The following is a 225,792-nucleotide window of genomic DNA, read 5'->3' as shown; positions in this document are numbered from 1 at the left end:
AGGGCGCGGCGGTCGAGACCCCGGCGTGGCGGGCGACGGCGCGCAGTGAGAGTCCGGCCGCGCCGTCGGCTTCCAGCAGCTCGATGGCGGCGCGCAGCAGTGTGGCGGGCAGATCGCCGTGGTGGTACGACGCGCTCGGGGTCGGCATGTCTTCAACCTAACAAGTGTTGACAGCGCTTACATCAGCCCTCTATGTTAGCGCTGTCCACATTATGTAAGCACTGCACACATATGAAGGTGATCGCGCATGACGACCGACTTGTTCTCGCCGTTGACCCTGCGCTCGGGCGCGGTCCTGGCCAACCGGATCGCGAAGGCCGCGATGGAGGAAGGCATGGCCGCGCCCGGCCAGCTCCCCGACGAGCGCCTGGTCACCCTCTACCGCCGCTGGGGTGCGGGCGGCGCCGGCCTGCTCATCACCGGCAATGTGATGGTCCACGCCGAGGCCCTCACCGGACCGGGCGGCATCGTCCTGGACGCCGACGCCCCCTTGGAACCCTTCACCGCCTGGGCGCGCGCAGGCAAGGCCGCCGGTGCCGCGATGTGGATGCAGATCAGCCATCCCGGCCGCCAGGTCCAGGCCAACATGCCCGGCGTCACCTGGGGTCCCTCCGACAAGGCCGTCGAATTGGGCAGGCACAGCAAACGATTCGGCCGCCCGACCGCCATGACCGCCGACCAGATCGCCGACACCGTCACCCGCTTCGCCACCACGGCGGCCCGCGCCGAACAGGCCGGTTTCGACGGCGTCGAAGTCCACGCCGCCCACGGATACCTGCTCTCCCAATTCCTTTCACCCCTGGTCAACACCCGCACCGACGAGTGGGGCGGCCCCCTCGAAAACCGCGCGAGGTTCCTGCTGGACGTGGTGCGCGCCATCCGCGCAGTCGTCTCCCCGTCCTTCGCGGTAGCCGTGAAACTCAACTCCGCCGACTTCCAACGCGGCGGCTTCGACGCCACCGACGCCCACCATGTCATCACCCTCCTCGAACCCCTCGGAGTCGACCTCGTCGAATTGTCCGGCGGCAGCTACGAAAGCCCCGCCATGTCGGGCCGCCCCGCCGACCCGAGCGCGACCGCCGACCCGAGCGCCACCGCCGGGGCGAGCGGCACCGCCGACTCGAGCGCCACCGCCGGGGCAAGCGGCACTGTCGGGGCGAACGGCGCTGTCGATTCGGTCGGCATCGCCGCGTCGAGCACCGCCGCCCGCGAGGCCTACTTTCTGGACCTGGCGGCCGACCTGGCCGAAACCAGCTCTCTCCCACTCATGTTGACCGGCGGCATCACCCGCCGCGCCACCGCCGAGCGCGTCCTGTCCAGCAAGGTCGCGCTAGTCGGTATGGGCACCGCCCTAGCCGTCACCCCCGACCTCCCCGCCCGCTGGCGCGACAACCTCGAGGCCACCGCCACCCTGCGCCCCATCACCTGGTCGGACAAGTCCCTGGCCTCCATCGCCGGCATGGCCCAGGTCCGCCACCAGATGCGCCGCCTGGCCCGCTCCCAAAACCCTTCCCCCGCAATCCACCCCGCCTACGCCCTGACCACCGACCAACTCCTCCAGTCCCGCGCCCTCCGCCGCTACCGCCGTTGGCTCGCCCGCCGCCCGAAATCCGCGCTCGCCATCACCCCGCCGACCCGCGTCGTGCACTGATCGCAGCCCGTGGGGCAGGCCGTTCCGGGCCGCGGCGGGTTCGACTGCCGTTGCTTGTTTCGTCGAACGGGCTCGTATCGTGTGCCGGCCGCAGCGCCGACATGGGCCGCGCCGTGTGGCGCTGACTGCACCGGACTTGGTGCGCCGCTGATGAAATCCCGAGGCACTGCTTGGGACGGGCGCGCCGCGCTCGTCGGGTCAGTGGGTGACGAGGTCTGTGGGGTCGGTGTTGGCTCCACAGATGATCACTGCGACGCGTTCGCCCGCGGCGGGGACGTACGCGCCGGAGAGGAGGGCTGCCAGCGCAGTGGCGGCGGCGTGTTCGACGGCGAGTCGGCGGCAGTCCCACAGGGTTTGGCGGGCGGCGATGATTTGTTTGTCGGTGACGAGGACCGGGACGACCTCGCCCTCGGCGGCGGCCGACAACGCCATGGGGGTGACGCGGCGGGCACCCAGGGAATCGGCTGCCACGGAGTCGATCTCGACATCCACGGGTTCTCCGGCCTCGACGGCGGCGTGGAAGGCGCGGCAGTTCTCCGGTTCTACGGCTATTACGCGGACGCCGTGTTCGTTGGCGGACACCGTGATTCCGGTGAGCAGCCCGCCGCCGCCGACCGCCACCACGACGGTGTCGAGGTCGGGCAGTTGGGCGATGATCTCTTCCAGCAGGGTGCCCGCGCCGGCCGCGATGTACGGGTCGTCGTAGGCGTGTGAGCGCAGCGCGCCGCTGACCTGGGCGAAGCGTTCGCATTCGGCGGCCGCGTCGGCATAGGCTGCGCCACCGGAAAGAACCTGTGCCCCCAGCGATCTCAGCCGCGCCACTTTGATCGCGGGTGCGGCGTCGGGCAGGAAGACGGTGGCGGCGGAGTCGACCAGCCGCGCCGCCCACGCCCCGGCCACGCCCGCGTTCCCGCCGGACGCGAGGGTGATTCCCACGCGCGGCAGCCGCCCCTGCTCCTGTTGCGCCAGTACGAAGTTCGCGGCCCCCCGCGCCTTGAAGCTGCCGGTGTGCTGCATGTGCTCGAGCGCGAACCAGACCTCACCGGCGACCGGCACGGTATCGGCGTCGGCGCGGGCCAGCACCACCGGCCGGGTGTGGCCGGAGATTCGTTCGGCGGCCGCTGTCACCTCGGCATATGTCGGATGCACGTGCGCTTCTTTCGTTCTCGTGACGGGATGTTCCGGGCCGATCGACCCCCGGTGTTCCACTGTAACTTACGCTGGTCGTATGCCCAGGAACTCGAAGTTGCTCGAAGAGGCGACACCCGAGGCGATCGCCCGGGCCGGGTTGGCGATCATCGAATCCCGTGGGGCCACCGAGCTGAGCTTCCGGGCCATCGCCACCGATCTGCGGGTCTCGCACACCACCGTGCTGCGCAGGGGCGGCGGTGATTTCAACGGCCTGGTCGAGCTGGTGGCCGACGTGCTGGCCCTGGACCTGCCGGAGCTCCCCGCGGGCTGCGGCGACTGGGCGACGGCCACCGAGGCCCGCTTCACCGCCTGGTACACCCTGCTCACCGCCTACCCGGGCCTGGTGATGCTGCGTGGCCCGCGCCCCTGGCTGGGCCGCCGGCTGCTCTCGCGCCTGACCGAACCGCAACTGGCCGACAGTGTTTCGTTCGGCCTGACCGCCGCCGCCGCCTTCCGTTGTTACCGCGAGCTCTACCTCTACACCCTCGGCTGCGCGGCCCTGGTCGAGCATCGCGACCGCAAACCCACCCAGTTGCGCACCCGCTCCACGCTGGCCGCCCTGGACCCGGACGAATACCCGGTCATGGCAACCCATCTGGATGTCATCACCGATCTGCTCACCGGCGACGCCGTCTTCGCCGACGGCCTGCGCCGCCTGATCGCCTCCTGGGCGGCGAGCGCGACCTGAATCACCATGTCCGCCCTGCCCGATTCCGGGCGGGTTCGGGCGCAGTGGCACGATGGGTGCCATGGCGCGACTCGACTACAAGGCCCTCAACGACACCATCCGCTACCTCATGTTCTCGGTGTTCCAGGTGGAGCCCGGCGTGCTCGGCGATGACCGCAAGGCCGCGATCAAGGAGGCGCAGGCCTTCTTCGACAGCCTCGAGGAGCGCGGCGTCGTGGTCCGCGGTCTCTACGATGTCGCGGGCCTGCGCGCCGACGCCGACTTCATGATCTGGTGGCATGCCGAGCAGATCGAGGATCTGCAGGCCGCCTACGCGGACTTCCGCCGCACCACCGAGCTGGGCTCGATCTCCAACCCGGTCTGGAGCCAGGCCGCCCTGCACCGCCCGGCCGAGTTCAACAAGTCCCACGTCCCCGCCTTCCTGGCCGGCGAGCCCGCGGGCAACTACATCTGCGTCTACCCGTTCGTGCGCTCTTACGACTGGTACCTGCTGCCCGACGAGGACCGTCGCAAGATGCTCGCCGATCACGGCAAGGCCGCCCGCGACTACCCGGATGTGCGCGCCAACACCGTTGCTTCCTTCGCCCTGGGCGACTACGAGTGGATCCTCGCCTTCGAGGCTCCCGAGCTGCACCGCATCGTGGATCTCATGCGCGATCTGCGTGCCACCGAGGCGCGTCGCCATGTGCGCGAGGAGATTCCGTTCTTCACCGGTCCGCGTGTCGAGGTCGACAAGCTGATCGCCGCCCTGCCGTAACCGGATCCGGCGCCGTGCCCGCAGAATTCGGGGCGTGCGCCGAATTCGCGCCCGCCCCATAGTGTTCCTGCGGCTCGATCAGCTGCGCTGCCCGAGGGGTGTAGTCGCGGTGAGAGGAAGTCGACTATCGAGTAGCCTTCGGCGTGTCACAGGGCGGCGCGCCGAAGGCCTCGTGAGTCCGGAGCAGGTCGTCGCAGAACGCCGCGACATCGTCGCCCAGCAGTTCCCGGACTCCCTTGCCGTCCGCGATCCCCTCTTCGAAGAAGTCGACGAGTTCCGAGAGCAGATTCCCGTCCCCCAGCTCGACCAGCTCGACAGCTCCGACCTTGAAAAAGTACTTCTGTATCTCCTTGTACACGATCCGGTAATCGGGTGGGAGCGCGTCTACCCGGGCCATATGAGCCCGCCACTCTCGCTTGCCTTCGATGATGTCGCGGATTCCCACGTTATCCTCCTAACCGATCCAGCTTTCTGGCTACATTTCTGTTCAACTGCGCCCGCCACCTGTCGCGATAATCCGCGGCTCCTTCGCTGCCGGCGATCGCCGCGCAGAATCCCGCTATGTCATCGCCCAACGCCTCATGGACGCCCTGCCCCTCCGACGCCGTTTCCTCGAGCAGTCCGAGAATGCCGTCGAGAATCGGCATCAGATTGCGACCCGTGAAATCCGAGCGGGGTGAGAGGTTGCGTTTGATCTCTTCCCAGGCCGTTCGATACTCGGCCGGGAGAGCCTCGGCCCGGGCCTCGAAGGCTTTGTATTCCCTGGTGAGATCGCTACCCGTGACTGTCTCCCAGAAATTCATCGCTCACTTCCCTTGAGCTCATTGATACGCGATGAGACGTATTCCCATTTCTTCCAGAATGTCGAGAGTTCTTTCCGCCCCGCATTATTGAGCGCGTAGAACTTGCGCGGCGGCCCGACTTCGGAAGGCCGTTTCGAGACATCGACGAGCCCGCTCTTCTCCAGGCGCAGCAGAATCGCGTAAACCGTCCCCTCGATGACATCCGCGAACCCGAGATCATTCAGCCGACGCGTAATGGCATACCCATAGGTCTCCTCGTTGTCGATGATCTCGAGAACGCACCCTTCGAGCGTGCCTTTCAGCATCTCCGTCAAGTTTTCCGTGGCAGGCTCCTTCGCTCGGGCACTACTCAGTGGTAATGACTACCACTAGACTGTAGCACAGGGTAGTGAAGGACGGCCGCGACGATTCCACCCGGAACACCGAAACTGTTGGCGGACCGCGATATTCGCTGGATGATGAGCGAGTGAGCGCAGGGGAGGACGCGGCGGATCGCCGTGCGGGGGCATCGCCTCGATCGGTATTCGCGCAACGACTGAACGCTTTGTTCGAGGCCGCGGGCAAGCCGACGTTGCGCTGAGTGGCCAGCTGACGGGGCTCACCTGCGGACTCGTGCTCGGTGACGCAGACCCCTACTTCGCCGGCAGCATCGTGCTGTGGCAGACGGATTCGGGCGCGCCCGTCGTGGTGGGATCGGTGCTGGATTCGCACCGATCGCCCCGTGAGGTGGTCTCAGCTGTCGGAGCCTGCCGCGGGTTCCAGCCGCAGCGACAGGGAGTTGATGCAGTAGCGCTTGTCGGTGGGGGTGGGGTAGCCCTCGCCCTCGAAGACGTGTCCGAGGTGGCTGTGGCAGTTGGCGCACAGGACTTCTACGCGTCGCATGCCCAGGGTGTCGTCGGTGCGCAGCACGACCGCGTCGGATTTCGCCGGGTCGAAGAAGGACGGCCAGCCGCAGTGCGAATGGAATTTCTCACCGCTGCGGAACAATTCGGAGCCGCAGGCTCGGCAGGAGTAGACGCCTTCGGTCTCGGTGTCGGTGTATTCGCCGGTGAACGCCCGTTCGGTGCCCGCCTCGCGCAGCACGTGGTACTCCTCCGGGCTCAGCTTGGCCCGCCATTCCTGCGGGGTCAGCTGGATGCGCGGGACGGGCTGTTCGGCCCCCGTCGAGGTGTCAGCATCGGAACTCATGGTTCCACGCTAGTACGCGGCACCGGCCTTGGTGCGCGGCGTGACGGCGACCTCGGTGTCGTCGATGTCCCATTCCGGGTGCATCCAGGCCGGATCCAGCGACTTGCCGGTCTGCAGCCGGCCTTCGCGCTTGGCGGCCAGGTAGCGGTCGCCGAGCACGCAGAACACGACGATCAGCAGCAGCCCCCAGCCGAAGGTGGTGCGCAGGTATTCCAGGTCGCGGCCGATGCTCTGCCAGCGGTCGGAGAGCCACTTGTCGTAGGACATGAATCCGAAGATCGCGAGCCAGGCGGGCCAGTTGCGCAGCAACGAGTTTCGCAGCACCACGGTCATCAGCAGCGGGAACAGGAACATCGAGTAGTACATCTGGCCCAGCGGGCCCAGCAGCATGGTGGCGGTGATCAGGATGCCGGAGGTGGTGCAGATGAAGAACACCTCGTCGTCACGGTAGTACCGGTACAGCAGCCACAGCGAGATCAGCACCAGGACACCCATGACGATGCGAATGCTCCAGGTCAGCCAGTCGGCGACACCGTAGTACCCGGCATTGCCGACGATCGCGCTGTTGAAGTAGTCGCGCGCCTCCGACAGGTACGGCAGGGTGTGCGTCCAGAACGCCTTGTAGTCCACGATCAACGGCCAGGCCAGCAGGTTCAGCAGGACCGGGATGCCCAGGGCGGTGATGAACACCTTCCACTGCCCGCGCACCAGCGGAATCAGCAACAGCGGCACCAGCAATGGCCCCTTGACCGCGATGGTCAACCCCAGTGCCACACCGGCCCAAAGGTCTTTGCGCTTGAGCAGCAGATGGATGTACGCCATCATCGCCAGGAACAGGCACCCGTTGATATTGGTGAAGCCCAGCGTGTTGGTGACCGTCTCGGAGACGAACATGGCCAGCAGCAGCGCGGGCGCGGCCACCGAGTTCAGCGTGTAGTTGAACAGTTTCAGCAGCAGATACCAGGCCAGCAGCAGCGCGATGGCGTTGATCAGGATGAAGCCCCAACGCGACTTCTCCGGGTCGATGATCGCCAGCGGCGAGATCAGCAGCGTGCCGCTGGGCGGGTACAGGTACGCCGGGTCGGTCGAGTTGAAGTTGGCGTTGTACACCGCGCGGTGATTGAGGAACGCGAGCGACGCGTTGTACACCGGCGTGAAGTCATTGGTGACGTGGTAGTTGACAGCATTGATGAACACGCGATGGATCACGGTGAGGATCGCGAGCGGCCACAGGGCGAAGTTCAGTACCTCGGCGGTGGTGCGAGCGGTGCGCGGCTCGAGCTGTCGAAGGAACACTCGGGCACGGTACACCGAAACCCCCCGTCACACATGCGCCGACCCGCTGTTCCACCTCCCCGGGACTTCAGCGGGCGGCTTGGGTGCCGCCTGCTGTCTCGCACCCGGAGCGGCGGTTGGGAGCCGAACCGATTTCGGGGGTACCCGGGGAGTTACCCCGACCGTTGCGAGATCAGTTGTCGCGTTGGCATACGAGTTGTCGCGCGGGCATGCGTGACGGGTGCGGGGGTCTGGCGTACGCGATGAGCACGAGAGTATGGCTGCCTTCGCGGGCGCGCATCGGTCGCGGGATCGGTGTTAGGCCGGGCAGGCGGTGCCGTCGGCGGGGAGCTTGGCGTCCTTGAGGTAGTCGGCGAGGGACTGTTGGGCGCAGCCGGAGTGGGCGAAGGTGGGGTGGCCCCAGCCTTGCCAGACGACGGTGGCGGTGCGGGCGCCTGCTGCGCCGAGGGCGCCGGTGACGGTGGGGCGGCCGTCCTGGCCGACGACCGGGTCGGCGCTGCCGCCGAGGACCAGGACCGGCAGGTCGAGCTTGTCGGGTGCGGTCATCGGGCCGGCGGCGGGCCAGGCCGAGCAGGCCATCAGGTCGATGGCCGCGACCTTGCCGAATACCGGATATTGGGTGGCCCAGCTGGTTTCGAGGGCGCGGGCCTTGTCGGGGGTGGACGGCTCGTGGTTGTCGCTGCACCGGTTGACGAACTGACCGTCGGTGGCGACGCCCGCGGCGGCCCGCAGGATGAACGGGGTGATCGGCCCGTGGTCGCCGCGGCCCAGCGCGCTGAGCGCGTCGGCGAATTCGGTGAGCTGCGGATTGCCCAGGGAGCGTGAGTCACCCAGGAAACTGGCAAGCGTGGTGACCAGCACCGACGCCGACAGGTCGCCCAATTGCCCGGCCCCGGCGCGGTTCACGAGATCGAGGACGGCCGCGCGCGGATCGGCCCCGAGCGAGCAGTTCAGCGCCGAGCAGCGTTGCGCGAACGCGGTGAGCGCGGCCTCCTGCCCCTTGACCCGTTGTTCGGCGCGCCCGTTGGCGTCCAGCCCGACCGCCTGCGGCGAATCCAGCACCAGCCGTCCGAGGTGGTCGCCGTACTTGCGTGCGTAGTTCAGCGCCACGTTCGCGCCGGTGCCGGTACCCATCAACGCGATGTGGTCGACCTGCAGCTGCTTGCGCAACTGCTCGAGGTCGTCGGCGGCGTGCGGGGCGTCGTACATGCCCTGGCCGGGTGCGAGGAAGTCCAGGCAGGCGACGGTGGCCTCGCGTCCGGCGGTGCTCACGGCGTCGACGGGATCGGTTGTGCCGCGCGTGAACTGGGCCTGATCGGCGAGCACCTTGCGCTGTGGGTCGGTCATGCAGGTCACCGGCACCGAGCTGCCGATGCCGCGCCGATCCACCGCGATGATGGGCCGCGCGGCCAGTAGCGCGCTGGCGTTCCCGGCGGCCAGCCCCGCCAGCGTGGCGGTGGAGGACCGGTCGTTGCCGGAGGTGAGGATCAGCGGTGCCGCGTCTTTGGGGGTGCGGTCGTAGCGGGCGCGCATGGCCGCGTTGCGGAAGTTGCCCGCCACATTCCCGGCCACATCGATCTGGCTGGTGTATTCGGCGCATTCCAGCACCAGTCCGGGCGGCGGCGCGCCGAGCGACAGCAGGCTGAACGTCGGTGCGGTGCAGTCCTTCCAGGACAGGTCGGTCTTGGGCACCTCGGGCGCGGGGACGACGGCGTCGGCGGGCGCGGTACTGGGCGCGACCCCGGCCTGATGCGGCTGTTCCACGGCGACGGCCGGCCGGTCCGACGGCCCGGCCCCGCAGGCGGTGGTCACCAATACCGACAGTGTCGACGCCAGCAGAGCGGCCCGAGTCCAGCGCATGCGCTACAGCCTGCCAGGTCCGGGGCGCGGTTTCAGCCTCGGGTGGCCGCGCGTTCCCATCGGGTCAAGATCGTGCCGTCGTCGGCGAGCAGCAGGTGCCGGGGTTCCATGGGGGTGGGCGCGGCCTTGGGGGACACCGCGATTCGGCCCGCGGTCCCGCCCACCAGCTGCGGCGATAGGGTCAGGCAGAGGTCGTCGACGGCTCCGGCGGTGAGGAATTCCCCGAACAGTGACGGCCCGCCCTCGCACAGCACCCGCCGCAATCCCAGGGCGTCGAGGGAGGTGCGGATGTTCTCGGCCTCGCACTGGTTCTCGCCCGCAACGATCACTTCCGCGCCCGCGTCGATGAGCCGTTTCTTACTGTCGTCGGGCGCGGCGGCGGTGGTGAAGACGATCGGCCGCGCACCGGTATCGGTGAACAACCGGCTCGCCGGATCGAGGGCGGCGCGCGCGGTGACCACCGCGATCGGTGGCGGCGTGCCCTGCGCGTCCCCGCCGAGCCCTTCGCGGTGCAGTCGCCGGCGCAGCTCCGAATCGGTGTGTGCCGCACCGTAGTTCTCCGCTCGCGCGGTGCCCGCCCCGACCACGATCACATCGGCCAGATCGCGCAGCAGCGCGAACACCTTGTGATCGGCGGGCGTACCCAGCCCGCCGGAGCGCCCGTCCACGCTGACCGCGCCATCGATGCTGGTCACGAAGTTGACACGCACATACGGGACACTTGCCTCTACCGGATACGCGTACATCTCGACCAGGTCGTCGCGGGTGAGATCTGTGAGCTGAATCGCATTCGGCATACGCTGCATAAGGACCTATCCCATCACGCCTCTAGGCTTCCGCTGTGCAACAACGCCTCGTCGATCGCCACCCGGAGGTTCCGGCAGACCAGCTGGTGGCCCAGATGGTTCCGCCGCCCACCTTCGACGAGGTGAGCTTCGGTTCCTACATTCCGGACCCGAAGGAACCTTCTCAGGCCGCGGCCGTGCAGAAAGCCGCGCAGTTCGCCGAGCGGGTGACCGCCCTGCGTAAGGCCGCGGACAAGAAGTCGCTGTTCGGGAAGAAGAAGCCGGTGCACGGCATCGGTCTCTACCTCGACGGCGGTTTCGGTGTGGGCAAGACCCACCTGCTGGCGTCGATCTTCCACAGCGTGCCCAATCCCAAGTCGTTCGGCACCTTCGGTGAGGTCACCAATCTGGTTGGCGCGCTGGGCTTCAACAATGCGGTCGAGCGGCTGTCGGCCAACAGCGTGCTGTGCATCGACGAGTTCGAGCTCGACGATCCGGGCGACACCATGCTGGTCTCGCGGCTGCTCTCGGAGCTGACCGACCGCGGCGTCTCCATCGTGGCGACCTCCAACACCCTGCCCGGCCAGCTGGGCGAGGGCCGCTTCGCCGCCCAGGACTTCCTGCGCGAGATCAAGAAGCTGGGCGCGCTGTTCGAGGCCGTGCGTGTGGACGGCCCCGACTACCGTCACCGCGACCTGCCGCCCGCCCCCGAGCCCGCGTCCTACGAGACCCTGGTCGAGAAGGCCGCGCACACACCGGGTTCCACGCTCGACGACTTCGACGAGCTGCTCAAGCACCTGAGCACCCTGCACCCGTCCCGCTACGGCGCGCTGATCAACGGCGTGACGTCGGTGAACGTTTCGAACGTGCACACGGTGACCGATCAGGCCGTGGCGCTGCGCATCGTGGTGCTGGCCGACCGGCTCTACGACGCGGGCATCCCGGTGACCGTCTCGGGCGCGAAGCTGGATCAGATCTTCACCCAGGAGATGCTGGACGGCGGCTACCGCAAGAAGTACCTGCGCGCGATCTCGCGTCTGCTGGCGCTTTCACGTTTCGAGGCTCCCGCGCACGCCTGACTCGGGGTTGGGGTCTCAGGGGCTTGCCCCTGAGAGCCCCCGAGAGTTGGGGCTACCCCGGTGCTTCTTAGGGTCCCCACAGGTAATAAATTTCGAGGGTCAACGAAAACCGGTCCCGGTTCGGTTTTCGTCCTCGGAAGGAGATTTACCGTGCGTAAACGTGCTGTCCAAGCCGCCGCGGTGGTGACCATCGCCCTATCCGCGAGCCTGGGTTCGGTGGCGACCGCCTTCGCCACCGACCCGCCCGCCGCCACCTCGGATGCGGTCGTCAACACCGACAACCGCGCCCTCGGCCTCACCGGTGTCCTCAACGCCCGTGATGCCGGCGGCTACAAAACCGCCGACGGCCACACCGTGCGCACCGGCCTGGTCTTCCGCACCGGCGACCTGTCCAAGGCCACCGACGCCGACCTGGCCAAGCTCACCTCGCTGAATGTGGTGTCCATCCACGATCTGCGCACCAGCTACGAGCAGCAGCTCATGGGTGTCGACAAGGTCCCCGCCGGCGCGACCGAGCACCACGACGACATCATCGGTCAGGCCCCGCCGCAGGTGATGGCCTCCACCCTGTCCGCCGGCACCGACCTCTACCGCGCCTTCATCACCGCCCCCGGCGCGAACGAGGGTTTCGCGAACGTGTTGCGCGACATCGCCGACAACCCCGGCGGCGTCCTGTTCCACTGCTCCGCGGGCAAGGACCGCACCGGCTGGACCTCCGCGGTCCTGCTCACGATCCTGGGCGTCGACAAGGACACCGTCTACTACGACTACCTGCTGTCCAACTACTACCGCGGCGCCAAGGACGGCGACATGATGAACGGCGTCACCGCCTCCGCCCTCGACGCCGCCTTCGACCAGGTGAACAAGAGCTACGGCACCTTCGACAACTACGTCCGCGACGGCCTGAAGCTCACCGACGCCGACGTGGCCGCCCTGAAGGCCAAACTCCTAGCCTGACAGCAGTTCTCACTAGAGGTACTTGCGGGCCAGGGCCGTCAGTGCGAATCCGATGAGCATGGTGGCGATCGAGGTGTAGACCGCCACCTTGCCCAGCGGGTGGCCCTTCTGGTTGGCGGCGAGGCCGAGAAGGATTCCGGCCCAACCGAACAGGCAGGGGACCAGGAGGGCCAGACCGGCGGCGGCGAAGGCTGTCACGGCTAGTCCCTTGCCTTGGGCCGTCAGTCCGCCGGGTGGATCGGGTGCCGGTTCGTTCGCCATGTCGTACTCCCAGGCTGTGCGGTACGTAAACGCTACGCCGGGTGCGTGTTTCGCGCGGGGCGAAATAATGTGTTGACACCCCGGCGACTTCCTCGCTAATGTTCCGGGCCTCATGGCTTTCGGTTTCCTGTTTTTGTGATCAGTTCGCCGCGTTGAGCTCCGCTCCGCGTCGAGTCCTCATTCACCCAAAAATCGGGAGACCTCTATGCCTACCCTCCAATCCGCTGTATCCCAGCTCACCCTGTCCGCGGTCACCAAGCGCTTCCCCGGCCGCATTGTGTTCGACGCGGTCGACCTGTCCATCCGCCCGGGTGAGAAGGTCGGCGTGATCGGTGAGAACGGGGCGGGTAAGTCGACGTTGTTGCGGCTCATCGCCGGTCGTGAAGCGGCCGATAACGGCGAACTGATCGTGCAGGCCCCCGGCGGCATCGGCTACCTGGCGCAAACCCTCGAACTGCCGCCGACGGCAACCGTCGGCGCGGCAATCGACTTGGCGCTCAGTGATATCCGCGACCTGGAGCGTCGAATGCGCACGGCCGAAGCCGAATTGGCGGCACCCGGACCGTTGGGTCGCCGTCTCGACGCCTACACCGTGCTGGCCGCTCGCTTCGAGGCGCGCGGCGGCTACGAGGCCACCGCGCGGGTCGACGCCGCCCTGCACGGGCTCGGCCTGCCCGGCCTGGACCGTAATCGCTTGCTGGGCACGCTGTCCGGTGGGCAGCGGCAACGGCTGGCGTTGGCGGCGACCTTGGCGTCCGCACCGGAATTGCTGCTCCTCGACGAGCCGACCAACGACCTCGACGACGAGGCCGTGGAATGGCTGGAACGGCAACTGTGCGACCACACCGGCACCGTGGTCGCGGTGACCCACGACCGAGTCTTCCTCGAGCGCATCACCTCCACCGTGCTCGAGGTCGACGACGGCACGGTCACCCGGCACGGCAACGGCTATGCCGGCTACCTGCGGGCCAAGGCCGCCCAGCGTCACCGCCGGGAACTGGAGTACCGCACCTGGCGTGACGAGCTGGCCCGCAACGAACGGCTGGCCGAATCCAATGTGGTTCGACTGGAAGCGATTCCGCGCAAACTACCCCTGGCGGTATTCGCCGCGGGTCCGTTCCGCACCCGCAGCCGCGGTCACGGTGCGCAATCGCGGATCCGCAACGCCAAGGAACGGGTGTCCCGACTGACCTCGGATCCCGTTGCCCCACCGCCAGATCCGCTGCGCTTCACCGCCACCCTGCCGACTCCCACCGCCCCGCTCACCCCCGTGACCGGCCACGCTGTCGCGGATGTGTTGCCGGTCGCGGAGGTGGATTCCGTTGTGGTGCAGGGGCGTCTGCGTCTGGCGAGCCTGCGGATCGAGGCGGGGGACCGGTTGCTGGTGACCGGCCCCAACGGTGTGGGCAAGACCACGCTGTTGCGCCTGCTGGCCGGGGAACTGGCCGCCGACTCGGGCGAGGTGACGGTGCATGGCCGCGTCGGACATCTACGGCAAGAGGAATCGTCGTGGCACCCAGAGTTGACGACGTTGGGCGCCTTCGCCTCCGGCCGTCCCGGCTACGCGGACGAGCACGCCGACGCCTTGCTGGCGCTGGGCCTGTTCCGCCCGGCGGAGCTGCACCTGCGGGTGCGGGAGCTGTCCTACGGTCAGCGCCGCCGGATCGAATTGGCCAGGCTGGTCACCGATCCGGTGGATCTGCTGCTGCTCGACGAGCCGACCAACCACCTGTCCCCGGCCCTGGTCGAGGATCTGGAACAGGCGCTGTACGGCTACTCCGGCGCGGTGGTGCTGGTCACCCACGACCGGCGTATGCGCGAGCGCTTCCGCGGTCGCCGCCTGGAACTGCTCGCATCCGGCGACGCTGTTCAGGATCGGTGATGTTGCTCAGAATCGGTGACGCATGACGTAGTCGTGGTGGAGTTGGGCACCGACGGTGAAGGTCTTGGTGCCCGCCACGGTGAATCCGTGCTTGCCGTAGAACCGCTGGGCGCGCGCGTTGAGTTGGTTGACGCCCAGCCAGACCGCGACGCTGCCGTTGCCGCGGGCGGCGTCGAGCCCGGCGCGCATGAGCGCCGCCGCCGCGCCGCTGCCGTGGCTGCCGGGCAGCACGTACATCTTGCTGAGTTCGGTCACCGGCCGTTCGGTGATCACGGCGGCGACGTCCGGATCGGCCGGTGCCATGGCATTGAGCAGCGCGTACCCGATGATCTCCCCGTCGTGAACCGCCTTGAGTACCAGCCGGTCCGGATCTCCGAGGTACTCGCGGAACTTGCCGGGGGAGAGGTTGGCGGCGATGAAGGCGGCCTCGTCGGCGGGCAGGGAGCCGGGCGGGCAGGCCAGCGGGAAGGTCACCGCGGCCACCGCGGCGAGGGCGTCGGCGTCGGCGGGTTGCGCTCGGTCGACGATCGTGTCGATGGCTGCGGAATCGCTCACCGCCTCAGTCAAGCAGGTTCGGCGGCGGGCTCGGCGGTCGAGGGGGTCGTCGCGGTACGGGTGTGGAAGATGCGCGCGAACCCGATCAGCACCACCGCGAAGGCGAGCGGAATCGAGAATCCGGCACGCAGATTCGCGGCATCGGCGACCACGCCGACGACCGCGCCACCCACCAGGGTGCCCGCGTAGTTGAACAGATTGAGCCGCGCGATGAGCGCGTCGAGGTCGCGGCCGCTGGTGAGTTGCCCGGCCTCGCTGAAGCACAGCGGCGCGATCACCGGCAATCCGATTCCGGCGACCAGGAATCCGAGGATCGCGACCACCGGTCCCGGCGCGGTGACCACGATCAGCAGTCCGACCGAGCCGACCGCCGCCGCTACCCGCACCACCGTGCGCGGCCCGAAGCGCCGCACCCACAGATCACCGGTGAGCCGCCCGACCAGCGACGCGCCCTGATACGCCGCGAGCGCCAGCGCGGCGGTCGCCGAGGAGGACAGCAGTTCGTCCTTGAGGTACAGCGCCGACCAGTTGCCGACCGCGAGGTCGATGGCGAAGGCCAGTGCGATCACCACGCCGAAGATCAGGAACAGCCGGGTCGGCACCGAGGTGGCCGGTTGTCCTTCGGCCGGACCGGCTTCCGCGTCATCGCTGCCCAGCAAGCGCGGTCCCGCGACCGCGCAACCGACCGCCACCACCGCGGCCGCGATCGTGATCGACGCCCACAGCGGCACGTGCAGCGCCTCGAACGCCGACACGCACAACGCGCCGAGGATCGATCCGGCACTCCACGCCGCGTAGAACGACACCAGAATGAATCGGCCATAGCCGTGCTGAATGAACACCGCCTGCATATTGGTTCCGGCATCCACCATGCCGACCGCCACGCCGTACACCCCCAGCGCCACGAATGCGCAGATCAGGTTGGGTGACACCGCGATCGCCACACCGGCCACCGCGATCACCGCCAGCCCGGCGCGCAATGCCGTGCGACTCGACCAGCGCAGCGCGATCCGTTCCGCGGTGATGCTGCCGACGCCCGCGAGCAGTGAGATCAGCGCGACGATGGCGACGATGAGCCCGTCACTCAGCCCGAATTTGTCCTTCATCTGCGGTAATTCGGTGAGGATCACGGCCAGGAAGAACCCCTGCAGCGCGAAGGCGACGGAGTTCGCGGTGCGTGCCGCCCGCAGCGTCGGATCGAGAGCGCTGAGCTGCGACTTCTGAGGGTGAGGCGGGAGCATTTCGAAAGAGTAGCGGCGGTGGCCGAGTCCGGCATCCCGGACCTCGGTTACGATCAGCGCCCCGCTTGATCACACGCCGCTCGCAGTTGGATAACGAATCTGGTCGCTTTCGGGTCTGAAGGCGGTTGCCCTGCGGCACTCTGGAAGTGACGGCTCGGGCTGGTGGTTTCCGATACGACGGAAGCGGTCCTTGCGGTGAGTGTGGTGGCTGGGGTGATCTTGTGAGCACGAGGCGAGTGGAAGTACCGGTGGCACTGGCCGAACCGGATCCACACTCGAATCCAACTACGGTAGTGGGTGATTCGTCCCTTCGCGACCGTTCTCGGACCCGCGCGCAGGGGAAGGATTCGCGCGGGCACGCGGCGGGTGAGCGCTGCCGTGAATCCGACTGTGCGGCCTGCCGCTGGGATGTGCGGCGGCTGGAATTCTGGCTACGCGGCCGGCTGCTGGCCGCGGGTGCGGAGGATGTCGAGGTGGCCGCGAGCCTCGGCGGGATCGGCGTGGACGTGCTGTGGCGCAAGGGCGATCGGACCTGCGCCATCGAGGTCTCCAGCGCCGCACCCGAGTTGACGCGCGCCCGCGCCCGCACCGTCGAGCTGCGGACCAGCGGTTGTAGCGAAGTGCTATGGATTTGCCCGCCCGGATTCTGGACCGCGCAGCTGCCCGCGCTCGGTCTCGACGACTTCGCCGCCGACGGCTGCGAGTACCGGGTGGTCGGTGGCCTGCTCATCGCCGGACCGGGTGGTGTGGTCTCGGCCCGCCAATCCGCCTGTGAACTGCGAGAATTCATCACGGGCTGGGTGGCCGAGGAGATCGCCTTCGGCTGCCGCGACGAGCACCAGGGAGGATGGGCGACGGTGACCGACTGGGAACGTCACACTCGGACACAGGCGGCCGTCATCGCGCGGCAGCGGCAGGAACTGCAGAATCAGCGCACGGCTCTGGCCTTGGCGCGCAAGGCCACTCGCGACAAGACAAAGCAGTTGATGCGCATGACCCACCGCCTCGAACGCGCCGAGATCGCCTCCCAACAGCAGGCCGACGACCTGGCCCAAACCCGCCGCAAGATCGCCGACCACAACCGAGTGGACGCGACCCTGCGCCTGACGGTCGCCGGCCAGCGCTCAACCCTCTTGCAATGGCAACTGATCACCTGGTTCGCGGTACTCGTGATCATCATGCTCATCGCGGCAGGCTTCATGCTGAAATGAGCTTCGCGCGCTGAGCGTCGAAAGAATTTGATTCCCTCCCCACTTCAACTTATATCGGAGTGGGGGGCTTGCGGCAAGACCCCTGTCGTGCTGCAGAATCGTCGGCCGAAGGTCGGTACCTGCGGAAATAGCCTTTCCGCATGCCGACCCGAGGCAACTTCGACGATGGGCGGGTTCATGTTCGATGTGATCATTTCCGGGGCCGGGCCGACCGGTTTGATGCTTGCCAGTGAGTTGCGTCTGCACGGCGTCAACACTTTGCTGATCGAGCGCGATGCCGAACCGACCGAGGTCGTGAAGGCGATGGGCATGCATGCCCGCACTGTGGAGATCCTCGATCAGCGCGGAATCGCGGATCGTTTCATTGCGCTGGGTACCCAGCATCCGACCAACGGCTTCTTCGCGGGCATCTATACCGATGTACAGATCCAGCTGGATACCAGCTTCCCGTTCGTGCTGGGCCTGCAACAGCCCATCACCGATCGCCTGCTGGCCGAGCGCGCGGTGGAACTCGGCACCGAGATCCGGCGCGGCACCGAACTGGTCGGGGTGACCCAGGACGAGGAGTGCGTCACGGTCGAGCTGGCCGACGGCAGCACCCTGCGCACCCGCTATCTCGTCGGCTGCGACGGCGGCCGCTCCACGGTGCGCAAGGCAGTCGGCATCGATTTCCCGGGTGAGCCGAGCCGCATCGAGACCCTGCTGGGTGAGGTGGAGTTGACCGCGCCCCGCGAGGAGGTGATCGCGGCGGTCATGGAGCTGCACAAAACCCACCGCCGCTTCGGCGCGGTTCCCTTGGGCGGCAACCGCTATCGGGTGGGCGCGCCGGCTGCGGGCCTCACCGACGATCCCCGCGTGCCGCCGACCCTCGAGGAACTGCGCGAGCAGTTCCTGTCCATCGCGGGCACCGATTTCGGCATGCATTCCCCGCGCTGGCTCTCGCGATTCGGCGACGCCACCCGGCTGGCCGACCACTACCGGTCCGGTCGTGTCCTGCTCGCGGGTGATGCCGCGCACATCCACCCGCCGGTCGGCGGCCAGGGCCTGAATCTGGGTGTCCAGGACGCCTTCAACCTCGGCTGGAAGCTGGCGGCCGCCGTAGCGGGCTGGGCCCCGGCCGATCTGCTCGACACCTACGAGTCCGAACGCCGCACCTGGGCCGAGGACGTCCTCAACAACACTCGCGCGCAGACCGAGCTGTCGCTGCCCGAGCCCGGCCCCCAGGCGATGCGCCGCCTGCTTACCGAGCTCATGGCGTTCCCGGAGGTGAAGCGCTACCTGACGGAGAAGGTCATCGCCGTCAATATCCGCTACGACTTCGGCGACGGCCCCGATCTGCTCGGCCGCCGTCAGCGCGATATCCCGTTGAAGCAAGGCCGCCTCTACGAACTGCTGCACGAGGGCCGCGGCCTGCTACTGGATCAGACCGGAAAGCTCTCGGCCGCAGGCTGGTCCGACCGTGTCGACCACGTCGTAGCCGTCAGCGAGGAACTCGACGCCCCCGCGATCCTGCTGCGCCCCGACGGTCACGTCGCCTGGATCGGCTCCGACCAGCACGACCTGCTCGCCGCCCTGCCCCGCTGGTTCGGTTCGCCCGCAAGCTGATTCAGTACCGCCCGCCGTTGTGGTCGTGGGTGGGCCCACCCATGGACGGGCTGGTGCTGTCGTGCCCGAAGGTCTGGCACGTCGGATTGTTCACATCGGGATAGGCACATCCCGGGCTGGTGTCAGCACTCGCGACCCCGGTCCCGGCAACCACGACCGCCACCAGAACCCCGGTGCATGCTGCGACGATTCCACTCCTGCTCATCACGCCACTCCTTCCACTCCTCCGCTGATCACTCCCCACGAGTCCACCCCTCCCACCTGAGAATCCGCGAGGAGCACCCGAAGAATCACCCGCTATCAAGATCAGGGGGAGTACTCGCTGCGGAATTATGTCCGTTTCACCGCAGCGGGGGCTCCCTGATCTTGTCGGCCTCAGCGATCACCGATGACCTGTGGACCGAGGTGCGTGCCAGGTCCGAAGGCCGCGGCCATGTCCGAATTGCCCGCTTGGCTGAGGTTTATGGGGTGCTGCGCGTGTCCAGGGTCAGGCGGAAGGGGGCTCGGTGCCAATGCCAGTCGTGGCGCAGGGTCAGGGCGGCCAGGTCCAGCAGTTCCAGCCCGGTGTCGGCGCGGTAGGTGTCGAGGGCCTGCCAGGTGAGTGGGCCGGTGGCGAGGCGGGCGGTAAGGGTGGCCTCGTAGTGGGGGTTCACCTTGCGGGACAGCAGTTCCGGGATGCCGTCGCGACTGCCGGTCCAGCTGAGCCAGCCCCAGCCGCGTGCGAAGGCGTGCCCTCGGGTAGCGGCCGCGCGGGCGCGCTGGGGATGCAGCGCGGTGTGGGCGAGGGGGAGTACGTCGATCAGCACGGTGCGGCCGTCGGCGAATGTGGCTGCGGCGGTGGGGTAGTGGACACGGTCGCTGCCGTCGAGCTCGTAGCCGACGGCGACCGGAAGCTCGGCGAAGGTGGCCACTCGTGGGCTCGCGTCGAGGGCGCGCAACAGCCGCGCCTGCAGCGCGGTGTCGAAAGTGACTTCGCGCCCGAGCTTTTCGGAGTACATGCGGCCGCGCCCGTCGTCCTCGTAGTCGAGGCGTCCGGCCGGAAGCACCGGAACCGGTTCGGGTGTGCCGCCGGGCCATTCGACGCGCGGGAGCCAGGTGTTCCACATATCGTCCGGCGCCTCGTCGGGGTGCGCCGCGGGCAGCAGATGCCAGCGCCCCTTCTGCTGCCAGCCGGCGATGCGCTGGAACACGAACCCCGCCAGCCGTTTCGAATCCTGCAGATCGTGCCCGGCCAGCCGCAGCTTCAGATACGCCCAGTCCTGCGCCGCGATATCCCCGTCGGTGGCATAGGTTTCCGCGAGCAGGGTCCGTACCAGCCGCTCGTCACCCCACCCGACCGGATACCGCGCCGCGAACACGCCCAGATCCGGTTCCCCGGTGGCCAGCGCCTGCCGCACCATCACTCCCACGGCCCGGGTGTACAACTGCCGCGCTCGATCCCGTGACACCCCGAAGCGCGCCCCCAGCAGCATCAACGTCTCCGGGCTCTCCCCGTCCAGCCCTAACCGGCACGTCATCAGCTCCGCGTCGCGCGGCCGATCCGCCGCCACCTCCCCGACCATCCCGGCCAGCACCTCATTGACGTGTTCCAGCCCGAAGTCCACCCCGTCGGCCGGATCCTCCCGCGGCACCCTCCGCGTGATCCCTGCATCACTCGTCGTCAACGCGTCCCCTACCCGTCCTCGCCAATCCGTTCGACGAGCCTAACCGCGCCCACCGACACAACCACCCCACCCGCCCCGGACATGCCGACCAGCTCTGCGGTCGCTCACTCGCCCATTGGCGTGATGATGCCGGGCAGATAGCCCCTGAACTTGCCGAGCCGGGCGTTCGCGCGCGATGGGCGGGAGCCCGCGATCCGGGCGGAGAGTATGCGCCGGGTCGTCGGGCATCGGGCCGCCGGGGAGTGGGCGGCCCGTTGCGAAATGTGCTCGGGTAGCTGCGAAATGTGCTCGGGCAGCGCCGAATCCATGGCCGGACGCGAGATCCGGCGCAGGGTGGGGCGTGAGCGAGGTTAGGTGGTGATGACCGCGTTCATGATGGTGCCGGCGCTGGTGGCGATGATGCCGCCGATCATGGCTCCGGCGACCATCTTCGGCGAGGCGAGGCCGCTGCCGGACCATTTCTCCCAGGCGAAGCGGCCACCCGCGTAGGTGATGGCCATGACCCCCGACAACAGCACGAACCAGGTGAAGTAGCGGACGAGCTTCATGAGCTTGTCGGCCACCGGGGGTGTCTCCGGAGTGGGGTTGCCGAGCTGGGCGAGCACGGCATGTTGGGAGAGCACAGTGTCGTGAAAGGCGCTGAGCAAGAGGGTCACCCTGCAAAGGTACCGCGAAACGGCGGCGACATGCCCGGGATGCCTGTGAGATCTACTGCGTAAGAACAGCTTTCGCTGTGCTCGTGCTGCGAGACACTGGTGAAGATGCTTCGAGAAAGCGGTGAGTTTGCTCTGAGAGCTTCGGAAAAACTCCGAAAGCCCCGGAAAATTTCCGGGGCGGAGGGAAGAAATTGAGCGGATGACGAGATTCGAACTCGCGACCCTCACCTTGGCAAGGTGATGCGCTACCAGCTGCGCTACATCCGCATTTGCGTCCATCCGGGTTGTTTCGGCCCGTCCGGCTGCGAGAAAGAACGATAGCCGACCCGTGCCGCATTTCCAAAACGCCTGGCAAACGGCGAGTTCCTCATGTGAGTCGACCCCTGAAATTCCACCGTCGGCGTGCCGCCCTTGTTAGCGTCGGAGCGGCATTGATTGCCAAGAGGTTGCGAAATGCTCAGCCGGCTCGGATCCAACTCTCGAGGAGGTCGTTGTGTCGGAGATGTTCGGCAGTGTCAGTCGCCGTGGACTGTTCGGTATGGGCCTGGCGGTGGCCGCCGGGGCCGCGCTCTCCGCCTGCGGATCCAGCAGCAAAGACAGTGGCAGCAGCGCGACCACCACCTCGGCGAGCAACGACCCCACGGCGATCGCGACGGATGCCTACACCTTCGGCTATCCACTGGTCCTCATGGACGCCACCCGTGCGGCGGGCAGCCCGATCAATCAATTCGTGCATGCCGATTCGTTGCCGGGCCCTGACGACCGGGTCGTGGTGCGGGTCAACCTCGACACCCTGTACTCGCAGGCCTGGCTGGACCTGACCGCCGAGCCGCTGGTGCTGCGCGTCCCCGGCATGGAAGCCGACCGGTACTGGCTGATGCAGTTGCTCGACGCGTGGACCAACACCACCCACGATCCGAGCAGCCTCCGCCCGCAGGTGACCGCGGCCGGGCCGACCCCGCCGTTCACGTATCTGATCACCGGCCCCGGCTGGTCGGGTGACGTGCCGGAAGGCATGACGCGGCTGGCGATGCCGACCAATACCGTCTGGATCATCGGCCGTGTCCAGGTCAACGGGTCCGACGATATTCCCGCCGTGCGCGCCATCCAGTCCAAGCTGCTGCTCGCCCCGTTGAGCGGATATCTGGCCGATCCCGGAATCGCCACGCCCGGTGTGCCTTTCAGCGCGGGCGTCCGGGGCGCGTCACCCTCGCAGGAGGTCGCGGCCCTGGATGGCCCGGCCTTCTTCACCAAACTCTGCACGCTCATGTCGGCCAACCCGCCCGGCGCGGCCGACACCGCCGCCCTGAACCGCTTCGCCACCTTGGGAATCAAGCCCGGCGGCACGCCTTTCGCCGATGCCGCGGTCTTGACCGCCGGTGTCGAGGCCGGGAAGAAGCAGCTGGCCGACTATCAGGACCCGCACGGCGCGAACGTCAACGGCTGGTCGTATTCGACCGACCTGGGTACTTATGGCACCAACTACGCCCTGCGCGCGCATACCGCCTACTTCGCCCTCGGCGCGAATCTGCCCCAGGACGCCCTCTACCCCACGCTGTCGGGCACGGCTGACACCAACGGCACACCCCAGCGCTTCCGCCTGCATTTCGCGCCCGACCAGCTACCCCCGGTGGACGCCTTCTGGTCGATCACCGCCTACGACGCCGACAGCTTCCTGATCCCCAACCCCGCCAACATCTACGCGGTAGGCCACCAGATCCCGGTCACCAAGAACCCCGACGGTTCCCTCGACCTCACCGTCCAGAACGGCGACCCCGGCCCAGCGGTCCCCACCGGCAACTGGCTCCCCATCCCCGCCACCGGCAAGTTCTCCCTCACCCTTCGCCTCTACGCCCCCAAACCCGAAGCCGCCCAGGGCAAATGGCAACCCCCCGCCCTCACTCCCGCCTCCTGATCCTGCCGGACAACGCCTGACCCCACTCGGCGCTGGGCTCCGACGCTGTGCCCGCCTCGCGCCGATGGCCTGTGCCGCTCGCGTCCCAACCCGTGCCGCTCGCGCACTGAGCCCGTGGCACCGATGCCCCTGCGTCGCCCCGTGCCGTCCTGAACCTGTGTGGCCGATCCTGTGCTGCGACCGCTCCAGGGTGCACCCACTCCGGCGGTGAGAATGCGTTGGTGGCGGTGTCTTCTCGGTGGATGCCTACGCCAGTGCATGTTGACGGGGTGGGAGACGGGTTATTTGGGGGTGTCTTCGTTCATCGGGACGATGGCGGAGATGAGGGTGGCGTCGCCGACCTTGGTGGTGATGACCAGTTGCGGTGACCAGGTGCGCTTGGTGGCATCCGGATGCTGCTCGCTGACCACCATCACATGCTGCCCGTCGAAGGGTCCGGGCATGATCTGCACACAGTAGGTGGTGCCGACCGGTATGGAGTCGATCCCGGCTTGGATCTGCTCGACCGTCGGCGCGGCGGCGTCGGGCGCGAACATCTCCCGCACCGCCTTGCCGTTGCGGTCGACGTAGTACCGATTCTGCAGCGCCAGAATGACATCCGGCCCGGACTTGGTGCTGCCGGGCCCGTTGCCCCGGACATTGCCGCCCTTGGTCTCGTTGGGGCACAGTCCCGCGGGCACCGCTGCGGCGGGCTGGTCGGTGCCCGGCGGCGCGGTGGTGACGGCGACGGCGGCCTGTGGCGTGGCGACTCCCGGTTTGGCGGGTGCAGCGTCCCCGGTGACCTTGGCGATCTGCACGGCGATCGCCGCCGTGACCGCGAGCACCGCCAGCAGCCCCAGCAGCGGTACCGCCCACTGCCTTCCACGCCCGGTGAGCGCGCCGCGAGCGGGCCGGGTCCGGGCCGGCCGGGTGGGCCGCTTCAGCGGCCGCCGTTCGTCGCCGTATTCCGACCAGGATGAGCGGCGGGCGGCGGTCGCCTGCGCCGGTTCGTCTCCCGATCGTGCCCGGGGTTCGTAGTACTCGTCCTCGTCGAATTCGTCGTCGTAGTCGTCGAATTCGCGGGGCTCGTATTCCTGGTAGGCGGGTGCCCGGGTCGCCGGGGCGGCTGCGGGCGCACCGGAGATCCAGTCCGACCAGCGCCCGGTGTAGGCGTCGGGTCCCTCGTGGTCCGGCGGTTGCGTTGTCGCCGAATCGGATTCGATGGTGCTCATGGTGTCGCCTGTGCGCCGAGGTTGGGGATCAGTGGTGCCCCGCTGGTGGGCGGCGTGCTGGTCCCGGGGGTGAAGGTCATGATCGGCGCCCCGCTGGACGGGGTGCCGGTGGCGGAGGGATCCCCGCCGAGCGGGAACTGCCCGTTGGGCGCGACGCTGGTGGGGGTGGTCGAGGTGCCCGCGAAATCCATTCCGAGACTGGGCTTGTCGCTGCCTCCGAGCGGAGTGCCGCCGGACTGCGCGGCCCCGGACAGATCGTGTGCGACCGCCGCGAACCACTGCCCGACCCAGTCGGTGGGGCTCTCCCCGAATCCCGCGCCCTGCGCGTGCGTGTAGTCGTGCTTCTGCGCGGTGTCCCAGTACCGCACCCAGGTGGTGATGTCGAGGAGATCCTTGTTGTCGGTGATGTTCTGGGTGACGGCCGAGAATGACTGGCTCACCAGCCGGCTGATGGTGGTGGGCGGCACCAGGTTGGTGACCGCGCCCAGCAGCTTGGTCCCGAAGACCGCCAGTCCGGCAATGGGATTGGCGAGTCCGGCGGTGGCGATCTCGGCGATATTGGCGGGCGTCAGGATGTCCTTCACCACGGCCACCACGGAGTTGACCGCGATCAGCCCGACCTTGAGCAGCGCCTGCAGCGCACCCGGAATGTCGACCTGGTTGGCCGGATTCGAGGCGTCGGCAATGCGCTGCGAGATCGACTTCTGCGGCTGATACGACAGATCCGAGATCGAGTTGCCCGACACATCGTTGTTGACCACCGAGGTGACGGTCTTGATCGAGGTGAACGCCAGCGCCTCCGCGATCGACTTCAGCGATCCGATCGGGTCACCGGCTGAAAGTTCCACCTGCCCCGCGATATTGGCGACGGTGCGGACCAGCGGCGCGCCCACCGGGGTGTCGCAGGCCAGGTCGCCTTCGGTGCAGAATTCCGCGACCCGGCCGACGAGGGAGCCGAAGTTCTCGAGGGTGGCGCTGTCGGGTGCGATGCCCGCCCCGGACGCGGTCTTGGTGGCGGGCGGATCCGAAAGTCCGGACACCGCTTTGCCGTCCGTGCCCGGCGCGGCGGTCGGCTGCTTCTGATCGGGTTTGCCCGGGAACAGCGGCGCGTTGGCATTGCGGTTGGGGTCGCCGAACAGCGCTACCGCGGCGATCCGGTCGGCCGGGACGGTGCCCTGCCCCGACCCGACCTCCTGCGCGAACTGGGAGGCGACGTGCGCGCCCTGCGAGTATCCGGCGATCGCCAATTTGCTGCTGGGGCAACGGTCCACGACCTGTTTGGCCATGGAGCGCAGCCGGTCCAGGCCGTCGCCGACGGACTTGGTGTAGGTGACGGTGCTGATCGAGGTGGCCCCGCCGAAGGATGCCTCGTAGGGGACGTAGGCGCGGTCCACGAGTCCGGCGTCGGAGGCGGCGGCCATCATGGGCCGGAACACTTCCGAGAGCATGCCGGTGTCGGTGGTGACGGCGGCGTCGGGGGAGGATTCACCGGTGCCCTGGATGCCGAGCGCGAACAGGGCCGGGCATTTGTCGATGGGCACTGTGGTGTCGGGTGGCCCGCCGCTGGCCAGGCCGACCGCCGCGGTCGCGATCACACAGACGGCGGCGGTCAGCAGCGCCGAGCTCCGGAGGGTCACCGCCGGGCTCCGGGATTGCCGCGTAGAGCTCCGGAATCTCAGGGTGGGCAGCAGTTTTCGATGCATGTCGCACCTCGTTCAGGTCAGGGACTGGCTGATTCCGCGCTCATCGACGGCCGGGTGGCCGTGCTGCGCCTGTTCGGTGATCCGCGCCCCGGCGGTCCGGGCCGCGGTGAGGATCTGCTCGGCCAGAAGCCGAACCGGTTGCGGGGGAGTGCGAGTGGGGTCGCCGTCGTCGACCGGTGTGTGACCGGCGGCGGGATCCCAGGCCGCCAGTTCGTAGGGTTCCAGGGCCCGCCACTGCTCGAGCCAGCCCAGCCGCCAGGTGCGCGCACCCAGGCCGAGCGCCAGCCCTTCCATCTCCTCACGTCGCTGGGCGACCGGAATCGGCAGTGGCCGAGCCGAATCCGCCACGGTCAGCACGCCGACCACGGCGCTGCCGACCGGCGTCGCCTGCGCCTGATGTGCCAGCAGTGCCCGCTGCAGGGCGTTGACGCCGCGTAAGTGGTTGCGCCCCACCAACACCACCAGCGGCGAATCCATGTCCCCCACCAGGCCGATGCGTGCGGGCCAGCGTTGCCCGGCATCGCCCGCCCAGCTCAGGCTCGCCGCCAGGCTGCTCACCCCGGCGCCCCCGTGCACCCCGACCAGCCACACCAGTGGCGGCCGCGCGGGCCGATTCGGTACTGCCCGATGCCACATCGGCACCGGCTCCGGCGCGGGCGACCCGGCTGTCGTCGTCTCCGCGAATCCGAAGAGTTGGCTGCTCATCGCAACGCTCCCAGCAGGGCAAGGTAGGCGTCGCGGGTTTCGGCGGTGAGCCGATGCCAGGTGATCGGGCCGCCGGTGGCGAGGTGAATGTCGAACGGCACCTGCACGATTGCCCGCACCCAGGATCCGAGGTGGGTGCGCACATGCTCGAGTACCGTGGCCGCGGATCCGGGCACCTGTTCGGTGAGCACGATGACGGCGTCCCCGACCACGAACTCCCCGAAATTCTCGTCCAGCCAGCCCAGTGCGGGCTGCAGCCGGTTGATGGCATCGGGTCGTGCGGCGACGGTGAGCACCAACCCCACCCGAGGGTCGGCCAGCAGTGGTGCGGCCAACCGGCTGGTGACGGGTGCGCCCGCGTCGAAAACCCCTAGCAGCCCGGCGGTTTCGAGATGCCGTGCCGCCGAGACCAGAGATTCCCGGCGCGGCAACGGGTCCGGCGTCCGGGGGAGCACCCGCACCCCGGTCGAGGTCTGCCCCGAACACGCTCCCACCGTGGCGGCGACTCCGGGATCGCTTGTCCCCAGCCACTTCTGCAGCGTGCTCATCGGCGCGACGGCGTCGCATCCGCGCAACGCCACATCCCCGCCGCCGAGCGTGGCATCGACCACGACCGGCCACACCGCGCCCTCACTGTCCACTCCCGCTGCCGCGGCCAAGCCCAGCGCGACGGTCGTCGCCCCCGACGATCCGGACCCGCCCAGCACCAGCACCGGCGGCAACGCCGCCCGCACCAGCCGGCCCTGCCCGCCCCGCAACGGCACCCTGTCGGTCGGCGACCCGCCCGGCGACGGCTGCATGAGCGCCGCCACCTCCGAATCCTCCTCGCCCCCAACCCCTCCGGCCCGCACCGCCTCCACCAGCCGCGCCGCCACCTCCGCCCGCCGTGAATCCTCTTCAGCCTGCGTCGAGTGCCTACCGTCCGGCTCCTGCTGCACCCCGGAGGGATGCTGCGCCGCGGACGGATGCTGCGCCGCGGAGGGATGCTGGGGCGCGGAAGGGTGCTGTGGCGCGGAGGGGTGCTGGGCTGCGGGGGGATGCTGGGCTGCCGCACCATCGTCTAGCCGGAACCAGAAGTCGGAGCGTGGGTCCTCGGACGGCCCGGACCCCGGGCCCGGGCGCACCCGGTCGTCGATATCGACCATGGCTCACCGGCTTCCGTCGGTGATGGCGCTGATCCGGACCTGCCCGTCGCGGGTGACGGTGGTGATCACCTGTTGCCAGGACACCTGCGTGCCGTCCGGGTGCTTCTCGTCGATGCTGACGTTCCAGTGGTCGGGGTCCACGCCGGTGATGTTCACGCAGTGCTTGGTCCCGGCGGGTGTGGCCGTAATCGCGTCGCGGGTGGCCTGTTCCGGCGCGACCTTGGCGTCGGGCGCGAGCAGTGCGCGCACGGCCGCCGGATCACGCAGTACGTACCAGGCGTATTCGAGGCGCATGATGACGCCGGGCCCGGTGCCGAGATCACCGGCGCTGGCCCCGCTCACCCGATCGGGCGTATTGCGTTCCTGGCACCACACGATCAGTCCCGGCTGATTCCCGCCCGTCGTGGACGGGCTCGCGGTGGCGTGCACCGGAATTGCCCGCGGGGTACTCGATTTCTCCGGGGTGAGCCCCCACCAGCCGACGACCGCCACGACCACCAGGGCCAGCGAAACTCCAGCAATTGCGAGTGCCCGCCGTCGAATCCGCATCCGCCGCTGTGTCTGTGCCGCCCGCCGCCGCGCCTCGATGACCAGCGCCGCCATCGGATCCTCGGTCGCCAGATCGTACGGGCTGCCCGCCGGCGCGCGCCCTTGTCCGTGGTCGTTCTCCTGGTTCGCCCAGGCCGATTCGTTCAGCCAGGACGCCCACCCCGGCGCGGTGGCCGCGTCCGCGGAACGGATCGGCTGCCCGCCTCCGGTCGGCGCGAGTTCGGGCAGGGCGGGCCGCCCACCGCCCCGATCCGGGTTCCGCCCGTTGCCCGCGACCGTCTCACTGTTTCGCCACGTCGTCGGCCCGGACCAATAGCCGGCCGCACCGGGCTCGCCGCCGAATCCGTCCGGCTCCGAAGGATGTCCGCCCCGTTCCCGAGCATTGTCGGCCCGCGTCGCGCCCGTCGCCCGCACGCTCGTTCCCGCCCAGCCCGTTTCCGCCTCGCTCGTCCCTGTCTTGTTCGTAGAGCCCGCAGCCGACCCGGTCGTGTTCGCCCTGGTCCTCGCTGATTCGGCCGCACTCGGCTCGGCCGTACTCGACCTCGCCGTACCCGACCTGCTCGCACCCGGCTCGGGCGCACTCGATCCCGCCGGGTTCGACCGAGCCTTCGTCGAATTCGGCCCAGCCGTAGTCGACTCGGGCGTGGTCGATGTGGGCACGGTCGATTTCTGCCTTGCTGATTCGGGCGTGGTTGATTCGGGCGTGAATGTTTGGGGCGTGAGCGTTTCGGGGGTAGCCGGATCAGCCGCGCCAGGCACGGCCGCGGTGAACGTGTCCACCGTTGATCCCTCATCGCTGGACCCGAGCGCCGAAAAATCTGGTCTCTCAGCTTCCTGGTCGGCGGAAGCGCGCACGTCACGCTCGCCACCCGGGACCGAATTGCCGGCGGCTAGATCACCGGACGCCCGGCTACGCGCGACTCCGACGATCGGCGTGCTGCCACCGGTGAGCCGCCCGCTGGCGGACTTCCCGGACGCGCCCTCACCGCTGGTCCCCGTTCGCGGCCGCACGGACTCACCCGTGAGTCGCCCGGATCCGGCCTTGCTCGGCCTGGTCTCGCTGGTGAGCCGCCCGAGCCCGCCCCCACTCCGGCCGCCCTCACCTCGAGCGCCCGAGGTTGCGCCGACGTCGAGTCCGGTGGAAGTGGTTGCGTCGGGCTCGGTTCTGGTGGGCGGTGTCGCGCCGATGTCGGACCCGGTGGAAGTGGTTGCGTCGGGCTCGGTTCTGGTGGGCGGTGTCGCGCCGATGTCGAGTCCGGTGGGAGTGGTTGTGTTGGGCTCGGTTCCGGTGAGCGGTGTCGCGCCGACGTCGGGTCCGCTGGGACTGGTTGTGCCGGTCTCGGATCCGGACGGTTTGGCCGTGCTGGGTCCAGATCCGGTCGGTTCGGCCGTGCTGGGTTCGGATCCGGCTGTGGCGGGCTCGGATCCGGCTGTCGCCGTGTGGGGTGCGAGGCCGGTCAGTGCGGTTGGTCCGGGGCCGGTGCGGGTGGTGGCGAGCTCGGGGCCGGTCGGTGGGGTGCCGGTGGGCGCGGGTGTGGTTACCGCGGGCTCGATTCCGGCGGGTGGGGGTGCCGGTGTGGTCGGGGTGGGGGATAGGTGGCCGGGGGCGGATTCGGTGGCGGAGTCGTTGTCTGCGGTCACGGCGTCATCCGTGTCGTTGTCCGGTCACGCACCGGGCTGGATCGCGGCCATGAACGCCTCGGGCGTCAGCACGGGCATCTGCGCCACCGCCGTCCGTAGCGAATCCACCTGCGTATCCACGGCATCCGTCACCTGCGTGACGATCGGCGAGGCCTCCGGCACCGCGGCAGCCACCTGCTGCCCCACCCCCGAAACGACCTGCTCGACCGCCGGAGCCGCAGCCTCCACCACCGGCGCGACCTGCTGCTCCACCGTATTCGCCACCTGCTGCACCACCGGCGCAGCCGCCTCCACCACGGGCGCGGCCACCTGCGCGATCGGCGCGGGCAGCCCGGCGATCGCCGCCACCGGCTGCACCCCGGGAACCCCGGCCTGCCCCGAAAGCGGCACCTGCGCAGCAGTATCGATGAGAGACGTCGGCGCGGCCGGCTGCACTGTTGGCGTACCGCCCGTCAGACCCCCGAGTACGCCGCCCGCTACTGCGCCGAGCGCAGCACCAACGAACATGCCGGGGAAGCCAGCGACCAGGGAGCCTGCCAGGCATCCGACAGAACCACCGATGCCCGCGCCGACCGGAGCACCAACTCCGCCGGTGGGTATGCCGCCGATGGCTGCTCCAGCGAGTCCGCCGATAACTCCGCCGACTGCGCAACCGCCAACCACGAATAGCCCGGTGCTGACCATTCCAACGCCAGCACCCGCGACGCTGCCCGACACACTTCCGGCGGCCATCCGATCGGATTGGTCGCGGGGGAATCCCAAACTGTCGTAGAACGCGGCAACTTGCCACTCCGCCATATCGAGGTACGACTGCGCTTTGTCGCGCGACTTCGTATCGATGAAGTCCGGCAGTTCAACCTTGCTCGTGCCGACGCGTAGCTGATGAGGATCTGCAGGCATCACTTCGGGCGCATTAGCTGCAGGCTGATCCGGCTGCGTAGCTTGCGGTTCCGTCGGCTGGACCTGCTGCTGCCCAGGCTGGATGATCGTGTCCTGCTGCGGCGTGGTCTGCTGCTTCGGCCGGGGCCGGTTCGGGGCCGGGATCGGCGGGTCCGGAATGAAATCGGCCGGGCTGGGCGCGGATTGCTGGGGCGCTTGGGGTTGGGTGCTGAGTCCGGGCTGCCCGTCACCGGGGACGGCGAGGCCGGGTTGGCCCGGGTTGGCAGCGGCTACGCCGTGCCCGGCGACCAGCGCGATCGGCAGCATGGTCAGTAACAGCGAAGTCTTCTTGGTCTTCATATCCCCAATTCCCCTTCCCCGAACGGACAGCAGTGGGCCTGTGGCCCTATTCCCCCGGATGCCATGGCATTCCGCACCACTGGCCGACAACACAGGTGGCCCACCGGAACTGCGTTCCGATGATCCATCATGAAACCCCACCACCTGCGATGATCATGTTGCGGACCCGATCTTACCCGGATCTCAGGGTCCCACAACCGGATCCGTGACGGGAGTGACGAATTGTTAAACCCAACTGTTCGTGACCCATAGGATCGTCCCGATCGGCCGCCCGCAACGGGCTCGAACCAGCGTCACCGCAACACTTCTCGACCGCCCCGCGGTCCGCCCGAAGGAATTCCCATGCGCGCCAAGCCAGCACACCATGCGCAAACTTTCGCCGCCGTGGCCGTCACGCTGCTCGTCACCGCGTGTGGTCTCACCGTCTCGGCCTGCGGATCAAGTGATCACAGTGCCTCCGCCACCACGACCACCACCGTCGATCCGGCCCGCGCTCCCGCCGATGTGCACTGGGAGAACTACCAGGGCGTACTGCTCCCCGTCGGCGGCCACGACGGCCCCAGCAAACTCGGCACCACCGCCGCCGGCTTCACTCATACCCCGCAGGGCGCGGCCCTGGCCGCCATCAACCACAGCACCCGTCTGGCCTTGGCCCCCGACGGCGTATGGCCGCAGGTAGCGGCGATTTCCTTGATTCCCGGCCCCGCCAAGGACTCCTGGGTTCTGGCCCGCGCCCAGGTCTCGATCACCGCCCCCGCGAATCCGACGGTCGCCCCCCATCTCACCGCCTACAAGATCACCGCATACACCCCCGACCGCGCCGATCTAACCGTCTACGCCACTTACTCCGACGCCAGCATCACCGCGACCGCGGAGACCGTCCGCTGGGTCTCCGAGGATTGGCGGCTGTTGCTCCCCGACCCCACCGCCAAAACCCAGACCATCCAATCGGTCCCGTCGATCCCCGCGGACGTGGTCACCCTGCCGCCCGCGAAATAGCCGTCACCCGACCAGCTTCAACCCGATCACGCACGCCACGATCCCACCGAGGAACAACAGCTTGACCGCACTCACGGGCATTCCGCCGGTGGCCATGGAGTAGACGACGGTCAACACCGCCCCGATCCCCACCCACACGGCGTACGCGGTCCCGACGGGCAACCCCCGCATTGCATACGCCAACCCGGCCATGCTCACCGCCAGCGCAACCGCGAACACAGCGGTAGGCCCGAGCTTGCTGAACCCTTCGGACTTCCCGAGCGCAGTGGCCCACACCGCCTCGAATACTCCGGACACAACCAGTACCAACCAGGACATGACAACCTCCGAAGGCCGTCTTGTCGCACACCGGGTACGGCTCCCTCGTCCGGGCCCCAGATCGGGGTCTACCTACACAATGGCAAACCCCCAGCGACCGGGGCAAATTCCGAGGTGGTGATCTCTGCCTCCACCCCGCCACCCCGGTCAGACGGGTCACCGCCAGACACGGCTCCCGAGGAACCGATCCCACTGCTCCCCGGTGAACACGAGCGCAGGCCCACCCGGATCCTTGGAGTCCCGCACCCCGACGATGTGTGCCCCGTCGCCTACGAAGGCGACCTCGACGCACTCCGAAGCGCTAGGCGACTTACTGGACTTGAACCACTCGGCGTTGGAAAGGTCGTAGCTCACCCGGTGCACTCCTTCGCGATGCGCCACACCAGATCGCGGCTGGCGTTCTCACTCAACGCTACTCGTTCAATGCTGGTGATCGCCCTACGAAACCGGGTGATCGAGTCGGCTTGATCGAGATACAGCGCCCCTTCGTATCCTTCCAGATAGACCACCGGTGGCTCGACGGATCTGCTTGTGACAGGCGGGAATTCGAGGAGCGTGAACGAGTGGAACAACAACCCGCTGTTGACGTCGACATTGAACGGCACGACCCGGACCGTCACGCTCATGTGCTCGCTGACCTCCGCAAGCCATCGCAACTGATCGGCCATCACCGACGGGCCGCCGGGGTGATGCCGAAGTACTGCTTCTGACAACAGTGCGTCCAGCCAGAAGTCGTCCTCATCCAGACGTGCTCGTCGCCGCGCTGCGAACTCGAGCCGGCGCTCGATATTGACCGCCGACAGATCCAGCTCCGAAGCCTGAATCAATCCTCTGCGGTACTCGGTGGTCTGCAACAAGCCGGGGATCAGCGAAAGCTGGTGTGAAGTAAGGCGATTGGCGGCGGCTTCCAAGCTCAGATAGTGATCGAAGTGTCCGTCGAGCTGATCACTATAGGATCGCCACCAACCTCGCCCCGTACCTTGCGCTTTCGCGATCTGATCGTGTCGCCTGACCTCCGCCCAAAGGCTCAAGATCTCATCGCGTTCGGAGTTCGGTTCGGACATTCCGTAGAAATCGAGCAGGACTTTGATCTGGGCGGTCGATATTTTGATTCGCTGTCCGTCCTCCATCCGACTCACGCTTTGTGGGGATGTCTCGAGTACCGCTCCTGCATCCGACTGCTTGTACCCGGCGCGGGTCCGGTAGTTGCGAAGGGTTCGGCCCAATGCCCTACGGGGAAGCGAAGATCCGGCCATTTCGTTAGCCTCGCTATCTGGGAAGCGCCAATACGGGGTAGTCCAAACTGGAATTGGCGCTAATTATCGGTGTTTCCTCGCTTCGTCGTTCTCGTTTTGGCGTTCTCAGTTGTCTACTGGCCTCGTAAGCATCCGAATTCGCCGAGTTCGTGTAGGAGGCCCGAAATGCCCTGGGACGCATGGGCGCTGCTGTCCATCATCGTGCTCTGCCTGACCGTGATCGCTCTCACCGTGCGGGACTCCTACCGCCTGTCTCACGACCACCCCCACGACACCCTTCGTCTCTCCCTATCGGGCGGAGGTCACCTCGACATCCCCTGCTCGCCAACCCATCCCGCCGGCCGCCACCGCCGCCCCCACCCGATCAGGTGACCTCATGACCCCCGCCGAAATCTCCGTCCTCACCGCCCTCCACCCTGACCACACCCTGACGGCCCCACAGATCCAACAATCCGCCGCCCTGACCTCTCACCGCACCCGAACCGCCTTGTCCCACCTCGAATCCCGCGGTCTCATCACCCCCACCCACCTCCGAGGCCGCTACCGCATCACCCCCCGAGGCCGCCTCGCCCTCCTCACCAAACGCGCCCGCTTCTCCTGACCTCCCGGATCGAAATGTGCTCGACGACGGACTCTCACCGATTCGTCGACAAGAATTCATGTTCGCAATTCGGGGCCGATCCGTGCCGATATCGGGTCGTGAGTCCGCGCTCATGCGCGTGATTCGAAAGTGCTCGCTCCCCATACCAAAGGCGCTGACCGGCAAGAACATTCGGATTCGCCCCGGAGTTCCGGGCGTTGCTGTCCCGAAGTGAGCCGGAATGTCGCCGTCCGCGTGTCGATCGGCCTGCCGAATTCGATATGCGAGGCTGGGGGAACAGCCTTGGGAGGGGATGAGATGCGGGTTTCAGCGCAGGAATTGCAGGCGGCGGCGAAGACGATCGACGGGCTCGCGGACACGGTGGACAAGGTGTCGTTGTCCGATGACAAAGCGTCCGCCTACACCTTCATCCACGTGCAACGCGGCGGTCCGGCCACCGCTGCCGCGTTGCCGTCGCTGGAACCCGCCGAGCGGCAGGCCGTGACGGTCGCGGTCGGGCGGTACCAGGAGATCTCGTCCATCATGCGCACGTCGGCGGCCTGGTACCTCGACACCGACACCCAGATCGCGGCCCGATTCGATGCCATCGGCGATCTGAACTCGGGGGTCATCCCGCAGTGACCGTTCCGACGCCCACGCAAGTGGACTCGATGGTGATCGATCTCGACGGGTTCGCCACCCGCGCCGATGCCGCCGCGACCGCGCTCAACTCGACGGCCGACGATCTGGAACGCTGCATCGACGGCATGGGATGGTCGGGGGAGGGACGCAAGGGGGCCGAGCATCGCGCGAGCCTCGAACGCAAACAGATGCGCACCCTGGCCACCGCGTTCGAGGATCTTGCCTGCGCGTGCCGCACCGGCCAGCAGACCATGGCCCCGGCTCTGGAGACCTTGAAGTCCGCGCTGAACGTGTTGCGCGGCTTGAGCTTCGAGGTAGAACCCGACTGGTCGGTCACCGACAAGTTCAACTACAAAACAGCCTACGAGCAAGCCGGCGACGACCAGACCATCAAAGACCAGCTCGACCAGTTGCAATCCACCCGCTCCGACGAGGCCGCCAACCAGACCGTCCGGCTGCAGCGCCTGGCCGCGGAGTTCGGCGCGGACGACGACACCTGCGCCCAGGCCATCGCCAAGGCCGTCACCGATATGCAGGCCCTCGCCCCCGTGTCCGCCGGCTTCAGTCCCCAACGCGCCGACCAGGATCTGGCAGACATCAAGGCGGGCAAGGCCACACCCGACGAGCTCGCCCGCTTCAAAGCCGCCACCCACCTGACCGATCAACAACTCAGCGACCTCTACAACGGCAAGGAAATCGACGTCCCGCAAGGACAATTCGACTACCTGTCCGAACTGATGAAGGACCTCGACAAGTCGAGCGTCGACACCATCGGCCACCTCGGCGACGACCTCCCCGAAGACCAGCGCAAACTCCTGCGCGGCGGCCTCACCGACGCCATGCTACTGATCTCCAACCCGCAACTCAAAACCCGCGGCGACGGCACCGACAGCGGCGCAACCCAAACGGTCTACCAGGGCGGAATGATGATGCTGCCCACCTCGATTCAGACACTGCTGAAGGACGCTCCGGCCCGTCAGGACGAGAAGGACGGCGGCAGCGAGTTCACCGGCAACCTGGTTGAAATTCCCCGCGAGGGCGATTTCAAGACGTTCCTCAACATGCTCGGCGACGGCAATCCGGCGCTGGCCCAAGGCAGTGACCTCGACCGCGGTCTGCTCAAGCAGGCCGCCGAGATCGCCGGAGTCAGCGAGGGGAACATAGTCGTGAACTCCGGAGATCCACACAGTGCGAACGAACTCGTCGACAAGATGCTCAGTCAAGCCGGCGGCGACCGGCTGGCGGTCCACGACCTGATGTACGGCACCAATATGGATTGCACGGTGACCCAAGGGCATTATGACGCACAGTCACACGTCGGAGATCTGCTCGATCACACCTGGTACGGCCACGAAGACGGCGTCGCAAAAGTCATCGAAACTGCCGGGCGCGAGGCGACCTCCGCGGATCCCACCCTCAATCGGCAATCCGGGGAGGCGTCCTGGGCGCTGGCGAACTACACCAGCACGCACGGCAACGAACTGCTTCACCTCCACGGCGGCGATCTTTCGATCGGTATGGTCGATCCCAAGATGACCAAGGCCCTCGGCTCGACGCTGGGAGCGTATATCCCCGATATGGTCGGTGCCGACAAAGGGATGTTCGGCACCAGTGGTTTCGGGAAGATCGAACCGGAGAACGTCAAGAATATCTTCGCCGTCATCGACTCGAATAGGGAGGCTGCCCGCGATTTCAACCGAGCTGCATATGCGAGTATCGCTCAGATGAATCAGCAATTCGGTGCGACCGGCGGTGCCAACTCCTCACTCGGCGAGTTCGCGGGCCGAATCGATACGGCCGCGCAAGCTGGGGTGAAGCTTGAGGTAGAGGGGCGTATCCAAGACGCCAAGCTGCGATCGGACGAGGAGAAGGCGATCTTCGACTCTGTGAAGGACGTCATTCCGTTCGGTGCGAAACATATTCCCAGGCTTGCCGGCCTCACCGAGAAATTTGCCGGTGATTTTACCGTGAGCGACTTCACCGAGCTCGGGTCGAAGATGGGCACCCCGGGATTCAAGGACTGGATTTTCGGATCAACCCCGAACATCGGGGCGAACGTCGACCTCAGCGGAAACGGCAGCTTGGTGAAGCAGTACTACAATATTCTCACCGGAATGACTTTGACGCCCGATCATCCGAACTATTCTCAGGATCCGAACATCGGACAATACTTCGACGGTGACGGCAAGATCTTGTCCTTCGATGCCATCAAAGCGCTAGACGGAGAGGATGGACTGAACAGCCTCGCGCACTTTGGTGATCAGATGAGAAGGGCTTTCCCCGGGCTACTGTCATATGAAAGCGGATGGAGAACAGGCCACGATCAATCGGAGATGCATCCACGATGAAGATGGTTCGATTCAAACGAGTAGTGCGACCGGTAGCGGTCGCCTTCGGTGTCGCGGCGCTCGCGGCGGCGTGCACAACGAATAGCGCACCGCTGTATCGGATTCCGGACCAGGCCGGGATCAACTTCCGCTGGTCCGCCGAGCCTGGATTGGGCTTGACGACAGACCCGGCGATCGTTGCGCGCGCGTTCATGGAATCGGCGTTCATCTCCTACGGGAGCTTGGGAATTGATAGCGACCGGCCGGAGCCGACCAGGTATTCCTACCCCGGGTACAAGGAGGCATATCCGCATTTCGGCTCTCACGAGATGGTTATCGGCGGCGTTACGATGGGCATCTTCAGCCCGGGCGTCACACGAACGGTAGGAACCTTCTACGCGCACCTGCTGGAACTGCGGACGGACGAATCCGCTCAGCCGCAGGCCGACCCACCGGAATGGCGAGCAGTGATGTGTGTCTGGGTGGACGCGCTCGACGTGGTATACAAACCGAGTAACGCTGCCACTGTCACCAAATCCCCTGATGGCGACCGCTATTCGCCCATCCTGAACATCGGATCCGGTCCGTACGGGTCAGGTTCCGGCCGCACGGTCCGTCTCACCCTGCAACAGCCGCCAGCCGGACACCCGACCCGTCTCTCCTCAGGTGAAGGTCCCGCACGGTACCCGACCTCAAATGTGTTCGGCGAGTGGAAGGTCACCGACGCGAACATGACGGATTCAGATGCTGACGGGGGAGTCCTCGGCCTAGGTCAACCCAACATCTGCGCCGACCGCCCCGACAACCCCGTCCCCCCGAACCTCCGCAACCGCGACTACAAATCCGAATCCGACACCCCCGCCCCCACCCTCGACCAGTACCCCGGCTGGCCCGCGTGAACCTCAACGACCTCCCCCCGAACATCCGAGCCGCCCTCCTCTCCACCCCGCAGCCTCCGCCCGTCGAAGAATCGCCGCCCACCCCCGCCCCCGACCCGGCAGACATCACCGCCATGACCTTCACCAACGTGGAGGGCATCGACACCGGCAAGTCCCCAATAGCCGCCGCCGAATGGGAAGACCGCTCGATAACCTTCACCAACGTCGAAGAACCCACCCGAGGCTCCCGAATCGCCGACCCCGGCTGACCGGCAACCCGGCCTGTGCGCGCACAATCGGCCGCGAGAACGGCTCTCTGCGTGTACTTCCCAGACTTTGTGCGTGATCGAGCCGGTTGATCTCGCCGGGCGGCGTCGGTGGTGCGGATGGCGGCGTGGTCGGTGAGCGGTGACGGATTCGGCGTGACAGACTCCCCGGCATGACCGTCCAGGATGATTTCGAACGGGTGGCGAGCGAAATGGCCGATCGCGGCGTGACCATCGCCAAGGTGTTCGGCAAGCCCGCCTACAAGGATGCCGACGGGAAGGCGTTCGCCTGCCTGTTCCAAGATGCCCTCGCTTGCCGCCTACTCGCAGGCACCCCCGAACACACCGAGGCCCTCGCCCTGCCCGGCGCGGAACTCTTCGACCCCTCGTCCCGCCACCGCCCGATGAAGGACTGGGTCAGCGTGCCCCACGCCAACGCTGACCGCTGGCTGGACTTCGCCGAAACCGCCTACACCCGCCCCCGCTGAACGACGCGGAAGTCCGCCTCGGGCAACGTGATCCGGGGAGCGGGCCGCCCAGTCGACGCGATGGCAGGATCTTGTGATGACGGGTCTGCGCAGCGAGGGCTATCGGAGACTCTCGGCCGGGTTGGCTTCCCTCGGTGACAGCGACCTCGCGGAGCTGATCGGCAACGGCCGGGGGCACAGCGTCGGGGTGGGCGGTGGGGCAGCGGTTTTCGATTTCGGTGGGGTGCCGGTGTTCGCCAAGCGGATTCCGCTGAGCGATCGGGAGCTCGACCAGCCGGGCAGCACCGCGAACCATTTCGACGTGCCGCTGCACTGCCAGTACGGTTTTGGTGGGCCGAGCTCCAACGCCTGGCGGGAACTGGCCGCGAATCGCATTGTCACCGAGGCCGTGCTGGCAGGGGAGACGCAGGCGTTCCCGATGCTGTACCACTGGCGGGTGCTGGACGGACGACCGCCGATCGCGGCCGAGCACGCCGACATCGCCGCGGTCGTCGCCGCACAGGGCGGGTCGGCGGCGGTACGCACCCGGCTCGAGGCAGTCGCCGATGCCCGATCCAGCCTCGCACTGTTCAGCGAATACATCCCCCACGATATTTCGGAAGTGCTGCGAGACAACCCAATCGGCAAGGCCATCGCCGTCGAACGGCAACTGTCGGAGATCGTGACCTTGCTGCGTGACCGCCAGTTACTGCATATGGACGCACATTTCGGCAATATCCGCAGCGACGGCGCCCGCATCTATCTCACCGACTTCGGCCTCGCAACCTCACCGAATTTCGACCTCTCACCAGCCGAACGCGCCTTCGTCGCCCGTCACGCCACCTACGACTCCGACTACACCGCAATGCGATTGGTCAACTGGCTGGTCACCGACGTCTGCGGAATGCCAACCCCGGCCCACGACGGAGCCATCGCCCGCAACGAGTACGTCCGCCAGTGCGCCACCGGCCGGATACCCGTCGACGTGCCGTCACCGGTGGCCGACATCCTGACCCGCCACGCGCCGGCCGCCGCAGCCATGAACGCCTTCGTCTGGAAATTGTTCGACGGTGAATGGAACACCGAATACCCCGTCCGGTGAGATCGAGCAGGCCGGTCCCCGCTGTCGAAAAGACCCGGAGCCGGGGCCAATCTGGTCGAATTATGGTGCGCGATACTGGGATTGAACCAGTGACCTCTTCCGTGTCAGGGAAGCGCTCTCCCGCTGAGCTAATCGCGCAGGACGTAGATCGTTCTTTGAGCGGATGACGAGATTCGAACTCGCGACCCTCACCTTGGCAAGGTGATGCGCTACCAGCTGCGCTACATCCGCACGCTCGCCCGGCCTTGTGGGCCGATCGGCTTGCGGGACAAAACATTAGCGTATGAGTGGGTGGTGAATGCAAATCGCCAGCAAAACGGGGTGATTCGGGTGTGTCGACCCGAGGTTGTGAGGCGACCTCGTGCGGCCGGGTGGTTGTCGTCCAGCTGGCCAGGCGTGTGGCGATGTGAGGCGGTCGGATGCAGGAGACGCGACGGAATCGGGTGAATATGACAAGGCTGGCGGGATCGGCGCTGCGCCGTGACCGTTCGACGCTCGGAAACACCGATATCTCAAACGGGCGAACACCCAGACGAGGAACCCACCACCCCCGATCATCCAGTCACCCCAGCCCCGAAGCCGGTCTTGTTGGCTACCAACGTAAAGATGGCGAGGTGATCCTCCATATTCTCAGACGAAGATCAGGTAGCAGGCGGCAAAGGCGCGCAGAATTCGGCTAGAGCTTTGTAGCCGCCGGACTGGTATACCGCCTGGGCCTGTTCTAATTGTGTGTGAGTCAATTTCGGGAGTCGCCCATTGCTGGTGTGGCAACTTGTCGCGAAATGGGGCACAGTCCAGGAATAGTCGCCAGGCGCGGCGGGGCCTTCGATTCCGCCCCCGACTGCGCTGGTGACCGCGAAGGGCTGGCCGTGATTATCGATGGTCATGCTACGCGGTCCACTTGGGCCGACGTAATCGACCCGGTAGGTGAAACGGCAATAGCCTTGTCTGGCAGAGACTCTCATGTACAGTACATCAGTTTCATTGTCGGGCAGTGAGATCAGGCCACCGGTATCGAAGTAGTCTGGGTGATCAATCGTCTTGCCCGCGTTGTCGGTCCCCGTCTGGTCGAGGGTCGGCCTCGGATCATCGATGCGCGTGCTGAACGTGAGGCTGGAATCTCCGCCCCCTCCACTTTCCACCATTCCCCAGCCTTCCTCCAATGGTGGGTCGCAACGGTTTCCGGCCACGACGGGAGTGATGTTCGTGATCTTCACTGGAGTGCTTCGAGTGGCAGAGATCGTGATTCGGATGAACACCTCCCCGATTCGCACCGCACCCGGCAGCTTCACAAGCTCGCCGTACCGGCCGTCGGAGAGGCCGGTCAGATCCGTATTTGCAGGGACAACTACGCTCCCGACGTAGCCGACTGTTGCGTCGACTTCGATCACGTGGATATCCGCGCCGATCCGATCGGTGCCCTTGGTGATGTACTTACCGGCTATACCGGTGACGGCGGTCCCCGCTGCGGCCACGATGAGCGCAGCAAACCACACGACGGGTTTGCGGATGAACGTCCATCTTCGCTGAGCTGGCACCGTAGGAGGGGAAGGGGTGACTCTGGGACGAATGCGGTTCGGAACGCGCCGTTTCTGTGTTGTCACCTCTCGAGTCTTAACACAGGGGTGAGTTCTGTTGTGGCGCAAACGCTCCAACGGACAGCGCGATAACGCGTGGAAGGCCGCTCCGCCGCCGAGAACGGCTCCCGGCAAGGACGAATTCCGTCCAACTCCAGGGCTCGTGAAGACGTGTCAGGGCTCCCGGACGGACCTGGAGATCATGAACAACGGCGCCGCAGTGTGGCACATGCATGTCGGGACGCAGCACTCAGGCCTGGTGAAACTGGGCCAGTGCTTGTCGAATTATGGTGCGCGATACTGGGATTGAACCAGTATCGCGTTAATTCCCCTCATGGGCGCCGGTTGACACGTACGGTCAAGCATTCGGAAGGACCCGGAGATCATGACCGACTCCGACACCATCACCGGCCTACCTGTCACCGCCCTGGAAACACCTGGACCGCAATTCGATCCCAGCATCCCGATGTTCCAAACGTCGTGCTGACCGTTGGGTCCGGATCAACCTGCGGCAGTGAACTGACGCTCGGGCACTTCGCGCCGAACAGGTGGGTGGACGGTGAGTACGAGCTACACGAGCTGTTCATTGGTGGAGAAGGGCTTCAACGAGGCGTGGTCGATGTGCTTGGCACCATGCTGCACGAGGCTGCTCATGGCGTCGCGGTCATGCGAGAGATCAAAGACACCAGCCGCCAAGGCCGTTGGCACAACGAGCGATACCGCACTCGGCGAAGAACTCGGGCTCACCTTGGCGCACCATGACAGGATTGGATGGTCAATCACCACCGTGCCGGATCGAACCCGCCAACTCTATCGGGACGAGCTAGACCAGTTGGCGTTCGCCTTGGTTGCCTATCGCCGACGTGAGCCGGAGCGGCGCGGTGGTCGAAAGTCCAGTAACAACGGGTTGGCAGCAGAATGCGAGTGCGGTCGAAAGATTCGTGTAGCTCGCAGTGTATTTGAAATCGCGGCTATTATTTGCGGCAATTGCGGTGGGCGATTTACGGCCGACGTCTAAATGGGCTATAAGATGCAAACGGTGGCCAGAATAGCAGAAGAACCCAGTGGAGACCGGGTCGACCTGACGAATTCCGACGTGCAGCACCTTCGGTATAGAGCGACTACCTTTCTTGATTGGCATGTGAGACCGTTTAAGAAAGTTATTCTTCGACCTGACCTTCTCGCCGGTCACTCACTATTGATTTTTGTGAATCTTCGACGCCACTCTTTCGCATAGCCTATAAAGTCCTCGCTACCGAAAGCGTTTATGACGTATTCAACGCTTGACGCAATGCGGTAACATGAGTGCACCGAGTTGACTGGGCGGAATGGGTCATCGGGATTGAACTCGACGATACCTTTCTCGATAAGTTGCTGAAGAACGGTTCTCCGTATTGATTCGCGTGTATTTGTGGAATATTCATGCGCGTATTCATCGCGTATCCAATCTATGATCCCTCGGAGTTGAACCAGGGGCCTTTCGGCTCGATTCCAGTCGGATTTCAGGCCAACGTTGCACATTGCTAGAAATGTGTAGGCGGCCATGTCTGTTGCACGTTCGGGATCGTACCCAAGTGCGACCAGAATCGTACTGGCCTCGGCTGTGCGCTTAATCCGGAGACGTGCAATATCGACATATTCTTGTTCGATAATTCTGGGGCGCAGGACATTAGCGCTTTCGAAATCAGGCACAAGACGAGCATGGTTGCCGAGGTTGATCAGCAACTCTTCCGTTGACCTTCTTTTCTCGGCCCACTCGGCAACGTTTCCTCCCCATCCTCGTACTATTCGCTCCAATGCGTCTCGTCCTGGAAGTTGTCGCCCCTCGAGCCAGGCGTAATAAGTAGTGCGTGAAATAGCTCCGGATTTGCAGGTTTGAATCATTGTTCCGGAGCTTCCCGCTTGATCTCGTAGCCGCCTTAGTTCCGCGGCGAACGCGTGCAGGGGTTCGCCAGGGTCGAGGCGTTTCGGACGGCGTCCCACCGTAACCTCCATAATCCTGTTTATTCTGGGATAGTACTGCGTAGTCCCGAGATGTGCTGAGGTTATCCCGATACATAGACATGCCTCTGAGCTGCGCCGATTGTTCCTCTAGGCGATCGTGTGGATCCACAGGAGGTTCAACATGCACTACCCACTTACGGTTCGGCTGCTGCTGATGGCGGTGGCGATGCTCACAGCGCTTGTCATTGGGATGTTCGCGGGTGGCCTTGCACACCTTGGAAGCAAAAGGTGGACCAAGGCCCTGGCCACAGGTGGTACTGCATTCAGCGCGGCATTGACTCTGGCGTTGATGGTTCTTGAGAACCTCGGTGCCTTCGGGTGACGTAGCAGTACAGACATTTGAGCGGTTGCTCCCTGGTCATGACAGCGATGCCGAGGAGGTAACCTGCCAGAGATGCGACAGGCAGTTGGTACTTCTGAAGTCGGTCCGATCGTGTCTGGGCTGAGCCAGACTGCGTTCGACGTGTTGTAGATGCGAGCGCAGTTGGCCGTCCTCAGGGGCACTGACCGTGCTTAGTAACGCCCTGTATCGGCGCGCCGCGCTGGAGCTCTTCCTGCGGGGCTCCGGATTGCCTTGCGGCAGTTCTTGATCTGGCACGTATCTGGCATGCGAAGGTACTCAAGGCACATACACACTGGTCAAGCTGCGCCCTCGGCAGGATTCGAACCTGCGGCACCCGCCTTGGGAATGTGGTCTAAGGCCTGGTTTGTCGAGTCCGCCTGGTGTTGGTGTCGTTGGGGCGGTCCGGGACGGTTCTGCCGGGTGCTTGTGCGGACCTGCTGCGGCCTCGCTGATCTCCGCCTTGGAAATGGGGATCTAGTTCGGTTACCAATCAGAGTGCTGTCTGGCCGAAGTTCAGCCAGCGACAATCCGACGTACTTGGTCCAAGTAGTTCCCGCGCGCGACGATGATCTCGTCAATCAGGTGGTCGAGATCGTTGGCCGCCGGCGACGAAGCGTCATGGTGGGTTTGCTCGTCATTACGTTTCGCAGACCATGCCAAGCGCTGTGAGGCGTACCGTAGGGCGCCGATGCTTGTGTCGAGATCAGCAGGTGCTGCGAGCTGCGCTGCACTACTGGATTCGACTAGGGCTACGAGTAGTTGAGCGTAGCGAACCTTGGCAGCTTCCGTGTCGACAGTCTCTCCGCGCGCTGTTACGCGCAGCAGTTCCTCAGTCTCTTGGATGAATCGATCGGCATGCTGAAGTAGGTCCAGGAGCGCTGCGTACTGACGGTCTGCAACTGCTTGGATCCTCGTCGAGTCTGCAATCTTTCGTTGGTTTCGTGCGGTGAGCCAGTTCGCTGCAAGCGTGACGCCGCCGCCTGTGAGGGTTCCGGCGAGGCCGAACAGTGCGGGCGCGAGCTCGAATGCCATGCGAAACAAGGTAACTTGAATGCGGCGCGGGGGGCCTCACATTGGGTGGAGCTAGTCAGCGCGGGGCGCCGTCCTTACCTTGGCCAGGCGACGTACCTGGTAGGTGTATCTCAGTTCAGATTGAGTTCACTGGCCTCAGTTCAGGTTGAGTTCACGACAGCAGAAAGGCCCGGTGGGAACCGGGCCTGATCTGGTCGAATTGTGGTGCGCGATACTGGGATTGAACCAGTGACCTCTTCCGTGTCAGGGAAGCGCTCTCCCGCTGAGCTAATCGCGCAGGGCGTGAATCGTTTTTGAGCGGATGACGAGATTCGAACTCGCGACCCTCACCTTGGCAAGGTGATGCGCTACCAGCTGCGCTACATCCGCACGCTCACCCGGCCTTGTGGGCCGATCGGCTTGCGGGACAGAACATTAGCGTATGGGTGGGTGGTTGATGCAAATCGCCTGGAAATCGGGGGTTTCGGGCGTGGCGGAGGGGGAGGGGGGAAGTGGTCGGCAACCGTTGTGCCGGGAACTCCTTCCCACTCCACCATAGCGCGGGCGACGGGGCTTGCCGCAAGACCCCGTCAGTGGGCTATAACTGCTGGTCGGAGAGCGAATGGGAGGAGTTTCGATGCGAGTTCTGCTGTCGACGATCGGGTCGCGGGGCGAGGTGCAGCCGATGTTGGCGCTGGGGCTGGAATTGGCTCGGCTGGGGGCTGAGGTGCGGTTGTGTGCGCCACCCGATTTCCGGGATCTGATCGGGGGATTCGGACTCGAATTCGTGCCGGTCGGGCCGGAAGTGAGCAAGGCGGGGGCCGTGCGAGGGGCGGTCCCGACGCTTCAGGAGCGGCGCGACATGATCGCGGGCACCGTGGCGGATCAGTTCGAGGCGGTCGGTGCGGCGGCCGCCGACTGTGAATTGCTGATCGGTTGCGGAGCCTTGCAGATCGCGGCTCGATCCATCGCCGAACTGCGTGATATCCCTTACTTCTACGCCGCGTACGCCGCGAACACCCTTCCCTCTGAGCACCTTCCGCCCCCGCCCCTGGGCCCCGGCGTCGACACCACCGCCGACAACCTCACCCAGTGGAAACAGGATGCTGACCGCTGGAACGCCCTCTGGGCCGAACCCCTCAACGCCCGCCGCACCGCCCTGGGCCTGACTCCGGTCACCGATGTCCGCGACCACATCTTCACCGACCACCCCTGGCTGGCCGCCGACCCCGTCCTCGGCCCCTGGCCGGAGCCTGCCGACTCCGACCTGACTCGATCCGAATCCCGACCGTCGGCAGCGGAACTCGCCGGCAGCGGAGTGGGTCTGGCCGATGCTGATCCGCTGCCACGTGACCGGCAGTGGGGGAGCGGACTCGACGTCTGGCAGCCCGGCGCATGGATGCTGCGCGATCAGCGACCGCTCGCCGCCGAGATCGAGCGCTTCCTGGCCGCAGGAGAACCGCCCGTCTATTTCGGTTTCGGCAGCATGCACATGGCACCCGAAACCGGCCGCGCCGCCCTCGACGCCGCCCGCGCGTTGGGTCGGCGTGCGGTGATCCTGCGCGGCTGGTCAGGCCTGAATGTGCGCGACGACGCCACCGACTGCCTGGTCATCGGCGACGTCGACCACCAGGCCCTGTTCCCTCGGGTAGCGGCCGTGGTCCACCACGGCGGCGCGGGCACAACCACCGCCGTTGCCTGCGCGGGTGTGCCGCACGTGGTGGTGCCGCAGCGCTTCGACCAGTACTACTGGGCCGACCGGGTGGCGAGCCTGGGTATCGGATTCGCCCACGCCCCAGGCGAAGTCACCGCCGCCACCCTGGTCTCCGCCCTCGAGGACGCCCTCGCCCCGGAGACCGTCATGCGTGCCCGCGAACTCGCGCCTGCTCTCCGGACCGACGGCGCAACGCGCGCCGCCCAGCGGATCCTCTCGCTCGCCCCGAACGGTTCGTAACCGCGTCGCGGGTGGCCTGGAACCGACCGGTCCGAGGCGGTTCCGGTCACCGGCCCCAACGGCTCAAACGGCCGGTTGGTCGGCGGCCGTTTCAGCCTCGGCCACCGGTGCGGCCTGCGCGCGGGAAAGCCGCACGGCCGCAACACACATCACAATCACCGACACCCCCACGAAGGCGGTGCCGACCGGCCCGCTGCGCAACCGCTCATCGAGCACCGACATCCCCAGCACCGCCGCACCCAGCGGTTCGGCGACGGTGAACGCCGGCAGCGACGCCGACAACGGCCCCACCTGATAGCCGAGCTGTTGCACATACAGTCCGAGCATGCCGCAGGCGACCAGCACATACAGCTCCCAGCCGGTGAACGCGACCGAGATGCCGTGCCCGAACTGCTTGGTGACACTCGCGGTCAGCGCCGCTGAGATCCCGAACAGCAGTCCGGCCGCCGAACCCAGCAGCAGGGCTTGCAGCGTCGGCACTTTCACCGTCGTCGCGACCGCGATGGCCGCCACGATCACCACGATCAGCAGTCCCAGCGGCAGCAGCCACCGATGCCACGGCGCATCCGGCACGCCCTCGGTCGGCTCACCCACCACCAGGAAGCAGGCCAGCGCGATCGACAGCGCCGCCGCCTGCGCCCACATCACCCCGGTCACGCGTCGCCCGCTGTAATGCGCGGCCAACGGCAGCGCGAACACCAGTGCTGTCACCAGAATCGGCTGCACCACCAGCACCGACCCCAAGGCCAGCGCCGCCACCTGGAACCCGAATCCCCCCGCGTCCCCGATCAACCCCGCCACCCACCGCGGATTGCGAATCAATTTGGCCAGCAGCGCATCCCCTTCGGGCACATCCGCCGCCGCCCGCTGCTGCGCCACCGCAGACACAGCGAACAACACGGCCCCGACGAACGCGCACACGACCGCGGCAATAGGTAGGTTTCCCACCCGGCCAGTCTGCCCGACCACAAGTTCCCGGTGGGTCGGCGACCCCGCCTCGCGCCCCGGACAGGATTGAGCGCGCGGCCTCAGCCGGATTCGGCTCGCCTCAGGCTGGACCGGCGGTCAGCGAGTAGCGGGCCGCCGGCGCGGCACCGTGATAGAAGTACCGCCCCAACCCGACGGTGAAGATCAACTGCCCGTACAGCGCATGCTCGGCCGACGCGGTGAACAACGACCGGGTCTGCAGATACCGGGCGGCGAACAGCCACCCCCCGACGGTACTGGCCGCCACCGAGAACCAGCTGCCGAAAACGATGTGCACATACCCGAACGCCGCCGCACTCGCCGCGACCATCGCCCGCCCCTCCCCGAACACCGGCGCATACCGATGAAACAGGAACGACCGGAAGATCAACTCCTGCGGATACACACTCAACGCCGGATACAACACCATCACCGCCAGCCACAGCAACGGATTCCGCCGCGGCAACGCGAACAGATCCTCCCGCCGCAGCACCGCAGTCGCCGCCGTCAACGCCACCGCATTGGCCGCCGCCGTCACCGCCATCGACTTAGCCTGCTCCGGAAACGCCCCCGCCCGCCACAACGACCCCCGATCAAACCCCTTCGACCTGCGCAGATAAACAGTCACCCCGGTCCCCAACACCAGCAACGCCGGAATCGGCGGCTTCCCCCGCAACACCGCGTTATACAACGTCGTCCCCCCGAAGAACAACGCCACATACTCAGCAGCCAGATAAACCCGCCGCCACCGCCGAATCCTCATGGCTAGAGCCTAATTCGCCGATTCAATCGTTGCAGACCAGCAGGTCGACGCGAGCGCTGGGTGAACCGTCCCAGGAGTCCTCCACCCGCCACACCGAGCGGATCCCTAGTGATTCGAGAAACCCGACGTACACCTCGCCGATCGGTCCACCAAACAACGCCACGAGGTCGAAATGCGGTTCGTGGTAGAAGAAATGCCTAGCGAAGGTGAGGGAGCCGGCCGCAGCTTGGACCGCTGCGGTGACATTTCCATTCTGGATGACTCGGGGTGTTACGACCCATCGGCGTGACCCACGGCCGAGGACTGTTTCGCTTGTTCTCGAGTCGGTCAGCAGCCTGAAGCCGTTCAGCACTGTGGACAATGCGAAGCCCTCAACCAGCCGTACCTGCTCGTTGGTCTTGGTGCGAATATGGGCCTTGATGGCGGAGAACAGGACTTCTTCACTACTCGGCCGGAACTGCGCCAGATCGATGGCAGAGTCGTCAGGGTCGAGAGCGATCGGGTCGTTCGGAGCGACCGCGTTGTCGTACGGCTCTGACGCCCTCCATCGAATCTGCTCCGCAAGTGCGAACATTTCGTCCGGCCGAGTAAGGAAGGCTGCCACCACTTCCTTGTCCAGTGCGCCGCCGTTGCTGCTTCGTCGGCGTGAATCTGGATGGCAGTCGGATAGATTCATCATCTTCGACCTGACCGAGCCGGTGCTGCGGAAGTGCTCGAACTGTCCCGCATTGGGATGGATTCTCAACTGCCGCAGCAGATCCGACAGCTGCTGGACCTCAGGGTGATTGACGTCCAGCTCGCGCCAGTTGTGCCGAGCCGTGAGGTCGCAGGCCAGCACCAATTCGGGCCAGGCCCACAGCGGAGGTCGTCGTTTCCGATGAGCCGAAATATCGTCGAGCGTCGGCTCGGCACCGACGTCGAGACCGGGCATGGACGAGGAGCTGGACGGAGTCGATTGACGCTCGACCTCGAATCCGAGGGCACGGAGCGACCTGGCGACGGTTGCATCGCCACCGCTGAAATCCTTCGGCTGTAGCGCTGTACACCCGGGCATATGACCGTGTGCTGCACCGGCGATGGCCTTCGAGTCGTAACGTCGACCCTCGAGCACCAGAAAATACGCCCGTGCAGGGCCGAAACCGTACTTGGCCAAGAAGTCGGCGCGACCCAATGAGTCGAACTCGCGGATCGCGCAGAGCACTGCGTCATTGGATAGATCGTGGAGGCTCACGATTCAGTTCACCGCCCGACCCAGACGAGATCGGCAGGTATGGGTAGGCCGGGTCGTGTCGACAGGAGATACCCCGTTCCCGCCAACTCCGCACCGTATTCGCTTTTCGCATAATGCAATTCGGTCATGAACCGTATCCGCTTCTCAGGAGGATCGTAAGGCATCGTGAGTAATTCGGAAGGTGTCGCCGCGTCGATTTCGGAGTGCCCGCCTAGGCCGAGCTTGGCGAGGATGTAGGCAAGTTCCGGTCCTGCTGCCTCGGCAGCCATCAACAAGTAGCTGATCCGCAGCAGCACTCTGGCGCGAGTTGTGGTCTGGAAGTAGTTCGAGTCGACGGCCTGGCTGAGCATGCCTGCCGACACCAGGGCTGGGACTCTGGTGCGAACCGTTCCTTCCTTCGCGCCCACGGCCCTCGCCAGATCAGGGAAGTTCACGAATCCCTTCGCAGCGACGTAGTCCAAAACCGCGAGCAGTAGGCCGGGCACCGCGGTGTTCAAGAGGAGCAGATCGATATCTGTCGAGCTCAGATGCCCGAAGGTGACGTTCAACAGCAGGTCGTCGACCATCTGAGATTTGATCTCATGGGCCACCAAGCGACGCTCGTCATCGTTGTCGGCATCGAAGCTGGGGTAACGCAGGTGACGGAGCAGTCCGACCCGGTCGGGCAGCTGTACCCGAGCCTTGTGCAGGAACTCTTGTACTCGGACGATATGACGAGCCTCATCCGAGTACAGGTAGACCGGCAGGTGGCTATCGGAATCATGCAACAGCGATGCGAGATCCTTGTCGATGCCGGCCGCATGGTGAGTAAGGGTCTGCCCCACGAGGTTTCGTGAATGATCGCTGGTCAAGGTGCATGCGAAGTCGAAGACTCCACGGTCGGCCTCGGCGTATCCGAAGACCTCGGAGCGGGACATCTCTTGCGCGCAGCTGATGAATACACCGGTGACGAAGTCGTGCTCGACGGATCTGGCCACCAGACATGTCTACCCGGTGCCACCGACACAACGCCCGAGCCGGCCTGCAGGGCCGACCCGGGCGAAACGGGTATCAGGACAGCTGGACGACCGCGGTGGCGCGGCCGAAGATCTTGCGGCCCTGGTGGGTTGCGGTGATCGCGACGGTGGCGAGGCCGGTTTGCGGGTCGAGGGACTTGATTTTGGCGGTGTATTCGATTGCCGAGGGTTCGGCGTCGGTGACGTAGACGGGGTTGCTCATGCGGACGCTGTACTGCTTGAGCGCGCCGGGGTCGCCGAGCCAGGAGGTCACGAAGCCGGCTCCGTAGGCCATGGTGAGCATGCCGTGGGCGACCACGCCGTGTTCGAGGCCGACGAGTTGGGCGGCGCGCGCGTGCCAGTGGATGGGGTTGGCGTCGCCCGCGACACCGGCATAGCGGACCAGGTCGCCGATGGTGAGTTGAACTGTGCGAGCGGGGAGTTCGTCGCCGACGGCGACCGTGGCGGCCGGCCGGGAGTGGGTGCTGCGGTAGGTGGCGAGGGTCGGGTTCCACGTGGGCAGCTCGGTGCGGCGAGGCGCGCGGCGGATGAAAGTGTCCATGCCGCGGTGCACGATTTCGCCGATGAGCTGGTTGGCTTCGGCGTGATCGTCGGAGCGTTCGGAGCGGGCGATGACACTGGTGCTGCCGGTCATCACCGCTTCCCCGTGCTGATCGGTGATGACGTTCTCGAACACGAACATATCCCCGCCGAACGCCTGCCGGAACGACGTCAGGGCGACATTGCTGATCAGCCGATCGCCGACCAGGATCGGGCGGTGGAAGTCGAGCACCTGATCGGTCTGCACCGACGCGCGCAGGTCGTAGCCGGTGAGCATGCCGCTCATCGCGTGCTGCACCGGCGCGGCCAGCAGGGAGGCGAAGGTCGACGTCGCGGGCAGGGCCGGATAGCCGAGTTCGGCGGCCGCGTGCTCGTCCCAATGCGCGGGATGATCATCCTGGACGGCGGCCGCGTATTCGCGCACCTTCTCCCGTCCGACCTCGTAATAGCCGTCGAGCTGAAAACGCCGATCCACCATCGAGACCGCGTGTGCGATCGGGTCGAAGGTCGCGGGCTCAGCCAATTCTGTGGACTCGGCCATCCCGGTGGCGATGGACTCGGCCATCTCGGCGTCGGATTCCATAATGCGCAAGACGATCCCCTCTGTCGTGGAAGACGAACTGACGGAAATCAAGCGACCCTGCGCTCGAAGAGAAGGGAGGCCGCGATCGACGCACCGGCCCCGCCCGCATCCGAGCCATCGATGTCGGGCGGTAGCCACCGGGGGGAGACCCTCGAGGCGGCATGCGAAGAATAGCCACCCGCGTCGTTCGGCAATACTGCAGGGATGGCCTCCGACAGCGTTCTGATCATCCAACACCTGGAAGTAGAGAAACCCGGTGCGATCCTGGAGGCGCTGCGCCAGCACGCGATCCCCACGACGACCCGCATCCTCACCGCGGAACCGGGCGTCTCGGCCGACGACCTACCCCCGGTCGGCGAGCTGGCCGGCCTGGTCGTCATGGGCGGCCCGATGAACGCCGACGAACTCGACACCTATCCGGCCCTGAAACTCGAACGCGAATTGCTCACGCGCGCACTGGAACTCGAACTACCGACCCTGGGCATCTGCCTCGGCGCGCAACTGCTGGCCCGCGCCGCCGGCCTGGCCGTGTACTCCGGCGGCCACGGCTACTCCGATGAACTCGGCTGGGCCCCACTGCGCAACGTGGACCGCACCGACCCGCTGGTGGGCCCGTTCGCGGACGCCCCCGCCGTCCTGCACTGGCACGGCGACCGCATCCGCCCCGACGCCACCGTATCCGTGCTCGCCACCACGGATTCCACTCCCGTGCAAGCCTTCCGGGCCGGGCCCGCCGCCTGGGGCCTGCAGTTCCACCCGGAAGTCGATCCGGCGCTGCTGGATCAATGGCTGGCCGAACCCGATTTCGCCGCCGAAGCCCGCCGCGCGCACGGCCCGGACGCGCTCGAGCTCCTCCGTGCACAGGCCCGGGAAGCCTTCCCCGCACTGCGCCCACTGTTCGAGCGCAGCATGAGCCACTTCTGCGAGATGATCCGCGCCCGGACCGCCGGCTGACTCGGCGGGACGAAAACTACTGTCCCGCCGGTGAATCACAGGCCGCGGGCCGCTCCGCGCCGAGCAGGAACTGGCAGATCCAGGTCGGCATGACCCGCCACTCCCCGTCGGCGGGGATGAGCGGCATCTCGAAGGGCGACGTGACGGATCCGTCGGTGAGGGTTCCGTTGGCTATCAGCAGATCCGGCCGCAACACGTGCACGCCCTGGATCTGGTAGCGGGTCGGGTCCGTTGCATTCGCCGCGGCCCAGGCCCGCATGATGTCACCTTTGCTGTCTCCCGCGATCCGCAGCGCGGTCTCGCTCGCAGGCGCGGACTGCAATGAATTCACCAGTCGCGCATCGATATCCGCGGTACTCGGCACCGCCGGGAACTTGACCGCCGGATCCGAAGCGGGCGTACCGCTCGTCCCGGGATACAGCGCGTCGACGAGATCGAGCCACAGCGCCGTCGCATCGATCGGCAGCAATTGCCGTGTCGCGGGTCCGTACTGGTTGACGGCGACCACGACGGTGACCCGTTTGTCCGGTAGATAGCCGAGCTGAGAAGTGAACCCGAGCGTCGCCCCGGTGTGCCCCAGCCACTGTCCGGCCCGCATCATCCCCAGCCCGTAACCCACCGCTCCGCCGTCCAATGGCGTGAACGTGGTCCGGGCCCGGAAAGTCTCCGGCGTCAACAGCGAACCCATGCCGAGCTGTGGCCCGTACAGGGCCAGATCCGAAATCGTCGACACCATCGACCCGGCCGCGCCGTACAGCGACGGCGGCACCCGGTTCGTCACATCGACGAGAGTGTTCTGATCGAAGCTGTAACTGCTCAAATACGGTGCGGGAAGCGTGTTGTCGGCGGTATAGGTCGTCCCGGTCAACGCGAAATCGCGGGCGGTATCGTCGAGCACCTCCCGCACCGGCTTGCCGGTCACCTTCTCCAGCACCAACCCCAGCAGATAGAACTCCGAATTCGAGTAGTGGGTCTGCTGATTCGGCGGCTTCGCCAGCTCCGGATGCGCGGTGATCGCCCGCAGGGTATCGCCGTCGTTCCATGCCGTGGCCGGAGTCGGCGCCAGGGCCTGTGCCAGGAAATCCTTGTCCTGGTCGAGTGCGTACACGCCCCCGCGCATACCCAGCAGATCCGCCAGGGTGATGGTGGTCCCGTTCGGCACACCCGGCACGTACTGTTCGAGCGTGTCGGTGAGCTTGATCCGCCGGGAATCGGCCAGCCGCAGCACCGCCGTCGCCGTGAACGTCTTGGTGATGCTGCCGATCCGGAAGTGATCCGACACGTCCGCGGCCCGTTTCGTCACCGTGTCGGCGAGGCCGTAGGCATGCACATAGGTGCCCCGATCCGGGTCGACTATCGCGACCTCGGCTCCTGGAAACAGGCCCCCCGCAAGATGTTCGGCGACAATCGCATCGATCTTGGCGGTGAGCGCGGCATCCAGCCCCCGCACACCCCCGCCCGGAGCCGGCGCGCACGCCGACACCAGCACACCGACGCAGGCCAGCGCTATCGCGGCGGCGGCCCTCCCAATTCCGATCCGCACGTTGAACCTCCCCCTCCAGGGGAATCAACGTAGCGCGGAAGACTCCTGGGAGCCAAGCGAATTCGCGTGCCGACGGTTGTATCCGGCCCACAGCAGCGCGACCACCAGCCTGCGCCATGCCGTCCCGCCCGCCCGCATCCACCGCGGCCACGGGCCCCGATGCTGCGGCCCCACGGCGTGCGCCCCCGCAGGTCCGAGGGCGGACCGCGCCGGGGAATCCCCGGCGCCGCTGTCCGCCCTCGCCTGCGGATGCTGGATCCGGTCCCGCTCGAAGATCCGCGCGGCCAGCCGCACCACCACATCCTCGAGCCCGAGCCCGATCGATTCGGCCCGCAGCGTCGCCAATTCGAGTGCCAGCTCGCCCTCGATCGCGCTGGGATCACTGAGCATCTCGTCCAGCGCCATCCCGTCGATGGCCTGCTCCTGCGTCAGATCCCAACCCGGCAGCCAGCTGAGCACCCACGCGCCGCCCCGCGGACCGGGCACCAGGTGCGCAGTCTCGGGCGTCATATCGCTGGTAATCGCGCGACCGGAAATTCGGAGCGACATGGCCATCCACTCTCTAGGCGGGACTCTGCCGATCAATCTACGGCCACGCCCTTGGAACTCTCTACGAATTTCCTTGCATACCCTGTGAAGTGAGGGCGAACATACCTTGTGAAGACGGACATACCTCGCAAATTTATTACGGCGCAGGTACGTTGATGACGATTTGGTCCGGCGACGGGTTCGTACTCACCGACACCGCGACCCGCCCCGAACCCGACAGCGTGAAAAATGCTGCGTTCCAGCCGTAGTGGCCGTCGTACTCGGTGTTCTTCGTCTCGGTATCGTTGGCACCGGAATCGAGATTGGTTATCGTAACCGTCACCGGGATCCGGCAGTTGCTGCCGTTGTTCGGTGCGGCCGAACCCAGCGGATTCGCGGCGGCATCCACCTTGAAACTCACCGTCACCCGCACAGAACTGTCGATGAAGTTCGCGAAATCGCCGGCCTGCTGCCCCTGATTGGCCATCACCTCGGCGGTCATGGTGCCCGCGCACCCCATGCCCTGATCGACATGCGCCGGATCGAAATTCAAAGGCCCGTCGGCGGACGCCGTCCCGCTCGACAGTACGAACACGACCACCGGCAAAACCGACACTGCCGCACACTTCGAAATGCCACGCATCATGACTCCTGTCCTCGCGGATCTGCGGAAACACGGTGATCATCCAAGCAGGGGCCCACGCTACTCCGTGCGCTCAGCGCCGATCCGTCGCACTCCGCCTCTATGGTGAAGCGATGACATCGGTCAAACAGATCCAGGTCACCTTCGACTGCGCGAACCCCGAACGAGTCGCCCGATTCTGGTGCGAGGTACTGGGTTACGTCGTCCCACCCCCGCCCCCGGGCTTCGCCGACTGGACCGCCTTCGACCGCTCCCTGCCACCCGACCGCCAGGGTTCCGCCTTCGCCTGCGTCGACCCCACCGGCGTCGGCCCCCGCCTATTCTTCCAGCGGGTACCCGAGGGCAAGGTCGTCAAGAACCGCCTCCACCTCGACGTGCGGGTAGGCACCGGCCTCGTCGGCGAGCAACGCCTGGCCGCCCTCGAAGCCGAATGCGTCCGACTGGAGAAACTCGGCGCAGTCCGCGTCGAACTGCTGCGCGCCGACGGCTACAACGAATCCTGCCAGGTGATGCAGGACGTCGAAGGCAACGAATTCTGCCTCGACTGAATATCGGACCGACATCGAGGAGTCACTCGGCGGCGATGCGGGATTTGCCGCGGTATTCGTACTCGTCATCCCAGCCGGCGTTCTCGGAACTGGACGGCGATGGTGCCATGATGCGTGCAAGGGTGTCGCGGGCAGCGGTGGAGGCTGCCTGTACATCGTCCCGAGCGATGATCGCGTCGAGTTCGGTTCGAATGTCCTGCTGCGCGGTCGTGTGCGCCTGTCGAATCAGTTCGAGGAGGCTCGCGACGAGTCGGTCGGTGTGGTCATCGGCGCCGGCGATCCGCCAGTTGTGCACGGTGCCGTCCGCACTCACGGCCACGGTGATCCAGCCATCGGCCGAAGTGGCGGTGGCAGTGTGAGTCCGGATCGCTGCCTGCAAGCGTTCGGAGTCGTCTGCGACTGCATCCAGCGAGGAGCGGTTACGCGCATGAATGTGATCAGTCACGGTGAAGTCCTCTGCTCGGTGGTCCTGGCTGTCGAACCTCATCGCGAGGGCGCAGCATGACTGAACGGCGTTGCGAAGTAAGCGCAACTAAGTTTGTATCATCACCCGAACCGATCACTCAGCGTCGGTGGCAAAGGGGGCGTGCAAATGGGTGGGCATCTGGAAGTGGATCCGGAGCGTGTGCGCGCGTTGGCATCCGGGTTCAAGAATGCCTCGACCACGCTCGGCGGGATGAGCGACCACGATTCGGCCGACCAGATCACCGCGGGTTTGGGCGATACCGGCGTCGGCGGGGCTTGCGCGGCCGCAGCAACGGTCGTCGGCGGTGCATTCACCGCCATTTCTGGTCACTACGACACGCTGCACACCCATGCCCACAGTGGCGCCGACGCATACCTCGCGACCGAAGATGTATCGGTCGACAAGTTCACCAGCCTTGGGGACTCGGTCTGATGGGTACGCCGACCATCTCTCAGGTGAAGGCGTGGGACCCGGGCACACTCAACACCCAAGCCGGCGAGTGGGAACAGAAGGCGAAGACTCTCGGCGACACCCTGGACGCCGCGGCACGTTCGGTCGACGGCTCCCACCATTATTGGATCGGTGATGCGGGCGATTCGATGCGGGACCGCCACGACGAAATCCACGGCGATGCAAAAACAGTCAAGAAGGCACTCGAGGACGGTGCGACAGCCGCTCGTAATGGGGCCACCGCAATTCAGAACGCCAAGACAACTTTGCTGAACCAGGTTAAGAACGCTGAAGACTCGGGGTTCACCGTCAGCGATACCGGTGAGGTGAAGGTGAGTACCGGCTGGCTGCTCATTCTCCAGTACGCCGGCAATGACAAGACCACTCTCCAAGCAAGCCTGGAGCACCGAGCACAGGAGTACCAGAAGACGATTCAGGCAGCGTTGACCGATTGCGGTACGGCCGACGACCAAGCGATGACCGCGGTCAACAACGCCTTCGCGGATCTGACCACCACCCAGATTCAACAGCCGACTACAGATCAGCTCGACCAGTTGACCGCCGACCAGGCACGCAAGGATCTTCAAGCGCTGAAGGACGGCTCCAAAGATCCGGCCCTGCTGGCGCGAATCCGTTTGGCCACCACACTGTCTGACTACGACAAGCAAGATCTGGGCAACGGTGGCACTGTCGGCCTCGCTCAATTCCCGTATCTTCAGGCGTTCACTCAAGGTATGAACGGAATGTCCGGCGAGGACATCACCAAGCTGAGCAACGGTGACGACCAGGTAAAAGCAGCAATTGCCAACGATTTCCGCATCGTCTCCGACCCCCAGGTCCACAGCCTCGACGGCAGTGCCACCGGCGGCATGAAGCAGCTGCCCGACACGGTCCAGCATGTTCTGACCGAGGACCCCAGCACCCTCGCGCAAAAGCCGACAACGGCGGGCCGGTACGGAAACACCGACCGCTACGACCCGAACTCGGACTCGTACAAACGAGATACCAAGGACCTCAAAGCCGTAACGGATCTGATGGGCCACGGTGACACGTCCATCCAAGGCAGCGACATCAACCGAGGGATGATCAAGCAGGCCGCCGAGCTCGCTGGCACCGAGACCGATTCCGGTTCCGACCGCAGCAAACTGGCCAACAGCTTGCTGGAGAACGCCGCCAACGACCATATCGCCGTTCATGACGCCGTTCGCGGCGACAACATGGATATCACCTGCACACCCGGTGGCCACTACAACGCGGACTCTCACGTCTTGGAAATCCTTCAGCACCCATGGAGTTCGGATCAGCATGGTGCTGAGCACATGTTCGGCTGGATCGGCGATGCCGCGACGAAAAACCCTGCGGGTAGCTTCGTCAATAATCTGGGCGGAGAAACCGCTGACCATCTGGCGCACGTCCTCGCCGACCATTCCGGCAGCCTGGCCAAGAACATGCCGAACACTCAGGACTTGTCACTGGGTGCCGTCAATCCCGCACTGACGCGTGTACTGGCCAACTCGATGGTTCCCTATCTGGGAAACTTCGTGACCGTGGATACCGCCAATTCGCCGTATCTGATCAACCACACGGCTCGCCCCTTCGATACGGCAACCAACCTCTCGCACATGTTCGAAGTCCTGGACTCGGACCCCGAAGCAGCGAAGATCGTCAACGCCGGCGGAACCCAGTGGAACGACTACCTCACCTACAAGGCTGGACTCGATACTCAGAACGCCCCTGCGCTCGGGCATATGGCGGGGCACCTCGAGAACGCGATGACCGCCGGCATGGACAATCAACTCGACGATCTGGGTAAAAAGGATGCATATCAGTACGCCTTGAAGTACGGCGACATGTCAGCTGCCGCCGACTCCGTTGCAGCACTCACCAATCTGCTGCCGGGGGCGGGACCTGTTACCGCCACATTGTCGGCCACTGCCGACACCTGGTTCAAAGACAAGGTTTTCACGATCCCCTATGATCCGACCAGTGCACCCCCGCCGGACTGGAGAATCGAATCACTGAAGAGTCATGTCGAGAGTCTCATCATCCCCGATGATGCCAGGACGGAATACGAACTCGCACAGGGATACTCCCAGCATGATCCCGGAGTACGGTCGAGCTTCAACGAACCCGACGGGTCAACGCTGCTCGACGACTGGCAGAAAGCGCAAGAACGGCGCGATCATTTGGACAACGACTATACGAGGTTCAAGAATTCAGTACCCGACGGGCAATGGATCGACCAGTTCACCAAGAACCGCGACAGCCGTGACGACGTGATCAATCGAGTAGACGGCGCACGCCCCAATGGACAGAACGGACCTGTGAAATGATCAAAACGCGCGCAGGCGCACTCTGGGTGGCCGCTGTCGTTCTCGCGGTCGGTACCGGATGCGCCGCGGTCGATGATCATCCGAAGCAGTCATCGCCGTCCACGACCACCATTGCCGTGCCTCCGCCGAAGGTTCGATTCGCTTACCAATGGGCGCAGATGACAGTCGACCCATCCACGCCGGAGGCGACCTTCACACGGGCGATCATGGAGTCGAGCGACCTGATGAAAACCACTGGTAAGTCATCTGCCGCTTACCCCGGGTTCTGGGATGCGGTGGGCAAACTCTTCTTCCAGAGGGACTCCGAACCGCATCTGCCGGAGGCTGGACAATCGATCCGAATGGGGATTGCCCGGTTGGAAAAGGTGCAACCCACACTTTCTCGCGCATGGGTCTGCGATTGGGGAACGGCGTCGAATTGGGAACAGCGCACGCCGATCATGTGGGTGCTGGATTTCCAGACCGACGGAACACCGGCGCCGCCGGCGCAACAGTCCGGACCCGAAAAGCGGCCGGCAGCAAACATCTTCGGCGGCTGGAAATTGACGTACTACAACATGCTCAATGACTCGCCCGAACTCGATCCCGCACTTGCCGACGAATGTCGCAACTACCCGGTGCCCTCCGCCGCCGATCCGGCGACTCCGTCCCCGGGCTGGCCCACATCGAAGTGAGTCGGCCAAGGGCGCGGAACGTAGCCGCCAATTGTGGCCGATTTCCGCGCACGGCAATCCAACCGGGATCGAATCACCGCATGCGTCGGTGACTCTCGAGTAGCCTTCGGTGCGTGCGTATTTCGAGTCGATTGTCGCCTTTGCTGACGTTGGTGCTGGTCGGGGGGCTGGCTGTCGCCGGGCTGGCCGGGCCCGCGGCCGCGGAGTCGTCGCGATTGGTCACCGTCATGCAGTCCGGCGTGCTGCGCGTGTGCACCACCGGCGACTACCCGCCCTACACCCTGCGCGGCGCGGACGATACCTACCAGGGCGTTGACATCACGCTGGCCACCGAACTCGCCACCACCCTGCACGCGGTGCCGCAATGGATTCCGACCACCTGGGCCACGCTGGCCGATGACTTCGTAGCGCAGTGCGACCTGGCCGTCGGCGGCATCTCCGACACCGCCGACCGCCGCCGCGTCGCCGACTTCTCCATCCCCATCGCCACCGACGGCAAGACCCCGGTCACCCGTCGCAGCGACGGTGACGCCTACTCGACGATCGCCGAGATCAACCAGCCCGGCGTCCGCGTCATCGTCAATCCCGGCGGCACCAACGAGAAGTTCGCCCGAACCAACTTCCCGGACGCGAACATCATCGTCTGGCCCGACAACCTCACCATCTACGACCAGCTGGAACAAGGCAACGCCGACGTCTTCGTCACCGACTCCGTCGAAGGCCGCTACCGCCAGCGCACCCACCCCGACCTCCAGGTCCTCCACCCCGACAGCCCCTTCGACTCCGCCACCAAGGCATATCTACTCCCGCGCGGCGACCTCGCTTTCGACAGCATCGTCAACATGTGGGTGCAAGCCCAGCTCAGCAGCGGCAGGCCCACACAACTACTCGGCGACTGGATCGGCTGAAAATTCAGACCGATTAGTACAAATCCCCAGAGTTGTACGGTCGTGCTGTTATGTTGGCCCGCATGCGGCTAGTGACCGTCCTGACCTGCATGTTCGCTCTCACGGCGATTGTGGCTCCCGGCAGTTCTGCCGATCCGGCGGACATCGCGGCCGCGACCCGGGCCATCCCACTCAGCGTCGGAAAAGTCGGCGGGGATCCCCGGCTCACCGTGGAGGTCACCATCGGTACCCGGACCCTGACCGTCATGGTCGACACCGGTTCGACCGGGCTGCGGGTGATGGCCGACAAACTCGACGCGGCCGATGTCACCGTGATCGGGGCGGCGCAGGACTACGGCTACGGCAGCGGGACCCGGCTCGTCGGCGATGTCGTCAGCGCGACGGTGTCGATCGGCCAGTGGAAGACCGCCGCCCCCATCGAGTTCGAACAGGTCACCCAAACCGTCTGCAGCAAGAAGAAACCGAACTGCCCCGCCGCCAACGGCAACAAGCCCATCATGTTCGGCGGCACCTACGACGGCATTATCGGCCTCGGCACCAACACCGACAGCGGTATCGGCAACCCGCTCTGGGACCTCCCGAACGGCATCGGCCACCGCTTCGCCGTCCACTACGACCCGGGCGGGAAGAGCCGCCTCCTACTCGACGTCGCCGACAAGGGCTTCTCCCGAGCCCTCATGCCCGCCCCCGACAACCCGCCCGCCGCGGGCCGCCAGCCCTCTCGCGCGTCGACGGTGGAGGCATGCTTCGAAATGACCGACCTCCCGCAGGGAAAGTTCTGTGGCCCAACCCTGTTCGACACCGGCGCCCCCGCCATCGCAATCGGGCTCCCACCCGGCAACGACGCCTACGCCGGCCCCGTCCCCACCGGCACAGACCTGACTCTCAGTGCCGGGCAACCGAAATGGTCCACCGATCTCCACACCGACCGACATCTCCGCGCCCGCGTCGAATCAGGCCCCGCGGCCCGCTCCCTGGCCGGCCTCCTTGTCTTCGCCGACGCCGACATCCGCTTCGACTTGGATTGCGGAACAGTAGGTTTCCGCGACCACTGAATTCATCGAATGGGCTACCGACGGCAGGTGTCGTACTCGGCCCGTAGCTTGTCCTGCAACGCGGTGCTGTCGGGTGTCGCGAGGTCCGCGCGCAGGTCACTGCCGTACTCGTTGGTGTAATCGCACGCTCCGACATCGACCGACCCCGCGAAGCGAAGTGCATTGTCCGACAAGCCTTGACGCCACATCAGCAGCAGCGGATGGGCTGTGGTCGGCGCGATGGCGGCGATCATCGCCCGCAGCGCGGTCTCCGGAACGTCGCGCGGCGCGATCTCGACGATCAGCCGGGAGATATGCCCGTCGCGGACGGTGACCGAGCTGGTTTGTCCGGGCAGCGTGGACAGCAGTTGCTCCACGGCCGTGCGCCGGTCCGCGCTGAGCGGCAGGCTGACAGTCCACCACTGGTAGTCGGAGTCCGCGTTCGTGATCATCTGCAACCGCACCGCCTGATCGGCGAACGCGGTATCCGCTGCCGCGAGAATTTCGAACGGGTGCTGGCCTTTGGCGATCCACAGCCTGCTGCTCTTGCCTGATCGCGTCCACTCCACCGCGTCGATATTCGCGGCAGCCGAGGTCGCGAACTGCCGCAACCGCAGACTGTCGTCCGCGATCTGCCCGGCATCGAGCCCACCCTCGCGAACGATCGTGGCCTTGTCCGCGACATAGAACTCGGCCTTCTGCTGGTACTTGTCGAAGTCATGCCCCTCGAGCTGCTTGATTCGCGCCACCACGGCGACAATCTGCTCCCGGTCCGCACCATGCATGTCCGCGGACATGCCCAGGCGGGTGCCTTGCGTGATGTTGTTCGAGGTGTATGCCGAAAACTGCTGCACCCCCGGCATCACCGCGATCTCGCTCTGCAACCGCGCCGCCTCCTGGGTGCGGTCCGGTGCCGCCGTGCACGCCGACAACCCCAAGGCCGCCACCGCGAAGACCACTCCGAACGCGACCGATCGACCGAACATGCCGCCTCCCAAGTCACCTGGCCGGATCGAAAGGTAGGTCGAACAGCAGAAAGGCCCGGCGTCAGCCGGGCCTCATCTGTATGAAACTTGGTGCGCGATACTGGGATTGAACCAGTGACCTCTTCCGTGTCAGGGAAGCGCTCTCCCGCTGAGCTAATCGCGCGGGTATTTAGTTCCTCTTCAAAAGAGAAGAGGCGGCGACGGGAATCGAACCCGTGTGCACGGCTTTGCAGGCCGTTGCCTCACCACTCGGCCACACCGCCAAGCAGGCCGTGTTGGCCCCTCGAGCGGATGACGGGATTCGAACCCGCGACCCTCACCTTGGCAAGGTGATGCGCTACCAGCTGCGCTACATCCGCATTTCGTCCCGGGGGCCTTTCGGCTGTCCCGCTGACGAGGTAGAACATTAGCCGACGCGATGCGCATGCAACAAATCGCCTGGTAGACCGGGGTAAATCCGAACTACAGGCGTGTAGTTCCGCGATGGCCTGCACGGATGCGGTTCTCGCGGAACACGGATCGCCTCCCATCCCACCGCGCCCCGGCGACGCCCCCGTGTCGCTCCGGCAACACCCCGGTGAAACCTCACCCACCCCACATCCCCCAGAAACCCCAGTTTTACGCCGTTGTGCACGCGATTTGGTATGACGGCAACCAGGTGTGTAATCTTCATTCTCGTTCGAGCGGCACGAAAGCGCCGCTCCGAGCAGTCGCCTCGGCGACATCCCGAGGTTCTATAGCTCAGCGGGAGAGCACTCGCTTCACACGCGAGGGGTCGCTGGTTCGATCCCAGCTAGAACCACCACAGAGTGAAGCCGCAGGCCGGAAGGCCTGCGGCTTCACTGCATATGGGTATCAACCCGAACCACTTCGACCTTCATCTGCGAATAGCCGAACCGTGGGCCGTTCGACAAGTATCTGGTCAGCCCTGGTGTTACCCGTTTGGATGGTTGCGTAATTACGGCATCCTCTCGGGCGGTTCACTGCTGCATGTGTGCTGGTAGCGTTCGTGCGAGCCTCGATTACGTCCGCACTGCCGGCGGTTGTACAGCAATTTGCCCGTTGATCTTCCGATGCCCCGCACTGGCCGATTCGGTCAGCGCGGACGCGATAAAGCGGACATTCATGAATTGAAGTCTAAGGCGTGCCGTCCATCAGCAGCAATCAATTTGCGGTTCGACGCAAACGTGCCGCCTGAATTCTCCGACGCCAAGAATGCCAATGCTGCCACCAATGCCGCCGATGCAGCCACTGCCGACCACGGCCGGGAGGAGGCAGCGGAGTAGGGTACTTCTCCCGCTTCCACCACACGTCGTGTCCGTAGTAGACATCCTTAGCCCAGTACCCTTCCGTCTCGTGGTAGATGGGACTATCGCCCACGAATTTTAGGCCGAGAAATCTCTCGTTTATCCGCGCAATAGCCTCCTTTTCGTCGATTCTGTAATTATTCACCATTTCGACTACAACTGCCCAAAAAAAATCTGCGGCCTCCATATCTACGTGAAACGTAAATCCGTCCATTATCCCACTCCCTCCTGGATTCATTAATGCTTCATCTCTGTCTTGGAAGCCATAGATCCTTTTCTGTATGCCAATTGGTTTGCTGACCACTGCCGGCAGGGGCTTGGCCACGCTTGAATTCTCGCAGATTGCTAAGCCTAGGCCCTTCTACCACATCAAATTCATGGCTGGGGTCAGGAGCTCGCCGGAAGTATTCTATGAATCGAGACCAATCGGGGCCGTTGGACAGCGATCGTCGATTGAGTTGCCCGCTATTGCCGGACCTTGGACGCGGTGCTGGACCTGCTGCTGCGCCGCTGATGATCGGTGAATCCCAGGTCGATCCGGGCCGTTGCTCGGCGGGTGCCGACCGGTTTGACCCGGATCTTTGGGCCATCGACTGTCGGGTGGTTCGGGTTGATCATGGTTAGAACCACTGAAATGGCCGGTCCTCAGGGACCAGCCATTTTTGTTTTCCGGCTATGCGGCCACCGAAGACCGGGGGCGGGTGGCGTGCGCGCGAGTGATCAAGCGAGCGAGGGCGTCGGCGACTTGGGTCGGCTGTTCGATGATCACCGAATGGCCGGCGCCTTCGACCAGTACCAGATCCGAGTAGTCGACGGCCGCGGCCATGGCGATGGAATGGGAAGGCGGGGTCAGTGAGTCGACCGAACCGCACAGCACCAGCGTCGGGATGCGTGAAAGTGCGGCCAGGGCGTCGGTGCGGTCGTAGGTGGCGAGAGCTTGCAGGAAGGCTGCCATCGTGACGATCGGTGTCTGATTGTGGATCGCGTTCGCGAGAGTCAGCCAGTGGGTACCGAGCGTGCGATCGCCTCGCCGGGCGTTGCGGATGATCGGCGTGAAAGCCTTGTCTGCCAGCAATTTCGCGCCATGCATAAGCCTGGGGGCGTAACGCACCGCGGCCTGGAACATCGAGATGACCGGGTGGCGCAGGAAGCGGCCCAGACCCGCCTCGGTGAGGTTGCCTGCCGCTGTCGCGATGAGCCCGATGCCGATGACACGAGTGCCGATGTCGTACGGGTTGCGGCTGACATAGGTCAGGACGCTCATGCCGCCCATGGAATGGCCGACGAGGATGAGCGGTCCGGTGGGGGCCACCGCGGCGAGCACCGTCCCCAGATCGTCGGCGAGCTGTTCGAGGGTGTAGGTGCGACGGTCGGCATGGGCGGAGTCGCCGTGGCCGCGATGGTCATAGCAAACGATCCGGGCATGAGGGTATTGCCGCAGCAGAGCGTCGCGGACCGGGGTCCAGGATTCGCTGTGGCCGCAATGCCCGTGTGAGAGGACCACTGTCAGATCGGCCTGCCGGGGGCCGTGGATCCGGACCTCGAGTGCCACGCCGTCCTCGGTCCGGACGACGGCGCGAGTCTGCGCCGAGCGGGCGAGGGTACTCACGATCGACATCGGTGCTCCAATTGCTCAGCGGGGTAATCCCACTATTCGCTGAGCGGGCCGCCGATCGGAGGCTCCCGGGGAGTGAAGACCACTCCCCAAGGTGTCGCCAGATTCCACCAAGGTGGTCCCTCGGCCCCGACGACGATATGCCCGGCCTGCTCGCCCTGGTGCAGGGCGCTGAATGCGGACCCTCTATTCTGCGGAGCCGAAGAATCCGGCGAGAAAACGGCCGGACGGGACAGGGTGGGGAAGAATCTCGATGGACACCAGCGATCAAGCAGGCGTGGCGAACGATCAGGGCAACGAGCCATATCGACCCTACGAGCCGTATCCCGATGCCCCCGCCGCCCAGTCGATCCCATACCCGCCGGCCGGTCCCCACGGCTACAACACCTATGGCTATCACCCCTACGCCCAGATTCGACCGTATCCCACCACCATGCCCAAAGGCGTGCGAGCAGCCCAGATCATTTCCTGGGCCTTCGGCGGCCTGGGCATCGCTCTCTCGATCCTTGCCGGAGTCCTTGGCAATTACGAGCTGTGCGGAACCCTCATCGCAGGCTTCCTCCCCGCCTTCTTCCTAGCGCTCTTCGCTTTCGGATTCACCGTGAACGGGAACGGCATACGCGTCGCGTCAATCATTTTCGCAAGCGTCGGAATCCTCTTCGGCCTGGGCGGCATGGCCCAACTCAAACCGCCCGGCCTCCTGGGCTTGGCCGCCAGCATCACCATCCTCATCCTGATCTCGAAGAACTCGGCCGCCGACTGGTTCAAACGCCCCCACTGAATCCTTTGGACGGTCGCAGCCGGCATTCGAGGAGCAAGAACAGCGGGCGTCTGAAGTTCTCGTCCCACCAGGGGTTCTGCGCTCGCTGTTCGGCGGTCGGGTGAGGTTCTCGCAGGTCGGTGATGGCGAATCCGGCAGCGGTGATCATGCGGATGTAGGCCTCGAGGGAGTACAACGACTGGACCGACGCGGCCGGTGAGGTGAGTTCGCCTACGCTGAACCGCTGCTCGACTGTCCGGACTCCGAAGTAGTCGTCGGCGGAGAAATCCCGTGCGTCGGCGGCCGTGCGTTCGGCACGGGCGGCATAGAAGCAGGGATGCATGCCGAGCAGGATCAGACGTCCGCCCGGTTTGAGCACTCGTGCGAACTCGTGAAATCGCATGCCCGGGTTGGCTATGCCGTTCGGTAGCCGGTTGACGACCACCAAATCGACGCCGGCAGCAGCAACGGGGAGCGCCGCGACATCCGCGTGATGGAATGTCGCCGAGTCGGCGCGGTACTCAGGGTGTGATCGCGCGGCGTCGATGAATTCCGCGCAAGTGTCCACTCCGTGAACATGTTTCGCGCCGAGCTGAACAAGACGCCGGGCGAGATAGCCCTCCCCGCAACCGGCGTCGAGGATCTCCAGTCCGCTGCAGTCGCCGATGAGGTCCAGCAAAGCCGGGTCGGTCAGGAGTATCTGGTACGGGTCGAGCTCGTCGCGAATGATGGTGATCCAGAACTCCGCGTTCTGCGCGTAGGCGTTGGACACCGGCTCGTCACCCAGCACTGGCCCTCCTCAGGATGGTCACGCCCTACCGTACTGATCGGCACCGATGACATGATCTGCGATATCTGTGCCGATCGGTCAGAAGATGTTCGAGCTGCGGTGCTGATCGCGCAGTTCCTTGAGGGCGTCCCGGGTGGCGTCGGCGTCACCGGTCTCCTCGAACCGCATCACGATGTCGGTCAGCTTGTCGCGAGACTCCATGAAGCCCCGCCGCTTCTGCAAGGGCTTGAGCCAGGTATCCAGGGCAGTGACCACGGCGACCAGTAGCGAGAGCACCGGCGTCCAGTGGATGAGCCACGCGCCCGCGCTGCCGGAGAGGTTTTGGTTGGCGGCCACGGTCGCACTCGCGACGATCAGCACGATGCGCGACAGGTAGTAGGTGATGCCGTAGTTGATGGTCCCCAGCTGCCAGCGCCGCGTTTCGCGGGCCAGCTCCTTGCGCAGGCGCGGGGCGGCAGGGGAGTCGGCACCCTGCTTCGAGAGTTCGACATTCGCTTCGTTCATGCTCACTCGCCGATTGTGTTGGGTGACTTCACGCTTCGCGACCGTGACTGTCCACGGCCTTGCCCGGCGATCCGGGTTAGGGCGAGGTGCCGTCCGCGGTCTGGGGTGCGACTTCGTCCCGATGGCTGCTGCGAGGTTTCGCAGTGTGCTTGCCCGGTTTCGGCTTCTCGCCCAGCACGAACGTGCGGATCACGGCGACGTTGCGGAACAGGAGCTGGAAGACGATGGGGGCGGTGATGCCCATCGCGAGGCCCACAATGAACAGCTCCCAGCGCATGTGGATGCCGAGATGTTCGAGGACGATGCGGGTGCCGGCGGTAGCGAGGTCGTGCAGGAGGTAGATGCCGAAGGAGAAGCCGCCGATCCAGGCCAGGATTTTCAGGTTGACGTATTCGCGGGCCGAGTAGATCAGGATCAGGGCGGTCGCGCCGACGGTGAGGGTGATGGAGCGGTCCTCGTAGCCGTCGGGGTGGAAGACGCCGTCGATCGAGAGCAGGCGGACGGTGTAGAAGCCGATGAATGCCGTGAGCGCGAATACCGCTGGGGTGCCGCGCAAGTCGAGCAGCGAGTGCCGCCGCAACCCGTAGCCGATGAGGAAGAACGGGAGCAGTCGCACCGCGCCGCTGACGGTGAAGACATCGACCCGCGCCGGTACCTCCACGACGATATAGCCCACGGCCGCAAGGAAGGTGGCGACGGCCCAGCCGGTGCGCGAATCGAGAACGCCGAGGCTGTCGAGGATTCCGATGACGAGGAAGATCAGGAAGATCGACTGGAGAAACCAGAGATGCTCGAACCCGAACACGTAGATGCGCCAAATGGGCAGATTGTGCGGGTTGTAATTGGTGCCCGGGATGTTGCAGGCGAGAATGTATTGCAGCGTGCCGACCGTGATCAAGGGGTAGAGCAAGCGGCGGGACTTACCTTTGACAAGTCGCGGGTATTGCTGCCAGCTAGTGATCGGCACCATTGCGTAGACGTAGCCGGAGAGCAGCGTGAACAGTGGCATTCGAATATCGGCCAGCGCGAGATACGAATAGTGCCAACCGGAATGGTCGCCGACACGTAGCCCCTGATTGCCGATTCCGATGACGTGTCCGGCCACCATCAGGATGACGGCGATCCCGCGGAGCGCCTGAATGGAGGGGTCTTGCCGACGAGTCCGCGAGGGATCGGAGGCCGCCGTGATGTGAAACATTTGCTTCCGATCAGGTAATGCCCTCGAGCCACACGTCGAGTTCTGCGCGCAGTGATTTTATGCCGCGGCGGTGCGCAGTGCAGCGCATCCAGCGAACCTGTGAACGCGAACTCCCTTACGCCAGCAAAGAATTGGAGCTGCCGCGGTCCCACGGGAACCGATCGGTCGGTCCCTTGCGGTGCTGGTTCGTCGCTGCGGACACGACGGAGCCGCAGGTCATGAACCTGCGGCTCCGGTCGAGTCTGGGTCCGGTCAGTGATGTTGGAGTTTGCGCTTCATCTCCTTGTCCAGGTTCTGCGCGTCCGAGCGCGCCTGCTGGGCTTCCCGCTTCATGCCCTCGCCCATACGATCCATATCGCGGCGGGCTTCATCGGCGAGGCGGTCCATGTCGCGTTCCATGCGCTGACCCTGGGCCTGCATACCCTGCTTGGCTTTATCGGCCATCTGACCGGGCTTTCGGCCGTGCTTGCCAGACATTCCAACCTCCGTGTCGGTAGGTCTTGGTCCGAAACAACCAGACTGGACGCGGGCCCATATCCGGAACAGCCTTGGAGGGCCGCATCCTCCGAATCTCCGAGCGTCACCGAGTCGTATCCACCGTGAGCGGCGGGAAACGCCGGCAACCGGGGTGTTCGTAGCAACTGTCTAGACAACAATTGCGCCTCGTAGAGCCTGCGCCCCCGGATTCCTGCTGTCAATACCCCGCTTCCAATACGCTGCGCTCGGTATTACTCCCGGGTAAGGTAACCGCTCGATGCCAGAGCTAGTGTCGCCCGGCCAGACCGCACAGGCCGCCGGGCGAGTACCGATGTACACGCCGGAGTTCGCCGCCGACCCACATCGGTGTTATCGCCAGCTACGGGAGAGATTCGGGACGCTGGCCCCCGTGGAGCTCGCTCCCGGGGTACCGGCCACGCTGGTGCTCGGATACCGCACGGCGGTAAGGATTCTCAACGATCCAGAACGTTTTCCCGCCGATCCGCGGACCTGGGAGGCCGGGGTGCCCGCGGACTGCCCGGTGCTGCCGATGATGCAGTGGCGGCCCAACGCGTTGCGCAACGCCGGCCGCGAGCACACGCGCTATCGGCAGGCCAATACCGTGGGCCTGACCGGGGTCGACCACCACCGGCTGCAGGTCACCGTGGAACGGGTCGCGGTGTCGCTGATCAACTCGTTCTGCGTGGCCGGGTCCGCGGATCTGGTGCGCGACTACGCTTTTCCGCTCGCGTTCCGGGTGCTCAACCAGTTGCTCGGCTGTTCGGTCGAGATCGCGGCGCAGGCGGCGGAGGGATTCCGGGCCATCTTCGAGGGGATCGGAGCCGAACGCGGCAACGAACTGCTCGCCGACGCCCTGCTGCAACTGGCCCAGTTCAAGCGCGCGCATCCGGGTGAGGACGTCACCACCCGCCTGCTGCGCCACCCGGTCGGGCTCAGCGACACCGAGATGGTGCATCAGCTGGCCACCCTCTACGGCGCGGGCATCGAGCCGCAGCAGAATCTGATCGTCAACACGCTCCTGCTGCTGCTCGTCGACGACCGCTTCCGCGGCAGCGCACTGGGCGGAAGCCTCTCCACCCGAGACGCTCTCGACGAAGTGCTCTTCGACGATCCGCCGATGGCGAACTTCTGCTTCAGCTACCCGCCGCGCGATGTCCTGGTGGACGACCGCTGGCTGCCCGCGCATCAGCCGGTCGTCATCAGCATGGCGGCGTGCAATACCGATCCGGCCATCCGAGGCGGGCAGTTCACCGGCAATCGCTCGCACCTCGCCTGGGGTGCCGGGCCACACGCCTGCCCCGCCAGCTCCCTGGCCTACCTGATCGCCCAGGAGGCCGTCGACCAGTTGCTCGACGCGCTGCCGGAGATCAACCTGGCGGTCCCGACCACCGAATTGCGGTGGCGGCCCGGACCGTTCCACCGCGCGCTCAGCGCGTTGCCGGTCGTATTCGCGCCCGCGCCACCGCTGCCCGAGGGCTGAGGAGGCGGCCGGACCGGCTATGGTTCCGGCGTGCGCGATTTCGGGGTGGGTTTCGGGTATCTGCTTGCGGGACAGCGGTGGATGGCACGCCATCGTGGCGACTATGGGCTCGGGCTGCTGCCGGGCCTCATCACGCTGGTGCTGTATATCGCGGCGCTGACGGCCCTGGCGGTGTGGGGCACCGATCTGGTCACCGCCGCAACACCGTTCGCCGACCACTGGGCGAGCCCCTGGCTCGGCGTGTTCCGCGGATTGCTTACGGTGGCCCTGTTCTGCCTGGTCATGCTGGGCGCCGTGCTGGCCTTCACCGCCGTCACCCTGCTGATCGGGCAGCCGTTCTACGAGGCGCTCTCGCAGCGCGTGGATCGCTCGGTGTCCCCGGACGGTTCGGCTCCGGAATCGGGTCGATCATTGTGGTTGGAACTGTGGATCTCCGCGCGCGACAGCTGCCGCATCCTGGTGCGGGTCGCGCTGTGGGGAATCCTGCTGTTCGCGCTGGGATTCATCCCGTTCGTCGGCCAGACCGTGGTGCCGGTGATCGCGGCCCTGGTCACCGGGTTCTTCCTCGCCCACGAACTGACCGCGGTTGCGCTGCAACGCCGTTCGATCGACCTGCGGGAGCGGCTGACCCTGCTGCGCGCCCGCCGGGGCCTCGCGTGGGGCTTCGGCGCGCCCCTGGGCCTCATGTTCCTGGTCCCGTTCGTCGCGGTCTTCCTCATGCCCGGCGCGGTCGCGGGCGCGACACTGATGGCCCGCGACCTGCTGGGTGAACCGAGATCGGCTGTGCCGAAGCTCAGTTGATGGTGAAGCTGCCCGCCATCGGCGGCGTGCCGTCGGCCCCGGCGGTCACCGTGCCGATCGGGTCGCCCGAGCAGTCGATGCTGGCGTAGAAGGTGGCGTCCTGATCGGTCGTGTTCGACACGGCCGTGGTGTCCAGGTCGGTCAGGGCGATGCGGACGCAACCCGTCGGGTTGACGAGCACTCGGCCATTCGAGACCAGAATGCCGTTGGCGGCCTGGGCCGTTCCGGGCACCAGCACCGCCACCATCCCAGCCACCGCGGCCGCGCCGAGAACACCGGCAATACGCAACTTCATCAGATCCTCCGTCGTGAAACAGCGCCCCATCCCTCGGGGCCGTTGCAAGCTATCGCGTCCCGGGCACCGTCACGTGACCGGGAGAATACGGCGATGTTTCGTCCCCCGGCCCGCGGCACCGTCGAATCCGGCCCGGGCCTCATCGGCATGTTGATAGCGTCGGCATGTCTGTCTCTCACGGGGAGGAATGCCGATGTTTCCCGGTAGCCACGTAGCCGATCAGCCGGACCGGGCGGCGGTCATCGTCGCCGATACCGGTGCGGCCCTGAGCTTTCGCGAGCTCGACGACGATTCACTGCGGTTCGCGAGCCATCTGTACGCGGCCGGACTGCGGCCCGGCGACCACATCGCCATGATCACCGACAATTCCGTCACCGCGTTCGTCGTCTACTGGGCGGCACTGCGTTCCGGGCTCTACATCACCGCCGTCAACTCGCATCTGACCGCCGACGAGGCCGCCTACATCGTGAACGATTGCGGCGCACGGGTACTCGTCGCGTCCGCCGCACTCGGCGAGCTCGCCCGGCAGGTCGGCGTCCGGACACGGAAGGTGGAGAGTCACCTGGTCTTCGGCGGTACGCTCGACGGATACGACAGCTTCGAAGACGCCCTGGCCGCGGTCACGGCCCCGGCGCTGCCCGCGCAACCGCGCGGCGCGGACATGCTGTACTCCTCCGGAACCACCGGGCGGCCCAAGGGAATTCGGGTTCCACTGCCGACCCACGCGGTCGACGAACCCGGCGACGTGGCGACCGCTGTGTTCGGCCAGCTCTACGGCTTCGGCCGCGACACCGTGTACCTCTCACCCGCACCGATCTATCACGCCGCGCCCCTGCGTTTCGGTGGCGTGGTGCAGGCGCTCGGCGGCACGGTGGTGCTGCTCAGCCGCTTCGACCCGGAAGCCGCGCTGGCGGCGATCGAACGCTTCGAGGTGACACACAGCCAGTGGGTGCCGACCATGTTCGTGCGAATGCTGAAGCTGGACAGCGGTGTTCGCAGCAAATACGACCTGTCGAGTCACCGGGTGGCGGTGCACGCGGCCGCGCCGTGCCCGGTCGAGGTGAAGCACGCCATGATCGACTGGTGGGGCCCGATCATCCACGAGTACTACTCCTCGACCGAGTCCAACGGCCTCACCTTCATCGATTCCGCCCAATGGCTGCAACGCCCAGGCTCCGTCGGCCGCCCCGCCCTCGGCATCATCCACATCTGCGGCGACAACGGAGACCCATTGCCGCCCAGAGAGATCGGCACCGTCTACTTCGAACGCGACACCGTCGCGTTCGAATACCACAACGCCCCCGACAAGACCGCCGACACCCGACACCCGGAGCACCCCGACTGGACCACCACCGGCGACATCGGCTACGTAGACGACGACGGCTACCTCTACCTAACCGACCGCCAAGCCTTCATGATCATCTCAGGCGGCGTGAACATCTACCCCCAAGAAATCGAGAACGCCCTAGCCCTACACCCAAAGGTCCTCGACGTAGCCGTAATCGGCATCCCCGACGACGAAATGGGCCAATCAGTAGCGGCTTTCATCCAACCCGCCCCCAACATGGCCGACCCCACCACCCTCCCCGCCGAGCTCACCGCCTACCTCCGAGACCGAATCGCCGGCTACAAAATCCCCCGCACCTTCACCCTCGTCGACTCCCTACCCCGCACCCCCACCGGCAAACTCGCCAAAGGCAAACTCGCAGACAACTGACCTGTCACCGCCCCCGCCGCTGCCCCGCGACCCGCCCACCACCCCAAGCGATTTGCGGGATCGGTGGGGGAGTGTGCTAATTTTTCTGCACCCGAGGTTCTATAGCTCAGCGGGAGAGCACTCGCTTCACACGCGAGGGGTCGCTGGTTCGATCCCAGCTAGAACCACCACAGAATGAAGCCGCAGGCCGGAAGGCCTGCGGCTTCACTGCATATGAGTATCAACCCGAACCACTTCGACCTTCAACTGCGCATAGCCGAACCGTGGGCCGTTCGACAAGTATCTGGTCAACCCTGGTGTTACCCGTTTGGATGGTTGCGTCTTCACGGCATCCTCTCGGGCAGTTCACTGCTGCAGGTGTGCTGGTAGCGTTCGTGCGAACCTCGATTACGTCCAAGGGGATTGACAGATCGTGGCGGCCTAAGTGAAGCTAGCTGCAGCGCTACAGCTGTGTCTCCCCTGCTGTGTCTGCCACCGTTCGGTCGGTATCTCGCAATCCATGCTCTTGCCAAGCTGAGCCCACTCCTCACGACGATGAGACAGCACGCTGTCGTTTCTGTCGCCGGAGAGGTGCTCGCTGCCGCGATCTGACGCAGAGGGATCAGCGGAGTGACCATGCGTGACTGATCTCGGTCCACGCTGAGCGCTCGATCCCAATCCATCGAAACCGCCACCGCCTCGAGCGTGGCGGTTTTTTCATGCGCGAGGTGAGTTGTGCCCGAAGATATCAGACCGCCCGGACCTCGGATTCGTCAGGATTCACTGGCAGATCCGGTCGGCTCGAGCGAGGGACGGGTCTTCAACTTCACCGTCCGATCCGCCGCCGACGCCGCCGCCAAGTTTGGGCGAATCACGGCCGTGCAAGACCTGATCGATACCGTGGTGGCCGAAAACTGTTCGGCACCTTCCCCTTTCTCAGTTCCTGCGCCCGCCGCTCCGATCCTGCGTGACGTGGCGGGTCCGGCACCGATCATGCCGAAGATGCCCGACCCGAAGCTACCGGAGAAGATCGATCAAAGAACCAATCCCGCTCCGGCCAACCCGGCACCCCAGCCTGCTCCTCAGTTCGAGCCGCAACCCCAGCCACAGCGCTCAGCTCCGACGGCGGGCCAAAACCCGGTCGGCACAGGCGATCCCGCTCCAACGTTGGCCGAACTTGGTCTGGGTTCTCCGGGGCAGCCCGCGCCACCGCCCAAGGGTAGCGCCGACGACCTCAACGCGGTCCTGGTCGGCGGCCCGCCCGCTCCCGGTCAAACCGTCGCTCTGCCCAGCGGCAACACCACGATCACCACCGGCGCCGACCAAACCACCATCATCGGCACCGCCGACCCGGTCACCGGCCACAACAAGACCGATGTCCTCGACCGCAACGGCCTGCTCATCGCCACCGCCGAATCCGACATCGTCCTCGACACCGGCGGGCTCAGCCGCGACACCACCATCACCAGTATCGGTGGCGCGGTCACCCAGGTCCGTAGCGTCGACGACGGCTACGGCCGCATCACCACCTGGACCGCCAACCCCGACGGCTCCCACTCCGTGCGCTACGCCGACGGCACCGTCGTCAAAGAACCCGCACCCGGCTCCAACACCCCCGCCGAAATCGTGCAACTCGACCCCGACGGCTTGGGCGGGCACGTCACCGAATACAACCTCGACGGCACCACCATCGAAGCCGACTTCCGCCCCGGCATCCTGAACGCACCGGTCACCGAGATCACCGGACCCGACGGCACCACCATGCAGGTCGTCACCGTCCCCGGGCACACCAACGGCGCCCCCTACAGCATCATCACCAACCCCGACCTCACCCGCGCCGTACTCCAACCCGACGGCACCACCATCCCGATCGACCGCTACAACAACATGACCGGCGGCCCGAACTACGGCAACCAGTTCGACCCCCTCACCGGCACCTGGCGCAGCGACCCCGTCACCGCCCGCGGACCCATCCTCACCGGACCCGACGACACCAGCACCCAGGAATGGACCTACAAAAACCGCAACGGCGAACAACGCACCGCCACCGCCACTTTCGACAAGAACAACAACCTCACCGGCCTGCAGAGCGGTGACTACACCGGCTTCGACTCCTCCACCTTCAAGACCTTCGACGGCATCACCGTGCCCGTGTGGTCCGGCCACGCCGACGCCGGCAACGTCAAAGACGACTCCCGCCTCTACTGGGATGCCATCCTCACCGTCAGCGGCCTCCCCGAACTCGGCTACCGCGCCGGCCTCGCCATCGGCGCCCGACTCATCGCCCGCGAACTCGCCACCAAAGGCATGTCCGAAGCCGGAATCCAACTCGCCACCAGCACACTCATCACACGAGGCGCCACCACCTTCACAGGTTTGTCGGGCGCGGGAATCCGTGGTTACGGCACCAGTCTTCGGGAGGGCCTAACCAATGTGGGGCAACCAACCGCCACAAACGGCATCGTCAAGGGCGTAACTGGCTCGGCTGGACAAGGACTCAGCTCGGCTACGACCAGCCTGGCAGATAGGGGACTGCAGACCGCTCGAAATCTCAAAGAGCAGGCGGTGTCGTGGACGGCTACTATCGGGCGAACGATGAGCGCTGCGGTCCGGAACGCCGCGACCAACTTCGGCGCTCCTATGCCAGCTGCTGTCGGTGGATACGGCCAGGTTCCGTGGCAAGTCTTCGAGCGATCAGTCCAGTCCGGCGCAACGCGGGCGGTTCTTCAAACAGAGAAGGCCTCTGGTAGCTTCACAAGCCTTTTCGCTTCATCGCAATCGGGTACAGGCTGGAACGGCCTTGGCCAACGGTTGTTGAGTAGCCTGCGACGACCAAAGGGAGCGGGCGATGATGACGAGCTAATATCGTTCTTCCATGGCACCACGCGTCGAGGTGCGCAGAACATCCGATCGGAAGGTATAAGGATCATTCCAGGGAACCCTGGCACGAAGGATTTTGGTCCCGGCTTCTACACGACCCGAGATCTAGAGGAAGCTATCAACTGGGCGCAGATTGCAGCTAATCGAAGCCGAGGTGACATTCCCGAGATCCTCCAGTTCGAGATCCTTGCAAGAGATTTCGGGCAACTCAATCGACGATCGCTGTCCAACGGCCCCGATTGGTCTCGATTCATAGAATACTTCCGGCGAGCTCCTGACCCCAGTCATGAATTCGATGTGGTAGAAGGGCCTAGGCTTAGCAATCTGCGAGAATTCAAGCGTGGCCAAGCCCCTGCCGGCAGTGGTCAGCAAACCAGTTGGCATACAGAAAAGGCTCTATCGCTTCTATGGCAGGGGTTGAAGCATTAATGAACCCAGGAGGGAGTGGGATAGTGGACGGATTTACGTTTCACGTAGATGCGGAGGCCGCAGATTTTTTTCGGGCAGTTGTAGTCGAAATGGTGAATAATTACAAAATCGACGAAAAGGAAGCTATTGCGCGGATAAACGAGAGATTTCTCGGCCTAAAATTCGTGGGCGATAGTCCCATCTACCACGAGACGGAAGGGTACTGGGCTAAGGATGTCTACTACGGACACGACGTGTGGTGGAAGGGCGAGAAGTACCCTACTCCGCTGCCCCCTCCCGGCCGTGGTCGGCAGTGGCTGCATCGGCGGCATTGGTGGCAGCATTGGCATTCTTGGCGTCGGAGAATTCAGGCGGCACGTTTGCGTCGAACCGCAAATTGATTGCTGCTGATGGGCGGCACGCCTTAGGCTTCAATTCGTGAATGTCCGCTTTGTTGCTTCCGTGCTGACCGAATCGGCCAGCGCGGGGCATCGGAAGATCAACGGGCAAATTGCTGTACGACCGCCGGCGGTGCGTGCTATTGCCGGACCTTGGACGCCGTGCTGGACCTGCTGCTGCGACGCTAATGGTCGGTGAATCCCAGGTCGATCCGGGCCGTTGCTCGGCGGGTGCCGACCGGTTTGACCCGGATCTTTGGGCCATCGACTGTCGGGTGGTTCGGGTTGATCATGGTTAGAACCACAGAGTACGGCCGGTCATCACGGATTTTGTGATGACCGGTCTTTTTTGTGTGATGTACGTGCACTATCGCTGGTGTGTCACGGGCGGCTGCCTGGATCGACTGGTAGTAGCGGGGCCTCCAGCACTCCGGCAGCGGCGGCGTTCCTGAGGCCGACACCGCCGCAACGTATCTCGCCGACGTCGAAGGCGGCCGGTCGCAGGTTTGACGTTGCGATCGGACTCGTAGTCGCGCCGCTTCGGTAGATCGGCGAAATCGTCCAATTTAGCTTGGCCGCAACGGCATTCGCAAGGGGTCTTGCACTTGGGCGCAAGAGTGGTGGCGGGAAGGCTGGGGTGGGGTAAGGGTGGACCGGTTATCAGGATTCGATGAGGAGGGGCGTCGTGACCCTAGGGGATCGTGACGATGCAGACGGTGCGCGCGAGTGGCTTTCGAGGGCGGCATCGGTGCCGGTAGAACTGTGTCCCTGTCGAATTGATCACGCCGGGTTACTCGCCGCGCGCGAGTAACGGGACGAATGACAGCCACGTCCGATTGCTGACCGAATCGTCGACGCCGCTGCCGGCGATCATCGTGCACCGCCGGACGATGCGGGTCGTGGATGGGGCGCATCGCTTGGCGGCAGCAAAGGAACTCGGGCACGAGACCATCGCGGTCCGGTTCTTCGACGGCAGCGAGAACGAGGCGTTCGTGCTCGCGGTGCATGCGAATATCGCGCACGGCCTGCCGCTTTCGCTGGCTGAGCGCAAGGCGGCGGCGCGGCGCTTGGTGCTTTCCCATCCACAGTGGTCGGATCGTTTGATCGCTGACGTCGCGGGGCTGTCGCACAAGACGGTCAGTGCCGAAAGGCGGCGCACGGCCGGCGCGGACCGCCGGCGGGATGAACCGACCATGTCCGAACTTGGTCATCAAGGATGACGACAGGCCCCCATCTGACGGTGGATCATGATCGAGGCGGGCCGCCTTCGTGTCCTCGGCGGTGGAATCTGAACGAAGGGGATTGGTGCTGTGAAGATTTCGGAAGATCCTTCGGATTCGGTATTGCGGTTGCGTGCGGTCACCAGGACTTTCGGCAAGAAGGATGCCTCGGTCATCGCGCTGGACAATATTGATCTGGATATCGCGGCTGGTTCGTTCACGGTGGTCATGGGACCTTCCGGTTCGGGCAAGACGACGCTGGTCTCCTGCCTGAGCGGACTGCTGCCGCCGACCAGCGGGACCGCCTTCTACGGCGATCGCAATGTGTACGAACAGTCCGACCGCGCCCTGTCCCGTATGCGGCTGGAGCACTTCGGGTTCGTGTTCCAGGAGTACGGGCTGCTCGACTCGCTCTCCGCACGCGGCAATATCCTGCTGCCCGCCCGCGCGGCCGGGAAGAAGATCGATGATCGGCAGCTGCGCGCCCTGTGCGCCGACCTGGGAATCGATAAGTACCTGCGGATGCTGCCCGACGAACTGTCCGGCGGCACGCAGCAGCGAGTGGCGTGCGCGCGGGCACTGATCGCCGAACCGGATGTCATCTTCGCCGACGAGCCGACCGGCGCGCTGGACTCGCACAATGCCGCCCGCACACGGGAACTGCTGCGGCGGATCGCCGACGAACGTGGCATCTCGATCGTCACGGTGACCCATGACCCGCAGTTCGTCAACTACGCGGACCGGGTGCTGCTCATCCGCGACGGTCGCATCGAACACGACTTGGTCGGCGCCACCGTGAAAGAGGTTGTGGCCTACTCTCAGGATCGGGTGGCGGTGTGAGACCGATGATCGCGCTGCCGCGCGCACAGATGATGTTCGGTCTGGCCATCGGCCAGCTGCGCCGGTTGCGGCGACAGACAGTGCTGGTGCTGATCATCTCGATTGTGTTGCTGACGTCTTTGCTCATTCCAGCGGGTCTGTATTCGTCCTACCGGGACAAGATCTCCCAGGCCATTGCGGCGACCGTGCTGCCGGGGGAGTGGATCGTCACCTCCAGCGCCGCACTCCCGTCGACGGCGGTCGCCGACGCGCTGGCCGCGGCTCCGGGCGCCTGTGCGTTGTCTCAGATCTCCGGCCAAGTGGTGGCTCGAACGGGTCCTGTCGCATCCCCATCGATCCCGGGATACTTCGTGCGACCCAGCGGCGCTTGTGCAGAACCAGATGCCGCGCTGACCTACGGGGCCGCCGACCTCGATGCTCAACCCGTCGTGTCCGGCACGGGCAATGCCGAGGTCATGGGGGTCAGCGGTGCGCATGGCGTTATCGAGACCAACACACCGGTGACCGCGAGCACCACCTCCATACGTTTCGGTGACGAAGCGCTCGCGCGCGAAATCCTCGGCACCGCAGACGGATACACCCTCATCGCGCTGAGCGGCCCCGGTGCACACGCGGCAGCCGACCGGCTCGCCGATGCGGGCGGCACCCTGCGTACGCGCGCCGCGTATCTCGATGATCTGACTGCCCAGCAGATCAGCAATGTCAGCTTCGTCGGCGTCATCGCCATCATCTTCGCCGCAGTATTGGTCTGCGGATTGACTGCGGCCCTGGTGTTCTCGCTGATCCTGCTGGCTATGAGCCTGCGGCCGCAGTTCGAGATCCTGCGGCGGATCGGGGTGCCCAACCGCGAGATCCGTACCGTCAAAGCCATTCAGGCCACGGCGATAGTACTGGCCGCCGCGATAGCGGGCACCGCTACCGTCCTGCTCGCCGACGCCTTGCTACCCGCGAATCAGTTGCTGCTGGGCACTTTCACCGTGGACGGCGTCGAGATCGACGGGTGGACGTGGGCCGGATCCGTCCTGGCAGTCGCGGTCGCGATCGGTGGCGCTTGGCTGTTGGGGGACACGATCTCGGGCACGAAGCGCGCGGAGACCAGCGCCGAGGCAGTCCGGTTCACGTCGGCACGCCGAGCGGTGACGCCGGTTGTCGCGCTTGTGGCCATCGGGCTCGGTCTCTGGTCGACCGTTGCCGAGCGCTTCGGCTTCACCGGCCTGGTCGTCGGCTACTGCGCGGTGCTGGTGGGGCTGTTCCTCCTGGCCGCGCCCGCGCTGCGCGTGTTCACCCCGTTCACCGAACTGGGCGGAACACGGGGAGTACTACTGCCCTGGTTCGGGCTCGGCAGCGTCGGCCGGGTGCGCACGCAGGCCGCAGTCGCGGTGTCCTGCATCGGTTTCACCGCCACCTTGGTCGCCATCATCTCGGTATTCGCGACGTCCACCGACACCTCCATCAACCGACAGATCGATGCCAACGTCGGCGCCCAGATGGTGGTCGAGCCCAAGGCCGGATTCGTGATCTCCGGCGCCGACATCGCCGCGCTGCGCAGCGCACCCGGGGCGAGCGGCGCGGTGGCCGTCGCGCCGCAGAACGGCGTGGATATCTCGGGCCGGGTGAGCAACGGTGTGGCCGTGGACGGTCCGCTGGGCAGCGGTGCGCTCCAGTTGACGATGGTGGGCGGCGCCATCGGCGTGGATCGGGACCACGCCATGGTCTCGGCCTCGCAGGCGGCGAAGCTCGCTGTGGCCGTGGGAGATTCGATTCGGCTGGGAACCACGGCGGTGCGGGTGGCCGGAATCTACCGGGACGCACCGACACTCGGCGATTTCGTGGTATCCGCCGAGCACGCGACCGGTGCCGGCTTCCAATACGTCCTGATCCGTGACTCGCGGCCGGCCGCCCTCGCCGAGGTGAGCACGGTGGCGGCCGGACTGCCGAACCTCGTGCTGCGGTCCATCGACGAATACCGGGTCAAGCAGAAGGCCGATTCGCGGATCATCATCGCGGCGCTGACCCAGTTGTCCGGCGTGGTCGGGCTGGGTTTGCTGCTGGCGCTCGCCGTCGTGCTCGGTGTGCTCAGCGGCGGCCGGGTCAAGGAATGGTCGACGTTGCGCCGCATCGGTTTCAGTCGGGGGCTGGTGCTGCGCAGTGTAGGAGTCGAGGCGACTGCGGTCTCCCTCGTCGGTGTCGCGGCCGGTCTGGGGGTCGGCTCAGCGTTCGGGTACGCGGTATGCAAGTACCTGAGCTGGGCCGGACTCACCGATATCGTGCTCGATCCGGCCACTTCGGCGCTCGCCGGCGGTGGACTGGTCGCTGTCGGAGTGATCGTCTACCTGCTCGCGTGCTCCAGCGCCCTGCGCCAGGTGCGGTGACACGCGATGATGGTGACCATCATCCTGGTGTGCGAGGTCTCCTTCTGGGTGACCGTCGTATCGGGACTGCTACTGCGCTACGCGCTACGCCTGCGACAGGTGAGTTCGGTTGTGCTGGTGCTGGTTCCGCTCATCGATGTGGCACTGGTCGCGGCGGTGGCCATCGACGTGTACCGGGGCGCGGAGGTGACCGGCGTGCACCGGCTCGCCGGGATCTATCTCGGTTGGACCGTGATCTTCGGCAAATCGACGATCGCCTGGCTCGACGGTTGGTTCGCTTACCGATTCGCCGACGCGCCACGTCCCGCCAAACGGCCCAAGCACGGGCCTGAAGCGGTGCGCAACGAGATGAAATCGTTCGTGAAGTGGCTGGCCGCCGCCGGGGTCGCGCTCGTGGTGTGCCTCGGTCTCTCGGTGACGGTGGCCGACGCGCAACAGGCCGCCGCGCTGCGGGAAGTCGTGCAGCCGCTCGGGCTCATCACCGTCGTCTGGTTCCTCACCGGGCCGGCCTGGGTAAAGGGCAGCACGGAGGCCCGGCGATGACGGACCCGCGGCCGCTGGCGATCGTCACCGGAGGCGCCCGCGGTATCGGCGCGGCTTGCGCTCTACGCCTGGCCGCCGACGGGTACGACGTCGCCTTCTGCCATCTGAACCCGAGCGCCGCCGCCGAAGCCATTGCCGAGGACTGCCGTTCGCGCGGAGCCGAGGTGTATCGCGCGGTCTGCGATGTCGGCAACTCCGCGGACGTCGCCGCCTTCGTCGAGACCGCGCAGAATCGGTTGGGCGACGTCGAGGTGCTGGTGGCCGCAGCGGGAATCACCAGGGACGGACTGCTGTTCGGCTCCTCGGAGCCGGATTGGGATGATGTACTGCGGACGAATCTGTCCGGCGTGCGCCACGTGTGCAAGGCCGTCATACCGGGCATGATGCGCCGCCGCTCGGGCTCGATCGTGACGCTGTCGTCGGTGGCGGGCCTGACCGCCGCCCTCGGCCAGACCAACTATGCCGCGACGAAAGCCGGGCTGATCGGTTTCGGTAAGGCACTCGCCGCCGAGGTCGCAAGATTCGGCATTCGCGTGAATACCGTCGCTCCAGGCTTCATCGCCACTGAAATGACCGAGGCGCTCGCGGCCGGGACCATCGCCGCGGCGCGAAAGGCCGTCCCGCTGCGGCGTTTCGGCGAACCGCGCGAAGTCGCGAACCTCGTCGCCTTCCTCGCTTCCTCCGAGGCGAGCTATATCACCGGGCATACGTTCTGCGTTGACGGTGGGCTCACCGCTTGAGCTGCAGCGCTTTTCGCGCTGTTCGATAATCGGCCGAGCGAACATTGACCTTCTCGCGGGGCCCTACCTAGAGTTGCGGCGAGGGTTTCAGAATGTGAAACTCTTTCGCCGGTGATCGGCATTCCGGCATCTGGCCGATTCGCGAATATGTGTTGTCGAAAGGTAATTCGGGTGACTGGTCTACGGTCTCGATCTATCGGATACGGCGGGCGATTGCGTGCGAATGTCGCAGCGGTCGGTGAGAACGCGCCCCGGATCACTTTGGTGCCGTCGGTCGGCGAATACCCGATATACGACGAACTCTTGTATTCGGTGATGACTGCGGACGAGGTTCGGGTCGAGGCGTTCGATCACGCCGTCCGCAGTTGCGCGGCCGGGCGCACGGTGGTCGACATCGGTACCGGCGCGGACGCGAACTGGGCTGTTGTGGCCGCGGAATCGGGTGCGACCAGGGTGTGGGCGATCGAAGCACTACCGGAGTCGGCGGAGAAGGCGCGGGCGGTCGTCGCGGCCCGCGGATTCGCGGACATCGTCACGGTGCTCACCGGCGACTCGCGGGATATCGAATTGCCCGAGAAGGCCGACGTATGCGTCTCCGAAACGGTCGGTGCCATCGCGAGCTCGGAAGGCGTCTGTGAGATATTCGCCGACGCCAAAAGGCGTCTGGTGCACGACTCGGCCATTTTCATCCCACACCGGGTGGAGACCGTTGCGGTGCCTTTCGATTACGCGGCCGTACTCGGTGACGCGGGGCCGGCATTCCAGGCGGAGTACGCGACCTACGTCGATCGGGTGTTCCAGACGGTGGGACATCCTTTCGACCTCCGCGTCTGCTGGACGGAGATTCCGCACGAGGGCAGGCTGGCGCCGCCGATCACGGTCGAGGTACTGCAATTCGACAGTCGTGAATACGAATACACCATGCGCGAATCGCGCGCACGAATCGATCGGGCCGGCCGATTCGGCGGTATCGCGCTCGGCATCAGGCTCTGGGCATCGCCGGTGGACCGCGACCCCGTCGATTCCCTGGAGCAGCGGACGTCGTGGCTTCCCGTCTTCGTTCCCACCTCGGGCGAACAACCCCGCACCGTGGCACCCGGCGATGAGTTCGTGCTGACCTTCGGGGCGCGGCCGAGCACGGATCACCGTCATCCGGACTATCGCCTGACTGCCAGGTTCGCCGATCGCAGTGATCCCGAGATGGACTGGGATGGACGGTATCTCGGCGGAACGGAATTCCGGTCCACTGCCTTCTACCGTGAGCTCTTCGCGGCTTATCCGGCTACTTTCCGAGGGGAATGAACATCATGTCGAAGAGGCGAACAGCGTTCCCGGCGACCATGATCGCCATGGCCATCGCCTTGCTCGGCTCGGCGCCCGCCGTGCACGCCGAGCAGTCCCGCGCCGAGATCGGCTATGCCGTAGATCTGATCGACGGAGCGGTGGTGTTGCGGACCGACAGCGGGTCGCTGACCGCCGACGGTGCCAGCCTCCGGATCAACGACGAGAGTGGCCACGCTGTCATCGAGCTGCCGCTCGCCTACATTCGGGATGGACAGCGCTGGCCGATCGCCGCCGGCATCGACGGCAATACCGCCACCTTGTGGCCGAGCACCGACCCAGGATCGGCAGTGCCGCAACTCGAGTCGACCGCGAGGCCCAGCGAGATCGGGTTCGACCCGCAGTCGGCGGACTTCAACAACGCGCTCACACGATACTCCACCCAGTTGAACCTCGGCGTCATGCTCGGCACCGTGATCGGCACCGCCGTCGGGGCCGGAATCGGTTGTCTCGTAGGCGGTATGGTCGGCGCGGCGGCGGGCGTGGTCGCCTCTGTCGGTGTGCTCGCCGTGCCTGGATTCCTCGGCGGCTGTCTGGCAACGGGATTGGTAGGGTCGACCATCGGCGCGGCCGTAGGCACCGTCGCGATCGGGATGCCCACTGCTGTCATCGGCGGACTCCTGCTTCTGGATGCTCTCGAGCCGGCCACCGCAAAATAGCCGACGACCCGGTGCCGGGTCGAATATCGCTGTTGCAGATGCAATTTCATTCGTTGCTGGCACTTATCGTCGACTGGACTTCCTGTGCCGATGCTGCGACAGGTCGTGCCAGAAAGGGATCTTGGCGCGAAGAGTTAACCCGATGACGTGACACTGAATGGGCGCGGTCCGGGAGTCGAGTTTCTCCCGGACCGTTGTCCATTCCACCGGGTGTCCGCCGAGGGGTCGGATACACCACCTGTTCGCATATGGAGGCGAGACCAGACATGACGGTTTCCGAAGAGGAGCAACAGATCAGCGAGCTCGTCGTACGGTTGACCGACAAATTTCCGCACCTGACTCCACGGTGCGTCCGCGAGGAAATCCATCGCATCCACCGTGATTTCGCGGACCATCGCGTCCGTGAATTCATTCCGCTACTGGTAGAACGGATCGCCGAACGCCAGCTCAGCCGCAGAGTCTCCTACCGCTCGATCTCGGGCAGGCCACTGTCGGATTTCTCCAGCACCTCCAGGTGCGGCACACGTGAACCGGGACGTGACCGGCAACATACTTAGGTCGTCCGCGGCGTCGTCGAGGCACCGGGGTGGATGCCGAAGCATCGGATGAAGCGCAGGTCAAGTCCTCGATCGTGTGCTGCGCGTACCGACCGGCTTGATACGCAAGTGTGGTCCACAGGCCGTGGGGTGGTTCGGGTGTCACCGGTTCGCCACGAATGTGGCGGACCGGCTTTTTTGTGCTGGCCGCAGGCAGTGGATGTCTGGGACAGGATCGCTAAATTACTGCGTCGCAGAGGGAAATTCACGTTCTCGGCCGCGAGGGTGACCGATGTCGCCACAGATGGCGAGCTGGTCACGAGGGTGGTTCGTGGGCTCTACCGTTGAACGATACTCTTCGTCACCGACCCAGACACCGCTGTCGATATCGAGGTTGCTTGGCCAAGAGAATGATCCGCCTCGACGAGGGAGTATCCGATGACAGACCGAGGCCGGAAACCGCTGCGACGCGGGCGAATTCGACGAATATTGCGCAGGCCGGTGACGTGGGTTGTGGTGGTGCTGGTTCTGATCGGATTGGGGGTGGGTGGGCCGTACGTTTACCTGCATATGGTCAGTGCGCACAATCCGCCTGCGCAGAGCTTCAGCGACCTGGCGACGACGAGTACTGGCCCGGCCAAGCCGACCGTCATGCCGGCTGAACCATCCACGCCGGCGGCCGCTCTGCCACCGGCGGCCACGTCGACACCGCAATCCGCCCCTCCCACTACGGATGTCGCGCTGACGACCACTCCACCCCCGGTGGCACCCACACCCGCGCCACCGGCCCCGGCCCCGACCACCGCGCCGGCCCCACCACCCGCTCTGGCCCCGACCACCGTTGCCAGTCCGATCGCCGGTGACTGGACGGTTGGTGCGGGGACCGATGCTCGCTGGTCCACCGATGACACGCTCCTCGGCCAGACCACGCGAATCATCGGACGTACCAACGACGTTTCCGGATCGCTCCACATCGATGCCCTGACCATCACCTCGGCGCAACTGGCCGTGAATATGCAGACGGCCCTCTGCAATTGCATGCACGACCCCGCCTACAACGAGATGCTCGAAACCAGCAAGTTCCCCACCGCGAAATTCACCCTGACCGCCCCTATCACCTTCCCCTCGGTCCCGGCCGCGGGCGCGATCTCCGACGTCCCCGCCACCGGCGAGTTCACCATTCACGGCGTAACCCGAACGGTCACCTTTGATTTCCAAACGACCGAGGTCGGCAACCGCCTCGCTTTCAAGGCCACCATCCCGGTAGACCCTTCCGACTACGCCATCCAACCCCCGGTCAGCAACAACCCGATGGGCAGCATCGGCAATACCGATATCGAACTCCTCATAGCCTTCGACCGCTCCTGACCGCACAGGGAAACGGCTGGCCGATCGCGGATGCGAAGGGTCGGCCGTTTTTCCGAGACGCGGGAGGCGTTCGGTAGTGTGCGTGTCGCTCAGGGAGTTTCGGAGGCTGGGGGCGAGGGTGGCCGTGCATATTCGTGAGTCCACGGTGGTCGATGGGGAGGCGCTTGCTGCGCTTCTCGTCGAGATGCATGCACATTACGGGCGGGCGGATCCCAAGCTGGTGTGGGTTCGGGTCCACAAGGCGTACTTTCCGGGGGATGGCATGGGCTCGGGGCCGCTGGTGGCGGTCGTGGACGGCGTGCCGGTCGGTTTCGCCGAGTACAACCGCTTCCGCGGGTACAGCGATCAGCCACCGTATTTCGCGATCCAGGAATTCTTCGTGACCGCCGAGGCGCGGGGGCGCGGTATCGGTCGTGCCCTGTTCGAGGCGGTGTCCGCGCGGGCGGCGGAGCGTGGCTCGCGGCATGTTGTGCTGGGCAACATCGGTCCTCGCGAGCTCAGCGCCGCAGAGCTCGGCGCAGTCCTGGACGGCGAGGTCTATGTCACCCCGGCCCTGCTGCCCCGAGTGCCGGATCCGGAACAACAGGAGCGGCGTCGGCAGCTGCGCGATCTCGCCGCCCGGTCCGGTTGGGACCCGCCGGTGGTGATCGATCGACGCAGGGAGATCTTCGATTACAGCGTCGGCGATGTCGTGGCCGAGGGCGACGTCCCGTTCGCGATTCTGGCCGACGGCAGGGCAGTCCGCGCGCACTTCCGAACCGTCTGGGAGTCTTCGCATTACGGCGATGATGAACGCACCACCTGGCGGCTTACCCTCGACGGCCGCGACTTCCATCCCGCCGTCGAGATCGACAGCAGTTGGACTCGTGGCGCGACACTTCCACATTGGACACAACCGTCCCCGGACGGCGGCGAAGGTGTCAACTACAAGTTCTTTTTCGGTCACCACCTGGCGACGACCAGCGGCACCATCGAGTACATCTTCGACCTGTCCGCGATGCGGGTGCGGATCGTCGAACACCTCGAAACCGACACCAGCCCATAGCAATCCGACACCACCCGTCAGTCGACCTCGGGCGATCGAGGGGGAGTGGGAGGCCTCGACCTGAACGCGCGGTGTGCGGTAGATTCGCCACGAGTTGCGCGACGACGATCGGTGATGACTATGGGGTGGGGATCTCGACGGCGGTCTCGGTTTGTCTGGGCCGCACTGCTATTCGCTGTTCCGGCGGCTGTCGGCATCGGTCCGATCGCGGTGCCGCAGGCGCATGCCGCGACCTGCGCCGCCGCGACGACCACCGTGCTGGTGCCCACCGAGGTACCGGTGCTGGGCTGGTCGGAGAATCTCGGCTACGACGGCGCGGGCAACCTCTGGGTGTCGCGGTCCTGGCGCAATGAACTGCAGCGCTACGACAGTTCGGGACAATTGACCGGCAGCATCTCGATCACCAATCCCAGCGCGGTGCGGCTCGGTCCGGACGGGCTCATGTATGTCGCGTCCGGTGATCTGCCCGCGAACCTGCGGTCGGGGATGCGGGGTGGGGCGGTGCTGCGTTTCGATCCGGCGGCCGAGTCGCCGGTTCCGGAGGTGTTCACCACCGGGTTGGCGCTGCCCAATGGCGCGGCGTTCGACGCGTCCGGGAATCTCTATGTGGCAGACAGTCTTTCGGGTGTCCTGCGGATCGGGCGGGACGGTGTGGTCGATGCCGCGTGGAGTGCGCTGGCGCCGAAGAACCTCGACGTGCTCGCCGGGGTGGACGGCGCGATGATCAACGGCCTGGCCGTTGCCGGTGATTCGCTCTACGTCACGGTCACCGCCAGCGTGACCGGACGCGTGCTGCGGGTCCCGATCGACGCGCCGCAGCATGCGAGCGTCGGCCTCGACCTGCTGACTTCGGCCGGTGCGGTTTCTCCCGACGATCTGACGGTCGGCCCCGACGGGGATCTCTACATCGCCACCAGCACGGGGGCTTTGATCCGTTCGGACCTCGCCGGGCGCGAGGTCTGCGTGATGGCCGTCGGGAGCCCGGTGACCTCGCTCGCCGCGGTCCCGGGTACGGATCATGAGCTGGTCGCGGGCACCATGACCGGCGATGTGCTGCGCATCGAACTGCCGTAGCCACCACTCTCATCGCTCGTATTGAACTGTCCCGCACAATTTCTGCGGTTGTGCTGTGCGTCACGGCTGGGCTAGCGTCTCGTATCCGAAACCAGTTAGTCCCAGTTATTGCCGACCGGAGGCAGCCGGTCGGTGGATGAGGAGACCTCAATGTCGAGGCGAAATACCCTCAGGACGCGTACCTGCGCGGGCGTCGTGGCGGCGGTGGCCGTGACGGGCAGCCTGCTGGCCGGGGCGAGTCCGGCGCAGGCGGACGAGAGCGGGGCTGGGACAACGGCTCAGAGCGTCTTCGACAACCTCGGGCCGCATCCGGTGGCGACTCCGACGGTGACCAACCCCTGCCAGGAATCGGTGGCGGGGATGATCGCGCACATCACCGTCCACCTGTTCGGCAATCGCGATGATGCGCGGTGCACGCAGGCGTTTCCCTACGGCCTGCAGTCGCCGATCGGGGTGAACACCTACTACCCGGCCGATATCGGGGACATGGACAACGCGCCGGTGATCCTCTTCGAGGGCGGCATCCTGTCGAATCCGGGCAACTACGACACTCTCGCGCGGCAGTGGACCAGCCACGGGTTCGTCGTGGTGATGGCCTACGACTTCTTCAACTCGACCCCCGACATGCCCGCGCTCGGCCTGGCGGTAGCGGTAATGCAGAACCGGGACCCGAATTCCCCGCTGTTCAACAAGATCGACCTGAGTCGCACCGTGCTCGCCGGGCATTCCGGCGGCGGCCAGGCCACCCTGCAGGCCGCGGCACTGTTCCCGCCGCTGGCCGGGGCCGTCGATCCCAAGCTGCGGATCATCGGCGCGCTGGCCATCGAACCCGGGCCCCTCGCGGTCGGGGCGGCCATCGGTGTGCCCACCCTGTTCCTCACCGGCTACAACGATTTCGTGGTCCCCGACTTCGCGTGGGTGCGGTGGTGGGAATACAACCTCACCTTCAATGCTCCCGCGTGGATCGCGAATGCCCGTGGCGTGAGCCACTTCTCGCCGGTGGACGGGCCGGGCGCGTACCTGTCCTCCGGCACCGCCATGGCCTGGCTGGAATACATCGCCTTCGGCGACGACACCGCCGCCCAGTACTTCGTCGGTCCGGACTGGAAGCTGAAGGACGACAAGACCTACTTCAGCGTCGAGCGCAATGCCCTCGCGAACGGGATTGCCCGATGACCGGCTTCGACTCGGCCGCAAGGAGATCCAGCATGTCCGGTCGCACCTGGATCAGCGGCCTCGCCGCCGTGGTGATCACCACCCTGCCGCTGGTCGCACCGCTCGCCGCGGCCGAACCTGCCGCAGACAGCAGCTGCGCCGAACCGGTGCCGGGGCAGCCGCTGCCGCGCGCGAATCCCGAAGACGTCGGGATGGATTCGGTCAAGATCGCCGACGCGCTCGATTTCGGAACGAGCGCGGGCGGTGTGGCCGTGCAGATCTACCGGCACGGCTGCCTGGTCGGCGACCGCACGCCGAGCGGGAATCTGCCACTGCCGCTGGCCAGTGCCACCAAGGGTGTCACCTCGGCGATCGTCGGGCGGGCGGTCACTCTGGGCTACTTCGGCGTAGACGATCCACTCTCGAAGTTCTTCCCGCAGGCCGATGCCGTCCACGCGAATCTCACTGTGCGGCAGGTACTCACGCAGACCACCGGACTGCACTTCAGTTGGCCGGCCGATATCGCCGGGCTCTACACCGACTCGGCGCTGCAAACCCTGGCCGAACCCGCGGACTACCCGCCCGACAGCACCTTTCAATACGCGCAGAACGTGATCGCGCTGCTGCCCAAGATCATCGAGCTCACCACGGGCAGCGATTTCCAGGACTTCGCGCAGCGAGAAGTGTTCCAGCCCTTGGGGATCGCTCGCGGCGACTGGATCTGGCTGCGCGACCGCAGTGGCGTCACCGCCGTCAACGGCGGTCTGGCCATGCGCCCCGACGACCTGGGCCGGCTGGGCCGGTTGATGCTGCAGCGAGGCCGCTGGGGCGATCAGCAGTTGATCGACGCGAGCTACATCGGGCAGGCCACTACCGGCACCGACGCCAACCCCGGCTACGGCTTCCTCACCTGGCTCAACTCCGGCGACACCTACAAAGGCACCGAGGTGCCCACCGCCAACAGCTACGACCGCCCGCAGTTCCCGGGCTCACCCCGCGACCTGTATTCCTTCGAAGGCGCACTGGGACAGTTCGTCACCGTCGTCCCCAGCCGTGACCTGGTCATCATCCGCATGGGCATCCCCATGCGCGTCAACCTCGCCAACCCGGTCGGAATGCTCACCGGCAGCGGCAATCCTGACAACAAGGAACTCTACGAACGCATCACCGCCGCCGTCACCGACCTCCCCGCCGAACCCTACGTCGACCCGTACACCCTGGCCGATCCGCCCTTGCCCATCCACAACCTCGACGACGTGGGCAAGCTGATCGACCCGCTCACCGCGGCGAACATCCTCCTCGGCGTCGGCCCCTACGCCTCCACCGCCTGCAACATCCTGTGGTGCAACGGCAAACCCGTTCCCGCAGACGTCTTCCGGCTCATTCTCGACGTCGGCGGCCAATTGGCGGGTGTGGTGACAGCACTGGGCAACACCCCGAGGTGATCCGGATCGTGCCCGTGGCGGTCAGGCCCGTTGTCGCGGTGACACTTTCGGCGCACATCTGATCCCCGAGGGGGCGGTGCCTTCCCGGTTCAAGCCTCGACGGCGTTCCAGGCCGCTCGGCCGAGAACCGGGGCGGCGCCGAGCATGTCGAAGTCGGTGGATCGGGCCAGCCAGAGGCGGGCGTATTCGACGCAGGGGCCCATCCACAGGGCCTGGCACAGGCGGGGTGGCAGTGGCTTGATGCGACCCTGCTCGACGTGGGGTTGCAGCCACGCGCTGGCTTCCGCGTAGAAGCGTTCGTTGAGGGCGGCGATTATGTCACGGGATTCGTCGATGACCTCGTACTCGCGGCAATGGAACAGGAAGCGAGCACGCTGCTCGTTGGCCGCGACCCACTCGAGGTGCGTGCGGACGGTGCCCTCGATCCCGCCGCGCGCGGTCGTATTGCTTTGCAGCGCAGTGAGATAGGTGTCGAAATAGTCGCGCAGCGTTTCGAGGTAGAGCTCCGCGGCCACGCCTTCCTTGCTGCCGAAGAAGTGGTAGATGCTGCCCACGCTGGCCCCGGAGGCGCGATGCAGCGCCTCGACCTTGGTGCCGGCGACACCACTCTTGAGGAAGACCGTCAAGGCCGCGTCGAGGATGGCGCTGCGGCGGGCGATTCCGGCGTTCGAGGCTGTGGACACCACCGCACAGTACCGAATCAGGCATTGACTAGAGAATTATTCTAGAACAATATTCTAGTCCTGACGTGAGCGCGTGACCGGAAGGACCATGGCGAATGAGTACGAGTACCAACGACCGCACGAGAGGTGAAGTGCGGCGGGTGAATCCGGTCGATGTGGCCCTCGGGGTCGCCTGCCTGGTGTGGGTCGGGATGACCCTGTGGTCGGGAATCCAGACCGGCGGCAAGGGGCTGCCGGTGATCCCGCAGACGATCACCTCGCTGGCACTGGTGGTGGCCGTGATCGGGCACATGCTCAAACACCTCGGAGTGCGGCTGGCCGCCGCGTACTTCGTGGTCGCGACCGCCATCGAATGGTCCTTCGAGCAGGCCAATATCTCGTTCGGCGGATTCGTCTGGGGAGATCTGCGCTACGGCCAGCTGTCGATGCTCGGCCCCCACATCGGGAGTGTTCCGCTGCTGGTCCCCATCGCCATGGTGGCGCTGCTGTGGCCGGTCTACGTGATCATCAACGTGGTGCTCGACGGAAAGATCCTGGTGGACCCGCGCTCACTGCGGCCCTGGCAGGTCGTCGGGCGTTGCTTGCTCTACGGCATGCTGCACGCCTGGCTCGCCTTCCTCACCAACGGTTTCTGCACGAAATTCGGTGTCTACGAATGGGTGGGCAAGTCCGGGGCACTGCCGCCCCAGGACTCGTTCTTCGGCGATCCGGCCCTGCCGATCGGCTGGACGGTCTGGGGATTCGTCACCACCCTCATCGTGTCCTTCGTGCTCATCCCCGCGTTCGGCCGCGACGCGCTCACCCGATCGCAGACGCGGCCGCTCGCCTGGGTCGACGCCGCCCCGATCGTGGTCATCGGGTCCTACGCCTTCGCGCTGTACCTCAACCCGGTCAACGAATCCGTCGGCAGCGTCATCCTTTTCATGTTCGGCTTCATCTCCCTGCTCGCCCTCTACCGCTTCGCGGCGGTCCTCACGGCCGTACCTCGTACACGAGATTGAACGGAGTTTCGGCAGCGCGGCGGAACCTGGTGAATCCGGCTTCCGCCGTGACCCGCCGGATGGCCGCTTCCCCGGCTTGCGCACCGAGCGCGTAACCGCCCGGTTGGGACAGTGCGTTCGGTACGCACAGCTGGGTGGAGGCGTTGTAGTAGACCCGCCCGACCGGGGTGAGATTGCCGGTGACGGTGTCTTCGGCATAGGGCTCGACGATCATCCAGGTGCCGTCGGGTGCGAGGGATCCGCGGATGTGACGGGCGGCGTCGACCGGGTCACCCATATCGTGCAGGCAGTCGAAGGTGGCGACGAAGTCGTAGCCGGTGCCGGAGAACGTCTGTGCGGTCGCGGTACGGAAGCCGACCCGATTGGTGACCCCGGCCGCCGCCGCACGTTTCGCCGCGAGCTCGATCGACTTGTCGTGATAATCCCAGCCGGTGAACATCGAGTTCGGAAACTCTTGTGCGAGCAGGATTGTCGAAGCGCCGAGCCCGCAGCCGATATCCGCGACCGTGGCACCGGCCCGCAACTTGGCCTCCACCCCGTCCAACGCGGGGATCCAGGCGGGGACGAGATTGGCGAGATAGCCGGGCCGGAAGAACTGTTCACAACCGAGGAACACCTCCTCGTCGTGCTCGTGCCAGCCCAGTCCCGCGCCGGTCCGGAACGCCTCCGCGATCCGTGGCTCGGCCTTGAGGGTGCCGAGCGCCAGCACGAACGCACCCGGAATGTAGACGGCGCTGTCGGGGTCGGCCAGCGCGAACGCCTGCTCCTCGGTCATCGAATAGGTCTGGGTGGGCGGGTCGTATTCGACATAGCCACCGGCGGCTTGGCCGCGCAGCCACTCCTCGAGATAGCGGGGGCTGGTGCCGGTTCGCTCGGCGAGTTCCGCGGTGCGGGCGGGCCCGGTGGCCAGCGCCCGGTACAGGCCCAGCCGGTGCCCGATCACGACGTTGCCCGCGGCGAAGGTCGCTCCGAGGTCCGCGACGAAGCGGCCGAGGAAGGTGTTCAGGGTGTCGGCGTCGATTGTCATCACTCTCTCCTGTTCAATCGAATTGCGTTGCCGCAGTGCCGGTTCAGGCGACCGGGGCGTCGGGGGTGCGGCCCCACTCGGCCCAGGAGCCGTCGTAGACCCGGACGCGGTCGTGCCCGAGGAGAGCGGTGAGGACGAACCAGGCGGTGGCGGCGCGGCCGCCGATCGTGCAGTAGGTGATCAGCTCGTTGTCGTCGGGGGTGGTGAGTACGGTCCGGAGTTCGGCTGCGGGACGGAAGGATCCGTCGGGGCGCACCAGGCCGTCGAGGGGGCGGTGGACGGCCGACGGCACGTGGCCGGCGCGGCCGTCGGGGTCCATCGCGCCCGACGGCCAGAAGCGCTCGCCCGCGTATTCGGCCGCCGTGCGCACATCCACCAGGGTCGTGCCTGCCCGGCCGATGGCCTCCAGGACTGCCGTGCGGTCTGCCCGCAGCTGCGGGTCCGGTTCGTGCAGGCGGAAGTCGCCCGCGGCCGGTGTTTCGGTGGTGGCGCTCCACGGGTGTCTCTCGTCCCGCCAAGTGTCGCGCGAGCAATCCAGGATGCGAACATCCTTGTGCCCGTACAGCTTCAGTAGCCAGACGCCCAGGGCGGGCGCGTATCCGTAGCACACCACCGTGGCGTCGGCCCGGATTCCCGAACGGGTGACGAGCCGCTGGAGGGCGGCGGCGTCGACGGTGCGGTAGGCGTCGTCCTTCAGGTCGCTGTAGATGTTCCACAGCACCGCGCCGGGGATGTGCCCGGCCTCGAAAGTCGCCGGGCTGACATCGATTTCGATGACCTGTACCCGGGGATCGGGCAGGTGCTCGGCCAGCCATCGCCGGTCTACGAGGGCGCGGTCCGCGGTAGGCGAACCGGGTCGGTCTTGCTGTGTGGCGGTCATGTCGAACCTCCCCGTCGGGTGTGTTTACGGGGTCAGTTCTACGACGGTGTCCTTGTGGCAACGTTGCGCCGATATTGGCGCAACCTTGGCGTCCGGCTCAGGTGGCCGACAGCAGTTCTTCGTACAGTTTGCGGGAGGCCGGACTGGGGGAGACGCCGAGCTGATCGCGCAGGCAATCGCTGAGTGCGCCGTAGACGCCGATCGCTTCGGCCAGGTTGTCCTGGGCCGCGAGGGCTCGCATGAGATGGCGGTAGCCGCTCTCGCGCAGCGGAGCCAGGCGGGTCAGCTGCCGACCGGCCCGGACCGCGGCGGCCAGTTCGGTGCCGCCCAGCCCCAGCCCGGCCGCCGCGTAGCTCTCCAGGGCCCGCAGGTGCAGCTCGGTGAGCTGGTGGCGGACGGCATCGATCCACGCGCACCCGTCCTCACCGGGCAGGAATCCGCGTTCGGCCACGAACAGCGCGGTCAGCGACGGCCCCCAGGCTCGCGCCCAATCGTGTTGAGCGACCGCGGATTCGGCCCGGTGGACCGCGTCGCCCGCCGCCTCCAGATCGACCCAGGCGTCGGGCAGGCACAGCCTCAGGACGGCGCGGCCCTGCACCGCCTCCGGGCCGAGCACGCGACGCAGTTTGGACAGCAGCGGGTTGAGTCGGGCATCGACCGCCGCCGGGTCGGGCTCCCGCCACAGCGCCTCGGCCAGCTCGTCGCGCGGGATCTGGCGATGGCCGTTGACCACCAGGTAGGTGAACAGCAGCCGGCCCTGGCGGCCGGGCAGTTGGCCGTCCAGCCGCTTCCCGTCCCGCACGATGGCCAGCGGACCGCAGATCTGGATTCGCACGGGATCCGAGGACACCAAGGTCACTCCAACATCATGGCAATAGACTGCTGGTAGAGGCCAGAGCGGAGACGCCGATGACGAAACTGATTCGATGCGAATGCGGATTCATCGCCCGCGACGAGCGCGAGGACCGGGTGGTCGAGATGATCCGCGGCCACCTGGCCAGCGACCATCCGGCCCTGCTGCCGACGATCAGCCGGGACGATCTGGTCAGCTGGATCAAGATCGAGTAACCGGTCGCCGCGGCAGCAGCAGCGCGGGGACGAGTGCGGCCGCGCCGATTGCCAGTGCCCACCAATAGGTGTGGGTGAATGTCGAGGCATCGAGGGCCGAATGGCCGGTGTTGCGTTGCAGCAGGACCAGCAGCGCCGCGACACCGAAGGAGCTGCCCGCGCGGATGCCGACATTGGTAGCCGTTGTGGCCGAGGGGATTTCGGTGCGGCGCAAGGACTGGTAGGTGGCGCCCATCGCGGCGGGCATGATCATGCCGTGGCCCAGGCCGATCACGAAAAGGATTGCCAGGAGCGGGATGTCGCCGGTGCTCGGGCGGGTGAGGGCGAGGAAGCCGAGCAGGACCACGGGCAGGCCGGCCAGGATCAGGAGTCTGGGGGAGTATTTGTCGGCGAGACGGCCGGTGAGCAGGGTGGTGATGATCGCGCCCACGCCGAGGGGTGCGACCATCGCGCCGGAGCGGAGCGGGGTGTCGCCGTCGACGGTTTGAAAATTCAGGGGCAGCAGCGCCATCAGGCCCGACAGGGTGCCGATATAGAGGAACATCATCGCGTTGACGGCGGCGAAGTTCCGATCCCGCAGGAGGCGGACGTCCACGAGGGCCGCGTCGCCCTTGCGTAACGCGTGCAGGACGTAACAGCCGATCAGTGCCGCTCCGGTCAGCACGGCCGCCGCGACCCGGACATCGGTGAGGCTCGTTCCGCTGCCCGCCTGCGCGGTGCCGTACACCAGTGCGCCCAAACCCGGTGACAGCAGCGCCAATCCGAGGAGGTCGAGTTCGGCGTCGTGGTCGCGGACCGGGTCGGGGGGCAGCAGCACGATCGCGGCGAGAACCGCGATCGCGCACAGGGGCACGTTGATATAGAACATCCAGCGCCACGACAGGTGGCCCAGGATCAGGCCGCCGACCGTCGGGCCGAGAACCGGGGCGAGCATGGCGGGCACCGCGACCGCGCTCATCACCCGGCCCATGCGGGCCGGTCCGGCGGCGCGGGCCAGCATGGTCTGCCCGATCGGCATGACCATGCCGGCGCCGAAACCCTGCAGCAGCCGGAACAGGATGAGCGCGGTGATGTTCCAGGCCAATCCGCACAGCACCGACCCGGTGATGAACAGCAGCAGTGAGACGATCCACATCGTCTTCGGGCCGAACCGCACGATCACCCATCCCGACAGCGGGATGCTGGCCGACAGTGCGAGGGTGTAGCCGGTCAGCACCCATTGGATCGTGGTCAGCGGCGTATGGAATTGTGCGCCAAGGGTGTTCACGGCCACGCTGGTGATCGTGGTGTCGAGGATCGTCATGATCGCGCCGAGGACCACCACGATCACCAGCTTGCGCAGGGCCGGGTCGAATTCGGTCGATGCGGTCGGCGTCTGGGTCATTTGCCTTGCTCCCCAATGTCTTCCGGCTACTGCCAGCCCTTGCGCGGCCGGGCGTAGTTCGGTTTGAGAACGAACCGGTAGAGGGTGCGGATCGGGGCGGGCAGGAAGGCGAGCATCTTGGCCTGCGCGTCGGCGGGCGCGGCGTCGAGGGCCCACGGCAGATACTCGGTCACGGCGCCGAGTCCGTTGCGCTTGCGCATCTCCGCGCCGAACGCGGCCCAGCCGGGACCGCCGACGGTGCGGTCGATGAGTGGCAGCGCCACCTGCTCCTCGTGGGTGAAATGCGTATCCAGTGCCGCGGCCAATTCGTCCACGTCGGAGCGTAAATCGCCACCGGCACCGGCGATTCCGGCCTCGACTCGAGTCAGCAGGTCGTCGAGGCCCTCGTGCTCGGACTCCATCTCGTCGAGGATCGCCAGGTCCGCGGGATCGGTGATCGCGGCCCGCACCAGCGGCCACAGGGCCGCGTCCTCGGTGCTGTGATGCCGATCGAGCTGGCGGCGGAAGGTTTCCCATCCGACCCGCACCGACGGTTCGCCGAGGCGGTCCTCGGAGACGGCGGCGGTGAGGCGGATCAGATCGCGCATGCAGGCGTCGTGGGCCAGATACATGCCGAAGAAGTCGATTGTCGTGGTCGGTCGGTGGTTGTTCATGGTCATCCACTCTCGAACAATTTAATTAGACTGTGTGTATGAATAAAACAGGTCGGCCGGGTACTGTCAAGGCCATGAGCCCACGCCAATACAACCTGGGGAAGCGCACCGCGCAGATCGAGCAGAGTCGCCGCCAGGTGCTCGACGCGGCCAGGGGTCTACTGGGCGAGGCCGACAGCTACACCGGATTCACCCTCGACGCGGTGGCCAAGCGCGCGGACGTGGCCCGGGCCACCGTCTATTACCAGTTCAAGTCGAAAACCGGTCTGCTGGAGGCGGTCTGCGACGATCTCGGCGCGGCCGGCGGGCTGTCCGAACTGGTGAAAGCCTTCACCGACCCCGAACCGCGCGCGGCACTCACCGAATTCATCGCCTGCTTCGCCCGCTTCTGGCAGGCCGACCGCCCCGCCATGCGGCGGCTGCGCGCACTGGCCGCACTCGACACCGACGTGCACGCGGTCATCAGCGCCCGCGACGAGCGCCGCCGCGAAGGCTTGGCGGTCCTGTCGAGCCGGTTCGGCGACGGAAACATCCACGCGGACGACACCGACCAACAGGTGCGGATCCTGCTGGCCCTCACCAGCTTCGAGACCTTCGACACCATGATCGGCACCGACGGCGACCTCCTCGACGCGGTTCCGGTGATCACCGGCATGGCGGTCACCGTGCTGGGGGCGAACAGCTAGGAACGCCCGGCCCGCCGGACCACGGTGATCGCGGTGCCGGCGGCGAGGAGGCTGAATCCGGCGGCGATGAGCGAGCCGTGCCGGAAGCCCGCCGTGAGCGCCTCGGCCGGGCCGGTCGACACACCGCGGCCGCCCGCGATCGCCACTGCCGCCACGATCGCGATGCCGACGGCTCCGCCGATCTCACGCGCTGTTTCCACCATGCCACCGGCCAAACCGCTTGCCTCCTCGGGGATTCCGATGAAGGCGGCGACCTGGAGCGCCGCCTGCGACAACCCGATGCCGAGTCCGACGGACAGGAAAGCAGGGAACAGGTCCGGCCAGAACTGCGCATGGGCCGGTATGCGGGCGAGCCAGAGCAGGCCGCCCGCCGCGATGCCTTGCGCGAGCGTGAGCGCCCACCCCGCACCGAGCCGGATGAGCAGGAGGGGCGCGAGGACCGCGGCGGCCACCACGGCCGGGACCGCGATCGCGAGATAGGCCAGGCCGGTGCGCAGAGCCGAATAGCCGAGAGCCTGCTGCATCAGCAGCGACGCCTGGAACGTGGTGGCGAAGAAGGCGGCGAAGACCAGGGCCGCAACGAGATTCGCGGCGTTCAAAGTGGGGTGGCGGAACATGGACAGCGGGACCAGCGGTGCGGGCGAGCGATATTCGATGGCAGTGAAGGCGACCAGCAGCGCGCACCCGGCGGACAGGAACCCGAGCGTGGTGGGGGAGGTCCAGCCGTGGTCGACGCTCCGGTTGATGGCATAGACCAGCGCGGTGAGACCGGCCGTCACGGTGACGGCTCCCGCGAGATCGATGCGGCCACGGTGGATCTTGCGGTCCGCGGGAACGTATTTCGCGATCAGGCCGACCATGACGGCCACGATCGGAACATTGACGAAGAAGATCCACGGCCAGCCGGGACCCGCCGTCAGCGCGCCACTGACGACCACCCCCACCGAGGCGGCGCTCCCCGCGGCCGCGCCGAACACGCCGATCGCGCGGTGCCGGGCGGCCCCTTCCCGGAATGTCGCGACCACGACCGCCAGCGCGGCCGGAGCGGCGAGCGCCGCGCCCACCCCCTGCGCCGCGCGCGACGCGACCAGTAGCGCGAACGATCCGGACAGTCCGGCGGTCAGCGAGGAGACCGCGAACAGTGCGAGGCCCAGCGACAGCATCCGGCGTCGGCCGAACGCGTCGCCCAGGCGGCCGCCGAGCACCAACAGGCCGCCGAGCAGCAACCCGTAGGTGATGACCACCCATTGCAGATCGGCGTCGGCCAAGCCGAGATCCGCTCGGATCGACGGCAACGCCACATTCACGACCGCGAGGTCGAGGGTGACAATGAATTGGGCCCCGCACATGAGCGCGAGAATCACCCCCGGTCGCGTGGACGGGCCCGGCCGGACCGGCGTGGCGGCCGGCGATTGCGTGTGGTTGACCATGCTCCTGACAACCGGCCGCTCGCGGAAAACTCGTCGCGACAGCGGATTACGAGGCGGTCAGGGCAGCCCGAACGCCGCGAACAGTTCGGGCTGGATGAAGGTGTGCAGGGCCACGATCTCGCCGCCGGAGCATTCCAGCACCTGAATGCCGAACGCCGTCAGCCGCCCATCGACCTCCCGGTACACCGCGACACCCGGACAGCCGTTGGCCTCGACCGCGATCAGCCGCTTGGGGCGGCAGCCCACATCGGCCCGGATCAGCCAGTGCCGGTACGCCTCCCGGCCCGCCAGCCAGAACGGCACCGGCGGCATATCGACGACCGCGTCCTCGCGCAGCATCGACACCATGGCGTCGATATCGAAGCGCTCGAAGGCGGCGACATAGCGTTCCAGCAGGTCGGCGTCGATCGGATCGAGCCGCGTCGCCGCACCGGCCGGGCGCGCCTGCGCGAGCGCCGCCCGCGCCCGGCGCAGCACGCTGTTGACGGCATCCGCACTGAGACCGAGCAATTCGGCCACCTCGGCGGCCCGCCAGCACAACACGTCCCGCAGGATCAGCACCGCGCGCTGCCGCGGCAGCAGATGCTGCAGGGCCGCGACGAAGGCCAGCCGGATCGATTCGCGGGACTCGGCCAGCGCGGCCGGATCGCCGGTGACGCTGCTCGGAAACGGTTGCACCCAGGTCGATTCCGGCAGCGGCGCACCCAATTCTCCGTGCGGGTCGGCCGCCGCGACCAGATCCATCGGCATCGCGCGGCGGCGTCGAGCGGCAGCCGCGTCGAGACAGACATTCGTCGCGATCCGATACGTCCACGGCCGCAACCCCGCCGGATCCTCGAGCCCGGCCGCCGAACGCCACGCCCGCATCATGGTCTCCTGCACCGCGTCCTCGGCCTCCAACGCCGAACCGAGCATGCGATAGCAATAGGACAGCAGTGCGGGCCGCAACCCGGCCAGCGCTTCCGCCAGCGCGGGCACAGCCGGTGCCGAGGTCTGAGTCATGCGAACGCTCCTCGCGTCGGGGCGCACACAGCACGCCTTCCCTTGCTAGGACCGAATTCGACCCCGAAACTCGTCGCGACACCGCGAATTCTCCCGGGCTTCGATCACACCCGGGCCGTGCTCACACCGACGCGCCCGAGGTGAGTTTGGCGCGGCGCAGCGCGCGCAGTTCGTCGGCGCGGGGGTCGGCGACCTCGTGGGATTCGGGGCTGTCGAAGACGCGGACGGTGCGGGTGGCGGTGTCGAAGCGTGACCAGCCCGGGTCGCCGTGGGTGGCGAAACGGACCCATGCGCGATGCACCTCGTCGGCCAGACGCTGCGGGGGAGTGGGGCCGAGGAGGGCGTGCGCCGCGTCGAGTTGGTCGAAGACGAAAGGGATCTCGACGACATGGCAGGCGCCCAGATCGGCAATGCCGGAGCGCCAGGCGAATTCGTAGACGTAGGCCGGGTTACCTGCCGCGGCACTGGATTCCGCGATGCGCATGGCGTCATCACGGAACACGTGATCGGTGAGGACGGCGGCGAACACGTCCGCGGGCCCGGCCTGCGGGCGATTGGCGGTGTAGCGGTCGACGACGGCCGGATCCAGGCCGTAGCGGGCCAGCAGTGGCGGCAGCGTCTGCTCGGTGATGGCGGCGGCCAGGCCGGTCGGAAAGGTGAAGAACCGGAATTCCTCGGCGGTCCAGCCGGTCAGTAGCGGCACCGTCCGGTCCGGTGCGGCGGCCAGCACATCCACCGGACGATCCGGGACGATCTCGCCGTCGATCATCGGGAAGAAGCTCATCAGACCGAGCCCGCTGGTGATGATCGACGCACCCCAGCGCTCCGGATCCGGGTCGGCCAGCAACTCCAGCGCCAATGCGTCCTGGGCGCTGCGTAGTTCGTCCGCGCCCAGCGCGCCGAAGGCCGCCGCCGTCGGCTCCAGGCCGAGCAGATCGGCGAGTTGGCGGGCCACCTTGTCCGCGTCCTCGGCGGTCGCGACCGCGGAACCGTTGGCGCTCTGCGCGATCGCGCGCCGGAAGAGCCCGCGCGCCGGGGGTGCGGCCAGCAGCGCCACCACGCTCATACCGCCCGCCGATTCGCCGAATACGGTGACATTGCCGGGATCGCCACCGAAGGCCGCGATATTGTCGCGCACCCACTCCAGCGCGCGGATCTGGTCGCGCAGTCCACGATTGGACGCCGAACCCGGGATGTTCGCGAATCCGGAAATGCCCAGCCGATAGTTGATCGACACCAGCACCACGCCGTCGCGAGCGAAGGCGGTGCCGTCGTAGATCGTGCGCGAGTTCGCGCCGCGGGTGAACGCGCCACCGTGAATCCACACCATGACCGGCAGGTCGCCGCCCGCGTTCTCGGGGGCCCACACGTTCACATGCAGGTACTCGTCGCCGGGAATCCCGTCGCTGCCCAGCAGGGCGTGAATCGGTGGCGGATACGGCGATTGCACACAGGTGGGACCGAACTCGAGCGCATCACGCACCCCCGACCAGGCCACGACCGGCCGGGGCGCCTCGAATCGGGCGGGCCCGATCGGCGCGGCCGCATACGGAATACCGAGGAAACGGGTGACACCGCCGACGCTCGAACCTCGAACCTCACCGCCGGTGACGGTCACGATCTCTGCCATCTGAACTCCTTTGCCGGACTCCACTATCGCGCAGAGATCGCCGGGCGTGGGCGAGATCAGAGGCCGTCGAGTCGGGCGAGGACGTCGAAGGCCTGTTCGGCGGTCCGGCGCTGCAGGTCGATCTCGGCCTCGATTGCCGGTGCGAGAGAAGGATTCTGGAGGGCCAGGCCATTGGCGAAAATGGTGGTGTTGGCCCCCACATCGGCGGCGACCAGCAGGGGTTTCGTGGCCACGCCCTTACCGAGGACCCGGTCGAGACCTTCGCCGAAGAAGTAGAAGCGCCACAGTGGACCCATATTGGCCGAGTAGGTGCGGTCGGTGCGCTCGGTGATCTGGTCGCCGGTTTCGGCGATGCTCGCCACGATCTTGAAGTAGTCGGCGGCGTCGGAAGGCTGGGATCCGGCCTCGGCCACCGCGCGCGGGAGGTCGACGACCAGGTGGGCGTTGTAGCCGGCCACCGCGACGCGGGCCGGGGTCGCGGTGCAGTCGGCGGCAAGGGCGAAATAGTTGGCCCAGTGCGGTTCCGGTGTGCCGCCGGTGAATTCGGTGTGCACATTGTCGAGATAGCGGCGCAGCAGATCGAAGCTGAGGCGGTGGGCGTACTCGGGGTCGTCGAACGACTGCGGATCCCGTTGCAGCGGCATGACCGCCTCGTGCTCGACGGTGTCCAGACCGGACGCGAAAGTGCCCCGCCGATCCGCGTGCTGCTCGTAGATCTCGGTGATGCGGTGCTCGCGCGCGACCGCGTCTTCCAGTCGCACGAGCGCATTGTCATCGGCGAGGGTGCCGGTGTCGGAGAGCCGGGCGATCTCGTCGTTCTCGGCCGGTGACAGTGCCGGGGAACACGACGGTGACGGGGGCTGGGCGGCGGCCGTCGCGGGCGCGAGGATCGCGGCGGACGTCAAAGACAGCGCGGCGAACGAGACCGCAAATACATTGTGCACGATGAATTTGTAGCACTGTTCCTTCAGTGCCGCATGATCAGCCTTTCCCGGTCAGCGCGGGTGTCCGGATCGGGTCAGGCCCAGGGCAATTCGGCGCGAATGCGCCAAAACGCTTCGGCGGGTTCGGTGAGGACGCTGAGCTCGGCCAGATCGTCGCTGGTGAGAGCGATTTCGGCGGCGGTCAGGTTGGAGGCCAGCTGCTCTGCTGTCGCGGCACCCGAGAGCACGATGTCGGCCCACGGTTGCGCGGCGGCCGCGGCCAGCGCCAGCGCATCGCGGCCCGCGCCGATCCGATCGGACACGGTCCGCAGCACGGCGGTGTCCGGGCCGGTGGCATTGCGGTCGGCGAGACGCCCGTTGGCCATGGCCTCCTTCACCACGATCAGCCATCCCGCCGAATGCGCCTCGGCCAGCGCCGATCCCGCGGACGGCTCGAGCAGATTCCAGGTCGACTGCACCGCCGCGAACAACGGTCGGCCATCCACGGTGACCTCCAACGCCGCCCGCACCACCTGCGACTGCGCGGGCCCGCTCGTCGACAGTCCGACCCGGACCCCTTCCGCGGCCAGCCCCGCCAACCTCGCATGCAGCTCGGGGTCGGTCAGGGCCGGGCTGCCGGGCGTCACCGAATGCACCAGATAGACGTCCAGATGCTTCCCCAACCGGGCGCGAGTCTCTTGTATCTGCCGGTCGAACACGGCCACCGTATGTTCCTTGACCTCATGCACCGGCACCCCCGAGGCCCGCCAATCGGCGGTATAGGTGTAACCCCATTTGCTGCCGACCATCACCTCCGCAGCGTGATCGGCCCGCCCCGCCAACCATTCCCCGACAAACTCCTCCGCCCGCCCATAGGACCGCGCGGTATCGAAGTACCGCACCCCCGCCGCCCAAGCAGCATCGAGCAACTCGTGCGTCCGCCCCCGCATCTCCTCCACAGTCCGCTCACCCGGCAGATCAACCTCCCGCCCAAGCGTGATGTACCCCGGCCTCCCCACCGCCGCTGTCCCCAACCCGAACCGTGCGCGCGGCGAGTCGGTGGCGGATTCGGCTGTAGGGGCAGGCATGGCAATGGTCCTTTCGCTTCCCCCGATCGTGCCTCCAGCCTTTCACGCAAGATCAAGTCCCACGGCACGGGGCTCACTCCTATGGCGACGTTGGGCGCCGGCATTTCCCCGGGCGCTGTCGTGGTCGTCGGCATACTGTGGCCGGGCGGGTATCGCCTCACGTTGGGCGAACCGAACCAGCGGCGTGCGGCCCGACAACGCGGGCAGAGGGATTGGTGTGATGACGGCAGTGGTCCGACGCGAAGTCGAAACAGCGGCAACGTATTCCGTGCGCCCGACGCAGACGCTGGCCGGAATCATCGAGGAATTGGCGTGTACGGCACCGGAATTCGTCGCTTTCCAGATCCCGGTTGCCGGCGGTCGGCGCGAGGTGACGGCGGAGCGGTTCGCACAGCACGTCGAGGCAGTGGCCAAGGGATTGATCGCCTCGGGCATCGAGACGGGAGATCGGGTCGCGATCATGGCATCCACCCGCTACGAGTGGGTGCTCCTGGACTTCGCGATCTGGGCGGCGGGAGCGTGCACGGTCGCCATCTACGATGCGTCGGCGAGCGATCAGGCGCGTTGGATTCTCGCGGACTCCGGGACCAGATTGCTGGTCGTCGAAACCGCACAGCATGCTGCCGTGGTGGCCCACATCACGACTCCTGTACTGGCGGAGACGCTTCGGATCGATCAGGGCGCGATCGACGAACTGGTGGCGCGGGGCGCCGAGATCGACGACCGGGAATTACGGGAACGTACGGCCGGTCTGACCGCGGCGTCACCGGCCACACTGATCTACACCTCCGGGACGTCGGGCCGGCCGAAAGGGGTGGTGCTCACGCACGCGAACCTGCTGGCCGTGGCGCGCTCCGGCGGAATCGCGATGAGCGGGGTGCTGCAGCCGGGGCAGCGGACACTGATGTTCCTACCGCTGGCCCACGTGTTCGCGCGCTGCTTGTCGGTGTTGGCGTTGATGGAGCGGGTGACGGTCGCCCACACGGCGGACTGGTCCACCCTCGGCGAGCAATTCATTTCGTATCAGCCGGATTTCGTACTGGCAGTGCCGCGGGTCTTCGAGAAGGTCTACAACGCGGCCGAGCAGCGTGCGCACGAGTCCGGTAAGGGATGGCTCTTCGACCGGGCCGCCGCCACGGCTATCGACTGGAGCCGGGCGCTGGACGACGGCGACGCCGGATGGTGGTTGCGCCTTCGGCACTCGGTGTTCGATCGACTGGTCTACACCAAGCTGCGGGCGGCGCTCGGCGGTCGCTGCCGGTACACGGTTTCGGGTGGCGGACCGCTGGGGGAGCGGCTGGGTCATTTCTTCCGCGGGGTGGGCATCACGATCTTCGAGGGATACGGCCTCACCGAAACCAGCGCCGCCATCACAGTGAACACACTCGCTCATCTGCGGATCGGCAGTGTGGGAAAGCCGATCGACGGCAATGCGGTGCGCGTTGCCGCGGACGGTGAACTGCTGGTGAAGGGATCGGTGGTGTTTCCCGGCTATTGGCGTGACGAACAGGCGAATCGGGACGCCTTCGAGGGGGAATGGTTCCGCACCGGCGATCTCGGGGCGATCGACCGGGACGGTTTCGTCACTATCACCGGTCGTAAGAAGGAGATTCTGGTGACCGCCGGGGGCAAGAACGTTTCGCCGGGGCCGCTCGAGGACGCTCTGCGCGCGCATCCGCTGATCGGCCAGTGCATGGTGGTCGGTGACGGTCAACCGTTCGTCGCGGCGTTGGTGACCATCGACCGCGAGGCGCTGCAGGACTGGCGCCGACGTCACGGCGTGAATATCCATGTGCACCTGGCGGAATTGCTGGATCATCCGGGACTGATCGCGGAAATCGATGCGGCCGTGGCGGAAACCAATAGCGAGGTCTCGAAGGCCGAGTCGATCAGGAGGATTCGGGTGCTCGTGGAGGAGTGGACCCAGGAGGGTGGGGAGTTGACCGCGAAGCTTTCACTCAGGCGCGCGGTCATCACACAGAGGTATGCCGCCGAGATAGCCGGCCTCTATTCCTGAGCTCGGCTCTGCTGGTATCGGGGCCTGGAAAGGCGCTGACAACGCACCGAGTTCGCGCGATCGAAAGATTCGGGCAACTCCTGGCGGGGTGGTCGGTGTGTTGAATGTAGGGGTCGGGTGGTGGCACGGTTCAGGCAGGAGGTCGGGATGTCGAATGCAACCGAGCAGGTGAGGGTGAGTGCGCGGCTGAGCCGTGGGGATACTGCGCTGATCGCGGTATATGGAGTGCTGGCGGTGGGGGCGTTGGTCGGGACGCAGTGGACGTTGATTACGCAGCTTGCGCGGGGCGGGTCGATGGGTGATGCCGGGCGGGATTTGTTCGCTACTCCGGCAAGCACTTTCAGTGCCGTGGACCTGGTGGTGGTCGCGCTGGTGGCGGTGGTGTTCATGGTGGTGGAGAGTCGGCGGCTCGGGATGCGGAGGCTGTGGGTTTACATCGTGCTGACCTTCGTTGTTGCGATCAGTGTCGCGTTTCCGTTGTTCCTGATCGAGCGTCAGGTCCACCGGGCCCGGGTCAGTGCGCCATGATCGGTGTGCCCGCCGGGGGTTTGGGGAGGAAGGCGGGGATCAGGGCGGTCACCAGTAGTCCGCCGATCAGGAAGATGCAGGCGGCCCACCAGAAGGTGGTGGTGTAGCCGTGTACCTGGGCTTGCGCTAGCAGGGTGGGTGAGGGGGCGTGGGTGGTCGCGTAGGTGCGGGTCGCGTCGGTGGCGACCGTGGTCAGTACGGCGATGCCGAGTGAACCGCCGACCTGCATGACCGCGTTCACCAACGCGGAAGCCGCTCCGGCGTCACGGTTGTCGACACCGGCGGTCGCGCCCTGGAAGGCGACCGACATCACCGCGCCGATACCCAGGCCCAAGACGGTCAAGCCGGGCAGCAGATGTGCGGCGTAGGTGCTGTCGGGTCCGGCGCCGGTGAGCCACACCATGCCGGCCGCCGAGGTCGCGAAGCCCAGTGCGACAGTGATTTTCGCGCCGATGCGTTGCAACAACGGCACGGCCGCGGCGGCCGAGACGATGGTGGTGGTGACCATCGGCATGAACGCGACACCGGCCTTCAACGGGGAGTAGCCGAGGATCGTCTGCAGGTAGTAGATGAAGAAAAGGAACACCGCGAACATGCCCACCGCGATCAACGCCACCGCCAGATACGAACCGGCGCGGGCGGGATCGAGCACCACGCGCGGCGGCAGCAGGGGATCGGTGGCGCGGGCCTGCCAGGCCGCGAAGGCCAGTACCAGCACGACACCCGCGCACAGCAGACCGACGGTCACCGGATTGCCCCAGCCGTGGTCGGTCGCCCGCGAGAAGCCGCCGACCACGCCGAACAGGCCCGCGCTGATGAGCAGCACGCCCGGGATATCGAGTCGTGGCCGCTGCGTGGGGGTTTCACGGGGCAGGGTCAGTAGCGCGCCGAGGATGCCGACGACGGCGAACGCCAGATTGATGTAGAGCGCCCAACGCCAGGAAGCCCATTCGGTGAGCGCGCCGCCGAGCAGTAATCCGATCGCCCCGCCGATCGCGGAAATCGCGCTGAACAGGCCGTAGGCCTTGGCCCGTTCGGTCGCGTCCGTGAAAGTGACGGCGACCAGCGCGAGGGCTGCGGGCGCGAGTAGCGCGCCGAAGAGTCCCTGTCCGATCCGCGCGGCGACCAGCGTGACGAAGTTCGGGGCCAGTCCGCCGACGGCCGAGGCGATTCCGAAGCCCAGCAGGCCGATCACCAGGGCCCGGCGGCGGCCCAGCAGATCACCGAGTCGCCCGCCGAGCAGCAGCAGGCTGCCGAAGGTGAGGGCGTAGCCGGTCATGACCCACTGCCGGTCCACATCGGCGAAGCCGAGCTCGTGCTGTGCCGCGGGCAGCGCGACGTTCATGACCGTCACGTCCAGCGCGACCATCAGCTGGGCGATGCCGAGCACGGCCAGTGCCCACCAGCGCCGCGAGGGATGCTCCGGTGCGGGTGGCATGTCCAGTGCCTCGATCGATTCGCTTGTGTCGGCCATGTCGGCAATCCTCCACGCAGATAGTTGCTATACCAATGATTATTGATGGCATACCAACTAATATGCAAGACGGCCCCGGATAGTCGCCGGTCACGGCCCATATACTGAATGGCATGTCAACTATTCGAGCGGGAGCCGGCGAGCTCAACCAGATGGTTGTCCACATGAACCGCGCCTATTGGCTGGTCACCTCCGCGCTGCTGCGCCGGCTCGGGCTCTATGCCGGGCAGGAGTTGCTGCTCATGCAGCTCTGGGATCAGGACGGGCAGTCGCAGGCCGATCTGGCCAAGGCGCTCAAACTCGATCCGTCCACGGTCACCCGCACCGTGCGCAGCCTCGAACAACAGGGCCTGCTGGCCCGCACCCCGTCACCGGTCGACCGCCGCGCCACTATCGTCTCGCTCACCGACGGCGGCCGCGCCCTGCGCGAGAAGGTGGAATCCACCTGGTCGGAACTGGAAGGCATTCTCACCCAGGGCATGTCGCAACGCCAACGCGACGACCTGCTACGACTGCTGCGCCGCGTCGAGAACAACCTCACCGCCGCCGGCGAAACCCTGCGCCTCGACAACTGACGGACCGCCGGGTCCATCGATGACGGATGCGGCGACGGATGCGGTCGTATGCGACGGCTCCCTATCGTCGGCCCGGTGATTGACGGGATCCGGGCAGCTCGTGGGTTGAAAGCGGCGGTCGCGGCACTGGCGGCGAGCGGCCTGCTGCTGTTCGGATGTGCGCCCGGCCAGCCGGATTCGCATCCGATCCCGATCGAATCGCTGCCCGCCGCACCATCCCCGATACCACCGGCAACCTGCACGGAAGCACCCTCCGACGCAAAGCCGTCCCAGCAGTTCTACCGCACCACCTTCCACGCCGACCTCGACACCCTGCGCTACGGCTCACTCGCCTTCGACCGCGGAGTCGTGCGCGCCGCCACAGCCACCACCCTCACCGTGACCCGCAACGGCGACGCCCGCGAACTCACCTTCGCGATCACGAATCCCGATGCCTACCAATGCCATCTGACGGTCGAGCAAGCGCCGGGAACACAGGTATCCATCGCCTCGCAAGCCGGGACCGCAACGGTGATCTGGCCGACCACCACCCAGACCCCGACGCTGTTGAAGGTTGCCTACCACGGCGTCTTCGACTACATCAAGAGCGGCGAGAAGGCCGAAATAGCTTCTCTCGCAGCAGAGTTCGGACGAGTGCAAGAATGGTCCGGACACGTCCCGGGGCCGCTGACCTACCGCCGCGGCGACGGGGCATCGCTGACCGTGCAAACCACACCCGAGACAACCTGGGCCAACTCGGACGGCAACCTGTCGCCCGAACAAATCAAGCCCTGCCAGCTCATCCAGATCCTCACCGGCCCGTCCACCGGCCAACTGAGGATCCGCGCCGACAACCCCTCCATCCACTGCTGACCTGTGGTGGTCGACACGATCGCACCCGGACCAATTAGGACAGGTTTCGACCTGGTGGAATCTTAGGTTGGTCGTTATGAACGCTGACATCATTCCCTTCCGGATCGATATCCCGCAGGTTGAGCTCGATGATCTGCGTGACCGCCTGGCCCGCACCCGGTCGCCGTACCCGGTACCCGGCACCGGAGCGCGATGGGACCACGGCATCTCCCCGGACTACCTGCACGAGTTGGCCGCCTACTGGGCCGACGGGTTCGATTGGCGCGCCCACGAAGCCGAACTGAACCGCTACCCGCAGTTCGTCACCGAAATCGACGGGCAGCGGATTCATTTCCTGCACCTGCGATCTCCCGAACCGACCGCGACCCCACTGCTGCTCAACCACAGCTACCCGACCTCGTTCGTCGAATTCCTCGCTGCGAGCGGGCCCCTGACCGATCCACGCGCCCACGGCGGTGACCCGGCCGACGCCTTCCATCTGGTCATCCCGTCCCTGCCCGGCTTCACCTTCTCCAGCCCGCTCTCGGCGCGCGGATGGAACATGGAACGGACCGCGCTGGCGTTCGGGGAGTTGATGACCCGGCTCGGCTACGAACGGTTCGGTGTCGAGGGCGGTGACCTCGGTGCCGGGGTCACCGGACGGGTGGCGACGCTGCTGCCCGAGCGAGTGATCGGCGCGCATACCCATGGTGACCGTCTTCAGGTCGGCATGGTCGGGGAGGATCTACCAGTTCCCGCCGACCTCGACCCCGACGAGCTGAAGCAGCTCGAACAAGCGCAATACACCTGGTCACAGATGAAGGGCTACAAGGTCCTGCACTCCACCGAGCCCAACGCCCTGTCGGCGGGCCTGGCCGACTCCCCGATCCTGCAACTGGCCTGGATCGCGGAAAAATTCGTCGAGTGGGCCAACCCCGCGACACCGATCAGTCGCGACAACGTTCTGATCACCGCCAGCCTCTACTGGTTCACCCGCACCGGCCCCGCAGCCGCCGACTTCTACTGGGAACTGGCCCACGCCGAAAACCCCGGCTGGGGCGACACTTCGGCCGTACCCCAAGGCCAATCCCTCTTCTACAGCGACCCTTTCGTCCGCAAAGTCCTCGGCGCCGGCGACAATGTCGCCTTCTTCCGGGACCACACCGAAGGCGGACACTTCCCCGCCTTCGAAGTCCCCGACCTGTTCACCGACGACATCCGCACCTTCTTCCGCCAACTCCGCAACTGACAGGGCCGTGCTGGTGTCATCCCAAGGTCTGGCGTAGGAAGTCGAGGCCGTCCTGTCCGGAGATCGACACGATGCTGTTGTGGGTGGCGGTGGGATAGGTGTGCAGGTCCGCTTGTGTTCCGGCTCTTGTCAGTTGTTGCTGGAGCAGTATTGCGGCGGGTAGCGGCATGATGTCGTCGAGGGCGCCCTGAGCGATGCGGATCGGCACTCGGTATCCCGTCGTTGGGACGGTGAGGTAGTCGCGCAGGGCGGCTTCGAAGACCGGTTCGGCCAATGGTTTCGCCAGGAGCTCGCCGGGTGGTTGGCCGCGCACCATGCGTGTGACGGGGGCCAGGTCGCAGTCGGGGCTTGTTTCCGCGGTCCGGACCGCGGTGCGCCCTTTATCGGTGAGGTAGTCGGTGATCGGGAGGTCTGGGCGCGCGTGTGCGAGTCCGGCGATGGCCAGCACGCCGTTGACCATGATGCCGTTCACCAGCGGGATGACCGGAGTGTTCGGGCCCATCAACCCCAGCAGCAGTTCGACGTTCGATGCGGGCGCGAACGCGAGGACTCCTCGCAGATTCAGTTCCGGCGCATAGTCGTCCGCCATCGAGGCGGCGAACAGGGCCGCGTGCCCGCCCTGCGAATGGCCCGAGGTGACATACGAGGCGGACAGTTCGGGCGCTAGTGCTCGCGCGGCCCGGACGATATCGATCACCGCGTGCCCCTCGGCGCGTCCGGCGAGGTATTCGTGGTAGCCCGGCGCACCGAGGCCGATGTAATCGCTTGCGGTGACCGCATATCCGGCGGCGAGGAACCGGGACAGGTCGGGCGTCTGATCCAGGGTTCCGTCGATGACATTGCCGGTCCGGCTCGGCGCGCAGCCCTCGGTCATCCCCGAGGTGCCGTGCCCCCAGGACACCACCGGCCAACCGCCGGCCGGCGGCTGGCCTTCGGGAACATAAACCATTCCTCCGCTGACCTCGGAGGTGTCGCTCTGGCCGGTGGTGCGATAGATGATCCGAAACCCGCTGCCCGCGTGCGGAATCAACTCCGCGCCCGATAGTGGTGTCGATTCGACCACGGTTCCCGGCATTGTCGATGACTGCCCGGCCGTCGGCTGTGCCGCCGCGCAGGTCGTCCCAATCAGCGTCGCCACGACCGCCGCCACGATCACGATCGATACTCGACTGAACAACATACCCCCAAGAAAAGGACTGCCCGGGACGATCGCACCACGATCACCCCACCGACCCCGACACTGGCAACTTAGCCGTGGACCGGTCGGCAAGACAACCGGATCCACGGGCGCCAGGGCTTCCCTCGAGGCCACCTCGACCTGTGGGACGGTCCGTTTCTTCAGCGAAGCACCCGGTCTCTGTTAAGCGGGCTGTCCTACCGTCGGTGCACTGGCGGCGAGGTGGGAGGGTGCGGTGGCGGATACCGAGGTGAGGGAGGCCGTATCGGCCGAGTTGGTGGATCCGCCGATACCGTACGAGCAGGCCGGGGAGATCGAGGCGGCGGGTGTGCCGCAGACGCCGGAGCAGGCTGAGACGGCTGGGTCGCCGTGGAGCTTGGCGACGCGGGTCGGATTTCGTTTCGGGGCTTGCTATTTCGGATTGTTCGGGCTGGTTGGTGTGGTTGGGCTGGTGCCGATTCTGTTGGCGGGGATCGGTGTCGATACGGGGTGGGCTTCGGTGCATCACGTGCTGGGGTGGGCGCGGCCGCCGATCGAGTGGACGGCGACCCATGTGCTGGGGCTGCGGGCGACCAGTACCCAGGTGGGTAGTGACAGTGGGTTCCAGTGGACCGCGCTGTTTCTCGTGCTGTTGGCGGCTCTGCTCGCCACGGCGGTCTGGTCGGCGCTGGATCGGCGCAGGCCTCGCTACACCAGGCTATATGCCTGGACGCGGCTTGGGCTGCGGTTCGTGCTGGCGATCGCCATGTTCTATTTCGGGATGGCGAAAGCGATTCCGACGCAGATGCCGTTCGTACTGAATCGGCTGGTGGAGCCTTTCGGGAATTTCAGCCCCGAGGGGGTGCTGTGGTCGCAGGTGAGTGTGTCGCAGCCGTATGAGATCGCCTTGGGGGCCGCGGAATTGCTGGCGGGCGTGTTGTTGGTGGTGCCGCGGGCGGCTACGGCGGGGACGCTGTTGTGTGCGGTGGATATGACGCAGGTGTTCCTGTTGAACATGACCTACGACATTCGGCTCAAGACGGTGTCGTCACAGTTTCTGTTGCTGAGCTTGTTCCTGCTGGCACCGCATGCGCGCCGGGTGTACGCGGTGTTGTTCTCCGATCGTGCCGCGCCCGCGCTGCGGCCGGTCGCGTTGTTCGCTTCCGCGCGTGCCAACCGGATCGCGCTGATCGCGCAACTGGTCGCGGGCCTGGTGCTGCTCGGGGTGACCGGCGTGCAGAACTGGCGGCAATGGCAGCACCCGACGCCGGAGCTGTACGGCATCTACGAGGTGGATCACTTCTCCTCGGAGGGTTATGCGCGCGATCCACTGCTCACGGATGAATTGCGTTGGCGGCGGGTCATTGTCGATCGGCCGTTCCATGTCTCGGATCCGGTGGTGCTGACCATCCAGCACATGGACGACTCCTTCGAGATCTACGGCGGCACCATCGATCCCAGCAAGCATTTCATCGATCTGCACCACCGCATCGCGCTGGGCACCTATGCCGAGACCCCGGTCCACGTTCGCCTGAGCTACTGGTGGCCGGGGCCCGGCAAACTCGTCATCGACGCCGATGACTATGCGGGACATCGCATTCACGCGTACTTCAACCAGCTCGACCCGAAGTCGTTCCCGTTGCTGGAGCGCGGTTTCAGCTGGGTGCAGGAGCAGCCCTACAACCGGTGACCGCGGATCAGCCGACGGGAATCGGGTCGGTGGTCCGACCGAATCCCAACCGCAGCACGCGCACCCACGGTGACCAGCTGGTGGGCCGGGCCGGTGGCTGACCCGCCGCTGTCGCCACACCGTCGAGCAGTTCCTCGACCACCGCGTCGTGCAGCCAGCGGATGGCACACGTCCACAGCAGCCAGCTGGGCGGTCCGTCCGCCTCCGCAACGAGGAGATGCCTTACCACACAACCGGATTCGCCCCGGTCGATGATCTCCAGGGTGTGCGCCCCGGTGAACGGCATGCTCGGCGCGAAGGTGAATTCGACGGCGCGACCCGGTTCGTAGGCGGTGCAGCTGTAGCGAATGTCGCCGTGGCCGCCGTCCGCGCCGACCTGCAACGGGCGGTCCAGCACCAGCGCGGGCCAATTCTGGCTGGGCCACAGGGGATTTCCGGGTTCGGCGACCGTGTCGAGCAGAGCGCCCACCTGCTTCGCCGGGACCGGCAGTTCTCGTTGGTGAATATTCCAGATCATCGACCCGCCCACTTCCGTACGCTACCGTATGGTTCCACTCCATACGGTAGCGTACGGAGCCGTGGCGGAGAAGAGGCAACGACTCAATCGTGAGGACTGGATCACCGCCGCACTCGCGGCGCTGACCGCGGGGGGCGTGGCCGCGGTGGCCATCGAACCCCTTGCGGCCCGGCTGAATTCGACCAAGGGCAGTGCCTACTGGCATTTCGCGAATCGGGACGAGCTGCTGGGTGCGGCCCTCGAACGCTGGGAACGCGACGAGACCGAGGCCGTGATCGCGCTGATCGCCGCCGAGCCCGACCCGGCCACGGGCCTGCGAACCCTGATGGGCACCGCGCTGTCGCACCCGAACGAGAACCTCGCGGTCACCCTCGCCGGTTCGACCGACCCGCTGGTCGAGCCGGTCCTGGCGCGAGTCACCAACCGCCGCATCGACTATCTGGCGGAACTGTTCGTCCGCCTGGGCTTCGATTCCGGGGCGGCCCGCAACCGCGCGGTGCTGGTGTACACGACCTACCTGGGCACCGGACAGCTCTGGCGGACCGCCCCGGGCGCGCTGCCCGCCGGCACCGCGGCCTGGGAGTCCTATATCGACGAGATCTGGCGGGCGCTGAGCGCGCCCGCGCGCTAACCCCGGGCGCGCAGGCCGTCGATGGTCACCGAGATCATCCGCTCGGTCGCCTCGGGAGTGGTTGCCTCGCAGGCGACGCCGATGCCGTGCCCGAATCGGAGCAGGTCGGCCGGCTCGATATCGGGCCGGATCGCGTGCACCTCGCGGGCCGCGTCCAGCAGGAGCGTGGCCGCCTCGGTGATGGCCGCGCGACACAGCTGGAAGGTGGGCGTCTGGCGGTCCATGCCCGCCTTGAGGGTGGTGGCCAGCACTCGATTGAGCCGCACCCAGCCCACGTACTCGCGCAGCCAGCGTTCGAAAGCCGTCTCCGCCGAACCGGTTTCGAGCAGCTCACGGGCACGAGCGCTCAACTGCTCGATATTGGAGCGGTAGACGGCCTCGATGAGTACTTCGCGATTGGGGAAGTGGCGGTAGAGGGTGCCGATGCCGACCTCCGCCCGGCGCGCGATCTCCTCGAGCGGTGCGTCCGGGCCGAGTTCGGTGAAGGCGGTCTGTGCGGTGGTCACGATCCGCTCGTAGTTCCTCCGCGCATCGGCGCGCATCGGCTTCCCCGTCGACGGTGCTTCCACGAACCCTCCACTAGAAAACGGATGGACCCTCCGGATAGGCTTGCGTAAATGGAGGAACCCTCCATATGATAGCTCTATCGGAAACGGAGGATACCTCCGTTTGATTCCCTCTTCTGGAGCGTTCCTTTGTCGACCTCTTTTTCGACCGATGCTGCCGTCGTCACGGCCCGCGACCCGGCGTCCCGGCGCGGACTTCGATCCGGCATCGTGCTCGCCACCCTGCTGACCTGCCAATTGATGATCGTCCTGGACATCACCGTGATGAACGTGGCGCTGCCGCGCATCCAGACCGACCTGCACTTCAGCGCCACCGGACTGTCCTGGGTGATGAACTCCTACAGCCTGGTCTTCGGCGGACTGCTGCTGCTCGGCGGCCGTGCCGGTGACCTGTTCGGCCGCCGCAGCCTGTTCATCGCCGGGGCGGCGCTGTTTACGGCCGCCTCGCTCGCGGGCGGACTCGCGCCCAGTGCCGGATGGCTGCTGGCCGCCCGGGTGCTGCAGGGCATCGGCGGGGCCATGGCCGCCCCCAATACCCTTGCGCTGCTGACCACTTCGTTCCCGGACCCCAAGGCGCGGGTCCGGGTGCTCGCCTGGTTCTCGGGCATGTCGAGTGCCGGGTTCGCCATCGGCCTCATCGTCGGCGGCCTGCTGACCGAATGGCTGAGCTGGCGCTCGGTGCTGTTCATCAACGTGCCCTTCGGGCTGGTGGTCGTGGTGTTGGCGCTACTGAATCTGCCTGCGGCGGAACGTGAACCGGACCATCACCTCGACCTGCCCGGCGCGGTCACGGCGACCGCCGGGGTGGCCACCCTCGCCTACGGCTTCATCAGCGCCGCCTCGCACGGCTGGGGCAACCCGATCACCGATATCTGCCTGGCGGTCGGCGTGGCTCTGCTGATCACCTTCCTGACCATCGAATCCCGTACGCGCCAGCCACTGTTGCCGCTGCGACTGTTCACCGACCGCAATCGCGCCGCCGCCTACGCCAATATGTTCCTGGTGCCGATGGCGGGCCTGTCGATGTTCTTCTTCCTCACCCAGTTCCTGCAGGACGTACTCGGATTGAGCGCGCTGGCAACCGGTTTCGCGTTCCTGCCGACCGCCGTGATGATGTTCACCATGGTCCGGCTGATCCCGCGGCTGCTGGCGCGCTTCGGCCCCCGGCCGGTGGCCATGACCGGCGCGGTGTCGATGGGCACCGGACTCGCGCTGCTCACCACGCTGACCGCGCACAGCGGCTACTTCCCGCTGCTGTTCGTGGCGATGCTGCTACTGGGATGCGGTATCGGACTGTCGGTTTCGCCGCTCAACGTGGTCATCATGTCGAATGTCGAACCGCATGAGGCGGGCGCGGCGGGTGGTGCGCTGCAGACCCTGCAGCAGACCGGCGCGGCGCTGGGGCTGGCCGTGCTGGTCACCATCTTCGGCACCGCCGCGCGCGACGCGGGCGGCACCGCCCAGCACGCCCTCGTCGGCGGTATGACGGTCGTGTTCGCGGTGGCCGCGGGGATCGCGGCACTGACCTTCCTGGTCGCCCTCAGCTTCCGGCCCGCTACTGTCAAGACGGAACCAGCACGTCGATAGTCGGAAACGACAAGGCCACAGGAGGTTTCCTTGAGCGACCACGAAGTGAAGATGATCATCCTGTCCACCGATGACCTGGACGAATCGATCAAGTTCTACGGCGAGACGCTCGGCATGCCGGTGAAGTTCCGCGACGGCACGCACTTCGCGGCGCTCGACGGCGGCCCGATCACGCTCGCCCTGGCCACCGCCGTCGACCACCCGATCCACGGTCAGGTCGTCGTCGGCATCAAGACCGCCGACGTCGACGCCGCGGCCAAGGCGGTCGAGGCCAGTGGTGGCGGCATCGTGCGCGGACCCTACGACGATGCGCACGAACGCCGCGCGGTCGTCTACGACAACAAGGGCAATGGGCTGGTGTTCTACCAGCCGCTCGCGCGCTGAATCACATCCGCAGCCCGAGGAAGATCTGGATCCGGCCCGGATAGCTGGTGGAGGGCACGCCGAACAGCTGGCCCACGATCGACATCTGCTGCCCGGTGCTCGGATCGCGCAGCCGGATGATGGGCCGCGCGCGCTCGTAGCGCGACAGCGTGGTCGACCACAGCTCCCGGAACAGCGGATAGCGGCCCAGCTCGGCCAGCAGTTCCTCCGACCAGCTCGGATCGGCGTGCTCGGCGGTGAAGCCGTGCAGCCACTGCACCGAGATCCGGACCTCGCGCTCCCATTCCACCAGGGCCTGCTTCGCGAGGGGATTGCCGAGCATCCAGCGCAGCAGGTTGCCGTCCTCGCGCAGGCCCGGAAACCCCTGGGCGAAGCTGGAATTGCAGTACAGGATATTGAGCCGGGTGTCGGTGTAGGCGGCCAGATGCGGTTCGTAGAGTTCCAGCGCGCGCGGGATGCCGCGGCCCAGGTCGGCGCGCAGGTCCTCGACGTCGGGCAGTTCGGTGGCGGGCAGACCGGCCAGATCGAACAGCAGCCGGCGCTGGCCCGGCGCGAGTTCGGCCAGTCGGGCCAGACAGCGCAGCAGCGCCTCGATCACCTCGCGGGTGGGGTGCGCGCGGTCGCCCTTCTCCAAGCTGGTCACGTAGCTCGCGCTCACCCCGGCGTTGAAGGCGAGCCGTTCGCGGGACAGGCCGCGCTCCTCACGCAGTCGCCGTAAGGCCGAACCGAAGGTAGGGGGTTGCGGGAGTTCATCTTTCGGCGTTTTCGATTCCGCGCCGAGATCCACCGCCGCCGCCTCTCCACTGCCCGGGGACGTGCTGCCGCCGGTCCGCTCCTGCACTGCACCACACCCTACCGGCAATCGGGTCGCAATCGTGACGCGAAAGTGGCGGGGGCGGGACGAGATTCGGGCGGTGTCTGTGCGGTCACCGGGCGGCAAGACACGGTGCGGGCCGAGTTGCCGCGCACGGTGGGGGAGCGCAGCAACTCGGTGGACAACATTCGGGCTACCCGGGGCGAACCACGGTGACGAGATTGATCAACGACTGCTGCTGGGGACCCGCGGCCGCCGGGACCTGCCCGAGGCGGTCCAGATAGTCGGTGAGATAGATCCGCTCACCGCTCCAGCCGTGCGCGCCGAACCAGGCGGTGGCGTCGGTGCGCGGCTCGTTGTAGATCATGCTCACCCACTCCGATCCCGCATCGTCACCGCCGGACATCGCGGCGACCGCCTCGGCGGGCAGCGGATCCATCTGCTCGATCGCGACCCGGCTGCCGGGCGCGCTGAGCGCGGCGATCGCGGTGAACAGCTGATCCTGTGCGGCCGGGGTCAGGTAGATCAGCAGTCCTTCGACCAGCCACGCGGTCGGCGCGGCCGGATCGAAGCCGCTCTCGCGCAACGCCTTCGGCCAATCCTCGCGCAGATCCACCGCGACCTCGCGGCGGTCCGCGCCCGGCCGGTGCCCGGCCGCGGCGAGCGTCTCGCGTTTGAACGCCAGCACCTGCGGGCGGTCGAGTTCGTAAATGGCCGTCTGCTCCGGCCAGGCCAGCCGGTAGGCGCGCGAATCCAGTCCGGCGGCCAGGATGACCACCTGCCGGATGCCCGCCGCGGTGGCCGCGGCCAGGAAGTCGTCGAAGTAGCGGGTCCGCACGATCTGATGCTGCTGGAACTGCGCACCGAAATCCGGTGTCAGCAGCGGATGATCGGGCGCGCGGCCCTCGAGCAGATCGACCCACTCCGCACCCGCCGCGCGCACGAACAGCGCGGCCAACGGGTCGTGTGCCGGCGCGGCGGCGTCACGGCCACCCAGCGCCCGGGCCGCCGCCACGAACAGCGCGGTCGATCCGACACCGGTCTTGATATCCCAGGAATCATTGTCGGTACGCATGATCGCCAACGTACCCACGCGATCGCCACCGGGCACCCCACCCGCCCCCGACCACGAAAATCCTCCACGAATCACCGCCCGCACCGGATTTCGCGCCACCGAACCGCACCCGGCGCACACAATCGCGCACGCCGTCCGGCGCACGTCATCGGGCAGGCCCCGGCGCACGTCATCGTGCAGCCCCCGGCACACCTCTTCGCGTCGTCCCGGCACGCATCATCGGGTGAGGCACCCGGCACGCGTCATCGTTTGAGCAGCCCGGCGCACGTCACCGTGTGAGGCGCTGGCACGCGTCATGGTGTGAGGCGCCCGGCACGCGGAATCGTTCGAGCCTGGCCGGGGCGGGAATTCCGGCGGCGGCGACGGGTGTTGAGAGTCGCGTGGTTGTCGTTCTTCTCGCGAAGGTTGTTCTCGCCCATCGCGCCGAGCCGATCGGAGGGATGCGCGGGGCATCCACCGGGACGCTGGCGCGCCGCGAATCCGCCCATATGGCACGGTGGTCGGCGTGAACGCGGCTTTCGACCTGCTCGGGGAGCACATCCTCTGGACCGATGCGATCGGCAACATGCTGTCGCTGGCGGTGGTGTGGCTGGCCATGCGCAAGACGATGTGGACGTGGCCGGTGCAGCTGGCGGGTGCGCTGTTGCTGCTGGCGGCGTCGATCCACGCGCATGTGCCGGGCAATGCACTCAAGCAGATGCTGTTCATCGGGCTGGCGGGCTACGGCTGGTGGGCCTGGGGGCGGGGTACCCGTGACCATCGGGAGTTGTTGGTGCGCCCGGCCTCCGGCCGCGAACGCGTGATCCTGCTGGCCGTGCTCGCGCTGGGTACCGCCCTGGTGGCCGAGGCGTTCAGTCACCTGTCGTGGCTGCACATCGCGTGGTCGCCGTGGGCCAACGCCTATGTCTTCGTCGGCAGCGCCATCGCGACTTTCGCGCAGAGCCGTACCCTGACCGACTTCTGGATCATCTGGATGCTCGTCGACCTGGTCGGTGTCCCGCTGGCTCTGAAGTCCGGGCTCTACGCCTCCGGCGCGGTCTACGGCATCTTCTTCGTCATGGTCACCGTCGGATTCCTGCGCTGGCGTCGCGAATACCGTTCCCGCCGCGACCAACTCACCGCCGCCCCGGTGTAACCGATTCCGGGGGAGCGGTTTTCGCTATCCCGCCTGAGGTGTGAGCAGGGTGTTCAGGTCGGGGCCGCCGACGGCGATGGCGACGGGTGCGCCGATCAGGACCGTGCCCGCGACCGCGCCGATGGCTCCGACCGCGGCGGCGGTGACCAGGCAGCCGCCGATCGCGCCGGGGAGGGTGAGGACTCCGAGGCTGACGGCTGCGCCGCCGACACCGCCGACCACGCCGCCGATGAGGCAGCCCGCGCCGAGACCGATCGCGGTGCCCGCCATCGCGCCCGCGCCGGTGCCGAGGGTGACGGCATTGCCGAGGTCGGCGAGGGCTTGTTCGTGGGTCGGGGCGGCAGGTGGTGCGCTGTCGGCGGGGGTGTCCGCGTGCGCGGTGGCCGCGGTGGCGGCCATGGTCGCCACCGTGAGGGTGCAGGCGGCGAGCAGTCGAATACGCATAATGCAGTCTTACTGCAATAAAGGGCTCGCGGTCAAATCATGCGCAATCAATTAGCTACCTGACCTCGGGTCGCGGAAATCGGAATCACCACCGTTTCTCACGGATGGCACGCCGATGTTCGGGTTTGGCCCGGGTTTATCGCGAACCTGTGGCAACCTTGCCGGGGTTTGGGCAAAGGTTTTGAGTGCGATCGAGGAGCGGTGGATGGCGAAAATGGGGAAGATGGGCCGGAAGAAGCGGTCCCGGCTCATTACGCAGGGCCTGCTGACGTCCGGCAAGGATCGGGCGCAGGTCGCGGAGCGGGTGGATCCGGAACCGGTGGCGGCGCGAGAGGTCGCGCCGGTAGTGGTCGAGACCGTCGCGGCGGGGGCTGCCGGAGAGCCCGATATCAAGGCCCTGGCCGAGCGGGTCAAGGCGCGGCGGCGCGAAAACGGTTGGACGCAGGCCGATGTGGCCAAGAACGGCGGACCGTCCACGGGCATGATCAGTCAGATCGAACGATGCCTGATGGAATCGCCCGCCGAGGACGTCCTGGTCAAACTCGATGCGGCGCTGGAGTGGCCGGCGGGCACCGCGGACGCGATTCTGCGCGGCAGTGCCGCCGAACTGGTGGGCGCCGCGAACTGACGCGGACGCGCTGACGCGAAGGCCCCGATCGAATCTCGATCGGGGCCTTCGTCATTGCGTGCGGTGACTACGCCGTACCGACAGTGATTACGTGTGGGCCGCGCCGTCGATGCGGATTTCGGTGCCGCTGATGAAGCGCCCGTCATCCGACACCAGCATGGCGATCACCCCGGCCACGTTCTCCGGCCCGGCCAGCTCCTCCGGATTGTCCTGCGGCAGTACGGCGATCAGCCGCCCGAACAGCGACCAATCGGCATCCTGCGGGAGGTAGCCGGGCGTGGCGTCGGTGATGCCCGACTTGATGCCGCCCGGGGCGACGCTCACCGCGCGCAGCCCCTGCTTGCCGTACTCCAGCGCCAGCACGTGGGTCAGCGTCTGGATGCCGCCCTTGCTCGCCGAGTACGCGGCCATGTAGGGGTGCGCGAAATTGGCCGAGGTGGAACTGAAGTTCACGACGGTGCTGCGCGGGTTGGCCAGCAGCGCGGGCAGCGCTTCCCGGATCACCAGGAAGGTGCCGGTGAGGTTGACGTTGATGATCTGGTTCCACAGATCCAGTGAGGTCTCGTGGGTGTGGGCCGCGCGCAGGATGCCCGCCGCGTTCACCACCGCGTCCAGCCCGCCGAGGGATTCGATGGCGTTGCGCACGCCGGCGACCACCTCGTCCTCGGCGCCGATGTTCATTTCGATGGTGGTGAGCCGCGAGTCGGTGCCCGCCTCGGCGGCCTGCTTGCGGGTCAGCGCCAGTCCCTCGGCATTGACGTCGGCGCCGGCGACGACCGCCCCTTCCGACAGCAGGCGGAGAACGGTGGCCTGGCCGATGCCGGATCCGGCACCGGTGACCAGAATGCGGCGCTGCTCGAGACGGTTCATGGATCACTTCCTGATCGGTGGAACTACTTACTGACACGATATGCCGTTAATGGCACTCCGCGCCATAAATAGTTTCGGCCTTGGCTAGAGTGCCTCTATGACCAGCGCCGCCAGCGACAGGCCCCGCACCGGCCGCCCCACGCTCACCGAGGCCCGCCGCGCGGCCACCCGCCGTACCGTGGCCCTGGCCGCCGCCCGTCTGTTCGTCGAAAGCGGCTATACCGCAACCACGGTCGAGGACATCGCCGCCGCGGCGGGCATGGGTCTGCGCACCTTCTACCGCTACTTCGCCGGGAAAGAGGACGTGCTCGCCCCCTTGCTCGCCATCGGCAGCCAGGCCTGGGCCGATGAATTGTCCGCCTGGCCGGCCGAGATCCCGCTGCGCGAAGCCCTCGCCGACTCCTATCGGACCGCCACCACCCGCACCGCGGCCGCCGAGGGCATCGCGGAAGCCGACCTGCGCCCCCTGGTCCGCGCCGCCACCCAGCTCCCCGCCCTCCGCGCCACCTGGCTGCGCATTCAACAGGACACCGAGACCCAACTCGTCCCCATCATCGCCGCCCGCACCGGCCGCGCACCCGGGGACCTCGACGTGGTCCTCACCGCCGCGATGGCCAACACCGCCGTGCGTCTCGGCACCGAAATCTGGGCCGCCTCCGACGCTCCGGGCTCGCCCGCCGATGTCGTCGAGCGTTGCTTGGCGGGCATCGCCGCCAATACGCTGCTGTAACCCGATATACCTTCTGTTGCAGCAGGTTTCGCATTCGGCCTCAGCCGAGACTGCCGCCGTGCAGCCAGTCGGGCCAGGGGATGGACCAGTCGCCGTTCTGCCAGATGTCGAGGGGGTCGCCGCCGGTGTTGCGGACCTCGACCACGTCGCCGGGTACGACGAAGTCGTAGAACCAGGCGGCGTCGTCGGGGGAGATGTTGAGGCAGCCGTGGGAGACGTCGGTATTGCCCTGCGCCCAGACGCTCGCGGCCAGTTCGTGCACATAGATGCCGTCGTGGCTGATGCGCACGGCGTGATTGATGCTGGTGCGGTAGCCGAGGCCGGAGTTGGTGGGCAGGCCGTAGCTGGCCGAGTCCATGATGACGGGGTCCTTGCGGTCCAGGACGGTGTAGATGCCGGGACGGGTCCAGAACGAGAGCACGCGGCCGCCGATGACGGCGGTGCCGCCCATACCCATCGAAGTGGGCATGGTGCGCACCAGGTTTCCGTTGTCGAAGACCTGGATCTGTTTGGTGTCATCATCGGCGATGGCGACGTGCGCGGGGCCGATCGTCACCGAAACGCGTTGGTCGCGTTGGCCGTACGTGCCGTCGCCGAGCTGGACGCCGAAGAGGTTGGCCGACACCGTGATCCGGGTTCCCGGGGCGTGGTAGTGCTCGGGTCGCCAGTGCACGTTACGGTCGTCGAGCCAATACCACGCGCCGGTGGTCTTGGGCACGGTCTCGACCTGTAGACAGCGTTGCGCCGCGACCCGGTCGACGGCCTCGTCGAAATGCGCGACCAGCACGAAACCCACACCGTACGTGTCGTTTTCGGAGAGCTCGTTCAGATTCGCCGAGCGCAGCGAGACATCGACGAGCCGATCCGGTTCGACGGTCGTGCAGGTGGCGGTGGCGGTGACATCGCCGGTCTCGCCGTGTGCCACCGCGGTCGCGGTGTAGGTGTGGCCGTAGCCGAGTGGTTCGGAGCTGGTCCAGCTGCGCCGGTCCGGCGACGCCGTGCCGGGCAGCGGCCGTCCCGTTTCGTCGATCCATTGGACGGATGTCACGGTGCCGTCGGCGACGGTCACCACGCCCAGTTTCCGGGCCTCGGCCGGGCCCGGTCCGGGATCGAAGCGGATGGTCGCGGGTTTCGGTGGCTGCCGGGGTTTCTCGCTGTCGCTGCCGCATCCGGCCAGGACGACGCCACCGGCGATCCCGAGCAATAGTTCACGACGTCGCATTCCCACCGTGTCTCCCTTCGCCGGGTCTCACGACCGTGCTCAGCGTGTGCCGGGCGAGGGCCATCGATGAAACCGACCGGCCGCGTCTGCACCGATCCGACGTCGAACCGACACCATTCCTCGACCATGCGCCGCCGATGTCCCGCTCGGCGAGCCGCCGGGTGCACGCCACCCGGACTCGTAGGATCGGGCCATCCGTTCCCCCTGTTAAGGAGGCGAATTCCGTGCCTGCCGACAGTCCCGATCGCCCGATCGTGGTGGGGGTCGATTCCTCGGAGTCGGCACTGCACGCGGTCCGCTGGGCAGCCGTCGCCGCCGCCCTACGCGGATCCCCGCTGCACCTGGTGTTCGCGGTCCCGCCGATCGCCGCAGCCGGTCCGGACGAGAGCCCGGTCCGGCTGCTGCACGACCGATTACGCGAAACCGCCCAGGCCGCCCTCGACAGTGCGGTGCAGATCGCGCGGCACACAGCGGACCGGCCGCTCGCCGATATCAGCACCTTCGTCGTCGACGCCCCCGCCGTCCCGGCCCTGTCGGAACTGGCTGCTACGGCCCACTATCTGGTGGTGGGTGTGCGCGGTATGAGCGCCTACCACCGCAGCCTGCTCGGCTCGGTCAGCACCGGCGTCGCCCGCGAGGCCGCGGGACCGATCGTCATCGTCCCGCCCGATCCGCTCGCCCTCGCCGACCGCCCGATCGTCGCGGGCGTCGACGGTTCCCCGCACAGCGCCCGAGCCCTGGAATTCGCCTTCGACGAAGCCGCACGCCGCGCGGTGCCGCTGATCGTGGTGCACGCCTGGGAACTGTCGGGTGACAGCGACACCCACACCCATGCCGACGCGGTCGGCCTGCTGGCCGGAATGCTCGCCCCCAACCTGGCGGCCCATCCCCGCGTAGACGTGAAATCGGTTGTGGTGGAGGGTCATCCGGCGCGGGTGCTGGCAGAGGCAACCGCGGATGCCCAACTGCTGATGATCGGCAGTCACGGCACCCGCGGCTATCCCGGCATGGCCCTCGGCTCGACGGGGCACGCGCTGTTGCACGGCACCGAGGTGCCGATCGCGATTATCCGGCCCCGACGCTGAACCGAGGACCGCGATTCAGCTCAGCTCGTGGCTCGGCACGGTGCTTGATAGGGCTGTTGCGGCAGATACCGATGCCAGAGGCTCTCGGTCCAGAACGTGCCGGTGATCGAACAGATCCGGTCGATGGCGTGCTGCGTGTCGAAATCCCATAGCGCCAACGTGCCCTCGGTCGTGATGGCGGCCAGGTAGTTGTTGCCCAACGACATCGCCGCACCCGTGTCGCCGTATCCGGCAGTGGAAGTGAGGGCAGCGGTCTGCGTGGGGTGGGCCCGATCGGTGAAGTCCCACAGTTGTACGGCGCCGTCGGAGCCGCGCGCCAGCAGACGTTGCGAGTCCGGCGTGAACGACACTGCCTCGGCCGCTGGGAGTTTCCCCGCGAGCGCGCCACCCAGCTTCCGTATCCGGTGTGGGTCACTGATATCCCACGCCTGCACGGTTCCCTTCTCGGAAACCACCATCGTGCGCAGGTCGGGTGCGATGACAACGGATGCTGCGTCGCCCTCGGGGAGGCGGATCAATTCCGCGACCCGGCTCGGATGCGACCGGTTGGCGAGGCTCCACAGGGTGGTGATCTCTTCCGCGGTTCCGGCGGCGCTGGTCTCGATCATGGTCTTGCCGTCCACCCCGAAACTGAAGGTCCCGTTCTCCGTCAGCGGGACCGCGGCCCCGAGCGGCGTCGTGCGGGACGGATTGCTCAAGTCCCACAGCTGCATCACCTTCTGGTCATCGATGGTGACGGCGGTGCGGAGGTCGGGGCTGATCTGCCAGTAGCGGTACGCGGAGGGATCGGGGAAGGTCCAGGTTCCGCGTGGATGGATGGCGGCCGGGTCGGTCACGTCGATCAGCGTGACGGTGCCCAGGCTCATATCCATCGCCAGCAGCAGGGTGCCGTCCGAGGAGAGCCGGCTCGAGCCCAGACTATGAGCGAACCGATACTGCGTGATCGTCCTGGGGGCCTGCAGGTTTCGGATATCCCAGAGGGTGGCCGTGTCTCTGCTGGAGAGCCCGACCGCGAGCTCGGTGCCGTTGGCCGCGAAGTCGGAGATCTCGTTCGAACCCGGTGCGGTCGGGGTCAGCGCGGTCGGTAGCGACCAGGTGTGGACGTCACCGGTGGACGTGCCGGTGAGCACGCTGCGGCCGTCCGCGGTGAACGCGAGCGTACGCGGTTCGGGTACACACTCGTATTGGTGGTCGTCGACGGGTGAGTGGCAGATGCCCGCGGTTACCGCCAAGTCGTCGACCAGCAGTGCCGGGTCGGCGGGATCGGTCACGTTCCAGACGGTCACCGTCTCGCCGACGGCCACGGCCAGCGCATGGCCGTCCGGGGCGAAGGCGAGCGCGGACATGCTGCCCCGGTCGATCTCCCGACTGGAGGCCATCCGCGGGTGTGCCGGATCGGCGAGGTCCCACAGCTGCACGATGCCATGCGAATCAGACTCGGGCGTTATGCCGACCGCGAGAACCGCACTGTCGGGACGGAAGTCGAGGTCGACCACGCCGGTCTGGCGGACGGACTCTGGGCTGATGGCGAAGGCTGGAGCCACCAGGGTCGGGTTGTTCGGTTGCGAGACATCCCACAGCTGAACCGAATTGAGGTTGGGTGACCCTTCCCGGTTCGCGCGGGCGAGCAGCCGCCCATCGGGGCTGAAACGCACCTTGCCGGTAGAGCCGTAGGCATCGGAGGTCGGCAGCTCGCGAGATGCCCGTTGGATCGGAGCGGCCGGATTGCCGATGTCCCACAGCGTGAATGCGCGCCAGCCCATGGTCACCAGGGTGCGGCCGTCCGGGCTGATCGCCAGCTGGGTCTCGAGTGAGAGCATAGGCAATTGGACCAACTGGCGCGGAGTCGCCGGATCGGAGATATCCCACAGCGTGACAATCGAATTCGCGTTCGGGATGCTGTTGCTGTCGGCTCCGGGGCGGGTACTGGTGGCCATCAACCGCGCTGTCGTATCGAGGGCTACCGCCGCGATACCGGTCAGCTGCTGTCCCCGCACGCGTGGATGCTTCGGATCGGTGGTATCCCAGAGCTGAAGGTTGCCGGATTCGTCCACCGATGCGAGGGTGCGCGCGCTGGGCTGGAACGCGATCTGCTTGATCACATCCGTATGTCCTGGGGTGACGGTCACCAGCGGAGTCGCCTGGGACTGCAGCAGTCTCGACCGCACGGTGGAATCACCGGGCCGTAGCCGCCATGCGACCAGATCCAGCTGCGCGGCCAGCGACGGATCGGTGTGCTGAACCCGATCGGCCGCGGCCAGAACCGCGGCGAACCGGCTGTCCGCGTCGCGTTGATCGGCCAGCCGTATCTGAGAGTAGAGGCCGAAACCCACCACGAGCAGTCCGACACCGAACAGCGCCAGAACCGCCCGGAGGCCGCGGGATCGGCGACGGGTCGTGCTCACGGCCGTTGCCGAGCGGGTCAGAAACTCCTGTGCCAGTGGACCGATCGGTGGTGGATCGGCGTGCTCGCGGGCGCTCTGCAACCGGGATCCGCGATACAGCAGCGATGGATCGCGTTCTTGGGCCGCCCATTCCGCGGCGTCGGACTCGAGTCGCTGGCGGATGAGATACCCGACCCGGTCCTCATCGATCCAGCCGCGCAGGCGAGGCCAGGCGGTGAGGACGATTTCGTGGGTGAGGGTGACGGCGTCGGCGTCGAGGGTGATCAGGCGGGTGCGGGCGAGGAGTTCCAGTGCGGCGGTGGCGTCTTCGTGGGCGTCGGTCCGGCGCAGGAGGTCGTCGCGGGCCACCGTGCGGCGGGTGTCGCGGGAATCCTGGCTGACTGTCACGAGGCCGAGCAGCAGTTCGCGGGCGGCGCGCTGCTGGTCGGAAGACAGTTCGTTCCACGCGTATTCGGCGGTCTCGGCGACCGAGCCGACCACGCCGCCCGCCCGCCGATACCCGGCGATGGTCAGCCGTCGGCCCTCCCGATGCTGCCAGGTGGCGGCCATGACGTGCGAGAGCATCGGCAGCGCGCCGGGATCGTAGGTGCGGCGGCCGTGACGGTCCCCGGCGCCGCATAATTCGGTGGTGATCAACTCCTCCAGGCCGGGCTCCAACTCCAGCCCGACCGCCCGCGCCGGACCCGAAACCGCCTGCGACAGTTCGTCCATCCGCAGCGGACCCAGCAGATAGCCGCGATGCTCCAGCGCGTCCTGCAGGATCAGGTGATTGAGGCAGTGCGCGTAGAAGTCCGCGCGCAGCGCCACCACCACCGCGACCGGATCGTCCGCGCGGCTTGCGACGCTGTCGAGGACACCCAGAAACAGCTCCCGCTCCCGCTCGTCGACGCACGCGGTGAACAGCTCCTCCAGCTGATCGACGACCACCAACCGGCGTGGCCCGCCGATCCGCGCCGCCGACAAGGCCAGCGCCACACCACCATCCGAATGCCGTGCCGAAGGCTCATCGCGCTCCGCCGGTTGGCCCTCGCTCTCGGTCGGCGGTGTCGCGCCCGGCCGGCCGAGGGCCTCGAGCAGGGCTGTGTAGGGATGCGAGCCCGGGGTGAGGGTGGTGATTTCCCAATCGTTCAGTGCGGGTGCCAATCCCGCTGCGAGGAGGGAGGATTTGCCTGCGCCGGAGGCGCCGATCACCGCGGTGAGGCCGGTGGCCGTCCGGACGGCATCCGTTAGCTCGGTGACCGCGCGGGACCGACCGAAGAACAGATTTCGCTGTTCGGCCCCGTAGGCGCGCAGGCCCGGATACGGGCAGGCGGCTTCTGCGTCCTGTCCAGGGTTCCAGCTGGTTGCCTCACGCCAGAGTCGCTGCCATTCGGCGGGATCGGCGAGCGTCGGTGGTAGCGGGTTGCCCGCCTTGCTCGCCAGTTCGATGAGGGTCAAGACCACAGGGAGCAGGGATTCGAAGCGGGCCGGGACGTTTCGGCCCGCCTTCCAATCGCTGATGCGCTGTGCGGACGCGCCGCCGGGCCGATTCCCGCGCGCCGCGCGCATCCGGTCCTCGGCCGCGCTAGCGACCCGGCGCAGCGTCGGATTACCCGCCGCCGCATGCAGTTTGTCGAAGCGCTCGGCGAAAACCGCACGCGGCGACCGTGTCCGGCCGTCATCGAGCTCCACAGCCACCACGTTTTCCCCCGTACCCGCTGGATCCCCGCCAGTATCCGGCCAATGTAGTTGCCGCCGTGGGGAATCGCCGAGCCATTTTAGAATTCGCACGGCTATCGCCCGTTGCAGGTGTAGTGGGCGATGCGGCCGCCACCGGCTCCGGCGATGGCGTCGCTTTCGGCGGCGGCGAGGGTGGTGCCGTACCCGCCGTGCCAATAGCCCCGATTGACCGCGACCGCACCGCAAAAGGTGAACGTGGTCAGTACCGTGCAATCGGCGTGGCCGCAGTTGCGAACCGCGACGATCTGCGCGTCGCCCACACTGTGGTAATTCCACGACGACCCGATGGTGCCGGTCGAGGTCGACACCGCGATCGCGCCCTCGTTGACGATGGCGGCGGACGCCGGGGCGGCGGTGACGACCGTTGTGGCGCAGGCGATGCCGGCCAGTCCGAGCGCGGTGGCGGCGAGAGCGGATTTGATGATCATGTCTTCCTCCTGTTCGGCGGGGCCGATGTGCCCCGGACAGAAGGTAGGAATTTCGCCACCCCGCTGGTGCCGGGCGAATGCCCGCCGAGGGTGAAAAACGCTGGTGGGGAACGCAGTACGACAATGCCGGTCCGGCCCGCGGGTTTGTCCGGTCCGGACAGCGTGCCAACGTCGGGCAAGTCGGGGCCTCCGCGCCCACGGAAACGCCCTGACATCGCGAAACGGCCTACGAAAACAGGGCTCAGGTAACTGTTTCGGCAGGAATGAAGAACGCCAGCAATTGCTGGGTACATCGTGAGCAAGCCGGGCTCGCCCCGGAGGTCAGTCCTATAAGAAAGTTACGACCATGCGTAGAGCAACGGCGCTCTTCGCCGCATTATTGTTGGCTATCCTCTTTTCCACCATCACACACCTGACGGCCGCGACGGCCAATGCCGATGACTGCACCGGCGATTGGTCGATCGGCATCGGCGGGCTCGGCGACAACAACTCGTCCGTGTTCTCCGCCTTTGTGAACCAGCCCGTCGGGTACAACTCCGCCGACCCGATGTCGGGGTTGAACGAACTCGATCGGCTGTTCTGGCAGCACCGCAACGAATGCCCCGGCGATCACATCCGGATCATCGGGCACTCCGAAGGTGCCGGAATCGTGCACGCCTGGGTCACCGCACACCAGGATGTCGATAACGCGAATGCCATTCTGCTCTCGGATCCCAAGCGGGATGCGGGCCCGGGCGGGGCAGGTTTGTCCTCGACTCCCGGCAGCGGCATCGTCGGCTATCCGCTTGCGGGCGTCGATGATTGGTTCGGCGGCTTCCCGGTGTTGTCGGTGTGCAACCACGACGACCAGATCTGCGACACTTCGGCCGGCTGGTGGGGTTACCTCTTCGGGGGAGCACATGGTCGTTACGATTTCAATGTCTGGGACTACGGCGACTGGGATTCCGGCGTCTGGTACCGGTAAATCAATGAGTCCGAGGGGATCAGTAGCCGAAAGGCACTGGTCCCCTTTGGCTGAACCCGTGCCCCATCGAACTGCACACCGCCGAACCGTTGAAGGTGATCTGGCAGGTGGCCCCGGCATGGGTGATGAAGAACTCCGGGTCGTGCCCGCTGACCTGCGCGATGGCCGCCAGCGCGGGATTGCCGCCCGGCAGCGTGTGGCTGCCGCTCGAGTTCCACTCCGGATGCGCGGGCGCCGCGGTCGAATCGATGAGAATGGCAGGCACATTCGGGAACGGGACCTGTGCTCCCGCGTACAGCACATTCATGACGGCGGCCGGAACCGCGAGATCGCAACCCACCGCACCGTTTCCGGCGATGGAGCAGTTCCACTGTCCGAGCGAAAAATACACAGTGTCCCCGACCTGAGCCGGCCCGCCGGAGTCATCGGCGTGTGCGCCGCCCGCTCCGAACAACCCGGCGACAATCCCGAGAATCCCCCCGCACAACCATGCGGTAGTAACTTTCACAGCTCTGGACACGGCATCTCCCTGATGCGCAAACGATTACCCGGCCACCTGCGGCCATAGAGAAAACGTATCACCGGACGGTGCGTGGACGGCGGATCTGTCGAGGGGGCTAACACAATTTTCGGCAATTTCCCGGCTCGCCCCCCGCTCCATACGGATTCACACCTTCAAACCATTGCGGTTGACGTAGAAGATATGGAACCCGATGAGCCCGCCGAGCACGACCAGCCACTGCAGTGTGGTGACCAACGGAATGGTGTCGAGCGGCAGTGAATAGGCGACCACGATACGGATGACGGCGTCCACGGTGAAGCCCGCGCCCCATACCGCCGACAGCACCCGCAGCTGATGCCGGAATCGGGAATCGCTGTCCCAGCGGGTATCCCACTCGCGATATCCGGCCTCGCCGATTTTCACCGTGACGATGGTGCGGGCCATACTGCGCATCATGGGTCGCTGCGTCCACAGCGTCGCCAGAATCCACAGGCCGATCGCGCCGAAGAGCCAGCTGTCGCGCACCAGCAACGTGCGAGGATCGCCGGTGACCAGGGAGACGAGGGTGGCGGCCGCGATCATGGTGAGGGTGAACAGCGCGACCGCGTCCACCCGGCGGTGACGCACGGCGTCGTAGGCGAGGAACGGCAGGGTGAGCAGCGCCGGCGCGACGAGGGCCGCCCACGGGCTCACGCCGGCCGCGCGCAGCCCGTAGTAGGCGCCGATCGGCAGGAGTAGTTCCAGGATCACCTGGCGGGCAATGTGTCTGCGCAGCGCGGCGCGCTTCTGCGCGGGGGTGCGTTCGGTGGTGTCGGCCGAGGGGGCGGCCGTGGGCTGGGTCATGGTCACGAGTCCTTCCGGGTGGCGCGGTCGAAGAGGTCGGCGAGTTCGCGCGCGGTGGCCGCGGCGTCGAATCCGGGATCGGTTGCGGCGCGGGCGATGGCGGCGTCGAGGGAGCCGCGAATGGCCATCACCATGACGACCGGATCGAATGCGCGGAAGACGCCGTCGCGCTGGCCCGCGCGCAGAATGTCGGCCTGTGCGGTTGCGACGGAACCCAATTGGTCGAGCAGTCCGAACAGGTGCGGGTCGTCGGTCCCGGCATTGGCCGCGATATTCGACAGTGCCCGCAAATGGTTGGGATATTCGTCGACGAGGGCCAGATTGGCGGCGAAGAAGGCGAGCATCCGGCCGCGGTACCCCGCTTCGGTGCCGAGCTTGCCGCCGATGAATTCGGCCGAGACCGCCATGATGCGGGTGACGACCTCACGGATCAGATCGCCCTTGCCGCGGAAGTGGTAGGAGATCATCCCGGTGCTGGAGAGCCCGGCCTGCTTGGCGATCTTCGCGAAGGAGGCGTTCGCATACCCCTGATCGGCGATGACCTCGATGGCCGCGTCCACGATCTGCGCGCGGCGGGCAAGCTCGGTGAATGTCCGCCCCGTGCCTTGCTCGCCTGAGTTGACTTTTGCTTGCATGAGCAAAACCGTACGCCGGTTTGCTCAACCGAGCAAGACCTCGTCTGACCGGCCTGTAAGCCAAAAGTGTTAGCCGGGCATGTGCTGTCGTCTGATGGCCGGGACGTCCCGACCCGGCATCGTCGAGGCCGACACGGTGACGCAGCAGGCGGCACCCACCGGCGAGAGGTGAACGGCATGATCCAGGCACGCGGACTGGGCAAGCGCTACGGCGATGTACCGGCGGTCGACAATCTGTCCTTCGACGTGCGGCCCGGCGTGGTGACCGGCTTCCTCGGACCCAATGGCGCGGGCAAATCCACCACCATGCGCCTCATGCTCGGCCTCGACCACGGCAGCGGCCGAACCCTCTTCGACGGGCAGACCTACGCCGAACTCACCGATCCGCTGCGCTCGGTCGGCGTGATGCTGGATGCTCGCTCGGTGCATCCCAAGCGCACCGCGATCGGCCATCTGCGGATGATCGCGGCCGGCGCCGGGATCGGTGAGGACCGGGTCGAGCACGTGCTCGGGCTCGTCGGGTTGGCCGATGTCGCGGGCAAACGGGCGGGCGGATTCAGCCTCGGCATGCAGCAGCGGCTCGGGCTGGCGTCCGCGCTGCTGGGTGATCCGGCCACGATCATTCTCGACGAGCCCGCCAACGGCCTGGATCCCGAGGGCGTGCGCTGGCTGCGTGACCTGCTCAAAGGACTTGCGCGCCAGGGCCGCACCGTCTTCGTGTCCTCGCATCTGCTCAATGAGATGGCGCACCTGGCGGATTCGCTCATCGTGATCGGCGCGGGACGGCTGCTGGCCGCGGAATCGGTGGCGGACTTCGTGGGCCGCAACTCCGCCTCCCGCATCGTTGCCCGTACCGATCGCCCCGAGGCGCTCGCGGAGATGCTGAGCCGCAATGGTTTCCGGGTCGGCGTCCAGGCCGATGGCGCGGTCGTGGTCGACGGCGACGACCGGCAGCGCGTCGCCGTGCTCGCCATGCAGGCGGGCCTGCTGGTCACCGAGCTGACCCAGGCGCACACCAGCCTCGAGGACGCCTACTTCAACGCCACGGCCGACGCCGCCCAGTACCGCGGCCACGTCGCCGCCTGACACCGGCCACCCGATACCGAAGGAATTCGACTCATGATCACTGCGATTCGCTACGAACTGACCCGCCTGGCCACCGTGCGTTCCACCTGGACGCTGCTGGCCGTCGGCCTCGCGGTGCAGGGCTTCATCGCCTACCTGTCCGCCGGCCGCGCCTACGCGACGCCCACCGAACAGTTCGCGGCGTCGGTGCACGGCCTGCCGCTGATGCTGGCCGCCCTCTTCGCGACGGCCGTGGCGGTCAACGCCTTCGGGCATGAATACCGCTACGGCACCATCACCACCACCATGCTGACCCTGCGTAAGCCGGGCCGCGTGATGGCCGCCAAGGCGATCACCGCCGGCGGTGTCGCCGCCCTGTACGGCGTCGCGCTGGCCGGAATCACCGTGCTGGTGCAGGGCCTGGTCTCGACTCTGCCCACCGGAACCTCGCATCTGGCCTACGCTTTCGCCGGTATGCCGGTGTATGTGATGCTCGCGGCGCTGGCGGGTCTCGGGGTCGCGGCCATCACCCGCAACGGCACCCTGGCCATGGTCGCGGCGATCGGCTTCCCGACCGTGGTGGAGACCGGTGGCGTGCTGGCCGGGGTGAACGCCAAGCTGATGCCGTTCCTGTCGGCCGGGCAGTCGGTGCAGCCGGGTTCCGGCAATCCGCTGCTGCTGGTGCTGCCGCTGTTCGCCCTGTCCGCCGGTTTGCTGGCGCTGGGTGCGGTGCTGCTCGCGCGCCGTGACGTCTGAGAATGCCGCGCCGAGTAGGGTTGCCGGAGTGAGCACGACACGGCGGATCGGCAGCACGATCCTCGATGTCGTGCTCGCCGCGTTGTTCGGCTGGGTGGGCTACTCGGAGGTGCACACCTCCTCGATCGGCCTGCTGCCCGCCGCCGCCGGACCGCCCGTGGCGATCGCGGTCGGATTCGCTCTGCTGCTGCGTCGCTACCGCCCGATGGCCGTGCTCGTCGCGGCCGGGCTGGGCCAGATGCTGGTCGGCGCGACCGCTCCCATGCTGGTGGCGATGTACGCCGTCGGCCGCCGCTACGGCAATCGCCGAGTGACCTGGCTGGCGTCGACGGCGGCGATCGTGGTGGCGGTGGTGCCGTGGGGCGCACCCAACGGCTGGTATGTGTTCTTCAGTCGCTCGGCCGTCGTCGTGCCCATGTTGATCGTCCCGTTGCTGTGGGGGCTGTGGGCCAATCAGCGCGCGGAAACCCTGGCCGCGCTGCGGGAACGGGCCGAACAGGCCGAGCGGGAACGCGATCTGCGGGCGGCGGCGGCCGTGGAGGCCGAGCGGCTGCGCATCGCGGGGGAGCTGCACGACATTGTGGCGCACCGGATTTCGCAGATTACCGTGCTGGCCGGGGCGCTGGAGGTGTCCGCCGAGGGCAAGCCCGCCGAGATCGCGGCGACCATTCGCGCGACCGGGTCGCGCGCGCTGACCGAGATGCGGGAGCTGCTGGGCCTGCTGCGCGCGCCGGAAGGCGCTGTGGAGCAGGACGATTCCACAGCCGATCGTGCGCCGCTGCGGCCCGCGCCGGATCTGACGTCCATCACCGAGCTCGTCGAGGTCGCCGTGGCCGCCGGGCAGCGAGTGGAGTTCACCGCTCCGGTCGAACTGCCACCGGTCACGGGCCCGGTCGGCCGGGCGGCGTATCGCGTGGTGCAGGAGGCGTTGACCAATGCCGCCAAGCATGCCGCCGGTGCGGAGGTGCGGGCCGCGCTCGGCGTGGTCGGCGATCGCCTCGATATCGACGTGCGCAACGGTCGTGGGGACGCGACCGCGCTGGCCGCCTCGGGCTCCGGTTTCGGGCTGGTCGGCATGCGCAAGCGGGTCGAACTGGCCGGGGGCGCACTGCATTCCGGCCCGCTGGCCGCCGGTGGCTATCGGGTGCATGCGACGTTCCCGTTGGACGAATCGGATTCGGTGGACGAATGACGATGCGGTGAAGGAGGTTTCGTGATCCGGGTGGTGTTGCTCGACGACGAGGAACTGGTGCGCTCCGGCATCGCCATGATCCTGGAGGCCGGTGGCGGCATCGAGGTGGTGGCCCAGGATGCCGACGGCCGTGCCATCGTGGATCTGGTGCGCCGCCACCGGCCCGACGTGGTCGTCACCGATATCCGGATGCCGCATGTGGACGGTCTCGAGGTGACCCGCCGGGTCCGCGCCCTGCCCGACGCTCCGGCGGTCGTCGTCCTCACCACCTTCGGCCTGGATGAATACGTCTACGCCGCACTGGAATCCGGGGCCGCCGGATTCCTGCTCAAGGACACGCCACCGCGTGAACTGGCCCGGGCGGTCGAGGTGGTCGCGGCGGGCGACGCCATCCTCGCGCCCGCCATCACCAAACGCATGCTCACCGCCTTCACCCAGGGGCCGGGTTCTCAGCAGCCCGATGCGCTGGCCCAGCTGGATCAGCTCACCGACCGGGAACGTGAAGTGGCGCAGGCGGTCGCGACCGGGGCGGGCAATGCCGAGATTGCCCGCACCCTGCATATGAGCGAATCCACGGTCAAGGTTCACATCAGCCGCATCATCGCCAAGCTGGGCCTGGAAAACCGCACCCAGATCGCGATTCTGGTGCTGCGGGCCGGGCTCGCCTGACCGCGCGTACTACCGCAGAGGTAGGACGAATTCGGGGTGGTCGTCGGGGTGATACCGGATAGGAACGCGTCGCCCGTGTCCATAGCGTCGTAACCGAAGTGGCCCGGGTGATGTCGTGGAGAGTGGGTAACTGCGTGGGTGCGAGCATTTTTCGGCGTGGAGGGTACGGCCTGGTCGCCGCGGCGGTACTCGTGACGGCCGGTTGTGGTGGGAGCACGGCGAGTTCGCGCCCGGCCGCGCCCGATCCGGTCACCGCCGCGCTGACCGCGCTGGTCGGCCCGGACATCCCCGGGGCGCAGGCAGTCCTCCATGGGCCCGACGGACAGCGCACCGCCACCGCGGGCGCTGCCGATCTGGCCACTGGCGCACCCTACGACGAGCACGCCCACTTCCGCATCGGCAGCGTCACCAAGAGCTTCGTCGCCACGGTCGTGCTGCAACTCGCCGCCGAGGGCGCCGTCGACCCGGAGGCCCCGATCGCGCGGTACCTGCCGGAGGTGGTGGCGGGCAACGGGAACGACGGCACCCGCATCACCGTGCACCAGCTGTTGCAGCACACCAGCGGCCTGGCGGACTTCGCACCGGAGGACCCCTCGCACAAGCTGCCGCAGCAACTCGATCAGACCGGCGACGGCAAGGCGTATCGCGATCTGACCGCGGCCGATGTGGTCGGCATCGCCATGAGCATGCCGCCGCAGTTCGAGCCGGGCGCGCGATTCGAGTACACCAACACCAATTACGCGCTGCTGGAGTTGCTGATCGAACACCTCACCGGCCATCCGCTCGCCACCGAGATCGGCAGCCGGATCCTGGATCATCTCGGCCTGCACGACACCTACTTCCCGGCAGCGGGTGATACCGGGATGCGTGCCCCGTACGCGCACGGCTACCGCAGTGTCGACGGAAGGCAGGTCGATGTCACCGAGATGGAGGTGGCGTGGGCGGGCGCGGCGGGCGCGATCGTCTCGACGGGGGCCGATCTGACCCGGTTCTTCGCTGCGCTGTTGTCCGGGAAACTGCTCCCCGCAGCGCAACTCGCGCAGATGCAGCAGACCATGCCCATGCCGTCGTCCCCCGATATGGACTACGGCCTCGGCCTGATCCGATTCCGGATGGCATGCGGTGCGGACGGCAAGGACATCAAGGACTTTTGGGGCCACGCCGGCGGCATTCCCGGCTTCATCACCCTCGCCCTGGCCACACCCCGTGGGACGGCGGTGTCCCTCAGCATCAACACCGAGCAGGCCAATGACCGGTTCCCGGCGGCCCTGACCACCGTCGCCTGCGCAATCGCCTGACCGCTCCTGCGTCGTATTACTAACCGGCCGGGTGCCATTCGATGCTCAGCGTGCCCCGGCCGAAGCGGGTGAGATCGGCGGTGACGAGGTCGCGCAGGCGGTCGAGGCTCGCGGTGTCGGCGGCATCGATACGGATGAGCAGGGCGTCGGGCGTGGCGGTGAGCAGGCACGTCCCCCACGGGTCGAAGTGGGCGGTCGCTCGCTCGTCGGTGCCTTCGACCCGGAGCTGGACATCGGTGGGGGAGTGCGGTTTTCCGGCATGTGAGCGCAGTCGGTGACCGCGTGGGGACGCCATTGCCTCGGCGTGCGTGCGGAATTGGCGCAGATAGCGGGCGGGGCGATCGGTGGGGATGCGGGATTCCAAGGCGGGCACGGTGATCAGCGCCGGGTGACGGTGGCCAGCCAGGCCGCGACGGGGGTCGGCGTGGGGTTGATGTCGAGGGTGGCCGGTTCCAGGGAATCGAGCTGCCAATCGGCAGTAGGGAAGGCGGATTCGATGTCGTCGCGGGTGAGCCGGTGCGGTCCCCAGGTGCCGGGCTGGCGGTCGCTGAAACCGAGCAGGTGGTAGTGGCCGCCCGGACGCACGACGGTGGCGAGGCCGCTCACCAGTGCGATGCGGTCGTCGCCGTCGAAGAGGTGGAACAGGCCGCAATCGAGGACGGTGTCGAAAACGTCGCCGAGACCGGACAGTTCGAGTGCGCTGTGGCGGACGAAGGTGGCTTTCAGCCCGCGCTCGGCGGCCTTACCGCGAGCCGTCTCCAGGGCTTGGCCGGACAGGTCGATGCCGGTGGCGTCGAGGCCGAGACTCGCCGCGAGCAGGGCGTGCTCGCCGGTGCCGCAGCCGAGGTCGAGAACCCGGCCGCGCAACGCGCCCGCCTCCGCGAGCGACTCGAACGCCGCCTGCGGGCGGTCGATATCCCAGGGCGGTTTGACCGTGTACAGGGTGTCGGGGGCTGCTGGATCGTGGTATTCGGGATGCGGATCGTCGCTGTGCGGATGCATCTCTCGAATTTATCGAGACAGAGTGTCTATGGTCAAGCGTCTGTGTCGATAGACCGGTCATTCTGTATGGTTGTCGGGTGCCGAAGCTGTGGAACGAAACGATCGACGCCCATCGTCGCGGGGTGACGGACGCGATCCTGGACGCGACGGCGGCACTGGCCTTCGAACAGGGATTGCGTGGAGTGACCATGTCGCAGGTCGCCGAGCGTGCGGGCATCGGCCGCGCGACGCTCTACAAGTACTTCCCGGACGTCGAAACCATCCTGCGCACCTGGCATACCCGCCGCATCGACGCCCACCTCGGTGAACTCGTCGCGGTCCGCGACGGCGCGGGCACCGCGAGCGCCCGCCTCGACGCGGTGCTCACCGCCTACGCCCACATCGCCCAGCAGACCGGCGGCCACGACCGCGACCTGGTGCGCTTCCTGCACCCGGACGACCAGATCATCAACGCGCACAACCAGCTTCGCGACCTCATCGGGCAGCTGATCGAAGAGGCCGCCGCCGCCGGCGAACTCCGCACCGACACCCCGCCGGAGGAACTGGCCTCCTACTGCCTGCACGCGTTGTCGGCGGCCGCGGAACAGAAATCCGATGCGGCGGTGGCCCGTCTGGTCGCCGTGACCGCCGCCGGACTGCGCGCCCGCTGAGCTCGCGGGTCAGGGCCGGGTGCGGGTGATCGCGCACCGCACCAGGAATTCCAGCTGCTCGGCAATGCGATCGAGGGGCTCGGTGCTCTGTTCGGCGCGGCACAGTGCGACGCTGCCTTCGACCGCCGCGATGACGAGGGTGGCGGTGCCCCGGGCGTCGGTGGGCTCGGCCCCGTGCTCGGTCAATGACGCCGCTATCAGGTCGGTCCAGCTCGCGAATGCGGTCGCGGCCGCTTCGCGGGGTGCGCCCTCGGCCTCGGGCAGGTCTTCCACCACCACCGCCAGCACCGGGCACCCGGCCCGGAAGTCGGTGTCTGTCAAGGTGTCGCGCCACATCGCGAGGAAGGCGCGCAATCCCTCGACCGGTCCCCGCTCGAGTTCGCGGGTGAGCAGCTTCGTGGTCAGTTCGGCAGCGAATGTCACTGCCTCCGTGGCGAGTTGGGTCTTGCCGCCCGGAAAGTAGTGATAGGTCGATCCGAGCGGTGCGCGAGCGTACTTGGCCAACTCCCGCACGCTGGTGGCATTGAGACCGCGCCGCCGGATCATGTCGGCTGCGCCCGCCACCAGCTTGCGGCGCGCATCCGGTGCTGGCGTTCCCGGCATCGACGACCTCCCTGGCTATAACGACTGTCATAGAGTACCGTGCCCTGACTATAACGATCGTTATAGGACGGTCGGACAGGTCAGAAGGAGTGCCGCGATGCCGATGATCCACCTCACCCTCCCCGCCGGAACCCTGAGCGAGCAGGCGCGCGCCGAACTGTCGAAGACGCTGCCCACGACGTTGCTGAAGTGGGAGGGCGCCCCCGACAACGCCTTCTTCCGGGCCCAGGCGTGGTGCCGCATCGAGGAGGTCACCGACGGTGGCTTCGCCGCGCTCGGCGACGACCTGCCGCGCTTCCGCGTCGATGTGACGGTGCCCGAGGGCGCGCTGTCGGACCGCCGCAAGGCCGGACTCGTCGCCGAGGTCACCGAGAACGTGCTCACCGCCGCGGGTCTCGGCCAGGCCGACGCCCTGCGGGTGTGGGTACTGATCAACGAGCAGGCCGAGGGCACCTGGGGTGCGGCCGGCGGGATCGTGAACTTCAAGGAGCTGGCGGCCCTCGCGCAAGCGCAGCGCGCGGATGCCTGAACTGTAATCAGTTTCAGCGTTGCGCTGCGGGTCGGGGCTGGATTCCCGCACACTGATCTCCACGCAAACGCCGTGTGAGGGCGGTGTTTTCACTTGGGAGCACGTATGACCGCAACCCAGCCTCGATCCGGTGACGATGAACGGCGGCTCGCCGAACTCGGCTACAAACAGGAATTGGCGCGATCCTGGTCCGGATTTTCCAACTTCGCCATCAGTTTCACCATTGTCTCGATTCTGACCGGCGGTTTGGCCAGTTATGGGATCGGCCTGCAGAACGGCGGGCCGATCACCATGGCGTGGGGCTGGCCGCTGGTGTCGGTGATGGTGTTGTTCGTGGGTCTGGCCATGGCCGAATTGGCGTCGGCGTATCCGACGTCGGGCGGATTGTATTGGTGGGCTTCGGAATTGGGCGGCCCCGTCTGGGGCTGGTTCACCGGCTGGTTCAATCTGGTCGGGCAGATCGCGGTGACCGCGGCCATCGATTACGGGGCGGCGATCTTCACCACCGTGGTGCTGAACGTGATCGGCTGGGATATCGGGACCGACCGCAATGCCATTTTCCTGGTGTTCGCGGGAATCATTGTGCTGCACGCGATTCTGAATGCCATCGGCCCGCATCTGTCGGCGGTCATCAACAATGTGTCGGCCTGGTGGCATGTGGGCGGTGTGGCGCTGTTCGTGCTGGTGCTCGGGTTCGGTGCGCATCACCATCAGAGTGTGGGGTTCGTGTTCACCAAGACGGTGGACAACAGCGCGATCGGATTCGGTGGCATCACCGTCAGTTTCCTGCTCGGACTGTTGCACGCGCAGTACACGTTCACCGGTTACGACGCCTCGGCGCATATGTCGGAGGAGACGCACGACGCCTCGCGGACCGCGGCCAAGGGCATCATCAACACCATTGTGGTGTCGGCCGTCGCGGGTTATCTGCTGATCATGGCGGTGACCTTCGCGATTCCGAATCTCGATGACTCACTGGATCCGACGAAGAACAGCGGCTATCCGGTCATCTATATCCTGCAGAACTCGCTGAATTCGTTCTGGTCGGGCCTGCTGCTCATCATTGCCGCGGTCGCCCAATTGTTCTGCGGCTACGCCTCGGTGACCGCGGCCTCGCGCATGCTGTTCGCCTTCTCCCGCGACGGCGCGGTGCCGGGCTCGAGGTTGTGGGCGAAGCTCTCGGCGCGCAAGGTGCCGGTGAACGCGGTGCTGTTCGTGTCGGTGTTCGCGTTCATCCTGCTGATCCCGTCCATGCTGGTGCCCGAAGCGAACGCCCCGACCGCGTATGCGGCTGCCACCTCGGTGGCCACCATCGGCCTGTATATCGCCTACGGCCTGCCGGTGCTGCTGCGCCTGCGTCACGGTGACCGATTCCGCACGGGGCCTTGGCAATTGGGTCGCTGGTATCTGCCGGTCGGGATCATCTCGCTGATCTGGATCGTGTTCATCAGCGTGCTGTTCATCCTGCCCACCGATGACCACGGCTATCCGTGGGTGGACGGATTCACCTGGAACGCGGTCAATTACGCACCGATCGCCCTGGTGGGCGTGGTCGGGGCGATCGCGATCTGGTGGTTCGTCTCGGCACGGGGCTGGTTCACCGGCCCCAAGCGGACGGTGGAGGAACCGCCGGGGGCCGAAACCCCCGTCGGCGCCTGAGGTTCCACTACAGCGGGGTGACGTACGCCCCGGAGATGCCGCCGTCGACCAGGAACTGCGAGGCGGTGATGAAGGAGGAATCGTCGCTGGCGAGGAAGGCCACGGCGGCGGCGATCTCCTCCGGCTGGGCGAAACGCCCGACCGGAATGTGCACCAGTCGCCGTGCCGCGCGCTCGGGATCCTTGGCGAACAGCTCCTGCAGCAGGGGAGTGTTGACCGGTCCCGGGCACAGCGCGTTGACGCGAATACCCTGGCGCGCGAACTGCACTCCGAGCTCCCGGCTCATGGCCAGCACCCCGCCCTTGGAGGCGGTGTAGGAGATCTGCGAGGTGGCCGCGCCCATGACCGCGACGAACGACGCGGTATTGATGACCGAGCCCTTACCACGCTCGAGCATGTGCTGAATCGCGTATTTGCTGCACAGGTACACCGAGGTCAGGTTGACTTCCTGGACTCGCTTCCACGCCTCGAGGCCGGTGGTGAGGATCGAATCGTCCTCCGGCGGAGAGATTCCCGCATTGTTGAACGCGATGTCGACGCCGCCGTAGGTGTCGAACGCCGTCTGGAAAAGCGCCTCGACCTGAGCCTCGTCGGTGACGTCCACCTTCACGTACAGCCCGCCGACCTCGGCCGCGGCGGCCTCGCCGGAGGTGGCGTCGATATCGGCGACAACGACTTTCGCGCCCTCCTGGGCGAAGCGCCGGACGGTGGCCAGCCCGATGCCGCTCCCGCCGCCGGTCACGACCGCGACGCGATCCTGTAAGCGCTGCAACGTATCTCCTTCTTCTCGGATGGGTCTTGTTCGGTGGCGGGTTATTCGGTGGCGAGGAAGACGTTCTTGGTTTCGGTGAAGGCGCGCGCGGCGTCGGGTCCGAGTTCGCGGCCCAGGCCGGACTGTTTGAAACCGCCGAACGGTGTCCAATACCGCACGGAGGAATGCGAATTCACCGACAGGTTCCCGGCTTCGACGCCGCGGGCCACGCGCAGCGCGCGGCCGACATCGGAGGTCCAGATGGAGCCCGACAGCCCGAATTCGGTGTCGTTGGCCAGGCGCAGCGCGTCGGCCTCGTCCTCGAACGGCGACACGGTCACGACCGGGCCGAACACCTCCTCGGTGAGCACCCGGTCTTCGGGGCCCGAGGGCAGGACAACTGTTGGCGGGAACCAGAATCCGGGCCCCTCCGGGCGGGACCCGGTGAACGCCACCTTGGTCGAGGGTTCCAGGAATCCGGCGACCCGCTCGCGGTGCGCGGCGGAGATGAGCGGACCCATCTCGGTAGCCGCATCCGACGGATCGCCCACCACGACGCCTTGCACGGCCGGTTCCAGCAGTTCCAGGAAGCGGTCGAAGACACTGCGCTGTACCAGGATCCGCGAGCGGGCGCAGCAGTCCTGACCGGCATTGTCGAAGACGCCGTAGGGCGCGGTGGCCGCGGCGCGTTCGATATCCGCGTCGGCGAACACGATATTGGCGCTCTTGCCGCCCAATTCGAGGGTCACCCGCTTCACCTGGTCGGCGCATCCGGCCATGATCTGCTTGCCGACCTCGGTGGAACCGGTGAACACCACCTTGCGGACCGCCGGGTGGGTGACGAAGCGGGCCCCGACCACCGAACCCTTGCCCGGAATCACCTGGAAGACATGCTCGGGCAGCCCGGCTTCCACCGCGAGTTCGCCGAGCCGGATGGCGGTGAGCGGGGTCAGCTCGGCGGGCTTGAGGACCACCGTGTTCCCGGCCGCCAGCGCGGGCCCGAAACCCCACGCCGCGATCGGCATGGGGAAGTTCCAGGGCACGATGATGCCGACCACGCCCAGCGGCTCGCAGAAGGTGATGTCGACGCCCCCGGCGACCGGAATCTGGCTGCCCAGCAGGCGTTCCGGCAGGCCCGCACTGTAGTGCAGCACGTCGCGGACATTGCCGGCCTCCCAGCGGGCATTGCCGATGGTGTGCCCGGCATTGCGGACCTCGAGCCGCGCCAATTGTTCGAGTTCGGCGTCGACGGCGTCGGCGAAGCGGCGCAGCAGCCGCGCCCGATCCCCGGGTGTGACGGCCCGCCAGCTCTCGAAGGCCCGCTGTGCGCGGGCGATCGCGGCATCGGTGGCGGCTTCGTCCGCCAATTCGATGGTGGCGACCACCTTTTCGGTGGCCGGATCGACCACGTCGGTCGTTGTCACCGGTTGCGCTCCCTTCCGTACTGTGTGGCCTGTTCGACCAGCGCCCGCATCAGGCGGGTGTCGGTCGTGTTCTCCTCCGGATGCCATTGCACGCCCAGCAGGAACGGTCCCTCGCGGGTTTCGGCGGCCTCGATGGTGCCGTCCGGGGCGTGCGCGGTGGCGGTGAGGTCGTCGGCGAGCGTGTCGATGGCCTGATGGTGGTGGCAGTGCGCCTTCACCTCGGGGCCCACGATGGCCGCGACCTGGCTGCCCGGAACCGTCGCGACCGTGGTGATGTTGAAAGTGCCAGGCACGCGGTTGTGTTCGAGATGTCCGAGGACGTCAGGTAGGTGCTGGTGCAGGGTGCCGCCGAGGGCCACGTTCACCAGTTGCAGGCCACGGCAGATCGCCAGCACCGGCACTCCGGCGGCGCGCGCCAGCGTGAAGAGCCCGAACTCGGACTCGTCGCGGTCGGTGCGCGGGCGGCCGGTCTCGGGGTGCGCGGGCGCGCCGTAGCGGGCGGGGTCGAGGTCCGCGCCGCCGGTGAGGACCAGGCCGTCGAGGCGTTCGACGAGTTCGGGGCGCGGTGTTCCGGTGGGCGGCAACAGGACCGGGATGCCGTCGGCGCGCTCGGTCAGGTCGATGTAGGTGCGCGCCAGGACCGCCGCGTCCACGTCCCAGCGGCCGAACCGGGCGCGTTCGGAGTAGGTCGGCAGGCCGATCAACGGCCTGCGCTCAGAGTCGTTCGAAGCCACGCACCCGCTCCCAGTCCGTCACGGCCGCGTCGTAGGCGTCGAGTTCGATCTGTGCGGCATTGCGGTAGTGCCGCACCACCTCCGGGCCGAACGCCTTCTGCGCCACCTTGCTCTCGCCGAAGAGTTGGGCGGCCTCGCGCAGCGTGTGGGGCACGCGCGGCCGGTGCGAGCGGTAGGCATTGCCGTGGAATTCCGGCTCCAGCGGCAGATGGTGTTCGATGCCGTGTAATCCGGCGGCGATGGCGGCGGCGACTGCCAGATACGGGTTGACGTCGCCGCCGGGAATGCGGTTCTCGAAGCGCAGCGACGGTCCGTGCCCGACCATCCGCAGCGCACAGGTGCGGTTGTCGCGACCCCAGGCCAGGGCGGTGGGTGCGAAACTTCCGGCCTGGAACCGCTTGTAGGAGTTGATGTTCGGGGCCAGGAAGTAGGTGAGCTCGCGCAGTGCGTCGAGTTGACCGGCCAGGAAGTGCCGCATCAGTGCGGAGGGCTCGCCGTTGCCGTCGGGGAAGACCGGCTCGCCGGCCATCGTGCGCAGGCTCAGGTGGATGTGGCAGGAATTGCCTTCCCGCTCATTGTATTTGGCCATGAAGGTGATGCTGCGCCCGTCCTGGGCGGCGATCTCCTTGGCCCCGGTCTTGTAGATGCTGTGGTTGTCGCAGGTGATCAGTGCCTCGTCGAAGCGGAAGGCGATCTCGTGCTGGCCCGGATTGCATTCGCCCTTGGCGGATTCGACATACATTCCCGCGCCGGACATTTCGGTGCGGATGCGGCGCAGCAGCGGTTCGATGCGGCCGGTGCCGAGCACGGAATAGTCGACGTTGTATTGATTGGCCGGGGTGAGCTCGCGATACCCGCGCGCGAACGCCGCCTCATAGGTGTCGTCGAACACCAGGAACTCGAGTTCGGTGCCGACGAAAGCCTGTAAACCGTGCTCGGCCAGCCGATCCAGCTGCGCCCGCAACACCTGCCGCGGCGACGCCGTCACCGGCCGCCCCGCCCTACCGTGCGCCTGCACCTGCTCCACATCGCAGAGCACCAGCGCGGTCCCCGGCCACCACGGCACCAGCCGCAACGTCCCCAGATCCGGCCGCAACACGAAGTCCCCGTACCCCGTATCCCACGACGACATCTCATACCCGTCGACGGTCGTCATCTCCACATCGACCGCCAGCAGATAGTTACAGGCCTCGGTGGCGTGATCCAGCACTTCCTCCACGAAATACCGTGCCGAACAACGCTTCCCCTGCAACCGCCCCTGCATATCCGTCATGGCGACCAGCACCGTATCGAGTTCCCCTGCCTCGACCAGCCCCACCAACTCCGCCACACTCAACATCCCGGCCCGCATCACGACCCCTCTCGACGTCAACGCCCCCACGCTAAGCGACCCCCACCCCCGCGCGTGCCCGAATAGCCGCAGTTACCCACCCGCGTGTCAGCGGTGGGCGGCGTAGGTGGCGAGGGGTGGGAGGGCGGCGAGGGTTAGGGAGATGAGGGTGTTGGTGTATTTGTGTTCGACGAGGATGGCGGCGTATTCGCGGAGGATGGCGCTGGGGAGGTAGTAGAAGGCGGTGCGGGAGCCTACGACGGTGGTGTCGAGGCCGAGCTGTCGGGCGAGGATGCCGGTGCGGAGGGCGTGGAAGTTGCTGGTGACCAGGACGATCGGACCATCGATGCGACGGTCGGTCAGCAGTTCGCCGGTGTAGAGGAGGTTTTCGCGGGTGGTGCGGGAGCGGTCTTCGCGTAGGACCGCGGTCGGGGTGAGGCCCTTGGCGATGAGGTAGTCGGCCATCGCGTCGGCCTCGGCGGCCGATTCGTCGGAGCCCTTGCCGCCGCTGGTCACCAGGACCGGAGAGCCGCCCGCGGCGACCTCGGCGGTGTACACCTCGAAGGCGCGGTCCAGGCGGGACGCCAGCAGGGGCGGCACCCGGGAGCCGATCAGGCCGGAACCGTGGACCACGATCGCACCCATGCCCGCGCGATACGGCCAGCGCAGGTAGACCGCGGAGTAGAGCAGGAAGGCCAGCAGTACGAAACCCAGGTAGCTCTCGACCAGCAGGATGGAGCCGAAAACCGCGGTGAGCCAGGGGTTCTGCAGCTCGAACTCGACGACGAACATCACATACGGGGACAGCAGCGCCAGACCGAGCCCGAACGACAGCAGGTTGGCGAAACGTCGCCCCTCACGCCGCCACATCTGCACCCCGTTGATCATCAGCAACCCGGCCAGCACCAGGAGCAGCAGCGGCGAGGTGAGAATGACGATGACCACCACGATCGTCAACGGACTGTCGTGATCGATGGTCAGCAGTCCGAGCGTCGCGAATCCCAGGGCGATCAGCAGCAGCACGCCGTTGCCGAATCGGCGCGGCTCCCGGTACATCCGCAGTGTGAACCAGGCCAGCAGCACCGCACCCACCGCAAAGGCAAACATCGGGCAATCATATCGGCGGGGCATGCGGTAATGGCGCTGCGCCGTAAGGACCCTCGGCCGCTGCCCTGATTCCCCTAACCTGGCCACGTGTTCTCACTCGCCGAACCCCCGCTGTTCACCAGGTTGAAATCCGCGTCGAACGTGCTGATCGCCGGAGCGGGTGGAGGGTTCGACGTGTATGCGGGCCTGCCCTTGGCGGTTGCGTTGCGCGCGCTGGGCAAACGGGTGCATCTGGCGAATCTCTCGTTCGGCGAACTGGATTGCCTCGAACTCGAGGATTGGGTGGCCCCGGGGGTCGCGGCGATCGGCCCGGACAGCCGTGGCCCCGAGGAGTACTTCCCGGAACGGACTCTCGCGCGCTGGCTCGCACGGCGGGATTGGCCCGCCACGGTGTACGCCTTCCCCTGCGGTGGTGTGCGCCCGCTGCGGGACGCGTATCGAGAGCTGGTGCGGCGCTTGGGCATCGATGCGATCGTTCTGGTGGACGGTGGCACCGATGTGCTGCTGCGCGGCGACGAGGCCGGGCTGGGGACGCCGGAGGAGGACATGACGAGCCTGGCCGCGGTGGCGGGCATCGAGGGCGTGCGGCGGGTGGTGGTGTGCCTGGGATTCGGGATCGACGCCTATCACGGCGTGTGTCACGCGCACGTACTGGAGAATCTGGCCGCGCTGGACCGGGCCGGGGGATACCTGGGTGCGCTGTCGATTCCGTCTAATTCGATCGAGGCGCGAACATATCTGGACGCGGTCGCGCACGCGCGCGCCGCCACCCCGGGCCGCGCCAGCATCGTCAACGGTCAGATCGCGGCCGCCCTGCGGGGCGAGTTCGGCAACGTCGCCGTGGGTGCCGAGGTCAGCGAGCTGTTCGTCAATCCGCTGATGGGGGTGTATTTCGGGGTCGATCTACCGGTGCTGGCGGCCGGGGTCGGCTACCTGGATCGGTTGGAATCCACCGAGTCCGGCTTCGAGGTGCACGCCGTGATCGAACGGTACCGGGAGGGCCTGGCCCGACGACCTCGGCGTGCGTTTCCTCATTGAGCCGTGATCAGCTGCAGGCGGGCGAGGTCTGGTTGCCCAGCGAGAGCATGTTGCAGATCCAGTCCTTCTGGACCTTCCACTTGCCGTCTTCGGCGACGAAGGGGACGACGGCCTTCTGCGGCTGGCCACCGGACAGCGCGAAGTCGGCGTCGGCGGTCAGCGTGCCGTTGCCCAGGTCGGTGACGTGGGTGACGGTGACGGTGGCGTTGGCCTGCTTGTAGAAGTCGGTCAGCCGCTGCGGCAGGGTCGGGTCGAGGGAGACGCCCTGCAGCAGGTCGAGCTTCGCGTCGTTGGGGGTGTTGGGGTCCAGGCCCGTCTGCAGCTGGGTGTTGAGGTCCGCGGCGGTCGGAACCGGCGGGTAGTTGGCCGCGGCCGGGGTGGCGGCCTGGGAGGTGCTGGTCTTGGACGGCTTGGCGGTGGTGCCCGGCTTGTCCCCGCTGCCACACGCGGACAGCCCGAGTACGGACACGACGGCCAGTCCGGCGATCGCGACTCGTCCGATCTTCAGATGCTTGTTCACGAGTGGCGACGCTACTGGTCCGTAGGGCGGAAAGCATCGTCGGGAGTCGGTCGTCCAGTTTTTCGAGACCGGATCCTCACAGTCGCCACATCGGACTCTTAGATTTGCCGAACGTTGCCTATTGATGTCGATCTTGTCATAACCCCTGGTATCGAATACGCTTCGCCCGGCGCATCTTTGACTCGATTGCGCTTCACTCATGGGTCGGGGTAGGGGAACTCTCGCAATGCCTTTTGTGACAAGGCTACTGACCATCGGCGCCGCCGCGCTGGCCATCTCGGCCGCCACCGCCGTGGCCGCACCCGAAATCGTGCTCGCCGCACCGATTTCCGCCCCGGTCCACCGCACGCCCGCCGGCGGCTTCGAGGAACTCATGGTGCCCTCGAGCATGGGCCCGGTGAAGGTTCAGGTGCAGTGGGCCAAGAACGGCGGTGGGGGCGCGCTGTATCTGCTCGACGGCCTGCGCGCCCGCGACGACCAGAACGCCTGGGTGATCGACACCAATGCCAGGCAGCAGTTCGAGAACGACGACGTCACCCTGGTGATGCCGGTCGGCGGGCAGTCCAGCTGGTACGCCGACTGGGTGTCGCCGAGCAACACCAACGGCCAGAAGTTCACCTACAAATGGGAGACCTTCCTGACCAAGGAACTCCCCGATTTCCTTGCCGGATACGGGGTTTCCCGCACCGACAATGCGGTGGCGGGCCTGTCGATGAGCGGCCCGGCGGCGCTGCGGCTGGCGGCCTTCTACCCCAAGCAGTTCAAGCACGCCTCGTCGTTCTCCGGCCCGCTCAACCTGACCGCGCCCGGCATGCCCGAGGCCATGCGCGTGATGATGCTCTCGGCCGGGGCCTACAACCGGGATTCGCTGGCCCCGCCGTGGAGCCCGGCCTGGCTGCGCATGGATCCGTTCGTGTTCGCGCAGCAGTTGCGCGGTGTGCCCATGTACATTTCCGCCGCCACCGGGCTGCCGGGCGAATTCGATCGCCCGAATTCGGCCGGGGCCGTGGTCGACACCTTCGACGCCATGTGGATCGAGTCGCTGGCCATGGTCGGCACTCGCGCGCTGCAGGCTCGGCTGTCGTCGTTGAATATTCCGGCCGTCTACGACTTCCCGATCACGGGCACGCACTCCTGGAAGTACTGGGAGGGCGAGCTGTGGAAGGCCCGCCCCTACATCCTGACCGCGCTGAACACCTAGCTGTTCACGCCCAGTCCGGTAGCGGCTCCCGGTTCGCCAGCCAGGCGGCCGGGATGCCACGCCGGTCGGCATGGTCCCCGATGCCGGTGTGCGCGGCCACGATTCCGCCGACGATCGCCGCGGTGGTGTCGGCATCGCCGCCGGCCTGCACGCACGCGGTGATCGCGGCGGGATAGTCGGTCAGGAAGCTCGCCGCCGCCCACAGTGTGAACGGCACCGTATCGGGCGCGCTGACCTGCGCGCCATTGCCGAGCTCATGGGCGGCCTCGGCCACCGACCGGCCCAGCAGCTCGCGAGCCCGCCGGATGCCGCGCGCGGTCTGCCCGTCGACCAGGTACGGCTCCACCGCCCGCAGCAATTCCTCGGGCGCGCACTGCCCGTCCCGGGTGGCGGCCGCATGGCTCGCCGCCACCGCGACGGCCATCGCCCCGACGATCGCCTCCGGATGTCGATGCGTCACCTCCGCGCTCGAGGCCGCCTGCACCGCTGCCCGATCCGGTTGCCCCGCGAAGTAGGCCCCCAGCGGTGCGACCCGCATCGCGGCCCCGTTGCCCCAGGACCCGACCCCGTCGAACACCGCCCCGGCCGCCTCTGCCCACGGCCGGCCGTCGCGAATCTGGTGCAGCACAACAACTGTCCCGCCCCCGTACCCGCGATAGGGTTCGCACCGATCGGCGAACACCACCGCCAGCCGATCCCGTTCTATGCCGCCGTGCTCCCGCAATTCCGCATATACCGAGCACGCCATCTCGGTGTCATCGGTCCATTCCCACGGCCCCGCAGGTGGTTTCCCGGCGATCAGCTCGGGGACGGAGCGCCCCGGCACGAAGAATTGAGCTCCCAGCGCGTCCCCGACCGACAAGCCGTCGAGGCTCTCGCGCGCGATATTCAGATCCGAACACATATGCCCGCCATCCTGGCAACGCGTCCCGTCGAAGGCAACCTGCGCGGCGGTCCGAAGTTGTCTGTGCCTGCTGCGAGACTCGTGATCATGCGATGGGCGCTGGCGGAGACGGAGGACGGCGGGGCACTGTTGTGCCCGCTGGGCGCCGACGGCCGACCGGCGGGGCTCGTGGTGGAGGCGGCCTCGGTCGCCGAGGCGGTGCGTTCGCACCCGGAGGCCGATCGGTGGGTGTGGCGTTCTACGGCCGGGCTCTACCGGCGGTTGCTGGCGGCCGGGGTGCGGGTGGATCGGTGTTATGACGTCGAGGCCGCCGAGTCCTTGTTGATCGGGCACGAGGAGGGGCAGTCCGGGCAGCCGCGGTCGTTGGCGGCGGGGTGGGCGCGACTGCACCGGCTGCCGGTGCCGTCCGATGCGCCCGCGCGGGCGGCGGAGACCGAGCCGACGCTGTTCGATTCGGGCTCGGTGACATTGGCGTCGGGCACGGTGCCGTTGCCGGCGGGGACCGATGAATTCACGGCGCTGCTGGAGGTGTACGCCGGTCAGGTGGCGCGGACCGCGCGGGCCGAGCATCCAGGGCGCATGCGCATGTTGCTGGCCGCCGAATCCGCGGGATTGCTGGTGGCCACCGAGATGTCGCTGGCCGGGATTCCGTGGCGTGCGGATCTGCACCGGGAACTGCTCGACGAGACTTTGGGTGAACGGATGCCCGGCGGTGGTGAACCACGCCGGATGGCCGAGTTCGCCGACGAGGTGTCGCGCGCCTTCGGTGTCCGTGTGCGCCCGGATCTGCCCGCCGAGATCATCAAGGCGTTCGCCCGCGTGGGAATCCCGTTGTCCTCCACCCGGAAATGGGAACTGCGCGAGATCGATCATCCGGCGGTCGAGCCGTTGCTGGCCTACAAGTCGCTCTATCGCCTCTACACCGCGCACGGCTGGTCCTGGATCGAGCAGTGGGTGCACGAGGGCCGCTTCCGCCCCGAATATCTGCCCGGCGGTACCGTTACCGGGCGCTGGACCACCAATGGTGGTGGCGCGCTGCAGATTCCGAAACTCGTCCGCCGTGCGATCCGCGCCGATCCGGGCTGGCGGCTGGTGGTCGCCGATGCCGATCAGATGGAACCCCGTGTGCTGGCGGCGATCTCGCGGGATCCGGGTCTGACGGAGGTGGCCGGTCGCGGCGAGGACCTGTACGCCGATCTCGCGGCCCGCGCCTTCGGTGGGGATCGCGCCCAGGCCAAGATCGCCATGCTGGGCGCGATCTACGGTCAGACCTCCGGGGATGCGCTGACCCACATGGCCGAACTGCGCCGCCGCTATCCGGACGCGGTCGCCTATGTCGACGACGCGGCCGCCGCCGGGGAGGAGGGGCGGCTGGTGCGCACCTGGTTCGGCCGAACCTGCCCGCCCACCACCGCATTCGACGAGCCGGACCCGGAGTCGGAGCGTCCGGGCTACTCCAGCACGCCGCGCGCTCGCGCGCGCGGCCGCTTCACCCGCAACTTCGTCGTTCAGGGCAGCGCCGCCGACTGGACCCTGCTGGTGCTGGCCGGATTACGGAAGGCAATGCACGAGGCGGGCCTGCGCGGGGAGTTGGTGTTCTTCCAGCACGACGAGGTGATCGTGCACTGCCCGGCCGACGAGGCCGAGGCGGTCGCGGCGTTGATCGCCACCGCCGCCGACACCGCGGGCGGCCTCGCCTTCGGCCCCACCCCGGTCCGATTCCCCTTCACCACAGCGATCGTCGAGTGCTACGCCGACGCGAAGTGAGTGGCCGCCGCGCGCACCGAGCTCCCGGCGCGGAGTGAGCCGCATCACCCTGAACGTGCTCGCCGCCGCCGCTACCGTGGCGGAGGTGAATCACATCAGAGGGGGATCGGTGCTCGATCAACGTTCGCTGTCCGGGTGGGCCCGCACGGCATCGTCGGTGGCGCAGGTGCTTTCGACCCCCGACCTCGAGACCGTCGCGAAGGCGGTCGGTGCGGCCGGCGCGCGCGGCGTCATCGCCCGCGGCCTGGGTCGCAGTTACGGCGATCCGGCGCAGAACGGCGGCGGCCTGGTCGTGGACATGACCGCCTTCGACCGCATCCACAGCGTGGACCCCGACAGCGGCATCATCGACACGGACGCCGGCGTCAGCCTCGACACCTTGATGAAGGTCGGCCTGCCGCAGGGCCTCTGGGTGCCCGTGCTGCCCGGCACCCGCCAGGTCACCGTGGGCGGTGCGATCGCCTCCGACATCCACGGCAAGAACCACCACTCGCACGGCAGTTTCGGCAATCACGTGGTGTCGCTGGATCTGCTCACCGCCGACGGCAGCGTGCACACCCTGACTCCCGAAGGCGCGCAGGCGGATCTGTTCTGGGCCACCGTCGGCGGCATGGGCCTGACCGGCATCATCACCCGCGCGCGCGTCCGCATGAAGCACACCGAGACCGCGTACTTCATCGTCGACAACGACCGCACCGACAACCTCGAGCAGACCATGGAACTGCTGACCGGCGGTTCCGATGACGGCTACGAGTATTCGATGTCGGTGCCCGACACCATCAGCACCGGCCCGAAGCTCGGCCGCGCCGGTTTCAGTCGCGGCTCGCTGGCCACCGTGGACCAGCTGCCGATCAAACTGCGCAGCAATCCCTTGAAATTCGATGCACCGCAACTGTTCACCGTGCCGGACATCTTCCCCAACGGCATGGTCAACAACCTCACGATCCGCGTCGCCGCCGAGGCCGCCCACCGCATCTACCCGCGTCGCGCCCGCGGCCGCATCCAGAATCTGACGCAGTTCTATCACCCCCTCGATCTGATGGGGGAATGGAACCGTGCCTACGGCCGCCGCGGTTTCCTGCAGTACCAGTTCTCCATGCCGTTCGGTGCGGAAGCGCAGATGGCCGAAGCGGTTCGGGTGATCGCCCACTTGGGTCACCGCTCGTTCCTGAACGTCTTCAAGCGCATGGGCGCGAGCAACCCCGCCCCGCTGTCCTGGCCGCACCCCGGCTACATGCTGAGCCTGGACTTCCCGCTGAAGCCCGGCCTCGGCGACTTCTGCGCTGAACTGGACCAGCGCGTCCTCGACGCGGGCGGCCGCCTCTACTTCGCCAAGGACTCCCGCACCACCCCCGACATGATCCGCGCCATGTACCCCCGCCTGGCCGAATGGCGCCGCATCCGCGACGCCGTCGACCCCGAACGCCTCTTCGCCTCCGACCTGTCCCGCCGCCTCCACCTCATCGAAGACCCGGCCTGACAGGTAGGTTCAGGCCGGTTGGAGAGCCTGGCTGCGGCGGGTCCGCCGCCAGGCGTAGGCGAGGAACACGATCAGACCGATCAGCGGGATGCTGCTGACCGCCCAGCTGATACCCAGTGGGGGACCGGGCTGTTCGAGCACCGTGAGGTTGGTGAGGTCGCCTTCGCCGTGGCCCTGCGGCCCGTCGATGGCGAAACGGAAGGTCCATGCTCCCTGCTGGTCGAGGGAGCGGACGTCCAGGCCCCAGTCTTCACGCTTACGCGGATGCCGCGACAGCGGTTCCTGGTGGCGCACCTTGCCATTGGGCTGGATCTCGCTCAGCGTGCCCGACTTGTCGTCGATCCCGCCGTCGGGGATGAAGGTGAAGTCCAGCGATTGCATGGCACGCAAAGGCCATTGGCTGAACCCGATGGTCAGCGAGTACGGCCCCGCCTGCACATGCTCGGTGTGCACGATATTGACCGGCTGATACGCCGAGGCCGTGCCCGCGCCCGTCAGGGACAGTGCCAGTACCGCGAATATCGTTGCGGCGGCGCCGAATAGTCGTTTGATCATGCGAGGGCCTCCTGGCTCGGGGCGGTCAGGCGCAGCATCTCGCCGAAGCGCCAGCCGAGGAATCCGCCGAGCGCACCGAACACGGCGGCGGCGACGGTGGTGGCGATGATGACCGCGGCGGTCCCGTAGTGGGCGCTGTGGAAGAGGGCCGAGAAGTGGAAACGGGCCTCGTAGATCAGGACGCTCTGCACCGGACTGGCGCCGGCGATGATCGCGCCGCCGACCGCACCCGCGACGGCGGGCAGCAACCGCGCCGAGCCTTTGCCGGAACGACGCAGCAGCAGGTCGATGACCAGGCCGACGGGGATCAGCACGAACGGGATCAACGCGGGCGTGGAAGGAATGCCCCGAATGTGTTCGCGCATCGGCAATCCCACGAAATCGGCGTACGCACGCGCCGCCCACGGCGCGAACCACCAGAACACGGCCTGGGTGGCGGAGCCGAATACGGCGGTGACGGTCGCACCCCAGCGGGTGAATCCCGCGCCCGCGATCAGCATCAGGATCACCATGAACGCGGTGACCGCGACCGTCCAGCGCACGCTGCCGTTGCTCAGCCGCTGCACGGCCAGCGCGGTCACCGTGCTGTTGGTGGCCAGGTGAGCGAGCGCGAACAGCGCCCCGATCCGCCCCCACGGGTGCGCCCGCGCGGCCGCGAACACGATCACCGTGCCCACCGAGATCACCGTGCTGGACAGGAACAAACCGATGTGCGGCGGCGAATCGATGATGGCGTCGAACCCGTAGAGGCTGTGCCACCACAGATCCCACAGCCCGTAGAGCAGGAACGAAGCCGCGCCGAGTGACGCGACCATGTATCCCAGCGGTGCGGTGAAGGTGCGCCCGAACACCCCGATACCGGGCCCGCCCAGCTCACCGTCCACCCGCCGCCCGGCCCGTCCGGCCGCGGAGGTGACGAGAATGACGGTGAGGCCGGTGAATCCGGCGACCGCGGCACTGGCGTAGATGAACAGATGCGGCAGGGTGAAGAAGGTGTCCGGCCCGACATCGGAGTGCCACTGGATATCCCAGGTGGAGCCGATGGAGAAGGTCAGGCTGGCCGCGAACAGAATGGCCGCGGGTAGCCAAGGTCTGAGGGTGATCGGCGCGCTCGCCTCGGCGGTGACGCCGCGCGCGGTGGCTGTGAGATCCATTGTGCTGCTCCAGTTGTCAATTGGCTTGAACAGAGAACGTGGCGCTACCGGACCCCGGTGCGCCGGAAAGCTTGACGGCGATCTCCCACTGTCCCGGCATGGGAAGATTCACCGTCGCCCGGTAATGCCCCGGAGTGACGACGGCGGCCGTACTCGGCGGCAACGCATGCCCCATCTGCGGCATGGCGGGCTCCACCGAAACCCGATCCGGCGCAGCCGAATCCCCCCGCTGATCGGTGATCTCGAGATCCACGGTGTTATCCCCGGTATGCGGCGAATCCACCCGCAACTGCACCAGATACGGCCCAGCCGCACTCCGCGACACCGGCTTCGCACCGTCCGACGGCCACACCCACCACGCCACCAGCACAACGGCCAGCACGGCAACCGCAGCCGCAATCACCCCGTTGCGTCCAGTCAGCCCCCGTCGCGTCGTTGGTTCGCGGGGCGGGGTCGGTTCGTCCGGCGTGGTCATTGGACGGCCCCCGGCCGTACCTCGAGGGTGATGGGCACGGTCATGACGGAGTACCCCCGTTCTGCTTGGGCCCAGACGAGGTAGCGGCCGGGCTGAGGAAAGGTGAAGGTGTAGGCCACATTCGGGCCGTAGGCGGCGACGGTCTCGTCCGGCGGCTGGGTGCCGAGGGCAGGCAGTGGCAGCATGGCGTGCGCGTGGGCCCAGATCGGCGCGGTGGCGGCACCCACCCCGGTCGGTACCCCGTCTGGCAGAGGTCCGACGGCGATGAGGTGGCCGAGCATTCCCAGCCACGGCTGCAGATCGGCCGCGCCGCCGAATGCTGCGGTGAGCGTGGTCGGTTCACCCGCAATCGCCTCGGTGGCAGTGAGGGTGGCTGAGCCCGGAGCCGGAGTTACGGTGCCGGGATCGGCTGGGGTGGAGAGGGATTCGGTGCCGACGTGCAGCGCGGAGCGCAGGAGTTGTACGCCGCCGCCGCGGCGGGCGATCTCTGCCGCGACGGCGTAGTCGCCGGGTTCGCCGAGTCCCAGTTCGACTCGGTATTCGCCGGGTGCGGTGCGGATCGGGTGGCGATGGAAGAACCGGCCGTTCGGTCCGACGACCATCAGGTGCAGGAGCGCGTCGTCGGTGACCAGTAGATCGTCCACGGGACGGCCCGTTGCCGAATCGGTCAGCGACAGTTGCACTTCCGTGCCTGCCGCGCCGTCGGCGGGGCGTGCCGCACGCACTGTCAGATTCGCGGGCGGCCGTGAGTAATTCGTGGTCAGCGGGAGATCGCGCTCCGGATAGGGGTTCCCGATGTTCCCGGAGGTGGGATCGAGCAGGCTGCCGGCCGGGCGGGCCTGCGGCGCACTGCCCGACAGCACGGCCCCGGTGGTGCCGACGGTCAGGGCGGCAATCAACGCTCCCACCGGAATCAGTGTCGGCCAGCCGCGTTTGGAGATGAGCGCGGTGCCGAGCGCGACCAGCAGCAGCACCCCGGCAGCGAAGAAGCCACCGTAGGCGGCCCGCTCCCACGGCGTCACCACGCGTGCCGCGACCAGGAACGGAATCCGTGCTGTGCGCTGCCCGTCGGAGACCGACAATTCCCACGGTCCGGCATGGTCCACGCGGAGCGTCGTCGAATATGGTCCGGGCTGGGCCCCGAGTTCCACAGTGCCCGAGGATTTCTCCCCACCCTGATCAGTCGGCACAGCGGTAACGGTGAGCGTTCCCGGCGCGGTCCCGGTATGTGTGACCACATCGATCCGCAGCGGCCCCGGCTCGCTGCGCCGCACCACCACCGTGAGTTCCCGAGCCCCCAACGACTCCGCCACGGTGAGATCCCCTCCGCTCACCGCCCCATCGGCGTGAGCGGCGGGCGCGGTCCCCACGGCAAGACCCATCATTGACGCGCAGAGCACCCCCACCACCAGGACCACACCGCGCAGGCGAACATTCAATGGCCACTGCACTGTTCCGAAGCTACCGGGAAACCCCGCCTCGCAAATCCCACCCACGGGGGATACCCGTTCGGGGTCCGGTCAGGGTATTCCACCCATGTCGCCTCAGCGGAAGAAGTCCCAGAGCCAGGTGGGCCCGACCGTGGTAGCGCCCAATGCCTCGACGCGGGAGCGGAGTTCGCGGTCGGCGGTCACCACCGTGACGTCGGCGGTCGTGGCGGCCGCGACCACCTCGACGATGGCGTCGTCGCCGGAGCGGTCGGCCAGCACGACCCGCAGACCCTCGTGTTCGATATCGGCGGCGGGTTTGGCGGCGCCCTCGAGGACCACCACGATCGAGGTCGGCTCGGGTAGCTGGTCACGCAGCACGGTCAACTGTGCCAGTAAGCGGCGCGCGGCTCCGGCCCGATCCCGCCACCAGCCGTCCGGCCGCGAACCGACCACATTGGCGGCATCCACCACGATCAACCGCTCCGCATCATCCACCGCACCAGTCTGCATGGCCTGCCGTATTTCGGCCGATTCCGGCGGCAGCCACGCCGTGACTCGCGCGCATTCGCCGCGCCGCCCGCCGATGTCCGCGCACACACGGGCAATTTGTTGACTAGGTAGCCTGTCCTGATGGCGTTACGCAATGCGATCCTGGCGACCCTGCTGGAAGGTGAGGCTTCGGGCTACGACCTGGCCAAGGGTTTCGACGCGTCGGTCGCCAACTTCTGGCTGGCGACCCCGCAGCAGCTGTACAAGGAATTGGAGCGGATGGCCGCGGCCGGTCTCATCGAGACGCGGCTGGTGGAGCAGGAGCGCCGCCCCAACAAACGCCTGCACGCCATCACCCCGGCCGGGCGCGCGGTCCTGCGCGAATTCATCACCGAGCCCGCCAAACCCACCGCCATCCGCGACGAGATGATGGTCAAGGTGCAGGCCATGGACGGCGAGGACGCCGCCGCCGTGCGTGCTGCGATCGTGGCGAAGCTGGAGTGGTCGCGTGCGAAGCTGGCCCGCTACGAGCGGCTGCGGCACCGCCTGCTGGACGGTCGCAGCGAGCAGGCGTATCTAGCCGAGGCCGAACGCATCGGCCCGTATCTGACCCTGCTGCGCGGAATCTCCTTCGAGCAGGAGAACATTCGCTGGGCGGAGTTCGCGCTGCCGGTCATCGATCGCCGGATGGCGGCGCACGCCGGGTAACCGTGCATCGGCGGATCCCGCACCGGTTGATACGGTGTCCGCCTGAAAACCAGTCCGCAGAACGACAGGCAGTGATCAGCGTTGGCGTCGCAACCGAGTACAGGCGAGAGCGAATCCCGCCGTGCCGCCCCGCGTACCAAGCGGGGTGAGCGGACCCGTGGCGCGCTGATCGCCGCGGCCCGCGAGGTCTTCGAACGCGACGGCTACCTGGACGCCAAGATCGCCGATATCTCCAAGACGGCGGGCATGGCCTCGGGCTCCTTCTACACCTACTTCGACAGCAAGGAAGAGATCTTCGCCGCCCTGGTCGAGCAGGTGTCGGAGGAGATGCTGCACCCGCACGTGCGCGAACGCAGCGGCATCACCGATCCGCGCGCCCTCATCGAGGCCGCGCACCGCGATTACCTGTTGTCCTACAAGCGCAATGCGCGCCTGATGGCGCTGTTCGAGCAGGTCACGCACATCGACGAGAATTTCCGTCGACTGCGGGTCGAACGCGGAAAAGCCTTCGCGCAGCGCAATGCCCGCATGATCCGCGAACTGCAGGAGTCCGGCCGCGCCAGCGCCGACCTGGACCCGATGATCACCGCCCACGCCCTGTCCGGGATGGTCAGCCGGATGGCCAACCTGGTTTTCGTTCAGCAGCAACGAATCCCGTTCGAAAAGCTGGTCGCCACCCTGACCGACCTCTGGGCCAACGCCTTGCAGTTGCGGCCGGAGTAGTAGCTCAGCCGAGCCCGCGCACGAATTCGATCAGCGCGGCATTCACCTCGTCCGGGCGTTCCTGCTGGATCCAGTGCCCGGCACCGTCGAGGATGACCGAGCCGCGCAGGTCACTGAGCAGTGCCGACATCTTGTGCAGCGGCGTGAACTGGATGACCGGGTCGGTGGATCCGGCGATGAACAGCGACGGTTGGCCGATCTTCACGCCCTCGAGGTGCTCGGTGCGCTCCCAGGTGCGATCGAGGTTGCGGTAGTAGTTCAGGCCACCGGTGAACCCCGTCGCGGTGAATGACTCGACGTAGTAATCGAATTCGGCCGGATCGAGCCACTCGGGGAGCGGCGGCATCGGCAGGCTGGTGTCCTGGAAGTTCTGTGCGCGCAGGATTTCGACCTGTACCTGCTGCAGGGTGCGGCGCACATCGGCGTTCAACACCTGATCGGCCACGCCCGGCTCCTGGAACCAGATCATGTAGAACTCCTCGCCGAGGCGCGAGCGCATGATCGCGGTCGGCGGTCCCGACGAGCGCGGCGTCGCCGGCACGCTGAGCCCGGCCACCGCGCGCACCCGGTCGGGATACTCCCGGGCCATGTGCCACACCACCGACGCACCCCAGTCGTGGCCGACGAAGATCGCGTCCTCGAGCCCGTACGCGTCCAGCAATCCGGCCAGATCCCCGCAGATGGTGACCATGTCGTACTGATCGATCCGCTCCGGCCGGGAACTGCCGCCGTAGCCGCGCATGTCCGGGGTGAGCGTGCGGAAGCCCGCGTCGGCGAGCGCGAAAACCTGATGCCGCCAGGAGAATCCGAGCTCGGGGAAGCCGTGGCAGAACACCACCGGCGCGCCCGTCCCGTGCTCGACGACACGCAAATCGATCCCGTTCGCCGTGACCTGCGTGCTGCCCAGCCGCTTCCACTCGTCTACCCGCTGTTGTCCCTGCACCGGTTGTCCACCTCGCGACCGTGTTGGTTGACGCCGGACCGACCGTCAACTTGAATCCGACGTAGGTTTCATATTTCCATCGACCGGCACACCCGATCCAGCCCGACGGCGAAATCGCTTGCCGGTGTGGGCCGAAGGGAGCTTTTCGTGCAGGTCGCGGGTAGGAACGCCATTGTCACCGGCGGTGGTGGCGGCATCGGCGGCGCGCTGGCCGCCCGGCTGGTGCGCGCGGGCGCGCGGGTCGTGGTCGCGGATCTGGACGGGCAGGCCGCCGATGCGGTGGCCGCGGCGCTGGTCGCGGATCACCCCGGCGCGGCCGTCGCGGTCGGGGCGGACGTCTCCGATCCGGCCCGCATCGAGGAGCTGATCGCCCGTTGCGAGGCCGAATTCGGCCCGGTCGACCTGTATTTCGCCAACGCGGGTGTGATCGGTCCGGTCGGGCTGGGCGACGACAAGGACTGGGCGCTCACCCTGGACGTGAACCTCAACGCCCACATCCGTGCGGCCCGGCTGCTGGTGCCCGGCTGGCTGGAACGCGGCGAGGGCTACTTCATCGGGACGGCGTCGGCGGCGGGCCTGCTCACCCAGATCGGTTCGGCCGCATACTCGGTCACCAAGCACGCGGCCGTCGGGTTCGCCGAATGGCTGTCGGTCACCTACGGCGATCGCGGCATCCGGGTCAGCTGCCTGTGCCCGATGGGCGTGGAGACCGCGCTGCTGCGCGCGGGCGAGAACTCCGGGGACGCGCTGGGTGTCGCCGCCACCCGCGCGGTCACTTCCGCGGGCGCGGTACTCACCCCCGACGCGGTGGCCGAACTGGTGCTGGCCGCGGTCGACGACGAGCGATTCCTCATCCTGCCCCACCCGGAGGTGCTGGATATGTACCGTCGCAAGGGTGCCGATTACGACCGCTGGCTGTCGGGCATGCGGCACTATCAGGCACGCCTGCTGGAATCCGTCGAGCAGCAGCACTGAGCGGGGACACAGATGAGCGACGAGCAGCACACCGAGCTACCGGGCCTCGACCTCGACCGACTTGCCCGCTGGCTGGCCGAAACCCGGCCCGGCCTGGTGCAGGGGCCGCTGACCGGCCGGTTGATCGCGGGCGGACGATCCAATCTCACCTATGAGGTCGGCGACGGCACCTCGGCGTGGATCGTGCGGCGGCCGCCGCTGGGCCACGTACTGGCCACCGCGCACGATATGGCCCGCGAGCATCGCGTGATCAGCGCCCTGGCCGGAACCGGGGTGCCGGTGCCCGCCACCTACGCGCTGTGCGAGGACCCCGAAATCATCGGTGCGCCTTTCTATGTCATGGAACGCATCGTCGGCACGCCCTACCGGACCGCGGCCGAACTGGTCGCGCTGGGCGCGGACCGGACCCGCGTCATCGCCACCGGCTTGATCGACACCCTCGCCGCGCTGCACACCGTCGAACCCGGTGCGGTGGGGCTGGGGGACTTCGGCCGTCCCGAAGGTTTCCTGGAACGCCAGGTGCGGCGCTGGAAGAAGCAACTCGACGCCTCCTACAGCCGCGAGCTGCCCGCCGCACTGGAACTGCACGAACTACTGGGCAAACACCTTCCGGCGCAATCGCCCACCGGGATCGTGCACGGCGACTACCGCCTCGACAATGTGCTGGTCGACGATTCCGACCGGGTCGCGGCCGTCATCGACTGGGAGATGGCGACCCTGGGGGATCCGCTCACCGATATCGGGCTGCTGCTGGTGTATCAGCGCATGAGCGATCTCGACATGCTCGGCGTGAGCGATGTGGCGCTCGCGCCCGGCTACCCCGGCGAAGCCGAAGTGCTGCAACGGTATTCGAGCCGTGCCGGTCGCGATCTGACCGATATCGGGTTCTATGTCGCCCTGGCGTCGTTCAAGCTCGCGGTGATCAGCGAGGGCATCTACTTCCGCTTCATCCACGGTCAGACGGTGGGTTCGGGCTTCGAGCGCATGGGCGATGCCGTCGAACCGCTGCTGCGAGCGGGCATCTCCGCGCTGCGGGAGCCCTGAGCAGGGCCGGGTCGCCCATAGTTGAATCCGGTGTCAAGTTCACGTACGGTCCGAAACGGAAATTCACGCCACCGTCAGGAGTTTCGATGTACGAGCTGTCGGAGCGGGCCAGCCGCTACCGGGATGATCTGCTGGCCTTCATGGACGAGCACATCTACCCCGCCGAGACGGTGTACGAGGCGCAGATGGCCGAGGCCGGCGATCCGCACTTCCAGCCGCCCATCGTGGAGGAGCTCAAGACCGAGGCCCGCAAGCGCGGACTGTGGAACCTCTTCCACCCGCACCCGCAGTGGGGCCCCGGCCTGACCAACCTCGAATACGCGCCGCTGGCCGAAATCATGGGCCGCAGTGCGCATCTCGCGCCCGAGGCGACCAACTGCAGTGCCCCCGACACCGGCAATATGGAGGTGCTCACCCTCTTCGGCACCGAGGAACACCAGCGCGAATGGCTGGCCCCGCTGCTGGCCGGTGACATCCGCTCCGCCTTCGCCATGACCGAACCCGCCGTCGCCAGCTCGGACGCCACCAATATCCAGCTGCGCATGGAACGCGACGGCGACGACTATGTGCTCAACGGCCGCAAGTGGTGGACTTCCAATGCGCTGCACCGCAATTGCAAGGTCCTCATCGTCATGGGCAAGACCGATCCGACCGGGCCGGTCCACCGTCAGCAGAGCATGATGGTCGTCCCGCTCGACACCCCCGGCGTGACCGTGCAGCGCGGTCTGCCGGTCTTCGGCTACCAGGACCGCGAGGGCCACGCCGAGGTGACCTTCGAGAACGTGCGCGTCCCCGCCACCGCCCTGCTCGCCGGCGAAGGCGACGGCTTCATGATCAGCCAGGCCCGCCTGGGTCCCGGCCGCATCCACCACTGCATGCGTGCCGTCGGCATGGCCGAACGCGCCCTCGACCTGATGATCGACCGCGCCCAATCCCGCACCACTTTCGGTGAGCCCGTGGCCAATCGAGCCAACATCCAGGACTGGATCGCCGAATCCCGCATCGAGATCGACATGGCCCGCCTGCTCACCCTCGAGGCCGCCTCGCTGATGGACACGGTCGGCAACAAGGCCGCCCGCACCGTCATCGCCGCCATCAAGGTGGCCGCCCCCAACGTCGCCCTGAAGGTCGTCGACCGCGCCATCCAAGTCCACGGCGGCGCAGGCGTCTCCGACGACTTCCCCCTCGCCTCCATGTACGCCCACCTGCGCACCCTCCGCCTGGCCGACGGCCCCGACGAGGTCCACAAGCGCTCCATCGCCCAATGGGAACTCCGCCGCCGAGACCCCAACTGGGGCAAGAAGCCCTAGCTCCGTCGAGCGGGCAGGGTGTACTCACTGCGGAAATTTGTCCGATTCACCGCAGTGAGTACACCTTGATCTTGATGGGACCGCCGGTCGGCATGCACACGCCACGACAGGGGCGTGTCAGGCCGACGTCAGGGTGGTGTCAGCGCGAGTGGAGACAGTGCTTGTGTGAACAGCACCGCACTTGCCGCACCAGCCCCTTGGACCACCCTCGATATCGACTACCGGGGGTTCTTGCGGGGCGATCACGCGATCGCGCAGCTGATCCGGTTCGCCGTGGTGGGCGGGCTCAGCAATGTCTCGTATGCGCTGCTGTTCATGGCGATGAACGGTGTCGGCCCGCTGGTCGCGAACATTGCCGGATCGATCGTCAGTACGGTGATCGCGAATGAGCTGCACCGCCGGTTGACGTTCCGGGCGGCGGGCAAGGTCGGATGGTTCACTGCGCAATGGGAGGGCGGCGGACTCGCGGCGGTGGGGCTGGTGATCAGTACGGCGGCGCTCGGTGCACTGCAGGTCTGGGCCCCGGGTCTCGGCGAGCTCACCCAAGCGGGCGCGGTGATTGCCATCATGGCGGCGGTCGGCGGGCTGCGCTTTCTGGCGCTGCGCGGGTTCGTCTTCTGAGCACAGGGTCTACGACGGTCGGGATCACCTTGCGCGGAATCAATTGTGGGGGAACGGCATACTGTGTGGCATGGGGCAAGGACGATCGAGTGGGGGACGATCGAGTTGGGGGCGGTCGCGGTTGATTCGGGTGGGCATACTGGGCGCGGTCGTGTTGGAGTTGCTTCTCACCGGGTGCGGCCGAGGGCCGGGGACAACCGTGGTGACCGCGCCCGGCCGGAATGCCCCGCCCAGTGGGGAACTGCTGCTGCAATCCAATGACGGGTATTACGCGGATCTTCGCGCGACCCTGCCGACCGTCACGGATGCGCAGGTGCGCGCCAATCTCGAACGGTTGATCCGGACGCCGGTCGCCGAATGGCTGCCGCACGATCTCGACGTGACGACCGCGACGATCCACCTGGATGTCGCCCGGGCGCAGACGGCCGACGCGATCCCGATGTTCGTGGCCTACAACGTTCCCGGCCGGGACCTGCACGGCGAATCCGGTGGGGGACAGGCGGGTGCGGACGCTTACCGGCAGTGGATCCGCGGCGTGAGCGACGCCATCGGCCAGGATCGGGCAATCGTCGTGCTGGAGCCGGACGCCCTGGCGCACGCCACGGAGATGAACGATGCCGACCGCACGTCCCGGCTCGCACTGCTCGGGTACGCGTACGGGCAACTGCTGCAGCACAATCCCGCGACTGCCGTCTACCTGGATGTCGGCAACAGCACCTGGGTGGATCCGAGCCGGGTCGCGGAACTGCTGCACAGTGTCAGCCCCACCCAACCGGTGGCGGGTATCGCGCTCAATGTGGCCAATCGGCGGCCCGAGGCCGAGATCCGCGCCTACGCCACCCGGATCGAACAGGCCTACGGGCATCAACTGTTCGTGATGATCGACAGTTCGGTGAACGGCGCACCCAATACCGCCGACCTGGTCGACTGGTGTAATCCGAAGGGGCAGAAGGTCGGTAGCGTGCCGGGCACCCGCTTCGACCGGGACGCCATGGTGACCCACGCGTTCATCAAGAATCCCGGGCAGTCTGACGGGCGCTGCGGCACCAGTGACGCCGCCGCCGGTGAATTCGACCGGCAACTACTACTGGATCAGCTGTCCTAGCGACTACGTCAGGTGCACCCATTTCGCGACACTCGGCACCCCGGCCGTATCGACCGCGAACAGCATGTACCAGCCCGCCGGAGCGATCGTCGTGCTGTCCGGAACCGATACGGAGATACCGGAATCCGTGCGCGTGATCGGCAGGTCGATCACGCGTTCATTGGTGTCGGTGACATGCGTGATGGCCGCCGGGGCGAGCAACCGCATGGACTTCACCTGTGCCGCACCGGGTACCTCGGGCAGGCTGCTGCCGACGGTGTACTCGATGTTGGTGCCCCGCTGGATCTCCCCGGGCCCGCCGGTGATCACCGGCCGCGCCACCGTCCCGCCGTCCGGCTTGTACAGGTAAGGCGGCGTGTAGATCTCGATCCGCCGTTCGAACTTGCCCGGCAGCGTGTTCTTCTTGTCCGCGAACAGCGGATTGGACCCGTCGGTCATGATCTGTCCCGACGGCAGCAGCACCGCCGTGGAGTGATAGTCGCGCCCGACCGTCGGATCGGCCATCGGATGCAGTCCGCCCTGCTGATCCAGCAGATACGCCGCCAGGATGTCGCTGGCCCCGCGTCCTCGATAGTCGTTGGCGCCGTTGGTGATGAACACGTCCCCGCTCGGCAGTGGCACCAGATTCGGATAGCGGGTGCCCTGGGGCAGCACCGCCAGCGGCTCGAACTTCGGCTGTGCGGCCTTCAGATCGACGATGTCGATGCGTCCGGTCGACAGCGCCGAATCGCCGACCCCGCCGCCCCCGACCACCAGCAGCCGCTGATCCTGCACCGGCCCCAGCCACGTCGACGACCCGGTCTCGAGCATGTTCGGATCCCGCAACCCGGGCACCAGCGTGAACGAATTGTCGGTCAGATTCCAGATTCCCGGATCCCGATGCTCCTCGGCGGGACCCCATCCGGTGCTCGGCCCGCTGAAGAACAGCCGGCCCGGTGTCGCGGTCTGGAAGACCGCCGGATAGGTGGGGAAGATGCGGCGCAGATCGTCACGCTCCACCCAGGCGCGGGTCGCCGGATCGTAGATCTCGGTCTGCCCGTCCAGAATTCGCCCGGAACCGTCGAGCCCGGAGGTGACCATCACCTGCCCGTCGGGCAATCGCGTGAGCGTCGGATACCAGCGGGCATAGTTCATATTGCCCACGGCCTCATAGGTTTCCGTCCACGGATCGAACAGATACGAGGAGTCGATGCCCTGATATTCCTTCTTCTTCAACGCCATCTCCGGCGCGAACCCGTACAGGTTCTGCTGCTGGGCGTAGGTCAGCCCGCCGATCATGTAGTGGTCGTTGCGATCCCACACGCCGTCCGTGCCGGTGGCGTCGGCCGCGACATACACATTGCGGTCGGTCGCGGACACCTTGTAGGTGACCGGGTCCTTGGCGGCCGGCGGCACGGTGATGTCCCGGTCTGAGCGGTACACCTTCCCGCTGTCCTTACCCGTGAATGTCGTTCCCTTGGGCACGAATCCGGGGTGGTCGGGATCCTCGTTACGGATGGTCACGTAACCACCGGCATGGGTGAGATTCTCCGGCAGCACCTCATAGCTGCCGGTCCCGCCCGCGATCAGCACCGACCCGTCGGCCAGATAGGCCTGATCCGAACAGAACAGATCCACCGGGGTGTCGATGCGTTTGGCGGTGCGGGTCACCGGATCGAAGATCAGCGAGTTGTAGATGCCCTTGTCGGAATTGTGGTGGTCGTTGCCGCTGCCCGCGATGAGCAGCACCTTCCCGGTCGGCAGTACGACGGAGTGAATGATATTGGCGTCGATGTCCTTCGGAAGCGTGACCACTTCCCAGTAACCGTATTTCGCCTTGTAGTCATCGGAATTGATCAGCCGATTGTGCTGGAAGCGGTGATACAGCGCCGCCGCGGTCGCGGTGGTCGCGATGGCGAGGGTGCCGACCACCACGACGGTCACCACCCAGCGCACGAACCGGGTCGGCGTCTTCTTCAGCACGCCTGCTCCTCCTCGGTCGCCTCCACGACGTCGATTTCGGTGCGCGCCCGTGCTTTCCGGCGGGCGGCGGCCGCCACCCAGAGCGGGTTGAGCCGCCACACCAGGATCGGCGCGGCCGAGATCAGCGCGCCGAACACCGGCCACATGAGGGTGGCCGGGGCGGCCCAGCCGCGCAGCGTGGTGAGCACGATGACGGTGACATAGAAGGCCAGCCACATGACATTGAGCCGGAAGGTGAACCAGCCGTCCTCGCGGCTCTTGGACCCCTTGGGCGTGACGTCGAAGCCGACCGGCCGCCGCAGCAGGCATTTCACCAGCGAATTCGCGTACACGGGTGCGGTGATGACACTCATGAACATGCCGTAGACGCCCCAGGAGTTGGTCGTCTCGTAGGGGCTCACATTGTGCCGCCGCACCCAGGTGTAGAGCGCCATCTGGCTGACCGAGGCCCAGCCGTAGAACAGGAACCAGCTGCCCGGCGACACCACCGCGCCGCTGACCCCGTACCAGCTGAAGATGGCCACATTGGCCGCGCCCAGCAGCCACACCGTGGCCATCACCGGATAGAACGCCATCAGCAGCAGGTAGTGCACGATCCGGGCCGGCGCTCGCCACATGCGCAGCATCTGCAGCACGAACGGCCCGAACAGCATGTGCTCGATCGCGCCACGCGCCCACCGGTTCTGCTGTTTGTAGAAGTCACCCCACGAGGCGGGCCCTTCACCGTGGGCCAGCAGATCCGGGGTGTACACGCCCTTCCACTGCCGCCCGGTCTCCGGATTGCGTTGCGGCAGAATGGCGAAACTGGTCGCCATATCCTCGGTGATGGACGACTGGATGCCGCCGATCGCGCGCAGCACGCTCGCCCGGATGGCGTAGCTGGTGCCCACCAGCATCGGCCCACCGTGCGCGTTGGCCGCGGTCTGGATCAGGCTGTGGAACACGAACTGCTGGCTCTCGGCCAGCTTGGCCACCACATTGGCCTCGGCATTGGCGTACGCCTGCGGGCCCGCCACGTACGCGACATCGGGATCGTTGAAGTACCCGAGCATCCGCTCCCCGAACTCGGGCATGGGCGTGTGGTCGGGATCGATGCCCAGGATGACGTCGTAGCGCGGCAGGTCGGTGTCCGCGCCGATCATGTCCAGCCCGGCATTGATATTGCCGAATTTGGTGCGGGTCTCGAACGGCCCCTTGCGCTGCTGATATTCCGCGCGGCCGCCGCGCGTCAGATACCGCACCCGATTGCCGGGGCGGGCATCGATGGCGGCCACCAGTTTCCGGACCCGATCGGGCTGGTCGGGATCGCCCTCGTCCAGGACGAACACATCGAACACGCCGGGCTGGCGATGCCGGATCTCCTTGGCGGCCAGCAGGGTTCGCTCCAGCACCGCGATATCCTCGCTGCGCGGCACGAAGGTGATCAGCAGCGCGACATCCAGCCCCGCCCGCGCCCGGATCGGTACCGGTTTGCGCGCCAGTGCGGTGGTCAATGACATCGCGAGCACGAGCGCGAACCGGATCGCCTCCACCGTCACCACCAGCGTCACCATGATGATGGCGATCGCCCCGAACTGGTCGTACTTCTCTTGCGCGGCAAGGCCATTGTCGATCAGCCACCACACGTACCCGCCGCCCAGACCCGCCGAGATCAGTGCGAGCCCGGTGGTCAGCAGTCGTCGTTTGCGGCCCTCGAGATGGCGGAATGACACGATCTCGCCAACGCCGTCGAGGATGTCGCCGGTGACGGTGGCCTTTGTGAGCCGTGCGTCGGCCAAATCCTGTGCAGTGTAAGATTTTTCGGTATCGTGTCGGACGAGGACGCGGGGGCTACGCCCTGCGGGGCGCTCACCATCCGGCCGTGTGGTGGAGCGGCCGACGCCGCGCAGCGTCACCACTCTACGATCCTTGTACTTGTCGGCAGCCCGAATGGGTCGCCGAAAACACCACGAACAGCACTTGTATCCCCCCAAAGCTGAAGCGGGCCCTCGTGAACTCTCGTTCCACGCCGAACGCTCCTGCCAGAGATTAGCAGAGCGAAACGGCGTACGCTGCGCGATCAGCTTGGGCTGCAAAGGGTTCCGTGCCGTGCAATCCTCGTGCTGAAATATTCGATGCCGCCCGCCGCCGCGTCCCGCGGCCTGCCTAGGCTCATCGGGTGACCAATTCCAAGATCGTTCTCGTGACCGGCGCCGGGACCGGACTCGGCCGCGCCATCACCCACGTGTTGACGGCGGCCGGGCACCGGGTCGTCGCCGTCGGCCGCACCGCCGCCACCCTGGATGAGGCGGTCGCCAGCGCGCCCGGTCCGGGTACGGCGGAGGCGTTCGCCGCCGATGTCACCGACGAGACCGCCGTGGACGCCGTGTTCGCGCATATCGTCGAGCGCTGGGGCCGGTTGGACGTGCTGATCAACAATGCCGGAATCTTCGGACCCACCAAACCGATCGACGAGGTGTCCGTCGCCGAGTGGCGGCAGGTCGTCGATATCAATCTGACCGGCGCGTTCCTGTGCGCGCAGGCCGCCTTCCGGCTGATGCGCACCCAGACCCCGCAGGGCGGGCGGATCATCAACAACGGCTCCATCTCCGCGCATACGCCGCGCCCGCACACCGTCTCCTACGCGGCCAGCAAACACGGCATCACCGGGCTCACCAAGACTCTCGCGCTGGAAGGCCGCGCGCACAATATCGCCGCCGGGCAGATCGATATCGGCAATGCTGCAACCGAACTCACCGTGGGCATCGCGGCGGGCTCGCTGCAGGCCGACGGCAGCATCCGCCCCGAACCCACCATCGACGCCGCCAACGTGGCCCGGATCATCGCCCAGCAGGTCGAGCTTCCGCTGGACACCAATGTCCCGTTCCTCACCGTCATGGCCACCGCCATGCCCTACATCGGGCGCGGCTGAACCCTGGCGGTGTACCCAGGCCGCCACTCGAACAAACGTTCTACTCGAGGTATCGTACCGGGCCATGCCGGAACTCTCACGACGCGACTGGGCGACGATGAACCTCGAGGAGGTGCGGCGGCAGCTGCTGAAGGCGGCGGCCTTCGGCAAGACGCTCTCGCCCGAGCAGTTGGAGAACGCGGCCGGCAAGATCCGGGAGGGGCTGCGGATCTTCCTCGAGGAGACCGACGACCTCGGCTAGGTGAGTCCGCTCGGGACGCGTTCGAGCACGCCGCCGGCGAAGACGTCGTAGAGCGGCAGCGTTTCGAGGTGGACGTAGCCGATGTGGCAGTCGCACACCGCCAGTGGGCACGGGCGGGGCGTGAGGGCGGCGCGGTAGCTGCCGTCGTAGAGGTTGCCCAGCTCGGTACGCACGAAATGGCAGCGGCGCACGGTGCCGTCACCATCGACGGAGATGACGGATTCACCGGTGCGGCAGGGCATTCCGGCCGAGGGATGCGGGTGGCGGCTGTAGGGGAACAGCGGATCCAGCTCGGTCCAGGCGGCGGCGTCCACGTCGGAGAGGGGGTGACCCTCGGGGGCATTGACCCACAGGTAGATGTGCTCGGGCAGATCCGCGCGCAGTCGCCGCCCGGCCGGAAGATGCTCGGGGAAGCCGACAATGCCGACACTGAAGCGGGTGCCGCGCCGGGCCAGGTCGTCGCACTTGGCGGCGAAGCGCTCGTAGGGCGTCTGTCCGGGGTGGTAGGTGCACCACAGCGCCAAGGTCTGCGGGTCGGCGTCGGCGAGCCAGTCGGTGCGGCAGCTGAGATTGGTCTGGATCGCCACCCGCGCCACATTCGGCAGATGCGACAGTTCGACCAGCGCGCGCCGATACCAGGAGCGCACCAGACCCTCACCCCACGGCGTGAACAGGATCGAGAGTCGATCCCCGGGCTGGTCGGCGACCCACGCGGTGAAGCGTTCCAGGGCCGCGCGATCCGCGCGCAACTGCTCGCGGCTGTCGCGGCGCTTGGCGAACGGGCAATAGGGGCAGTCGTAGTCGCAGGAGGCGAGTGGGCCGCGGTAGAGAACGGTGAGATCCACGGTGGCTCACCGGGCTTCGTAGGCCGCCATGGCGGCGTGCACGGCGGGGGAGAACAGACGCGGGCCGATGGCATCGGACCAGGCCAGGCCCTCGGGGGTCAGGCGTAGCAGGTCCGGGCCGCAGTCGAGGTCCAGCCAGCCGGATTCGGCGAACTCGGCCAGCTCGGCGGGGAAGTGGTCGGCGGGGTGGTCGCCGAAGCGTTCCCGGTAGGCGGTCACGTCCATGCCCTGTGCCTGCAGCAGTGATTGCAGCAGATGGCGGCGTCGCGCCTCGTCGGCGTCGATCCGGCGACCTACCTCGGCACGGCTGAAATCGGTTGTCCGCGTGTATTCGTCGATGATGCCGCGCACCTCGCGGGTCGCGACCGCGTAGTCGAACGAGTAGTGCAGCCCCGAAGTGTAGGAGCGGGCACCGCAGCCCAGGCCGATCATGCCGTCGGTCTGGCAGGCGTAGTCGTCGGGACCGGCCGCGAGGACGGCAGGACCGTCGCCTGCGCCCGGGATGCGGCGGAACATGCGCATCGAGCGCTGCTCGTAGCCGTGCGCGAGCAGATGATCGCGTCCTACCGCGTACAGCCGCAGCCGCTGCGCATCCCAGTCGGCATCGGCGTCCGATAAGCCCGCTGCGCCCGATACGTTCTCGCTCGATGACCCGTCGGGGCCCGATCGTCCGAGCCCGGTCAGCGGGCGTACGTACAGCGGATACAGGTAGAGCTCCTCGGGTCGCCACGCCAGCGCCGCGTCCAGCGAAGTGCGCCACGTGGCCTCGGTCTGCCCGTCGATGCCGTAGATCAGATCGATGTTCAGCACCGGAATCCGCGCGGCCCGAATCGCTTCCAGCGCCGCCTCGACCTCGGCGCGCCGCTGCGGCCGCACCGCCGCGCGCGCCTCGGTGTCCACGAAACTCTGCACCCCGATGCTCACCCGCGTCGCGCCCCGGGCAGCCAGTACCGCCAGCCGATCCGGGGTCGCGGTGGCGGGCGAGGTCTCCACCGACAGCGGGATCGCCCGCAGGTCCGCGCCCATCCGCGTTTCCATGATGTCGCAGAGCCGTTCCAGCTCACCGGCGCTCAGGAAGGTCGGGGTGCCGCCGCCGAACGCCGCCGCGGCGAACCGCATCGGTCCGTCGCCGAGCGCCGCGCGGACGGCCTCGGCCTGCCGTTCCATCGCGTCCAGATAGCGTCCGGTGAGATCCTCGGGCGCACCGACCCGGGTGAAGAGATTGCAGAAGCCGCACCGGTATTCACAGAAGGGGATGTGCGCGTACAGCGACAAAGCATGCTTGGGCTCCGCGGCCCACAGCTCGCCCAGCGGCGGCCGATCCGCCCCGAGTGGACGGTACGCCGTCTTGTGTGGGTAGCCGTAGACATACTGCTGATATGGCCGGGTCCGATCCGGTAGCAGCGGAGTCTGATTCGGCCGGAGCCGGGGCGCGATCGAAGTCATGCGGATCTCTCCAGGAAGAATTGCGCGTAGGGCACCGTCCACACCGCCTCGTGACCGAGCCGATGCCCGGTGAAACCGCCGTCGCCATAGGCGGTTCCGTGATCGGAGCACACGATGGCGAAGCAGCGGCGGCGGCTGCTCGCGGCGGCGAACAACCGGCCGATATGGCGGTCGACGTATTCCAGTGCGGCGGCGTGGGTCTCGCGGGAATCGCCCGCCTCCCGGGTCGCGCCCGGCAGATGGAACCAGTTGGGCTGATGCAGCGCCGACACATTCACGAACAGGAACAGTCTGCGCTCGGCGGGCAGTGCCGCCACCACCTCCTCGGCGCGCACGATCTGCGCCTCGAAGGAGGTCGGTGAGGCGACGGAAAACTCGGCCTCCCAATGACTTTCCTCGAACAGTCCGGGCAGCACCGACCCCATCGGGCCGCGCTTGTTGAAAAACCCGACCCCGCCGAGACACACCGTGTGATAGCCGACCCCCGCCAGTGCGGACACGAAATCCGGCGTGTCATAGACGAAGGTCCGCCCGGCCGTGGTCTCACTACCCTCGAACCGGGCCGCGAACAGCCGCGGATGCGGCCCCTGGGACGCGGGCGTGGGCAGGAACCCCGCGAAGATCGCTTGATGCGACGCATAGGTGAAACTCCCCGGCGCATGCCGCTTCTCCCACCCGCCGCCGGGCAGATACCGGGCCAGATTCGGCAACCGCCCCGCCGCCGCCAGCTCGGCCGCCACATCGAACCGCAGCGTGTCGAGGGTGACCAGCAGGATGTCATCCCGTCCGATCACCTCGTTCATATCGGGTGCGATGCCCCGATCATGCGGATCGCCCGAATCAAGCTGAGTACCCGAGCCAGGCTGCGCGCCTGAGTCGGGTTGAGTACCGAGGTCAGGCCGAATACCCAAGTCCGACTGGGTGGTCGGATCGGGCCCGGTGCTCGAGGGGGAGCGGGGGTGCGAATCGGGTTCAGGCGCAGGCATGCTGGTCGCTTTCGGTGCGGTGCAGGATCGCGGCGAGTTGGGCGTCGTAGGTGTCGCCGTGCTCGGCGCCACTGCCCGCCAGGCCGGTCAGCCGGGGTAGCAGGTCGCCGAAGGCATTGACCTCGCCGATGGCGAAACGCCGCCACCCGTTGGTGGGCAACAGGTCTACTCCGACCCGCGAGAACCCGGGGAAGCACGCGGCGACCTGCTCACAGATGGCCAGTGCGTCTTCCCAGCTGCCGCCCGCGGCGGTGATGGCCGTGCGCGCTGCCGCGAGATCGCCTCGGGCCCCGCCCAGATGGAGGTTGGTCATGGGGGAGCGGCTGGTGCGGACGACGGCGTGGGTGGCGCGGCCACCGACCACGACCACGCGCAGGTCGGCGCTGCGGCCGGATTGGGAGGCCTTGGGCAGCCAGCGTTCCACGTGCAGGCCGTCGGGGGCTAGCGCGTTCACGAGCGCCGCGACCTCGGTTTCCGTGCTGTATTTGCGGACCCGCAGTGAATTGAACAGCCGTCCATCGGGTTCCCGCTGCACCGAAGTGGTCGCCTGCACGCGCCCGCCGCTTGCTGTCTCGATCGCCAGCACGCCCGACGCCGACGAACCGTGTGCGAGTTTGACGAACGCGCGTGGCAGCCGGTGCACGGACATGAGTTCCCGCAGTTCGGCCCAACCGGAGATCGGCGTGCCCACACCCGAGGTCGGCGAGAACGGGACGGGCACACCGGCTTCCCGCAGCACACCGTGGCAGCGGCGTTTGTCGAACAGCACCGCCAGTTCGTCAGGATCATCGAGCAGCCGCGCACCGGCGGCCTGCGCACGTGCGCCGACCGCCTGCGCGGCCGCAAGGAACCGCCGGTACCAGATCGCGCTGCCTTCTACCCGGGTCGAATCCTCGACGCCGCGCAGCATCCGTTCGACCTCGGCGTCCTCGCCGGGCGAGTCCAGCCGCACCCACTCCCCGGCGGTGAATTCCGCACCCCTGCACAGCACTTCACGCCACGGCACCACGCGCGCCGCCGGGAGTCCGGCGCGGCGCACCGCGTCCTGGAACAACGTCACCCGGCGGTTGCCCGGATTGCCGACCACCGCGAGCCGCGGCCCCGCACCGTTCATTCGGCCACGGCGGTGTAGCGGCGGTCGCGGGGATCCTCGGAGGTGTCTTCGGTTTCGCTCTCGGTGAGATCCACGCTGACGCCGTCGGGTTCCAGGGCCTTGCGCAGCCGTTCCTGCATGGACTCGGAGATGAAGTGGTGGTGCAGATCCAGAGTTCGCAGGTGGGTGAGCGGCTGCCCGTGCAGTAGTGCCGCCGCGCCCTCGTCGCCGAGCGTGCCCAGCGAAAGATCCAGCGTGGACAGGCGCGCGACCACCGGCGCAGCCGCCACCGCGGCGGCGATCTCGTCCTGGATCTCGCTGTTGCGCAAGCCCAGATAGGTCAACTTGGGCAGCCGCTCACCCGAGAGCAGCGGCGCGAGATCGGCGATCGTGGCGGTGCCACCGTAATTGGAGACCCCCAGCCAGATTTCGAGATGTTCCAGCGCGGGCAGCGTGCTGGCCGCGATATCGCGCACCACGGCCGCGTCGAGCCCGCCGGTCTCCACCGCCAGGGTGCGCAGCTTGGCGTGTGCGGTCGGCGGGAAAGCCAGGTGTTCGCCACCGCGTACCCGAAGTTCTTCCAGCTCCGGGAAATTGGCCAGCAGCGGGGTGACGTCGGACTGCTGGATCCAGGAGATCTCGGCCTCTTCGTAGGTGATCTCCCCGAGGAAGAGGGCGCGCAGTGCCGGGAATTGCGCCTGCACGGCGAGCAGTTCGTCGATCACCAGCGTGGACGGATGGTCGTAGGCCTCACCCCACATGCCGATGACCAGCGCGACCACCTGCGTCGTGTCGACCTCGGCGCGGAAGCGGGCGAAGGCCTCCGGCCAGGTCTCCTCGGAATCGTACGGCTCGATCGCGATGCGCCAGGCCACCGCGGGCGGGGCGGGCAGCTCGACACCCGGGTGCTCCTCGGGGTAGTCGAAGATGGGCAGACCGTGAAATTGCTGCAGGTGTTCCGAAATGGTCATGTGACGGGCTCCGTACGCCGTGGCGGTGATTGATCCTGCTGTGCAGCCAGTTCTACCAAGCCCGCCCGACAATTGCCGGGACTGGGGCATGAGCGGCGTGAATTGTCGTACCCCGGCGCTAGTTTCGACAGGAAGCCGGACACCGAGGCGCCGGCGGATTCCGGGGAGGATATCCATGTTCCGTCAGGGCGATGTGCTGATCATGCCGATCACCGAGGCCGAGGTGCCGCCGCACGCGGCCACCACGCCGGACGAGCCGCGGGACACCCGCGGCCGCATGGTGCTGGCACTGGGTGAGGTCACCGGCCACGCTCATGCCGTCGCGGCGCGCGGCCGGTTGATCCGTACCGGCGAGCACATGCTGATGTTCCTCCCCGAGGGTGGTCGGGTGGTGCACGAGGAGCATGCGCCGATCCCGTTGCCCAAGGGCTGGTTCCGTGTCATCCGCCAGCGCGAGTACTTTCCCGGCGCGGTCCGCATCGTCGCGGACTGACATTCATCGTCGCTGATCAGTCCGATCCGACTGCTATCCAGGGGATTACACATGCAGAATCTGGACGAGTGGCGTGCCGTCGCGGCCGCCACCGGCCCCGCCGACCGTCCCGCCGCCGAGGCGGCCGCTCGCCGTGCGTACAAGAGCGCCGGCCTGGCCGCTCCGACCCGCTACGTCTGGGCGGCCTCACCGCTCGCGGCCGTGAATGCCATCCGCGCCCTGCACAATCCGGGCCGCAGTGTCCGCGATGAGGTACGCACCCGGCCCTGGGCCGCCGAACGCCGGTCCGTGCACGACCGATTGGGCCCGACCGGATGGTCCGAGTTGTGGAACACCACCGGTGCGCGGCTCTGGGACACCACCCGCATTCTCACCGACCGCATCACCACCGGTGTCGTGGAGGCCGCGGTGACCATCGATCCCGCCGACCGTCGCGGCCGCGCAGTCGCCGAACGTGACATTCAAGGCTTACTGCTGGATGCCGTTCTCGGCCAGCACGATGCCGCCTGGCTGTCGGCATTCCCCGACAGCGAACGCCTGTCCGGTCTGGCCGGTGTCGCCCGGCACGCGGGCTGGTGGTGGCCCTTCGAGCACACCATCGTCTTCACCGAGCGTCCCACCCGGCTGCTGCGCGACGAGGCGGGCCGCCTGCATGCCGCCGACGGTCCGGCGCTGGTCTACCCGGACGGTTTCGCCCTGCACGCCTGGCGTGGAATGCCGGTCCCCGCAACCCTGTTCGAGGACCTCGTTACCCTCACAGCCGAGCGCATCCGCACCGAGGAGAATGCCGAACTCCGCCGCGTCATGCTCGAATTCTTCGGCTACGACCGCTATCTCGCCGAATCCGGCGCGCGCCCGATCGACCGCGACGAGACCGGCATCCTGTGGTGCATCGAACTCGACGACGACGAGGATGTGGTGATGGTCGAGGTGGTGAACTCCACCCCGGAGCCGGACGGCACGCATCGCACCTACTGGCTACGCGTCCCGCCCGGTACCCGGACCGCCAAAGAGGGTGTCGCCTGGACGTTCTCTCTGGAGACCGATCACTACGCCCCGGTCCGTCAGACCTAGTCCGTGCTCGTTTCAGCGAGTTCGGGTTCGGGTTCCGGTGTGGCGCGGGTGCCGCGCAGGAACGAACAGGCCAGGCACACCACGCCGAAGAACAGGTAGCCGAGGGCGACCTTGGGCGCGGCGGCCCAGCCGACCTCGGCGGCGTGAATGAGCCCGATGAAGGCCAGGGCCGCACCCGCGAGGGAGGCGAGAGCCGCGGCGCGGAACCGTTTCTCGAGCACGAAGGTCACCATGGTGCCCAGCACCAGCCCGGCCAGCACCGCGCCGTCGCCGAGGGTCCGCAGGCCGTCGTAGACGACCCCGGCCTGCCCGAGCGCGCCCATGCCGACCTTGTCGGCGGTGGTGCCGGCCGCGGCGAGCGCATTGTCGATCTGGCCGGTGCCCCACTGCGCCAGGTTCGGCAGCAGCGCGGCGACCACGGCGACCGCGTGCAGGCGCGGCACCGCCTGGAACGCCTGTGCGCCGATCAGCAGGCCGATGTAGAGCAGGATCGGCACGATCGCCGGAATCGGCAGCAAGGTGGCGAGTAGCCCGAAAAGGCCCAGCAGGCACATCAATCCGATCAGCGCGCCGCTGGCCAGCGAGTAGCCGGTGCGCCCGCCCGCGTCCTTCCAGCCGGGATGCCCGATGTACACGGCGGGCGGGAAGGGGGAACCGAACCCGGAGCCGATGATCGCGCCGAGCCCGTCGGCCAGCAGCACGCTGCGCAGGTTGTAGTTGTCCCCGGCCGCCGCCGCGCTCTCCACATTGCTCATCGCTTCGGTGAAGTTGTAGACGCCCAACGGGATTGCGGTGGCGAGCAGCGGTCCCAGGTGCGAGAGCCCGTCCCACAGCAGGTGCAACCGCAGATTCGGCAGCCCGATCGCGATATCGTGCGCGGCGGCGGAGACATCCGGCACCGACATGTAGCCGCCGATCCAGCCGATGGCGGTACCCACCACGAGCGCCACCAGCCCGATCGGCACATTGCCGGGCAGCCGCACATCGGTGAAGAAGCCGATGAGAATGATGGCCAGCACCGGCAATCCGATCCAGGCCGCCTCCCACATCTGCGCGGCCGGCCGCATGGCGATGAAGGTGATGGAGATGCCGGCCAGGGTGCCCAGCATGGCCGCGCGCGGGGTGATGCGGCGGATGAACGGCCCGACGAACGCACCGATCATGACGATCACACCGATCATGAACGCCCAGGCCAGCCCGGACGCCCAGGCCCGCATCGGATCATTGGTCTTCAGGTAGATCGGCAGCATGACCACGAACACCACGATGAACATGTGCGGCACGCTGGGTCCGTACGGCAGCGCGGTGACCGTCGTGCGGCCTTCGCGCCGGGCCAGTCGCCGGGCCAGGGTCATGTAGTAGAGGTTGCCCAGCACCAGCGCGACGCCGAGCGCGGGCAGCACGGTGCCGAGCACGTCGTGGCTGGGGATCTTCACCACCGCGATCGACAGCGTGGTCAGGGTCAGGACATTGACGAGGATATTGAACGACAGGCCGAAGAAGGCGTTGGTGTCGCCGCGGGTCCACCACGGCAGCGACAGCGGTGCGGCACTGCCGGTTTCACCGGGCAGCTTGGTATCGACGGACATGGATCTTCCTGTTCACTGGGCCGGGGTGGGGGAGCTGACGGCGTCCAGCGCGGCGCGCACGGCGGCCGAATCGGCGACCCAGCCGAAGATGCCGCCCTGGGCGGCGATCATGGCCAGGCCGACGCGCTGGAATTCCGGGAAATACGATCCGACGCAGTCGGAGACGACCAGGCATTCGAAACCGCGGTCGTTGGCCTCGCGCACGGTAGTGTGCACGCACACCTCGGTGGTGACCCCGGTGACCAGCAGTGAGCGAATACCATTGTGTGCCAGTACGTCCGGCAGTTCGGTGGCGTAGAACGCGCCCTTGCCGGGCTTGTCGATCACCACCTCGCCGGGCAGCGGCGCGAGTTCGTCGATGATGTCGTGGCCGTATTCGCCGCGCACCAGGATCCGGCCGAACGCGCCCGGATCGCCGATGCGCTGGGCGGGGTTGCCGCGCCGCAGTTTCGCGGGCGGGCAGTCCGACAGGTCGGGCAGATGGCCTTCGCGGGTGTGGATGACGGGGATTCCTGCGGCGCGGGCGGTGGCCAGCAGCCCGGCCAGGGGGTCGATGACGGTGCGCAGCAGCGCCACATCGTTGCCGAGGCTCTCCCCGAACCCGCCGGGTAGCAGGAAGTCGCGCTGCATATCGATGACCAGTAGGGCGAGGCTGCCCGGGTCGAAGGGGAAGGCGGCGGGTTGCGCCGGAATCTGGTGGAGGGCCGTCATTGTCGTTCCTTCTGTGCCAGCCGGTAGGGCACCGGCGTCGTCACCGGGCGGGGCTCGTCGAGAATCCGGGCCGCCGCCGCGAGCACGAGATCGTCGGCGAGGGCGGGGCCGAAGACCATGACCGCCAGCGGTCGCCCGTCGGCGGTGGTGCCGACCGGCACCGAGATCGCGGTGAGATCGAGGAGATTCCCGAAGTGGGTGTAGTGGCCGAGCACGGTGTTGGTGGCGATGGGATCGGCCTGGACCTGCGCGACGGTGAAGGTGGTGCCGATGGTGGGCACCATGATCACGTCGAGGTCGGCCCACAGCCGGGCCACCTCCGCGCGCAGTTCCTGCAGGCGCTGCTGGGCGCGGAACACGTCGACCGCGGTGAATCGGTATCCGCCGGTGAGGATTTCGCGGATCACCGGCAGGATGGAGTCCGGCTGCTCGGTCAGGAAGGTCTCGAATTCCACCAGTCGTTCGGCCACCCACGGACCTTGGTAGAGCAGCTCACCCGCGGCCAGGAACGGCGCGAGCGTGGTGGGTGCGGCGTCGAAACCCAACCGCACCAGCCGATCTCGCATAGCCAGGTGCGCGTCGCGGAAGGCGGTGTCGCCGAAGAATTCCAGTTCGTGCACGCCCGGCAGCCCGACCCGTAGGCGGTTGCCGTCCCACTGCCGCCCGCGCGCCCGGCTCCACGGGTCCTGCGGATCCACCCCCGCGATCACGTCGAAGACCCGGTCGAGATCCTCCACGGTGCTCGCCATCAGCGTCAGGCAGTCCAGCGACTTGCACGCGGGCACCAGGCCGACGGTGCTGATCAGCCCGCGTGACGGCTTCCAGCCGACGATCCCGTTGAGCGCCGCCGGAACCCGCCCCGATCCGGCGGTATCGGTGGCCACGCAGAACGGCACCTCGCCCAGCGCCACCGCGCGCGCCGACCCGGAACTGGAGCCGCCGCAGATCAATTCGTTGCCGAAGACGCTGCGCGGGATCGGATACGGGGTGCGGGTGCCGTTCAGTCCGGTCGCGAACTGATCGAGATTGGTCTTGCCGACGAACAGCGCGCCCGCGTCCAGCAGCCGCTGCACGGCGGGTGCGGATTCGGTGGCGGTATAGGCGAAGTCGGGGCAGGCCAGCGTGGTGGGCCAGCCTGCGACATCGATGGAATCCTTGACCCCGAACGGCACCCCGTACAGCGGCAGCGTGCGCGCCCCCGGCCGCCGCTCGATCTCGGCGGCCGCCGCCAGCAGTTGTTCGCGTGGTACCGGCGTGATCCAGGTGCCGTCCGCGCCGCGCGCCGCGATGGCGTCGGCCACCCGGGCGGCGGTATGCGTCGGCGAGCCGCTACCGCTCTCGTGCGAGGCCAGGATCTCCGCCACCGTGGGACCGGGATTCAGCATCTGTCGATTGTCGACAAAACGTGTGAAATCGACGGTCTCGCAATGTATCCGCTGTGTTAGCGGAGCCCGGTCACCGAATATCGAGGTCCAGGTAGGCCAATTCCCCGTGCCGCAGCAGCGCCTCGCAGGCGACGGTGGCATCCCCGGATTCCAGTGCGTTCAGCAGTTCGGTATGTCTGCGAACACCATTGCGCCGCTGTGCGATCCGCGCCTCGGTGCGCAGGTTCCGGGCCATCGGCAACTGCAGTTTCAACAGGATCGGCTCGTACGCCAGATCCAGCTGCCGATTGCCCGCCAACCCTACGATCGCGGCATGGAACCGTCGATGGGCATTGTCACGTTCGAGGAGGTCTCCCGCCGCGTCGGCCGACCGCATCTCCTCGAGCGCCGCCCGCACCCCGTGCAACGGATCCCCGTGCGCCGGTAGCGGAAACGCGCTTTCGATCGCATGTCGCTCCAACACCCGCCGCAACTCGAACAACTGCAAGATATCCGTCTCCGACCACACCGCCACCCGAAACCCGCGCCGCGGCAGATGCTCGATCAACCCCTCCTGCGCCAGCAATCGCAACGCCTCCCGCACCGGCGCGCGGCTGGTCCCCAACCGCCCGCACAATGCCTCTTCCCCGATCCGGTCTCCGGGCGCGAACTCACCACTCAACACCTCGGCCCGCACCCGCCGCGTCACCATCTCCACCAGGCTCAGCGGCAGCCCCACCGCACTCGTCATCGGCACCACCATCATTCGAGATTAGGCCGACCGCCCAGGTGCGGCCTGTTCGTGGTCTGGGGCGGGTGTTCTCGCGGTGACATACCGGATGGTTTGGAGTAGTCTCGCGGGCCGAAGGGGTCTCGGGTCGGGGGAGTGATTGGTGCGTGCACGAAGTCGCCGAACAGTCATGGCCACAGTCGTTTTCGCGGTCCTCGCCGCAGCTGCCACCGGATGCGGTGAGACTGCTGGTGCGGCACCGGATTACGGCCACTACCTGGCGCATCGGGTGGACGGGGATTACGACCGGGTGCCGAGCCGGGCGCGCGGGATTCTGGCGGAATCGTTGCGGCTGGGCGAGCACATCGTCTACCCGGCCGACATCGATCCGGATTTGTCGCAAGGCCACGGCGGTGGTGTCGTCGCCGATTTCCAAGGGGTGACCCAAACCCTGTCCACGCCGCAGCAGCAGGCGCTGAAGCGCTACAGCGTGCTCGGCGGGTTCGCTGTGCTGGCCTCGAACAAGTCGTATCTGGACAACAGCACGCCCAGGAAGTTCCTGTCGGTGGCGGTGCTCGCATTCCCTGATCCGGCGACGGCGGCGTCCGCCGCCGCGGACATGGAACACGCCGACTTCCAAGCCAATACCGACAATGTCCCCGTCACCATCGATCCTGTGCCGACGGCGATCAGCCACTGGCGGCCCGGCGTGGCGAATGTCGGGAGCTGGCTGGCCTGGAAGAGTCTCGTCATCCGGGTACTGGCGGAACTGCCCGCACCGGATCTGGGGCCGCTCACCGATCTGGTCGCCCGCACCTATCAGCGGCAGGAAGCGGCGCTGGAGTCCTACACTCCCACCTCGGCAACGGATCTCCCTGCGCTGGCTCTGGATTCGGATGCGCTGCTCCCGCGGCTGGTGAAGACCGGCGACTACCTGCCCGACGACAAGGATTTCGCCGTCTACGGGCCGCACGCGTACGCGGTGCTGTCGAGGACGCCCGGCGCTGATGCCGCCGAGTACACGACGCGGGGAGTCACCGCGATCGCGGTGTCGCACAACAAGCATCTGTTCCGCACCCGGGACGCAGCGGCGGCCGCCGATCTCGCCCGCACGCTGTCCACGCGCGACGACACGTCGCAGTACCGGCCGGTGCGGGGCGTGTCCGGGCAGTCCGACACCACGTGTGCCGAGGCGTCGAAGCCAGACGGACTGATCCTGCAACCGCGTCGTTTCCGCTGCCTCGTCGTCCGTGACGCGTTCGTCGCCATGGTCTATGCGAACACCGACATCGAGGTGCGCCAGCTGGCCGCCGCCCAATTCGCGGTGATGGGCGACGCGAAGTGAGGACCGCATGAAACCGCTGACTCCCCGGGATCCGCGCTGGCTCGGCCGCAACCGGATGATCGCCGTGATCGGCCGCGGCGGCATGGGCCGGGTGCTGCTGGGCCGCACGCCGAGCGGAAAACTGGTGGCCGTCAAGCTCGTTCACCCGCACCTGGCCGAGGATCCGGACTTCCGGGAGCGCTTCCGCCGCGAGGTCGCGGCCGGTCGTCAGCTCACCGGCGCGTACACCGCGGCCGTGGTCGACAGCGATGCCGATGCCGAGAGTCCCTGGCTGGCAACGGAATACTTCCCCGCACCCGATCTGCGGACGGTCCTCGCCGAATGTGGTCCCCTGCACCTGGGCGGATTGAAGCTGCTGGCCACCGGCCTCGCCGCCGCGCTGCTCGAGATCCACCGTGCCGGCTTGGTGCACCGCGACCTGGCCCCCGGCAATGTGCTGCTCACCGAGGAAGGTCCGCGCATCATCGATTTCGGCATCGCGCGCGCCCTCGACGGTGACGGTGAACTCACGGTGACCGGTACGGCCGTCGGTTCTCCGGCCTTCATGGCACCGGAACAGGCCGAGGGCGCGCCCGCCACGGCGGCCGCCGATCTGTTTTCGGTGGGCGCGATCCTGACGCTGGCGGCGACCGGCGAGACACCTTTCCCCGGGACTTCGACGCCCCAGATCCTCTATCACGTCATGCACTCGCAGCCCGAGACCGGAGGGGTGCCGCCGTCGTTGCGTGAGGTGGTAAACGCCTGCCTGGCAAGGGATCCCGCGCAGCGCCCGACGGCCCGCCAGTTGCTGGAAGCGGCAGGTGCAATCGCTGCCGAACCGGTGTGGCCCGAATCGGTGCGGACGACGATCGGTGCGCATCGCGCAGACTCGGACTGGTGGGTGAGTTCCGCCGAACGCGAGGCGGACTACCGGGATCAGCTGGAACGCATCCGGATTCGGCGGCGCGATCGGCTGCGGCGGCTCGCGGCCGGGGTGGCGGCCGTGGTGTTCGTGGCGGCGACCGCGCTCGCGGCGGGCTCGTGGGCGCAGCAGCCGGGACATCCGCAGCCGATCGCGGATCCGGTGGTCACCGCCACCTCCGCGGAACTACGTCAGCTCGACGGGTGCGCGCTGATGGTCAAGGCGCTCGGCGACAGGTTCGGAACCCAGTCGAGGGATGCCGAATCCCATGGGCAGCCCGACTGCGAGATCTACTACACCAAGGACAACCACCGCAGGAGGTTCAACCTCTTGGTGGGGATCAGTGCCAAGGAGGAGCTGGAGACCAAGGTCCCCACCGGCCGGACGGTGGCGTGGGCTCCGATCCTCGCGCAGCAGCGTCTTGTCTTTCCCGATATCTGCGACAGCGGAGTGATTATCCCGAACAGTGAGCAGGACGGACTCCTGATGACGGCACAGACGACCGACGGTGATGACATCGCCGGAAACGACCTGTGCGCGCTGTCGGAGCAGGCCCTCGTCGCCGTCGTACAGCAGCTCACCCGGTACGTGCCGCAGAGACAGCTGCCGGAGAACTCGATCCGGCGCCTGGACCCCTGCGCTGTCCTCGATCCCGCGCTGAGCCGTTCGATCGCCGGTGACCCCGCCCGGCTCACCCCCAGCCTCGACATGTGCATCGTGGACGGCACGGACCACTCCTTCCTGCTGCGCCTCGACGAGGAGTCTCGGCCGGATCTCTCGTTCAGCAATGGGGCAGATCCCCGGCAGATCGGGACCTACACCGTGTATCGCACGACCACCGCCGAGAACCCGGCATACTGCGCCGTCCGATGGATTGCCCGGTTGACCACCGGCGACCACGCCGAAGTAGCCGAGATCAGCGTGAACAGCTGGACCGCCGCCACGGACGCCTGTGACCGGGCAGAGCAATTGGCCGCCGATATCCTGCCGCGGCTGGCGAAATCATGACGCAGCCACTCGGCCCGGATGATCCGGTGATGATCGGCGGCTACCGCACGCTCGCCAAGCTCGGCGCGGGCGGCATGGGACGGGTGCTGCTCGGGGCGGGACCCGACGGCCGGCTGGTGGCGATCAAACAGATCCACGCCCACCTGCTCGACGGATACGAGTACCGGGCCCGTTTCCGGCAGGAGATCTCCGCGAGCACCCGCGTCTCGGGGGCGTTCACCGCACCGGTCATCGACTTCGACGTCGATGCCGCCCAGCCCTGGCTGGCCTCCGCCTTCATGCTCGGGGTCCCGCTCGACCGCGTCATCGCCGAGCACGCCCCGCTGCCCGTCCCGGCCGTCCGGGCGCTGGCCGTCGGCCTGGCGGTCGCGCTGCACGATATCCACGCCGCCGGACTGGTGCATCGGGATCTCAAGCCCGCCAACGTGATTCTGGCCGCCGACGGCCCGCGCGTCATCGACTTCGGCATCGCGAAGCTGAACGATGCGAGCGGCCTCACCGAAACCGGTGCGGCACTGGGCTCACCGGCCTACATGTCACCGGAACAAGCGCTCGCCGAACCGATCACACCGGCGAGCGATATCTTCGCGCTGGGTTCGCTGCTGGTCACGGCCGCGACCGGAGCCGCCCCGTTCGCCGCCCCGTCGATGGCGTACACGCTGTTCAATATCGCGCATTCCGAGCCGGATCTGAGCCGGGTGCCCGAGCAGTTGCGCGGTTGGATCGCGGCCTGCCTGCACAAGGATCCCCGGCAACGGCCGACGCCCGGTCAATTGCTGGACCACCTGGGCCGGCTGCCCGGCGGTGACGCCCCGTGGCCCGCGCCCGTGCACGAATCGATCCGTGCGCAGGCCGGGCAACTCTCCGGGATCGTCGCCAGTCCGTATGCCACACAGGTGATTTCGCGCTCGGGACGGCACGCCGGACTCGCCACCGGCACGGCCCGCCCCGGTACGGTCGCCGCGCTGCGGGCGCGGCGCGGACGTCGGCTCGGGCTTGTCGCCGGGTTGGCGGTCCTCGTGCTCACCCTGGTGGCGGCCGGAATCGCCGTGCTCGTGAAGCCGGAACCCGCAGCCGGGCAGCATCTCCCGGAGCCGGGATTGGCTCAGCTGCGTGCGGCGGATCCGTGTGCGTGGGCGCGGCAGTCGCTGCCCGCGTCCGTGCCGGACGGGTCCGGCTTCGCCGCCGACACGTCGAGTTGGACGTGGGCACAGGGCGATGAGTTCGGCTGCGAGGTGAAATCGGGTGACGCATCCCTCTGGATCAAGGTAGGGGAGTCGATCAACCTTGCCTCCACGGCCACCGGCGCGACGGCCGACGGGTTTCCCATCCTCGCCGACACGGGGGCCGCCTACGGCGATGTCTGCTACCGAGGCGTGGATCTGTCCGGATCGGGCGGGAAATGGGGCATCCAGTTCCAGGTCCACCCGAGCACCAGCTGCGTTCTCGCACAACAGATCCTGTCCGGAATGATCACCACCCGGCACCGGATTCCCGTCCATCCCGATCGGGCGACGTTGGCCGAGGTCGACCCCTGCGCGCTCATCCCTCGCGAGCAGCTCGATCCTCTGATCGGCCCGCTCCCGCAACAGCCCACCACCGTGACCGCCCACACCTGCGTGTGGGACGGCACCGACAGCGTGAGAACCGATTTCGAGCTGTTGGGGAAGAGCGGCGGGTCGTCCTCCCCGGTGGATCTCGGCGACGGTGTGCAGGCGCTGATCGATGACTCCGACGATGGGGTCTGTTACCTCGACTACGTGTACCGCACCGTCGGCGACAATCGTGAGGTCCTCAACCTGATCGTCGACGGCTTGCAATCCGGCGACAAGACGAAGGTCTGCGCGACTGCCGAAACCATCATGAAGACCGAGATCGGCCGCCTTCCGAAGCCGAAATAGCCGGTGCGGGAGCCAGATCGGCGATGAGGTCGAGGGCCTGGGCGAGGTTGGCCAGTTTGGCCTCGAGGGTGTCGCCCGCCGGGTAGAGGCGGACAGTGTCCACGCCGATATCGCTCCAGACCTGGAGGCGGCGCTTGACCATGTCGGAGGTGCCGATGAGGGTCGTCGACAGCACCATGTCGTCGGTGACCAGCCCGGTCGCGCCCTCGCGGTCACCGGACTGCCAACGGGCGCGGATCTCCTCGGTGACCTCCGACCAGCCCTGGCGGGCGTAGGCGGCGTTGTAGAAGTTGGTCTTGGCGCTGCCCATGCCGCCGATGCTGAAGGCCAGCTCCAGCTTTCGGCCCGCGATATGCCGCGAGACGGCTTCCTCGTCGTCGAAGATGGCGATCTCCGCGCCCTGGCAGACATCGATATCGTCGCGGGTGCGGCCGGCGGAGGCGAGGCCCGCGTCGAGGTGGTCGAAGTAGGCCGCGGAGCCCTCGGGAACGAAACTGGTACCGAGCCAGCCGTCAGCGACCGCGCCGGTGAGTTCCAGCATTTTCGGGGACATGCTGGCGATGTAGATCGGAATGTCGGTGTTGGCGGGGATCGACAGGCGCATGGGTTTGCTGTTGCCGTCCAAGGGGATTCGCACCGTATCGCCTTGGAAGGAGACCTTCTCCCCGGCACACGCCTGCTTGATGACCGTGATCGTCTCCCGCATACGGGTCAGCGCGCGGGCGAACGGCACACCGTGCAGACCTTCCATCACCTGTGGTCCGGAGGGGCCCAGGCCGAGCAGGAATCGGCCCTGCGAGAGCTCGGCCAAGGTCAGCGCGGCCTGCGCGATCGCCACGGGGGAGCGGGTGCCGAGCTGAATGATGCCGGAACCCAGCAGGATCCGGTCGGTGCGGGCGGCGAGATAGCCGAGCGCCGAGGGCGCGTCGGAGCCCCACGCTTCGGCGACCCAGCAGATGTCGAGGCCCAGCGATTCGGCCTCGCGGACGAAGGTGACGACCTGCTGGGCGTCCCGGGAGAATTCGACGGTGGTGGCGGTGCGCATCAGCGGTCACCCGCCGACTCGGCCCGTCGCTTGATTTCCGCGACCACGTTCTGCATACCGGCCTCGAACTCCCGCATGCGCACGAAGACGATCTTCTCCTCCTTGTCGGGCATGGCCTCGATGGCGAAGCTCAACCCCGACCGGCCGGGGCCCATCCGGACCCACTGCCGCAGCGCGGTACCGCCGTCCGCGTCCTCGAGAGTGAATCGCCAAGTGGCGGAGGGCGTCTCGGGATCGTTCACCGCCCAGGCGAAGGCGTGCGGCGGATTCCATTCCACCACATGCGACGTCGTGGACCACTCGCCCAGCGCCTCGTGGCGGGAGTTGCCGACGAAAGCACTGCCGACGCCGGGCGGGGTATCCGGCGAAACCCAGTGCGCCGACTGCAGTTCCGCGCTCAACTGCGGCATCAACGCGATATCGGAAACGAGCGCCCACACCGCCTCCGGGGCCGCGTCGATCCAGATGTCGGCTTGCGCCGTCGGTCCATCGGCATACTTCGCGCCGGTCCACTCCATGCGTCACCTCGCTGTGAAAGCTGCTGTTGCCACGATGGTTGCATAAATAGACTACGCAGGTCAACGACGGAATTACGGACGAGCTACTTGGCCTGCTGCCGGGCGAAACGCGCCTGAATGTCGGGCCGCTCGCGCAGCCGCTCGGGATAGCCGGGCCCCATGCGCAGCCGCGACTCCTCGATCGGCACCGGCTGATCGCAGTGCTCGCACACCACCTTCAGCTGGGTGTCGTGCCCGCACGCGGTGTGCTCGAGCACCACCGGCGGCCCGTCCGGATCGGCCAGCCAGCGGTCACCCCAGCGCGACATCACCAGCAGCACATCCCAGAAGTCGCGCCCCTTCTCGGTGAGCACGTACTCGTACCAGACCGGTTCGCTGTGATACGGCCGCTTTTCGAGCAACCCCTCCTCCACCAGCCGCCGCAGCCGATCACTGAGCGTATTGCGCGCGATCCCCAGCTCCTGCTGGAACTCGTCGAACCGCCGCACCCCGTAGAACGCCTCGCGGAGCACCAGCGGCGTCCACCAGTCGCCGAGCAGATCCATGGTCCGGGCCACCGAGCAGGGCCACCGCGCGAAGGACGTACGCTTCATCCCCCGAGAGTAGCGGCAGAAGGATCGACGATTATGCGCATGGGGATCGCCACCCCGGTAGTACTCGACATTCCAGGGCGGTCCGCCGCGTGGGAGCGAGCGGCGGGAATCGCCGAGCTCGCGCGCATCGCCGAGACCGCGGACCGACTCGGATTCGACCATCTGACCTGCAGTGAGCACGTCGCGGTGGCGGAGCGGTCGGAGTCGTCCATGCTCGGCGGCAGTCGGGGGACCCGGTATTGGGATCCGCTGGCCACGCTGTCGTATCTCGCGGCGCGCACGACACGAATTCGCTTGTGCACCAGCGTCATTGTGCTCGGATACCATCATCCGCTAGCCATTGACAAGCGGTACGGCACCCTGGACACGATCAGTGGGGGACGGGTGGTGCTCGGCGTCGGCGTCGGTACCGCGCGTGAGGAATTCGAGCTGCTGGGCGCGTCCTTCACCGATCGCGGCCGCCGCGCCGACGATGCCATGGCGGCCCTGCGCGCGGCGCTCGGACAGCGGGTGCCGGAGTATTCCGGTTCGCACTACCAATTCTCGGGACTGGTCGTCGAACCGCACGCCGTGCAGGCCCGCATGCCGCTGTGGGTGGGCGGTGTCAGCGACGCGGCACTGCGACGGGCCACCACCCTCGGCGACGGCTGGCTGCCGGCGGGACTGGATGCGACGGCGCTGCGTCAGCGGCTGGATCGATTCGACTGCCGCACACCGGGTTTCGAGGTGGTCGTCGGCACCGCACGCCGCATCGACCCGATCGCCGATCCCGGACACGCCGAACAGGTACTGGGCGAACTCGCCGACGCGGGAGCCACCATCGTGCAGCCGAGCCTGCGCCACGAATCCCTGGCGCAGTACCTCGATCAACTGGCCGCGCTGAGCGAACTGACCTGTTTCGACCCGGCCTGATCACGCCGCGTCGCGGTGCAGCCGGATCAATGCCGCCGCCATGGTCTTGGTCCGGCGCGCCGCCTGCCGATCACCTTCGGCCGCGGCCACGATCGCGCCCTTCATCAGGATGTGCCAGCAGCGCGCGAAATTATCGATATCCGATAGGCCCGCGCGTTCGGCGCGGGCGGAGACGATATCGCGAATGGTCTGCAGGTGTTCGATGCCGGCCTGCCCGAGCGGATGTTCCGCGCCCATTTCCAGCAGCACATTGATGAACAGGCAGGCATCGAAATCGGCTGCGGCGAACCATTCGTCGAAGACGTCGAAGATGGCGAGCAACTGCTCCTCGGGGGTGGCGCCACGTAATCGCGACTGTTCCTCGATGAGGCCGAAGGTCCACAGCCGCTCCCGGCGGTCGAGCACCACCGTCACCAGTTCGTCCAGACTCGGAAAGTATTCGAGCAGAGTGGTTTTCGAGACCCCCGCCCGAGCCGCGATCATGTCGGAGGTCACCGCGCGCACCCCGGTGCGGGTGTAGAGCTCATACGCGGCTCGCACGAGCTGATCGCGAATTCCGACAACCGAGTTCCTGCTGGTCGTCATCCCTGAATTCTAGTCTCCCGGCGGGTCCTCACAGTGCACATGCGAGCGCCGAAGTGCCCGTGGAGTGGACGAATTCGCTGTGACCGTAGACGACGGCAGCGGAATTCCATGCCGCGCCCAGACCGGTCACGAAATCCCGGACCAGCGCCATATCGCCGCGATCGGCCACCAGGATCAGCGCACCGTCCTGGGTGACCGAGCCGCCCCCGAGGGTGTCGCGGACCGCGGGATCGGCGACCAGCGCATCGTGGAAGCGAGTGCGGTCGATGCCGGGCACGGTGACGGTGAAACCGTTGGCGCGCGAGTCCTCACCCGGCAGGTATTCGAAGGTCAGCACCGATTCCTGGTTGTCGCGCACCCGGATGTCGTCGGCGACCCAGCACAGATTCTTGTAATCGGTACAGGCCAGCTGGAATTGCCGGGAACGCTCATAGGTGGTGGTGCCCGAATCCACGGACCAGAACACCCCGTCGAGCAGTTGCGACCCGACCGGCAGGGCCAATTCGGTGAGCGCGGTCGCGTTCACCTCGAGCTCGAACAGCGACAGCTGATCCGACAGCCGCGGATCGGCCGGATCGGTGATGGTGGCGGTGTTGTTGGTGGCGAACAGCTCGCCGGTGGGCTGGGCGGGATTGCCGGGAACGCACGACGCCGGGCCGTACGCCTGCGCGGGCGTGGCGGCCGGACCGATGGCCACGGCCCCCGAGATCACGAGGGCAGCGGCCAGAGCAGCGGTGATGCGGACGGTGGTCATACCCATCGAGTCTGACGGGTGCGCCGCCACACCGATAGGAAGACCGCCGAAAATGCCCGGATCAGATCCAGGCCGCCGCTTCAGATCCAGGTCGGCGCGGCCGGAACCGGATCGGCACGCCCGGCGGTCAGCCCGCTGGCCTCGGCGGGCACCCGTCCGCTGAGCCAGCCCAGCAGATCCGCTTGCGTCCCAACGATTTCGACGGTCGCGTGTCCGTCGCCGGTCAGATCGCGCTGGAAGTCGCTGTCGCTGGCCCGCAGCACCAGCGCTGGAGCCCCGGATGTGCGCCGCGCCAGGGCGTCGGCGATATCGTCGAGAATCCACCGGGCCGCCGACCAGGGAATATCGCCGAACGAGTATCCGGCGTTCAGGTCCGCGTGATGGATCTCCAGTTCGCGCAACCACATCGGCACCAGCGTTTCCGGGGTCCGCAATTCGCCGGTGCGCGGCCGGACCTGCCGCTCCCACGCCTCGGGCGTCAAGGCGTGCACCGCCGCGGCGAACCGCTCGGCACTGGCCGCCACATCGGCCGCCTGCACTGTCGGCGGCCGTCCCGCGCCCGCCTCGATCTCCGCGGCCCGGGCGTCCATGCTCGGGTACTGCGGCGTCTCGACTCCGGTCCGAGCCCAGGTCAGCAATCGGACCAGGCTGTCGCTCGCGCGGCACACATGGGTGATGACATGCCCGCGCGTCCACGGCGGAATCAGGGAATCACCGGCGACGGCCTCCTCGGGGAGGGCCTCGACCGTCGCGAGGAACCGTCGCGTGGACGCCTCGATCGGTGCCAGCCACTCCACACCCTTGCCCGTCACGCTCCGGCATCCCTTCCATCGATGATCTTGGTCGGTAGTCACCCTAGGTCGGTTGCGACGCGAATGATGCTGGCGGGCAAAGATATACGACTTTCCGAAGGTGCGAACGCGATGATCGAGCGCCAATCGGTGGACTCGGCATGCCACGTGACCTGCGCCGCAGTTCTTGACTGAAAATTTAGTCAGGAATACAGTTCGTGGTGCCCGCTCCGGGTCGTCGAGTGCGGACGACCGCTCTACCAGCGGGTTTATCGGTTTCAGCGCGCCGCCGAGGGAAACGCCGCGCCGTACCCCTCATACAAGGAGACAGCGAGATGGAACGACGCGGATTCATGCGAACGGGAATGTTGGCCATGGGCGGGCTGGTGGCCGCGGCCTGTGACGGCCCGATCTCCTCGTGGTTCAACGGTGACACCGGCACCTCGGCGGCCAAGGACGGCCGCGACTGGGTGATGCCCGACGAGGGCACGGCGCACAAGCGCACCTGGATGGCCTTCGGTGCGAGCGAGGCCATCTGGGGCGCGCAGTTGCTGCCGCAGGTCCGAAAGGACCTGGCCACCATCGCCACCACCATCTCACGCTTCGAACCGGTGTCCATGCTGGTGCGTCAGGACGAACTCGACATGGCCCGCAACCTGCTCGGGGGTGCGAACGTCGAACTCATTGCCGCCGACCTCGACGACCTGTGGATGCGCGACACCGGCCCGGTCTTCGTGAAGGGCAACGGCACCAAGGCCGGTGTCGACTTCAACTTCAACGGCTGGGGCGGCAAGCAGCAGCACCGCCGCGACAGCAAGGTGGCCACCTTCGTCGACGGCCGCGCGGGCGTCGAGACCGTGCACACCGACCTGGTGCTCGAGGGCGGCGGCCTCGAGGTCGACGGCGAGGGCACCGCGATCATCACCGAATCCTGTGTGCTGAACAACAATCGGAACAAGGGCTGGAAGAAGTCCGACGTGGAGGCCGAGCTCGAGCACCTGCTGGGCATCAAGAAGGTGATCTGGCTGCCGGGCATCGCCGGGCACGACATCACCGACGGCCACACCGACTTCTACGCCCGCTTCGCCGGACCGGGTGTCGTGGTCGCGGGCCTGGACAACAACGAGGAGTCCTTCGACTACGACGTGACCCGCAAGCATCTCGACATCCTGCACAACGCCACCGACGCGCAGGGTCGTCCGCTGCAGGTCGAAACCCTCGAAGCGCCTACGGATCTGCGCTACAAGGGCGCGGGCGACGACTTCGCGGCGGGCTACATCAACTTCTACGTCTGCAACGGCGGCGTCATCGCCCCCGAATTCGGTGACCCCGAAACCGATACCGCGGCCGCGTCCACGCTGCGGCGACTGTTCCCGGATCGGCATGTGGTGCAGATCAATATCGACGCCATCGCGGCCGGCGGTGGTGGCATCCACTGCACCACCCAGCAGGAACCCGTCGACTGAGCCACCGAAACTCCCGGTGAAACCCTGCAATTCACCGGGGTGCGGCCGGTCCGGGCCGCCGCCCGTTCCGGACCGGCCGCACAATCGTTGTCGAGACAGCGACCTGGAGCGAATAATGTGGCGCGCGCTAAATGTGTTGGTCAGCGCGGCACCGAGCCGGAATGATCACCGGCCATGGAAAAGATCCCGACGCTGTTCGAGCGTGTCGACCGATTCAAGGTCCTCGATCGCCCGCGCACCGAGTGCGCGTGGGTCTTCGCGGGCGAGGGCGTCGCCACCGAGAAGCTCGACGGCACCAATATCCGCCTGACCGTGCGCTCGGGACAGGTAGTGCGCGTGGAGAAGCGGCGCAACCCCAGCAAGGAACAGAAGCAGGCCGGCATCACCGACGGCTGGTACGTCGACGCGCACGAGGACCTCGCCGAGGACAAGTGGATCCTGGCCGCGGCCGCGAACACCGACGTCTCGGGCTGGCCGGACGGCGAGCACTCCTGCGAGGCGCTCGGCCCGCGCATCCAGGGCAATCCGCTCGGCCTCGACAAGCACATCTGCGCCGCCTTCAACCTGTTTCCGCCGGTCGTCGCCGACGTGCCCCGCACCTACGCCGAACTACGGGAATTCCTGGCCGATTTCGACAGCGCCTTCGCCCCCGGCCATCTCGCCGAGGGCCTGGTCTTCCATCACCCCGACGGCCGCCGCGCCAAGATCAAGCGCAAGGACTTCGCGCGCTGAGCTATTCGGCGAGGAAGTCGATGATGGTGCGGTTGACCTCGTCGGGCCGTTCGAGATAGCCGTAGTGGCCGCACTTGTCGAGCTCGACGAAGCGCGCGCCCGGAATCGCATCGGCCACCTCGCGCCCGAAAACCGGTGGCAGCATGCGGTCGTCGGCGAAACCGACGACCAGGCTGGGGACGGTGATCCGGGCGTAGGCGGCCAGCCGGTTCGCGGAGCGATCCATTCGCATCTGCGCCAGCACACCCGGCGCGGGCTCCGCGCTCGCCGAGAACTCGAAGATGTCGAGCCAGTTCTGGGCGGAATCATCGGCCTCGAGCGTGTGCGGCGAGAGATTGAGCATCGCCTTGATCGCCGCCGCGTACTCCGGCGGCAGCTTCACCCCTTGTGCGGCCAGCGCCTGCTCACCCCGGTTCAGCGTGCTAGCCAGCGGATGCGGCCGCCCAGTGGTCGCCAGCATGACCGCCTTGCGCACCAGATCCGGTCGCGCCAAGGCGAGTTCCTGCGTGACGCGCGCACCCAGGGACGTGCCCACCACGAACGCGGGCCCGCCGAGATGCTCGATGAGCGCCGCGGTATCGCCGACGAGGTCTTCGATCCGCATGCCGTGCGCGCACTCGGCCGAGGGCGCGATCCCGCGATTGTCGAACGTGGCGACCCGGAACCCCGACTTCACCAGCGCCGGAACCTGATACGTCCGCCACACCCGCCCCGGACTCCCGGTACCCATGACCAGGACGACCAGCGGGCCGTCCCCGGTGACGTCGTAGTTGAGCGGGATGCCGTTCAGGGTGGCGATGGGCACGGTGGGTCTCTCTGGTCGCACGGTTCGGGACCGCCCGAAACTACCAGCTGATTGGCTGGTTGCTAAACTCTGCAATTGTGCAAGGAATGCAACGGCCGCTCTATCAAATGAAGGCGGACTTCTTCAAAACCCTGGGGCATCCCGTGCGCATCCGGGTCCTGGAGCTGCTGAGTCAGCGTGAGCACGCGGTCTCGGAGCTGCTCGCCGAGATCGGGGTCGAGGCCGCGAATCTGTCGCAGCAACTGTCGATTCTGCGCCGCGCCGGGTTGGTGACCGCGCGCCGCGAAGGACTCTCGGTCACCTACGAACTCACCTCACCGCAGGTCGCGGAGCTGCTCGCGGTGGCCCGCGCCATCCTCACCGGCGTCGTCGCCGGCCAGGCCGAAGCACTCGAACACCTCGCCTAGCGCACCGCACCCGGCCGAAAGAAAGTACCGATGAACGCCTCGACCGAACCGAATCTCGTTGAGCGCCTGCGCTATATCTGCGGCGGGACGCTGCCGCCCGCGATGGGGCAGTGGGTGATCGACGACCTGACCGGACCGGGCGCGGCACGGCGTTATCTGCTGCGGATTCTCATTCCGATCATTGCGCCGCTGTGCCTGTTCCTGCTCATCCCCGGGCCGCTGTGGATGAGCCTGGCCATGATGGCGCTGCTGTATTTGCCGCTGATCTATTTCACCGTGGCGCTCATGTACGTCTTTCGCCGGGCACGTCTGGTCAAACACGGGCTCGACCCGGCCCTGGCCGATCAGCGTGAGCGGGCCCGCACGGCCGCCGCGCGCGAAGCCTACGAACGCGCGCACGGGCGCGGGTGATCAGCTCAGGTAGCGCGCGGTGAAATCGGCGAGGATCTCGGTGCCGCTGCCCTTGACCTGATCCCAGGAGAAGGGCAGCTGCTTGACCTCGGCGTAGGTGCGGGTGCCGGGGGCGACGGGGATGTCGGTGCGGGCGGGGATCATCTTGTGCGCGGCCGTGATCTGCTGGGCCTCGGGGGTGAACATGTAGTCCACCAAGGCTTTCGCGGCGACGGGGTTGCGGGTGGTGTTCAGGATGAAGATGGGCCGCGGTGTGATCACCGTGCCCGATGACGGTGAGATGACCCGCAGCGGAACACCTTTGGCCGACGCGTCGTAGGCGGAGTAGTCGACGCCGCCGAGGATCACCGCGTAGTGCCCGGCGGTGACCTCGTCCAGGGCCGGGCCGTTGCCGCCGCGCACCGTCATCCCATTGGCGAACAGGGCATCGAACATGGCCCAGGTGTGCTCGCGGCCCCATGCGCTCACCATGGCCGCGAGCAGGTCACGGGCGGTACCGGATTCGCGGGGATCGGGCATGATCACGGCGTCGTGGAATTCGGGGGCGGCCAGATCGGCCCAGTCATTGGGCAGGCGCGGCACCATTTTCGAGTTCACCACCATGACCAGTGCCGAACCGTCGCGTCCGACGAAGCCGTGGTCCTTGCTGATCCAGCCGTCGTGGATGCGGTCGGCCCCGCGCGGCGTGTAGGCCAGGGTGCGGCCGTCGAGGTTGTACTGGGCGGCCGGGGTCCAGGAGGCCAGGTACACCACATCGGCCGCCGGACGCGCGCCCTCGCTGTCGAGTTTGCCGGTGATCTTGCCGGTCTCACCGCTGAAGACCTTGACCTTCACCCCCGACACCTTGGTGAACGCGGCCACCAGTTCATCGGTGAGGTCCTGCGGATTGGCCGAGTACAGCGTGAGTTCACCGGCCAGTCCGGGCGGTGGGGTCCACGAACTCGTCGCGGCCGGAACGGGATTCGAGTCGGTATGGCTGCCACAGCCCGCGGTCGCGAATGCGGAGGTGGCGACGGCCGCGACGAAGGCGCGGCGAGAGAGCGGCATACCGCGGAACCCTTTCGAAAACAGCTGTTCGGCGCGGAAGGTTAGGGACTCGCTCTGACGAAGTGGTGAACGGGCGGTGACAACTGGGGGGTTTGCGGCCCGTGGTGAGCTGTGTCACAGTTTGATAGCGGTTCGCCTCAATTGCCGCAAACGCTTTTCATTTCCTTTGCCTTGTCTTTACGCTTACCCGCGGCGATCTGCCAAGCGTCGTGGTTCTCCAGCCTCGCCCGCCGCTGCCTCTCGATGCCAGTACATGTTGACCGATGAACCGGGCGGCGGAGCCGTGCCGGCGAAGGAGAGATATGTCCACCGACACCGATCAGCCTCCACGGACGTCGCTTCCCGGCCTTGCCGCGATGTTGCGCCACGATCTACCCGCTTCACTCGTCGTCTTCCTGGTCTCGCTGCCCCTGTCCATCGGCATCGCCGTGGCCGTCGGCGCGCCGGTCGCGGCCGGACTCATCGCCGCCGTGGTGGGCGGCGTGGTCGCCGGACTGCTGGGCGGATCGACCATGCAGGTCAGCGGGCCCACCGCCTCGCTGACCGTGGTAGTCGCCGAATCCATCAACCAATTCGGCTGGGCCGCCACCTGTTTCATCACCATCCTGGCCGGTGGCCTGCAGATTCTGTTCGGGCTCAGCCGGATCGCGCGCGGCGTGCTCGCCATCGCACCGGTCGTGGTGCACGCCATGCTCGCCGGGATCGGCATCATCATCGCGCTCGAACAGGTGCACGTGCTGCTGGGCGGTGATTCGCTGACCTCCTCCTGGGACGCGATCGTCGCGCTGCCGCACCAGCTGGCCTCCGTCCACCCGGGCGACCTGTGCATCGGACTGGTCGTGATCGCAATCCTGGTCGGCTGGCGGCACCTGCCCGAACCCGTGCGCAATGTGCCCGCGCCGCTGGTGGCGGTGGTCGTGGCCACGCTGCTCGCGCACGTGCTGCCGGTGCGGGTCGCGCGCATCTCCATCGACGGCTCGCTGCTGCAGGAACTGCACCTGCCGCAACTGCCGCACGGCAGCTGGGCGCAGGTGGCGCTGATGGCGGTCACCATCGCGCTCATCGCCAGCGTGGAGACCCTACTATCGGCCGTGGCCGTGGACCGGATGCGTCAGAACACCGCGCGCCGAACCGATCTCGACCGCGAACTGCTCGGTCAGGGCGCGGCCAATATGGTCTCGGGCCTGATCGGCGGCTTGCCGGTGGCGGCGGTCATCGTGCGCAGCATCACCAATGTCAAGGCCGGGGCGCGCACCAAGGCCTCGACCATGCTGCACGGCTTGTGGATCCTGCTGTTCTCGGTGGCTCTGGTCGGGGTGGTGCGCTCGATTCCCAAGGCCGCGTTGGCCGGACTGCTCATCGTGGTCGGCATCCAGCTGATCAAGCTCGCGCACATCCGCCGGGCTCAGCGCACCGGCGACCTGTTCGTGTACGCCGCCACGGTCACGGTGGTGGTGTTCTGGAATCTGTTGCTGGGCATGCTGGTCGGGCTCGCGCTGGCCTTCGCGCTGCTGCTGTGGCGGGTCGTGCGGGTCAACGTCGCCGCCGAGGAACTCGACCCGTTGCGCTGGCGGGTCACCGTCGACGGCAGCTTCACCTTCCTGGCGCTGCCCAAGCTCACCACCCAGCTGCACCGGGTGCCCGCCGGGACCGACGTGGTGATCGAGATGACCGTCGACTTCATGGACCACGCCGCCTACGACGCCCTGCAGGACTGGGCCGACGTGCACCGAATCGAGGGCGGCACGGTCGAATTCGTGGAATCCGGCGCGGTCCGCATGGCCGACGCCGCCGACGGCCCGGTCGCGCGCGGGCACTCCCGTCACCTGCTCGACGAGGTGCTGGGCCCGTGGCGGCGCAGCGCCAACGACGTGGACCGCATCGTCGCGGGAGTGGCGGCCTATCACCGCAGCCACGCACACGTCATGCGCCCACACCTGGGGGTACTGCGCGACGGCCAGGAACCCGACTCGCTTTTCGTCACGTGCGCCGACTCCCGCATCGTGCCCAACGTCATCACCAACAGCGGTCCCGGCGACCTGTTCACCGTCCGCAATGTCGGCAACCTGATTCCGCGCGACGCCCAGGACTCGTCGATGGAGGCCGCGCTCATCTACGCCCTCGACAAGCTCGATGTGCGTTCGGTGGTGGTGTGCGGGCATTCCGGTTGCGGCGCAATGGGTGCGCTGCACAGTGAATTGGTCACCGGCTCCCAGCTCGACGACTGGCTCGCGCATGCCCGGCCCAGCCTCGAGCGCTTCCGGCTAGGGCATCCGGTCGCGGTCGCGGCGGAGGCGGCGGGCTTCGGGACGGTGGATCAGCTGGGCATGGTGAATGTGGCGGTGCAGCTCGAGACGCTCTCGGCGCATCCGGTGGTGCGGCGCGGGGTGCAGGAGCGCGGCGTCGTGCTCTCGGGGCTGTTCTTCGACATCGCCACCGCCCGCGTGGTGGAGGTCACGGTGGACGGGATCGCGGAGATCGACGGCGTCGGGCGGGTTGCTCAACCTGCTTGACGACCGGGGAGTCTTTCGCCCGCAGGGGTGTGAATCCGAAAGGGTTCACACCCCTTTAACTTTGTGGCGCAGCTTTTCTCAGACTTTGCTAAGTCTTTACCTTTAGCCTTACCTTTGCTCGTCCGGTGAGTCTGCGGCCAATGCTGCCCGCAGCCTTAATTCGATGCCCCTGTACATGCTCGCCAAGGAGCAATATGTCTCGCGACACCGATTCACCGCCAGGCAGAACCGCCGGCAGATTCGATACTCTGCTGCGCCACGATCTTCCTGCATCCCTCGTCGTATTCCTCGTCGCGCTGCCGCTCTCGCTCGGCATCGCGGTCGCCTCCGGTGCGCCCATCGCGGCCGGACTCATCGCCGCCGTCGTCGGCGGTGTCGTGGTCGGCCTGCTCGGCGGTTCGCCGCTGCAGGTCAGCGGGCCCGCCGCCGGTCTGACCGTGGTGGTCGCCGCAACTATCAGCGAATTTGGTTGGAAGACAGCCTGTTTCATCACCGTGCTCGCCGGTGGTCTGCAGATTCTGTTCGGCCTGAGCCGCATTGCGCGCGCCGCGCTGGCCATCGCGCCGGTGGTGGTGCACGCCATGCTCGCCGGTATCGGCATCACCATCGCGCTGCAGCAGTTCCATGTGCTGCTGGGCGGCACCTCGCAGAGTTCCGCCTGGGAGAACCTGGAAGAACTGCCCAACCAGCTGCTGCATCTGCACGGCGACGACTTCCTCGTCGGCATCGTCGTCATCGGCATCATGCTCAGCTGGAAGTACGTGCCCGGGCCGCTGAAGATGCTGCCCGGACCGCTGGTCGCCGTCGTGACCGCGACCGTGCTGTCGCTGGTGCTGCCCGGCGATCCCGAGCGAATCGTGTTGAACGGCTCGCTGTTCGACGCCATCGGACTGCCGTCGCTGCCCTCGGGTGACTGGGGCGGGGTGGTGCTCGCGGCACTGACCATCGCCTTGATCGCCAGCGTCGAATCCCTGCTGTCGGCGGTCTCCGTCGACAAGATGCACACCGGACCGCGCACCGACTTCGACCGGGAACTGGTCGGACAGGGTGCGGCCAATATGGTTTCCGGCGCGCTCGGCGGCCTGCCGGTCACCGGCGTCATCGTGCGCAGCGCCACCAATGTCGCGGCCGGCGCCCGCACTCGCGCTTCGGCGCTGCTGCACGGCATCTGGATTCTGGTGTTCTCGGTCGCGCTCGTCGGCCTGGTGCAGCAGATTCCCAAGTCCGCGTTGGCCGGGCTGCTCATCGTGGTCGGCATCCAGCTGGTCAAGCTCGCGCACATCAAGCTCGCCCGGCGCACCGGTGATCTGCTGGTCTACCTGGTGACCGTGCTCGGCGTGGTGTTCCTCAACCTCCTCGAAGGCGTCATCATCGGCCTGGCGCTGGCGTTCGCGCTGCTGCTGTGGCGGGTCGTGCGCGTCGCGGTGCTCGCCGCCCCGGTGGCCGGCACCGACCGTTGGCTGGTCAGCATCGACGGCACCTGCACCTTCCTGGCGCTGCCCAAGCTGTCCTCGGAACTGGCCAAGGTGCCCGCGGGTGCCGAAGCCCTGGTGGAGTTGAGCGTCGACTTCCTCGACCACGCCGCCTACGAGGCCATCCACGACTGGGCTCGTCAGCACGAGAGCACCGGCGGCACAGTCGAATTCGTGGAGCTCGGCACCGCGCACATGGCACACGCGCTGACCGGCCCGCCGGTCCGCGGCCGCGCCCGCAGCCTGCTCGACGACGTGCTGGCCCCCTGGCGCGAGGACGACGGCAACCCGATCACCAAGGGTGTGGCCGCCTTCCACCGTCGCAACGCCCACGTGGTGCGCCCGCACCTCGACGAGCTACGCGACGGGCAGAACCCGCACTCGCTGTTCCTGACCTGTGCGGATTCGCGGATCGTGCCCAATGTCATCACCAACAGCGGACCCGGTGACCTGTTCACCATCCGCAATGTCGGCAACCTGGTCGTCCCCGGCGGACGCGACGCCTCCATCGAGGCGGCGCTCACCTTCGCCATCGACGAACTGGGCGTGGACAACGTGGTGGTGTGCGGTCACTCGTCCTGCGGGGCGATGAAGGCCCTGGTCGCGGGCGGCCCCACCGGCCCCGGCCTCGGCAACTGGCTGGTGCACGGCCGCCCCAGCGTGGACCGCTTCCACACCGGTGACCCGGTCGCCTCCGCAGCCGCCCGGGCCGGATACGGCGTGGCCGATCAGCTCTCCATCGTCAACGTGGCCGTCCAGCTGGAAACGCTGCGTGCGCACCCGGTCGTGCGGCGGGCCATCGCCGAACGCGGCCTGAAGGTCTCGGGCCTCTTCTTCGACATCGCCCCCGCGCGAGTCCTCGAAGTCACCCCCGACGGCATCGCCGAAATCGACGCCCCCGACCTATCAGGAGCCCTCACCCACACCCACTAGCACGGTGAACATGCACTGGCGCAGGCATTTCCCGAGAAGGGGCCTGCGCCAGTGCATTCTCGTGGGCGCGTCGGCACGGGTGGGGGAGGGGCGGGGCATACGCTGGGGCCGCTTCACCCGCTCGGGTGGGGCGGGGGGACCTGCCCACGGTGGTGTGGAAACGTGACATTGTGGGAGTCACCAGCGAAGAACGTTGTAACCAACCCGGGTAGCTATCACCGTGAGTCCGCAGGATCGGAGTCGGATGGAAATGGTTGCGCAGACCCCTGTTTCACAGGCCCAGGTGCCGGGCACCGAGCTGCTGCGGCCGCAGTGGCTGGCCGAACGGATCGCCGACATGGGGATCAGCTGGGGGACTGCCAACACGCGGGTGTCGGGGACGCTGTGGTGGTGCATGGCGGCGTCGTCGCTGGTGGACCCGATCGTCGCGGCGGTGGCGAGTGGACAGCCCGCCTTCGACCCCGCCCTCGAGCACATCAGCCTGGAGGTCCGGCCGGACGGCGGTGTGGAACGGGTGATCCCGGAGCCGCACGCCTATACGGTGGCGCTGGCAGCGGGCCTGATCCCGCCCGGTCCGACCCCCGTAGACCTCGCCGACTCGCCTGCAGAGGTCGTCGATTCCGCGTCGGCAGGCGTGAATTGCGGCCACCCGGAGCCACATTCGGCGGCTTGCTGCACGACCACCCCGATCGGGCAGGCGCTGCGCCACACGCTGTCGCGGGTGATCCCGGTCGTCGCCGAGGTCTCCGGCGCGGGTGTGCCATCCCTCTGGGCGATCGTGGCCGACGCCATCGGCAATCGTGCGCTGGATATCGGTGCGGCCGAAGCCGGTGCCCGCCTGGCCCGCGATGTGGCCGGCCGCCTGCCCGTCCCGCGCTTCCAGGACGTCGGCGGCCGCACCTTCGTCCGCCGCATCTCCTGCTGCCTCGTCTTCGAGGTCCCGGGCTGCGAAATGTGCACCAGCTGCCCCAAGCGTCCCGCCCCGGAACGCGAGGCCAAGCTCGCCGAACTCGCCGCCCGCGGCTGACGACCGCGACACCGCCCGGTCGAAGGCGGTATCGGTGCGAGTTACGACCGCGCGCATCCGGTTTCGGGTCCGCGCTGCGGCCGCCGCGGCCATCGGGCCTGATGGGCAGCGGTCCGCGGGAGTCACGGGCCGCGCGGCGGCGCGGCGGGGCCGGTCCATCGGCACGAGGTCGCGGGCGTGCCGATAGAGTGGTTGCCGCCGGAGCTATGTGTTTCGTGACCGGCCACGATCGCGGGGAGCACGTTCCTCGCACCAGACCTGGCGAGACCTCTCGCCTATGACAATGCCAAGGAGTGCGCAGCCGTGACCACCTCAGCCCAGCAGACCCCAGTCGCCCGCGTCCGGGTTGCGGCCGGGACGACCGCCGGGGCCGCGGTGCGCGAGGCGGACCTGCCGAGCAAGGGACCTGCCGCGGTGATCGTCGTCCGCGACGACGAAGGCGCGCTCAAGGATCTGAGCTGGACGCCCGACGTCGACACCGAGGTCGAGGCCATCACCGCCGATTCCGTGGACGGCCGCAATGTGATCCGGCATTCGGCCGCGCACGTGCTCGCGCAGGCCGTACAGCAGGAGTTCCCCGGAGCCAAGCTGGGCATCGGCCCGTACATCAAGGACGGCTTCTACTACGACTTCCAGGTGGACAAGCCGTTCACCCCGGAGGATCTGACCAAGCTGGAATCCCGGATGAAGAAGATCATCAAAGGCGCGCAGCGGTTTTCGCGCCGGGTGGTCGAGGTCGAGGAGGCCCGCGTCGAGCTGGCCAAGGAGCCGTTCAAGCTGGAGCTCATCTCCGATAAGTCGGGCATCGACGATCCGGAGGTCATGGAGGTCGGCGGCAAAGAGCTGACCATCTACGACAACCTGGACCCGCGCACCGGCGAGCTGATCTGGGCCGACCTGTGCCGCGGCCCGCACCTGCCGACCACCAAGTACATTCCGGCGTTCAAGCTGACCCGGTCGAGTGCCGCCTACTGGCGTGGCGACCAGTCGCGTGAGGACCTGCAGCGCATCTACGGCACCGCGTGGGAATCCACCGAGGCCCAGGACGAATACCTGCACCTGCTGGAAGAGGCCGAGAAGCGCGATCACCGCAAGCTGGGTCTCGAGCTGGACCTGTTCTCCTTCCCCGACGAGCTGGGTTCGGGCCTGCCGGTGTTCCACCCCAAGGGCGGCATCATCCGCAAGGAGCTCGAGGACTACTCGCGTCGCCGCCACATCTCGGCGGGCTACGAGTTCGTCAACACCCCGCACATCACCAAGGGCCACCTGTTCGAGGTCTCCGGCCACCTGGACTGGTACCGCGACGGCATGTTCCCGGCCATGCACCTCGACGCCGAACTCAATGAGGACGGCTCGGTGCGCAAGCCCGGCCAGGACTACTACGTCAAGCCGATGAACTGCCCGATGCACAACCTGATCTTCCGGTCGCGCGGGCGCTCGTATCGTGAACTGCCGCTGCGCATGTTCGAATTCGGCTCGGTCTACCGTTACGAGAAGTCCGGCGTCGTCCACGGCCTGACCCGGGTGCGTGGCATGACCCAGGACGACGCGCACATCTACTGCACCAAGGAGCAGATGCACGCGGAGCTCACCTCCACGCTGCAATTCGTGCTGAGCCTGCTGCGCGACTACGGCCTCGACGACTTCTACCTCGAGCTCTCCACCAAGGACCCGAAGAAGTTCGTCGGCTCCGACGAGCTGTGGGAGGAAGCCACCGAGACGCTGCGCAAGGTGGCCACCGACTCCGGTCTGGAGCTGGTCCCGGATCCGGGCGGCGCGGCCTTCTACGGCCCGAAGATCTCCGTGCAGGCCAAGGACGCGCTGGGCCGCACCTGGCAGATGTCCACCATCCAGCTGGACTTCAACCTGCCCGAGCGCTTCGAGCTCGAATACACCGGCAGCGACGGTGCCAAGCACCGCCCGGTCATGATCCACCGCGCGCTCTTCGGTTCCATCGAGCGCTTCTTCGGCGTGCTCACCGAGCACTACGCGGGCGCGTTCCCGGCCTGGCTGTCGCCGGTACAGGTGGTCGGCATCCCGGTCGCCGAGACCTTCGCCGAGCACCTCGACGGTGTCATCGAAGCCCTGCGCGACAACAACATTCGCGCCGAGGTCGACCGCAGCGACGACCGCATGCAGAAGAAGATCTTCAACCAGACCGCACAGAAGATCCCCTTCCAGCTGCTCGCCGGTGCGCGCGACGTCGAGAACAACGCGGTCAGCTTCCGCTTCCGCGACGGCACCCAGGTCAACGGGGTGCCCGTCGCCGACGCGGTCGCCACCATCACCGACTGGATTCAGCGGCGCGAGAACGCATCTCCGACCGCGGAGGGCTTCGAGATCCGCAAAGGCGATCAATGAGTGATTGGACCGTGCCCGGACCCGACCAGATCGTGGACACCGGTGCCGGGGATCCCGACCGCCTGCAGCGGCTGTGGACTCCGCACCGGATGTCCTACATCACCGGTGAGGCCGAGGAACGCAAGGTGCCCAAGAAGACCGGGCACCCCTTCACCGACATCCCCGAGATGTCGGACGAGGACGGGCTGATCCTGGCGCGCGGGCAGTGGGTGTACGCGGTGCTCAACCTGTACCCGTACAACCCCGGCCACACCATGGTGGTGCCGTATCGCCGGGTCGCGAACCTCGAGGACCTGACGCCGGAGGAGAGCGCCGAGCTGATGGCGTTCACCCAGCAGGCGATTCGCGTCATGAAACAGGTGTCGCGGCCCGAAGGCTTCAATGTCGGACTGAATCTCGGTGGCGTTGCCGGTGGTTCACTCGCCGATCACCTGCATCAACATATCGTGCCGCGCTGGAGTGGAGACGCCAATTTCATTACCGTCGTCGGCGGAGTGAAGGTGATGCCACAGCTGCTGCGCGAAACGCGGGCACTGCTGGCACAGGCGTGGAAGGAAGCCGACCAGGCATGAGCCGGAGCAACAGCACGGAAGGACGACGGGTAGCGTGCTGAGCTTCTTCGGTCGCGAGACGTTCGCCAAAGCGACTGCGCCCCTGGGCAAAGCGCTGGTGAGCACCGGGCTCACCCCCGATGCGATGACACTCATCGGCACCACCGCCTCGATCGCGGCGGCGGTGACGTTGTTCCCGGCCGGTCACCTGTTCTGGGGAACCATGGTGATCTGGCTGTTCGTCATGTTCGACATGCTGGACGGGGCCATGGCGCGGGCGCGCGGCGGCGGCACGAAATACGGTGCCGTGCTGGACGCCAGCTGCGACCGAGTGGCAGACGGCGCCATCTTCGCCGGACTGGCCTGGTGGGCGGTGTACCACGAGAACTCCAAGCACCTGTTCGTGGCGACACTGGTGGTGCTGGTGACCTCGCAGGTCATCTCCTATGTCAAGGCGCGCGCCGAGGCGTCCGGCCTGTCCGCCGACGGCGGGCTCATCGAGCGCCCCGACCGTTTGATCATCGTGCTGGTCGGTGCCGGATTGACCGGCATCGGCGGCTATTACGGCATCGAGTGGCTGTCCTACGCGGTCTACGCCGCCATGTACGCCCTCGCCGTGCTCAGCATCATCACCGTCCTGCAGCGGGTGCTGGCGGTGCGCAATTCGCCCGGTGCCCGCGACATCATCGCCCCCGTGGCGAAGGCTCCGGAGGAACCGCAGCGGTGAGCACCGATTTCACGTCCGCGATGACCGACAAGGCGTACGCGGCCGGTTGGCGTATCGTGCGCGCGCTGCCGGAAGGCATGGTGCGCAAGGGATTCGACGCGGGAGCCAACTTCGCGGCCCGGCGGGCGAACAAGAAGGCGCATCGCGGGCAGCCGAACATGTTGCGGCGCAACATGGCACACGTGCTGGGTACGACCCCGGACGCGGTGCCCGACAGTCTGATCGAGGCCGCCATGCGGTCCTACGCCCGCTACTGGCGTGAGGCGTTCCGGCTGCCGTCGATGGATCACGCGGCCTTGGGTGCGGCACTGCACGTCGAGAATGCCGACCGGTACATCGATGCGGCGCTGGCGGCGGGCAAGGGCGTGCTGCTGGTACTGCCGCATTCGGGCAACTGGGATATGGCGGGTGTCTGGCTGGTCCAGAACCACGGCCCGTTCTCCACGGTCCAGGAGCGTTTGAAGCCGGAGTCGCTGTTCGAGCGGTTCATCGAGTACCGGGCGAGCCTCGGTTTCGAGGTGTTCCCGCTGACCGGCGGTGAGCAGCCGCCGTTCCCGCAGTTGGCCGACCGGCTGCGCGCCAACAAGGTCGTCTGCCTAATGGGGGAGCGCGACCTCACCGGAAAAGGCGTGCCGGTCACCATGTTCGGGGAGCCGACCTGGGTGCCGGCGGGTGCGGCCAAGCTGGCACAGGAGACCGGCGCGGCGCTGCTGCCCGTGCACTGCTGGTACACCGTCGAGGCCGACGGGCGCGAGGGCTGGGGCATGGAAGTCTTCGCGCCGATCGATGTGTCGCAGGGCATCGCCCCCGCCACCCAGGCGCTCGCCGACGTGTTCGCCGCCAATATCGCCGCCCATCCCGCGGACTGGCACATGCTGCAGCCCGTGTGGAAAGCTGATTTGTCGCAGGCTCGGTTGGAGCGCATCGCGGCCGCGCAGGCGAAACTCGGGTATGCGGAACCGGTGGCGGACACTGGTTCCGAGGGCTCGGAAACAGGGGCGCTATGAAGATCGGCATGGTCTGCCCGTACTCGTTCGACGTGCCGGGCGGCGTGCAAGCGCATGTCGTGGAGTTGGCGCAGGTGCTCATCGAGCGCGGCCACAAGGTGAGCGTGCTCGCGCCCGCCGCTGACGACACACCGCTGCCCGACTTCGTGGTGTCCGCCGGTAAGGCCGTGGCGATTCCCTACAACGGGTCGGTGGCGCGACTGTCCTTCGGACCCACCGCTTATACGCGTATTCGGCGGTGGATCGCGGAGAACGATTTCGACGTGCTGCACATCCACGAACCCAACGCGCCCAGCCTGTCCATGCTGGCGTTGAAGATCGCCGAAGGCCCGATCGTGGCGACCTTCCACACCTCGACCACGAAATCGTTGGTGCTCAGCACTTTCCAGGGCGTGCTGCGGCCGTATCACGAGAAGATCAGCGGCCGGATCGCGGTGAGCGAGCTGGCGCGACGCTGGCAGGTGGAGGCGCTCGGCGGGGATGCCGTCGAAATCCCCAATGGCGTGGACGTTCCCGCGTTCGCGCACGCGCCGTTGCTGGAAGGTTATCCGCGGCAAGGGAAGTCGGTGCTGTTCCTGGGCCGGTTCGACGAGCCGCGCAAGGGCATGGACGTGCTGCTCGGCGCGCTGCCGGAACTGGTGCGGCGGCACCCGGGCCTCGAAGTGCTGATCGTCGGGCGCGGTGACGAGGACCGGCTGCGGCGCGAGGCGGGCGAGAATGCCGGGCATCTGCGCTTTCTCGGGCAGGTCTCCGACGCCGAGAAGGCTTCGGCCATGCGCAGCGCCGACGTCTACGTCGCCCCCAATCTCGGCGGCGAGAGCTTCGGCATCGTGCTGGTCGAGGCCATGGCCGCCGGAACCGCCGTCGTGGCAAGCGATCTCGACGCTTTCCGACGCGTGCTGCGGGACGGTACCGCGGGCCGGCTGGTCCCGGTCGGCGACTCCGAGCGTCTCGCCGAGGCCATCTCCACCATGCTCACCGACGACCAGCAGCGCGAGGAATACATCCGCACCGCCAATCAGGTTGTCGGCGAATATGATTGGCCGGTCGTGGCCGAACAGATCCTGCGGGTCTACGAGACCGTCACCGTCGGCGACATGCGTGTCCGGACCGCCGGATGATCACCTTCTCCGCGACCACCATCCTGGTCCTCACCCTCATCGCGGCGCTGCTCATCACCGCCGCCGTCTGGGCCTACAGCACCGCCAACCGCCTCGACCGGCTGCACGTGCGCACCGACCAGGCCCGCCACGCCCTGGACGCGGCCCTGGCCCGGCGCGCGGTGGTGGCCCGCGCGGTCGCCACCATCCTCGCCGGACTCTACGACCCGGCCCTGGTGGAGCAGGCCCGCCGCCTCACCGCGCTGGCCGACCGCGCCGAACGCTCCAACTGGCGTGACCGCGAAACCGTCGAAAACCAGCTCGCCGCAGCACTTTCCGCCGTCGACATTGCCCTGCTGCCCCCGCAGCTGGTGGCCGAACTGGCCGACGCCGAGGCCCGCGTCCTCATCGCGCGGCGCTTCCACAACGACGCCGTCCGCGACACCCTCGCCCTGCGCACCCGCCGCCTGGTCCGCTGGGTCCACCTCGCCGGTACCGCGCCGCTGCCCACCTACTTCGAGATCTCCGAACGCGTCACCGCTGCCGCCTCAACGGGTTTGGACGTCGACACCGTTCGTACCTCCGCCCGCGTCATCCTCGTCGACGAGAACGACCGCGTCCTGCTCCTGCAGGGCGTCGACCCCAAGGTCCCCGACGTCCCCTTCTGGTTCACTGTCGGCGGCGGCGTCAACCCCGGAGAAACCCTGCGCGAGGCCGCGATTCGCGAACTCTACGAGGAAACCGGCCTCGCCGCCGACTCCTCCGCCCTGCGCGGCCCGCTCTGGCGTCGCGTCGCCGTCTTCCCCTTCAACGGCGAACTCATCCGCTCCGAAGAACTCTTCTTCGCCTTGCGCACCAAGAACTTCGAAGTGAATCCCGCCAACCTCGACTACGTCGAACGCCGCTCGATCACCGGCAACAAATGGTGCACCCCCACCGACATCGCCCACATCGATCATTCGGGCGAAACGGTGTATCCCTACCATCTGGATCAGCTGCTCCCAGAAGCGATTACAGCGGCGGACGCCGCCATCGACCCCGAAGTCCGTTCCATCCGCTGACCCGACTGATCAAGATCATCCGTCCGGTCGCGGGATGTTCACGCGGCTACCGGTGACAGGTGGCCGGTTGGTCATTCGAGGCTCATAACGTCCGCTCGGCATCCGGATGGTTCGGATGTGACGCCGGAATCCGGCGTCGGATAGCTCGGAGCGTTATGAACCACCCCGTGAAGCGGATCATCGGATCCGCGCTGGCGATCATGGCGATCGCCGGTAGCAGTGCCGGAGTCGCGGCCGCCGACAACACCAACGGCAATTTCCCGTGCCACGCGTCCCGCAAGGCCGTGTCGTTCTGCGACGCCAAGGTCGGTGACATCGTCGATGTCGCGATCGGCGATGTGAAGCCCACCCAGCCGTCCGTCGGCTTCGACGAGATCGATTACAAGCTCGGCCGTTACACGATGGGCAAGGACGCCATCAACAAGAAGTTCGACGACTGGTGCGCCGACAGCGGTCTGGTCGGTGTCGCTTCGGCCCAGCCGAACGCGACCCTGCGCGACGCCAAGACGTTCACCTGCCAGCTGCAGCCCGGTGGCGAGACCGCCGCGTCGCTCAACGACATCAAGACCGTCGTGGTCGGCCCGCACGGCAAGCTGTACATGGCCGACGGCCATCACGCGCTGAGTTCGTTCTGGGAGACAGCGGACGGCGGCCCGGGCATGCACATCCGGCTCAAGGTCGTCGGCAACCTGTCGAACCTGAACAAGTCGGCCTTCTGGGACACGATGGTGCAGAAGAACTGGGCGTGGCTCTACGACAACAACGACAAGCCCATCAAGCCGCACCAGCTGCCCCGCACCTTCTCGCTGAAGGACATGCGCAACGACCAGTTCCGCGGCATGCTCTACTTCGCCAAGGACGTCGGCTACGCCACCGACAACGCTCCCGGCTTCGACGAGTTCTACTGGGGCCGTTGGCTGCGCGCCCACCAAAACGACCCCAACCTCACCCTCGCCGGCCACATGGGCGACCTGCAGTCCTACCTGACCCTGACCAAGAACGTCTCCCAGGCCATGGTGGCCCTGGGCGCGAACACCCAGGTCAACGGCGGCTACACCGCCGGCCAGCTCGGCGCCCTCCCCGCCTTCAGCGACAAGGAATTCGCCAAGCTCTCCAAGCCCTACTCCGACCCCAAGCCCGGCAAGCTCGCCTACACCCTGGCCTACAAGGCCGCGCACTGACGCTCGCCCCCACCGGAGCTGCTCCCGCTACCGCGCGAGCAGCTCCGGCTCTATTTCCCTTGGTCGATACTGGAATCCAGTGCATATCATGGGCCGGTCCGCTTGGGGACGGGGAGCTGTGGAGGGACGGGTATGACGGGGCCGACGGGTGTGAGTGTGACCGACGATCGGTATGAGGAGTTGCTTGCCGGGGTTCGGCGGCGGTTCGAGGGCGCGGTCGGTGCGGGTACGGAGTTGTTCCGGGTGGCGTCGGAGGGGCTGTACGAGGTGTTTCTGGACGCGTTGAGTCCGGAGCTTGCGGCCGAAAACGCTTGTGGCACATGCCGGAAATTCGTTCAGCGGTACGGCGGGCTGGTCGTGGTCGACGCGGACGGGCGGGCCGGTTCGGCACTGTGGTCCGCGGAGGGGATGCCGCCGCAGTACGAGAAGGGCGTCGCGGCGCTGGCGGCCGCGGTCGAAAGTGCGCCCATTGTCTCGGTTTTCCGGGACGAGGCCACGAATTGGGGTCGCGCGGAAAAGGGTTCGTGGACGCATCTGGCGGTGACGCCGCCGGCGGCGATGGTGCACAAGCCTGCCGTGCTCGCGACGACCTCGCAATACGTGGCGGCGCGCAATGCCGATCGGGAGACCTTGGCGCGGGCGCTGGGGGAGTTCTCGCACGATGTCGTCAAGCGGGCGGTGGCATTGCTGCGCAGTGAGCAGTTGTATCGCTCGGATGCGGTACTGGGTGCGGGCACGTGGCTGCTGGATCTGCACAAGCGGATCGACGCGGTGAACGGCCGTGGCGAGGCCGCACAACGCAAGCGCGAGAACCTGATCTGGCTCGCAGCCGCGACGGCACCGGCCGGGTTTACCCACGTCAAGAGCGGGATGATCGGCACCCTGCTCAGCGATCTCGCCGAGGGACTGCCGTTCGACTCGGTGCAGCGCCGATTCGCGGAGAAGATGCATCCGCTGCAGTATCGGCGACCGACCGCCGCGCCCACCGCCACCATGATCGCGCGCGCGGAGAAGGTGATCGGCGACCTGCAGGCGGCGGGGGCGCTGGAGCGCCGCTTCGCGAAACTCGCCGACATCCGGCCGATGTGGACTCCCCGCCCCCGCCCGCAACGCTCCTCCGGCGGCGTCTTCGGCCACCTGGTCCCCGCCGAGAAGTCCGCTCGCACCACCGATTCCGGCATGTCCCCGATCGTCATGACCTGGGAGAAATTCCGCCGCACGGTCCTGCCCGACGCCGACCGCATCGAATTCGAGGTCCCCACCCGATCCACCACCTACGGGGCGATGGTGACCGCCGCCAACCCCGAGGCACCCCCGATCATCCAGTGGGACAACGAAACCCACCGTAACCCCGTCACCTGGTACCTCTACGTGGACGGCTCGACGCCTGCCCGCTGGGGCCTGCGGCCCGGCGAACTCCGTGACGTCACCGCCGTCGTCGCCCACCCCGCCACCTGGAACGTCGACGAGGACCGAACCCACCGCGAACAGAGCGTCATGTTCACCCTCGCCGGAACCACCGACACCGGCTACACCAAGGGCGCCGGCTTCTTCCCCTCCTACCTCCGCAGCGACCTCCACGAAATCCGCAAAACCCTCGAGGCCCACACCCTCGAAGCAGTCGTCGCCGGCCGCGACGAAGCCGAAGCCTGCGGCCTCCTCATCTCCAAAGGCACCATCAACCACACCTTCCACGTCACCACCGACACCCTCCGCACCCCCTACACCCTCGACCGCTGGGACTGATTTCAACCGGGGGCCAATCCGGGAGTGTCACCGCTCCGTATTACAGATATGTATTCCAGCAATGCGGTACGTTTGGGTGCTATGAAGGTCTCAACGTCTCTGCGGCTCGAGGAGGACTTACTCGAGCACGCGCGGTCTGTGGCCGGCCAGGACGGAATCAGCGTCGCGGCGGTCCTCGAGCGGATGCTGCGTGAAGACCGGATGCGCCGGGCAGTCGAGCATGCGGCCGCGATCGAACAGGCAGAAGGCCACACTTCGCCTGCCTACCTCGAACAATTGGCAGCTGAATACGCGGCTGTCGACGGCTCCATCGCCGCGCCGTGAGCGGACCTCGTCGCGGCGAGGTCTGGGCTTACCTTCCGGGTATCGCCGGACGCGCAAAGCCGTCGCACATCGGTGCTGATCGAGTTCTCATCATGTCCAACGACGCCGTCAACAGCGGTCCTATCGAGGTCGCAATGGGCGTGCCGCTGGTCACCGGTTACCGAGCCAGTTACCCGACGGTCGTCGATGTCGGGCACGTGGATGATGTTGCGGCTCAGGCCTTGCCGTACAAGATTCGACCGATTCCCAAGATGTGGCTCGTGACGCGGTTGGCCGTTGTCGATCCAGCAGTCGTCGAGCGCGTGCGGGACGCGATCATGGAATGTACGAGCGGCGGCTATCCACCTTTCGAGGATGCCTGACGGAAGCGCAGCCGGTCCGGTGGGTGGGATCGGGTACTTCTCAAGGGTTGCGGGCGAAGCGCGGATTCGGGTTGGGGTTGATACGAATATTGGGGTTGGTGGCTACTGCCACCGATGGGAGTGAACCCAGCTGGCCTGAGGCCTTGTAGACCACGGGGACGCCTCCTGCGAGTGCGTATGACACGTCGCCCTCGACGAGCCACTCACGTGCGCCCACATTGAAGACATACATCTCATCGGTCTCGACGATGTCCTTATCGTCGATGTGGAAGGTGCCATGACTCCACTTCGATCCGAAATGGTTGACCACCGTCTCGAATGCCTGGGTATACGTTGTGTTCTGGACTCCGATCGTCGTCAGGTCCGCGATGGTGGTGGGAGCTCGACCGAGTATCAGCGATTCGAGTGCCTCCGGGACCGGTCCGTAGGAGGCGATCCAATCGACCACGAGATAGACAACACCCGACTCGGACATGCCGAGGAAGAAGCGACCGGAGTCGAGCTCGCCGAGCGGCGCAATCGACTCGCCGATTTCTTCGCCCCATTCGGTGAACCTGTCGTCCTCGCCTTCGAGTAGGACGGGATCGAGTTCGAAGGGCACACGGGCGGCGGTGATACCGGACCCCGAGATATCGACGGTCAGGCCCCCGAATTCACCGAGGAATCGATCGGCCGCATCATTCCAACGGAACCCGCCCTGTTCCATCCTCTCCCGCCATGCAGTCGTGTCGATCTGCCTGCCGGGCCACCATCCCGAAACTCGAAGCACACGCTCGGTCTCGTACGTAAACCGTGTCACACGACCAACTCTGCCTTGCCGGCATCGCCTGAGTGGCCACTGGAACCGATCCGGTGGGTGGGATCGGATTGTGAAAGCTGGTATTTCGAATCTTGCGTCGGGTTACCGTGGGGCGGTCAACGGTGATCTGCGGCAAGGAAATACGGCATGAAGTTGATGTATGTGGTGTGGGGCGAGGGTGTCGGGGAGCGGCTGCGGGGGGAGGAGTTGCGGAAGGAGTTGGCCTCCGCCGGGGTGAGCGTGCTGCAGGTGAATGTGCGGGATGCGGACGTCGCGGCCGCGCAGGTGCGGCACAGCACGTATGAGTCGCCGGTGGATGCGGTGGTGAGTGTGTGGACCGATGGGGAGCATGAGGCCGTCACTGCCGCACTGCGATCCGTGGCCGATGACGTCAACGGGTGGATCGTGGAGGAGCGGTCGCCGATCGAGCCGCCGGAGATCGCGGATGGGGTGCGGATGGACGCGCTGGCCAATATCGCGATTCTGCGGATTCCGGAGGAGCTGACGCGGGAGGAGTGGCTGCATCGCTGGCATGACCTGCATACGCCGGTGGCTATCGAAACGCAGGCCACCTTCGGGTATGTGCAGAGCACGGTGAAAGAGGCCATCACTCCGGGCAATCGGACGGACGCGCTCGTCGAGGAGCTGTTCCCGATGGCGGCCATGACCAGTGCCCACGCGTTCTACGACGCCGGTGACGACGACGCCGAACTGCAGCGCCGCGTCACCCGCATGATGGAGAGCGTCGTCAGCTTCGGCGCGCACCTGAATCTGGATCTGGTCCCGACCAGCCGCTACCGGTACACGCTGAGCTGAGCAACCGCATCAGAGGAACCGCGAACTCGGTACCGGGCCGGGCGAATTCACCCGGTCCCGGGGGCCGGTCAGCCACGCGTCCCGGGTCACGGTGACCAGGCGGGCGAGGATGTCGTCCGGATCTGGCGGTGTCTCACCGTCGCCCGGGTCGGGCGTGGGGTCGGCGTGGACGATGTCGGCGGCGATCTCGGTGTCCGGGCGGGCGTCGCCGGGTTCGAGCACCATCTCACCGTCGATCAGGCGGCGCTGCGGTCCCCAGCCAGGCTCCACCATCTGTACCAGGAGTCCACTGATGTCGGCGGTGACGACCGGTGGGTTGGTCCAGCACGTCGCATGCTCGAACAGGATCTGGCCCGAGGCGCGTTCACGCAGGGTGACCGCCACCTCCGGTTCGAGATTGTTCAGGTCGTGGGCGACCACCAGGGTGTCGGGCCGACCGGGTGCGTAGGGCTCGGCCGGGAGTCCGAACAGTTCGGCGGCGGCCAGGCCGAGAATGCGATCGGAGTGGTTGGGCAGCAACGACACCGAGCGCGGAGTCTGCCCGGCGACACGCAGGATCTGGGCCGCACGGTCGAGCGTATTGCGGCACAGTGCCGGATTGTCTCCGAGGTAGGCCCAGCGGCCGTTCATGCCCGACGCGTACCCCCACGGCGAAACCGTCGCCAGATATCCGCCGGTCAGCGCGAAATGCCAGCCTCGCAGATCCTGGGCACCGAGTTCCCCGACGAGATCCGCGCGTTCCAGCATGCGCCGCACCCGGTCCCGTGTGGGCACCCAGCGCTCGTCGTCCGGCTCGGGCAGCCGCGCGAATTCCGCTCGGGCCCGGCCGAGATCACCGCTCATGATCGAGTTGTAGACCAGCAGATACCGCTCCGGCCACGGCCGCAATATCGACTCCTGCTCGAGCAGTGCGGCCACGGCCTCCCAATGCAGATGCTCGTCCTCGAGCGCGGTGACCAGCTCGCCCAGGGCCAGTGCGGGTTTGCTGGTGCCCCCGCGCAGCGCGGCCCGCAGCGCCGGGATCGCGGCGAACGACAGCCCGCGCTCGATGCAGTCGAAGCCGAAGAGCAGGAAGGCGTCCGGATCGCTGGACCCCGAGGCCACCACGGCCGCGGCCTTGCTCAGATCCTCGAATCCGGTGTACGCGGCCAGTTCCCGCGTGATCGCGGCGATCTCGGGCAGTGCGCCGGTACCGACGACGTCGCGGAGCACGAAGATCGAACCCCGCACATCATCGACGGCCAGCAGGCCCCGGACCTTTTCCAGTTTCTCAGTCATCGCCGTCGATCCTCGGGGAGGAAAGCGGTGTCCGCAAATGGGTTTCGCGTTCGAAGGGGTGATTCCCGAGGCCGTCTCGGATAAGGTCACGGGAGGTTTGCCGCGGTAACGAAGCGGTGGACCGTGTGTGGAAGGAACGTAATTCGTGTCATACCTGCTCTACGACTTCCTCGAGCCCTTGATGGGTTCGTCCGCGGCCGAGTACTGGGCGAAGATCTTCGTCGTCGGACCGCTGTAGATAGCGATCCGGTAGCCCCTGGAGTGTGACGCCGGCCATCCCGGGCAGACCAGCCAGTCCAGTCGTGTCGGACTGGCTATGAAGTGGCCTGGAAGGGACGCCTAGAATCGACCTGTTCGATTCCGAGCGTCCCGATTGGCCCACATGACCCAGGAGTTTGCCGTGACCACGCCCGACACCACCCCCACCATCGGAACCGCCCGCGTCAAGCGCGGCATGGCCGAGATGCTGAAGGGCGGTGTGATCATGGATGTCGTCACGCCGGACCAGGCGAAGATCGCCGAGGATGCGGGCGCCGTCGCAGTCATGGCGCTCGAGCGGGTGCCGGCCGACATTCGCGCCCAGGGTGGCGTGTCCCGCATGTCGGATCCGGACATGATCGACGGCATCATCTCCGCGGTCTCCATCCCGGTCATGGCGAAGGCCCGCATCGGCCACTTCGTCGAGGCGCAGATCCTGCAGTCGCTCGGTGTCGACTACATCGACGAGTCCGAGGTGCTGACCCCGGCCGACTACGCCAACCACATCGACAAGTTCGCCTTCACCATCCCGTTCGTGTGTGGCGCGACCAACCTGGGTGAGGCGCTGCGCCGGATCACCGAGGGCGCGGCCATGATTCGCTCCAAGGGTGAGGCCGGCACCGGTGACGTCTCCAACGCCACCACCCACATGCGCACCATCCGCGGCGAGATCCGTCGCCTGACCTCGCTGTCCAAGGACGAGCTGTACGTGGCCGCCAAGGAACTGCAGGCCCCCTACGAGCTGGTCGCCGAGGTCGCCGAGACCGGCAAGCTCCCGGTCGTGATGTTCACCGCCGGTGGCATCGCCACCCCGGCCGACGCCGCCATGATGATGCAGCTCGGCGCCGAGGGCGTCTTCGTCGGCTCCGGCATCTTCAAGTCCGGCAACCCGGCCGAGCGCGCCGCCGCCATCGTCAAGGCCACCACCTTCCACGACGACCCGGACGTGCTGGCGAAGGTGTCGCGCGGTCTGGGTGAGGCCATGGTCGGCATCAATGTGGAGGAGATCCCGCAGCCGCACCGCCTCGCCGAGCGCGGCTGGTAATTACCTGCACGACAAGCGAATACAGGAACCGCCGGTACCCGTCCAGGGGCCCGGCGGTTTTTTCATTGTGGGCGAGGGACTTTCGGCCCTATTGGGGTTGCGGGGTGGGTGCTAGATGTCAAGGACGGCAGACGCGAGGTATGTGGGCCGCGGGGGTCGGCCATACCACCGGCTACCTGCGTGCATACCGCCCAGCAAACTCAGCTAATTTTCTCGAACTGTACTGCGGCAAATTTACTGCCTGGTGTTATCTCGCTAGTCTTCGGATCGGTCACCGGTGAACAGTCATATTTCGCTCGTCCGGCAAGGAGCCCGCATGCTGGCAATCGACCAATTCACCTATGGGTGGCTGACCCCCGTTCTGGCCTACGTCATGTCCGTCACCGGGTCGTTGCTGGCGCTCCGGTGCATGGTGCGGGCGCGCAATCAGCAGGGGCATGGCGGCTGGATCGTGACCGGGGCGATCGCATTGGGCGGCACCGGCATCTGGGTCATGCATTTCATCGCCATGCTCGGATTCTCGGTGCAGGACAGCACCATTCGATACAACATCCCGATCACGCTGTTCAGTGCGGCGATCGCGATGGGGGTGGTGTGGCTGGGGCTGTACATCGTCGTGCATCAGCACGGGGAGGCGTTCGCGTTGATCACCGGCGGCACCATCACCGGACTCGGCGTCGGGGCCATGCACTACTCCGGTATGTACGCGATGAAAACCGATGCGGCCGTGCAGTACGACCCCTGGATCGTGCTGCTGTCGTTGGTGATCGCGGTCGTCGCCGCCACCGCGGCGCTCTGGTTCGCCCTGCATGTCAGCGGCATCTTCGCCACCATCGCCGCCGCCCTCATCATGGGCATCGCCGTGTGCGGCATGCACTACACCGGCATGTTCGCCATGCATGCGCACATGGCCGACCACATCCACTCGCCCTCCGGCGCACAACCCGCGCAACTGCTCGCGCCGCTGATCATCACGGTCAGCATGGCCACCATGATCATGCTCTTCCAGGTCGGCATCACCGAGATCGACGAGCCCGACCTCAGCCGCATCCGCGGCCAGTACGCCAGCCGCTTCTGGCCCGCCCGCCACACCGAGACCGACCCCGACGACGAGTACCCCACCGACAGCTACGAATCCCGCCATCGCCGGTGGTGACGGAGACCCGTTTCCGCTAGGCGGAGCCGGATTCGAGCAGTGCCTTGGCCCGGTCGAGTCCGGCCACCTCGGCGGTCATGGTCTTCTGGACCGGGCCGTTCATGAGGAGCTTCTTGAGGCCGGAGAGTTCGGCCGCGAGGGAGAAAGTCACTTCGGTGCCGTCGGCCGTGGGGGCGAACAGGTAGGAGACGGTCGGTCGAAGCGGTCCTGAGATGCCTTCGAGGACGACCTTCCGGTCGGGGACGTAATCGGTGATCCGGACGTCGGCGGAGACGCCGCGGCCGCCGGGGCCGGAGACCGTCTGGCGGTAGACGGTGCCCACGGCGGGCTCGCCTTCCGCGGTGATCTCTTTGACGCCCGAGCGCCATTGGGCACTGTTGGTGGCGTCCGCGAAGTACGCGAACACCTCGCCGATCGGCCGTGCGACGGTCACCGTGCGTGATGCGGCAGGCATGGTCAATCCTTTCGCTTCGACAACTGCGATTCGGACCTCTCAGCCTACGACCGTGCGACCCGCGCGACCGCGGATCGATCTTGTGCGACCCCTAACCGATACGCAGCGCCGGGCGGTCCGGATGATCCCAGGCGACCAGCAGGTCAGGGTCCTGGTGCTGTCCGCGCTGATATTCGAGCAGGCCGTCCACCGTGAACATGTCGGCCGGATCGGTGCGGCGGCGCAAGGCGCCCTGCGACATGTGCAGGGCGATGGTCAGATCGAAGTCGAGGCCGCGGCCGAGCAGCATGGGACCCGCGAGGAACAGGATGGTGTCCGGCAATGCCTGCCGGACCCTGGCGCGGGCGGAGCGGTCGGCGTGTTCGTCCCACAGCGCCGGCAGGAACCGCCCCGTGTCCCGAAGCGGTTTGAGCACTTCACGATTCACGGCCGCGTAGTCGAACCAGCCGGTGCGGTAGGTGAATTCGCTGTCGCGATCGTATTCCAGTCGTACCGAGGCGGGCCGCACGAAATCGTGCAGCGACACCACGTCCGCGCCTCGACCCCGCGCGCGCAGTCGCTCGGCGGCACCCCGGGCCACCGTGAGCGGGTCGGCCGCGTCCGCACCGTCGACGGCGATCACCGCGTATCCCGGCGTCCCCATGGCCCGTTCGGCGATCAGGTCGAGCAGGGCGTCGGGGGAGAGGGCGGTGAAATCGGGCACGAGACCATCATGCTCGAGGTCTCGTGCCCGGGATCGCCGGGTCAGCGATATTCGGCCAGCCGCGGCCGTACTCCGACGAGGACCAGCACCGCGAACAGCACCGCGGCGCCGTAGGGCAGCCAGGCGTCCCAGCCCGACAGATTGTCCTCACCCCGGGCGATCGCGGCGTCGAACGCCTGCTGATTGATCTCGATAGTTCCCTGCAAAGCCTTGTCGTAGGCCGCGAAATGGTCGTTGGACGCGCCCGTGTCCAGGGCGATAGCGGCTCGCAGATCGCTTCCGGCCAGCCCGCGCAGAGTGTGGTCGTCGTGCTGGTACGCCTGGTAGGCGACGAGGCTTCGCAGGGCCGCGTCGTGCTCCCCGAGGAAGGTGAGGTTGCGGAATTCCTTGCCGAGGAAGGAGTTCTCGCCGACCGTCACCGGGCCGGTCTTGGTCACGGCGACGACCTTGTCGACGCTGCTCGAGTAGTCGTCGATGCCGTTGGCTGGGGTCCCGACCAGCCGTTGCGACTTGTCGAAGTAGCTCTGCTGGTAGCTCGGCACGTGCGTCGGATCGAGCAGGAACCGGCTCTCGTCGGCATTGGCGTCGTAGCTCAGCGCCCGCGCCTGGCGCAGTGCCAGCAGCGAGTCGAACGCATCCTGCTTGGCGATCGTGAGTTCGTGCGCCGCAGCGGCATTCGCGGTGTATCCGCTGAGCAGCAGGGCCGCGGCGAGCACGGTGGTGGCCGCGACCGCCGGATTGACCCGGCGGCGCAATGTCACCCGCATGACGTATTGCAGCCCGACCAGCACCGCGAGCAGCAGCACACCCAGCACCGCAATGCGGATCCGCGCGGCGACGGTGGTGTGCTCACTGTTCTGATACGCCTTGGTCAGCACCGTGTTGTTGGCGTCGGCCAGCTGCTGGGCCCGCTGCAGCAGGTCCGGCACCATCCCGGTGGCCGCCCGGTAGGACTCCAGCGTCCGCGCTGACGGCTGTCCCGCGGCGCCGTGGTCGATATCGGCGAGCTGAATGGTGTCCGCGGCGGCCGCCTGGTACTGCCCGAACCGGTCGAGCAGCTCCCGGATCTGCTGGGAGGCAGCGTTATCGGTGGCGATGGTCATGGCCTGCTGCAGGTCGCCGTCGGCCTGTACACGACGCTGGTCATAGGTGCTCAACGCGTTCTTGCGCACCGTGGCCAGGCTCGAATCGTCGCCGGCCAGCAGCACATCGGCCAGCTGTGCGTCCATATCGGCGAGGGCGAAGTACAGGTCCTCGGTGGCGGTCACGGTCGGCGCGGTATGGCCGCCGATGACCTGGATACCGCGCTTGGTGGAGCGGGCGTCGGCGGTCATCACCAGCGCCGTGATCACCGTGAGCAGCACCGCCACCACCGCGAGCAGCCGGATCCAGCCGGGCGTGTCCGCCCGGGTCGGCAGCAGGGCGCGGACTCGGGCGAGCGGGCCGGGGGCGGCGTCGGTGCGGGGAGCCGGGGGACGGGTGAGCATCGTCGTCATGACGCGGGGTCCTGCTTCACGGTGAGAGTGGTCCACGCGCCCAGGTGGATTCGGTCGCCGGGGCACACCGGCACCGCCTGCCCGCGCGGGATGGGATCGGCGGCCGCATTGACGCGGGTGCCGTTGGTGGAGCCGAGATCGATGATGGCCCAGCGGTTCTCGGGCTGAGCGACGAACAGCACGTGCAGGTGGGAGATGCCCGGATCCTGCGGGGGCCCGGTCAGATCGATCTCCGGATCGATCCCCTTGGACGCGCTGAAGCGGCCCACCCGCACCTGCCGGCCGGCGAGCGCGAAGACGCGTTCGGGGCAGTATGCCGGGAATTCCACGTCGTCGTCTTCGGCCCGCATGCTGTCGAAATACTCGCGGTCGGCGGAAACGGTTGCCGTCCAGGCCGATTGCACAGGCAGGGGCACGGGCACGGGCACGGCAACCGGTGCGACGACGGTCGGTGCGAGCAGCGAGACGGTCGCGGCGGGCGCGCTGCCTGCCACGAAGTCGTAGCTGCAGCCCTCGCAGAACCGTCCGGTCTGCGGTTCCCCGCACACCGGGCAGGGCGCGCCCGCGGGTTCCGCTGCGGGCGTGGGCTTTTCGCCCGCTCCCATGAGTAGTCCGCAGATGTCGCAGTAATCGTCGGCCGCCGAATCGTGTCCGGCCGGACAGCTCGCCATCGAGTCCCCCTTCACCGCTTGTGCACGCGGGAGGTCTTGGTCGACCGCGTATCGAGGGTCATCTCATCGGCCTTGGCGACGGCGGACTTCAATCGCACCGTCCCCGTGCGTGCGTCGAGCACGTCGACCACGCCCTCGAGCAGCTTGGCCGTGTCCTGATTGCCCGACGCCGCCGCGATCTGCACCGCCCGCCCGAGTTTGCGGGTGGCCGTGTCGAGATCGCCGTCGCGGCGCGCGGCCAGCCCCTCCTGGATGACGCCCGCCAGCTCGGCCTGCCCGGTGTAGTGGGCCACTTCGGGGCTGATCTTGCTGGACTGCACCACATCATCGGTCCACACGGCCTTGACCAGCCCCTGCCCGAGCACCTCGGCCTGATCGCCGCGGCCGCGCACCAGGGCGACCCGTCCGGCGAGCATCACATCGCCGACGGCGCCCGCCGCGACCTCGACGCAGATGTGGTAGTCGCGGCTCTCCGCCCCGCCCCAGGATCCAGTCGGGTATTCGCCGGTCTGCGTACCGGTTTCGGTGCGCCGCCCGGTCAGGTCCATCAGCGCGGGCGCGACCTGCTTGACGAACTTCACGCTCGCCCCGCGCGGGGTCCACAGCCGCAGCGAGACATCGGCGACCGCCTTGCCCATGGCGGCGGTGGTCATGGCCTGGAAGTCGGCCGCCAGATCCTTGGGATCGGCGACGATATCGCAGGTGCCCAGCAGCGCCGTGGAGACCTTGCGCAGTTCCGCGATCTCCCAGTCGGTGCCGACGCCGCGGCAGTCGCAGACGTAAACACCGGTGCTGGACGCGATTTCGGCATCGAGCTGTTGCGGGGTCTCGTGCTCGTCGCGCCCGTCGGTCAACAGGATGGCGTGGCGCAGGCCGTCGCGGGTGCCGAACAGCTGCCGCGCCAGCCGCAGCCAGGTGCCGATCGCGGTGCCGCCGCCGGCTCGCAAGTTCTGCACCGCGGCAATGGCATTGGCCTTGTTGCCGGGGGTGGCGGTGATCAGCGTCGGCGTCACCGGATACACCATGCGGGCCACATCGGTGCCCGCCACGACCGCGAATTCGACGCCGTCGCGCACCGCCGAAATGGCGGCCGCGGTGGCGTTCTTGGCGGCGGCCAGCTTGCCGTAGCTGTGATCCATGCTGCCCGAGCAGTCGACGATGATCACCTCGGCGGCCCCGCCGCCGACCGGCATCGCACCGCCGCCGGTCGCGGTCACGGTGACCACCGCGTTCACCCGGGTGGCGCCCGCGGGCAGGTACTCGTTCTGGAAGGTCTCGATCTGGAAACCCAAGGGCTCGTTCATGGTCAGTAGTTCCTCGAGAGTGAGCGAAACGGTGCGACGGCCACGGTGATGTTGTCGCCGCCACCGGCGGCCAGCGCGGCATCGGCGAGCTGATGGGCCGCGGCCAGCGGATCGGTGAGGGCTTGTGGCAGGGCAAGTTCGGTC

General features: G+C 67.0%; 222 protein-coding genes, 10 tRNA genes and 1 riboswitch (2 of these 233 running past the window's edge). Of the genes, 111 read left to right on the top strand and 121 right to left on the bottom strand.

What is annotated here, in order from left to right:
* A protein-coding gene (locus ACFXHA_RS29385; RefSeq protein ID WP_379362205.1) for a TetR/AcrR family transcriptional regulator crosses the window boundary here: on the bottom strand, positions 1-148 show its 5' portion. 449 nt of this gene lie to the left of the window's left edge; only the first 148 of its 597 coding nucleotides appear in the window; it begins with the start codon at positions 146-148; its stop codon lies off the left edge, out of view.
* Positions 149-247: 99 nt separating this feature from the next.
* On the opposite strand from ACFXHA_RS29385, the gene ACFXHA_RS29380 reads away from it, so the two are divergent.
* Positions 248-1,651, top strand: coding sequence for an NADH:flavin oxidoreductase/NADH oxidase family protein (locus tag ACFXHA_RS29380; protein WP_379362204.1), 1,404 nt, complete (start codon positions 248-250; stop codon positions 1,649-1,651).
* Positions 1,652-1,849: 198 nt separating this feature from the next.
* Here the strand turns inward: ACFXHA_RS29380 and ACFXHA_RS29375 are convergent, their stop codons facing one another.
* Complete coding sequence (locus ACFXHA_RS29375; protein ID WP_379362203.1) at positions 1,850-2,800, bottom strand: serine/threonine dehydratase; 951 nt, start codon at positions 2,798-2,800, stop codon at positions 1,850-1,852.
* 79 nt (positions 2,801-2,879) lie between these two features.
* Here ACFXHA_RS29375 and ACFXHA_RS29370 point away from each other — a divergent pair, with 79 nt between their 5' ends.
* Both ACFXHA_RS29370 and hemQ read left to right on the top strand, forming a co-directional pair.
* Positions 2,880-3,530 (top strand): TetR/AcrR family transcriptional regulator C-terminal domain-containing protein, encoded by a 651-nt coding sequence (locus tag ACFXHA_RS29370; RefSeq protein ID WP_379362202.1) that lies wholly within the window; start codon positions 2,880-2,882, stop codon positions 3,528-3,530.
* 61 nt (positions 3,531-3,591) lie between these two features.
* On the top strand, positions 3,592-4,287 hold the full coding sequence (gene hemQ, locus ACFXHA_RS29365) for a hydrogen peroxide-dependent heme synthase (protein ID WP_379362201.1): 696 nt from the start codon (positions 3,592-3,594) through the stop codon (positions 4,285-4,287).
* Between the two features lie 124 nt (positions 4,288-4,411).
* Here hemQ and ACFXHA_RS29360 read toward each other — a convergent pair whose 3' ends face one another.
* The 7 genes from ACFXHA_RS29360 to ACFXHA_RS29330 all read right to left on the bottom strand — a co-directional run bounded on the left by ACFXHA_RS29360 (position 4,412) and on the right by ACFXHA_RS29330 (position 10,240).
* A complete protein-coding gene (locus ACFXHA_RS29360) occupies positions 4,412-4,732 on the bottom strand; it encodes a DUF1048 domain-containing protein (protein WP_379362200.1) in 321 nt (106 codons plus the stop codon).
* Position 4,733: 1 nt separating this feature from the next.
* On the bottom strand, positions 4,734-5,090 hold the full coding sequence (locus tag ACFXHA_RS29355) for a DUF1048 domain-containing protein (protein WP_379362199.1): 357 nt from the start codon (positions 5,088-5,090) through the stop codon (positions 4,734-4,736).
* Positions 5,087-5,395 carry a PadR family transcriptional regulator gene (locus ACFXHA_RS29350; protein WP_379362198.1) on the bottom strand — a complete coding sequence of 103 codons (309 nt, stop codon included), beginning with the start codon at positions 5,393-5,395 and terminating at the stop codon, positions 5,087-5,089. Before ACFXHA_RS29350 ends, ACFXHA_RS29355 begins: the two co-directional genes overlap by 4 nt.
* 427 nt (positions 5,396-5,822) lie before the next feature.
* Positions 5,823-6,278 carry a peptide-methionine (R)-S-oxide reductase MsrB gene (gene msrB / locus ACFXHA_RS29345; RefSeq protein ID WP_379362197.1) on the bottom strand — a complete coding sequence of 152 codons (456 nt, stop codon included), beginning with the start codon at positions 6,276-6,278 and terminating at the stop codon, positions 5,823-5,825.
* A 9-nt stretch (positions 6,279-6,287) separates the two neighbouring features.
* Entirely contained in the window at positions 6,288-7,574 is a 1,287-nt protein-coding gene (locus ACFXHA_RS29340) for a glycosyltransferase family 87 protein (RefSeq protein WP_379362196.1), read from the bottom strand.
* 297 nt (positions 7,575-7,871) lie between these two features.
* Positions 7,872-9,434 (bottom strand): alpha/beta fold hydrolase, encoded by a 1,563-nt coding sequence (locus tag ACFXHA_RS29335; RefSeq protein ID WP_379362195.1) that lies wholly within the window; start codon positions 9,432-9,434, stop codon positions 7,872-7,874.
* Positions 9,435-9,466: 32 nt separating this feature from the next.
* Positions 9,467-10,240, bottom strand: a complete 774-nt coding sequence (locus ACFXHA_RS29330) for a pyrimidine reductase family protein (protein ID WP_379362194.1) — start codon at positions 10,238-10,240, stop codon at positions 9,467-9,469.
* A 35-nt stretch (positions 10,241-10,275) separates the two neighbouring features.
* Between ACFXHA_RS29330 and zapE the strand changes: the two genes are divergently transcribed.
* Both zapE and ACFXHA_RS29320 read left to right on the top strand, forming a co-directional pair.
* On the top strand, positions 10,276-11,298 hold the full coding sequence (zapE, locus tag ACFXHA_RS29325) for a cell division protein ZapE (protein WP_379362193.1): 1,023 nt from the start codon (positions 10,276-10,278) through the stop codon (positions 11,296-11,298).
* A gap of 150 nt (positions 11,299-11,448) precedes the next feature.
* Positions 11,449-12,255, top strand: a complete 807-nt coding sequence (locus ACFXHA_RS29320) for a tyrosine-protein phosphatase (protein ID WP_379362192.1) — start codon at positions 11,449-11,451, stop codon at positions 12,253-12,255.
* 12 nt (positions 12,256-12,267) lie between these two features.
* Here ACFXHA_RS29320 and ACFXHA_RS29315 read toward each other — a convergent pair whose 3' ends face one another.
* Complete coding sequence (locus ACFXHA_RS29315) at positions 12,268-12,516, bottom strand: hypothetical protein (protein ID WP_379362191.1); 249 nt, start codon at positions 12,514-12,516, stop codon at positions 12,268-12,270.
* A gap of 205 nt (positions 12,517-12,721) precedes the next feature.
* Between ACFXHA_RS29315 and ACFXHA_RS29310 the strand changes: the two genes are divergently transcribed.
* A complete protein-coding gene (locus tag ACFXHA_RS29310) occupies positions 12,722-14,398 on the top strand; it encodes a TlrC/CarA/OleB/SrmB family ABC-F type ribosomal protection protein (RefSeq protein WP_379362190.1) in 1,677 nt (558 codons plus the stop codon).
* 6 nt (positions 14,399-14,404) lie between these two features.
* Here ACFXHA_RS29310 and ACFXHA_RS29305 read toward each other — a convergent pair whose 3' ends face one another.
* Together ACFXHA_RS29305 and ACFXHA_RS29300 are read right to left on the bottom strand one after the other, a co-directional pair.
* Complete coding sequence (locus ACFXHA_RS29305; RefSeq protein WP_379362310.1) at positions 14,405-14,935, bottom strand: GNAT family N-acetyltransferase; 531 nt, start codon at positions 14,933-14,935, stop codon at positions 14,405-14,407.
* A gap of 26 nt (positions 14,936-14,961) precedes the next feature.
* The gene (locus ACFXHA_RS29300; RefSeq protein ID WP_379362189.1) at positions 14,962-16,194 is read right to left on the bottom strand and encodes an MFS transporter; all 1,233 of its coding nucleotides are present in this window, start codon (positions 16,192-16,194) and stop codon (positions 14,962-14,964) included.
* Positions 16,195-16,487: 293 nt separating this feature from the next.
* Here ACFXHA_RS29300 and ACFXHA_RS29295 point away from each other — a divergent pair, with 293 nt between their 5' ends.
* Both ACFXHA_RS29295 and rox read left to right on the top strand, forming a co-directional pair.
* Positions 16,488-17,405: a hypothetical protein gene (locus ACFXHA_RS29295; RefSeq protein WP_379362188.1), complete on the top strand. Its 918-nt coding sequence runs from the start codon at positions 16,488-16,490 to the stop codon at positions 17,403-17,405.
* 177 nt (positions 17,406-17,582) lie between these two features.
* A complete protein-coding gene (gene rox / locus ACFXHA_RS29290; protein WP_379362187.1) occupies positions 17,583-19,010 on the top strand; it encodes a rifampin monooxygenase in 1,428 nt (475 codons plus the stop codon).
* A 1-nt stretch (position 19,011) separates the two neighbouring features.
* Here the strand turns inward: rox and ACFXHA_RS29285 are convergent, their stop codons facing one another.
* The 5 genes from ACFXHA_RS29285 to ACFXHA_RS29265 form a co-directional block, all read right to left on the bottom strand.
* Positions 19,012-19,215: a hypothetical protein gene (locus ACFXHA_RS29285; RefSeq protein WP_379362186.1), complete on the bottom strand. Its 204-nt coding sequence runs from the start codon at positions 19,213-19,215 to the stop codon at positions 19,012-19,014.
* Between the two features lie 256 nt (positions 19,216-19,471).
* Positions 19,472-20,641: a hypothetical protein gene (locus tag ACFXHA_RS29280; RefSeq protein WP_379362185.1), complete on the bottom strand. Its 1,170-nt coding sequence runs from the start codon at positions 20,639-20,641 to the stop codon at positions 19,472-19,474.
* Positions 20,642-20,778: 137 nt separating this feature from the next.
* Positions 20,779-20,982 carry a hypothetical protein gene (locus ACFXHA_RS29275; RefSeq protein WP_379362184.1) on the bottom strand — a complete coding sequence of 68 codons (204 nt, stop codon included), beginning with the start codon at positions 20,980-20,982 and terminating at the stop codon, positions 20,779-20,781.
* Between the two features lie 42 nt (positions 20,983-21,024).
* Entirely contained in the window at positions 21,025-21,330 is a 306-nt protein-coding gene (locus ACFXHA_RS29270) for a hypothetical protein (protein WP_379362183.1), read from the bottom strand.
* A 194-nt stretch (positions 21,331-21,524) separates the two neighbouring features.
* Positions 21,525-21,597: transfer RNA gene (locus ACFXHA_RS29265), tRNA-Gly, on the bottom strand.
* 235 nt (positions 21,598-21,832) lie between these two features.
* Between ACFXHA_RS29265 and ACFXHA_RS29260 the strand changes: the two genes are divergently transcribed.
* On the top strand, positions 21,833-23,245 hold the full coding sequence (locus ACFXHA_RS29260; protein WP_379362309.1) for a DUF1254 domain-containing protein: 1,413 nt from the start codon (positions 21,833-21,835) through the stop codon (positions 23,243-23,245).
* 281 nt (positions 23,246-23,526) lie between these two features.
* On the opposite strand, the gene ACFXHA_RS29255 is transcribed toward ACFXHA_RS29260, so the two are convergent.
* The 6 genes from ACFXHA_RS29255 to ACFXHA_RS29230 form a co-directional block, all read right to left on the bottom strand.
* On the bottom strand, positions 23,527-24,456 hold the full coding sequence (locus tag ACFXHA_RS29255; protein WP_379362182.1) for a hypothetical protein: 930 nt from the start codon (positions 24,454-24,456) through the stop codon (positions 23,527-23,529).
* The gene (locus tag ACFXHA_RS29250; protein ID WP_379362181.1) at positions 24,453-26,093 is read right to left on the bottom strand and encodes a cutinase family protein; all 1,641 of its coding nucleotides are present in this window, start codon (positions 26,091-26,093) and stop codon (positions 24,453-24,455) included. The genes ACFXHA_RS29255 and ACFXHA_RS29250 overlap by 4 nt, the downstream gene beginning before the upstream one ends.
* A gap of 78 nt (positions 26,094-26,171) precedes the next feature.
* Positions 26,172-26,864 (bottom strand): hypothetical protein, encoded by a 693-nt coding sequence (locus tag ACFXHA_RS29245; RefSeq protein ID WP_379362180.1) that lies wholly within the window; start codon positions 26,862-26,864, stop codon positions 26,172-26,174.
* Positions 26,861-28,009, bottom strand: coding sequence for a MinD/ParA family protein (locus ACFXHA_RS29240; RefSeq protein ID WP_379362179.1), 1,149 nt, complete (start codon positions 28,007-28,009; stop codon positions 26,861-26,863). The genes ACFXHA_RS29245 and ACFXHA_RS29240 overlap by 4 nt, the downstream gene beginning before the upstream one ends.
* Positions 28,010-28,012: 3 nt before the next feature.
* Entirely contained in the window at positions 28,013-28,972 is a 960-nt protein-coding gene (locus tag ACFXHA_RS29235; protein ID WP_379362178.1) for a hypothetical protein, read from the bottom strand.
* Between the two features lie 1,251 nt (positions 28,973-30,223).
* Positions 30,224-31,438, bottom strand: coding sequence for a hypothetical protein (locus ACFXHA_RS29230; RefSeq protein WP_379362177.1), 1,215 nt, complete (start codon positions 31,436-31,438; stop codon positions 30,224-30,226).
* Between the two features lie 342 nt (positions 31,439-31,780).
* On the opposite strand from ACFXHA_RS29230, the gene ACFXHA_RS29225 reads away from it, so the two are divergent.
* Complete coding sequence (locus ACFXHA_RS29225; protein ID WP_379362176.1) at positions 31,781-32,437, top strand: hypothetical protein; 657 nt, start codon at positions 31,781-31,783, stop codon at positions 32,435-32,437.
* Between the two features lie 3 nt (positions 32,438-32,440).
* Here the strand turns inward: ACFXHA_RS29225 and ACFXHA_RS29220 are convergent, their stop codons facing one another.
* From ACFXHA_RS29220 to ACFXHA_RS29210, 3 genes are all read right to left on the bottom strand, one after another.
* Positions 32,441-32,755 carry a DMT family transporter gene (locus ACFXHA_RS29220; RefSeq protein ID WP_379362175.1) on the bottom strand — a complete coding sequence of 105 codons (315 nt, stop codon included), beginning with the start codon at positions 32,753-32,755 and terminating at the stop codon, positions 32,441-32,443.
* Between the two features lie 9 nt (positions 32,756-32,764).
* A riboswitch (guanidine-III (ykkC-III) riboswitch) is annotated at positions 32,765-32,827 on the bottom strand.
* 84 nt (positions 32,828-32,911) lie between these two features.
* A complete protein-coding gene (locus ACFXHA_RS29215; RefSeq protein ID WP_379362174.1) occupies positions 32,912-33,109 on the bottom strand; it encodes a DUF397 domain-containing protein in 198 nt (65 codons plus the stop codon).
* Positions 33,106-34,011: a helix-turn-helix domain-containing protein gene (locus ACFXHA_RS29210; RefSeq protein ID WP_379362173.1), complete on the bottom strand. Its 906-nt coding sequence runs from the start codon at positions 34,009-34,011 to the stop codon at positions 33,106-33,108. Before ACFXHA_RS29210 ends, ACFXHA_RS29215 begins: the two co-directional genes overlap by 4 nt.
* Before the next feature lie 165 nt (positions 34,012-34,176).
* Here ACFXHA_RS29210 and ACFXHA_RS29205 point away from each other — a divergent pair, with 165 nt between their 5' ends.
* The 8 genes from ACFXHA_RS29205 (at position 34,177) to ACFXHA_RS29170 (ending at position 40,273) form a co-directional block, all read left to right on the top strand.
* On the top strand, positions 34,177-34,383 hold the full coding sequence (locus ACFXHA_RS29205; protein WP_379362172.1) for a hypothetical protein: 207 nt from the start codon (positions 34,177-34,179) through the stop codon (positions 34,381-34,383).
* Positions 34,384-34,387: 4 nt separating this feature from the next.
* Complete coding sequence (locus ACFXHA_RS29200; RefSeq protein ID WP_379362171.1) at positions 34,388-34,612, top strand: hypothetical protein; 225 nt, start codon at positions 34,388-34,390, stop codon at positions 34,610-34,612.
* Between the two features lie 297 nt (positions 34,613-34,909).
* On the top strand, positions 34,910-35,233 hold the full coding sequence (locus tag ACFXHA_RS29195; protein ID WP_379362170.1) for a type VII secretion target: 324 nt from the start codon (positions 34,910-34,912) through the stop codon (positions 35,231-35,233).
* Positions 35,234-35,262: 29 nt separating this feature from the next.
* Positions 35,263-37,581 (top strand): hypothetical protein, encoded by a 2,319-nt coding sequence (locus tag ACFXHA_RS29190; RefSeq protein WP_379362169.1) that lies wholly within the window; start codon positions 35,263-35,265, stop codon positions 37,579-37,581.
* Positions 37,578-38,459: a hypothetical protein gene (locus ACFXHA_RS29185; protein ID WP_379362168.1), complete on the top strand. Its 882-nt coding sequence runs from the start codon at positions 37,578-37,580 to the stop codon at positions 38,457-38,459. Before ACFXHA_RS29190 ends, ACFXHA_RS29185 begins: the two co-directional genes overlap by 4 nt.
* Positions 38,456-38,707 (top strand): hypothetical protein, encoded by a 252-nt coding sequence (locus tag ACFXHA_RS29180; RefSeq protein ID WP_379362167.1) that lies wholly within the window; start codon positions 38,456-38,458, stop codon positions 38,705-38,707. The genes ACFXHA_RS29185 and ACFXHA_RS29180 overlap by 4 nt, the downstream gene beginning before the upstream one ends.
* A 170-nt stretch (positions 38,708-38,877) precedes the next feature.
* Entirely contained in the window at positions 38,878-39,192 is a 315-nt protein-coding gene (locus ACFXHA_RS29175; RefSeq protein WP_379362166.1) for a hypothetical protein, read from the top strand.
* Positions 39,193-39,268: 76 nt separating this feature from the next.
* Complete coding sequence (locus tag ACFXHA_RS29170) at positions 39,269-40,273, top strand: serine/threonine protein phosphatase (protein ID WP_379362165.1); 1,005 nt, start codon at positions 39,269-39,271, stop codon at positions 40,271-40,273.
* A 63-nt stretch (positions 40,274-40,336) separates the two neighbouring features.
* Here the strand turns inward: ACFXHA_RS29170 and ACFXHA_RS29165 are convergent.
* The 4 genes from ACFXHA_RS29165 to ACFXHA_RS29150 form a co-directional block, all read right to left on the bottom strand.
* Positions 40,337-40,411 (bottom strand) — tRNA-Val (locus ACFXHA_RS29165).
* A 20-nt stretch (positions 40,412-40,431) separates the two neighbouring features.
* Positions 40,432-40,504: transfer RNA gene (locus ACFXHA_RS29160), tRNA-Gly, on the bottom strand.
* 410 nt (positions 40,505-40,914) lie between these two features.
* Entirely contained in the window at positions 40,915-41,811 is an 897-nt protein-coding gene (locus ACFXHA_RS29155; RefSeq protein WP_379362164.1) for a hypothetical protein, read from the bottom strand.
* A gap of 1,227 nt (positions 41,812-43,038) precedes the next feature.
* Positions 43,039-43,833: a helix-turn-helix domain-containing protein gene (locus ACFXHA_RS29150; RefSeq protein ID WP_379362163.1), complete on the bottom strand. Its 795-nt coding sequence runs from the start codon at positions 43,831-43,833 to the stop codon at positions 43,039-43,041.
* Between the two features lie 142 nt (positions 43,834-43,975).
* On the opposite strand from ACFXHA_RS29150, the gene ACFXHA_RS29145 reads away from it, so the two are divergent.
* Positions 43,976-44,176 carry a hypothetical protein gene (locus ACFXHA_RS29145; protein WP_379362162.1) on the top strand — a complete coding sequence of 67 codons (201 nt, stop codon included), beginning with the start codon at positions 43,976-43,978 and terminating at the stop codon, positions 44,174-44,176.
* Positions 44,177-44,710: 534 nt separating this feature from the next.
* On the opposite strand, the gene ACFXHA_RS29140 is transcribed toward ACFXHA_RS29145, so the two are convergent.
* The 3 genes from ACFXHA_RS29140 to ACFXHA_RS29130 form a co-directional block, all read right to left on the bottom strand.
* A complete protein-coding gene (locus ACFXHA_RS29140; RefSeq protein WP_379362161.1) occupies positions 44,711-45,229 on the bottom strand; it encodes a hypothetical protein in 519 nt (172 codons plus the stop codon).
* 202 nt (positions 45,230-45,431) lie between these two features.
* A tRNA-Val gene (locus ACFXHA_RS29135) sits at positions 45,432-45,506 on the bottom strand.
* A 19-nt stretch (positions 45,507-45,525) separates the two neighbouring features.
* A tRNA-Gly gene (locus ACFXHA_RS29130) sits at positions 45,526-45,598 on the bottom strand.
* Positions 45,599-45,845: 247 nt separating this feature from the next.
* On the opposite strand from ACFXHA_RS29130, the gene ACFXHA_RS29125 reads away from it, so the two are divergent.
* On the top strand, positions 45,846-47,162 hold the full coding sequence (locus tag ACFXHA_RS29125) for a glycosyltransferase (protein ID WP_379362160.1): 1,317 nt from the start codon (positions 45,846-45,848) through the stop codon (positions 47,160-47,162).
* A gap of 63 nt (positions 47,163-47,225) precedes the next feature.
* Here the strand turns inward: ACFXHA_RS29125 and ACFXHA_RS29120 are convergent, their stop codons facing one another.
* The 5 genes from ACFXHA_RS29120 to ACFXHA_RS29100 all read right to left on the bottom strand — a co-directional run bounded on the left by ACFXHA_RS29120 (position 47,226) and on the right by ACFXHA_RS29100 (position 52,261).
* Positions 47,226-48,110: a DMT family transporter gene (locus ACFXHA_RS29120; protein ID WP_379362159.1), complete on the bottom strand. Its 885-nt coding sequence runs from the start codon at positions 48,108-48,110 to the stop codon at positions 47,226-47,228.
* A gap of 100 nt (positions 48,111-48,210) precedes the next feature.
* Entirely contained in the window at positions 48,211-48,672 is a 462-nt protein-coding gene (locus ACFXHA_RS29115) for a CPBP family intramembrane glutamic endopeptidase (protein WP_379362158.1), read from the bottom strand.
* A gap of 241 nt (positions 48,673-48,913) precedes the next feature.
* Positions 48,914-50,122, bottom strand: a complete 1,209-nt coding sequence (locus ACFXHA_RS29110; RefSeq protein ID WP_379362157.1) for a hypothetical protein — start codon at positions 50,120-50,122, stop codon at positions 48,914-48,916.
* Between the two features lie 8 nt (positions 50,123-50,130).
* Entirely contained in the window at positions 50,131-51,099 is a 969-nt protein-coding gene (locus tag ACFXHA_RS29105; protein ID WP_379362156.1) for a hypothetical protein, read from the bottom strand.
* A 73-nt stretch (positions 51,100-51,172) separates the two neighbouring features.
* Positions 51,173-52,261, bottom strand: a complete 1,089-nt coding sequence (locus tag ACFXHA_RS29100) for a fused (3R)-hydroxyacyl-ACP dehydratase subunits HadA/HadB (protein WP_379362308.1) — start codon at positions 52,259-52,261, stop codon at positions 51,173-51,175.
* 204 nt (positions 52,262-52,465) lie between these two features.
* On the opposite strand from ACFXHA_RS29100, the gene ACFXHA_RS29095 reads away from it, so the two are divergent.
* Positions 52,466-53,215, top strand: a complete 750-nt coding sequence (locus tag ACFXHA_RS29095; protein WP_379362155.1) for a type 1 glutamine amidotransferase — start codon at positions 52,466-52,468, stop codon at positions 53,213-53,215.
* Between the two features lie 16 nt (positions 53,216-53,231).
* On the opposite strand, the gene ACFXHA_RS29090 is transcribed toward ACFXHA_RS29095, so the two are convergent.
* From ACFXHA_RS29090 to ACFXHA_RS29080, 3 genes are all read right to left on the bottom strand, one after another.
* A complete protein-coding gene (locus tag ACFXHA_RS29090; RefSeq protein WP_379362154.1) occupies positions 53,232-54,758 on the bottom strand; it encodes a serine hydrolase domain-containing protein in 1,527 nt (508 codons plus the stop codon).
* Between the two features lie 24 nt (positions 54,759-54,782).
* Positions 54,783-55,307 (bottom strand): hypothetical protein, encoded by a 525-nt coding sequence (locus ACFXHA_RS29085; RefSeq protein WP_379362153.1) that lies wholly within the window; start codon positions 55,305-55,307, stop codon positions 54,783-54,785.
* A gap of 136 nt (positions 55,308-55,443) precedes the next feature.
* The gene (locus ACFXHA_RS29080) at positions 55,444-55,788 is read right to left on the bottom strand and encodes a hypothetical protein (RefSeq protein ID WP_379362152.1); all 345 of its coding nucleotides are present in this window, start codon (positions 55,786-55,788) and stop codon (positions 55,444-55,446) included.
* A gap of 254 nt (positions 55,789-56,042) precedes the next feature.
* On the opposite strand from ACFXHA_RS29080, the gene ACFXHA_RS29075 reads away from it, so the two are divergent.
* Positions 56,043-56,477: a VOC family protein gene (locus tag ACFXHA_RS29075; protein WP_379362151.1), complete on the top strand. Its 435-nt coding sequence runs from the start codon at positions 56,043-56,045 to the stop codon at positions 56,475-56,477.
* 22 nt (positions 56,478-56,499) lie between these two features.
* On the opposite strand, the gene ACFXHA_RS29070 is transcribed toward ACFXHA_RS29075, so the two are convergent.
* Positions 56,500-57,009, bottom strand: coding sequence for a YbaB/EbfC family nucleoid-associated protein (locus ACFXHA_RS29070; RefSeq protein WP_379362150.1), 510 nt, complete (start codon positions 57,007-57,009; stop codon positions 56,500-56,502).
* Between the two features lie 60 nt (positions 57,010-57,069).
* Here ACFXHA_RS29070 and ACFXHA_RS29065 point away from each other — a divergent pair, with 60 nt between their 5' ends.
* The 5 genes from ACFXHA_RS29065 to ACFXHA_RS29045 all read left to right on the top strand — a co-directional run bounded on the left by ACFXHA_RS29065 (position 57,070) and on the right by ACFXHA_RS29045 (position 62,363).
* The gene (locus tag ACFXHA_RS29065; RefSeq protein WP_379362149.1) at positions 57,070-57,375 is read left to right on the top strand and encodes a hypothetical protein; all 306 of its coding nucleotides are present in this window, start codon (positions 57,070-57,072) and stop codon (positions 57,373-57,375) included.
* Positions 57,375-59,726: a WXG100 family type VII secretion target gene (locus ACFXHA_RS29060; protein WP_379362148.1), complete on the top strand. Its 2,352-nt coding sequence runs from the start codon at positions 57,375-57,377 to the stop codon at positions 59,724-59,726. The genes ACFXHA_RS29065 and ACFXHA_RS29060 overlap by 1 nt, the downstream gene beginning before the upstream one ends.
* Positions 59,723-60,400 (top strand): hypothetical protein, encoded by a 678-nt coding sequence (locus tag ACFXHA_RS29055; RefSeq protein WP_379362147.1) that lies wholly within the window; start codon positions 59,723-59,725, stop codon positions 60,398-60,400. The genes ACFXHA_RS29060 and ACFXHA_RS29055 overlap by 4 nt, the downstream gene beginning before the upstream one ends.
* Before the next feature lie 113 nt (positions 60,401-60,513).
* Complete coding sequence (locus ACFXHA_RS29050) at positions 60,514-61,308, top strand: transporter substrate-binding domain-containing protein (protein ID WP_379362146.1); 795 nt, start codon at positions 60,514-60,516, stop codon at positions 61,306-61,308.
* 62 nt (positions 61,309-61,370) lie between these two features.
* Complete coding sequence (locus ACFXHA_RS29045; RefSeq protein ID WP_379362145.1) at positions 61,371-62,363, top strand: DUF3443 family protein; 993 nt, start codon at positions 61,371-61,373, stop codon at positions 62,361-62,363.
* 14 nt (positions 62,364-62,377) lie between these two features.
* On the opposite strand, the gene ACFXHA_RS29040 is transcribed toward ACFXHA_RS29045, so the two are convergent.
* From ACFXHA_RS29040 to ACFXHA_RS29025, 4 genes are all read right to left on the bottom strand, one after another.
* Positions 62,378-63,328 (bottom strand): hypothetical protein, encoded by a 951-nt coding sequence (locus tag ACFXHA_RS29040; protein ID WP_379362144.1) that lies wholly within the window; start codon positions 63,326-63,328, stop codon positions 62,378-62,380.
* 88 nt (positions 63,329-63,416) lie between these two features.
* A tRNA-Val gene (locus tag ACFXHA_RS29035) sits at positions 63,417-63,491 on the bottom strand.
* 29 nt (positions 63,492-63,520) lie between these two features.
* Positions 63,521-63,591, bottom strand: a tRNA-Cys gene (locus ACFXHA_RS29030).
* Between the two features lie 23 nt (positions 63,592-63,614).
* Positions 63,615-63,687 (bottom strand) — tRNA-Gly (locus ACFXHA_RS29025).
* Positions 63,688-64,058: 371 nt separating this feature from the next.
* Here ACFXHA_RS29025 and ACFXHA_RS29020 point away from each other — a divergent pair.
* Positions 64,059-64,133 (top strand) — tRNA-Val (locus ACFXHA_RS29020).
* A 359-nt stretch (positions 64,134-64,492) separates the two neighbouring features.
* On the opposite strand, the gene ACFXHA_RS29015 is transcribed toward ACFXHA_RS29020, so the two are convergent.
* Complete coding sequence (locus tag ACFXHA_RS29015; protein WP_379362143.1) at positions 64,493-64,960, bottom strand: hypothetical protein; 468 nt, start codon at positions 64,958-64,960, stop codon at positions 64,493-64,495.
* 348 nt (positions 64,961-65,308) lie between these two features.
* Positions 65,309-66,253, bottom strand: a complete 945-nt coding sequence (locus ACFXHA_RS29010; RefSeq protein ID WP_379362142.1) for an alpha/beta fold hydrolase — start codon at positions 66,251-66,253, stop codon at positions 65,309-65,311.
* A 250-nt stretch (positions 66,254-66,503) separates the two neighbouring features.
* Between ACFXHA_RS29010 and ACFXHA_RS29005 the strand changes: the two genes are divergently transcribed.
* Positions 66,504-67,031: a hypothetical protein gene (locus ACFXHA_RS29005; RefSeq protein WP_379362141.1), complete on the top strand. Its 528-nt coding sequence runs from the start codon at positions 66,504-66,506 to the stop codon at positions 67,029-67,031.
* Here the strand turns inward: ACFXHA_RS29005 and ACFXHA_RS29000 are convergent.
* The 4 genes from ACFXHA_RS29000 to ACFXHA_RS28985 form a co-directional block, all read right to left on the bottom strand.
* On the bottom strand, positions 67,015-67,800 hold the full coding sequence (locus ACFXHA_RS29000) for a class I SAM-dependent methyltransferase (protein WP_379362140.1): 786 nt from the start codon (positions 67,798-67,800) through the stop codon (positions 67,015-67,017). The two genes, ACFXHA_RS29005 and ACFXHA_RS29000, sit on opposite strands and share 17 nt — an antisense overlap.
* Positions 67,801-67,878: 78 nt before the next feature.
* The gene (locus ACFXHA_RS28995; RefSeq protein WP_379362139.1) at positions 67,879-68,310 is read right to left on the bottom strand and encodes a hypothetical protein; all 432 of its coding nucleotides are present in this window, start codon (positions 68,308-68,310) and stop codon (positions 67,879-67,881) included.
* Between the two features lie 70 nt (positions 68,311-68,380).
* Positions 68,381-69,502 (bottom strand): acyltransferase family protein, encoded by a 1,122-nt coding sequence (locus ACFXHA_RS28990; RefSeq protein ID WP_379362138.1) that lies wholly within the window; start codon positions 69,500-69,502, stop codon positions 68,381-68,383.
* A gap of 252 nt (positions 69,503-69,754) precedes the next feature.
* A complete protein-coding gene (locus tag ACFXHA_RS28985; RefSeq protein WP_379362137.1) occupies positions 69,755-69,979 on the bottom strand; it encodes a hypothetical protein in 225 nt (74 codons plus the stop codon).
* Between the two features lie 277 nt (positions 69,980-70,256).
* Here ACFXHA_RS28985 and ACFXHA_RS28980 point away from each other — a divergent pair, with 277 nt between their 5' ends.
* Together ACFXHA_RS28980 and ACFXHA_RS28975 are read left to right on the top strand one after the other, a co-directional pair.
* Entirely contained in the window at positions 70,257-71,480 is a 1,224-nt protein-coding gene (locus ACFXHA_RS28980) for a cytochrome P450 (RefSeq protein ID WP_379362136.1), read from the top strand.
* A gap of 30 nt (positions 71,481-71,510) precedes the next feature.
* On the top strand, positions 71,511-72,281 hold the full coding sequence (locus ACFXHA_RS28975; protein WP_379362135.1) for an EI24 domain-containing protein: 771 nt from the start codon (positions 71,511-71,513) through the stop codon (positions 72,279-72,281).
* Here ACFXHA_RS28975 and ACFXHA_RS28970 read toward each other — a convergent pair.
* A complete protein-coding gene (locus ACFXHA_RS28970) occupies positions 72,274-72,576 on the bottom strand; it encodes a hypothetical protein (protein WP_379362134.1) in 303 nt (100 codons plus the stop codon). The two genes, ACFXHA_RS28975 and ACFXHA_RS28970, sit on opposite strands and share 8 nt — an antisense overlap.
* 193 nt (positions 72,577-72,769) lie before the next feature.
* Here ACFXHA_RS28970 and ACFXHA_RS28965 point away from each other — a divergent pair, with 193 nt between their 5' ends.
* From ACFXHA_RS28965 to ACFXHA_RS28890, 16 genes are all read left to right on the top strand, one after another.
* Positions 72,770-74,293 carry an acyl-CoA synthetase gene (locus ACFXHA_RS28965; protein WP_379362133.1) on the top strand — a complete coding sequence of 508 codons (1,524 nt, stop codon included), beginning with the start codon at positions 72,770-72,772 and terminating at the stop codon, positions 74,291-74,293.
* A 95-nt stretch (positions 74,294-74,388) separates the two neighbouring features.
* Positions 74,389-74,463 (top strand) — tRNA-Val (locus tag ACFXHA_RS28960).
* Positions 74,464-75,007: 544 nt separating this feature from the next.
* The gene (locus tag ACFXHA_RS28955; protein ID WP_379362132.1) at positions 75,008-77,581 is read left to right on the top strand and encodes a DUF3990 domain-containing protein; all 2,574 of its coding nucleotides are present in this window, start codon (positions 75,008-75,010) and stop codon (positions 77,579-77,581) included.
* 1,213 nt (positions 77,582-78,794) lie between these two features.
* On the top strand, positions 78,795-79,178 hold the full coding sequence (locus ACFXHA_RS28950; protein WP_379362131.1) for a ParB N-terminal domain-containing protein: 384 nt from the start codon (positions 78,795-78,797) through the stop codon (positions 79,176-79,178).
* A 90-nt stretch (positions 79,179-79,268) separates the two neighbouring features.
* Positions 79,269-80,018, top strand: a complete 750-nt coding sequence (locus ACFXHA_RS28945) for an ABC transporter ATP-binding protein (protein WP_379362130.1) — start codon at positions 79,269-79,271, stop codon at positions 80,016-80,018.
* A gap of 5 nt (positions 80,019-80,023) precedes the next feature.
* A complete protein-coding gene (locus tag ACFXHA_RS28940; protein ID WP_379362307.1) occupies positions 80,024-82,390 on the top strand; it encodes an FtsX-like permease family protein in 2,367 nt (788 codons plus the stop codon).
* 6 nt (positions 82,391-82,396) lie between these two features.
* A complete protein-coding gene (locus ACFXHA_RS28935; RefSeq protein WP_379362129.1) occupies positions 82,397-82,933 on the top strand; it encodes a hypothetical protein in 537 nt (178 codons plus the stop codon).
* A complete protein-coding gene (fabG, locus tag ACFXHA_RS28930) occupies positions 82,930-83,673 on the top strand; it encodes a 3-oxoacyl-ACP reductase FabG (RefSeq protein ID WP_379362128.1) in 744 nt (247 codons plus the stop codon). The genes ACFXHA_RS28935 and fabG overlap by 4 nt, the downstream gene beginning before the upstream one ends.
* A gap of 171 nt (positions 83,674-83,844) precedes the next feature.
* Positions 83,845-84,975 carry a hypothetical protein gene (locus ACFXHA_RS28925; protein ID WP_379362127.1) on the top strand — a complete coding sequence of 377 codons (1,131 nt, stop codon included), beginning with the start codon at positions 83,845-83,847 and terminating at the stop codon, positions 84,973-84,975.
* 5 nt (positions 84,976-84,980) lie between these two features.
* Complete coding sequence (locus ACFXHA_RS28920; protein ID WP_379362126.1) at positions 84,981-85,673, top strand: hypothetical protein; 693 nt, start codon at positions 84,981-84,983, stop codon at positions 85,671-85,673.
* A gap of 248 nt (positions 85,674-85,921) precedes the next feature.
* Complete coding sequence (locus ACFXHA_RS28915) at positions 85,922-86,230, top strand: three-helix bundle dimerization domain-containing protein (protein WP_379362125.1); 309 nt, start codon at positions 85,922-85,924, stop codon at positions 86,228-86,230.
* A gap of 480 nt (positions 86,231-86,710) precedes the next feature.
* Positions 86,711-87,577, top strand: a complete 867-nt coding sequence (locus tag ACFXHA_RS28910) for a YceI family protein (protein ID WP_379362124.1) — start codon at positions 86,711-86,713, stop codon at positions 87,575-87,577.
* A 124-nt stretch (positions 87,578-87,701) separates the two neighbouring features.
* On the top strand, positions 87,702-88,622 hold the full coding sequence (locus ACFXHA_RS28905; protein WP_379362123.1) for a GNAT family N-acetyltransferase: 921 nt from the start codon (positions 87,702-87,704) through the stop codon (positions 88,620-88,622).
* Positions 88,623-88,832: 210 nt separating this feature from the next.
* The gene (locus tag ACFXHA_RS28900; protein WP_379362122.1) at positions 88,833-89,696 is read left to right on the top strand and encodes a hypothetical protein; all 864 of its coding nucleotides are present in this window, start codon (positions 88,833-88,835) and stop codon (positions 89,694-89,696) included.
* 150 nt (positions 89,697-89,846) lie between these two features.
* Positions 89,847-90,872 (top strand): alpha/beta hydrolase, encoded by a 1,026-nt coding sequence (locus ACFXHA_RS28895; RefSeq protein ID WP_379362121.1) that lies wholly within the window; start codon positions 89,847-89,849, stop codon positions 90,870-90,872.
* Positions 90,873-90,904: 32 nt separating this feature from the next.
* Positions 90,905-92,296 carry a serine hydrolase domain-containing protein gene (locus ACFXHA_RS28890; RefSeq protein WP_379362120.1) on the top strand — a complete coding sequence of 464 codons (1,392 nt, stop codon included), beginning with the start codon at positions 90,905-90,907 and terminating at the stop codon, positions 92,294-92,296.
* An 89-nt stretch (positions 92,297-92,385) separates the two neighbouring features.
* Here the strand turns inward: ACFXHA_RS28890 and ACFXHA_RS28885 are convergent, their stop codons facing one another.
* Complete coding sequence (locus ACFXHA_RS28885) at positions 92,386-92,979, bottom strand: TetR/AcrR family transcriptional regulator (protein ID WP_379362119.1); 594 nt, start codon at positions 92,977-92,979, stop codon at positions 92,386-92,388.
* A gap of 95 nt (positions 92,980-93,074) precedes the next feature.
* On the opposite strand from ACFXHA_RS28885, the gene ACFXHA_RS28880 reads away from it, so the two are divergent.
* Positions 93,075-93,980, top strand: coding sequence for a hypothetical protein (locus tag ACFXHA_RS28880; protein WP_379362118.1), 906 nt, complete (start codon positions 93,075-93,077; stop codon positions 93,978-93,980).
* On the opposite strand, the gene ACFXHA_RS28875 is transcribed toward ACFXHA_RS28880, so the two are convergent.
* The 3 genes from ACFXHA_RS28875 to ACFXHA_RS28865 all read right to left on the bottom strand — a co-directional run bounded on the left by ACFXHA_RS28875 (position 93,952) and on the right by ACFXHA_RS28865 (position 96,746).
* Positions 93,952-95,007 carry a class I SAM-dependent methyltransferase gene (locus ACFXHA_RS28875; protein ID WP_379362117.1) on the bottom strand — a complete coding sequence of 352 codons (1,056 nt, stop codon included), beginning with the start codon at positions 95,005-95,007 and terminating at the stop codon, positions 93,952-93,954. The genes ACFXHA_RS28880 and ACFXHA_RS28875 overlap by 29 nt on opposite strands.
* A 43-nt stretch (positions 95,008-95,050) precedes the next feature.
* Positions 95,051-95,887 (bottom strand): sulfurtransferase, encoded by an 837-nt coding sequence (locus ACFXHA_RS28870; RefSeq protein ID WP_379362116.1) that lies wholly within the window; start codon positions 95,885-95,887, stop codon positions 95,051-95,053.
* Between the two features lie 97 nt (positions 95,888-95,984).
* The gene (locus ACFXHA_RS28865; protein ID WP_379362115.1) at positions 95,985-96,746 is read right to left on the bottom strand and encodes a BTAD domain-containing putative transcriptional regulator; all 762 of its coding nucleotides are present in this window, start codon (positions 96,744-96,746) and stop codon (positions 95,985-95,987) included.
* Between the two features lie 50 nt (positions 96,747-96,796).
* Here ACFXHA_RS28865 and ACFXHA_RS28860 point away from each other — a divergent pair, with 50 nt between their 5' ends.
* Complete coding sequence (locus tag ACFXHA_RS28860) at positions 96,797-96,955, top strand: hypothetical protein (RefSeq protein ID WP_379362114.1); 159 nt, start codon at positions 96,797-96,799, stop codon at positions 96,953-96,955.
* On the opposite strand, the gene ACFXHA_RS28855 is transcribed toward ACFXHA_RS28860, so the two are convergent.
* A complete protein-coding gene (locus ACFXHA_RS28855; RefSeq protein WP_379362113.1) occupies positions 96,942-98,339 on the bottom strand; it encodes an MDR family MFS transporter in 1,398 nt (465 codons plus the stop codon). The genes ACFXHA_RS28860 and ACFXHA_RS28855 overlap by 14 nt on opposite strands.
* A 26-nt stretch (positions 98,340-98,365) precedes the next feature.
* Positions 98,366-98,992: a hemerythrin domain-containing protein gene (locus tag ACFXHA_RS28850; RefSeq protein ID WP_379362112.1), complete on the bottom strand. Its 627-nt coding sequence runs from the start codon at positions 98,990-98,992 to the stop codon at positions 98,366-98,368.
* 74 nt (positions 98,993-99,066) lie between these two features.
* Between ACFXHA_RS28850 and ACFXHA_RS28845 the strand changes: the two genes are divergently transcribed.
* Positions 99,067-99,678, top strand: coding sequence for a TetR/AcrR family transcriptional regulator (locus ACFXHA_RS28845; RefSeq protein WP_379362111.1), 612 nt, complete (start codon positions 99,067-99,069; stop codon positions 99,676-99,678).
* Here ACFXHA_RS28845 and ACFXHA_RS28840 read toward each other — a convergent pair.
* The 5 genes from ACFXHA_RS28840 to ACFXHA_RS28820 all read right to left on the bottom strand — a co-directional run bounded on the left by ACFXHA_RS28840 (position 99,675) and on the right by ACFXHA_RS28820 (position 105,751).
* Entirely contained in the window at positions 99,675-101,027 is a 1,353-nt protein-coding gene (locus ACFXHA_RS28840; protein WP_379362110.1) for an MFS transporter, read from the bottom strand. The two genes, ACFXHA_RS28845 and ACFXHA_RS28840, sit on opposite strands and share 4 nt — an antisense overlap.
* A gap of 138 nt (positions 101,028-101,165) precedes the next feature.
* Complete coding sequence (locus ACFXHA_RS28835; protein ID WP_379362109.1) at positions 101,166-102,110, bottom strand: RNA polymerase subunit sigma-70; 945 nt, start codon at positions 102,108-102,110, stop codon at positions 101,166-101,168.
* A gap of 121 nt (positions 102,111-102,231) precedes the next feature.
* Positions 102,232-103,740, bottom strand: coding sequence for a carboxylesterase/lipase family protein (locus tag ACFXHA_RS28830; protein ID WP_379362108.1), 1,509 nt, complete (start codon positions 103,738-103,740; stop codon positions 102,232-102,234).
* A 56-nt stretch (positions 103,741-103,796) separates the two neighbouring features.
* Positions 103,797-104,684, bottom strand: a complete 888-nt coding sequence (locus tag ACFXHA_RS28825) for a DUF5995 family protein (protein WP_379362107.1) — start codon at positions 104,682-104,684, stop codon at positions 103,797-103,799.
* A 74-nt stretch (positions 104,685-104,758) separates the two neighbouring features.
* Positions 104,759-105,751, bottom strand: coding sequence for an aldo/keto reductase (locus ACFXHA_RS28820; protein ID WP_379362106.1), 993 nt, complete (start codon positions 105,749-105,751; stop codon positions 104,759-104,761).
* A gap of 220 nt (positions 105,752-105,971) precedes the next feature.
* Here ACFXHA_RS28820 and ACFXHA_RS28815 point away from each other — a divergent pair, with 220 nt between their 5' ends.
* Both ACFXHA_RS28815 and ACFXHA_RS28810 read left to right on the top strand, forming a co-directional pair.
* The gene (locus ACFXHA_RS28815; RefSeq protein WP_379362105.1) at positions 105,972-107,768 is read left to right on the top strand and encodes an AMP-dependent synthetase/ligase; all 1,797 of its coding nucleotides are present in this window, start codon (positions 105,972-105,974) and stop codon (positions 107,766-107,768) included.
* A 147-nt stretch (positions 107,769-107,915) separates the two neighbouring features.
* Positions 107,916-108,296: a DUF2834 domain-containing protein gene (locus ACFXHA_RS28810; protein WP_379362104.1), complete on the top strand. Its 381-nt coding sequence runs from the start codon at positions 107,916-107,918 to the stop codon at positions 108,294-108,296.
* Here the strand turns inward: ACFXHA_RS28810 and ACFXHA_RS28805 are convergent.
* Positions 108,283-109,770 (bottom strand): MFS transporter, encoded by a 1,488-nt coding sequence (locus ACFXHA_RS28805; protein WP_379362103.1) that lies wholly within the window; start codon positions 109,768-109,770, stop codon positions 108,283-108,285. The two genes, ACFXHA_RS28810 and ACFXHA_RS28805, sit on opposite strands and share 14 nt — an antisense overlap.
* 113 nt (positions 109,771-109,883) lie before the next feature.
* Here ACFXHA_RS28805 and ACFXHA_RS28800 point away from each other — a divergent pair, with 113 nt between their 5' ends.
* The 3 genes from ACFXHA_RS28800 (at position 109,884) to ACFXHA_RS28790 (ending at position 112,425) form a co-directional block, all read left to right on the top strand.
* Positions 109,884-110,345, top strand: coding sequence for a MarR family winged helix-turn-helix transcriptional regulator (locus ACFXHA_RS28800; protein ID WP_379362102.1), 462 nt, complete (start codon positions 109,884-109,886; stop codon positions 110,343-110,345).
* 75 nt (positions 110,346-110,420) lie between these two features.
* A complete protein-coding gene (locus ACFXHA_RS28795; protein ID WP_379362101.1) occupies positions 110,421-111,197 on the top strand; it encodes a hypothetical protein in 777 nt (258 codons plus the stop codon).
* A 76-nt stretch (positions 111,198-111,273) separates the two neighbouring features.
* Positions 111,274-112,425, top strand: a complete 1,152-nt coding sequence (locus ACFXHA_RS28790; protein ID WP_379362100.1) for an epoxide hydrolase family protein — start codon at positions 111,274-111,276, stop codon at positions 112,423-112,425.
* Between the two features lie 16 nt (positions 112,426-112,441).
* On the opposite strand, the gene ACFXHA_RS28785 is transcribed toward ACFXHA_RS28790, so the two are convergent.
* Positions 112,442-113,605, bottom strand: coding sequence for a lipase family protein (locus tag ACFXHA_RS28785; RefSeq protein WP_379362099.1), 1,164 nt, complete (start codon positions 113,603-113,605; stop codon positions 112,442-112,444).
* Between the two features lie 247 nt (positions 113,606-113,852).
* Between ACFXHA_RS28785 and ACFXHA_RS28780 the strand changes: the two genes are divergently transcribed.
* On the top strand, positions 113,853-115,271 hold the full coding sequence (locus ACFXHA_RS28780) for a DoxX family protein (protein WP_379362306.1): 1,419 nt from the start codon (positions 113,853-113,855) through the stop codon (positions 115,269-115,271).
* Positions 115,272-115,278: 7 nt separating this feature from the next.
* Here the strand turns inward: ACFXHA_RS28780 and ACFXHA_RS28775 are convergent, their stop codons facing one another.
* The gene (locus tag ACFXHA_RS28775) at positions 115,279-115,800 is read right to left on the bottom strand and encodes an SRPBCC family protein (protein WP_379362098.1); all 522 of its coding nucleotides are present in this window, start codon (positions 115,798-115,800) and stop codon (positions 115,279-115,281) included.
* A 49-nt stretch (positions 115,801-115,849) separates the two neighbouring features.
* Between ACFXHA_RS28775 and ACFXHA_RS28770 the strand changes: the two genes are divergently transcribed.
* Positions 115,850-116,419 carry a TetR/AcrR family transcriptional regulator gene (locus tag ACFXHA_RS28770; RefSeq protein WP_379362097.1) on the top strand — a complete coding sequence of 190 codons (570 nt, stop codon included), beginning with the start codon at positions 115,850-115,852 and terminating at the stop codon, positions 116,417-116,419.
* Here the strand turns inward: ACFXHA_RS28770 and ACFXHA_RS28765 are convergent.
* Positions 116,416-116,988: a TetR/AcrR family transcriptional regulator gene (locus tag ACFXHA_RS28765; protein WP_379362096.1), complete on the bottom strand. Its 573-nt coding sequence runs from the start codon at positions 116,986-116,988 to the stop codon at positions 116,416-116,418. The two genes, ACFXHA_RS28770 and ACFXHA_RS28765, sit on opposite strands and share 4 nt — an antisense overlap.
* A 126-nt stretch (positions 116,989-117,114) precedes the next feature.
* Between ACFXHA_RS28765 and ACFXHA_RS28760 the strand changes: the two genes are divergently transcribed.
* Together ACFXHA_RS28760 and ACFXHA_RS28755 are read left to right on the top strand one after the other, a co-directional pair.
* Positions 117,115-118,572 carry an MFS transporter gene (locus tag ACFXHA_RS28760; RefSeq protein WP_379362095.1) on the top strand — a complete coding sequence of 486 codons (1,458 nt, stop codon included), beginning with the start codon at positions 117,115-117,117 and terminating at the stop codon, positions 118,570-118,572.
* Positions 118,573-118,602: 30 nt separating this feature from the next.
* The gene (locus tag ACFXHA_RS28755) at positions 118,603-118,956 is read left to right on the top strand and encodes a VOC family protein (RefSeq protein WP_379362094.1); all 354 of its coding nucleotides are present in this window, start codon (positions 118,603-118,605) and stop codon (positions 118,954-118,956) included.
* A gap of 1 nt (position 118,957) precedes the next feature.
* Here ACFXHA_RS28755 and ACFXHA_RS28750 read toward each other — a convergent pair whose 3' ends face one another.
* The gene (locus ACFXHA_RS28750; protein WP_379362093.1) at positions 118,958-119,797 is read right to left on the bottom strand and encodes a helix-turn-helix domain-containing protein; all 840 of its coding nucleotides are present in this window, start codon (positions 119,795-119,797) and stop codon (positions 118,958-118,960) included.
* A 166-nt stretch (positions 119,798-119,963) separates the two neighbouring features.
* Complete coding sequence (locus ACFXHA_RS28745) at positions 119,964-120,845, bottom strand: SAM-dependent methyltransferase (RefSeq protein ID WP_379362092.1); 882 nt, start codon at positions 120,843-120,845, stop codon at positions 119,964-119,966.
* 505 nt (positions 120,846-121,350) lie between these two features.
* Here ACFXHA_RS28745 and ACFXHA_RS28740 point away from each other — a divergent pair.
* Positions 121,351-121,980, top strand: a complete 630-nt coding sequence (locus ACFXHA_RS28740; protein WP_379362091.1) for a nicotinamide riboside transporter PnuC — start codon at positions 121,351-121,353, stop codon at positions 121,978-121,980.
* Between the two features lie 24 nt (positions 121,981-122,004).
* Here ACFXHA_RS28740 and ACFXHA_RS28735 read toward each other — a convergent pair whose 3' ends face one another.
* On the bottom strand, positions 122,005-122,424 hold the full coding sequence (locus ACFXHA_RS28735; RefSeq protein ID WP_379362090.1) for a hypothetical protein: 420 nt from the start codon (positions 122,422-122,424) through the stop codon (positions 122,005-122,007).
* Positions 122,425-122,629: 205 nt separating this feature from the next.
* On the opposite strand from ACFXHA_RS28735, the gene ACFXHA_RS28730 reads away from it, so the two are divergent.
* Positions 122,630-123,052: a helix-turn-helix domain-containing protein gene (locus ACFXHA_RS28730; protein WP_379362089.1), complete on the top strand. Its 423-nt coding sequence runs from the start codon at positions 122,630-122,632 to the stop codon at positions 123,050-123,052.
* An 87-nt stretch (positions 123,053-123,139) separates the two neighbouring features.
* Here ACFXHA_RS28730 and ACFXHA_RS28725 read toward each other — a convergent pair whose 3' ends face one another.
* Positions 123,140-123,922, bottom strand: coding sequence for an SDR family NAD(P)-dependent oxidoreductase (locus tag ACFXHA_RS28725; RefSeq protein ID WP_379362088.1), 783 nt, complete (start codon positions 123,920-123,922; stop codon positions 123,140-123,142).
* Between the two features lie 97 nt (positions 123,923-124,019).
* On the opposite strand from ACFXHA_RS28725, the gene ACFXHA_RS28720 reads away from it, so the two are divergent.
* Positions 124,020-124,652, top strand: a complete 633-nt coding sequence (locus ACFXHA_RS28720; RefSeq protein ID WP_379362087.1) for a TetR/AcrR family transcriptional regulator — start codon at positions 124,020-124,022, stop codon at positions 124,650-124,652.
* 40 nt (positions 124,653-124,692) lie between these two features.
* Here the strand turns inward: ACFXHA_RS28720 and ACFXHA_RS28715 are convergent, their stop codons facing one another.
* On the bottom strand, positions 124,693-125,874 hold the full coding sequence (locus ACFXHA_RS28715; RefSeq protein WP_379362305.1) for an Ig-like domain-containing protein: 1,182 nt from the start codon (positions 125,872-125,874) through the stop codon (positions 124,693-124,695).
* Positions 125,875-126,098: 224 nt separating this feature from the next.
* Between ACFXHA_RS28715 and ACFXHA_RS28710 the strand changes: the two genes are divergently transcribed.
* Positions 126,099-126,959 (top strand): universal stress protein, encoded by an 861-nt coding sequence (locus ACFXHA_RS28710; protein ID WP_379362086.1) that lies wholly within the window; start codon positions 126,099-126,101, stop codon positions 126,957-126,959.
* A 20-nt stretch (positions 126,960-126,979) separates the two neighbouring features.
* Here ACFXHA_RS28710 and ACFXHA_RS28705 read toward each other — a convergent pair whose 3' ends face one another.
* Together ACFXHA_RS28705 and ACFXHA_RS28700 are read right to left on the bottom strand one after the other, a co-directional pair.
* Positions 126,980-131,041, bottom strand: a complete 4,062-nt coding sequence (locus ACFXHA_RS28705; protein ID WP_379362085.1) for a hypothetical protein — start codon at positions 131,039-131,041, stop codon at positions 126,980-126,982.
* 95 nt (positions 131,042-131,136) lie between these two features.
* Positions 131,137-131,511: a DUF4189 domain-containing protein gene (locus ACFXHA_RS28700; protein ID WP_379362084.1), complete on the bottom strand. Its 375-nt coding sequence runs from the start codon at positions 131,509-131,511 to the stop codon at positions 131,137-131,139.
* A 346-nt stretch (positions 131,512-131,857) separates the two neighbouring features.
* On the opposite strand from ACFXHA_RS28700, the gene ACFXHA_RS28695 reads away from it, so the two are divergent.
* Positions 131,858-132,475, top strand: a complete 618-nt coding sequence (locus ACFXHA_RS28695; protein WP_379362083.1) for a cutinase family protein — start codon at positions 131,858-131,860, stop codon at positions 132,473-132,475.
* 19 nt (positions 132,476-132,494) lie between these two features.
* On the opposite strand, the gene ACFXHA_RS28690 is transcribed toward ACFXHA_RS28695, so the two are convergent.
* The 3 genes from ACFXHA_RS28690 to ACFXHA_RS28680 form a co-directional block, all read right to left on the bottom strand.
* Complete coding sequence (locus ACFXHA_RS28690; protein ID WP_379362082.1) at positions 132,495-132,866, bottom strand: hypothetical protein; 372 nt, start codon at positions 132,864-132,866, stop codon at positions 132,495-132,497.
* A 276-nt stretch (positions 132,867-133,142) separates the two neighbouring features.
* Entirely contained in the window at positions 133,143-133,820 is a 678-nt protein-coding gene (locus tag ACFXHA_RS28685) for a VC0807 family protein (RefSeq protein WP_379362081.1), read from the bottom strand.
* Positions 133,821-133,822: 2 nt separating this feature from the next.
* On the bottom strand, positions 133,823-134,455 hold the full coding sequence (locus ACFXHA_RS28680) for a TetR/AcrR family transcriptional regulator (protein WP_379362080.1): 633 nt from the start codon (positions 134,453-134,455) through the stop codon (positions 133,823-133,825).
* A 177-nt stretch (positions 134,456-134,632) separates the two neighbouring features.
* On the opposite strand from ACFXHA_RS28680, the gene ACFXHA_RS28675 reads away from it, so the two are divergent.
* From ACFXHA_RS28675 to ACFXHA_RS28655, 5 genes are all read left to right on the top strand, one after another.
* Positions 134,633-135,541, top strand: a complete 909-nt coding sequence (locus tag ACFXHA_RS28675) for an ATP-binding cassette domain-containing protein (protein ID WP_379362079.1) — start codon at positions 134,633-134,635, stop codon at positions 135,539-135,541.
* A gap of 33 nt (positions 135,542-135,574) precedes the next feature.
* Complete coding sequence (locus ACFXHA_RS28670) at positions 135,575-136,276, top strand: ABC transporter permease (RefSeq protein ID WP_379362078.1); 702 nt, start codon at positions 135,575-135,577, stop codon at positions 136,274-136,276.
* A gap of 28 nt (positions 136,277-136,304) precedes the next feature.
* Positions 136,305-137,468 carry a sensor histidine kinase gene (locus ACFXHA_RS28665; protein WP_379362077.1) on the top strand — a complete coding sequence of 388 codons (1,164 nt, stop codon included), beginning with the start codon at positions 136,305-136,307 and terminating at the stop codon, positions 137,466-137,468.
* 21 nt (positions 137,469-137,489) lie between these two features.
* A complete protein-coding gene (locus tag ACFXHA_RS28660) occupies positions 137,490-138,137 on the top strand; it encodes a response regulator (protein WP_379362076.1) in 648 nt (215 codons plus the stop codon).
* Between the two features lie 134 nt (positions 138,138-138,271).
* Positions 138,272-139,435, top strand: coding sequence for a serine hydrolase domain-containing protein (locus tag ACFXHA_RS28655; protein ID WP_379362075.1), 1,164 nt, complete (start codon positions 138,272-138,274; stop codon positions 139,433-139,435).
* Positions 139,436-139,454: 19 nt separating this feature from the next.
* Here ACFXHA_RS28655 and ACFXHA_RS28650 read toward each other — a convergent pair whose 3' ends face one another.
* On the bottom strand, positions 139,455-139,799 hold the full coding sequence (locus ACFXHA_RS28650; RefSeq protein WP_379362074.1) for a DUF2218 domain-containing protein: 345 nt from the start codon (positions 139,797-139,799) through the stop codon (positions 139,455-139,457).
* A gap of 14 nt (positions 139,800-139,813) precedes the next feature.
* Positions 139,814-140,437 (bottom strand): class I SAM-dependent methyltransferase, encoded by a 624-nt coding sequence (locus ACFXHA_RS28645; protein WP_379362073.1) that lies wholly within the window; start codon positions 140,435-140,437, stop codon positions 139,814-139,816.
* Positions 140,438-140,514: 77 nt separating this feature from the next.
* On the opposite strand from ACFXHA_RS28645, the gene ACFXHA_RS28640 reads away from it, so the two are divergent.
* Positions 140,515-141,087 (top strand): TetR/AcrR family transcriptional regulator, encoded by a 573-nt coding sequence (locus tag ACFXHA_RS28640; protein ID WP_379362072.1) that lies wholly within the window; start codon positions 140,515-140,517, stop codon positions 141,085-141,087.
* 9 nt (positions 141,088-141,096) lie between these two features.
* Here the strand turns inward: ACFXHA_RS28640 and ACFXHA_RS28635 are convergent, their stop codons facing one another.
* Entirely contained in the window at positions 141,097-141,690 is a 594-nt protein-coding gene (locus tag ACFXHA_RS28635) for a TetR/AcrR family transcriptional regulator (protein ID WP_379362071.1), read from the bottom strand.
* A gap of 97 nt (positions 141,691-141,787) precedes the next feature.
* Here ACFXHA_RS28635 and ACFXHA_RS28630 point away from each other — a divergent pair, with 97 nt between their 5' ends.
* Positions 141,788-142,219 carry a 4-oxalocrotonate tautomerase family protein gene (locus ACFXHA_RS28630; protein WP_379362070.1) on the top strand — a complete coding sequence of 144 codons (432 nt, stop codon included), beginning with the start codon at positions 141,788-141,790 and terminating at the stop codon, positions 142,217-142,219.
* Positions 142,220-142,324: 105 nt separating this feature from the next.
* Positions 142,325-143,878, top strand: a complete 1,554-nt coding sequence (locus ACFXHA_RS28625; RefSeq protein ID WP_379362069.1) for an amino acid permease — start codon at positions 142,325-142,327, stop codon at positions 143,876-143,878.
* A 7-nt stretch (positions 143,879-143,885) separates the two neighbouring features.
* On the opposite strand, the gene ACFXHA_RS28620 is transcribed toward ACFXHA_RS28625, so the two are convergent.
* The 5 genes from ACFXHA_RS28620 to ACFXHA_RS28600 form a co-directional block, all read right to left on the bottom strand.
* Complete coding sequence (locus ACFXHA_RS28620) at positions 143,886-144,671, bottom strand: 3-oxoacyl-ACP reductase (RefSeq protein ID WP_379362304.1); 786 nt, start codon at positions 144,669-144,671, stop codon at positions 143,886-143,888.
* A 20-nt stretch (positions 144,672-144,691) separates the two neighbouring features.
* Positions 144,692-146,053 (bottom strand): aldehyde dehydrogenase family protein, encoded by a 1,362-nt coding sequence (locus ACFXHA_RS28615; RefSeq protein ID WP_379362068.1) that lies wholly within the window; start codon positions 146,051-146,053, stop codon positions 144,692-144,694.
* A complete protein-coding gene (locus tag ACFXHA_RS28610; protein WP_379362067.1) occupies positions 146,050-146,787 on the bottom strand; it encodes a gamma-glutamyl-gamma-aminobutyrate hydrolase family protein in 738 nt (245 codons plus the stop codon). The genes ACFXHA_RS28615 and ACFXHA_RS28610 overlap by 4 nt, the downstream gene beginning before the upstream one ends.
* Complete coding sequence (locus ACFXHA_RS28605) at positions 146,768-148,138, bottom strand: glutamine synthetase family protein (protein ID WP_379362303.1); 1,371 nt, start codon at positions 148,136-148,138, stop codon at positions 146,768-146,770. Before ACFXHA_RS28605 ends, ACFXHA_RS28610 begins: the two co-directional genes overlap by 20 nt.
* Positions 148,139-148,225: 87 nt before the next feature.
* On the bottom strand, positions 148,226-149,224 hold the full coding sequence (locus ACFXHA_RS28600) for a YdcF family protein (protein ID WP_379362066.1): 999 nt from the start codon (positions 149,222-149,224) through the stop codon (positions 148,226-148,228).
* 87 nt (positions 149,225-149,311) lie between these two features.
* Between ACFXHA_RS28600 and ACFXHA_RS28595 the strand changes: the two genes are divergently transcribed.
* On the top strand, positions 149,312-150,262 hold the full coding sequence (locus ACFXHA_RS28595) for a DUF1152 domain-containing protein (protein WP_379362065.1): 951 nt from the start codon (positions 149,312-149,314) through the stop codon (positions 150,260-150,262).
* A 7-nt stretch (positions 150,263-150,269) separates the two neighbouring features.
* Here ACFXHA_RS28595 and ACFXHA_RS28590 read toward each other — a convergent pair whose 3' ends face one another.
* Positions 150,270-150,782: a hypothetical protein gene (locus ACFXHA_RS28590; RefSeq protein WP_379362064.1), complete on the bottom strand. Its 513-nt coding sequence runs from the start codon at positions 150,780-150,782 to the stop codon at positions 150,270-150,272.
* A 199-nt stretch (positions 150,783-150,981) separates the two neighbouring features.
* Between ACFXHA_RS28590 and ACFXHA_RS28585 the strand changes: the two genes are divergently transcribed.
* Positions 150,982-151,983, top strand: a complete 1,002-nt coding sequence (locus ACFXHA_RS28585; RefSeq protein ID WP_379362062.1) for an alpha/beta hydrolase — start codon at positions 150,982-150,984, stop codon at positions 151,981-151,983.
* A gap of 4 nt (positions 151,984-151,987) precedes the next feature.
* Here ACFXHA_RS28585 and ACFXHA_RS28580 read toward each other — a convergent pair whose 3' ends face one another.
* The gene (locus ACFXHA_RS28580) at positions 151,988-152,887 is read right to left on the bottom strand and encodes an ADP-ribosylglycohydrolase family protein (protein ID WP_379362060.1); all 900 of its coding nucleotides are present in this window, start codon (positions 152,885-152,887) and stop codon (positions 151,988-151,990) included.
* An 87-nt stretch (positions 152,888-152,974) separates the two neighbouring features.
* On the opposite strand from ACFXHA_RS28580, the gene ACFXHA_RS28575 reads away from it, so the two are divergent.
* Both ACFXHA_RS28575 and ACFXHA_RS28570 read left to right on the top strand, forming a co-directional pair.
* Entirely contained in the window at positions 152,975-154,654 is a 1,680-nt protein-coding gene (locus tag ACFXHA_RS28575; protein WP_379362058.1) for a bifunctional 3'-5' exonuclease/DNA polymerase, read from the top strand.
* 109 nt (positions 154,655-154,763) lie between these two features.
* Positions 154,764-156,134 (top strand): FAD-binding protein, encoded by a 1,371-nt coding sequence (locus ACFXHA_RS28570; protein WP_379362302.1) that lies wholly within the window; start codon positions 154,764-154,766, stop codon positions 156,132-156,134.
* A gap of 9 nt (positions 156,135-156,143) precedes the next feature.
* Here the strand turns inward: ACFXHA_RS28570 and ACFXHA_RS28565 are convergent, their stop codons facing one another.
* From ACFXHA_RS28565 to ACFXHA_RS28545, 5 genes are all read right to left on the bottom strand, one after another.
* Complete coding sequence (locus tag ACFXHA_RS28565; RefSeq protein WP_379362056.1) at positions 156,144-156,689, bottom strand: hypothetical protein; 546 nt, start codon at positions 156,687-156,689, stop codon at positions 156,144-156,146.
* Positions 156,686-157,843: a hypothetical protein gene (locus ACFXHA_RS28560; protein ID WP_379362054.1), complete on the bottom strand. Its 1,158-nt coding sequence runs from the start codon at positions 157,841-157,843 to the stop codon at positions 156,686-156,688. Before ACFXHA_RS28560 ends, ACFXHA_RS28565 begins: the two co-directional genes overlap by 4 nt.
* Positions 157,844-157,859: 16 nt before the next feature.
* On the bottom strand, positions 157,860-158,318 hold the full coding sequence (locus ACFXHA_RS28555) for a FixH family protein (protein WP_379362052.1): 459 nt from the start codon (positions 158,316-158,318) through the stop codon (positions 157,860-157,862).
* Positions 158,315-159,769, bottom strand: coding sequence for a hypothetical protein (locus ACFXHA_RS28550; RefSeq protein WP_379362050.1), 1,455 nt, complete (start codon positions 159,767-159,769; stop codon positions 158,315-158,317). The genes ACFXHA_RS28555 and ACFXHA_RS28550 overlap by 4 nt, the downstream gene beginning before the upstream one ends.
* Positions 159,770-159,862: 93 nt before the next feature.
* Positions 159,863-160,258: a hypothetical protein gene (locus tag ACFXHA_RS28545; protein ID WP_379362301.1), complete on the bottom strand. Its 396-nt coding sequence runs from the start codon at positions 160,256-160,258 to the stop codon at positions 159,863-159,865.
* A 120-nt stretch (positions 160,259-160,378) separates the two neighbouring features.
* Here ACFXHA_RS28545 and ACFXHA_RS28540 point away from each other — a divergent pair, with 120 nt between their 5' ends.
* Together ACFXHA_RS28540 and ACFXHA_RS28535 are read left to right on the top strand one after the other, a co-directional pair.
* Entirely contained in the window at positions 160,379-160,945 is a 567-nt protein-coding gene (locus tag ACFXHA_RS28540) for a PadR family transcriptional regulator (protein ID WP_379362048.1), read from the top strand.
* An 81-nt stretch (positions 160,946-161,026) separates the two neighbouring features.
* Positions 161,027-161,668 (top strand): TetR/AcrR family transcriptional regulator, encoded by a 642-nt coding sequence (locus ACFXHA_RS28535; protein ID WP_379362046.1) that lies wholly within the window; start codon positions 161,027-161,029, stop codon positions 161,666-161,668.
* Between the two features lie 4 nt (positions 161,669-161,672).
* Here ACFXHA_RS28535 and ACFXHA_RS28530 read toward each other — a convergent pair whose 3' ends face one another.
* On the bottom strand, positions 161,673-162,611 hold the full coding sequence (locus ACFXHA_RS28530; RefSeq protein WP_379362044.1) for an alpha/beta fold hydrolase: 939 nt from the start codon (positions 162,609-162,611) through the stop codon (positions 161,673-161,675).
* Between the two features lie 147 nt (positions 162,612-162,758).
* Here ACFXHA_RS28530 and ACFXHA_RS28525 point away from each other — a divergent pair, with 147 nt between their 5' ends.
* The 5 genes from ACFXHA_RS28525 (at position 162,759) to ACFXHA_RS28505 (ending at position 167,666) form a co-directional block, all read left to right on the top strand.
* Entirely contained in the window at positions 162,759-163,586 is an 828-nt protein-coding gene (locus ACFXHA_RS28525) for an SDR family oxidoreductase (RefSeq protein WP_379362042.1), read from the top strand.
* 12 nt (positions 163,587-163,598) lie between these two features.
* The gene (locus ACFXHA_RS28520; RefSeq protein WP_379362040.1) at positions 163,599-164,630 is read left to right on the top strand and encodes a phosphotransferase family protein; all 1,032 of its coding nucleotides are present in this window, start codon (positions 163,599-163,601) and stop codon (positions 164,628-164,630) included.
* An 86-nt stretch (positions 164,631-164,716) separates the two neighbouring features.
* Positions 164,717-165,940, top strand: a complete 1,224-nt coding sequence (locus tag ACFXHA_RS28515; protein ID WP_379362038.1) for an acyl-CoA dehydrogenase family protein — start codon at positions 164,717-164,719, stop codon at positions 165,938-165,940.
* Between the two features lie 213 nt (positions 165,941-166,153).
* Positions 166,154-166,561, top strand: a complete 408-nt coding sequence (locus tag ACFXHA_RS28510) for a GtrA family protein (RefSeq protein ID WP_379362300.1) — start codon at positions 166,154-166,156, stop codon at positions 166,559-166,561.
* 151 nt (positions 166,562-166,712) lie between these two features.
* Entirely contained in the window at positions 166,713-167,666 is a 954-nt protein-coding gene (locus ACFXHA_RS28505) for a glycoside hydrolase family 6 protein (protein WP_379362036.1), read from the top strand.
* A gap of 3 nt (positions 167,667-167,669) precedes the next feature.
* On the opposite strand, the gene ACFXHA_RS28500 is transcribed toward ACFXHA_RS28505, so the two are convergent.
* Both ACFXHA_RS28500 and ACFXHA_RS28495 read right to left on the bottom strand, forming a co-directional pair.
* Complete coding sequence (locus tag ACFXHA_RS28500; RefSeq protein ID WP_379362034.1) at positions 167,670-169,628, bottom strand: galactose oxidase-like domain-containing protein; 1,959 nt, start codon at positions 169,626-169,628, stop codon at positions 167,670-167,672.
* Positions 169,622-171,406 (bottom strand): glycosyltransferase family 2 protein, encoded by a 1,785-nt coding sequence (locus ACFXHA_RS28495; RefSeq protein WP_379362032.1) that lies wholly within the window; start codon positions 171,404-171,406, stop codon positions 169,622-169,624. Before ACFXHA_RS28495 ends, ACFXHA_RS28500 begins: the two co-directional genes overlap by 7 nt.
* Before the next feature lie 380 nt (positions 171,407-171,786).
* Here ACFXHA_RS28495 and ACFXHA_RS28490 point away from each other — a divergent pair, with 380 nt between their 5' ends.
* Together ACFXHA_RS28490 and ACFXHA_RS28485 are read left to right on the top strand one after the other, a co-directional pair.
* Positions 171,787-172,539: an SDR family oxidoreductase gene (locus ACFXHA_RS28490; RefSeq protein ID WP_379362030.1), complete on the top strand. Its 753-nt coding sequence runs from the start codon at positions 171,787-171,789 to the stop codon at positions 172,537-172,539.
* 64 nt (positions 172,540-172,603) lie between these two features.
* A complete protein-coding gene (locus tag ACFXHA_RS28485; RefSeq protein WP_379362029.1) occupies positions 172,604-172,780 on the top strand; it encodes a DUF6374 family protein in 177 nt (58 codons plus the stop codon).
* On the opposite strand, the gene ACFXHA_RS28480 is transcribed toward ACFXHA_RS28485, so the two are convergent.
* The 5 genes from ACFXHA_RS28480 to ACFXHA_RS28460 all read right to left on the bottom strand — a co-directional run bounded on the left by ACFXHA_RS28480 (position 172,777) and on the right by ACFXHA_RS28460 (position 178,121).
* Positions 172,777-173,625 carry an STM4011 family radical SAM protein gene (locus tag ACFXHA_RS28480; RefSeq protein WP_379362028.1) on the bottom strand — a complete coding sequence of 283 codons (849 nt, stop codon included), beginning with the start codon at positions 173,623-173,625 and terminating at the stop codon, positions 172,777-172,779. The genes ACFXHA_RS28485 and ACFXHA_RS28480 overlap by 4 nt on opposite strands.
* A 6-nt stretch (positions 173,626-173,631) precedes the next feature.
* The gene (locus tag ACFXHA_RS28475; protein ID WP_379362026.1) at positions 173,632-175,071 is read right to left on the bottom strand and encodes an STM4012 family radical SAM protein; all 1,440 of its coding nucleotides are present in this window, start codon (positions 175,069-175,071) and stop codon (positions 173,632-173,634) included.
* A complete protein-coding gene (locus ACFXHA_RS28470) occupies positions 175,068-175,874 on the bottom strand; it encodes an STM4013/SEN3800 family hydrolase (protein ID WP_379362024.1) in 807 nt (268 codons plus the stop codon). The genes ACFXHA_RS28475 and ACFXHA_RS28470 overlap by 4 nt, the downstream gene beginning before the upstream one ends.
* 169 nt (positions 175,875-176,043) lie before the next feature.
* Complete coding sequence (locus ACFXHA_RS28465; RefSeq protein WP_379362022.1) at positions 176,044-177,171, bottom strand: STM4014 family protein; 1,128 nt, start codon at positions 177,169-177,171, stop codon at positions 176,044-176,046.
* Positions 177,168-178,121 carry an STM4015 family protein gene (locus ACFXHA_RS28460; protein ID WP_379362020.1) on the bottom strand — a complete coding sequence of 318 codons (954 nt, stop codon included), beginning with the start codon at positions 178,119-178,121 and terminating at the stop codon, positions 177,168-177,170. Before ACFXHA_RS28460 ends, ACFXHA_RS28465 begins: the two co-directional genes overlap by 4 nt.
* Before the next feature lie 175 nt (positions 178,122-178,296).
* On the opposite strand from ACFXHA_RS28460, the gene ACFXHA_RS28455 reads away from it, so the two are divergent.
* Together ACFXHA_RS28455 and ACFXHA_RS28450 are read left to right on the top strand one after the other, a co-directional pair.
* Complete coding sequence (locus ACFXHA_RS28455; protein ID WP_379362018.1) at positions 178,297-178,614, top strand: hypothetical protein; 318 nt, start codon at positions 178,297-178,299, stop codon at positions 178,612-178,614.
* A gap of 51 nt (positions 178,615-178,665) precedes the next feature.
* A complete protein-coding gene (locus tag ACFXHA_RS28450) occupies positions 178,666-179,688 on the top strand; it encodes a DUF6745 domain-containing protein (protein ID WP_379362016.1) in 1,023 nt (340 codons plus the stop codon).
* Here ACFXHA_RS28450 and ACFXHA_RS28445 read toward each other — a convergent pair.
* The 4 genes from ACFXHA_RS28445 to ACFXHA_RS28430 all read right to left on the bottom strand — a co-directional run bounded on the left by ACFXHA_RS28445 (position 179,685) and on the right by ACFXHA_RS28430 (position 184,103).
* Positions 179,685-181,277 (bottom strand): regulator, encoded by a 1,593-nt coding sequence (locus tag ACFXHA_RS28445; RefSeq protein ID WP_379362014.1) that lies wholly within the window; start codon positions 181,275-181,277, stop codon positions 179,685-179,687. The genes ACFXHA_RS28450 and ACFXHA_RS28445 overlap by 4 nt on opposite strands.
* A gap of 12 nt (positions 181,278-181,289) precedes the next feature.
* Positions 181,290-181,988, bottom strand: coding sequence for a cysteine hydrolase family protein (locus ACFXHA_RS28440; RefSeq protein ID WP_379362012.1), 699 nt, complete (start codon positions 181,986-181,988; stop codon positions 181,290-181,292).
* Positions 181,985-183,373, bottom strand: coding sequence for an allophanate hydrolase (locus ACFXHA_RS28435; RefSeq protein ID WP_379362010.1), 1,389 nt, complete (start codon positions 183,371-183,373; stop codon positions 181,985-181,987). Before ACFXHA_RS28435 ends, ACFXHA_RS28440 begins: the two co-directional genes overlap by 4 nt.
* Before the next feature lie 70 nt (positions 183,374-183,443).
* Positions 183,444-184,103 carry a GntR family transcriptional regulator gene (locus tag ACFXHA_RS28430; RefSeq protein WP_379362008.1) on the bottom strand — a complete coding sequence of 220 codons (660 nt, stop codon included), beginning with the start codon at positions 184,101-184,103 and terminating at the stop codon, positions 183,444-183,446.
* Between the two features lie 169 nt (positions 184,104-184,272).
* On the opposite strand from ACFXHA_RS28430, the gene ACFXHA_RS28425 reads away from it, so the two are divergent.
* The 3 genes from ACFXHA_RS28425 to ACFXHA_RS28415 are packed head-to-tail and all read left to right on the top strand — an operon-like array spanning position 184,273 to position 189,237.
* Positions 184,273-185,427, top strand: coding sequence for a hypothetical protein (locus ACFXHA_RS28425; protein ID WP_379362006.1), 1,155 nt, complete (start codon positions 184,273-184,275; stop codon positions 185,425-185,427).
* 7 nt (positions 185,428-185,434) lie between these two features.
* Positions 185,435-187,336, top strand: coding sequence for a serine/threonine-protein kinase (locus ACFXHA_RS28420; protein ID WP_379362004.1), 1,902 nt, complete (start codon positions 185,435-185,437; stop codon positions 187,334-187,336).
* Positions 187,333-189,237, top strand: a complete 1,905-nt coding sequence (locus tag ACFXHA_RS28415) for a serine/threonine protein kinase (RefSeq protein WP_379362002.1) — start codon at positions 187,333-187,335, stop codon at positions 189,235-189,237. The genes ACFXHA_RS28420 and ACFXHA_RS28415 overlap by 4 nt, the downstream gene beginning before the upstream one ends.
* Here ACFXHA_RS28415 and ACFXHA_RS28410 read toward each other — a convergent pair.
* From ACFXHA_RS28410 to ACFXHA_RS28400, 3 genes are all read right to left on the bottom strand, one after another.
* Positions 189,197-190,282 carry an LLM class flavin-dependent oxidoreductase gene (locus tag ACFXHA_RS28410; RefSeq protein ID WP_379362000.1) on the bottom strand — a complete coding sequence of 362 codons (1,086 nt, stop codon included), beginning with the start codon at positions 190,280-190,282 and terminating at the stop codon, positions 189,197-189,199. The genes ACFXHA_RS28415 and ACFXHA_RS28410 overlap by 41 nt on opposite strands.
* Complete coding sequence (locus ACFXHA_RS28405) at positions 190,282-190,800, bottom strand: SRPBCC family protein (RefSeq protein ID WP_379361998.1); 519 nt, start codon at positions 190,798-190,800, stop codon at positions 190,282-190,284. The genes ACFXHA_RS28410 and ACFXHA_RS28405 overlap by 1 nt, the downstream gene beginning before the upstream one ends.
* An 83-nt stretch (positions 190,801-190,883) precedes the next feature.
* The gene (locus ACFXHA_RS28400) at positions 190,884-191,393 is read right to left on the bottom strand and encodes a winged helix-turn-helix transcriptional regulator (protein WP_379361996.1); all 510 of its coding nucleotides are present in this window, start codon (positions 191,391-191,393) and stop codon (positions 190,884-190,886) included.
* A gap of 33 nt (positions 191,394-191,426) precedes the next feature.
* Here ACFXHA_RS28400 and ACFXHA_RS28395 point away from each other — a divergent pair, with 33 nt between their 5' ends.
* Entirely contained in the window at positions 191,427-192,305 is an 879-nt protein-coding gene (locus ACFXHA_RS28395) for a TIGR03619 family F420-dependent LLM class oxidoreductase (RefSeq protein WP_379361994.1), read from the top strand.
* Here ACFXHA_RS28395 and ACFXHA_RS28390 read toward each other — a convergent pair whose 3' ends face one another.
* From ACFXHA_RS28390 to ACFXHA_RS28380, 3 genes are all read right to left on the bottom strand, one after another.
* Positions 192,306-192,890 (bottom strand): TetR/AcrR family transcriptional regulator, encoded by a 585-nt coding sequence (locus ACFXHA_RS28390; RefSeq protein ID WP_379361992.1) that lies wholly within the window; start codon positions 192,888-192,890, stop codon positions 192,306-192,308.
* Positions 192,891-192,918: 28 nt separating this feature from the next.
* A complete protein-coding gene (locus tag ACFXHA_RS28385; RefSeq protein WP_379361991.1) occupies positions 192,919-193,644 on the bottom strand; it encodes a hypothetical protein in 726 nt (241 codons plus the stop codon).
* Between the two features lie 80 nt (positions 193,645-193,724).
* Positions 193,725-194,456, bottom strand: coding sequence for a maleylpyruvate isomerase family mycothiol-dependent enzyme (locus ACFXHA_RS28380; RefSeq protein ID WP_379361989.1), 732 nt, complete (start codon positions 194,454-194,456; stop codon positions 193,725-193,727).
* A 314-nt stretch (positions 194,457-194,770) separates the two neighbouring features.
* Here ACFXHA_RS28380 and ACFXHA_RS28375 point away from each other — a divergent pair, with 314 nt between their 5' ends.
* Positions 194,771-195,901 carry an agmatine/peptidylarginine deiminase gene (locus tag ACFXHA_RS28375; RefSeq protein ID WP_379361987.1) on the top strand — a complete coding sequence of 377 codons (1,131 nt, stop codon included), beginning with the start codon at positions 194,771-194,773 and terminating at the stop codon, positions 195,899-195,901.
* Positions 195,902-196,075: 174 nt separating this feature from the next.
* Complete coding sequence (locus tag ACFXHA_RS28370) at positions 196,076-196,633, top strand: hypothetical protein (RefSeq protein WP_379361985.1); 558 nt, start codon at positions 196,076-196,078, stop codon at positions 196,631-196,633.
* Position 196,634: 1 nt separating this feature from the next.
* Here ACFXHA_RS28370 and ACFXHA_RS28365 read toward each other — a convergent pair whose 3' ends face one another.
* Positions 196,635-197,438: an alpha/beta fold hydrolase gene (locus tag ACFXHA_RS28365; RefSeq protein WP_379361983.1), complete on the bottom strand. Its 804-nt coding sequence runs from the start codon at positions 197,436-197,438 to the stop codon at positions 196,635-196,637.
* A gap of 86 nt (positions 197,439-197,524) precedes the next feature.
* Here ACFXHA_RS28365 and ACFXHA_RS28360 point away from each other — a divergent pair, with 86 nt between their 5' ends.
* Positions 197,525-197,845: an ArsR/SmtB family transcription factor gene (locus tag ACFXHA_RS28360; protein ID WP_379361981.1), complete on the top strand. Its 321-nt coding sequence runs from the start codon at positions 197,525-197,527 to the stop codon at positions 197,843-197,845.
* Between the two features lie 30 nt (positions 197,846-197,875).
* The gene (locus tag ACFXHA_RS28355; RefSeq protein ID WP_379361979.1) at positions 197,876-198,256 is read left to right on the top strand and encodes a DUF5313 family protein; all 381 of its coding nucleotides are present in this window, start codon (positions 197,876-197,878) and stop codon (positions 198,254-198,256) included.
* Here ACFXHA_RS28355 and ACFXHA_RS28350 read toward each other — a convergent pair whose 3' ends face one another.
* Positions 198,257-199,303: an extracellular solute-binding protein gene (locus tag ACFXHA_RS28350; RefSeq protein ID WP_379361977.1), complete on the bottom strand. Its 1,047-nt coding sequence runs from the start codon at positions 199,301-199,303 to the stop codon at positions 198,257-198,259. It abuts the gene before it with no gap.
* A 302-nt stretch (positions 199,304-199,605) separates the two neighbouring features.
* Between ACFXHA_RS28350 and ACFXHA_RS28345 the strand changes: the two genes are divergently transcribed.
* The 13 genes from ACFXHA_RS28345 to ACFXHA_RS28285 all read left to right on the top strand — a co-directional run bounded on the left by ACFXHA_RS28345 (position 199,606) and on the right by ACFXHA_RS28285 (position 215,668).
* The gene (locus tag ACFXHA_RS28345) at positions 199,606-201,816 is read left to right on the top strand and encodes a SulP family inorganic anion transporter (RefSeq protein ID WP_379361975.1); all 2,211 of its coding nucleotides are present in this window, start codon (positions 199,606-199,608) and stop codon (positions 201,814-201,816) included.
* Between the two features lie 194 nt (positions 201,817-202,010).
* A complete protein-coding gene (locus tag ACFXHA_RS28340; RefSeq protein ID WP_379361973.1) occupies positions 202,011-204,221 on the top strand; it encodes a SulP family inorganic anion transporter in 2,211 nt (736 codons plus the stop codon).
* A 244-nt stretch (positions 204,222-204,465) separates the two neighbouring features.
* Positions 204,466-205,248, top strand: coding sequence for a (2Fe-2S)-binding protein (locus tag ACFXHA_RS28335; RefSeq protein WP_379361971.1), 783 nt, complete (start codon positions 204,466-204,468; stop codon positions 205,246-205,248).
* Between the two features lie 303 nt (positions 205,249-205,551).
* Positions 205,552-207,609, top strand: a complete 2,058-nt coding sequence (thrS, locus tag ACFXHA_RS28330) for a threonine--tRNA ligase (protein ID WP_379361969.1) — start codon at positions 205,552-205,554, stop codon at positions 207,607-207,609.
* The gene (locus ACFXHA_RS28325) at positions 207,606-208,181 is read left to right on the top strand and encodes an HIT family protein (RefSeq protein WP_379361967.1); all 576 of its coding nucleotides are present in this window, start codon (positions 207,606-207,608) and stop codon (positions 208,179-208,181) included. The genes thrS and ACFXHA_RS28325 overlap by 4 nt, the downstream gene beginning before the upstream one ends.
* Before the next feature lie 34 nt (positions 208,182-208,215).
* Positions 208,216-208,887: a phosphatidylinositol phosphate synthase gene (gene pgsA / locus ACFXHA_RS28320; RefSeq protein ID WP_379361965.1), complete on the top strand. Its 672-nt coding sequence runs from the start codon at positions 208,216-208,218 to the stop codon at positions 208,885-208,887.
* Positions 208,884-209,894 (top strand): phosphatidylinositol mannoside acyltransferase, encoded by a 1,011-nt coding sequence (locus ACFXHA_RS28315; protein WP_379361963.1) that lies wholly within the window; start codon positions 208,884-208,886, stop codon positions 209,892-209,894. The genes pgsA and ACFXHA_RS28315 overlap by 4 nt, the downstream gene beginning before the upstream one ends.
* A complete protein-coding gene (locus ACFXHA_RS28310) occupies positions 209,891-211,015 on the top strand; it encodes a glycosyltransferase family 4 protein (protein ID WP_379361961.1) in 1,125 nt (374 codons plus the stop codon). The genes ACFXHA_RS28315 and ACFXHA_RS28310 overlap by 4 nt, the downstream gene beginning before the upstream one ends.
* Entirely contained in the window at positions 211,015-212,055 is a 1,041-nt protein-coding gene (locus ACFXHA_RS28305) for an NUDIX domain-containing protein (protein ID WP_379362299.1), read from the top strand. Before ACFXHA_RS28310 ends, ACFXHA_RS28305 begins: the two co-directional genes overlap by 1 nt.
* A 167-nt stretch (positions 212,056-212,222) precedes the next feature.
* Positions 212,223-213,236, top strand: a complete 1,014-nt coding sequence (locus ACFXHA_RS28300) for a ParB/Srx family N-terminal domain-containing protein (protein WP_379361959.1) — start codon at positions 212,223-212,225, stop codon at positions 213,234-213,236.
* A gap of 156 nt (positions 213,237-213,392) precedes the next feature.
* Positions 213,393-214,982, top strand: a complete 1,590-nt coding sequence (locus ACFXHA_RS28295; protein ID WP_379361957.1) for a hypothetical protein — start codon at positions 213,393-213,395, stop codon at positions 214,980-214,982.
* 81 nt (positions 214,983-215,063) lie between these two features.
* Entirely contained in the window at positions 215,064-215,306 is a 243-nt protein-coding gene (locus tag ACFXHA_RS28290) for a hypothetical protein (protein ID WP_379361955.1), read from the top strand.
* Complete coding sequence (locus ACFXHA_RS28285) at positions 215,303-215,668, top strand: type II toxin-antitoxin system PemK/MazF family toxin (RefSeq protein WP_379361953.1); 366 nt, start codon at positions 215,303-215,305, stop codon at positions 215,666-215,668. Before ACFXHA_RS28290 ends, ACFXHA_RS28285 begins: the two co-directional genes overlap by 4 nt.
* Positions 215,669-215,708: 40 nt before the next feature.
* On the opposite strand, the gene ACFXHA_RS28280 is transcribed toward ACFXHA_RS28285, so the two are convergent.
* Complete coding sequence (locus ACFXHA_RS28280; protein WP_379361951.1) at positions 215,709-216,467, bottom strand: SUKH-3 domain-containing protein; 759 nt, start codon at positions 216,465-216,467, stop codon at positions 215,709-215,711.
* A gap of 147 nt (positions 216,468-216,614) precedes the next feature.
* Between ACFXHA_RS28280 and ACFXHA_RS28275 the strand changes: the two genes are divergently transcribed.
* Entirely contained in the window at positions 216,615-217,283 is a 669-nt protein-coding gene (locus ACFXHA_RS28275) for a hypothetical protein (protein WP_379361949.1), read from the top strand.
* A gap of 9 nt (positions 217,284-217,292) precedes the next feature.
* Here ACFXHA_RS28275 and ACFXHA_RS28270 read toward each other — a convergent pair whose 3' ends face one another.
* Positions 217,293-218,561, bottom strand: a complete 1,269-nt coding sequence (locus tag ACFXHA_RS28270; RefSeq protein WP_379361947.1) for a hypothetical protein — start codon at positions 218,559-218,561, stop codon at positions 217,293-217,295.
* A gap of 400 nt (positions 218,562-218,961) precedes the next feature.
* Here ACFXHA_RS28270 and pdxS point away from each other — a divergent pair, with 400 nt between their 5' ends.
* Positions 218,962-219,864, top strand: coding sequence for a pyridoxal 5'-phosphate synthase lyase subunit PdxS (gene pdxS / locus ACFXHA_RS28265; protein ID WP_379361945.1), 903 nt, complete (start codon positions 218,962-218,964; stop codon positions 219,862-219,864).
* Between the two features lie 316 nt (positions 219,865-220,180).
* On the top strand, positions 220,181-221,020 hold the full coding sequence (locus tag ACFXHA_RS28260) for an MHYT domain-containing protein (RefSeq protein ID WP_379361943.1): 840 nt from the start codon (positions 220,181-220,183) through the stop codon (positions 221,018-221,020).
* A 16-nt stretch (positions 221,021-221,036) separates the two neighbouring features.
* On the opposite strand, the gene ACFXHA_RS28255 is transcribed toward ACFXHA_RS28260, so the two are convergent.
* The 6 genes from ACFXHA_RS28255 to ACFXHA_RS28230 all read right to left on the bottom strand — a co-directional run.
* Entirely contained in the window at positions 221,037-221,474 is a 438-nt protein-coding gene (locus ACFXHA_RS28255) for an SRPBCC family protein (RefSeq protein WP_379361941.1), read from the bottom strand.
* 91 nt (positions 221,475-221,565) lie between these two features.
* Positions 221,566-222,177: a hypothetical protein gene (locus tag ACFXHA_RS28250; RefSeq protein WP_379361939.1), complete on the bottom strand. Its 612-nt coding sequence runs from the start codon at positions 222,175-222,177 to the stop codon at positions 221,566-221,568.
* A 41-nt stretch (positions 222,178-222,218) separates the two neighbouring features.
* Complete coding sequence (locus ACFXHA_RS28245; RefSeq protein ID WP_379361937.1) at positions 222,219-223,673, bottom strand: hypothetical protein; 1,455 nt, start codon at positions 223,671-223,673, stop codon at positions 222,219-222,221.
* On the bottom strand, positions 223,670-224,344 hold the full coding sequence (locus ACFXHA_RS28240) for an FHA domain-containing protein (RefSeq protein WP_379361935.1): 675 nt from the start codon (positions 224,342-224,344) through the stop codon (positions 223,670-223,672). Before ACFXHA_RS28240 ends, ACFXHA_RS28245 begins: the two co-directional genes overlap by 4 nt.
* An 11-nt stretch (positions 224,345-224,355) precedes the next feature.
* Entirely contained in the window at positions 224,356-225,648 is a 1,293-nt protein-coding gene (locus ACFXHA_RS28235) for a VWA domain-containing protein (protein ID WP_379361933.1), read from the bottom strand.
* Between the two features lie 2 nt (positions 225,649-225,650).
* A protein-coding gene (locus tag ACFXHA_RS28230; protein WP_379361931.1) for a protein phosphatase 2C domain-containing protein crosses the window boundary here: on the bottom strand, positions 225,651-225,792 show its final stretch. The gene runs 761 nt beyond the window's last position; only the last 142 of its 903 coding nucleotides appear in the window; the start codon falls outside the window, past its right edge — the gene reads right to left on this strand; its stop codon occupies positions 225,651-225,653.

The sequence above is a fragment of the Nocardia sp. NPDC059240 genome, from assembly GCF_042753865.1.
Taxonomy (GTDB): Bacteria; Actinomycetota; Actinomycetes; order Mycobacteriales; family Mycobacteriaceae; genus Nocardia.
Note: the sequence above shows the minus strand (reverse complement) of the source record. Positions and strands in the feature narration are given on the sequence as shown.

What these genes read in the sequence shown, in the direction of transcription:
- ACFXHA_RS28310 (WP_379361961.1), top strand. Translation starts at nt 209,891, where the DNA reads ATGAAGATCGGCATGGTCTGCCCGTACTCGTTCGACGTGCCGGGCGGC.
- ACFXHA_RS28600 (WP_379362066.1), bottom strand. Translation starts at nt 149,224, where the DNA reads ATGTTTGCCTTTGCGGTGGGTGCGGTGCTGCTGGCCTGGTTCACACTG.
- ACFXHA_RS28385 (WP_379361991.1), bottom strand. Translation starts at nt 193,644, where the DNA reads ATGACCACCGTCCGCATCACCGCTGCTCTGGCCGCTGCCCTCGTGATC.
- ACFXHA_RS28675 (WP_379362079.1), top strand. Translation starts at nt 134,633, where the DNA reads ATGATCCAGGCACGCGGACTGGGCAAGCGCTACGGCGATGTACCGGCG.
- ACFXHA_RS28810 (WP_379362104.1), top strand. Translation starts at nt 107,916, where the DNA reads ATGTCGAATGCAACCGAGCAGGTGAGGGTGAGTGCGCGGCTGAGCCGT.
- ACFXHA_RS29010 (WP_379362142.1), bottom strand. Translation starts at nt 66,253, where the DNA reads ATGTCGATCGTGAGTACCCTCGCCCGCTCGGCGCAGACTCGCGCCGTC.
- ACFXHA_RS29145 (WP_379362162.1), top strand. Translation starts at nt 43,976, where the DNA reads ATGCACTACCCACTTACGGTTCGGCTGCTGCTGATGGCGGTGGCGATG.
- ACFXHA_RS28445 (WP_379362014.1), bottom strand. Translation starts at nt 181,277, where the DNA reads ATGTCCGTCGATACCAAGCTGCCCGGTGAAACCGGCAGTGCCGCACCG.
- ACFXHA_RS28575 (WP_379362058.1), top strand. Translation starts at nt 152,975, where the DNA reads ATGCGATGGGCGCTGGCGGAGACGGAGGACGGCGGGGCACTGTTGTGC.
- ACFXHA_RS28420 (WP_379362004.1), top strand. Translation starts at nt 185,435, where the DNA reads ATGAAACCGCTGACTCCCCGGGATCCGCGCTGGCTCGGCCGCAACCGG.
- ACFXHA_RS29245 (WP_379362180.1), bottom strand. Translation starts at nt 26,864, where the DNA reads ATGAGCAGCCAACTCTTCGGATTCGCGGAGACGACGACAGCCGGGTCG.
- hemQ (WP_379362201.1), top strand. Translation starts at nt 3,592, where the DNA reads ATGGCGCGACTCGACTACAAGGCCCTCAACGACACCATCCGCTACCTC.
- ACFXHA_RS29285 (WP_379362186.1), bottom strand. Translation starts at nt 19,215, where the DNA reads ATGAGCAGGAGTGGAATCGTCGCAGCATGCACCGGGGTTCTGGTGGCG.
- ACFXHA_RS29200 (WP_379362171.1), top strand. Translation starts at nt 34,388, where the DNA reads ATGACCCCCGCCGAAATCTCCGTCCTCACCGCCCTCCACCCTGACCAC.
- ACFXHA_RS28360 (WP_379361981.1), top strand. Translation starts at nt 197,525, where the DNA reads ATGCAACGGCCGCTCTATCAAATGAAGGCGGACTTCTTCAAAACCCTG.
- ACFXHA_RS28370 (WP_379361985.1), top strand. Translation starts at nt 196,076, where the DNA reads ATGGAAAAGATCCCGACGCTGTTCGAGCGTGTCGACCGATTCAAGGTC.
- ACFXHA_RS28630 (WP_379362070.1), top strand. Translation starts at nt 141,788, where the DNA reads ATGCCGATGATCCACCTCACCCTCCCCGCCGGAACCCTGAGCGAGCAG.
- ACFXHA_RS28895 (WP_379362121.1), top strand. Translation starts at nt 89,847, where the DNA reads ATGTCGAGGCGAAATACCCTCAGGACGCGTACCTGCGCGGGCGTCGTG.
- ACFXHA_RS28290 (WP_379361955.1), top strand. Translation starts at nt 215,064, where the DNA reads ATGAAGGTCTCAACGTCTCTGCGGCTCGAGGAGGACTTACTCGAGCAC.
- ACFXHA_RS28720 (WP_379362087.1), top strand. Translation starts at nt 124,020, where the DNA reads ATGACCAGCGCCGCCAGCGACAGGCCCCGCACCGGCCGCCCCACGCTC.
- ACFXHA_RS28515 (WP_379362038.1), top strand. Translation starts at nt 164,717, where the DNA reads ATGTACGAGCTGTCGGAGCGGGCCAGCCGCTACCGGGATGATCTGCTG.
- ACFXHA_RS28435 (WP_379362010.1), bottom strand. Translation starts at nt 183,373, where the DNA reads ATGCTGAATCCCGGTCCCACGGTGGCGGAGATCCTGGCCTCGCACGAG.
- ACFXHA_RS28685 (WP_379362081.1), bottom strand. Translation starts at nt 133,820, where the DNA reads ATGACCCAGCCCACGGCCGCCCCCTCGGCCGACACCACCGAACGCACC.
- ACFXHA_RS28395 (WP_379361994.1), top strand. Translation starts at nt 191,427, where the DNA reads ATGCGCATGGGGATCGCCACCCCGGTAGTACTCGACATTCCAGGGCGG.
- ACFXHA_RS28605 (WP_379362303.1), bottom strand. Translation starts at nt 148,138, where the DNA reads ATGCGGGCCGGGATGTTGAGTGTGGCGGAGTTGGTGGGGCTGGTCGAG.
- ACFXHA_RS29140 (WP_379362161.1), bottom strand. Translation starts at nt 45,229, where the DNA reads ATGGCATTCGAGCTCGCGCCCGCACTGTTCGGCCTCGCCGGAACCCTC.
- ACFXHA_RS28415 (WP_379362002.1), top strand. Translation starts at nt 187,333, where the DNA reads ATGACGCAGCCACTCGGCCCGGATGATCCGGTGATGATCGGCGGCTAC.
- ACFXHA_RS28340 (WP_379361973.1), top strand. Translation starts at nt 202,011, where the DNA reads ATGTCTCGCGACACCGATTCACCGCCAGGCAGAACCGCCGGCAGATTC.
- ACFXHA_RS29115 (WP_379362158.1), bottom strand. Translation starts at nt 48,672, where the DNA reads ATGGCGGTGACGGCGGCGGCCAATGCGGTGGCGTTGACGGCGGCGACT.
- ACFXHA_RS28880 (WP_379362118.1), top strand. Translation starts at nt 93,075, where the DNA reads ATGAGTACGAGTACCAACGACCGCACGAGAGGTGAAGTGCGGCGGGTG.
- ACFXHA_RS29255 (WP_379362182.1), bottom strand. Translation starts at nt 24,456, where the DNA reads ATGAGCACCATCGAATCCGATTCGGCGACAACGCAACCGCCGGACCAC.
- ACFXHA_RS28440 (WP_379362012.1), bottom strand. Translation starts at nt 181,988, where the DNA reads ATGACGGCCCTCCACCAGATTCCGGCGCAACCCGCCGCCTTCCCCTTC.
- ACFXHA_RS29260 (WP_379362309.1), top strand. Translation starts at nt 21,833, where the DNA reads ATGTTCGGCAGTGTCAGTCGCCGTGGACTGTTCGGTATGGGCCTGGCG.
- ACFXHA_RS28585 (WP_379362062.1), top strand. Translation starts at nt 150,982, where the DNA reads ATGGGTCGGGGTAGGGGAACTCTCGCAATGCCTTTTGTGACAAGGCTA.
- ACFXHA_RS28815 (WP_379362105.1), top strand. Translation starts at nt 105,972, where the DNA reads ATGACGGCAGTGGTCCGACGCGAAGTCGAAACAGCGGCAACGTATTCC.
- ACFXHA_RS28920 (WP_379362126.1), top strand. Translation starts at nt 84,981, where the DNA reads ATGTCGAAGAGGCGAACAGCGTTCCCGGCGACCATGATCGCCATGGCC.
- ACFXHA_RS28325 (WP_379361967.1), top strand. Translation starts at nt 207,606, where the DNA reads ATGAGTGATTGGACCGTGCCCGGACCCGACCAGATCGTGGACACCGGT.
- ACFXHA_RS28645 (WP_379362073.1), bottom strand. Translation starts at nt 140,437, where the DNA reads ATGCATCCGCACAGCGACGATCCGCATCCCGAATACCACGATCCAGCA.
- ACFXHA_RS29220 (WP_379362175.1), bottom strand. Translation starts at nt 32,755, where the DNA reads ATGTCCTGGTTGGTACTGGTTGTGTCCGGAGTATTCGAGGCGGTGTGG.
- ACFXHA_RS29085 (WP_379362153.1), bottom strand. Translation starts at nt 55,307, where the DNA reads ATGTCGCTCCGAATTTCCGGTCGCGCGATTACCAGCGATATGACGCCC.
- ACFXHA_RS28745 (WP_379362092.1), bottom strand. Translation starts at nt 120,845, where the DNA reads ATGCGTACCGACAATGATTCCTGGGATATCAAGACCGGTGTCGGATCG.
- ACFXHA_RS29380 (WP_379362204.1), top strand. Translation starts at nt 248, where the DNA reads ATGACGACCGACTTGTTCTCGCCGTTGACCCTGCGCTCGGGCGCGGTC.
- ACFXHA_RS29205 (WP_379362172.1), top strand. Translation starts at nt 34,177, where the DNA reads ATGCCCTGGGACGCATGGGCGCTGCTGTCCATCATCGTGCTCTGCCTG.
- ACFXHA_RS29075 (WP_379362151.1), top strand. Translation starts at nt 56,043, where the DNA reads ATGACATCGGTCAAACAGATCCAGGTCACCTTCGACTGCGCGAACCCC.
- ACFXHA_RS28470 (WP_379362024.1), bottom strand. Translation starts at nt 175,874, where the DNA reads ATGAACGAGGTGATCGGACGGGATGACATCCTGCTGGTCACCCTCGAC.
- ACFXHA_RS29095 (WP_379362155.1), top strand. Translation starts at nt 52,466, where the DNA reads ATGGCCTCCGACAGCGTTCTGATCATCCAACACCTGGAAGTAGAGAAA.
- ACFXHA_RS29175 (WP_379362166.1), top strand. Translation starts at nt 38,878, where the DNA reads ATGACCGTCCAGGATGATTTCGAACGGGTGGCGAGCGAAATGGCCGAT.
- ACFXHA_RS28785 (WP_379362099.1), bottom strand. Translation starts at nt 113,605, where the DNA reads ATGTTGTTCAGTCGAGTATCGATCGTGATCGTGGCGGCGGTCGTGGCG.
- ACFXHA_RS29310 (WP_379362190.1), top strand. Translation starts at nt 12,722, where the DNA reads ATGCCTACCCTCCAATCCGCTGTATCCCAGCTCACCCTGTCCGCGGTC.
- ACFXHA_RS29065 (WP_379362149.1), top strand. Translation starts at nt 57,070, where the DNA reads ATGGGTGGGCATCTGGAAGTGGATCCGGAGCGTGTGCGCGCGTTGGCA.
- ACFXHA_RS28540 (WP_379362048.1), top strand. Translation starts at nt 160,379, where the DNA reads ATGGCGTTACGCAATGCGATCCTGGCGACCCTGCTGGAAGGTGAGGCT.
- ACFXHA_RS29355 (WP_379362199.1), bottom strand. Translation starts at nt 5,090, where the DNA reads ATGAATTTCTGGGAGACAGTCACGGGTAGCGATCTCACCAGGGAATAC.
- ACFXHA_RS29335 (WP_379362195.1), bottom strand. Translation starts at nt 9,434, where the DNA reads ATGCGCTGGACTCGGGCCGCTCTGCTGGCGTCGACACTGTCGGTATTG.
- ACFXHA_RS29195 (WP_379362170.1), top strand. Translation starts at nt 34,910, where the DNA reads ATGCGGGTTTCAGCGCAGGAATTGCAGGCGGCGGCGAAGACGATCGAC.
- ACFXHA_RS29330 (WP_379362194.1), bottom strand. Translation starts at nt 10,240, where the DNA reads ATGCAGCGTATGCCGAATGCGATTCAGCTCACAGATCTCACCCGCGAC.
- ACFXHA_RS28400 (WP_379361996.1), bottom strand. Translation starts at nt 191,393, where the DNA reads ATGAAGCGTACGTCCTTCGCGCGGTGGCCCTGCTCGGTGGCCCGGACC.
- ACFXHA_RS28835 (WP_379362109.1), bottom strand. Translation starts at nt 102,110, where the DNA reads ATGACTCAGACCTCGGCACCGGCTGTGCCCGCGCTGGCGGAAGCGCTG.
- ACFXHA_RS29190 (WP_379362169.1), top strand. Translation starts at nt 35,263, where the DNA reads ATGGTGATCGATCTCGACGGGTTCGCCACCCGCGCCGATGCCGCCGCG.
- ACFXHA_RS28410 (WP_379362000.1), bottom strand. Translation starts at nt 190,282, where the DNA reads ATGCGCACCGCCACCACCGTCGAATTCTCCCGGGACGCCCAGCAGGTC.
- ACFXHA_RS29275 (WP_379362184.1), bottom strand. Translation starts at nt 20,982, where the DNA reads ATGGATTCGGCGCTGCCCGAGCACATTTCGCAGCTACCCGAGCACATT.
- ACFXHA_RS28475 (WP_379362026.1), bottom strand. Translation starts at nt 175,071, where the DNA reads ATGACTTCGATCGCGCCCCGGCTCCGGCCGAATCAGACTCCGCTGCTA.
- ACFXHA_RS28625 (WP_379362069.1), top strand. Translation starts at nt 142,325, where the DNA reads ATGACCGCAACCCAGCCTCGATCCGGTGACGATGAACGGCGGCTCGCC.
- fabG (WP_379362128.1), top strand. Translation starts at nt 82,930, where the DNA reads ATGACGGACCCGCGGCCGCTGGCGATCGTCACCGGAGGCGCCCGCGGT.
- ACFXHA_RS29055 (WP_379362147.1), top strand. Translation starts at nt 59,723, where the DNA reads ATGATCAAAACGCGCGCAGGCGCACTCTGGGTGGCCGCTGTCGTTCTC.
- ACFXHA_RS29315 (WP_379362191.1), bottom strand. Translation starts at nt 12,516, where the DNA reads ATGGCGAACGAACCGGCACCCGATCCACCCGGCGGACTGACGGCCCAA.
- ACFXHA_RS28355 (WP_379361979.1), top strand. Translation starts at nt 197,876, where the DNA reads ATGAACGCCTCGACCGAACCGAATCTCGTTGAGCGCCTGCGCTATATC.
- ACFXHA_RS28430 (WP_379362008.1), bottom strand. Translation starts at nt 184,103, where the DNA reads ATGACGAGTGCGGTGGGGCTGCCGCTGAGCCTGGTGGAGATGGTGACG.
- ACFXHA_RS29080 (WP_379362152.1), bottom strand. Translation starts at nt 55,788, where the DNA reads ATGACCGCCGAGGTGATGGCCAATCAGGGGCAGCAGGCCGGCGATTTC.
- ACFXHA_RS28335 (WP_379361971.1), top strand. Translation starts at nt 204,466, where the DNA reads ATGGAAATGGTTGCGCAGACCCCTGTTTCACAGGCCCAGGTGCCGGGC.
- ACFXHA_RS28800 (WP_379362102.1), top strand. Translation starts at nt 109,884, where the DNA reads ATGTCAACTATTCGAGCGGGAGCCGGCGAGCTCAACCAGATGGTTGTC.
- ACFXHA_RS28725 (WP_379362088.1), bottom strand. Translation starts at nt 123,922, where the DNA reads ATGAACCGTCTCGAGCAGCGCCGCATTCTGGTCACCGGTGCCGGATCC.
- ACFXHA_RS28345 (WP_379361975.1), top strand. Translation starts at nt 199,606, where the DNA reads ATGTCCACCGACACCGATCAGCCTCCACGGACGTCGCTTCCCGGCCTT.
- ACFXHA_RS28465 (WP_379362022.1), bottom strand. Translation starts at nt 177,171, where the DNA reads ATGAACGGTGCGGGGCCGCGGCTCGCGGTGGTCGGCAATCCGGGCAAC.
- ACFXHA_RS28735 (WP_379362090.1), bottom strand. Translation starts at nt 122,424, where the DNA reads ATGCGTATTCGACTGCTCGCCGCCTGCACCCTCACGGTGGCGACCATG.
- ACFXHA_RS28970 (WP_379362134.1), bottom strand. Translation starts at nt 72,576, where the DNA reads ATGAAGTTGCGTATTGCCGGTGTTCTCGGCGCGGCCGCGGTGGCTGGG.
- ACFXHA_RS28850 (WP_379362112.1), bottom strand. Translation starts at nt 98,992, where the DNA reads ATGAACAACCACCGACCGACCACGACAATCGACTTCTTCGGCATGTAT.
- ACFXHA_RS28485 (WP_379362029.1), top strand. Translation starts at nt 172,604, where the DNA reads ATGCCGGAACTCTCACGACGCGACTGGGCGACGATGAACCTCGAGGAG.
- ACFXHA_RS29240 (WP_379362179.1), bottom strand. Translation starts at nt 28,009, where the DNA reads ATGGTCGATATCGACGACCGGGTGCGCCCGGGCCCGGGGTCCGGGCCG.
- ACFXHA_RS28805 (WP_379362103.1), bottom strand. Translation starts at nt 109,770, where the DNA reads ATGGCCGACACAAGCGAATCGATCGAGGCACTGGACATGCCACCCGCA.
- ACFXHA_RS28560 (WP_379362054.1), bottom strand. Translation starts at nt 157,843, where the DNA reads ATGGATCTCACAGCCACCGCGCGCGGCGTCACCGCCGAGGCGAGCGCG.
- ACFXHA_RS29100 (WP_379362308.1), bottom strand. Translation starts at nt 52,261, where the DNA reads ATGGAATCCGACGCCGAGATGGCCGAGTCCATCGCCACCGGGATGGCC.
- ACFXHA_RS28820 (WP_379362106.1), bottom strand. Translation starts at nt 105,751, where the DNA reads ATGCCTGCCCCTACAGCCGAATCCGCCACCGACTCGCCGCGCGCACGG.
- ACFXHA_RS28275 (WP_379361949.1), top strand. Translation starts at nt 216,615, where the DNA reads ATGAAGTTGATGTATGTGGTGTGGGGCGAGGGTGTCGGGGAGCGGCTG.
- ACFXHA_RS28855 (WP_379362113.1), bottom strand. Translation starts at nt 98,339, where the DNA reads ATGACCCAGACGCCGACCGCATCGACCGAATTCGACCCGGCCCTGCGC.
- ACFXHA_RS29370 (WP_379362202.1), top strand. Translation starts at nt 2,880, where the DNA reads ATGCCCAGGAACTCGAAGTTGCTCGAAGAGGCGACACCCGAGGCGATC.
- ACFXHA_RS28450 (WP_379362016.1), top strand. Translation starts at nt 178,666, where the DNA reads ATGCAGAATCTGGACGAGTGGCGTGCCGTCGCGGCCGCCACCGGCCCC.
- ACFXHA_RS28845 (WP_379362111.1), top strand. Translation starts at nt 99,067, where the DNA reads ATGAGCCCACGCCAATACAACCTGGGGAAGCGCACCGCGCAGATCGAG.
- ACFXHA_RS29005 (WP_379362141.1), top strand. Translation starts at nt 66,504, where the DNA reads ATGGACACCAGCGATCAAGCAGGCGTGGCGAACGATCAGGGCAACGAG.
- ACFXHA_RS28245 (WP_379361937.1), bottom strand. Translation starts at nt 223,673, where the DNA reads ATGACGACGATGCTCACCCGTCCCCCGGCTCCCCGCACCGACGCCGCC.
- ACFXHA_RS28545 (WP_379362301.1), bottom strand. Translation starts at nt 160,258, where the DNA reads ATGCAGACTGGTGCGGTGGATGATGCGGAGCGGTTGATCGTGGTGGAT.
- ACFXHA_RS28700 (WP_379362084.1), bottom strand. Translation starts at nt 131,511, where the DNA reads ATGATCATCAAATCCGCTCTCGCCGCCACCGCGCTCGGACTGGCCGGC.
- ACFXHA_RS28670 (WP_379362078.1), top strand. Translation starts at nt 135,575, where the DNA reads ATGATCACTGCGATTCGCTACGAACTGACCCGCCTGGCCACCGTGCGT.
- ACFXHA_RS29060 (WP_379362148.1), top strand. Translation starts at nt 57,375, where the DNA reads ATGGGTACGCCGACCATCTCTCAGGTGAAGGCGTGGGACCCGGGCACA.
- ACFXHA_RS28890 (WP_379362120.1), top strand. Translation starts at nt 90,905, where the DNA reads ATGTCCGGTCGCACCTGGATCAGCGGCCTCGCCGCCGTGGTGATCACC.
- ACFXHA_RS28270 (WP_379361947.1), bottom strand. Translation starts at nt 218,561, where the DNA reads ATGACTGAGAAACTGGAAAAGGTCCGGGGCCTGCTGGCCGTCGATGAT.
- ACFXHA_RS28350 (WP_379361977.1), bottom strand. Translation starts at nt 199,303, where the DNA reads ATGCCGCTCTCTCGCCGCGCCTTCGTCGCGGCCGTCGCCACCTCCGCA.
- ACFXHA_RS28260 (WP_379361943.1), top strand. Translation starts at nt 220,181, where the DNA reads ATGCTGGCAATCGACCAATTCACCTATGGGTGGCTGACCCCCGTTCTG.
- ACFXHA_RS28985 (WP_379362137.1), bottom strand. Translation starts at nt 69,979, where the DNA reads ATGTCTGGCAAGCACGGCCGAAAGCCCGGTCAGATGGCCGATAAAGCC.
- ACFXHA_RS28680 (WP_379362080.1), bottom strand. Translation starts at nt 134,455, where the DNA reads ATGCAAGCAAAAGTCAACTCAGGCGAGCAAGGCACGGGGCGGACATTC.
- ACFXHA_RS28730 (WP_379362089.1), top strand. Translation starts at nt 122,630, where the DNA reads ATGGCGAAAATGGGGAAGATGGGCCGGAAGAAGCGGTCCCGGCTCATT.
- ACFXHA_RS28915 (WP_379362125.1), top strand. Translation starts at nt 85,922, where the DNA reads ATGGAGGCGAGACCAGACATGACGGTTTCCGAAGAGGAGCAACAGATC.
- ACFXHA_RS28860 (WP_379362114.1), top strand. Translation starts at nt 96,797, where the DNA reads ATGACGAAACTGATTCGATGCGAATGCGGATTCATCGCCCGCGACGAG.
- ACFXHA_RS29225 (WP_379362176.1), top strand. Translation starts at nt 31,781, where the DNA reads ATGCGCGCCAAGCCAGCACACCATGCGCAAACTTTCGCCGCCGTGGCC.
- ACFXHA_RS28255 (WP_379361941.1), bottom strand. Translation starts at nt 221,474, where the DNA reads ATGCCTGCCGCATCACGCACGGTGACCGTCGCACGGCCGATCGGCGAG.
- msrB (WP_379362197.1), bottom strand. Translation starts at nt 6,278, where the DNA reads ATGAGTTCCGATGCTGACACCTCGACGGGGGCCGAACAGCCCGTCCCG.
- ACFXHA_RS28565 (WP_379362056.1), bottom strand. Translation starts at nt 156,689, where the DNA reads ATGATCAAACGACTATTCGGCGCCGCCGCAACGATATTCGCGGTACTG.
- ACFXHA_RS28875 (WP_379362117.1), bottom strand. Translation starts at nt 95,007, where the DNA reads ATGACAATCGACGCCGACACCCTGAACACCTTCCTCGGCCGCTTCGTC.
- ACFXHA_RS29125 (WP_379362160.1), top strand. Translation starts at nt 45,846, where the DNA reads ATGCGAGTTCTGCTGTCGACGATCGGGTCGCGGGGCGAGGTGCAGCCG.
- ACFXHA_RS28790 (WP_379362100.1), top strand. Translation starts at nt 111,274, where the DNA reads ATGAACGCTGACATCATTCCCTTCCGGATCGATATCCCGCAGGTTGAG.
- ACFXHA_RS28935 (WP_379362129.1), top strand. Translation starts at nt 82,397, where the DNA reads ATGATGGTGACCATCATCCTGGTGTGCGAGGTCTCCTTCTGGGTGACC.
- ACFXHA_RS28555 (WP_379362052.1), bottom strand. Translation starts at nt 158,318, where the DNA reads ATGACCACGCCGGACGAACCGACCCCGCCCCGCGAACCAACGACGCGA.
- ACFXHA_RS28940 (WP_379362307.1), top strand. Translation starts at nt 80,024, where the DNA reads ATGATCGCGCTGCCGCGCGCACAGATGATGTTCGGTCTGGCCATCGGC.
- ACFXHA_RS28965 (WP_379362133.1), top strand. Translation starts at nt 72,770, where the DNA reads ATGTTTCCCGGTAGCCACGTAGCCGATCAGCCGGACCGGGCGGCGGTC.
- ACFXHA_RS28235 (WP_379361933.1), bottom strand. Translation starts at nt 225,648, where the DNA reads ATGAACGAGCCCTTGGGTTTCCAGATCGAGACCTTCCAGAACGAGTAC.
- ACFXHA_RS29045 (WP_379362145.1), top strand. Translation starts at nt 61,371, where the DNA reads ATGCGGCTAGTGACCGTCCTGACCTGCATGTTCGCTCTCACGGCGATT.
- ACFXHA_RS28405 (WP_379361998.1), bottom strand. Translation starts at nt 190,800, where the DNA reads ATGGAGTGGACCGGCGCGAAGTATGCCGATGGACCGACGGCGCAAGCC.
- ACFXHA_RS28840 (WP_379362110.1), bottom strand. Translation starts at nt 101,027, where the DNA reads ATGTGCGGGGCCCAATTCATTGTCACCCTCGACCTCGCGGTCGTGAAT.
- ACFXHA_RS28580 (WP_379362060.1), bottom strand. Translation starts at nt 152,887, where the DNA reads ATGTGTTCGGATCTGAATATCGCGCGCGAGAGCCTCGACGGCTTGTCG.
- ACFXHA_RS28425 (WP_379362006.1), top strand. Translation starts at nt 184,273, where the DNA reads ATGGCCACAGTCGTTTTCGCGGTCCTCGCCGCAGCTGCCACCGGATGC.
- ACFXHA_RS29040 (WP_379362144.1), bottom strand. Translation starts at nt 63,328, where the DNA reads ATGTTCGGTCGATCGGTCGCGTTCGGAGTGGTCTTCGCGGTGGCGGCC.
- ACFXHA_RS29210 (WP_379362173.1), bottom strand. Translation starts at nt 34,011, where the DNA reads ATGGCCGGATCTTCGCTTCCCCGTAGGGCATTGGGCCGAACCCTTCGC.
- ACFXHA_RS28990 (WP_379362138.1), bottom strand. Translation starts at nt 69,502, where the DNA reads ATGTTTCACATCACGGCGGCCTCCGATCCCTCGCGGACTCGTCGGCAA.
- ACFXHA_RS29185 (WP_379362168.1), top strand. Translation starts at nt 37,578, where the DNA reads ATGAAGATGGTTCGATTCAAACGAGTAGTGCGACCGGTAGCGGTCGCC.
- ACFXHA_RS28460 (WP_379362020.1), bottom strand. Translation starts at nt 178,121, where the DNA reads ATGACCATTTCGGAACACCTGCAGCAATTTCACGGTCTGCCCATCTTC.
- ACFXHA_RS28830 (WP_379362108.1), bottom strand. Translation starts at nt 103,740, where the DNA reads ATGGCAGAGATCGTGACCGTCACCGGCGGTGAGGTTCGAGGTTCGAGC.
- ACFXHA_RS28390 (WP_379361992.1), bottom strand. Translation starts at nt 192,890, where the DNA reads ATGACGACCAGCAGGAACTCGGTTGTCGGAATTCGCGATCAGCTCGTG.
- ACFXHA_RS28375 (WP_379361987.1), top strand. Translation starts at nt 194,771, where the DNA reads ATGGAACGACGCGGATTCATGCGAACGGGAATGTTGGCCATGGGCGGG.
- rox (WP_379362187.1), top strand. Translation starts at nt 17,583, where the DNA reads ATGTTCGATGTGATCATTTCCGGGGCCGGGCCGACCGGTTTGATGCTT.
- ACFXHA_RS29300 (WP_379362189.1), bottom strand. Translation starts at nt 16,194, where the DNA reads ATGCTCCCGCCTCACCCTCAGAAGTCGCAGCTCAGCGCTCTCGATCCG.
- ACFXHA_RS28240 (WP_379361935.1), bottom strand. Translation starts at nt 224,344, where the DNA reads ATGGCGAGCTGTCCGGCCGGACACGATTCGGCGGCCGACGATTACTGC.
- ACFXHA_RS28715 (WP_379362305.1), bottom strand. Translation starts at nt 125,874, where the DNA reads ATGCGACGTCGTGAACTATTGCTCGGGATCGCCGGTGGCGTCGTCCTG.
- ACFXHA_RS28455 (WP_379362018.1), top strand. Translation starts at nt 178,297, where the DNA reads ATGTTCCGTCAGGGCGATGTGCTGATCATGCCGATCACCGAGGCCGAG.
- ACFXHA_RS29350 (WP_379362198.1), bottom strand. Translation starts at nt 5,395, where the DNA reads ATGCTGAAAGGCACGCTCGAAGGGTGCGTTCTCGAGATCATCGACAAC.
- ACFXHA_RS29230 (WP_379362177.1), bottom strand. Translation starts at nt 31,438, where the DNA reads ATGAAGACCAAGAAGACTTCGCTGTTACTGACCATGCTGCCGATCGCG.
- ACFXHA_RS28980 (WP_379362136.1), top strand. Translation starts at nt 70,257, where the DNA reads ATGCCAGAGCTAGTGTCGCCCGGCCAGACCGCACAGGCCGCCGGGCGA.
- ACFXHA_RS28635 (WP_379362071.1), bottom strand. Translation starts at nt 141,690, where the DNA reads ATGCCGGGAACGCCAGCACCGGATGCGCGCCGCAAGCTGGTGGCGGGC.
- ACFXHA_RS28695 (WP_379362083.1), top strand. Translation starts at nt 131,858, where the DNA reads ATGCGTAGAGCAACGGCGCTCTTCGCCGCATTATTGTTGGCTATCCTC.
- ACFXHA_RS29170 (WP_379362165.1), top strand. Translation starts at nt 39,269, where the DNA reads ATGACGGGTCTGCGCAGCGAGGGCTATCGGAGACTCTCGGCCGGGTTG.
- ACFXHA_RS28520 (WP_379362040.1), top strand. Translation starts at nt 163,599, where the DNA reads ATGAGCGACGAGCAGCACACCGAGCTACCGGGCCTCGACCTCGACCGA.
- ACFXHA_RS28870 (WP_379362116.1), bottom strand. Translation starts at nt 95,887, where the DNA reads ATGACCGCCACACAGCAAGACCGACCCGGTTCGCCTACCGCGGACCGC.